This window comes from Thermoplasmatales archaeon, assembly GCA_026127925.1.
Taxonomy (GTDB): Archaea; Thermoplasmatota; Thermoplasmata; order Thermoplasmatales; family Thermoplasmataceae; genus JAKAYB01.
Genome location: JAJSLM010000001.1, coordinates 115,343 through 346,028 on the forward strand (window position 1 = coordinate 115,343; position 230,686 = coordinate 346,028).

Consider the following 230,686-nt stretch of genomic DNA (forward strand, 5'->3'; position numbering starts at 1 on the left):
TTCTCGTAATGAGGACGTACAGGGGCATTGCTGGAAGAAGATTCAATACATCGAGGATATACAGAACTCCAATAATTTATGGTCTTCTACTTGTTTTTTTTGTTGTGTACCTTGAATATTCTCATCCCCTATTCTTCCTTACTCTCTTGTTTGTTCCTGCAGGGTTTCTAATAGGGCTAAGATTCGATATAAGGCCAAAATTCTTCTATAACAGCCAGCAGTTGTACTATAAGCGTAACCCGCTTGTCTTAATAATCTGGTTAATTTCATACTTAAGCAGATTGTCTTTGGAATTTCTATATCCTTCAAATATTTATGCTAACCTAACAGTGGATTCGCTACTCGCATTAACGACCGGCATAATAATCAGCGAGGCAATAACTTTAGTGAAGACATATAAAATTTTTGTAAAAGAGAGTCCGAGACCGAATCAGGATCAGAGTGATTCATTCCAAGATGAATAAGACTGAATTAACCGATCAAGAAAGAGCGAAAAACATTTAACATGTTTTGGAAATTTTACCAGGAATAAAATTCTTAATATTAACTTTGTAACATAAATATTTTAGATAGATTAACATTCAAATGTAGAATGATTTTCCGAGTGTTGCGTTCTGATAAAGTTTAAATTTTGAATAACATTTTAAATTTATGACCAACACAGTTGTACTTACAGCTGATAGAGGTTCTTTTACGAGTTACTCGGGAATATCAACAATGGGGTATGTTGCGTGTATGCCCGCCCGTTTGGTTCCAAGAGCTATGATGAATTCATTATTTACACCACCAGAGAACGGGCATATAGATGGTGAAACATTTGTCGCTCCATACGCGCTAAGAAAAGTAGAAGCTGCGCTCTATAAATTTGGGATAAAGGACGTGAAGGTGGTTCCCCCAGATCTTCTTTCAAGAGCAGTGGATGAGACCACTAAGGTGGTTGGGATCTCAGTTCACGATCCTCTCGGCTTGAGTCCTGTGACATTCAAGCTTACAATGCTTTTTGGCGGTGGTCCAAGTTGGACAGCTCAGTTTTTTTCTGAACTCAGTGAAAAAATATCCCTTCTCAAGAAAAGATACAATTTTAAAGTATTCGCGGGCGGCCCAGCCACTTGGCAACTTGAACTTGAACGACCGGAGTGGGTAGACACCATATTCACTGGTGAAGCAGAACTGGATCTTCCACCTTTGGTTGCGAACGCTATAAGGGGCGGAAATATGCCTAGATCTATTGTAGGGCGGATACCGAAGTTGGAGGAGATCCCCACGATAATTAAACCTGCACGCTTCGGCGAGGTTCAGGTAACTCGAGGATGTCCCAGAGGATGTCAGTTCTGCTCAATCACACCAGAAACCTTCAGGACGATTCCGATAGAAGACATAAAGAAAGAAATATCGATAAATTTACAGGCGGGTTTGAAAAACGTTGAACTTCTTACGGATGATATATTGCTCTATGGGTCTAAGAGATTAGGCACAAATCATGATGCGGTCGTGAATCTTTTCGAGGAAGTCAAAAAGATGGGAATCGAGCAGATATATTTCCCACACATTTCATCGCCTGCTGTTCTAGATTCACCCAAAACGGTCGCTGATCTTAGCGAAGTCGCAGAATATGATAAATATAAGAGCGAGGCTCCAGTTGTAGGTCTAGAAAGCGGTAGTGTTAAAATCATTTCTAAATATTTGCACGGTAAGCCTTTTCCGTGGGGTCCCGAAGACTGGGGGAACGTCATACTCGAATCCACACCGATAATGAATGATGCATACATAACTCCGTGTTACACCATGACTATAGGCTTCCAGGAAGAAACGAATGAGGATGTTCAGGATACGATAGATCTCGTCCAATCGATAATAGATAACCATTATAAAGCCTGGGTATTTCCTCTTCCTGTAATTCCTATGGGCACGTCAAGGATACGGAATGATCCATTCCCGGTTATGGAAAAGCTTCCGACGAAGTATTGGGAACTCCTATATATTTCATGGAAGTATGATCTTAAGATAACAAGGGAAATAATGCCTGAGATGACAAAGCGGTTTAATAGTCGTATCCTCGGCAACGTGGTGAATCTAATGACCGATAAGATATTCACACACATAGAAAATGTATTCAAGGAACTCATGGAAACGAATGGAATGAAATCGAGAGAGTATAGCAAGATTGATCTAAACAACGTAATGGGGCTAATCAGGTCGATGTACTGGATAGGAAAAGCTTCATTCTCATAATTATTTGATCTTTCAACTAATGAGGTTTCTTATTTAACCTAATAATTATTTCTATAGTGTGGAAAGTGAATATTTTTTGTTCAGGCACTTGAAGCCTCAACGCGAACGTAATCCATCAACCCGTCTATTATTCTCTCTTTTATCATTGAAGGGTTCTTCCACGTAAAAAGTGATGGTTCCAGATAGCAAGATAATGCACACTTATTGCAGCTCTCGTATTCTTCCCAGTTGTAGTTGTTCCATACCTTTACGATGTCCACGTCCCAAACCTTCGAGCTGCCGTTGTACTCATTCAGGACATAACACGGCATCACTAGGTTTCCCAAGGGATCGACATTCATTGTTAACCATGGCTTGCATTTCCATTCAATGCCATTGAACCAGGAATTTGATACTGCTTGAAAATATTCCTTGGAATTGACGATCTTGTATCCCTTCTCCTTCATTAATGCAAGTGTCTGTACAGCTTCCTTCAGCTTATCCATACCCGGAGACTCCTTTTCTGCCGTGGAATAATTATACGCAATCTGGAAATTTATCCCAACTCCCAGTTTTTCCGCCAGTAAAACCAGGTCCTTGGCCTGAAAATAATTTTCCTCAGTTATCGTTGAACTGAGTGAAAGGGATATGTGGCCACGAGCAGCTTTCACGCCCTCTATCGCTTTGTCAAAAGATCCAGAGACACCACGCATCTTGTCATGCAGAGGGCCAACTCCGTCTATCGACACGAACATGTAATCAAGGTAATCTTCAATACTCTTCAATTTGCTCTTCAGAAGCCACCCATTGGTGACCATAGAGGTATGGAATCTCTTATGAGATTCAGCAAGTATATCTTGAACATCGTTCCTCAGCAGAGGCTCTCCACCTTCGAATCCAAGGAATGAGACGCCGGCTCTTCTCATGGCTTCCATCATTTTGACCTCTTCCTCTACAGTTAAGAGTTGTTCATCTTTTCTTCTCCAGAATGGGCACATCTTGCACTCAAGGTTACACCTATATAGGAGTTTATGGCCAGCAATCAAGGGTGCTTTGCTTCCATTGAATCCTTTCAACTTCCTCTCTATAGTCCTCCACAAAACTGGTCTGATTACTGCCATAGTCACAAAGCATGACACGGTATATAAATCTGATTACAACAATATGTTGACTTTCATGGAACATAAATACATTTTTGTCATGCAAAAATATGTTTTCTACATTAGAATATTACAACGAATTTTCACTGCACAGAAAATTGACCCTAGATTTGCTCCTGTCAATTTCTGACAGTCGATTATCTGAGGCCCCTATATCTAAGGCTGGTACTATTGGGAAACAATTTAGGCATTTAATTGATATATCAAAATGTTACATCGATGCTCTTGAGAATCAAAAACTCGTATTCGAAAGAAACGATATTGATCATTCTCTAGAAATAGATAAACCTAGACTAATAATTGAATTAAAATTGACTGCGGAGCGACTAAAGAGCTTCATTGAATCAGCAGATCCCTTAGAGTTCTCTCAAGAAGTTATTGATTGCCTAGAATCTAAGAAATATGTAGGTGTCGAACGAACTTCCCCAAGAATTATTGTTAGGTGGATGATAGAGCATGAGATATTTCACGAAGGACAGCTGGCGCTATACATAAGAAATTTTGGAATGCACTTTCCAGAATCATGGGTTACATGGGGCTTGGGATAAATTGAAGGCATATTTTCCCATTCTTATAGACCTTACCGCGGGATCATCCAGATCTGTGCTCCTTTCCCCTAATAAATGAAAGAAATGCAGCTATTATAAGAATGATAAGGGAAACATAGAGTGCTGCATGAATTCCAGCCATAAATTCTGTTGTGACATTTCCAAGAAGCTTTCCAATGCCTGCAAAGACTTCAAATGCAACACTTCTCGGTACACTAAGGCTTGCAATAGAGATCGCAAGAACAAAGCTACCCAACATACCTATGTTTGACATGGTTCTGAGAAACCCCGAAGTCATGCCATAAAATTCTCTTGGTGAATTTGCCATGACTGCGCTGTTGTTTGCCGGAAAGAACATTGAACTTCCAGTACCAGTGAAAAAAGAGGCAACAAGTATCACATAAAGAGGAGATACAACCGTTAATGTGATATAAACAAGAACCGAGAAGGCCATAATGCTTAAGCCGACCGTTGCAGGAATCCTTGAACCGATCCTGTCAGTAAGTCTGCCAAAAAGGGGGCCAAGAATGCTGCCGACAACATATCCTGGAAGGAGAAGAAGTGAACTATAAAATGGCGTTAATCCCCTGATTCCTTGAAGATACATTATTATGATGAACACGACAGCCAAAAAACCTAAGCTTTGAAAAAATGAAGCCATTATGGAAAAACTGAGGATTCTAATATGAAATATCTTTTTTGGAAGTAATGGGTTCTTGACCTTGTTCTCAATATACAGGAAGACGAATATGACTGCGATCCCTAGAAGTATGAGCATCTCATTGAATAGATCAACCCCATGCAAGGAAATGTCCGTTGCAGCATATGAGATAAGGATCAAGGCGCCGCCAAGGGAAAATGCGCCAGGCAAATCAAGTTTGTTTGCTACTGGTGATCCACGTTTTACATATTTCAAAGCATAATACAGCGCGAAGGCGCCAATGGGCACGTTAATGTAGAAAATATATCTCCAACCTATAAATGTAGTGATAACGCCACCCAAAATTATGCCAATCATTGCGCCGGAATTGTATCCGACAGATGTATATCCGAACACTCTCCCTCTCTTATTTGGCGGAAAATTGTCCGCGACTATTGCACCGCTATTTGCCTGTATCATAGCAGCGCCACTGCCCTGTAATACTCTGAAAGCAATGAGTTCAAAAATAGTTGCGGAAGCACCACATAAAGCTGAGCCAATAGTGAAGAGAGCAATTCCAGTGTTGAACATTTTCTTACGCGTCAGTAAGTCACCCAATCTCCCCAACTGAGTTGTTCCCACAGCTATGACAAGAAGGTAGATCAGTATTATCCATATTGAAATAGAAAGTGGGGCATTAAGTTGAACAGTTATAGTTGGGAGTGCAAGTATCACTATTGTAGAATCAACTGCACCCATCAGCACGGCAGTCAATAATGCAATTATCAGTTTCGAATCTTTATCCATCTTGTCATACTCGTTTAGAAACAGTAATTATATCTTATGGCTTAAACGCGTTGATTTCAAGATACTCACAACTATTTCATTCTGCACTCATACTTACCGTTACCTATACGATTGAGAGGAGATGAGCTATAATTTTATCTTACATTTCGTATCAAAAATGTAGCCGTATTCTATCTTTTTAGGTCGATACAAAGATTATGGTGTTCCGGTTTAGCAATCCCAATCAATTCAATTAGAATGGGCATTACTAAAGTGATAGGATGATGGTTATAAAAGAGAATTCAAGACATCAATGATGAAGAAATTATTTGGAATATTTGCTTTATCATTAACCTCTAGGTAAAATGAAATAATAGATAAGACTTTAATAGACTGAAAACAAATTCCAAGTAATTACTGAGTTCTACCGAACGATTGTAATCTGATCCCGACCATCGGATATGGAGGTAAATTAGTTATTTCCGTTTTCAATATACAACTCCGGCATTTCCTCCATTTGTATTTTAGCGGAGACTATTTTATTTTTCCTTATCACAGTAAATTCCGCAGTTTCACCTATTTCTATATTCGCAAGTGTTGAAAGCAAGGTCCTCATAGAGTCTACCTTCATTCCATTGATTGAAACTATTGTGTCGTATAACTCCAGGCCGGATTTATGGGCAGGTCCGCCGCGCGTCATTCTCAATATCATTACGCCATTTTTTGTGGGCAATTTGAGTCGCTGGGATATTTCATCCGTTACTGCAATTCCAGAAATGCCAAGCCATGGTCGAACGACACGTCCAGATGTGAGTATCTGCTCTACTACCCTGTTAACTGTGTTCGATGGTATTGCGAATCCTACACCCTGTGCAAATGGAATCATAGCCGTGTTTATGCCTATAACATTTCCAGACAGATCGGCAAGTGGTCCGCCACTGTTTCCAGGATTAATAGCGGCATCTGTCTGTATTAGTCCTTCAAATATAAAATCGGACCATGGCATTGGTCTTCCAATGGCACTTACTACACCGAGAGAAACTGTTGGAGCCCCGGGGAGCCCAAGAGCATTTCCAACAGCTATCGCGAATTGGCCTGCCTTAAGGTTATCAGAATCAGCAAATTTGACTGGACTCATTCCATTTGCTTTTGTCTTTAATAGAGCTAAATCAGTCAGCGAATCTGCACCAATTATTTCAGCATTCAAGATAGTACCGTCAGGTGCGATTACTTCAGTTTCCTGGGATTCGTCAATAACATGGTTGTTTGTTAACACGTATCCACTTGTACTTAGTATTATTCCACTTGCAGTTGATTCTGTTCTTAAAGGCAAAGTATTTCTGTAGGCTTTTATTTTTCTACTGTTTATCTGTACGACGCTCTTACTAACGGTATCCACTACTTCAATAACTTTAGTCTGAATATCTTCAGCATTCATTTTTATCATGCACAAATTAAGATCAGGTTATTATACCCGGAAGTATCATTAGGGATACATGGTTTCAACAAGTCAATCACCCCTCCCTGACGGAAATGGTCTCATCGAGAAGAATAAGATGAACGGTTACATCTTACCGATCGAATTGGCAAGTCTTTCTAGCAACATTCATAGCGAAATCCACGTACTTAATGATCGATGGACTTTACCAATCATTTTTTTGCTTGAAAAAGAAAAAAGAATGCGATTTTCACAAATAAAAAGATCACTTAGGGGAATAGGTGGTCGCAGTTTATCAAGGGCCCTCACTTCACTTGAATCTGTTTATCTAATCGATAGAACAGTAACCGATTCAAACCCGCCTGCTGTATATTATTCACTCTCCACTAAGGGAGTAAGCCTTGTCCCTATACTACTGGAACTTTTTGAATGGAAGGATAGGTTGGAATCTAAACCTTATCCTGCAACAGAGGAGATCGTGATAAAGGAACCTACGCATATCAAAAAAGAATCCGTTACAAGATAAGCGATTGCACGATCACTTATTAGTGGCTAAATTGTTATTATAAATTGAATACCGCAACATCGCAAAATTTAAAAAAACCGTCGTCATTTCATCATCATGGCGAATTATGAGATTGTTGGGAATGAAGTGCAGTACCTGAAAGTGGGATTGAATCAAGGAGAATCAATGTTTATTGAACCAGGTCATCTTATTTACAAGACTCAGGGTGCAAGACTTGATACTCAGAGTGGTGGTCTAAGAGGGGCATTTTCTCATATGCTCGCTGGTTCCGCCATTTTCTTGCTGAAAGTTGAGGGACCCGGTGAATTCGGGTCCGCAGGTTTTTTGCCTGGCAAGATACAGAGGATAGATTTGAATGGAAATTCAGTATTGGCTGAATTCAACGCCTTTCTGTGCATGGACTCAACGGTAAATTACTCCACAAAATTTGCTGGGATGTGGCAAGGGGTATTCGGTGGCGAGGGTTTTTTCCTTGAAAAATTCACAGGAACTGGTGCATTAATGCTTCATGGTCACGGCCATGTAATAGAAATGAATCTCAAACCTGGAGAGGAGATACAGGTAGAATTGAGCCATGTCCTTGCCTTTGATGATTCAGTTCAGTATAACGTATCAAGAATAGGTGGTCTTAAGACAATGGTCTTGGCAGGAATGGAGGGAGAAGGTCTCTTCTTTGCAAACATGGTTGGTCCAGGACGAGTCTGGCTTCACACGATTTCGCTCTTTGAACTTGCGGCCAAGCTTGTTCGGAGATAAATGAAATATGGAATATCCACAAAATATTCAACAAATATATAATAAATAGACAATGCTTTTATTCATACCGCTCCATTCATTCGATAACGATCTTCTACAAATTCATACTCGTTTCCCAAGATGAGTTTTAAACATTATTTACTGGTAACTCGATCATTGGTGTCGGTAAATATACTGTACATTTAGCGTTTTGTAAATTGTTAAATTAGATCTTCCGCAATGATCAAGCTATAAGGAAATAGGCAAATGGCTGTTTTCCCTAAATAGTTTTCAAAATATCTTTAGAATGGATTTTAGGCTTTATCAACTGTTGAAGAAAGAAAACATCAATAATCGTTAAATTATTTTTATTTGAAAATGGCACAGGTATCGTTAAAAGTTGTCTGAATAAAAAAAAGACTGGAATGGCTTATCTGGGGTTTTTAATGTTCGAATCGAATGAATACTATTCTAATCGCTGCATTCGAGGAGACCAATGATAATTGATAAGCGTTATGTTCACATATACAAGAGTATATACGCCATAAAATCAGTCATGCTAATCTTAATTGGTTTTATGGCCTTTCTTTCATTAATCCTTTTTATGTTTATTTTTCCCGGAAACATAGTCTTGTTAATTCTATTTATTACACTTATTTCTTTATTTGCAATATTCGCAGCTGCACACGGCCATTACGCGTTTGAAGTACTTCCTGATAACTACAAAAAACCGAGACATTTAAAAAAACGAAATTTTTATTGAAAAATGCGAGGGATGGGATTTGAACCCACGAACCCCTACGGGACAGAATCTTAAGTCCTGCACAGTTGGCCAGGCTTTGTTACCCTCGCAGTGTATCGGTTGATAACTGAGACATATATTAAAAGTGTGAAAGCTGAAAAGGGAGAGTAATAACATATAACAGGAGTTTATAGTCTTTATATCCTTCTTAAGGCCACTAAGGTGGTGCTCACAAGTGGAGTAATATTTTCTTTTATTGTCTCTATAGCGTTTCGGTTGCTGTTCGGCTGCTTTTAAAGACATAGAAAAGCTATCTGCAAATCAAATACAATTGGGAATTGTTTTACGACAGAACCAATTTCTTTTTGAGAAATCTCCACGCGGGTTGGAGTTTAGTTTTATCTGAACGTCAAAACCTTATTAGGTGAAGAACATTACCATATGTATGATGCCTGGCATGATCCCCCCTGGGGGCGAACTTGTTGAATTCGAGTTAGAAGAGGAACCAAAATGGATAACTGTAAAGCTCAAAGATGGATCTGTTATTCAAATCAAGATGGAGATAGTTGCAATCCTTAGAAACGGAAACGATCAGAATACCGGATTGCCGTTGTACATGGTTCAGGCTACAAACATAATAAGAATGATGAAAGTACCAAAAGAGCTGATTAAAAAAGGGTCTCCAACAGACGACAGTAAGAGTCAACCTCTCTACCGGTAATCACTGGGAATGCTTTTATCTCGGATATAATATCGCTCTGTGGACGAAATAGACTGGTCTATTGTAAATATTCTGAAAGAGAACTCAAGAACAACAAACTCTAACATCGGCAGGAAACTCAATATTTCTGAGGGAACAGTGCGAAAAAGAATCAAAAATATGCTTAAGTCAGGCGTTATTAAGAAATTTACAGTTGTCGTTAAAAATAATGGAATTGAGGGTATGGTATTGCTCACCTTAGACTCAAAGAAAGCTAAACACGTTAATGATATAATTACCAAAAAATTTGATGAAGTTTACGAATTCTCGGGTAAATACGACGTAGCTCTTCAGGTGAACTGCAGTTCTCTGGTCGAACTTAATAACATAGTAGATGAACTCCGTTCAATCGATGGTGTGAGGGAGACGAACACATTGGTACGGCTTCATTAAAGCTGTCCCTATACATTTAGAAAATATATGAATAGAAAGATCAGTAGTCTGTTTCAACGCGATCACGAATAGATATTTCAGATTCCGTTTTAGTTGATAGCTATTCGTGATTCATTAGACTCAAAGTATTAGCTGTCTATTTATCATGATCTGAAACATTTAACTGAGAAAGGTTAAATATCTTCTGATAATCGCAGAGAGAGGTATTTACATGGCTGACGAAAACATAATCTACGTGGGTAAAAAACCAACAATGAATTACGTGCTTGCCGTTGTGACGCAGTTCAATAACGAAGCGAATAGAATTACAATAAAGGCCAGAGGAAAAGCGATCAGTAAGGCAGTAGATATAGCGGAAATAACGAAACGAAAATTTTTGCAAACTCTTACTTACGAGAAAATAACCCTAAATACTGAAACGCTCGAAGGGGAAAGAGGGACGTCAAACGTTTCTTCAATAGAAATAACATTAGCAAAATAAAATAGGTAGATAAGCTTCCTCTATAAATCCTACTTCTATTTGCGACGATTATTTTGGCACGTCTCATCAGGAATTCATTAATATTAAATCAATCATTGTAATAAGGAGTATATGACTGACTTTCAGGAATGGCAATCCGGCTTGCATGGTATTGTATCCGAAATAAACAAGCGGTTGCTTGAGAGTATAGATACTACCCAAAAAGATCTTAGCCGGATGGCGAAGTATACAATTGAAGCGGGTGGAAAACGCTTTAGGCCACTGCTTACTGTTCTTGCATATGAAATTAGTTGTGATAAGCCTTTTGAGGATATTCTTGATTTGGCGGTCGGCTACGAGCTCATTCACACAGCAAGCCTTGTTCATGATGACATCATTGATGCTGCGAATTCAAGGCGGGGAAAACCGTCATTGAACGCTATTGACGGTATAAACAACGCCATAGTTGTAGGAGATTACTTGTTTGCCAAGGCGTATGAACTGGGTTCCCGGTATGGCCCAGAGGTTTCTAGAATAATGGCCAACGGATCCACTCACCTGGCGGAAGGGCAGATAACGGAAGCCATGAATCTTGGTAATCTGGAAATAAGTGAAGATACTTATTTTGATATTATTAGCAATAAAACTGCTAGATTCTTTGAGGCATGTGCTCTAGGTGCCACAACAGCCGCAAACGCATCTGAATCAATAGCTCTTAATCTGAAAGATTTTGCATACAATTTAGGCATGGCTTTTCAGGTGACCGATGATATACTGGATGTTGTTGGGGATACCAAGAAGATCGGAAAGCCTACGTTCACGGACTTCAGGCATAATGCCATAACTCTACCTCTCATTCATGCTATCAGTAAATCTGGTGATGATTTTAAGGAGGAACTCAGGCATGGAGAGCAAACCAACGATTCTGCATCAGAAAATAAGATACGCGAAAAGATAATAGAGACAGGATCAATAGATTATTCCTTCTCTGTGGCAAAGAAATTTACTAATAAAGCGTTAAATGCACTCAAGGATACCGGCAAATCTCCGGATCTTGCTCTACTGGTTGAACTAGGCATGTCTGTTATGGAAAGGATAGACGAGATGCAGTAGAAATTATGGAACTGTAATTCCTAGAGTAAAAAATAAATCGATTACAACGCTAACGGAATTCATGGTTAGTGAAAATTTTCTTAGGCTAAAAGAAAGCGTTTTTGATGAACTCGGAATAAAAATATCGAATTCTGGAATATTTGTAGGAAAATGGATCCCATTGGACGGTCACGACACAATAGAATCAAGGAGTCCCATCAATGGCGAACTTCTTTCCAAGGTTTCAGTGGCCAATAGAAAAGATTACGATCAGATGATGTCTTTTTCAGAAAAGGTGTTCAAGGAATGGCGTGAAATACCCGCTCCCAAAAGGGGAGAAATTATTATGTCCGTTGGAAAGGCGATCCAGGATAAAAAGAAAGCACTTGGTGCTATGGTTACTATGGAAGCCGGCAAAATAAAGTCTGAAGGCGAGGGAGAGATCCAGGAGATGATCGACGTGTCTTATTTTGCTACAGGAATATCAAGACAGTTATACGGCCTTACCATGGCAAGTGAGCGGCCCGATCATATGCTGTTTGAGCAATGGAATCCACTTGGAATGGTAGGCGTGATTACCTCGTTCAACTTTCCTGCATCGGTGTGGTCATGGAATGCTTTCATAGCGGCTGTTGCGGGGGATAGCGTTGTTTGGAAACCGTCATCAAAGGCATGTCTTACTGCTATAGCAGTTTCGCGTGTGGTATCGGAAGCACTTTCAGATGCTGGTTCCCCACCTATATTCTCTTTGCTGGTGAGCAGGGGATCAGATGGCGGGGAATGGATATCTAGAGATCCAAGAATTCCATTGGTATCATTTACTGGGTCCACTGATGTTGGGCGGAATCTTTACGGTAAGGTTGCATCCAGGTTGGGGAGGGTCATTCTTGAACTTGGGGGAAACAATGGTGTAATTGTCTCTGACAAATGTAACCTTGATCTTGCCATCAAAGGAATATCTTTTGGTTCCTTGGGAACAGCTGGACAGAGATGCACTACCACCAGGAGAGCAATAGTTCATGAAAAAATTTACGATGAGTTTGTATCAAAATTGAAACGCGTTTATTCGAGCGTAAAGATCGGGGATCCCTCGTCTGATGATGTTATAGTTGGTCCCCTGATCGATAGGACTGCCGAGAAGAACTTTCTCAATGCCGTGGAAAAAGCTAAATCAGAAGGAGGAAACGTTGTCTATGGCGGAACTAGGGCCGATATTCAAGGTCTGGAAAATGGAAATTATGTTGTTCCGGCAATAATCGAAGCAAATGAAAACATGGAAATAGTTAAGAAGGAAACATTTGCTCCAATACTTTATGTAATGAAATACAGAGATTTTGACGAGGCGTTAAGGATACATAACTCGGTACCGCAGGGTCTCTCTTCTGCTATATTCACGAACGACATAAATGAAGAGGGACGCTTTCTTTCACCGCGCGGATCTGATTGCGGTCTTATAAACATAAACACAAGCACATCTGGAGCCGAAATTGGTGGCGCCTTCGGTGGTGAGAAGGATACCGGTCTCGGTAGAGAGAGTGGAAGCGATTCATGGAAATATTACATGCGGAGACAAACTGTAACCAGGAACTACGGAAAAACAATACCCCTATCACAGGGCGTAGTTTTCAATGCAGACGAGCGTTAAATTTCTATCTCATCTTTTTTCTTTTTATGCTTGCCAAATATGTACACTGCAACCCCGATATAACCTATAATTGCTGCATATATTAGTAAAGTGACACCCAGCCAAAGGAAATTAGAATAGTTCAGTTTTACAATCTGGCTTTCATAAAATACTCCGTTTGCCAACCTAAGAACGACAACAACATAATAGGTATGTCCCGGAAGAATCCCGCTAACATAAGTGGATCCGGTATTGTTAGATTGGAAGTTGATTATTCTCTCCCCACTTGTAAACGAAGGGTTGTTTGCAATATACAACTGGTAAGCTTCAAAGCCAGAACCTTTGTATGTAGACCATGATAGGTATGAAAAATAAAACATGAACGGTATGTCCGATAATATCCTAATCTTGAATATGTTGACTAATGATACATTGAGAGGTATAAGATCTATGTTAAGTAAGGTATTCGAAACTATTGTCACGTTCTTTTTGAATGGAACATACATCGATTCGTGTGCCGTGACGTTGTATGCTCCGGGCTTGTAAAAGATTATATAATATCCGGTGGAATTAGAATAGGACATGATGGTATTGTTAAGTGATACGTTCACTCCATTTATCCCAAAATTAAACAAACTATCCGTTACATTACCGTGCAGTTCCACCCAGCTTGAATTCGTAGGTTCCAGCACAGCGGTTTTTGATATATTTATTCCTGGGTAAAGAGTGGTATTCCAGTAAAATTTATGAAAGCCAGGATAACTAGCTGTAATATTGAAGTTCTTGATCGGTTTTACATGCTCATAGTAATAGCCGTCAATACCCTTTATGGTTGTCCCGTTGAAAGTTATGTTTCCCCCGGAAGGCGAAACGAATAGGGAAACATTTATGTTGTTGGGGGACAATGTAATGTTAATGCTTTTTCCCGTAACGTTTTCCTGAAAGTTTGCAAAACCAAATGTACTAATGGAAATATTATTCTTGACATTGGATAATGTTGGTATCGATTCTTTGGACAAATATGATACGTGATTAAGATAGTCTATAACAACTGAAGAGTTGAATTTGTTGTAATAACTCAAACCACTCGAGATGTTTAAGACAGAACTTGTTACGTTTGGGATAAATACGGTTCTGTAAGCGATCATTTTGCTGGACAGGCCGCTGGTAATGTTTACTGATATATTGTAATAACCAGAGGCTGAAAAACTTATATTTCCGCTGGATTGTTTGATTCCATCCCGATACCATACAACACTGTTTGAACTTGGTGGTGACAGGGAAAAGATGCCTGTTACCGGATCTGAGAAATTCAAATAATACTGTATGGACTGTGAGGTCGAAACCGGTCCTTTTACGCTCTGGTTAACGCCATAAAAGAAATTTACGCCAGAGCTCGAATTACTCCAATTAACGGTGCTGTTATAATCCCTGAGATAGGAAAAATAAGTATTTTGTTCCACTGCAGAACTAACGGCCGTTCCATTAACAAATTCCGATATATGAGAGAAACTAACCCGGGTTAAGAACGTTAAGTTTGTACCGGATCCTTGCTGCCATACTCCAACAGATGGATTCGCATAACCTGAAAAAGAAAGGAATACGGGCAAGGTCGCGGTAAAGCTCTGATTGAGATACTTTGCTATAATCACGCCTTGTGTATAGTTAACGGAAAGAGTTGCGTATATTGAGGCGCTGTTAACTAATCTATACGTTTTGTAAACGTGACTATACGTAACGTTTCCATTTCGCAACATTAATTCTAACGATTGAGTATCGTTTGATACTGCCAGTCCAAAAAGAGCATAGTTTGTTGAATTATTGTAAAGTCCGACAAAACCAAACGTGGTACCGTTGCCGAGCAGGTAAGATCGGGCTCCGAAATTAATAGTGGCCTCTATTCCAGTGGCATTATAACTTTTTCCAAGGAATCTAACAACGTTTCCGTAGCCTTCTAAAATTTTCGAAGATATGTTTACCAGGTTCGATACGATCGGAGTACCGAGACCAGTAACCGGATTCCATCCAGGGGTCACGTCGTAATATCCATTATTTCCTGGAGGAAGAATCTGTGTGAACGAGTAATTATAATATTTCGTTCGCGCAATCTGATACAGTAAGGGGTTAGCTGAACCAAAATTTACACCGCTCTTTTCCTTTATTAGTGCAGTAACTGCTGCCCATATTGGCGTAGCAACGCTTGTTCCACCTATGGCTCTTGGCAATCCCTGAGATATGATATACACTGGAGAGTATGTACTCGCAATCATCGATACGTCCGGAACACCGCGGTAGTTTCCGGAAAACCCAGCAGCAACTTCCCATGACTGGTTACTGAAATACTGGCTGTAACCACCACCACTTCCAAAAGTATTCGTGCCTCCGTTACTGCCTCCCCAAGCAGTCTGTTTCCAAACACCGTTGCTGTTGTATAAGTAAGTTCCGCCAACGCCAGTTACGTACGGATCAGATGCAGGGAAATTAACCGTCAGCTGGCTTTGGCCATCGTAGGCCCCGCTATCACCGGACGCCGCCAGTACAGTCATATTTTCGGCTGCTGCTTGTTGATATATCTTTGAGTAAAGTTGGGTTGTTTGATTACCCAGAAGGCTTTCCGCTATCCCCCAACTCAGGGACAATATATTAGCGAGCTTATTATCGACAGCATAACTCACAGCGCCTTGCAGGGCGTCGGAAGTAGCATTTGGTGCTACAACTAAAACTATATTGGCTCCAGGGGCCATAGCATGCGCCCACTCTACATCGGTTGCAGTCTCAAGTGCCCAACTTGAATTAGTTACGATGGGAACGTTGTTGTTTGCATAATCTATCGTTAGGTTTATCGGCGCAATTTTGTTAACGGAATCAAAGGCGTATACATCGTATCTTATGTTCGGATCTCCATAGGCATCGACAATGCCAATTGTGATTCCTTTTCCTGTAATTCCATGATTGTACAGCCAGTTAAAATCATAGGCGCTAGCTACTGTTCTCGGGCCATATGAAGCAGGAACAAGATTGCCCTGGACATTCTGTGCGGCGCAAATCATCGGGCTCATCACCTGATTGTTTCCTAAAGACCATGAAAGACCTTGTATATTTGATAGATCGCTCTTGAATGCCGGAACCTTATTTTGGGGAACATTTACGGATAAAAGCGATCCTAACGTACTACTCGTGATGCCGAGGCTATCAAGAATGGATTGTACCTGGTCATTCTGCTGTGAATTCTTTCCAAGATAGATTATGAAAACTGTTGAATTTGATGCAACTCCTGAGGCGGACTCCCCAAAATTATGGATAACCTGGCCAGAACTCAGCTCTGGGGCGATGATGACAATGGATGAAAATATCATTATCAAGACGACAGATAGGACTGTTATACGACGAATGAACATCAATTGGGCATTTAAAAAAGGCTATTAATAACTTATGTCCTACACCCATGCATTGTTCGGTAAAAGTGATTCGGATCTAAAGCTTCAAAATTTATTCCAAAAATACTATTCGAACTGGTCTATGCCCGCAGTCGATAAGCTTCAATCCAGGGAGATCGGTTTTATTCCATTCTTCGGAACTATGACACGACACAGATCATTCAATGACGTACGAGAGCTCTCTCACTTTGTTTCAAATGTTGTTCCTAGACACATATACTATTCTTCTGCGTACTATGAATATCCAGAAGAACGTGTTATGAAAGACAAAAAATGGCTTGGGGCGGAGCTTATATTCGATCTTGATGCAGATCACATACCTGGTGCTTCCAAGATGACGTATGAAGAAATTTTAAGAGAAGTGAAGAAGCACACTCATAGACTCATTTTTGAATTTCTTCTAGGAGACATTGGGCTGGAAGAAAAAGACCTGAAGGTATTCTTCTCTGGCGGGAGGGGATACCACGTGCATGTTGTGAGGGACTGGATCTATTCCCTCAGTTCCGATGCTAGGCGCGAGATTGCAAACTATGTTAGAGGCGAAGGTTTTTCTCCGATTGACGTAAGGAGAGCCATGCTAGAAATTCCGAGTAAAATGACTGGGTGGAAAAAAAGAATAGATGACCAGGTTGTAAATTTCTACACAGTTCTGAATAAAAATGATCAATACGCAGAAATTCTCTTGAAGACTTTTGGCGGTGAGAAAAAAATTTCAAGTTATATGGAAAATTTGAACAAGATCGTAGCAGGAAAGAACGTCAAAAAAATTGAAGTATTCAGAACAGGAGGGGGCGAGAAATACAAGTATATGGATAACAACGATCAATTGGTGTTTTCAAAAATAATGGAATCTGTGATCAGTGATCATCAATGTGAGATAGACGAACCTGTAACTACAGACATTCACAGGCTCATTCGAATGCCTCAAAGCCTGCATGGAAAGAGTGGATTGATTGTGAAGCCAATTCATCTGGATGAATTTGATAATTTTGATCCCCTAATTGATGCTAGAGTACAGGAATTCTCATACCAAGAGCTGACAGTGGACCTTCCAAGGGATTTTAGTATGAGCTTTGGAGGTGTAAAATATAAACTGTCTGCAGGGTTGAATAAATTGCCTGGAGATTTTTCAGTTTTTCTTGTCGCAACGAAGATAGCTAGTTTTGTATAATTATTAATTAAGAATGACTATCATAAGCTTATTATAAGTTGAGGTAATGACATATTGGTGTTATAAAATGGAACTGAAAAATAGCAAAACACTGGAGAATTTGAAAGCGGGTTTCGCTGGCGAATCACAGGCAAACAGGAGATACATGTATTTTGCGCAGAAGGCCGATGAGGAAGGTTACCAGGAAATAGCCGCAACGTTCAGGACAACTGCAGATGGAGAGACTGCTCATGCGTTTGGTCACATGAAATACCTTGCCAAGGTAGGAGATCCAGTTACAGGGGAGCCCATAGGAACAACAGAGGAAAATCTCAAGTCTGCGATTGCAGGGGAAACTTACGAATATAGCCAGATGTACCCCGGTTTTGCAAAGGTCGCCAGAGAAGAGGGATTTGAGGATATAGCCCACTGGTTTGAAGTTCTTACAAAAGCGGAGAAGTCCCACGCGAAGAAGTATCAGGAAACTCTTGAAGCAATGTCAAAGTGAGTTTCATGACAACAAATGAGATCTATCGTTCCGAGATAGCTCTCCCAATCGACTACGAAAGAGTACGTGAGGAAGAGAATCGCAAAGCGATCAGCATAGAGAAACGGAGACGAGTTTCCACAAGAACATTCAGTTTTCTCTTCGAGTCAAGAGACCTTGTAAAGAACCAGATTCAGGAAATGGTCTACCTGGAGAATATGAGGACAAATGAAGGGATAAGCGATCTCATAGAAACATATGCCGATCTTCTTCCAACAGAAAGGACCCTCAGTGTCTCGATGTTCATTGAATTCGAGTCAGAATTACAGATGATGCGCCTCATGAAGGAACTCACAGGCGTGGAGGATCAGGTTTACCTTGTTTTTGACGGAACCGAAGTTAAGGCTACGCCAGAACTCGGTCGTTCCACGGATACATTGGAAGCCACGTTGCAGTACTTGAAGTTTCATTTCGATAACGATGCCTTGGAAAAGTTCAAGAGCTGCAATAGGTGTACAATAGAAGTTAGAAGAAAGAACTATGAAGAAATAGGAAAGTTGCCAGACAATCTATTTGCTCAACTCAAAAGTGAGTTAAGGTAATTTAATCATATCCAAAATTTTTTTGAAATACAATAGGACAAAATTATCTAATAGGTTTCGCATTACATTTTATGATTGAAGCTTCGTTGACAGATGATGAAAAAGATGTTTTGGAATATGTTAAAGAATTTGCGCAAAAGGAAGTCAAGCCACTGGCAAGGGATATAGACAGAAACAAAGAAGTTCCAAGGAAGATTATAGATAGAATGGCAGAGTTAGGGCTGTTTTCAAGCACTATACCCAAGAAATATGGTGGTTCCGGACTCAGTTTTAGCTTTTTTGTAAGAGTCATGGAGGAGCTTTCCAAGGCGTGTGCAAGCACAGCACTGGTCCTTGACGGTGCAATTACACTATTTGCGGATCCAGTTAATCGTTTTGGCAGTGAGACCCTCAAACAGAAGTATCTTACGCGTGTAGCAAGGGGGGAAATAGGGGGTTTGGCTATAACCGAACCAGGTGCAGGCAGCGATGCAGCATCGATAAGAACAACGGCCAGGAAAGAAGGGAGCAATTATATTATTAATGGAGATAAAATTTTCATTTCCAATGGAAGGCTTGCCAGATTCTTTGTTGTTGATGCCGTAACCGCGCCTGGGAAAGGGCACAGAGGAATATCGACATTTGTTGTCGATGCAGGCACACCAGGTTTTCTCATAAGCAGGGACATAGAAAAACTTGGTATCAGAGGAAGCAGCACAGTGGAGCTGGAGTTTCATGACGTATCGATACCTGAAGAGAATCTGCTCGGGAAGGAAAATGAGGGTTTTCATGTTATAATGGAAACTCTGGATACGGGTAGGATAGGAATAGCAGCGCAGGCACTGGGAATAGCAGAAGTGGCTTTTGATGAAGCGGCGGATTACATAAAACAGAGAAAGCAATTCGGCACGGAGATATCCAACTTTGAAGGTATTCAGTTTATGATTGCGGATATGGTTACAAAGATAGATTCGGCAAAACTTCTTACATATAAAGCTGCAGAGATGTTCGATCGTGGGGAGAATGCTGTGAAAATCTCCTCTGAGGCAAAATTGTATGCATCGGACATGGCAATGAAGATCACCACCGATTGTCTTCAGCTTTTTGGCGGTTACGGTTATACCACGGACATGGATGCAGAACGGCACATGAGGGATGCTAAGATAACTCAAATTTATGAAGGGACGAACCAGATCCAGAGAGTTATCATTGCTAGGGAGGCATTAAAATAATGATTTATCTGGGCTGTTCAGGGTGGAACTATGAGGACTGGAGAGGAAGTTTTTATCCACGAGGCACTGTAGACCAGCTAAAATACTATTCAAAGGTCTTCGACACCGTTGAGGTTAACTCTACATTCTACAGGGACTTTAAACCCGAAACTCTCAAGTCATGGATCTCCCGCGTAAGGGAGAATCCGAGATTCAAGTTTACGCTGAAATTGCCGCAGAAAATATCACACGAGGACATCTTCAACTCTACTCAGGCAGCCATATCTGACCTCTCCGACTTTCTAGAGTCCGAGGTTTCAATCTTTCAGGAAATGAACGCTATGGGTGTGGTTCTTTTTCAGATTCCACCGCATTTTACTAAAGGTCTTGAATCCATTCTGATCGATATCCTTTCTCATGTTGATACTTATAAGACAAAATTCTTCGTTGAATTCAGAAATAAAGCCCTGTACAACGACATGCAGGTCAGAAATAAGTTGAATCAAATTAATGTAGGTGTTGTGCGTATTGATAGTCCCGATATATTGGTCAACGATTTTCGCGAAGATAATTTTGGAGACGTATATTTTCGTTTTCATGGACGAAACAAGGCTGATTGGTTTTCTCCCGTTCAGTTGGGCCAGGGAAAATACAATTATCGTTACACTAAGGAAGAACTTTCTGACCTGTCATTGACGGTTAAGGAAAGCATAGGGTTTAAAGATGAAATATTCATATATTTTAACAACCACCCAAATGGAAGTGCACCTGTTAACGCATTGGAGATGTCGGAAATGCTTAATCTAAGTACTGGCATTACTGGGAGGCGCCTGGAAGTGTAGTTATTCTCTTGAATGGTGAACCTATGGTAAAAAACAAACATAATTCTGTAATTCGATTGAGATTTACGTATAAAGGCTCCGAATTCGAAGGTGTTCTCATATCGGAAGACCAAGAAACTTATCTTGTAAAGCTAAGCAACGGGTATAACTTAACAATACCCAGGGATTCGGTCAACATTCTGGAGAGGCGCGAGCTAAACGGGCCCGAAGAAATCGGATCCGGAAAGATCCTCTCTGGGAAAGGTAAGAAAGTAACTCTCATAGGCAGCGGGGGAACAATTGCGAGCCGTGTGGACTACTCTACAGGGGCTGTTAAGCCTGTTTATGGCACGGAATTCCTTCATGGAAACATCTCGAATTTTGAGCATTTTGAGTTGGAGTTAAAGGTGCTTCCTCCGGTATTCAGCGAAGATATGACACCTGTTAACTGGCAAAACATAGCTCGTTCTGTATATGACGGCCTCAAGAATAGTGATGGGGTCGTCGTCATGCACGGAACAGACACCATGGCTTACACAGCAAGTGCGCTCGCATTCATGTTCGAAAAACAGTCCGGCCCGATAATATTCACAGGATCGCAGAGAAGTTCTGACAGACCAAGCAGCGACGCGTTCCTTAACATAGAGGGCTCACTGGAGTTCGCGTCAACGGATCTGGGCGAAGTTTGTATAGCTATGCATGAAGGGCTTTCTGACACGACAATTAACCTGCTTAGGGGCGTTAGGACAAGAAAGATGCATTCTTCGAGAAGGGATGCATTCAAATCTATTGGCTACCCCGAATTGGCAGAATATTCAAATGGAAAAATAAAATTTAAAGATGCATATAGGAAAACGGATGACAAGAACGAGCTTAAGGACAAGCTTGAATCCAGAGTCTCGTTAATTTATTTTAACCCTATTCTTACCAATGAAGACTTTGAAACGCTTGCCATGAATAAACGTGCAGTTGTGCTGGCAGGTACCGGTCTTGGGCATGTTTCAAACAGATTTGTCCCTATCATACGTCAACTTTCCAAAAGTGGTATAAAATTCTACATGACCACACAGTGCATATACGGCAGCGTGAACATGAACGTGTACTCAACGGGTAGAGAACTTAGGTCGGCAGGTGTGATTCCGTTAGGAAATATGCTTTCTGAAGTGGCTCTTGTAAAGAGCATGTTTGTTTTTGCAAATTATGATTCCGAAGAAGTAGACAGGAAGATGAAAGAAAACCTTAGAGGCGAGATCATGGATCGTGAAGTTCCTTTCGGTAGTGGTGAGGCGGCTTGAGCAATGAAGTGAAGCAAAAAATCGGCCTTGAGGTTCACATACAGCTTCAGGGTAAAAAATTGTTCTGCACCTGTGCCACCGAATCCTCTTATGAGCTGGAAAAGGTTGTTGAAAGGAACCTAAGACTATCCTCTGGTGAGACGGGTAAATTTGACCAGGCCGCAATGTACGAGACCCAGCGCTCGCGCGGTTTTATTTACCACCTTCATGGAAACAACTGCCTCGTTGACGTAGACGAGGAACCTCCGCATAATGTAAACAGCAACGCATTAAAACGCTCAATAGCCCTCTCTATGTCTCTTAACTGTTCGATTGTAGACTATGCGACATTCATGAGGAAGATCGTAATAGACGGATCAAACACAACTGGATTTCAAAGAACTGCAATCATAGGATTTGGTGGTTCCGTCGAAACGTCTAGAGGCAAGGTACGGATCTCCACGGTTTGCCTCGAGGAGGATGCTGCTCGTAAACTGAGCGATAACGTTGGAGCGGCCACTTATTCGCTCGAGCGTCTAGGTGTACCCCTGGTTGAAATATCAACTGAGCCGGATATAGTCAATGCTGCTCATGCTATTGAGACAGCCGAAAAAATAGGAAAGCTTGCGTTATTGTCTGGATGGGCCAGAAAAGGTGCAGAAGCGATTAGGCAGGATGTAAATTTCTCATCAGGGTTCGGGAGAGTTGAGATTAAAGGGGTTCAGAAGATTTCACTTATTGAATCCTGCCTGAACTATGAAAGTCGTAGACATTCAACACTGGCAGAAATCTCGCCAAAAATAAAATCAGGTTTTAATCCCGAAAGGATACAGTTCATAGACGTTACTGAAATATTCAAAGATACAAAATCGAAAGTTATCCTCTCAGGATTGCATTCCGGAAGCAAGGTGTATGCAACAGTTCTCACGGCAATGAAAGGATATCTGAAGAATGGTAATTATAGACTTGGTGCTGAAATAGCCGATGTAACTCGTTTGTATGGTGCAGGAGGGATAATGCACTCCGATGAACTCCCCGGTTACGGTGTGGAAAAAGAGATAGCACCAATTATCTCAATCTTGAAGCCGAACAAAGACGATGCGTTTGCTATCCTAGTTTGCGGAGAAGAAAAAATACAGGTTATCACCAAAGAAATACGGAGCAGAATCTCCAGGATTCTTAATCTTGACCTTTCCGAGACCAGATTCGTGGACGATAACGGAAGCACGCACTATCTCAGGCCTCTTCCAGGGCGCGAAAGGATGTACCCAGAAACGGATGTTGCAGTCGTGCCGATCGGCAATGACATACTTGAACAGTGTAAGAAAATTATTCCGAAAGACGAGGAGGAGATGGTTGCAAGTCTCACGGAAGCTTACGCAATTTCAAGGCAGGATGCCGCTTCCATCATAAACAAGGGCTTGACCGGTTCTTTTGAAAAACTTGCAGAACTTACGGGGGATGCACGGTTGTCATCTCGAATTCTCAACCAACTTTTCCATGAGATACTTAAGAAGACCTCATCACGCGTTTTGCCTGATGTTCTTGTTGACGCTGCAGAAACGTGTCTCTCAGTTGGAATTGTTCCATCTGGACTTGAAAAGGCACTCTTAAGGCATTTTGTTGATGGGGTAAGTTTCATAAATCTTTCACTTATGCCGGATCTCCAGACATTGAGTCATGATGAGCTGGAGAAGATCATAAAAGATCTAATCCGCGATGAAAATAGCGTAACAATGGCGAATCTTATCCCAAGAATAAAAGCAAGAGAAAACCGCATATTCGATCCTAAAGATGCTATCAATATCTTCAAGGAACTATCTCAGAAATAGTTCCGTCAGGCATGATATTATGGGTGGTTAGGTCAAGCATTGATCATACCCAAAGAGTAAGATTCGAAAGCAATTTAGAACTTTGCAAAAGGAAGAATGACGAATTCCAAAAAAACGGGCTTTGTCGTTGGAATGACTGTGAATGTTGGAAGGTTTTCGGAATTGAGAAAAAAATATCTGATGTTCGAATTGGCATGCGTGGAGCCATTAGGAACACGCGTCTAATTGATAATAAATAATACTTAAATAGATTCCAACTATACTGAAAAGATGTTGGACGGCTACATCCCTTTACTCATCGTCCTTGTGCTTTTGATTGCAGGGATGATTGGTCTCTTTAGTGTTCTACCGTCTCTTAGCGAAGGACGGTATAAGAGGTCCAAAGGTGTTTCGTTAAAAATTGATGACATAGTTTCTTCTATGGTGAAGGAAAAAGGTCCAGATGTCAAGGACGGGGCGTATCTGGAGACTTATGAATCCGGTGAGGTGGCACGCGGTGATATTGGGAAGTTTGTCACCGTACAATATTTCGTAATAATACTCCTGTTTGTTGTTTTTGATATCGACATTGTACTGCTTTTTCCGTGGGCAATGGATTTCAAAGCCCTAGGGATTTTGCCGTTTATTGAAACGCTGGTTTTCCTTGCTATGCCATTATTCGTCGTTCTATACGCATTCAAAGAAGGTTATATGAGGTGGATGAAATGAAGACGGGAGAAACAGGAATCCTCACGACCACTCTAGAAAAGGCGCTTGAGTGGGGGCGAAGCAATTCGCTCTGGCCACTTACCTTCGGATTGGCTTGTTGTGCAATAGAAATGATGGCTATTCAAGCTTCTGACCTGGATATCTCTCGATTTGGCAGTGAAATATTCAGGAATTCGCCAAGACAGTCCGACCTTATGATTGTATCCGGAACCGTAACAAAAAAGATGGCTCCGCGAGTTAGGAGGCTATATGACGAAATGCCTTATCCTAAGTATGTTATCGCTCAGGGGGTTTGTGTAATACAGGGTGGACCATATAATCAGGGGTACTCTGTTGTTCTTGGTGTTGACAAGGTAATACCTGTGGATGTTTATGTTCCTGGATGCCCTCCGACTCCGGAAGCGCTCACCCATGGCCTTATACTGCTGCAGAAGAAGATCAGGCACGAGACGGACAGGTGATTTCATGGTGGAAGTAATTGAAGAATCAATTGGTAAGGATGGGCGAAAAGTAATCAAAGTTGCAAAAGAGAATTTAATAGCCCTTATGAAAGATTTGAAATCACAGGGATATGACCATCTTTCTTTGATTACAGGAATTGATCGTAAGGACAAACTGGAAGTTGTATATCATTTACATAACATGAAGGAAGACAAATATCTCGTGATAAAAACTGAGACGTTGGACGAGCGAGTGCCAAGTCTTACTTCCTTGTACAGCAGTGCTGACTGGGACGAGCGCGAACAGTATGACCTCATGGGTATCGTCTTTGAGGGCCACCCTAACCTCAAGAGGCTGTTTCTGCCAGAGTCGTGGGTCGGGCATCCACTAAGAAAGAATTACGATCTCTCAAAAGTTCAGTATATCAACATGGACGAGAATGGCGACGATTATGCAACTTTTGATCCAGGGGATGGCTGGTAATGCTTAAAGAGGATAACGAATCTGCCAACGGAAACAAGTGGGTTGAACTCAACATGGGCCCACAGCACCCATCCATGCATGGCGTCCTAAGGCTTAGGGTGAAACTTGATGGAGAAATAGTGAAGGAATGTGAACCGATCATTGGCTACCTTCACAGAAACGCCGAAAAGTTGTGTGAACTAGATTATTACTGTGATGCCACTGTTTATTTTGATCGAATGGACTATGTTGGGGCAATGAACATGGAGGTCGGATATCTTGAAGCCGCTGAGAAATTGCTGGATATACCACCTCCTGAAAGGGCACAGTGGATCCGCCTGATAATGGCCGAACTTAACAGGATTGCTGCTCATCTTGTCTGGACAGGTGCATTTGGCTTGGATCTTGGCATGTTAACTCCTTTCTTCTATTGCTTTGCTGAGAGGGAAAAAATACAGCGTATATTTGTTGATATAAGCGGATCAAGGCAACAGCTCAATTACATGAGCATAGGTGGCGTGTACCAGGATATAAATGAAAAGATTATCTATGATATTGAACAATTCATAGATCAATTTCCAAAGAAACTGGAGGACATAAACAAGACCTACATCAAAAACGACATCTTTCTCTCAAGGAACAAAGGATTGGGGATACTAGAACCTGAGGTAGCCCTCGATTATGGTGTCACTGGCCCAATACTGAGAGCATCCGGGATTGACTACGATATAAGGAAGAAAGAACCATATCTTATGTACGATAAGGTAAACTTCGACGTCCCAGTATCATATAAGAAGGATAACCTTGCAAGATATCTTGTAAGAATAGAGGAGATGAGGCAATCAATAAAGATACTGAAGCAGGCAATAAAGAAAATCCCTGACGGTCCTTACTTTAATCCGAAAGCCAAGAAACCCTTGATGATAAGACTCAGAGGAGATGGTGACGTGTATGCAAGGACTGAATCTTCAAAAGGAGAATTTGGTGTATATCTGGTTGGCGACGGCGGAGTGAAGCCTTACCGTGTGCGTGTAAGGAGTCCAACTTTTAAGAATCTTAGTGTTGCACCTGTACTGGTGAAAGATCAAATGATTGCCGATCTGATAGCTATTCTGGGAACCTTTGATCTTGTTTTCGGAGAGATTGACAGATGAACATACTATTGAGACTGGCACTCTTTTTTGCAGGTGCAGGTCATTACGGATCTTACTTCTTGGCCTACATATTTGAGACAATATTTTTCATGATATTTGTTGCTGTTGTCCTGATATTCACTATCTACTTGTTCAGAAAGTACATGGCGCGCCTGCAACTTAGGTATGGTCCAAACAGGGTCGGCAAATTCGGATCCCTGCAGCTTATTGCTGATGCCCTTAAACTGATGGGGAAGGAAAGCATTTTGCCAAGTGGGCGGGATGACTTTGCATTCCGGGTAGCTCCCCTTGTAGTATTCATAGGGTTATTTGTCGGTTTCGCCATCATTCCTTATGGCAGCATTTACTGGATAGGCTCTCTTACAATAACGCATTCCAATGTCAGCTTACTCTTAATCTTCGGAGCGTTGGCTATTATGCCTATCGGAGAGATAGTTGCGGGTGCGAGTTCAAAGAATAAGTATGCTGTTCTTGGCGCTCTCAGAGGCGTCGCAAAGGATATTTCTTTCGAGATTCCAATGATGCTTTCCGTCATTGCGCTCGTTATGATGGCATCCGACAGAACTGCTAACGGCCTGAATTTAGAGGATTTAACTACCGTGCAGTTTATACCATACGGAATCCCTGAAGTCATTGGATTATTTGTTTTCTTCATTGCGATGATCGCCAGAGCAGCCTATTCTCCATTTGATCTCGGCGAGAGTGATAGTGAGCTTGTTTCCGGATACAGTACAGAATACAGCGGCATGAGATTTGGTATGTTTTATATGGGGCTATTTGGCAGCATATTCCTCGGATCAATGCTTGTATCAGTATTATACCTGGGCGGTTACAACGGGCCTTTTTCAAGTTATGCAGGTTTCATTTACTTGTTAATAAAAACTTTTATTCTGGTGCTTGTAGCATTTCTTGTCTGGCTTTCAATTCCAAGGATCAGGATCGATAAATTCGTCAACATGGGTTGGAAGTACCTCTTGCCCATTGCTGTAATAAATCTAATCATAAGCGGTGTGCTAACACTGGGGTTGGGAATATGATAGAAGTTAAGGAACCTAAGAAAGAGATCCCTGTCATAGGGACATTAAAAGCTATGTTTATCGTTTTCAAACATCTTTTTCAGAAACCAATAACAACTCAGTATCCTGAGCAGAAAAGGATAATAGAAGATCGATTCAAATTCAGAATTTTTCTTTCGCTCGATGACTGTGTAGGTTGCACTCTCTGTGAGCAGGTGTGCCCAAACAAAAGTATTGCTATGACAAGCCTGAACAGGGCAAATCCCAGAAATAAAAGGAAGATATACCCTGACGTGAATTTTGGAACATGCACAATTTGCAGGAACTGCGAGGAGATCTGCCCGACGGATGCGATTTATCTAACCCATGTATTTGAAACGTCGCGCACCAGGAACAGTTTCACTTACACCCCAGAAGAACTTTCACTTCCAGAAGATGAGGTAATTAAATGATCTATACGATAATATACGTCCTTTTTGCGATCATATTGATTCCATTGGCTTTAAAATCCGTTTCAGAAAAGAACCTGCTCCATTCAGTAATATATCTATTCGTTTTCCTCGTCGTTCTTTCAGGACTTTTTATATTTCTAGGCGCGTCAATTGTCGGAGCGGTTGAGGTTCTGGTATTTGTGGGTGCAGTAACCGCACTGACCGTGTTTACGCTGATGCTGACAGGAGGAAAGGAATATGAATAAGCGAATTGCAGCACTCGCCTCGATAATATTCCTTCTGGTATTCGGTTTCGAGGTCGTCAGCATAAAAGGCTCGTTCATACCGTCATCACAGGATCTTAATGCGGTTGGTAAGCTTCTTTTTAAAGAGTATGTGGTGCCATTCGAGTTACTATCCCTTATTATGGTGGCAGGTGTAATCGGAATGTTTTACATTGCAGGGAGGGAAGATTAATGTATATACTGGTTGCCAGTATGCTTTCCCTGATACTTTTCATCGTCGGGCTCTACGGAGTTATGACTTCAAATATAGGTATAAAGATGTTGATCTCCATAGAAGTACTGATAAACGCTGCGATACTGAATCTGGTTATTATCGCGATTTATTATGCCTCTGTGCAGCCAATTGTGATGGCTCTTATGGGCATTGGTATAGGTGCAGTTGAATCTGTAATCGGATTAAGCTTGCTCTCTGCTACTTTCAGGCGCTTCGGGAAGATCGCCATCTCTCTTCTCAAGGAGATAAGGTGGTAAAGCGATGTCTGCGACGATATACTGGTATGGCTGGTTAATAGTCATCTCTCCTCTTGTCGGTTTCCTTGCAAGTTACATCGCTGGACGCAAGTATAGGATAACCGCAGGAATCATTGCGTCTACGGCCATAGGCCTCTCTCTTGTGTTCTCGATCCTTACGCTCTTAAAGATAAATTCCTCAGGACAACCTATATACAATCATTTCAAATGGTTTTTTAATATAGACGCAGGAATATATATTGATCATTTAGCAATAATAATGGCTTTGATGGTGTCGTTTGTATCCCTGATGATACATCTTTTTGCCATATATTACATGAAAGACGATCCGAACAAGCATACATATTTTGCCGAAACCTCGCTGTTTACTGCTGGAATGCTTGGACTTATCGTAGCATCCAACCTGGTTTTATTCTTCTTATTCTGGGAGCTTGTCGGTCTTTGTTCTTATCTCCTCATAGGTTTCTGGTTCTTTAAACCAAATGCTACTGCTGCGGCAAAAAAAGCCTTTATTGTTACACGTGTCGGCGATCTTCTCTTCCTGGTCGGAATGGCCATTCTCTACGCATCACTATCAGCACACATATCTGTCCTTGGAGCAAACAGCCCCCTGAGCATACCGTATCTGATCACAAACGCGAAAGCGATCGCAACGGCGATCGGTCCTACAACGCTGGGCATAGTTTCAGTGCTATTCCTTGCTGGTGCGGCTGGTAAATCTGCTCAGTTCCCGTTGCATGTGTGGATTCCAGATGCAATGGAAGGACCTACTACCGTGTCCGCGCTGATACATGCTGCAACAATGGTCACTGCCGGTGTGTATCTCGTAGCAAGGGTATTTCCAATATTTTATGCATCATCTTCTTTTGCTCTTTATTCAGTCGCAATTCTCGGTTCTTTCACTGCTATATACGCAGGAATCCTAGGGCTCGTTATGAACGATATAAAGAGGGTCCTCGCCTACTCAACGATAAGTCAGATAGGATACATGATGGCGGCTATAGGATTAGCAGGAATCATAGGCTATTCTGGAGTCGCCTACGGTATATTCCAGCTGGTAACTCATGCATTCTTCAAAGCCTTGTTATTCGTTTCCACTGGAGCAATACTCATTGCTTTGCTCGAATTGAGGGATATAAAAAAGATGGGAGGGCTGTGGAAAAGGATGCCAATGACTGTAACTTTACTTTTAATTGGTGCAGCGGCTCTTATAGCTTTTCCTGGCACATCCGGATATTTCTCGAAGGATACGATAATATCTGCTTCATATGTTTACTACCTTCATGGCGGAAACATTGCTTCTATGCTTCCATGGCTGTTTCTTCTTTTAGGCTCACTTCTTACAACTCTTTACACATTCCGTATGTTCTTTCTCGTTGCAATGGGTAAACCAAGGTCGGATCTCGCAGAGCATGCCAAGGATCCAAAGCTTCTTCCTTTAATCCCATTGTTTTTCCTGGCAGCAGGAGCTCTCTTCTTAGGAATAGTCCAGCCGCAGTTTTATGGGTTTCTATATCCAAGCTATATAATGCCGTCCCTGCCATACTACATACAATATCTCCCTGAAGTGCTTATGGTCATAGGCCTTGTCGTTACATATTTCCTCTACGGCACTGATAGGTGGAAGAAGCTTCACTTCGACAACAGTCCCTGGTACAAGGTTGTCAGAAATAAATTCTATCTCGATACTCTCTTCACGAATATAATCGCTGAGAGAGTCATAGCCCCAGTATCTGCCGGGTTTGGTGCGTTTGAGAGCGCTTACAATAAAGCCATTGATTCCATCGGAACCGGAACTATCGGGCTAGGAAGCCGCATGAGGAAGTTGCAAAACGGCATTGTGGAGAATTATTTTGTAATCATATTGATTGGCATGTCGATCATACTGCTTATAATGATACTTGAAGGGGTGCTTTAAGGTGATTATACTCTTATTATTTTTGTTGATGGTAATCGCAGCAATTGCATCTTTCTTCTTCAAGAAGCACACCTTTGAGTATGCTCTTGGCGTTTCAGCTGCAGTGCTTGTAGTAATAGTTTTTTATAGCGTGCTCCGGTTTCATTCTGGATACACTGGAGGATACATCTCGGTTTTCACTTACGCTCTCGCGGGCAAGATTGGTATCTTCTTCTCAATAGGTGTAAGCAGCTTCAGTGATGCACTTCTCCTGCTTTCAGCAATAGTTATATTAGTAGCAGTTGCAATAACCAGAAGAAAGGATTATGCAGCGTCTATCTACAGCTTTATGATCCTCATTGAGATAGGTCTTTTTGGTATTCTCATTTCAAGAAACTTTCTTTTCTTCTACATTTTTTGGGAAGTAGTTCTGATACCTGCGTATTTCATTGTTGCAGAGTTCGGTGGTAAAAACAAGGATCACGTTTCTCTCAAGTTCTTCGTTTATACCCATATCGGGTCGGTCTTTCTCCTGCTTGCGATTTTCACTGTTTATTCCTTTTATTACATCCATACGGGAATTTTTACCTTCCAGATATCCAGCCTGATGTCGGTGAAGTACTTTGCTATGATACCTACAACACTCAAGTATTTTGCAATATTTGGTTTCCTATTCTCATTTCTTGTAAAACTTCCGTCGTTTCCAGTTCACTCCTGGCTCCCTGACACTTATGAAACTGCCCCGTATCCTGGTACAGTTATCCTAGCTGGTGGTTTATCTATAATGGGTGGCTACGGTCTATTCGGAATACTTCTCCCGGTGGGTTCACTCCTTGGAAGCACGGTATTGTATATTCTAATTGGACTTGGCATAATAAGCCTAATTTATTTTGCACTTTCAGCTATGATGCAGTATAATCTGAAGAGAATGATGGCATTTGCAAGTGCAGCCGCCATGGGGTTCGTAACTTTATCCTTTGGTGCAGGAATTCTTGAAACAGGAATAGAGCAACCACTTGAACTTGCTGGAGGGATGTATCAGATACTTGCTCACGGGCTCATCATGACACTGATATTTGCTGCATTATATTTCATTAATCAGAAAGCTGGGAGTGACAACATATATTCACTGGGTGGTGTATTCCGGGAGATGCCAGTTCTTAGTTCAAGCCTCCTTGTGGGACTACTTGCGTCCCTTGGTCTACCCGGTTTTGCGGGCTTTATAGGTGAGTTCTCTGTACTCGTGGGTTCGTTCCAGGCCATTGGATGGATCATAATCCTTGTCATTTTTGCTATGATAATAACAGCGTCATATCATATTTGGGCCGCGCAGCGCTCGCTTTACGGACCATACAATGAGCATCTTGGTAAGATAAGGGATGTTTCTGCTGCTCAGTTCTCAATACTTCTGTTTATGATGATTGCAATATTCATCTTCGGAATTGTTCCTAATTTATACTACGGTTCTTTTCTCGCTTATCTGGGGGCTTTGATATGATCGATCAGTTCTTCTCTGCTTTGGGTTCAAACATATTCCATGCATTTATTCCCGTTATATTCCTTGGAATATTCGGGTTCGTAGTTCTATCGCTTGGGTTCGTGAATGCACCAAAAAAGATTGTTGCATGGCTAACATTTGCAGTTCTTGCTGTCACTGCCATTCTCATCTATTTTATGGAACCAACTCACTCAACTTTCTATTATGGGACATTTGTGTTTAACAAATTTGGCATATATTTCGCGATAATAATGCTCATTTCCGGAATGCTTGTAACAATACCCGCACTGCTCGGAATCCACCAAAAGAGCGAGATATTCTACTCCACACTGATATTTGTTTCAGTAGGAATGGTAATTGCTGCATTCAGTCTTAACCTGATTACAATATTTATCGCATTCGAATCAGTAAGTATAGGAACCTACGTCCTCTCAAGCTTTGGAAAGAGCAAGAGAAATCTTGAAGGTTCCATCAAGTATTTCTTCACTGGGACAATAGCAACAGCATTTATCCTGTTCGGGACATCATTCTTCTTCTTGGGCACTGGGTCATTCAATCTCTCTGTTCTCAGTGCGGTTAAACCAGCTCCAGAAATTACACTTGCTCTGATATTCCTGATCATCGGCTTTGGTTTCAAAATGGCCATATTCCCCATGCACCAGTGGGCGATTGATACATACGATGGAACGGAGAACTCCGTTTCAGCTTTTCTTGCTGCTGGAAGCAAGATCTTGGCTTATCTTATCATCCTAAGGGTGTTTATTGTTGGTTTCTCATCCGACGGGGTTGATGTATATTACCTGTTTGTGATACTCTCCATTCTCACAATGACGTATGGCAACATAGTTGCCCTTTCTGAGACAAATTTAAAGAGAATGCTAGCATATTCAAGTGTTGCCCAGGCAGGTTACTTGATACTTATACCCGCACTGATAGGTGCTGTCGGGATCTCTGATACCAGCGTTTTCAACCTTGCTATCGCGTCTGCAGTATACTATTCGCTTGTGTACATATTCATGAAAGGTGGGGCATTCCTGATGATGAATACGCTAAAGAACGAGAACGCACAGATATCTGATCTCTCAGGACTTAGCAAAAAAGCCCCTGGTACAGCGGTTAGTTTTGCAATTCTCCTTCTTGCGCTCGGAGGAATACCGATAACCGGTGGTTTCTTCGCCAAATATTTCGTGTTTTTGTCGTTGGTTGCTGGCGGTCTCTGGTGGCTTGCAATAATAGCAATAATAAACAGCGCAATTTCGGTCTTTTATTATTTTCGGGTAATACTTTACATGTTTGGCAAGCCAGTGGAAAAGAGTGATAATATGATCTTAAATGCATCCACAAAGGTCCCGGTTATTGTTTCGGCTTTCATAACCGTTGGCCTCTCGATCCTTGTAATATACTTGCCAGTCCTGGAAACTGCAGCAAAGGGGCTATTTTCATGAGGTGTCAAAATGCAATTCACATCTGATATTGAAATAATCAAAAGTGCAATTCTGTATGGAGATATTGGAGACGCGATGTCATTGATCGATCACAGACTCGATGCACTTAGAAGATATGAATCCGACCGAAAGAATGACAAGAAACAGAAATATGCTAAGTTCCTCAAGTATCTGAGAGACGTGTTTTCTGGAAATATTTCCGTTGACCAGTTCAGAGAAATCGTTGAATCTAATGCATATGATACCTGGTTCTCACAGGACAGTTCAGTTGTGAAACAATTTCTCGATTCCTTCTGCTATTTTCTTAGAATATCAATGGACAGATACGACGTTAAATACCCTGTGTACGACGAAAAGAGGTGCAATGACGCATGAACTCTTTTGAGCGATGTTTTGATCATATAGAAGAGGATGCATTATCAGCCGCAGAATGCATTCATTGCCTTAAGAAGAATGGCGAGGCTGTTTTTTTCGACGAAAAACTTGGCAGGCTTGCTCTTGGTAGAGAGTTGTACGATGATCGGTTTGTTGATAAGATGAAGAGGCTTTCGGATTTACTTGGAATAAAGACCCTGGAAGACTATCAGAAAGCGGATAGAACGTATAATCTGACCATGTATTGATGGAATGATTCTGGAAATTCTAATTGTAGCTAAAAAGTGTTTTTATATGATTCCGCACTAGGGACGATAGATTTATGAATTATGATCTCGTTCTTCTGCATCCTCCAAGCGTCTATGATTTCCGTGACAAGATACAGTTCATGGGTCCAGTAAGCGACGTCGTGCCTTCAACATCTGTATTCGAGATGTATCCGGTCGGATTCACAAGTATAGGTGGTTATCTAGAGCGTTTTGGCTATAAGGTTAAGATAATTAATATAGCTAACAGGATGCTTTTGAATCCAAATTTCAATGTTGAAAAGAAGATAAAGGCCACAAAGAGCAGGGTTTATGGAATCGGACTTCATTGGCTCCCTCATGCTCAGGGAAGTTTGGAATTGGCAAAGATTGTTAGGAAATATCACCCTGAGGCAAAGATTATTTTTGGCGGCCTTTCTTCTACATATTTTCACATGGATCTCATCAAACGTGACTACATCGATTGCGTATTTCGTGGTGATTCTACGGAGAAACCCATTGCATTATTCATGCGCCTGATGGAACTGGGAAAGGATGATTTCTCCCCTGTCCCTAACCTTACATGGAAGGACAGGAATGGAAAGGTTGTCGTAAATCCTCTGACATTCATTCCGGATGACTTGGACTACGTCAATGTCCCGGATTACAGGTATGCAATTCGATCTGTATTTAAATATTGGAATTTTACTGATCCTTTGCCTTATAGCGAATGGTTAAACTACCCGAATACCGCTCTTCTAACTGTTCGTGGTTGTACTCAGGGGTGCATAATTTGCGGCGGATCCCGTACCGGTTATGCAATGAACTGTGAAAGAAATCATGTATCGCCAAGATCACCAGAAAAGCTTGTAGAGGACATCAAATTCGTCCAGAGGTTCAGCCGTGCCCCAATATTCGTGATTGGTGATATCAGGCAGACCGGGAAGAGATACTCGGACCGGCTTCTTGAATCTCTCTCCACTATACAAGTGAAAAACGAACTTGTTTTTGAGCTGTTCCAGTACGCGGATGAGGAATTTTTTGAAAAAATAGAGCGTTCGGTTCCGCGTTATAGTATAGAGATCACGCTCGAGACATATGATGAAGAATTGAGAAAAAAGAACGGAAAATTCGTGAGTTCAAATGACAAATTAATAGATACATTGAATTTTGCACTAAAGCACGGATGCCTGAAGATCGACCTATTTTTTATGGTAGGACTCCCGCATCAATCATATGAAAGTGCCATGAAAAACGTGAATTTCTGTAGGGAGATATTCGACCGATGTGGAAGGAATAGAAAAGTTTCATTTTTCATAGCACCCTTGGCTCCATTTCTAGATCCTGCGAGTAAGGGCTATGAGAATCCTGAATTTTTTGGCTATAAAAAGTTTGCAAAAACCATAGATGATCATGTGAATCTATTGCTTGAACCCTCATGGGAATACACTCTGAGCTATGAAACAGATTTGATGACGCGTGCGGAAATTGTTAGAGCTACTTATCAGAGCTCCAAAGAACTTAATGAATTTAAGTTCCAGAATGGATTGATTGACAAGAGTACCTATCTTGATATAAAATACAAGATAGATCGATCTATGGAATTTATAGAGAAAATAGAAAATATAAAATCCAAACCAGATGGTGAACAGCAGGTGTTGCTTCGCGCATTGAAAGATGAGCTGACGAGCATAAAATCACACGAAATATGTGGGGATCATGAACTGAAGTGGGAAGTAAAGAAGAATTATGCAAATTTACTCAGTCTTTTGATAGTAGGGATGGGTCTTCTTTTTGATGAATGGAAAACTGAACTCAGAACGCACTGGGGACATGATAAGGCTGATTATCCGGAAGTTCGTGAGCTACTTGCAGAGACGCTTTTGAATGAACACCCATCAAACCCCGAAACAGCATTACTTCGTTAAATTCAGGATGCTAGGGTATGGCTTCTGTTAACTGTGATGGGGCTGTCTTTTGGAGTTACCATCTCACTGATCCACAAATTTCGTGAGTATAGCCTTATACCCTTAATCCTATTTATTTACTGTTTAGATATCGTCCTTTTTTGTTTCTTTACTTAGGATCTGAAGCCTTGCAGTTGCTTTCTAGTCGATTTCAGTTTTTTACAGCATTTTAAGTGAATGGCTAAGTCGTTCATGACCTGTCTTTCTCCTCTTTCCGCTGGACTCACTAGTTACAGAGAAAAAGCCAAGATCTATAGCGATCCATAATGTTAAAACGATCTTGACAGTTCGTTTAGACATCGGAGCTTTTTCAGTTTATTATCTTGCTCATTGCATGTTTATAGGTTTATTACTATTATGAACTATATATCCAACGTTGTTATTTCAGCCTGTTGGTCAAGGGTGGACCCTTTAAGGTTTTTAGAGTCGCTGATTATATTTTCGGCCACTATGTTTCTGGTAATCAAGAAACCTTTTGGTATAGGTATAGGGTACTCCTCTCTTATTGGGGCAGCCTTAACTCTTATCCTCGGTCTTACGACATTCAATCAGGTCATAACTGTATGGGATATTGTATGGAACGCTACATTCACTTTTGTAGCCATAATAGTTCTATCAATGATATACGACGAGATCGGTTTTTTTGATCAGATAGCCAAAAAGATCACAGAACATTCCAATGGATCAATAAGACTATTGTTTGTGATGATGATCCTTCTTGGTTCGGTTGTCTCAGCACTTTTTGCCAACGATGGCGCGGTGCTTGTGCTGACTCCTATCGTGCTCTCCCTTGTAAGGAACCTCGGATTAGACAAAAAGGCACAGATAGCATTCGTAATTTCCATAGGTTTCATTTCTGACACCGCAAGCGTACCGCTGACAATAAGCAACCTTGTGAACATAATAACGGCTGGATATTTCAAAATTAATTTTATACAATACTTTAGTGTTATGTATTTGCCTTATATCGTTTCTGTTCTTGCGTCACTTGGGGTTCTTTGGTTATTTTTTCATTCCTCGCTTCCGAGAGCAGTAACTCCGAAAGTGCCTCCTGCAAGTGGACTCCCTGTCCGTGATCCAGCCATGATCAAAGCGGGCATACCAGTTCTGGTTGCGCTCATCGCTCTATATGCGATTACAGGAGTCTATGGAATCCCGATATCATTTATCGCGGTACCTGTTGTCGGAATTCTTCTTGCTATCGTTTCGCTGAGGAAATCGGTAAGCGCGCGGAGAGTGCTGAAAGAGGCCCCATGGCAAATTGTTCTTTTCTCGATTGGAATGTACATCATAGTTTTCGGCCTGGGTTACAATGGTTTTATCGATATACTTTCTGGCCTCATACTGCGCATCTCCTCTTTTCCTGGCCCATTGCCCCTTCTACTTTCAGGTTATCTTTTTTCTGGAATGGCATCAGTGATGAATAACCTGCCCTCTGTTATGCTGGGCAACCTCGCGATCCCTTTGTCTCTCTCAAATACTCATCTCGCCTATGCAAACATCATAGGAAATGACATTGGAACAAAATTCACTCCTATAGGTTCTCTGGCGACGCTCCTGTGGTTAAATTCTCTCGATAAAAATAGTGGGATAAAGATCTCGTATGGATATTACATGAAAGTCGGTTTAATCCTATGTATTCCGGTGCTTACTGTAACTTTGATATCACTTTATTTTGTTTAGCTGTAGCTGTTGCAAAGGTGTTTAGGATTCAGAGGTAAAACTTGTATTCTGCGCCGCCACCTTTCTCTCGTACCTTCTTGAGAAATACGCTCCAAGAAAATAGAGGGAGATGATTGGTATGGACATAATAATCATGGTGAATCCTAGAACGCCAGGTGAAAAAATCCATCCAAAAACGAGTGCCCCGATAACAGCATATCTCCAGTGACTAATCCAGAACCCGGACGTAACCATTCCTGCTCGGGTCAATCCGTACATTATAACCGGGGTCTCGAACGCCAATCCAAAAGAAAGCATGTATAGCAGGAGAAAGGACGTGAAATTTGAAATTCCCATTGTCGGGGTAGAGTTAACTCCAATGTCAAATTCCTTAAAAATTATAAACAACGCAGGTGCAATCAGCCAGAGGCCAATAAATGCTCCAGTTGCGAATAATATAGTTGCAGGCACCGTAATCGTCTTAATCAGAGCTTTTTCACTCTTCTTCAAAGCTGGACCAATAAATTTAGCCAGCTCAATGACAATTACTGGCATGCTGACAACGAGACTTATGAAAAGTGCAATGTAAACATTCGCTACAACGCCATTGGTTGGACTTACTATAATGAGTTTAGTCCCAGCGGGAAGCACATGATCCTCAAGTATGACGAGGAGTTGCGAGGGCATATTCCTATAAACATTCGGATAAAGAAAAAGGAACGAATGGCCAAAGATGGTAACCTTGTGAATTCCGAAAAGGAGGAAAAATGCAAATACTCCCAAAAAGAAATAAACAATGTGGATAACCGATTTCCTCAGATCAGCAATGTGCCGGGAAATGACGGTAAAGAAATTATCATCCATAATCAGTTAATCTTTGTCTTTTCGTTTATCTCTTTTATCAACTGATCATCAGATTTGTTACTGGGATCTATGCCAAGTGCTTTCGCTGCCTCAGAGTAATTCATCTTTTGAGCAGGAGGTTCTGGAGTATCATACGCGGCTTTCTTCATCTCATTTTGTAACTCCATCTGTCCTCTCTTGAATTCCCCGGTAGCCCTACCAAGAGATCGCGCAAATTCAGGTATCTTTTTCGCACTACCAAACAATATCAATATCGCAACTATTATTATTAAAATCTCAATGCCAGAATCAAACATAAAGTTATAATTAAAACTCGATATTTAACTCTTTGCTGTTACTATTTTTTTGAGTCTACTTCTTGAATAATTTTCAAAGGTGAAAGATTGGGTGCGAAAGAATCGGGTTTGGTTCCTAATGGTTCAGGAACAATTAGTTTATTAATAAAGCATTGATATCGGTCTTTGGGATTATGGTTAGATACAAATGGATCGCACTTTCTAATACTACTATCGGCGTTCTAATGGCATCAATCAACGGAACAATCACTCTAATTGCTTTACCTGCAATTTTCAGGGGAATAGACTTAAGTCCCACAGCTCCTGGATCATTTGTTTATCTTCTTTGGATACTGATGGGATTTAACATTGTTACCGCTACCTTGCTGGTTACTTTCGGAAGATTATCGGATATGTTCGGCAGAGTGCGACTGTTCAATATAGGTTTCATAATTTTCACTGTCGGCTCTGTCCTCTTATTCATAACACCCGGAAAGGGTGATGTTGGTGGAATGGAATTAATAGGCTTTAGGATTATTCAGGCTCTCGGGGCCGCATTCCTTTTTTCCAATAGCACTGCGATCCTCACAGACGCATTTCCGGTCGCTGAGCGCGGGAAAGCAATGGGAATAAATCAGGTGGCGGCTCTTTCCGGCTCCTTCATAGGCCTCATTCTGGGCGGAGTTCTTGCAATTTTCAATTGGCGCTATGTATTCCTCGTTAGCGTTCCAGTGGGGATTCTTGGTGCGGTTTGGAGCAACCTGAAGCTACGTGAAACGTCCCTAAGACAACCTGGTCAAAGAATAGATTATCTCGGCAATACCAGTCTTGCGGTTGGATTGACTGTGCTCTTGATAGGCATAACCTACGGCCTTCTTCCTTATGGGACCAGCACTATGGGTTGGGGCAACCCGTTAGTCGTAGCATCTATTGTTGTCGGTATCGCGTTAATAGTCGCATTTCCATTTATTGAAATGAAAGTTAAGCATCCTATGTTCAGGATGGAGCTCTTCAAAAACAGGGCGTTTTCCATGGGTAATCTTGCTGCACTCACATCCTCCCTTGCTCGCGGCGGTGTGATGATAATACTTATAATCCTTTTGCAGGGAATCTGGCTCCCACTTCATGGATATTCTTATGCTGTAACCCCTTTTTGGGCCGGCATATACATGGTTCCAATGACTGCAGGATTTATAGTCATGGGGCCATTGGCAGGTGCACTTTCGGACAAGCACGGAGCAAGAGTACTTTCCACTCTTGGAATGGTCGTAGTTGCTATCGCTTTCCTTGCACTTACATTTCTCGGCTATGATTTCAACTATATACCATTTGCTATCGCATTGTTCGTAATGGGTATAGGAAACGGACTTTTTGCTGCCCCAAATACCGCTTCTATTATGAATTCAGTTCCCGCGCATCTCAGGGGAGTTGCATCTGGCATGAGATCGACAATGCAAAATGCCGGTATGACCGCAAGCATGGGGATATTTTTCACCATTGTTCTTTTCGGTCTTTCTAAAGGACTCCCAACAACATTGTATCCTAGGTTGATCTCTGCGGGCATAGCAAATTCCATAGCCTTGGCTCTGTCCGTACACTTCCCGCCAACAGTAGCACTCTTTTCAGCATTCCTGGGTGTCGATCCTATACGTTCAGTTCTTCAGACTCTGGGCATTTCAATTTCTTCTCTGGGTCCCGGTTTTGCCATAATAGACAAGCCAGTATGGTTTGCAACCTCTATCGCATCCTCGTTTATGTCGTCTCTCAGGACGGCTTTTTACATAGGCTTAGCTCTCTCACTATCCGCCGCCATACTGTCTGTCTTTAGAGGGAAAAAATATGTCTCAGATGAGGCTTTATACAGTTCAGACGAAAATGAAATAAGCAATATAGACTTAAAGAGCACGGTTAAAGGAAACAGTGGATCAATCGGTGGTTACAAACCGCCATCGGGAAACAATGGAGGGAGAAAATGAAACGTGGAATAGAAATATGGCGAGAGATATCGACAATCAGTTCGAGACTTCTTCGTGAATCGGAAAAACAGCTTGACGACAAGGGCATTTCCATAATAGAATTTCGTATCTTGCGCGACCTTAACGAACGAGGAGATATGCCGATGGTGAAACTTGCTAAACTAAATTTTATCACACAAGGATGGACAACAAGCTTGATTGACAGACTCGAGCAAAAAGGATACGTACAGCGCACAAGAAGCAGTCTGGATAGGCGCGTAATCAATATTAGCTCCACTGAAAAAGGCTCTGAATTTTATTCTACAATAAAATGTATACATGAAGCTTTTGTTAATGAATCACTAAAGTTTCTCAGCGACAAAGAAGAAGATGTGCTTATGTTGTTGCTGAAAAAAATTGACTCAAACCTGGAAAAAAGTTTTGATCTTATATCGGAAGTAAATAATCACTGAGTGTCAATCTCCACAGAATATCCGATCTTCTCAAAGGATTGTGAAGAGGCATCCAGTTCTTTTTTCAAGTCTTCTGATAACTTACTGAAAGAAAAAGACACTATCTTTTTTGTGCTGCTTGCTATAACGAAACCTACTGTCTTGTCACTTGGGAGTATTTCATCAGTCCTGGCATAAGTTTCTATAAACTCAGTCAGTTCTTCTTCAGGATATGGACTTCCGAGAACTTCCTTCAAAGAGTTCAAAGAATCAGTAAATTTAGACAATTCAACACAGATGACCGAAGGGTGCATGGACCCTATGGCCAGGTTGAACATTACGCATTCTGTCAAGTAGCATCATGCTTTTACTTTTGTAAGATACCATCTTTCCGCGCCCGGCTCTTTTAGTCTTTCCTCAGCATCTTTCATTGTCCCAGGAGCACTCTTAACTCCTGCATCCCCAGGCTCCCAATCTACCGGAGTAGCAAGCTTCTTGTCCCAGTTAAATTGAAGCGCTTTGATTACCCTGATAATTTCTTTTATGTTTCTTCCAGTCTCTGCCGGATAATATATCATCCATCTTACGACCTGATTTGGATCTATGATGAAAACACCTCTTACCGTAGCTCCAACTTTTTCATCCATAAGGTTGAATTCTTTGGCAACTTCTTTGTTCGGATCGGCAATAACAGGAAACGGTATAGTGATCCCGAATTTCTCCTTTATATCTCTAAGCCACGCAATATGACTGAAAAGGCTGTCAACGCTTAATCCAAGCAATTCGACACCAAGTTTCTTGAACTCATCATAATGTTCTGCGAATGCCATAAATTCTGTAGTGCACACGGGAGTGAAATCCCCCGGATGAGAAAACAGCAAGACCCACTTCCCTTTGAACTGGGAAAATGAAATTGGTCCCTGTGTCGTATTAACTGTCATATCTGGAATCTTTTGACCTAAATAAACTGCCATTTTTAATTCACCAATTACTAATTATAACTTGAGTAATAAGTTTTTAGATCGGTGCAACAGGGATATGTATAAAGGCACGTATTACTTTTTGAGAGGCTCAACTACGTCCATTATACCTTCAAGAAGTTTACCTTTGGCGTTAAGAAGTTCACGGCTACTTGTAAGGACCCTGATTATGATTATATATGAAGTCATCGTTGTTTCGTCCACTGCAAGCTTTGATTCTCCAGCATATCCATCAACTTTCTCTATAACTGAGATCAGTTTTCCTCTAAGGTCATCGAATCTGATAGTCTTTGGAACCTCGAACCTTGCCTGAATCCATTGACTTCCCTTTATTACCGTGAAGGAGGCTTGCATCAGGACTCCGTTTGGTATTGTTACTGTATTTTCTCCCTCCAGGTGTATTTTCGTGTAGTTAAGAGTTATATTTTCTATCACTCCGCTGTATCCTGCAGCTTCAAATCTATCAACAGAAAAATATTTTGGAGCTATAGTTGGATACGCCTTTCCGAACTGCCAGGCATTTATAGTAACATAATCACCAACTTTGAAAGGCTTTGTAAAAACCAGAATTAATCCTGCAAAGATGTTGGAGAGTATTGTTTGTGTTGCCAATCCTATAACGGCACCGAATAATGCAGCACTCAGAATTACCGAGGACACGTTTATTCCTAAAGCTGCAAGAACGGCGAGAAGAACAATGAAATAGCCAATGATCATTATAATCATGGTTATGGGTTTTGCCTCCGCTTTTCCTATCCGTTTGTCTAGGAATGTTTCAATTACTTTTGAAATCGTCTTTACAATAATGTATACGACCAGACCAATAACAACTGCATAAATGTATTTTGAATAACTCGGAGGAAAATGTAAGAATCTTTCAAGTAATATCACAGCAGCAAAGATAATTATAACAATTACGATAAGAGTTGCAAATAGCTTAACTAATCGTTTTATCTCAGCTTGATTCTCGTCATCTTTGTCTGGCATCAATCATATGATAGCGAGTTTTATTTTTAAATATTTCGTCATTAGGCTCGAAATGAATAGAAGAATGTTTCACAGAATCGTTTCCCGAGATTATTGATTTGAAATGATAAGGTTATTCTATTATTTCTAAATGTAAGGTTATGAATTTGAACGATCTGATAGGCCATGAGGTAAATGCAATAATTCTAGGCCAGTATCAGGAGAGTTTGACTCCGGAGTTGTACATTAACGGTATCCTTGTGGGCATTGAACAGGGAGTATATATCGTAAAATCTAAGGACAGCACACAAGAAAAATATACGCTCATCCCTATGGGACAGTGCCTTATAACGTTATCAAAGTGACTGTTCTGTGTGGAAATAAATTATTATGGTTAATGGAAAAAAAGTCTTTTATTATATCTTTTCATTGTTTATAATAGCTGGTGTCGCGATACTAATCATTTATTTTTTCGCTTTCCTCCTTAAATTAATTCCGACACAATACGTCAAATTTGTTTATGCGGCCATAATAGCCACTACGGGCTTTATTGTTATATTTTTTGTCAACAATTTAATCAGGCATAAATTATCTGCTAACAAGTCAATGCGTAAAGGAAGGACGTATATACTCTTTCTGATAAATATCCTTGCATACTTTGTGCTCTCTGTAGCGATACTTGCTTCACTAGGAGTTAATGTTTATTCGGTAATTGTTGGTGGTGCTTTTCTCTCAGTTATTCTGGGGCTGGCGGTTCAGGGTGTCCTTGGAAATATTGCTTCAGGGTTGCTGATAACTATCACAAAACCCTTTAAACTTGGCGATAAAGTTTGGGTTCTTTCTTGGAATTCCTCGTCCGCATTGATTACACTGCAATTTTCCATATTTTTACCTAAGTATTTCTCTGCCGATGCTCTGTTCTCACAGGGTATTAGCGGTCAAGTCCAGGATATATCTCTTAATTATACTAAATTAAAGGAAGCTGACGGAAATGTAGTGGTGCTTCCTAACAGTATTGTTTCTACTGGCGCATTTGTTTTTCTTGGTGATCTCAAAAGTATAAGAATCCGGTACGAAGTACCGAAATCCTTGAGTCCAGATTTTGTATACGCAAAGACCGAGGAATGCTTATCGAACTTCCTTTCGAAAATAAACTCCAAGAGCATGTTTATGGATGAAACCACACTTAACACTTACGTCATGATCGTTTCCTTGCATCTTTCCTCACACGAGCTAATAACAACGAGAAGTGATATAATAAACGAGATCAAAGTAAATCTTGAGAAGTTCAGAATAAAAGTATCACCCATTCAGGATTGAATCTAGAGTATGTCATTTCCCATGTCAAATTTTGAAATTCCAAGTCAATTCGGTAGATTTTCTCTCAGCGGATTAGATTAAAAAATATTCGTTTAGTAGAATCATTGCCGTTAGAAATTGCGTAGGTAATCGATGTTACTATTGTAGTTCTCCTTGGGAGTTATAAACGGAAAACTGCAACCGGTGGTTTCACGGTGCTAAACCAGCCATCAATTTTGTGTCCGTATTTTGTGTAGGTGTCAGAATACCTATTTTAGGTAGGTGGCTTAGGCTAAAGTAATTAAAAAAAGTCCGTTCTTTCACTCTGAAGTGTTCTTAGAGATTTTAATTAAAACGATTCTTACTCTTTTAGTTCACTTAGACAAAAGTTAAATTGAAGAAAGCATAAGCAAATTGTGTCTACCAATCGGATTAATCATTTTAAAATTCTTGCTTCGTTAGTATTCTTATTAATAGGTATTCTCATAGTTATCTACGTAACAGTATTTTTTCTGCACCAAATACCAGTTAAATATGCAAGGTTCGTAGATGCAGGTGTTATAGCACTTGTTTCATATCTGATCTTGAAAATTATAACTCTTTATGTGAACGATGTGCTTTTGAAATATTTAGACCGTGCAAAGGTGCACCCATTTGTCTTTATGATAAATATGGTCGGATACTTTGTCATTGCACTCGCGGTAGTTGCTTCGCTGGGCATAGATGTTTCCTCCTTGATCCTTGGCAGTACTTTCCTGGCAGCGGTTCTTGGACTCGCTGCACAGAGTGTTCTTTCAAACCAATTTTCAGGTCTCTTAATTATAATAACCAAGCCTTTTAAGATAGGTGATAGAGTTTGGATTCACGTCTGGCAATTCAGTATTGCTTATGGTGTAATAGTGCCCAAATACTTCTCTAGTGACTTTCTTTACAATAACGGTTTCCTTGGCGTAATAGAGGATATATCAATCAACTTCACTACCTTGAGAACTGATGGCGGTGAAATTGTAAAAATTGCCAATAATGTTCTTACCCAGGGGGCATTCAGGCTGATAACAGATACACCAATCGTTCAGGTACGATACGAGATTCCAAAATACCTTGATATTTCTCAGTTCCGTGATGAGATAACTCAGAAAGTTTCCACAATATCCGGAATAGATGGTGATCCTATCTTAAATATAGACGAAACAACGCTGAATACTTACGTTATAATGGTCAAGGCAAAATTCCGCGGAACTACACCTGAAGCTGCCAGAAGCAAAATTATTGAAAATATTATCCGGATAGTGGAACCAAAAAGATTTTCATCAGCTTCATTAAGTAATTTCAAGTAACTTATGATTTTCCGTTTCTTGAACAATTTTCTTGACAGCCGGCAAATGGTCTTCACAGTTCCACGTTAAAAATGGAGCATAGTTACCATAATCTGAGCTGGCATTTCAGATATTTATGATCGTTGAACATAGCGCCCAATAAATATTGTAATACGCTAAATATTTAACAATTCGAGTGATACCTATATTATGACAAGACAAAAAATTTCAGTAATCGGTGCAGGAAATGTAGGAGCAACCGTAGCACAGTTTCTGGCTTTCAGGGATTTGGGTGACATTTACCTTTTTGATGTCATACCCGGGATACCGGAAGGAAAGGCTCTTGATATTCAGGAGGGTCTACCACATTTTGGTGTTGACGCGAAGGTTAAAGGTTTTACAACGACAAGTGGAGATGCATATTCCAACCTTAAGGGATCGGATGTAATAGTCATAACCGCCGGCTTGGCTCGCAAACCTGGCATGAGCAGAGATGATCTGCTTTTCAAAAATCTCGAAATAATGAAGGATGTCGCAAACAATGTAAAAAAATACGCATCAGACGCCATGGTTGTCATAGTGTCAAATCCGGCAGACACCATGGCATACGCTTTCCAGAAAGTATCTGGAATGCCACCAAACCACATTATCGGACTCGGCGGAAGTCTTGACAGTTCAAGGTTCAGGACATTTATAGCAGATGCGCTGAATGTATCCGTGAAAGATGTAAACGCATTTGTGATCGGAGGGCATGGAGACGATATGGTTCCATTCATAAGGTATTCCAGCGTGAGCGGAATACCGATAGAGAAGCTGCTATCAAAGGAAAAGATCGATGAGATAGTCCACAGAACAAGATTTGGCGGCGGTGAGATCGTGGATCTTCTTAAATCAGGCAGTGCCTATTATGCCCCAGGCATATCTATTACCGCAATGGTTGAATCCATAGTTCGTGACAAAAATAGGGTTATTCCCTGCGCAGCGTATATTTCAGGAGAACATGCAAAACACTACAACGTCGAAAATGTATTTATCGGCGTACCAGTCCGCATAGGCTCAAACTGCGTAGAGGAGATCTACGATATAGATTTCAATGCTGACGAAAAGGCACTTTGGGAAAAGACAGTTATTTCTGTGAAATCTAACTGCAAGAAGGTCGACGATTTCTTCAAATCTGGTGCAAACTGATCAAAGCATTTTATCAAATATTTTCTATCCATTTTTTGTAGAAATCGGGATACGAGTTATATTTGATTGGATCCTTAATACCAGCTTCCATAAAACCACGTAATCGCAATTGGCAAGAATCGCAATGACCACAGGCAAGATCGTCACCTTCGTAACATGACGTAGTGATTTCCAAAGGTGCTCCGATTTTTGTTGCGAGCTTGACAATATCGCTTTTGGAGAGATACTGTAGTGGAACCCTAATTCTAAAATTCCCTGCCTTTGTTCCAGTGTTGAGGGCCATTTCAAATGCATTATAGAACTCCGGTCTGCAGTCAGGGTAACCGGAGTAATCTATGGCGTTCGCGCCGATGAATATTTCTCTTGCACCTATGCTTTCTGCATACGAAGCGGCTATCGACAGGAACACTATGTTTCTCGACGGAACGTATGTGTTCGGTATTCCAGAACTGATGTTGTTTATATCTCTTCTGTCCACTTTTCCGTATCCAGTAAGTGCACTATATGCGATGTCTTCCAGGTTTATCGTAACAATTTTATGTTTTATGTTTAGTCTTCGAGCTATTTCCAGGGCAGATTTTAGTTCTTTCCTATGGCGCTGGCCATAATCAAACGATAACGCATAGCATTCATAACCTTTCTTGGAGGCAAGTGTCGCAACTGTTGCTGAGTCCATTCCTCCAGAAAGAAGACAAACACACTTATCTGTCATTTAAATTCAACTCAATGCATGCGGATTGACCCGGACCTTCGTACAAACAAACGGAGAGTTTTTGCAAATTACTATAAGATTTCAATCTTTCTCCGATCCTATTGCACATTATACGGCACATAGATTCGCTCGAAGAAAAGTCTGCATCCAGCTCAAACACATCTACTGCTGGAAAAACATAAGATTTTCCACCATATTCGACCTCATAAGATTCTGAAGTCTTTTTTACGTTCGAAAATTTTGAACTTTTTGGAACTATAACCTTATGATCAATTTCCTCTATTAACTTCCTCAGAACTTGCTTAACAATGCCGTAATCTATAAGTATACCATCAACAGGATCCCCGGTTACTTTGAGACTCACGGAATAATCGTGACCATGCAATCGTGAACATTTCTCAATTGTCGGGATAAAGTGTGCAGCTGAAAAGCGCAGGTTGTTTTGCTTACCATCAATTTTTATATACATAATTATGGTGGTATATCGTTTTTTAACTTTAATTCTTCCTAATGATACTTAATTAACTCTGAGTCTAGCTTAATCATCCATCCCCCTGTATACATTATAAAAAAATCTAAAATAACTTATACCGAGTACACATTTCTCTCAACCGAGTTTACGGGCGCGTGGCCTAGTCTGGATAGGGCAGCAGCCTCCTAAGTTGCAGATCAGGGGTCCAAATCCCCTCGCGCCCGCTCTCAAATCTCGCAACAACAAAGTAATGAGGAAATAGTAATTTGTAAATTCTTAGACATGAAAAAAAATGGTTGTTTTAGAATTTTTGTTTTGAACTCTGCTTCAGAATTTTTGCGAAAAAATCCCTTATATTGAAGCCGAGACCGAGAGCAAGGAGGGGAACGAACTTAAGGTAATTCTTTGAGCTTTCCCATGTTGATTCATTTTCACCATAAAGTGTGTACTTTCCATCATAAATTAACTTGGATCTAAGTTCAGTGATCATATCTTCCCTGTCATTTGTGCTAGCATTTTTCAAACGCTCGAGAGCATCCATAAAATCCAATGAATCCTTGATCTGCTGTGTCACTTGGGAATAAACATTCTCTGTAACGATCCCGCACCTATATTTAAAATTGTACAGTTTCAACGCCGAGTCATACGTTGCTTTGGCAATGGTATCCCTATCCATATATTCCGTTTCAAAGCTAAGATTATCCTTCCATGATGGCTCGGCCGATATCTTTAAGTGATCATCTATGGTCCTGCATAAACTTTTATAACCATATATTTCTGGATGTTCGAACGCAGCCGATGCCGGATCAAGAAAGGGCCCAAGTGGTGATATGATAAAGTTTAGTCTTTTATCCCTGCCACACTCGTTGAATATCTCCTCACAAAAATCAACATTTTTTAGTGCATTTTCATAGGTCTGTCCTGGGAGGCCTATCATGAAAAATATTTCAATTCTACTGACATTATGTTTCAGTGCAGCCTTAAAAGTGTTGATGAGTCTATCATTGGGGAAAGGAAGTTTTCCTTCCTTTCTTCGTATATTCTCGTCCCAGCTTTCCACTGTTATTTCAAGGGAATATTTTGGTAAACTTTTCTCAATTTGTGAAAAAAATTCATCACCTCCCTGATCAAAAAGTTCGAATATCATTTCGTTTTTTACTTTGAGATCATGCAGGCCTTCCAGCAATTTGGAGACATAGTCTGGTCCTCCTTGTCTTATGTCCCCAACGACGTAAATTGGTGACTTTGTGAATTTCTGAACCAGTTTTATGCCTTTGCAAATTTTTTCGGGTGGGTACATTACAAGTTTTTTTCTGAGACAGTTTATCTCAAAGGCACTTTCGGATCCGCCACAAATTGCACAGTTGTAAGTGCATCCTTTTGTTGTAAGAAAGGCAGCATTTGGAAACTTCATCCAGTTCTTGTATGGTATTCCGTCAAGGTAGTCTAAGTGTCTAACTGCGGATTTTATCACAAATCTATAATCGGGAATATCTGTATAACTCAGATCTGATGGAATAAACGTCAACGCATTAACGATGACTTTCGATCCTTTCTTCCAGCAAAGGTTTGGTATTTCACTGAAATCGGTCTTTTCCGATTTCTTTGCCTGCATAAACTTCAGCAGTGGAATCTCTGTCGAGTCTCCACGCATTACGTAGTCCACAAAGTCATATTTCATTAATTCTGAATGGAAGTACGTGGCCGATAAACCGCCGAGGATTACGGAACTTTCCGGATGTATTTTTTTAACCAGTTCTGCAATTTTTAGGCAACCTTGAACATGAGGAAGCCAATGCAGGTCAATTCCAAAAACCAATGAATCAAGGGATCTTATTTTCTTTTCTACGTCAAATTTTTCACTGAGGAGCATCCTGTTTGCAAGGTTTACGATCCTTACTCGGATTCCATGCTTGTCCAGGTATCCCCCTATACTTGTGAATCCGATCGGATACATTTCAAATACAGAAGTTGATGGAACAGCGTCGCTTATTGGTCCACGAAATTGCAGTTCCTTACGAAAATCATATAAAGCCGGAGGATGTAGAAGAACAAGGTCGGATCTCATCTAAAACAATTTCGAATTGATTGAAGGTATATAACATTGCCAGAAAGTCACCTAATGAACTATTTATGTTTTGTTTGCCTTATTTTTGATATTTTTACAGATTAATTTATTTATTCATTAGGCATAACACATTATGTTCATAAAAGACATCGATACCCTTCTGGATAGGCAGTGCATCATTTCTTTTGAAAGCGACAGTGAGATATCCAAGATTCTTTCCGCGCATCAGGTTGTCTCGATTGTCAGGGTAAGATTATCGAAAACAGGTGGTTTTGCACTTTACAATTTTGAAAATCTTGATGATTTTAGCAAGGAGGAGCAGAAAGCCTTGACAAAATACAAAATAAAAACAACAAGTGATTCTGTTATGCTGTATTCCGACCTAACCGGTCGCAAATTCATTGGCGCATTCAAGCAGCTTAACGGTGTATCATCTGTCGTAATAGATGCAGTATTTTTTATGGGTTCCTCGTACTTTTTGTATTTTAGATATCATCATAATGACGAAGCCAATGTTACTTCAGCCATTAGGGAGGCATTCAAAGATTTCAAGAGATTTGCGGTTAGGTACATAGGTCCAAGCCCAGGAATAGTCGCAACGTTCTCCGAGATTTCTCAGTACATTCCATTAAAGTATGTTGAGATAAGTAGTTCAGTACCTCCGTCATCCATAGACATAAACTCAGATCCAGTAATCGTGAACCTTGGCGTGAGCTGGTACAGAGAATTAAAATTTTTGATAGAAGAAGAGACCCGTGGAGTATTTTACGACAACAGTTCACTTTTAAAAGGAGAAAAGGAATGGATTCATGCCATATCTCCTTCCCAGAGAATCTATGAGACCTCGTTCATGAATCCCGTCGTGAAATTCCTTATTAATGAAAATTCGAAAGAACAGGTTGTGAGCCTCGGCATGCCACAAAAATTAAGCGGTAAGGATTTTTACATATCGACATTTGTTCCTGACATCACACTCCCGGAGTTCTTCACTGTGTTCTATCGGGCAGTTGAAAAGTTCCAGGACTGGAAACTTGACGTTAACCTAGTTGATACAATATAAGTCAGGTCATGGATTTACCATTATTTCTCTCATGAGGCGCTTGAAATCTCCCAGCTTATCCTTAGTCGTGCCATATCCCTGACATGAAGAACGGCGCATCCAAAGGTGTGTAAAGGTTTAAGAATAAGAGGATTCTGGACGCAATCCATTAAATCATTAAAGTCGAATCGAAAAATAGTATCAGTGTAGCAAGGATTTCCTGTATCATTTAAATCTCTGCCTCCCTTATTGTCAGCGAACAGCAGGGGCTTCCCGAACTGGTTTCACTTAATGCAAAAGAATTTATTACCTTATTTGCATAACTTATTACCATGTATGAATCAGAAATAAGTAGACGAAACCCTGGGCTGTTCATCTTCCTTATTGACCAGTCCCGATCGATGAGCCATAAACTTAGTGGTACAATGAGATCCAAAGCGCAGGAAGCCGCAGATGCGGTTAACAGGCAAATTTACGAGCTTATATATAGATGCACAAAAACGGACGGTGTACGCGATTATTTTCATATAGGGATAGTTGGATACGGATCATCTTCAGATCTGGCTGATTCGTTGATAGCAGATGAAACGATCGTGCCAATTTCTAGATTGGCACAGAATCCATTGAGAACCGAAAGAAGAAAGGAACGGGCAGACGGATCTCAAGGAGTAGAAGAAGGAGACGAGTTCGAGTTTCCGATATGGTTTGATCCTGTAGCCCGCTCAAATACTCCAATGGTGAAAGCACTTAACCTCGTAAAGGAATGGGTGGATGACTGGGTTGCTGAACATAAAGATTCGTATCCTCCGGTCGTTATACATATTACCGATGGTTCTGCGACCGATGGCGACCCTGTTCCAGTGGCGAATTCTATCATGGATATATCTACAGCGGACGGGAATGTGCTCATGTGGAACTGCCATTTGTCTGAATCTCGCGGTGTGACACCTCTTGAATTCCCATCATCTGAAGGCGTTCTCCCGCCTCAGGACAAATTTGCAAAGGAGCTTTTTACAATGTCCAGTACTTTGCCGAAAAGTTTTGTGGATGTGGCCGCAGAGCGTTCTTTGACTGTAACTCAAAATTCAAGAGCCTACGTATTCAACGCCGGTCTGGACGAGTTGATAGAACTTTTGGACATTGGAACAAGAGCTCCAACAGACAATATGCAGTGATCTTCATTTGAAAGCATTCACTTTCCAGATGAGCAAGCTGGGTAACGAGGAGAGTGAATGTGAGGATTCAATTTCTTTTAACCTTAAAAAAAAGAGGTTTGCAATTGCAGACGGTGCAAGTTCCTCCATGTTCTCAGATGTCTGGGCTACCTGTCTTACGTCAAATGTTATAGATCTCGAAACGGATCTTTTCAAAAACGCTTCAGATCTATTCCACATACTTCTTCCAACAGCACGGGAGGAATGGTATTCTAGAATAGAATGGCGCAACCTTAAATGGTTTCAGACCAACAAATCTTTTCAAGGATCTTATTCCACTCTATTATACCTTGAAATAAAAAGATGGGAAGAGCGGTATCTATATCGAACGTTATGCGTTGGAGATTCATGCATGTTTGTTCTTGGTCCTGGAGATGCGTTTTATTCGTTCCCTTACAAAAAAGCGTCACAATTTAATAATACACCTAAACTAATATGGACAGGTAGAAAGACACAGACAAACAATTTGGATGCACTCATTCCGGATTTTGTCACTGCCAGCGGTTATATTACGGGGAAAAATGAAATAATTCTTGCAACAGATGCCTTATCGAAATGGCTTATAGAAACTCGTAATTTCCCAATCTTGAAGGATCTTGTTGTCAGTGATTCGGAGATGAGGGAATATTTCTCGAACGAAATTGATGCCAAGAGGATGAGAAACGATGATATCAGCCTTGTTTATCTTAGTCTTACATAGAAAGAAGAGTATTCGGGTTATCTCCATCCCACAGGACTGGTTTGCTCAAAGCTTCCTTCATAAGATTCAATAATTTCTTGGTCTTTTGGTCCTTTATTTTCATAATCTCTGCATATACCTTTGAGTTTTCTAGAGATTTGAAATCGTTCTTCCCAAAGATCAATCGGTCAGGATTATCATCATTAAAGTCGGACCATAGCGACGGTTTCTCGGAAACTGCAAGAAGAGAAGTGTAGATTATAAGTGTTGAAAAATTGTCAAGTTTTTCTGAGTAGTCTTCTCTAGTCCTATTGGGGTGCTGGAAGTCTCCGTGACCTATTTCCACGGACTTTGTTCCCTTGAATCCCGGGATGAACATCCCATCATAATCCACGAAAAAAATTTCGTTCTTATCATTGATTATTATGTTGTCTCCCGACAGATCGCCATGAGATATGCCGATATCCTGAAGAGAAGCAATGTCTTTGACGAGTGTTTCCGCTACCAATTTTATCTTTTTCGGACGGTTAAGATTCGATTCTACGAAGTTATTCAAGCTCTGGCCTTCGCACCATTCCATTTTGAGGATGGGAAAATAAAACGTATCGGATTTCTTAGTTTTTATGCCATCCTTAAAGTACTTGAAATGTACCAGGAATTCGCGATTCCCAGAATTGGTTTCAAGATAATTGCTTATCTTTTCGTACCTCATGTTTATTTCCGTAGATTTTTTAGTAAAGCACTTTAAGGCGTAGATCTTGCCGTCATCAAACTTGACTTTATAGACCGAGCCAAAATTTCCAGCCGCATAAACGAGCATACTTTGGTTCCTTGGATTCCTGATTACATTCCAAGCAGACGAATTTCCAAGGGTGGGATTTATGCTTTTAGCAACGTTTTGAAAGGCCTGATCATAATCCTGTCCCATTGGCCATGAACCGCGGTACTGGCCAGCTGAAATCGTTTTGTTTGATCTCGGTGTCGCTGCTGGAGCTCCTGTTTTTGTAATGCCATGGGCGATCGGTTGTCTCGTGCTAGCTGTTGACTGTACGTGAGAAGTTACCGGTTTCATCCTCGAACCGGTGGTGGATATCGTTCCGGATCGTGTTCCTAGATTCAGTTTCCGGTGGGTGGCAGGAGAAGGCTGATTGAAATTCGATTTCTGTTGGCCAGGATTGATGGTACTTGTTATCGGATTGGTTGTCTTCGTTTGAGTATTTTGGGAAACCTGTGGAGTAACCTGAGCCTTACGACTAGTTGGGTGTTTCATCTGAATCGCAAAGGAAAGAATCTCCGCCCATTGGTCTGCTTTTGAAACCTTGAAAGCGTATTCAACATTGCCCGATCTAACGGTAAGTGTGCTTTTCAGAATGCCTTTGGGACGAACTGAATCTATGCTGTCGATTCTAATAACCTTCTTTTCTTTCCCTTCGATCTTTTGAAAAACTAATGAATTGTCAACAATCGAAAGGATTCCGGCCTCACCATTTAATTTTGATTTTTCCTTGATATATTCTGGCCGTGGATTTATTAGTGCAAGATTCTTTTTCCAAATAGCAGTTTCTGGAACAGTAAACACAATCTTTTGCTCGACTCCTTTAACTACGACAGTCAACCTCCTTCTCAATATTCCTCCAGCATGGGTATTCAAGATCGATGAAAATGGTATGACTTTCCTTGGAACATGTTCATTCGATTCAAAAACGAGAGAATCCGAAGTAAGCCTGAGAAATCCAAACTCATGGTCACAAACGGCAGATGACCAAAGGAGGCTATTTTTTTTAAGCAAAACATTCATCCTAGATACAGCATATAGTTTACTCTTCATAAACCTACTTTTTTTAAAAAACGCTAAGGCACAGTGATTAAATATCAAATTGAGATTACACGATATGAGAATTCTAATATATTCTGATGCACATTCCAATTTTCAGGCTGTTAAGTCTCTATTTGATGCCGAAAAATTTGACAAGGCATTGTTCCTAGGCGATATAGTAGATTACGGACCTGAGCCGGCAGAAACGCTAGATGCTGTTCTTGGCCAATCCGATTTCATTGTGCGAGGAAATCATGACGAGGCAGTCGCAAAAAATACCGATTGTGGGTGTGCTCCAGAAATGCATGATCTAAGTGTATTTACTCGCGACAATATTTCTTTAAAATTTCTGTCTAAAGAAGACATTGCCAGGCTCGATTCCCTGAAAGACATGCTTGAGTTCTCACTTGATGGAAAGAATTTTCTTATGGTACACGCCTCCCCGAACAACATCCTTAACGGCTACATGTATGGATCTGAAGCCGAGATGGTATGGAAATCAGCAAAATTCAAGAAATTTGACTACATCTTGGTTGGGCACACACATTTTCAGATGTTCTATCGTGGAAGAATCATAAATCCTGGTAGTTCTGGGCAACCACGAGACGGAAACTGGATGCCAATGTATACAATTCTCGACACAGATCAGAACCAGGTTATTTTTAAACGTTTCACTTACGACAGAGAAAAGACCATCGGGAAATTAAAGGAACTGATAGGTCAGAACCCGGAATACTTTGTGAGGCTCGTGAAATTTTATAACGGATTCTAAGTTTTATGTGCTCAAATACCCTTTAGGTATATTTTACATATTGCGATTATCATAAAAGATCTGAGGATTTTATTGATTAATTAAGGAAGGTATTTGAAGATCAAATGACATTTTTAGTTTCGCACAGTTTTCACATCTGGTTTCATGGGTCTGCCTGTTCTACTCAAAAGAAATTGCGAGGCAATTAACCTTATTTGAAATCTAGTGAAGCTTATTATAAAAAAGGTTTTGACTTTGAGTCAGAGGAGTTCGCCAAAGTTATAGCCCCTCTCAACCAACCACTCATCTTTCTGGCTGTTGCATTCCACATTATACTTTTCTGCGAGCTTTGCTATTCGTCCCACAACCTCCCTCTTCCAGACATTTGATTCATTGAATTCTTTTCTGCCATCATGCCTAGGAAGATATCGCTCCATCATGGAATTTGCCCCTTTGTATGAAGAATAAAAGTCATAGATTACTCTAGAACCCGTTGATACAGCTGCTTCAAAGATAGCTCTTAAATTCTCATCATCGTCGTTGAAATTACGTATAATCGGTCCCAAAAATATCCAAGTCTTGATACCTTCATTATTGAGTTTTCCTAAAGCCGTTATCCTTGCAGAGGGTGAAGGCGTTTTCGTTTCTATCATAAGAGACTTTGCTCGATTGATTGTAGTGATCGTAATCCCGACATCGGCTGTGCTTCTGTGCAGTGATAGGACATCAACATCTCTCGTAACAAGTGGAGATTTTGTCTGTACCGTTACTCTAAAACCATTTCTAAGCAGGATCTCAAGTATCTTTCTGGATAATCTGTATGTTGCCTCTACGGGTTGATATGGATCTGTTATTGTACCCAGCCCAACAATGCCTCTTGGAAGCCCAATAATATCTCTCTTTAGAATAAGGTCTATGTTCTTCTTGACGTAAACTATCTCGCCCCAGTTCGAAGCGGCGTCCTTGTGGTGTGTATAATCTATTGCATAACAGTAGAGGCATCTGTGAAAACATCCTGAATAAGGGTTTATAGCATAGTCTAGTTCCATCATTCCGCTTTTAGAGATCGCCTTTGAAACCGAGTACTCAATGATCTTCATTTCAAATCGAAAAAAATCTTTCCAGATTGTTGTACTTTAACGTCTTTACCACAGCGGATTTCTGTAACCAGATCTCCAGAGGAACCTTAAGGAATTTGGATATGAATCTCAGGGCATCATCAAGTGTGTCAAACTCTGCGGGCTTCATTTTAAAGAGTTCCCTCATATTTTCTCTGACATACCATACCCCGACAGGAAGGCTGAAGCCAGGATATATCTCTCTCCAAGTAATTGCACCTCCACTTCTCCTCATCTCATTCAACTTCTCTCCAATGGCAAGTCTTGTCGAGTAGTAGCATCCGCCAATTCCTGGGTAGTCTTTCCTTCCAAAGTACCCCTCGTTGTCTATTTCTGTGTAAGTCTCTTCCCCCCACTGATTCCATGTTGTTCCTCTTCCCCAAGCTTCACCCCACTCGTATATCCAGTTAGAAGGGGTAAGAATTGCTATGAAGAGGTTGCCGTTGGTTCTTCTCACATACGTCAGGAATTTGTCTATCTGTGGATAGTCCTTGCTTTTCTCTATAAGATCATCGGAAAGGTTCTTGTCAACTGCAGTTATTGACCATCTTGTTGGAACAACCTTTCTCATTTTCTTTGTTCCTATAGCTCCAACGCTGAGGATTTTTGATATCTTTGAAACATCTTCATTTCTTGAATACAGGAACTTCATTGCATCCATAGCTTTTAAATCAGTGTCTCCATAAACTTTCTCGACACTCAAGCTGGGAGAGGAATAATCGGATTGGAACTTCAAAAGCGGAGCGGATGGGCCCATGGGTGGCGTGTTTTCGTCAAGAATGACAGACATATCAGAAAGATTCTTTTCCAGGGTCATGTCGACTTCAACATATTTTTCAGAGAGAGCCATGAGTTGTAGCTCCCGGAACAACTTATCAGGATCTGCTGCGTTCTGAACATAAACGTCTGTTCCGCCCCTAATCATTGATAAGCGCATGCTCAGAAAATCTTCCAGTTGAAGATTCATCCATTCCTTTGGGTTCTCGTAGGAAGATGTATCTCCATGAACCTGCGGAACAGAGGGGTACACCTTTACCTTGGGATATCCGTATCGTCCAACAAATACGCTGGGAGGCGAAGATCCGCTGATCCTGTTTCCCTGAGCAATGTTCACTCTCGGTTTAACGATAGACTTTACAGTAATAGGACAAAATGAAAGTCCGCAAAGAAGTTTAGCACCCCTGCATTTTGTACAGAGTGAGGCAGGAATCTTAAATTTTGCTTTGAATTCCATGTTCTAATAGTAGATAGTAATGTCCTGATAATAAGATTTATCGGTCGTTAAGCAACAAGATATCCCAAAATTATACCGATCGCCGGAGAAACCACCCACATGGCAACTGTGAAAAGGTAGGGCAAAGCATCCATTGCCTTCGTCCTGTACGAAAGACCCGAACCGAACACGCTCGATGTAAGTGTCTGTGTATTGCTGAGCGGGAATCCGAAAATTGTAGCAACTTCAACCAAAACGGAAGAGACTACAAGAGATATGAATGCGCTTGTATATCTCATTGAATACATCTCCTGGCCAACTCTCTTGGAGACTCCCTTGCTTAAGAAAAATGACCCTACGATTATTCCGATTACTGGAAATATAACTTCGTATCCGGTCACTCTTGCTATTTCATCTATGAAGCCAAGTGTATTCGCTCCGAGCGTAAATGAAGTGAAGAATGAAACAGCAATGAGCATTAGTTTTATAAAAACAGCGTAGTTCCACACATCTTTTGGCTGTAATTTATTGAACCTTCTATTAAGATAAAAGGCTACAAAAACCGAACCAATTGGCGCTATTATCCACGTTATTACAATATCCCTTATGATTGGCCAGTTGCTTGCAATACCGAATTTTAATGTTATCCCTATTGAGACTCCGACTAGGGCCATTACAAGGGAAAGCGGTACTCGCACTATCGCAGCAATCACGAAAATTCCAAGTGCAATTGCCAGCGAGATAGCAATGATAAAGTGGTTGTCAGGTATTAGCAGAACTGCAGTGGAATGAAGGCTCCCCCCTTGTATAAGAAGACCTGCAACAAAACCTGCAATCGCGATCAAAATTGAGCCGTAGAGACTAAGTATCCTTGACCCAATGAGTGTTCCCACAGCTGCTGAAAGATTGTTACCTGACACGAAGGCAACGAGTAACGTGACAAGGGCAAGTATAAGGTATGTGTAAAACATTCATTTGGTAATCGCAACATTTATAGTAAACAGTAGGTCAGCTATATCCTCGCAGTTGTCAAGAAGATCATCAAGCTTGTGCGCGAGTTCCGTTATATGGATAAATGCTACATAAGGTATCCTATCAGCGTTGTTGTAAGCCGCATCTATCATATTGTCCTTCAGATCGTCTACCTGTTCCTCGAGGGATTCTATTTCTATTCTTGCATCTTCCATATCTTTCCTGCTCTTTGTTTCAAGCATGACCTGGACATGATCTAGGGCTGTTTTAGCCAGAAGCAGTATATTCCTGCCAGTATTATATGTAACATTCAGGATGTTAAGCGTATTTTCATCGAACTTATGCGAATTCTCATGTATCCTTCTTAACTCTCTGCTTATGAAATAGGATGTATCCAGAAGGTCATCGCAGGTCTCAACCAGCATGATGAGGTTATCCATGAGGCTTGAGCTTATTGCCCCACCTGTTATCTCCTCCTTAACAGTAACTGAGAGATCGTCCCCTCTCTTCTCTATATTTCTTATTCTCGCATTGAACTCTATCCTTTTTAAGTCCTCTGCGAAAAGCATATCACTTAAGGTTTGCACAGATTCCTTGGCCATGTCAACAAATCCGAGAAGCCGCTGGAAAATATTTCTTTCCCCTACAGAGCTGATCCTTCTCAGAATGCTGTTCCCTACCATTAATCACGGTAATATTGAACTCTTATTTATATTCTGGTAACTAGTTAGCTTTATGAATCTCATGCTCTTGCCAATATCACATTATACCGGAAAGAACACTTATATCGTTTTTTAATTATATTTATGAAGATTATTACATCATTTGTGGGAATATGAAAAAGTTTGGAAAAAACACATCTTATGAATAACGAGACATCTTAGTGAGTCAATCTATTTTCTAGACACTGTACGCTTTTGTCTATATTTTCTAAGGTCGCGGTTTGAAGTTTTTCTTTTCCAATGAGCTTGGACATTATACCATAATCTACGGAAACGGACCATTTAACTAATGTACCTTGGGCATCATCATTGATGTCTACATGTAACGCAATTTTGATTGACGATCCTGCTACTCTACCCTTCCCGTTTATGTCTAGGCTATTTCCATTGATGCCAGCATAGTTAACCGACATTTTTCCCGATATCGTGTTCAGATACGAGGTTTTCATAGAAGAAGCATCCAGTTTCAGTCTGCAAACGTACTCATCTCCCTCCTTTTCATAGCTTTCTATACCAGGCAGGCATCCCACCACTCTTTCAAAATCAGCTAACCGCTCAAGGGTCTCGCTCTTAGTACTATTAAGTTTGAATTCACCGCTAAATTCCAACTTTATCACCCATAGAGATTGAATGTGAAATGAGAAATGAAGCTGCGCGTTGCGCAAATTCCTCGTCAACCGTACCATTTCTCTCATTAATTTTGTTAATAGCTGGGATATCACTCTTAACTCTAGACAGATAGTCCGAATAAGCGTAGTTAAAATTGTAATCTGATAGATCCACTTTCTCGCCAGTCTCAGATGATATCATTCTTGCAACGCTTTCTCCTATTAACCTCCCGGTAGTAAATTTCCCCCCCTTAACGGTTAGTACATTACCTGCCTTTGAATTTTTAGCAATTTTAAAACTTCTGCTCACTTTCCGTGAATCTGTCTCGATATCCTCGTCTTCAGACAGCGGCCTTATGGAGTAATATATTCTCTTATATTTATGATTCTTAATATATGGAATAACCACTGCTGCGTCATCTGTCATCATTTTTATGTCCTCCTCCTCAACTGAGAAATTATTAGGATCGTCGACCATGACGGCTGTTGTTCCCACTATAGAAACTGAGCCGTAGGGGAGAATTATATCGCCATCCGAAGGTTCCCTCATCCTGTTTATTACAGAGTTTACTAACCTTCCTTCATAAACCACCATTGCCCCCGCAGACGCCACAATCTCCTCGCGTTCCAGTCCAGAGGACTCAAGGATTTCATTAGAAAATGGACCCGTGGCGTTTATGATATAATCGAATTTATCTTCGTAAATTTTTCCGGATCTTTCATATTCAAGTGAATTTGCCTCTCCATCATTCACATTTATCCTTTTAACGTTGGAGTACGTTTTCACATTAAGCCCGTTAAGTACTGACTTTGCCGCAATAGCCACGGAGAGTTCATACGATCTCACTATTTTGTCTGGTACAGATATTGCTCTTTTAATATCTTTGATATTTTTCTCCTTGGCCATCACGACTTCGGGATCTACCTCTCTAGTTTCTATACCGGCATCCGTACATCCCTTCATTAATCGGTCTCCAAACTCGGCTTCCTTTTCATTTGCAGCCACGAAGAAACCACCAGTGTCGTCTATAAAATTTTCTGCGATGTTGCTAAGCCTTTTGTTTTCAGAAATACACTCAATGGCTGATATTTTATCATTCACCGCATATCTTGCTCCGCTGTGGAGCATACCATGAAATCTACCTGAAGTACCCGATGACAGGTCACCTTTTTCAAATAGCGTTACATCCATTCCACTTTGAGAAAGATAAAAAGCCGAGAAGAGGCCAGATATACCGCCACCAATTATTGCGAGTTTCAGCAGCATATTAAACTTTATTCTTGATCAATATTTTAAACCTTCCAAGAAAAATCCCATTTGCAGACTACCATCCTATTTTTCCAAGGTATTTTGTAACTTCTACCAGTTCTAACAGAATCTATTAGCCCATACTCATACTTTCAAATAGACAACCTAGACAAGCCCAAAAAATCTGATGGTCTTCTAAATGTACAGATCAGAAAGAACAGAAACAGCACTTTCTACCTTTCCCTATTAAAATCATTTATTCGGAAAATAACAGGCTGTGAGTGTATTAGACCCATTGTACCACGCAGAAGATGGAGCAAAGCTAAAAATTTATTGGAAACGACGATACGTAGGGAACATACCTATGGGCAGTGGGGAATTTAAGCCTGATAAGCCCGATAAAAAGGGTGTGAGATAGAATAGGACCTTTGGACGTCATGATAAAGGCACCATCGATGAAGCAGGAACCTCCGATGCTTTAGCATGTAGAATATATCAGAGGCTTGTTCATTCTCAGCTGAAAAAGACCTGCATTAGATTCAATGCCAGCTAACTCAAAATGAACAAACCATTATTCAAGTAAAGAGATACGGTAACAGAGCTATTGGAATGATGTCAGGCTGTAGACATTTAAGTGACAAAGATTCGAACAGGCGGAAAAAAAACATTGAATGTCGTGCAATCCCGTGTTTTCATTTGGGCTTTTGCTAAATTTCTTATGCGCCCAGTCCGCAATGCGCTAACAGTCAATACAGGCGAAAAAAGATTCAATTAGTGCTTTTCCATCTTACAATTTTGTAGGCAGGGCCTATTACCATTCCCACACTACCTATGATAAATAATACGATCCCAGTAGAGAATGATCCGAGAAAGAAAAGAATACTTCCTACGAGAAACATTATCCCTGAGATCAGGTCGTTATATAATATCGCTCTTTGAGATTTTCCACTTTTAGACAAATATATACACCACAGAAACGATATATGTATAAGATATATAATCAAGAGATGCAGCTCAGAAAAACTATAAGTAAATTTGATCAAGACAAGGACGTATTATTGAGGAGTTACATCGCCCAGGGAATAAAGTTGCTTTATATGGACAGAAAACATTTTTTTTCCGAGAGGAGCAGAGATTACGTGAAGATAAAGGAAATTCTCGAACACATAACAAATGAGGTAAGGATTATGGTAGAATGGCACCCGAGAATGCTTGTTCCGTCCGATGAAGGCTTTCGTTACGAAAGGCTAGATCAGAGAATGGCAGATAAAATTATCAATTTCCTTAATTTTATTGTAGAATTGCCACCCCCTTCATATAAGATCATTTCCAAGTGGCGTAAGACCACTGACATAGGTATGATGCGCATTCCAACTCTCACTTTCATTCTGTATTCGACCCTTGAATTCAAGATTCCTAGATACTACTCAGGTAAGATCGACGATTATGCATGCATATCTGCTGCAATAATAGACATCCTCCGGGAATCTTCAGGCAGTGCTAAAGTCCTGGAAATCAGTGAAAATATAAGTAAAAATTTCAGTGGAAAGATAAACGAAGAATCGAAAAATGAATACAAGAAAAATATAATTGAGTGGAAAAGATTAGGACTACTTATATAGCCCATTTTTTTATTTCTTTGCTGATGGTAGCACCAGTTTTGGAAATCCATGTTCATGTTTATATGATGCCAAGGCAATTTCCTCTAGCGTAAGCCCCTTCGTCTCAGGTGTATAGAATATTGTAAAGAGGAAAGCACCCACCATAATGATCAGCAGTATCGTAAAGAATCCCGCGTGCCCAAGAACCGTTGGTTTTGAAAGGAATGGGAACAGAAATGCAGAGAGAAACGACACAATTCTGGTTATTCCTGTGGCGCTACCCATAGAGGATGAACGAAGTTTTGTGGGCAAGAGTTCTATTGCGTATAAGCCCATCGTGTTACCCGGGCCCAAGTTTCCAATTCCGTAATCAATGATAAAGGCCAGTATTCCTATTGAGAGGAACAATACACCGGTACCACTAGAAGCAAAGAAGAACATAAGCATCGCTACGGCCATGCCGCCGAACCCAATGATCTGCAACGGTCTCCTGCCTACCCTATCATTGAGCATAACCGCCCCAAATGCACCTAGGAATCCAATAGGCATGTAAAATATGAACGAAAAAAGCAGTGATGTTGATCCAGAAACTCCGAGGCCCTTTAGAATAAGGGGCGAATAGAGTCCAATCCCATAGCCTGCAATGTCATACATTATCCACTGAATCCATACTATTGCAGTACGCTTTCCGTATTCTCCTTTGAAAAGTGAAGCCAACGACCCAGAGGCTATGTTAACTTCCCTCTGTCTTTCATCAAGAAGCGCCTTCAGATCGGTTGGTGTAATGCCTATCTTCTCTGCAACCTTGTTTACGCTTGATCCAGGGATCAAACCCTCTTCAACAACCTTCCATCTGGTTGATTCGGGCATTCTTGTCCTCAAGATGACAACTATTACCGCGGGAATGGCTCCAAGTCCAAGAGTGTATCTCCAACCGGTCAAAGGATCATGAAGGTAGAGTATCCATCCTATCAGAAATGCCGCCGCCGCTCCTATGCTCCAGAACGTCCATACCCAACCGTATCCCGCCCCTCTCTTCTTGTTAGGATACATTTCTGTCGAATATACTGGGCTGAGAGCATAATCTGCACCGACCCCCCATCCGACAAAGAACCTGAAGATTATCATCTCGTATATGTTCGTCGAAAATGCAGTCAGTAAGGCAAATACGGCAAAGAATACCAGATCGAAAATATACAGATATCTTCGTCCTATCCTATCTGCATAATGCCCAAAGAGTACCGCACCCACAAAAGCCCCGAGAAGAGCGGATCCAGTTACAAAAGACTCAGTTAAAGAGTCATACGGAAATATTTTATAAGTAACTAAGACCAACGTAAATACCGAAATAACGCTCAAATCATATCCATCTAAAAAATAACCCATGGCAGAAAGCGTTGTAATTACAGAACGTCTCGGAACATGTACATCACCAGTGCCTCGTACATTCTCCATTAAAGATTCTAACTCCGTACGATCTTAGGGTATAACTTCAATCCAAATGCATCTGCAATCTTCTGTGATCTATCAGGGATCTCTGCCACAGATCTTCTTGCCCCATCCGCTATGACATATATCTTTGAAAGTTCGAACAGTGCATCCTTCACAGATATTTTCTGTGAGAGCTTCTTCTCCTTCAGCGTCTCAAGGATGCTGAAGTAGATATACAGCGATACGAAAGATATGAAGAAATATCCCCTGATGCCGTCAGTTGTGTGCAGATACGATTTGTCGTTCTCCAGCTCGTTCTTCATGGAATCGAATGCGACCTCCACCTCTTCCCGTGACTTGTAGAGTTCGTATATCTCTTTCGGGTCTGATCTCAGGTTGCTCAGTATTGCGAATTTTCCAAGCTTGTTTCTCTCAATTATAAGATCTTTCTGTTTCATCTCTCCGCTCTCGATCTTTCTTATCATATTGGTCTCCTCCTCTGCCCTGATCATGGACATGGCCAATATCTCTGACCAGTGATCTGGAAACCTGTGTTTCAGCTCCGGGATCAGATCTGAAGCAGCTGATAGCAGGAGCTCGGAATTCCCGAATTCGTATATGGTCCTGCGATTGCGCTCGACAAGGCCATACTCAGTGATCCTTCCTATGTATTCCGATACCTTGACCCTCTTCTTTCTCTCCTTATCCCATCTCGTTGTGTCCCTATAGAGATAATAGGAATTCCCCTTAGGTTTCACCTCCACAGGAATGCCTCTCTCCTCTCCGATCTTCTTTGCAGCTTTGAGTATCTCTGGATTCATATATACAGTAATAGGGTATACACATTAATAAACTATTCTATCATCAGAACAAGCAAAATACAGCTACCAATGCAACGATGAATCTTATACCCTAAGAAACTGAGGAGTTAGAATTAAAGAATTAAGCATTGGCGTCTATTTAAATTTTTCTGGCGATAAATTTTATTGAATCGATGTACAGTGCAATTTTTATGGGAACACGGACTAATTCCTTTGTCAGATCTGATACCCTCTTGAAATATTGGGGCTGGATTCTTATTTTCATCTCTTTATTATACGATATTTTGCAATAGACAAATGCTTAAGTATTTCAATCATGATTGTTTCTCGTGAGAAAAGACAAGTACATTCTATCTCTGGATGAAGGTACAACAAATGCTAGGGCCATAGTTTGGAACTTTGCCGGTAAACCATGCGGGATAGGTCATGATTCTTTCCCTCAGTATTTTCCGTATCCCGGCTGGGTAGAGCACAATCCTGAGGAGATATGGCTTGCTCAGAAGAATGCTATGAATGATGCCATCGTTTCTGCAAATATTGACTACGACAGCATAAGTGCCATAGGTATTACAAATCAGAGAGAAACTACTGTTCTGTGGAATAAAAATACGGGAAAACCGATACATAACGCCATTGTGTGGCAGGATCGCCGAACCTCACCTCTTCTTGATGAATTGAAGGATGACTATAATGTAATTAGGGGAAGAACAGGTTTGATACCTGATCCATATTTCAGTGCATTCAAGATAAAGTGGCTCTTAAGTGAGGTCCCAAAAGCAAGTGAACTGGCAAAAAGGAACGATCTAAATTTTGGAACAATAGATTCCTGGTTGCTCTGGAAACTGTCCGGAGGTAAATTGCATTTGACGGATTATACGAACGCCTCAAGAACGATGCTATTCAACATAAATACACTTGAGTGGGACGATGAATTATTAGATATATTCAAAATACCTAAAAACATCCTTCCTGAGGTCATGCCTTCAAGTTTCATATACGGGTACAGTGATAAATCAGTAACTAAAGTAGAAATACCGATATCGAGCATGATTGGCGACCAGCAATCCGCGTTGGTTGGTCAACTTGCACTTTCCCCAGGAGAATCCAAAAACACATATGGAACTGGATCTTTTGTTGTTGTCAATACCGGAGATAAACCCCGAAAGACCAGCAATTTAGTGACCACAATAGCATACAGTTTCCAGAGAAATAGGGTATCCTACGCGATTGAAGGGAGCATATTCGTGACTGGTGCTGCTATACAGTGGCTTAAGGACGGGTTGAAATTATTTGAAAACTCCGACGAAGTGGAATCTATGGCAAAGAGCGTCAATGGGAATAACGGAGTTTATTTTGTTCCCGCGTTAACGGGTCTAGGAGCCCCTTACTGGGATCCATATGCACGAGGTCTCATAATAGGTCTTACAAGGGACACAACGCAGGCAGTTCTTGCCAGAAGTGCTCTTGAATCCATAGCTTATCAAACAAACGATGTACTTAGAGCAATCAAAGAGGATGTAAATTTGGACCTAAAGGAATTAAACGTTGATGGGAATGCTGCAACAAATGATTTCCTAATGCAGTTTCAAGCAGATATATCAAACATAAGCGTTAAGCGGCCAAAGATCCTGGAGACAACATCGCGAGGTGCAGGATTTATGGCTGGTATAGCTACGGATTTCTGGAAGATTTCTGATCTCGCCAGTTTGTGTGTGACCGATAAAGTATTTTACCCGAATATGAACGAGGAATATCGATCAAGATTATACAATAAATGGCGGGAAGCGGTTGAAAGATCCAGGAACTGGGCGAAGGATCTGTGAGTTATATCCAGTCATCCGTACTATTATGTTTTCTGACAAAAATTTAGAATCAAAGTTTATCGTTAATAAGGTCAGATATATACTCAAGAAAATTGCTTCACATCACGTCTTCCGAACTTTATTTAGTCATAACGAATCAATTGATGTGGTTCAGATAGGGTATAATACACAGGAAAAAATATTCATAGTGGGCGGGGTTTTTAACATAAATTCTAAAACAAATATCGTTACAAACTCGTGAAAAGAAATTAAGTACAATTTTGTTGGAATTCGCAGGAAAAGATATTAAAAAATATCTTGAAACTTCTACTTACTCAGATAATCTTTTTGATGGACCCATTGGACTTAGATCAAGCTGTATTGTTTTCACCTTAGTCATCTCGTCCAAACTATATCCAATACCTTCCCTACCCAAGCCAGAATCCTTGTTTCCACCAAATGGAAAATATCCAGTCCCGTGAGACGGAGAATCGTTTATCGTTACTGAGCCGTCTTCTAGTGCTTTAGCCGCGTGCCATGCGGTATATAAGCTATTTGTAAATACGCATGAATCGAGGCCATAACTCGAATTGTTTACAATCTCAATGGCGTTATCAATGTTATTGGCATTGATTATCACAACTACAGGGCCAAATGTTTCTTCCCACGCTATTCTAGAATCTAGAGGAACATCATCAAGCAAAGTAGGCTCGAAATAGTTTCCTTTGTGTTTACCTCCCTTCAGCAACCTAGCACCATTTCGTACGGCATCATCCACAAGGGCCTGTACCTTCTCTGCAGCTCTTATATTTATCAATGGACCAACTTTGATCCCGTCATCAAGTGGACTACCAAGTTTGTAGCTGTCAAATATTTTCAAAATTTCGTCAAGAAGTTTATCATGAATTTCTTTAACTACAATAACTCTGCTTATCGCATCACACCTCTGGCCTGAGTACCTAAGTGACCCTCCAAGAATCCTTTCCGCTGCTAGTTTAAGATCAGCATCCTGCGCCACCACGGCAGCTCCTTTTCCTCCCAATTCGAGATGTAACTTTTTCATGCTGGCTAGCTCTGCCACATGCTTGCCCGTTGCCGTACTTCCAGTCAATGTGATCATCTGTACCTTGCTGTTTTTAGCAATGTAATCACCAATCTCCCCTCCCATCCCGGTTATTATATTCAACGTACCCGACGGTACCCCCGCTTCCTGTAAAATTTTAACAAAGAGTAGGGAAACGATTGGATCGTCACTCGCTGGTTTTGCAACAACAGAATTACCAGAAATAAGAGCCGGGACTATCTTTGAAGCCATAGAAAAGAGAGGATAATTGAAAGAAGAAATACCTGCAATAACACCCAGAGGCTCTCTTATAACAACGGCCACTTTGTTCACCTTATCCTCTGCCCAGTCACCAGGAATATACTCCCCATACATCTTTCCTGCGTCCTCCATCGTCAATTTTATTCTCAGAAGAGCGGTATTGAATTCGCCCTCAGCGAGATCTTTCGTCTTGCCAGATTCAAGGATCATCACATTAACAAAGTCATCTTTATAACTCTCCATTAGGTGCCTTGCCTTATTTAGGACTCTAATCCTTTCTATGGCAGCTATTTCCCTGATCTTTTTTCTTGATTCATAAGCTGAATCGATTGCTGTTTCCACATCCTCTCTGGTTGATTTCTGTACACGTGCAATTAAATCACCGTTAATGGGTGAATTAACACTCATGTATTCTCCGGAATTTGACTCCACCCATTTCCCGTTGATAAAATTCTTGAATACTCTTATAGGATCCTGTTCTTTATATATATTATTGAATATGTCACTAAGATTTTCGTAATGCTCAAAATAAGCGGTTTTCATTTAGATCATCGTATTTGACAATCTTTATTCCATATTTAACGTTTTGAAGCGACGCCTTTCTGTAGATTTCCGAGCATGCTTGTCTGCAAAAACAACGTTCCTGCGCTAAATCAGTTTCAAATAGTTCTCAATTAAAGATAAATCCTCGAAACAGACTCTTAATCGTCTTTATACATAGTGTCGGTATCCGCACCGCCCTCGAAGAAAAGAGACATTTCTGAATATACCGATTCCATGCCTAGGCCGGTGTGTGATGATACCGGAACGACCTTTGAGATCAATCCAGTCTCCTTAAACGATTTCAATATGGATTGAAAATAATCCTTCATGCCGGTATCTTTCTCGTTTGTATAGGCGTCATAGAGTTCATCTGGATCGGACTCCCACTTCATAATCTGATCAAGTTGCTCATCGTCTATAAGATCTGTTTTGTTGAGAACAAATAGCATAGGTTTGTAAAACCTGGACATAACTGAACCAAAGAGCAATTTCTGTGAAATAAAACCAGAAGGCGATGTTGATAGGACGGAGTCTGTGATGAACGCTAGCATAGCCTTGCCTCCAGTTAGTTGATCTATAAGAATGGGGCTCGAGGGCCTGAATGCAAAGAGTTCTATTTGTCCCGGGGTGTCGAAAATGACATAGTAATCTTCAAAAACCGAGAGTTCTTTTATTATTGCATCCGAATTTTCGGTAATAAGATCGGATGCAACTATCTGGGCTCCATTTGGTCCAAGGTTATACTGTGACATAACATCACTTAAGGAAATAATTTCTCTGATATCATAATCCGCATCATACGGGATGTATTCAGCTCCCGGGTCCAGGTTGACTAGTGCAACATCGTATCCGCTTTCCACAAACCATTCTTTCAGTGCACCGGAGAAGGAGCTCTTACCAGTTCCTGCAGGTCCTGTGACAAATAATGATCCAATCATTCCTCATCGCCCTCAAATTCTTCAATTTTCATGGCATGATTTTTGTCCAGCGTGATTTCTGGCTTATCATCATCTGTGAATGTCTCCTTTATCGTTCTTGATATGTTTTCTACCTGAGCCGTAACATACCAGGGCATTTTATATTCGTGTGCAACTTTTATTGTCTCGTCCAAATACTTCACTATGCTACCCTTATGTATTGTAAGGATTATACTTTTGTTGCCACACTTCCTGCACTTTCCAGAAAGCGGGACTCGCCTGTATTTGGTGTTGCACTTGCTGCATCTGAATTCCTGCGAGAAAAATTTTCTGAAGTTACCAAATATATCAGGAAGAAAATGCGAGCTCAGAACCCTGACTGCGACATCGTCGGCATCTACTGCCCTTATAATCTGTGCCAGAGAGAGCTGTCTCTCGATCTTTTCTTCCATTGTTCCTATGGATTTGTAGGAACAAATTTTGACTCCAGAATCTATCTTCTCTGTACGAGTTGTAAATCCCATACCCATGGTAACGCCCGTGGTCTGCAATAGTTTCCCTGTTGTAGTCATGAAACTCTCAATCTCTGAGGCCATCTTCCCTTCAATTGTGGCTTCATAAAATTGAAGCGGATATGTGTACATCGTATCTACATTCAGGGCCTCCTTGTCTACTTCGTCCGGATTAAGTTTTACTGTCAAGACAAGGGGGGCATCCATCAGCCCACCAGTCGTAGATGGGAGGAATGATCTAGAAAAGTTCAAGAGTCCATCTAAGAGTAGCATCACACTATCCTCATCGCCATCGCAGTTCCTCCTCTTGGCAGCATGATACAGCGGATGTGCATAACAGCCACTCACGTCTGCGAACCCGATAATTCTGCCAACGATCCCTCCAGATGTGTGCGGAGCCAGACCTATGACAAGCTGTCCTATTAGGTCCGATGGCGTTTCGCACATATAATATGGGGCGAGGCCATAATATTTAACCAATAAATCATCAATGTACTTTGATACTCTCAACAAATACTCCGCTGACGAGAGAGGCATAATAAGGTCTTGCGGAAAGATTTCAATAAAATCAGAGATTTCATATCCAAGTTCTCTGGCTCTCTCCTCAGATAGGCCAATCTCGGATAGCCTGAAGTGCGTTATGGGTATATCAGACATATCGTACCTACACGTACCGTCTTTATTTATTGTCACGTCATGCAGCGCGCGGACAAGTCCCTTTTCTATGGGTTCGCAGGTTTTACTGTTTGAAATCAATCCCTTAACACCTTTTATCTCGAGTTTGTCAGGAATGGTTACCCCAAGATTTTCTGTTGCTGAGTTAATCATTTCCGAAAGATTGATTTTCACCTTTCTTATTGTGTGGGTATCTTCTGTAAGCGAACCACAGCTAGGGCATCTGGGCACACATGTCTCAGCTCCACAATTTTTACATCTTCTAAGGTCCACCTCAACTTCATATCCCGAAAGTGTATTCTTCTCCGCATTCTTGAGAGATCGGCGAGAATCTCCATAATTTTCAACGGGGAATAGAAGATGAACTTTGGGCTTCATTTTCCTGTCGCCAGCTTTTTCAGGCCTTCCTAATCTTGCTCCTATTCTAGTCGGAGACCTTGGTATTATCCTAATTCCCGAGAGTTTGTTGACCAGCGAAATAGGATCATCTCCATTTGTATCCTGTTCTCTCACAATGATTTTATCGTCTTTTAAATCTAGCCCCAGGCAAACGATAAGCGGATAATAGTTTTCTACAGAGATATTAAGGTGCGACCTAAATTCTACTCCAAGTTTAACGAGAATGTCAAAAACTCTTCTGTCTGTTGGAATCACGAGCATATTTTTGTCTATGGACGATTGCATGACCTTTTCTCTGAGATATAAGACTTCATCAACAGACAAATCGTGCCAAAAATAATCATAATCTGGATAAAGCGGTACGCCATTCTCTCTGGAAATTGCAACCGCCTCAAGATGATCAGGTTTATTTTTTGTTTCAATGGATTTTCCGGAAGATTTGACAATCTCCAACCACCATTCTATGTTGAATGATCCAGGAAGAAGTCTTCTGTTATTTTCTAAAAATTCACCATAAGATATGAGGATTTCCCCAATATCTGTTATCTGTTCCACGTCTTTAGCTATATTCCTGGCGTCTTTCTCATCGTTGACTCTAATGTGTCTCCCGTCATTCAAGAGCACCATTGGGCCATCGATATTCTCGCATGGTGTTATCGCGGCTGCCTTTCCGGGAAGTTCGGTCTTTATTTGCGATCCTACAGCTATAAAGCCGTCAAGTATCACCATTGTAGCTGGATTTATAGATACGGCAGCAAGTCCTGAGACGCGTGACCTTCCATAACGCAGCCTAAATCCTCCAGGTCTCCCAGGGTGAGAAAACACTGGTCTTCCCGCCACTATATCTTTCAGAAATTTGTCGGAAACATGCTCTACAGGTTTTTCCTCATTTGTAGATTTTTCCCCTCCTGAGCCAAGAAAATTCCATTCGCTTAATCCAAGTTTGTCGGTATACTTCTTGACCTTCCTTGCTTTCTGTATCAATCCTTCACAGAGAACAAGGCACATTCCACCGCGTATCCGATTTGTTTCTATTCTCTGCATATCACGATGACCGGAAACTTCCTCTTCCTCACTCCCTTCGCCGTCTATACATATGGGTGATTTCTTTACAACTTCCCTGATTTCGTCTTTCGAAGGAAAATATTGAAGATGTTTTCTTCTGTTGTAGTCCTGAACCTCTTCTATGTATCTATCCTCCTCGTCTGAAGTGGCAACAAACTTCCCTATACCAAGGTCCCTGCGAACTATATCTGTGATAAGAACACTCATAGCCTGCGCGGTTGCTCCCGCACCTCTTATCGGTCCGGCGTACACAATTGATGCATATGTAGATCCATCGGTATTTTTGTTGATCTTAATCTTTGAAATACCTTCTAGTGGGGCCACGGATATCCCTTCTGTGAGGATCGCGAGTCCAACCCTAACAGATTTGTCAAGGGCCGTTTCTTTTTCTGCCTCTGGGTACCTCCTGGCTACGCTTCTTGAAATTTCTATCGCAAGTTCTTCACGGGTCATTTCTTTCGACAACTTGCGTATATCTTCGGCTATTCCGGGCACACCTATTAGTTCCTCTACACGATCAGCCATATCCGTGGCAAGGGGAATCTCTACTTTTGTTGATACATCAAGTCCCTTGGCTCTTACCGCTTTTGCCAAGGTGTATTCTTTCTCAAGCTGACTTATAATCGACTGTTGATATTTTTTAAGATAGGATTCAAGATCCAAAATGTATCATCTCTAAACTCTCTTTGTTCAAATCTCTTTGATGCAGATTTAGTTTTATTAAGAAATATGAATATGCGCTCACCTTGTCACTTCTGTTTGAAGCAAATTGTCCTTATGTTTAAGGGCCTCTTTCACTAGATGAAGGTGAAGCTTCGAGGGATTCATCGGTCTTGAGAGGAACTCGCTGTGAAATTGTACTGCAAAGAGAGAAGTTTCACCCTTAAGTTCCGTTATCTCCATTCTTCTCTCCTCAGAATCCACGCCAGAAAAAATCAGACCTGATTGTTCAAGTCGCGCGATATAATCTGGATTTACCTCGTACCTATGCCTGTGACGTTCGTATGTCTCGTTTTTTCCATACAGGGCTTTCGCAAGTGTATGGTCTCGTATGAGAACTTTCTGGGAACCTAATCTCATTGTTCCACCCTTATCTGTCACCCCCTTTTGCTCCGGAAGTATGTCTATAACGGGATTCTTTGTATCCGGTACAAATTCCGTACTGTTTGCATCTTTGAGACCAAGCACATTTCTTGCGTATTCTATTACAATAACCTGGAAGCCAAGGCAGACGCCCGCCAGTGGCATGTTGTTCTCTCTGGCGTACTTTGCAGAGAGAATTTTTCCTTCTATCCCTCTTTGGCCAAATCCTGGAGCTATTAGTATTCCATCAACATCTTTTAACGGTTCCAAACTTTTCTCTAGATCTAGAGATTCCACCCATTTTATGTTGACATCAATTCCAGTATTTCCAGTAACGTGCGTGAAAGCTTCCTTATGGCTTATGTAGGCATCGTGAAGTTCTGTATATTTACCTACAAGAGCTATTGTCACGCTTTCTTTCGGGTTTTTTATGTTCTCTTTGAACGTCTTCCACTCATCTGTGGCTTCATTTCCATGTAATGAGAATTTTTTAAGAATGAAATCAATAACGCCCTCCCTCTTTATGCTTTCTGGGAGAAGGTATACGTTTTTCACATCTACAACGCTAATTATACCGCCCAGTGGTACATCCGTGAAAAGAGATATCCTGTTTTTAGACTCGATTGTAAGAGGGTTCTTGGATCTGCAGAACAGCATATCGGGCTGTATGCCTATCTCTCTTAGAGCCTTGACACTATGCTGTGTGGGTTTAGTTTTCTGCTCCCCCATGGGCCCGACCTCAGGTACGAGTGTCACGTGTGCAAATATAAAATTTCCTGTTCCTTCTTCCCTCCCGAGCTCTCTAACCGCTTCGAGAAAAGGCATTGATTCTATATCACCTACAGTTCCGCCGATTTCTATTAGGATGACATCATAATCACCGCTAGAAGCAACTAGACGGATCCTCCTCTTTATCTCATTAGTAACATGGGGAATAATTTGAACAGTACTCCCAAGGTACTCCCCTTTCCTTTCTTTTTCAATAACTTCTTTGTAAACTTTTCCAGTTGTTATATTATTATCCTTGGTCAGTCTCACATCCATAAATCTTTCATAGTTGCCAAGGTCTAAGTCAACTTCACTTCCATCATCAAGAACAAAAACCTCTCCGTGCTGGTACGGATTCATCGTTCCCGCGTCATAATTGAGGTACGGATCAATCTTTATGGAGGTCACCTTAAGCCCTTGTGATTTTAGAAGATATCCTAAACTGGATGTAATGGTTCCTTTTCCTAAGCCGGAGATAACTCCACCTGTTATCGCTATATAATGCATTAGAGTATAGGGAATCAAAACTAATTAATTTTTTGCAGATCGAGGATTATGATCGAGACTGAAACAGATCTGGTAACTTAACGGTTAAAGCTAATCCCACTAACGACACAAAAAATTTTGAGAACTTTTCTTCGGGTTAAATTAATGCAAGGATAAATCATAATGGTATAGGAAAGTTTTTCACTTGGCTTTAATGACGTCTAATGATGGTTAGAATCAATATCTCTGTTTCGAATGAGACCGCGAAACTGATCGAAACTCAGGCTAAGGACACTGGAAGGACAATAAGCTCAACTATAACTGATGCCATTAAGACTTGTTCGATCATCAAAGAAGGAGGGTATCAGGTTGAGAATCTAATTAACGCCATGCAATTAAGCAGACTTTACAAGGTAGCAGGCACGATACCTGTCCCACGTATACTTCTAGACGGTCTAGTAAGCGATCTCTTTGCCTCGGATGAAAACAAAACGACAGACCTATGGGCAGAAGCTGGCAATTCCATAGGAATAATCCTGAAAACTTTTGCACCAAACCTCGATGTTCTTTCCAGTTTATTGAAAAAATACAGCAATTTACTTCCAGCAGATTCTATACAAATTAATTATGATGAGCGTAGCTTAGAGGTAGTTTTAACCGGTATTGGCTACAGCTACGCGTCATCAAAGTGCACGGCCGTTGCCATTGTAAAGGCCATGGAAGTGTACGATTTCACAGAAACCAAAGAAGACATACTCGAAGGGTCCATTAGATTACTATTCCAAAAAAAACAGGCGGTCAATATATAGGAGATTGTTTTAATGGGTCTCGAAATAAACAGCAATTTTTAGTTGCATAATACGAATGCCCTCAATAGGTTATTGGGTCAAAGAGTGACATTAAATATGGTCGTGCATCTATGCGCAAAAGTGCGTAAATTTATGTCCTATCATTTAAATAAGAAATTGACATGGGATTGGTGAAATCATGATAAATATCGTTCTACTTTCGACTTTAGTAATATTCGTACTGACGTTTGTGCTTGCGTCTTTTATGACTTACGATTACTTCAGAAAAAGAAAGGAAAGCATAATTTTTTGGTCCCTTGGGCTATGGGCTTTTGCAGTTGGAGTAATTTTAGAAATTCTTTTTGCAGATGGAATTTATTCGCAGATCTTGATAAAGTCATACCTGTTCATAGTTGCATTGGTTGTAGAAGCTTTGGCCATTGGGTCGGTTCTCCTTCTAGGAAATAAGAAAATCACTCAAGCCTATGCGGCATACGTAATCGTTACATCTATTGCCCTAGTACTCGTTCTTGCATTCTCCAACATAGGAAATATATTGGTTAGCGGGGTTGTTTTTGGTTTATTGCCCCTTTACGTGACTCTTCTTTCTGCTTTTATCACTTTTCCTGCGGCGGTGGCGCTAATAGGAATATCATTTTATTCATACACCAAAACAAGAAATATAAAAATGGTAAGCATAATTGCTGGCGTAATCGTTGTAAGCGTCGCTGGAACGTTATATATTGCTGCTTTCCCCGCTTTTCTTTACTATTCTGAGTTCATTGGTATACTCCTCCTATGGGCAGGGTTCTTCAATTTCAAAGGCTTATTCAAGATCGTTTCTAAAGAGGTGAAAGAAAATGCTTCCAACTGAGATGGACCGAATAACGATTGCTTATAGTCTGGGTATCCACATTTTGTTTGTTTCAATATCCCTTGCTTTGCCTATTATAATGGTAGTTGCCGAGTATATTGGGTTTAAAAGAAAGAATGCATATTTCGACCTTCTTTCCAAGAGAATGTCCAAGGCAATGGTAATTTTCTTTGCTATTGGAACAGCTTCAGGGATCGCTGTAGCAGTTCAATTGCTCGTTTTATGGCCAGGCTTTATGGGTCTCGTCGCAAGTGTTGCTATATTGCCGTTTTACGTCGAGGTGTTTGCGTTCTTTATGGAGGGTATCGCTCTTGGCGTATACGTATATTCTTGGGATAAGATTGCAAACAGACACCTACACATGTTCTTTGGTGCTATGATAGCCTTTTTTGCAAATCTCTCTGGCGTTCTGATAATAATGGTCAATGCTTGGATGAATACCCCTAATGGTTTTAATATAAGTGCCTATCTTAAAAGTGGGGTTCTCATAGGGCTGAACCCATTATCAGTTTTCGGAACCGCATCGACACCGATCGAGGTAATGCATGCTTTAGGCTCTACCTTATTCACGGGTGCATTCATTATCCTGGCATACTTCGCGATAAAGTTTCTTTTTGCAAAATCTGCAGAACTAAAATATTATTTCAAGAGCGGATTGAAAATTGCTTTTGGCCTTGTTTCTCTCGTTTTTATCCCTGTAGGTTTAGGCGGAACCTTATCAATGGGCATGCTCGGGACCCTTGAACCTGCAAAATATGCTGCTCTAGATATGGATCTTGTTCCCCGCGCTAATGCTTATGAGTACATGTTTGGATGGAAGGTTCCGATTCCTGGGTTGCAGAGCATACTCCTCACGGGGAAAGCGTCAGGAACAGTACCTGGATTGAGTTCATTTCCGAAGTCCGATTGGCCCCCACTATTTGTTCATACAACCTTTGATCTCATGACAATATTCGGGATAGTACTTGGTGTGTTTATAATCGTGGGCTTAATCGCTATAGCAGTCAGGTACTACCTATCTAAATCCAAAAACTGGAAGCATAAGCCAATACTCTCCAAAATATTCGATCCGGTTTATGGCTCGTTCATGACATATGTCACAATATTCATGGGTGCAATAGCTATGATAACACTTGAACTCGGTTGGATCACAGACGAGGTAGGAAGGCAACCTTGGATCGTTTATGACGTAGTGAAAACATATGCCGTATCCAACCTTTCTGGCTGGGTAATACCACTTGGTATTTTTGTAATGGTTATGTACACTTTCCTAGCAATCTTCACTGTCTTCATAGTCAAGAGAATACTGACAAATGACGACATTATATTGAAATTGAAGGATTATCCGTCATGGGAGAGAAAGATTGTCAGTGGAGAAAAACCCGCGACGATGGCGAGGGGATCTAAATGAGTGCAATTCCGTTTTTCGTCAACTACGGTGTCCTTGCAGCATTTCTTGTTTTGTTTTTGGTAGAAGTAGGCATGGCATTTCTTGCAGCCTTAAACTATGAGAAGTTCAAAGGATTAATCATGCCATATATCGTTCCTATATGGGAGATAAACGGGACATTTGCGGTATTTTATGTTGTAAACCTTGAGGCCACGTATCCTTCACTTGTTCCTGCTGTGGGAACCCTTTTCGTAGCTCCTTTGATATTTTCATTTGTCATTTATGCTGTACACAATGGATTTCTCGCGTATTCTGAATTCATTGAAAAAAAGGAACCTGAAAGAATTTTCATGATCACCTATGGAATCTCAACGTTAATCGTGGCATTCGTAGCTGTTTCCATGCTTACGTCTTCAGTCAGTGCTATAGGCATCAGCCTGAAAACACTTAGTATCACATCTTATACATTCTTCCTTAACGGGTTTAACATAATGTATTTCATCGCGATATTCTTCCTGGTTCTTACAATAGTGTTCATTTTGTTCAGCGTTAAAATGTACTCCCCTTATCTTCCACTGGTGTTTCTTGTCATTTCACTGATATTCTTGTTTGTTCCGACTTACATCTATACGAGATATATATTCAATAATTTTCTGCACTACTATCCGATATTTATCGTGGTGCTTCTGATATTCGTTGGTTCCTTCTTGCTTTATTACATGGAAAGATACAAACTGGTCTCAAAAGCTTTGCTGGTTCTGGGTTCTTATATGTCGATAATGTTTTACGGTGCTCTTGAATATCCGTACTTCTTTAACGGCGCGATAAACGCATCCAACTCTACAGTGACAGGGCCTATCGGAGCGGCGGAGGATGTAATAACAATCGTTGGTGGCCTCGCTGTTGTTATATTTATGGCAGTATTTGTTTACTTCAGCTATTTTGTTAAAGAAGGAAAGGTTAGAAAGACCAGAGCAGGTAGCCTGGCAAAATAAGCTGTTGTTTTTACATAATATTATTCTCAAATTTTTTTTGTAAATTTCTGAAAAACTTAATCACTCTATTTGGTATTCATGTTTTGCCGGTAAGAGGATATGGCGGAACCGCAGATCCTATTTTTTTATACGCACGAGGACGATCCATCAAAGTCAACGATGAGAAAACTGAAAAGATTTGGTTTAGCAAAAGAATCAAGTATGTCAATTATTTCAAAGGCCGTTTCGCTAACTCCGTATTCTGAGAGGTACTTAGGGGCATGGGATAGGGATCTGGTGCTCATGCATGGTCTTGGAGTTATTGATGGGTCTTGGAATAAAATTAGTTCTATAGAAAAAATGAGGTTACGTTTTTCAAGAAAACTTCCAATCCTCGTACCTGTAAATCCAGTGAATTACGGAAAACCGGAAAAACTTTCATCTGTAGAGGCAGTTTCGGCAGCACTGTACATAATCGGTTTTCACGATCTGGGTTTAGGATTGCTTAACAAGTTCAAATGGGGACCAAATTTCTATACCTTGAATAAAGAATTACTGGATGACTATTCCAAATGCAGGTCCGAAAGAGAAATAATCACTACTGAAGAGGCTTATTTTTGATCCATTCGTTGTTTCTTAAACTATATTCTCCGTTTGTATAACTAAAAATGATCTTTCGGATTGAATCCCTGAAATTCTCGGGCACAAAAGAGAATGATTCACTTTCCTCTGGAAGAATGTGTATAGATTCTATATGTGTGCGATCTTTATTGTCTGTTGGCTCCTTTCCAAGACGTTCCTCTAATAGAATAAGTTCATCTGGATCAAGTCTCATTCTTTCTTTGGAAACTTTAGAGAGCAGTTCTTCATTGTTGAGATTATCATATCCTATGGTAGAAAGATTCCCACCAGCAGCCTTCACAAAAAGCATCACGCCCATGCACTTGCTGCAATTTCCACAAGGTCTTATGAGTCCTTCAACTTTTCTGCATGAGTGGCACGATCTTTGAAGCCGAAACAAATCTGGATATCGATTAACTAGTATATTTTCGACAACCGATGCTGTTATGGGATAAACCGCAGACCAAACGCTGGTTTGGAATCCCTTATGATTGAGATATGAGCTCATAATTCGGTTGAAGTCTATTGACTGATCAAATATACCATAATAATGCTTGAATCCTTTAAAGTCCCCCATCTCTCTGGGATCATCAAATTCATCACCTATCACAATGCCACTGATCTTATTCTTTTCAATAATAGGCAGTGAAGACATCACGTAAACTGGAAATATGAAAAGCTGTACCGGATACGTGTCTGTCTTCCTTTGTATAACATTCTGGTTTATCGATTGCATATTCCTCAGGCAGAATCTATAAAATCGGTCAACATTAGACCAAATCCTCTCTACATTTCTCTTTTTTGCCGTAAAATCATCATAAGCCGTTTTTGCCGTCATCCAGTGCGCTCCAGATTCGTTGAAGAATATCTCGAAAGTGTTCGCGCCTATTTCACTGAGCATGCCATATGAAAGCAGGCTTTCTTTGCCCCCAGAGGAAAGAATCGCAACATTGTTTTCTATGGTTTCAGGAGCATGTGTGTCCATAAAGGAATCTGTCCGTACAACTTCCGTGATTCCATCAATGTTGCTTGATGTTATGTCCGAATCAGTAGGGATATAGTTTGATTTAAAGAATTCATATCTCCTTCGTACAAGCTTGTTTATGAATACGTCTCTGTTGTTTATCCTTACAAACTTCTTGATCGCCTCCATGTCATTATCTGAAACGGGATAATCCAGAGTAAGTTTCTTAGCAAAGAGTGTAAAGTTAATTGCAGGCATTGTAATGATCAGGCCGCCAAGATTCTCATTCAAACTGACGTCATCGGAGTACCTGAACTTCAGGTTAAATGGAATATCTTCCCCATTCCTTGTTAATGTGACGATTCCGGAAAGTGTATTCTTTCCATAGGAAATGTTAGAAATAGTGATGTTATCAAATTCAGAAATAACGTCTATGAAGCTCATCCATTTCAGTGTGCGTACATTTCCTGAATCAGCGACGGAGTGAAATCAAACGGGTCAAATACCGGTATTCCGAAGCGGTTTTCAAGATTCGCGATCTCCTCCCTGACTTCACTTCTTGTCATACCCTCACTGTTCAGAGATATCGCTATGACCTTTTTCTCAGAAAGAAGCTCAAGTATCTTGATGTATTTCTCGAGGTCCGGGATCTTCATCGACGGGAAGCCGTCAAAGTATTTCCTTTTGGGTGCATGCTGCAATATTATGGCATCAGGTCTGATGGCCCCTATTATCTCAAAACTTCCCGGGTATACCGGGTGAAGAACCGATCCCTGTCCTTCCACAACCATCACTTCAGGATGTTCTTCTTCCCAGGCATCGACTGCGATCTTTTCCAACCCTCCTGGGACGAAATCATTGATCATCGAGTCTAAAACGGTTGTATGTTTGAATCCCTGCATCCAAGCTGTTTGGCCCGTTCCAAGCATGACAGCGTTTACTCCTTTCTTCTTGAAGTTATTTGCTACTATTACTGCGGTCGTTCTCTTTCCTATCGCACTATCCGTGCCAAGAACAGCGATTCTGAAAGACTCTACATTGAATATTTTTCCCGTGAACATGTACTTCCAGTTGAGGAATATCTTCCTGACATCAACTATATTGGATCCACTTTTCTCCGCAATTGCCTTAAATTCTGGGTCATCGCTAAGGAATTCATGCAATCCGCTTACTACGTTCATTCCTCTCTGGAGAGCCTCCGATACATAACTCCTATAGTTCAGCGGCAGGAATCCGCCATCCGTGGCTACACCAATAATTAGCGTATTCGCACCCTTCTCCACACCTTCCACGACTGTTGAAACTATTGGTATACCATTTCTCCTTCCACTCAAAACCTGACCAGAATCCTTACCAGCCCTTGTTGAATCTATGACCGAGGAAACCTTATACCTCGTTGTGTATCTAACTAAGCCATTTCCAGTTTTTCCATCTATGGTGCCAAATGCACCCTCTGATAAGATCACTGCGTTGTCCATAGTTTTCCCCTCCCGGTAAGTACAACTACCACATCTTCGTTCTTATTCCCCCTTCTTATTCCTTTGTCAACAGCGGCCAGGGAAGATGCAGAAGCCGGAAGAATCGATAGCCCTTCGTATCTCTCCAGGAGAGTTGAATAGGCAATCATTTCTGAGTCCGATATGTAGGATGCAAATCCCTTGGTTATGTATATAGAGTCCAAAGCTTTCTGCCCATCGTAAGATCTATAGTTTACAAGTGGTTCCGATGTCGGTGTTTCGATGATTGCACTTGGGTCCAGCTCCATTATCTTTCTTGAGTTCATCTTCCATGATGCCACTATAGCATTTCCATAGGGTGTGCTTGAGCCCACAAACTTGGGCAGCGTATCAATTATTCCTCTGTTATACATTTTCAAAAATCCTGAGAATATCCCCGATATTGTTGTTCCATTCCCCATAGGAACCGAAACATAGCTCGGGCTTTTGTCAAGGTCGTCTACGATCTCATAGGCAATCTGTTCATAACCTTCCATGTCGATTTTGGAGTTCGGAGAGCCAGGACTGCAATCATACCAGTTTTCTTCCCTGCTTATGGCCCTCATGTTTTCTACAACGTCTTCGTATCTTCCAGGTAGTTGCAATACTCTTGAACCGTTGGAAACAATCTCATCATTACGATCTCCAGTGTATGATTCAGGAATTCCAATAACCGATTTCATTCCATAAACCCTGGCGAAATAAGACAATGAGGCTCCATAATTTCCACATGTTGCAAGTGAAATTGTGTCGTAGCCCTCATTCTTTGCATTAAGGACATGCAATCTGGCAATACGGTCTTTCTGGGTACCTGTTGGCCCCGCGCCTTCAAATTTCACAAAAATTCGTTTTAATTTGAGGACGCGTTCTAGCTTGGCAATTCTTAAAAATGGTGTTCTACCAGGAGGTTTATCTTCCTCAACTTCTTCCATTTAATTTCACTCAGGTTATTAGCCTGCTAAAGAAAGAAAGATAATCTCAATATATAAATATATCCTATTATGAATTAGGACAAAATGTGTTGGTTGTTCTGGAATTTCACCACGATTGGTAGCTGATAATTGCAAGGAAATATACGAAAGAAGGAGATCCCGCAAGCATATATTTTTAAGAATTACGACTAGGAAATCGACGAATAATCGCTTTGTAGGCAGTCGTTCCTGACTGTTAGGTACTTTCCAAACCTCTTGTTGCCAAGACTGTGGTTTAACTGCCGTTACAGCAAATTATGAAGCAAATATAGTTGAAAATGACGGAAAAATGACGTCAGATTTTTATAATCTCTAGAGAAAGCTCGTCAGCAACCTTCTCTACCATTGATTTTGCAACGGATTTTGTACCTTTTTTGTCCATTATAAAACCTTTGCAATTTCTAGTTTTCATTACGCTTTGTTTAAGCAGTTCTTCAGTAATACCCTCGAGAGAATGTTTGGAGATCATGTGGCCCATATTAAGAGAATTCCTGTAAAAATATTCTGTTATTTTAGGCATGTAGTGGCCACCTCCAATGCCAACGAAGTTATCGAAATTATTTGATTCTGTGAAAACTCCTTCCATAATCAAATCGAGCGCATCACCACGGGTCCATTCTCTCTCCGAGGTACCTATCTCTATGTAATAATTCGGGATCGTGAGGAGTGGGCCGTGGTGTGTAGCCTCAAATGTTACACTAAAATATTCACCGGAATAGCTCTCTTTCATTGCTCTGAGCGCAGATGACATCTTCTCAGGATCGCTTTCAGAGAGTTTTCCTGGGAGACCTCCGAGGTCAGCGCTAGAAAAATTACCAGTCGGATGTACTGTTATAGACTTTATATCCGCTGATGAAGAGTGTTTAGAGAGAAAAATTATATCTTTGATATTTGGTTGCAAAGGCAAAACAACAGAGGGCAAAGCGTTCATAAAAAGGTGTTTTTCTTCTATTCTCACCATAATATAATCTTTATAGTGCAAAACGCCATCGGTATTCTTTTCAAAAGAAAAACTCTCCAATATGTGATCAGCCATGACCTTGCTTGCATCATCTGCATTGGAAGATATTATGAGATGAAAATCCTGCATATTCAAGACATCTTTGTTTCAACAAGATCGTGGTAAAGGCGATCGGCCTTGGATGCTAGTTTTTCTTTTTCAATTTCGATGTTCTTTAGGAAAGTGGGTGGGAAGTTTATTTTATTCACGATTCTGGAAATTTCCTTTGCAGAATAATCCTCACTTTTTGCGAGGAAAAGGAGTACTGAACTCAGGCTGCCTACATCCACAGCTCTGGAAATCATGTGTTCGGTAGAATGAATCGGTTTGGCAACATTTCCGACAACATATGCTGGGTTTGGATTTTTCTCCATTTTTACAGAATCAGCAATTTCTGAGTTTGCCTGACGGAACGCATTAACGAAAGAGCGAATGTTCGACAAGGTTGTCTTTTTTTCTATCTCTGCATACTCATCTATCAACTGGCGTTCGATCTCCAGGATATTAGACACATCTTTTTCCACTTTGTACACCCGAATGAAATTGTCATTGCCTTTTAAGTAATAACTTTTGCTGATAGAGAGGTAAACGAGCTATTGTTTGGAAAGCATCATTGATCTGTACGAAAGGACCAGTTTGAGAAATGGAAGACCATTGTATCTCTCAAGAGTGAAGCTACCTGAGTATAGTGGGTCCTTGGACAGTTTGACAAACCAATAGGTTAATCTGGAAACATTTACTGCCGCATGGAAGGCAAGCGAAGCATTCTCGTTTGTTGCACGGAGCAAACGATCGTATTCATTATCAAGTTCCTCCTCCCCAGACGAAATATCAACCAGGAATTTGTAAGAAGGTGGTTCTTTAAGGTTTATCAGCGAATCTTCCAGATTCCTCAAGTATTCTACTATTTTCTTATAATTATCTTTCCAGGCGGTATCCAGGTTCATGAGACGCGCAATGAAAGCAAGAACTTCGTTGTGCTGGATGAAATACGCCTCAACGTCAGAATCAAATTCCTCGTCTTTCTTTGATATAACACAGTGAAATTTTGGAAAGCGGTTAGATGCTGTCATCAACCTTGACATTATTGTGTGTTAATAAACTATCCGTCACCATTTTTCTGGAGATGATCGCTAATCTATTCTATCATCTAAATATTCTCTTCAAATTCACATGTACCCCAATTTTATGAAACCAATGCGCTTATGCCATTCAATTATGAATTTGTCTCTGGGAATAATTGTAAATGGTCTTTTTAGCATTTGCTCGTTAGAAAGCGATAGAAACTGTTTTAACAAAAACAAAATTACCTACCATAATGGATTTGGACATTTTTGCTATAGAGAAAAAGTGGAAAGAGTTCTGGGCAGAGAATAACCTATATTCATACGATCCAAAAATCAAGGAAAGAGAGAAATGGTTTTCCATCGATACCCCTCCGCCAACCGTTTCCGGCAAGGTACATCTTGGCCATGCGTTCTCCTATCCCCAGCAGGATTTCATAGCTAGGTACAAGCGGATGTGTGGCTATAACGTGTATTACCCATTTGGTTTCGACGACAACGGCCTTCCAACGGAGAGATACACAGAAAAATCTTTGGGGATCAAAGGGGAAAAGATGGACAAAAAAAACTTTATTGATCTCTGCCACCAGGAGGCGGAGAAAGCCAGGAAATCCATGCTTCAGGTGTACATAGATCTTGGGCTAAGTGCAAATTTCAAAGACGCGTACATAACATCTTCCGAAATTTCCACAAGGCTATCGCAGTTAATGTTTCTTGATCTGATAAATAAAGAGAAAGCTTACAGAACGGAGGCCCCTGTGATCAGGTGTCCTGTGTGCCTTACCGCAATTTCCCAGATCGAGATGAAGGATTCGGAAAGAAACACAGATTTTGTATATGTAAAATTTGGAAAAATCACAATAGCAACGACAAGGCCGGAAATGATTGCCGCTTGCGTAGCCGTGATGGTAAATCCTATGGATGATAGATACAAGCACCTCATCGGATCAAAAACCGAAGTGCCACTGTATTCATACGAGGTTCCAATCATTGAGGACGAAAGCATATCCATGGACAAGGGAACCGGCGCAGAGATGCTTTGTACATTTGGGGATCAAAACGATGTGTACCTGTGGAGAAAATATTCTCTTGGCACAAAGATGATACTCACTGAAAACGGTCACTTGAACGAGAAATCGGGATTCCTCGAAGGTCTCGGAATCCAGGAAGCAAGGAAAGCCATGATTTCCAAGCTTGAATCAATGGGACTGATTGAAAAGGTAGAGCGGATTAAACACAGTGTCAATGTCCATGAACGATGCGATACTCCTGTGGAGATAGGAATAAGCAAGCAGTGGTTTGTGAAGTGCCTTGACTCAAAGGAAGAGCTTAAGGAGTTTTCGGCACAGATCACATGGATTCCTGAGCACATGAGATCCAGGCTCACTAACTGGATTGACGGACTAAAATGGGATTGGTGTATTTCCAGGCAAAGATTTCTCGGTATTCCTTTTCCTGTATGGTACTGCAATTCATGTGGAAAAACGCTGTTTGCTGGCCCGGATGAGTTACCTGTTGATCCCAGGTTTGATAACAAGAAGAGAAAATGTGATGCTTGTGGTTCTAGCGATATTGTTCCAGAAACAGACGTGATGGATACATGGGCCACCTCCTCTCTGAGCCCAAGACTCTCAACGGAACCCTATGGGCTATTCGACCTTCTTTATCCTGCCGATACAAGGTTCCAAGGCCATGATATAATCTCGTTTTGGGCTTTTACGACAATCCTGAGATCGAAATATCACTATAACAAAATACCGTGGGATAAAATATACATAAACGGGATGGTAAGCGATTCCGAAGGAAAGAAGATGAGCAAGAGCAAGGGGAACATTGTCGACCCGGAGTTCTTTTTGAAACAGTACGGTGCTGATGTCGTCAGATATTGGGCATCTACTGTAATTCCAGGTGACGATGCCCACGTGAAGGAACAGGACTTCCTCCGAGGTAGAAAGATAATCATAAAGCTATACAATGCCTCAAAATTAGTTAATATGCTCACAGGCATAAAGAAGATCGAAAACTCAGAAAGAGAGCTGAAATTCCCTGTGAACAAATGGGTGATGTCCAGGCTAGGGGATACCGTTTTCAAGTTCAGGTCACTCATGGACGAATATCAGGTTTCAAGGGCACGTTCCGAACTGGACAATTTCTTCTGGAACACATACTGCGACAATTACCTGGAAATGAGCAAGGCTCTTCTCAAGAATGAAAGTGAAATAGGAAAGGATTACGCTGACGAAATAGTCTACACCTGCAACAAAAGCATGCTGCAGATTCTAACGCTATATGCACCAATTCTTCCTTTTATTACTGAAGAGCTTTACGAGGCACAGCCGCTTAAGGCAAAGAGAAGCATACACGAAGAATCCATTCCAAAAGCTTTCGTAAACGCGAAGACCGATCAAGAAGTAAAAGAGATGGACTACGTCGTTGACATATTGTCCAGGATAAGGTCACTCAAATCCTCGATGAAATTATCAATGAGCGCACGAATAGAAAACATAACGCTACTCGGGGATCTTTCACTTATAGAAAAGTACTCAAGCTTTATCGGAATCATAATGAATATCGGGTCAATAAATGGAAAAGCATCTCAAGAAACGAATGCCTTTATAAGCTGATTCGCCGTTTTTCTTTATTCTTCTCTCATTCTCAAGAAGAGAAAAACATGGGCATTTTGTATAAATTAAACAACATAAAACGCCCGACGAATTTAAGTGAAAATTTTGTAAAATTGAGGGTTCTCCGCGCATAAAATTAGAGTATGGAGAGATACCTGTCAATTTCCCACGTTGTCACATATGATCTAAACGCATCCCACTCCCTTTGCTTTACAGTAAGGAAGTTCTCGAAGATATGCTCCCCAAATGTCTCTTTCATCAGCTTGCTGTTTTTAAAGTGGTGTATGGCCTCTCCAAGGCTCTCTGGCAGGGATTGAATACCGTTCTGTTCCTTTTCCTTCGGTGTCATGTGGAATATGTCTTTCTCTACAGGATCAGGTGGTTCAAGCTTTCTATTTATGCCGTCAAGCCCCATGGCAAGAATTGCGGCGAACTGAAGATAGGGATTACCAGCAGAGTCTGGGCATCGCAATTCCATTCTCTTCCTGTTGCCTCTACCAGCGGGAATCCTGACAAGTGCAGATCTGTTCTTATTTGCCCAGGATATATACACTGGAGCCTCATAGCCTGGAATAAGCCTCTTGTACGAATTTACCCAGGATGCAAGAACTGCTGATGCCTGGTTTATGTTGCTGAGTATACCTCCCAGGTAATGATATGCCAGGTCACTTAGTTCAAACCTGCCGTTTTCGTCGAAGAACATGTTTGTTTTCTCGTCAGAGCTCATTATACTCTGATGTACGTGCATGCCTGTTCCGTTGACCCCATTTATTGGCTTAGGCATAAAAGTAGCGTAAAGTCCGTGTCTCTGGGCGGAATTCTTTATGATATATTTTAGCATGGCTACTCGATCCGCCATCAGTGTAGCAGGTGCATAACGAAGATCAATCTCTTGTTGACCCGCTGCGACTTCATGATGTCCGGCTTCAGGCTGGTAGCCAAGATCGTAAAGCTGCTTAAGTATTTCCTGGCGAATTTCATTTGCCGCATCCACAGGCGTGTTGTCAAAGTATCCGGCATTGTCGCTTGGGATCGCTGTAGGATTACCACTTGAATCTCGCTTAAATAAGAAGAACTCAAATTCTGGGCCCACAAAAAAATCCATACCTTTACTTCTTAGTTTGTCGACAGTTTTTTGGAGCACAAATCTAGGATCGCCAAGGAATCGATCACCACTAGGCATATACACATCGCATACAAATCGTGCGACTTTGGCCCCATCTCCTGTGAACGGTATAACTGTGTATGTAGAAAAATCCGGATGTGCACGCATGTCAGATTCTTCTATCTGTGCGAAGCCTGCAACCGAGCTCCCATCAAAGACCACACCTTCTGTTAATGCGTTCTCAAACCTATTTCTTGGTACAGTCAGGGTCTTCATCGATCCAAGCAGGTCCACAAACTGGAACTGCAGGAACTCAATATTATCCTTCTTTATCTTTTCAAGCATGGTATTAATTTCATCTGCCATGCTAAAGCGAATCTTCGATCCCTTTATAAATATTGCTTGCTCTTTTTCGAATTTATTAATCGATTAGAACATCTTTCTTTGGAAAAGTGTTAAAAGCATTCTTGTTATGACTGCAGGTATAGCCCCGTGGTGTAGTGGCCAAGCATAGCGGGCTCTGGACCCGTTGACAGCAGTTCGAATCTGCTCGGGGCTATAGGGATTGATGAAGAAACTAAATGCCGGATGCTGGGACGGATGAAGAAGATTTCTCGATGGTCATGACGGAGTACGTCGATCAGAAGATAAGAGTGGATCACCCAATATTGTTTTACCAGTTGGAGATGAAGCTTGCAGAGGCGGATCTAGGCCTCGCTATATCTAAGGGTATTCGACTCAATGAAACAAGGCAGATACTTGATATGTTGGACACTCTTTACAGCCTTCTGTCAGATCCAGATTCAAAACTTCCAGATCAACAGAGAAAGATGCTGAATCATGCCGACAATGTATGGCTTGATCTTAAGTCCAAATTAAGTTCCGGCGATGAACGCGCTTCATTCTTGTTAAGCAGCCATTCACACATGTCTGAGGCACTTGGGTATCTGATAAAGGCACGTGATGATCCATTATTTAAGGAGATAATCCCGGACTATCTTTTAAAGTACCTATCAAAACTGAGTGTATTTACCTATCGTGAGGCGATAGGGCACGTCATGCTTTGATTTCGTAGTTTTTAATGTAATCTGAGAACGATATGGGATTCTTAACGAATCTATACAGATAAGTGTCTTCTCTGTAATAGTTCAGGAGAAGTCGATGTACTTCCTCTTTCTCGAATATGTTTGTATTCTCTATTGATGCAATACTCCTCTTTAACCAAAACTTGCCCTCGGCGATACTTCTTTTTCTTTTTCCTAGCTTTTCAAACGCCAGATTGGCAGCATCAGCAAAGGTAATTTTATCGTTGGAATTCGCATCAATCGCCCCTTTAGTGTCTTTTGCTGACTGGATTACAGTAACAAGATCCTTAACATGAATTGGAGCAAGTGGTCCACCGATAGGGAGCCTCGAGATGCCTGTTGAGGCAAGTCTAAAAAGGTTTTCCGTGAATACGTCACCGTTTCCGAATACGATGGAAGGTCTCACATTAAGGTGGTTCTTCACCAAAGAAACATTATCTTCTACCAGGCCTCTGATCCTGAAAAATTCCGAAGCCCCATAATGAACATTAATCGAGGAAATGAAGACAAGTCTCTGATCAGTGTCGTTCTTTTTTATAATGCCAACGACATTCTTTATCCCATTTACAAATGTATCAAATAAATTGCTACCATCCTCTTTCTCAGTTCTAACGGATACAATGATCATATCCGCACCGTTTAAAGCACTGTTGAGTTTATCTGCTTCTGTTATGCTTCCCTCAATCCACTGAATACCTGCACTTTTCAGTTCTGCATTTTCACTTCTAGAATAAGAGGTAACACTATCTGCCTGAATGTATTTTGCAATGTTACGCCCTATGTATCCTGAGCCACCAATTATTACTACTTTCATTCTTCCTTATGAGAGCGAAGACGTTAAAATTTTTTTGCATACAATTCTCATTTTATTTTCCTGTTAACCCATGATCGCTATTTCATAGCAAATTTGAACATTTTCTTCTAAGATTGGTATCTTAATTTTTTAACCATGAAACAAGCGCACACGTTAGCTCTTGATGAAATTCAAAACTTGAGAAAAGCTAAATTTAGAAGGTGGGAGACGTATTACGCATGCAAGGAAAGAACACGGTTTAAAATCACTAATGTAAATTTAACATAGCTTCACGGAAACTTAATTATGTGTTGTAATAATTAAAGAACGATTAGCATGAAAGATAAGTCAAAGAATGTTTACATGGTGAGTGGAGGTGTGACAAAGTTCGCAAAGGCCACCCCTGAAATGGATTTTCGTCTCAGGGTTAAAAAAGCTTTTGATTACGCAATGAATGATATTAACATGCCACTTTCAGAGATAGATGGTTCTGTCGCCTCTTATTTTTCGGACCATTTCCAGAGGCAGCTTATGGCCGGGATTATGGTTCAGGATTATCTGGGCCTAACTCCGAAACCGAGTAAGAGGATTGAAGGTGGCGGAGCGACCGGAGGACTTGCTTTCCAGACAGGATATGAGGAAATAGCGTCCGGTAGGATGAATACATGTGCGGTTTTTGGTTTCGAAAGCATGTCTCACGTGAATACATGGAAGGGAAATGAGTTTATAGCCCTTGCCAGCGACACAAACTTTGACTATCCAGTGGGTGGTTTCTACACCGGGTATTACGCTATGATGGCCGTGAGGCATATGCACGAGTTCGGGACAACGGTAGAACAACTGGCAAAAGTATCAATCAAAAATCACAAAAACGCGAAACACAACCCTTACTCCCAAAGTCCAATGGATCTGACGGTAGATATGGTTCGTAATTCTCCGATGGTATCTTATCCTTTGACCAGACTGGATGTCTGTACAATGTCTGATGGTGCAGCAGTTTCAATCCTCGCCTCTGAAGAAAAGGCGTTTGAGCTAACAGACCATCCCGTGCTGATAAAAAGCATAGGAACCGGAACAGATACCATGCGTCTCTCTGATAGGCCGTTTGGAAAGGTGCCGCTCCTCCCAAACGAGAAAGAATCGGATTATCGTGATCTGAAATATCCAGGAATCCATTCATTCAGGGCCGGCAGGACGGCGGCTATAGAAGCTTACAAGGGCGCGGGAATAACTGATCCATTGGAAGAACTTGACGTTATAGAGCTTCATGATGCCTATACCTCGTCCGAGATACAGACGTATGAAGATCTAGGATTATGCAAGTACGGGGAAGGCGGCAAATTTGTAGAGGAAGGAAAATCTGAACTAAACGGTAAGGTTGCCGTGAATCCATCTGGAGGTTTGCTGGCCTGCGGTCATCCGGTTGGAGCAACCGGAATAATGCAGAGTGTATTCATGTTTTGGCAGCTGCAGCACACCATAAACAAGCATTTTAAAGACGATTATCTCCAGGTCAATAATGCCAAGCGTGGCCTTATTCACAGTCATGCGGGTACAGGAACGTATGTGACTGCTACAGTTATGGAGGCGGTATAATGACAATCGATCCTAATGCAAAAATGCCAGAAACCCAGAACGGGACAGAGGTGTACAACACGGATCCTCTTACAGTTAAATCCCACTATGAAATAGATTACATACACAGCTACGCTCAAGATTCTGAATTCTTTAGAGCACTCGGAAAAAAGAAACTGATGGGAAGCAAATGCAAGAAATGCGGATACAAATATGCAACGCCCAGGAGTCATTGCATGATGTGTGGTGCAGAAACAGAATGGTTTGAGCTTCCAAATGAGGGGAAGGTCCATTCATTCACCACCTGCTATTTCGGAAGCGAAGAATTCCTTCCTGAGACACCGTTTAATCTCGTAATGGTGGAATTCGAAGGCGTTGACTCCCTCTTTATGTCGAGGCTCATAGGAGCTTCGCAGGAAGACATATATGTAGGCATGAAAGTAAAAGCAAAGTTTAAGAGAATACAAAAATTCAGTCCCACCGATGTGTATTTTGTTCCAGTCGTTGAGAAATAATCTTAGATAAGTGTAGGTTAAAATACTCTACCTACAATCTATCAATTTTTTTCTGCAAGCTTCTTCAAGGATATCCCTGCCTAAGTTGGTTATGTTGTTTTCTTTATCCAATAGGCCCATTTTTGAGAGTTTAGGATCTCTACTGGAACCTAATTTTCTAAAATAAAGCAAATTCTCAAGGTTCGTAGAATCGAGTAATTTCAAATAAACGAGTGGTGTCAAACTCTTAAGTGCAATTTCACCTTCGCGAGTGATTTCGTAGTATGTGTGGTGTTTGTGGACTTCGGCACTCTTCTTTAATTTTGCCGAGCTCCTCTTGATCGAAGTGTTTGTGTAATGCGTAAGGTATCTATATTTAAGGAGAATTTCCAAATACGTATTGACAGCGATGAGTGGTATTTCTGTGTATTTCCTCACATTCTTTGCGTAGTCTACTTTAGCTACAGACATATGGCGGAGCACAGCAGTGAGCCTGTAATCTTCAGCAAGTTCCCTAATTTTCGGATCCATGTCCCTCAGATTTGCCAACGATACTGTATGGTTACGCGCATTATGGAAATTTTGCTAATGCAAAAGATAATTTAGGTTCTTAGTTATGATCTTTTGTGTCAGAATTCTCGAACGAAGACAAAGATGTTTTCATTGTGAAACTTGAAAAGATGATTGACAGAGGAGCATTGCTTTCCCGATACAGCCGTACTTCCAATCTCGATATACGCGATGTATATCGAAAGGAATTCATTGGTAACGAAGACCGCGGAAAGAATTTTTACAAAAAAGTATTCCTGGAATACGGAGACGAATCCGTTTCAGAGCTCGTGACTGCGCAGGTCGCTGTCCAGGGTGTTTCAAATGTGCTTTCGAAAACCGCTGAGGAACTGCGTGTAGGGCTATCTTTTCTTGAGAAATCGTCCAGGTATGTTCGGTACGACAAGAAAGTCAATGGAAGATACCTTTTTGCAGATGGCAAAAGCATAGGCATACCAGATAAGTTTCACGAACAGTACGAATCTCTATGCAATTCCTTGTTCGATCTCTATTCAGCAGCCTATTCATCTGCCATTGAATTTTACAGGAAGAAATTTCCCATCGAGACACTTTCATTCACGGATGATAACGGGAGCAACATACAGATCAAGGATCTTAAAGGTGACGATTTTGAAGATTCTAAGAAGTCTTATGAAAGTGCCCTGAGGGCACGGGCACTTGACGATCTTAGGTATCTCCTGCCCGCTTCAACGCTAACAAACATAGGAATATCCGGGAATGCCCGATCCTACGTCAACCTTATTCAGAAATTGAAATCATCACAGTTGCCAGAATACCAGCGTGTAGCCTCTTCTCTTTATGCAGAACTGGAGTCAGAGTTTCCAAACCTGATAGATTCTGCTGTGAATAGCCATGGTGAATCCACAATAAATTATGTATCATCCCTTAAGACAATAAACATACCGCAGATTAAAAGCTCGGGAAAGATCGATCCTCTGGTAAAACTCGCCTCTTTTGAATCCCAGGATCACGTGGCGAGACGTGTGGCAGCAGTGATTGCGTTTAAAATGCAGGATAAGCCTTTTACTGATGCCATCTCGGAGTTCAGCACAATGGATATGAGGCGTATAGAATCGATATACAACCAGATTGCGAATCTCAGAAAAAACAGGAGAGATAAACTTCCGAGGGAATTTGAAATTGCAAGATACCTCTTTGAGGTGAATACCAACTATGGAGCTTTCAGGGACATGCAACGACACAGATTTTTAAGCATCGTAAGACAGTACCTTTCATGCAATCATGGATATGATACTCCCACATTCTTCAGGAATGGGGAATTTTCCGATCGCTTCATGGAACTGATGGAAAACGCAAAAGAGCTTAATGAGAGGTTGAGAATGGAATCTGGCCCGGAGATTGCGCAGTATTGTGTACCATTTGCCTACCATTATCCTATTAGCGTAGAAGCTGATCTGCGTGAGCTCGTATACTTTTGCGAGTTACGGTCTACTCCGCAGGCTCACGAAGATCTGAGACACGTTGCTATGGATATATGTCATTCCGTTGAAAATGTTCATCCAATCTTCAAGCCCCTTTTCAAGTTTGTTGATTTTTCCAGCTACAGCCTTGGAAGACTAACATCAGAACAGAGATCTATAAGGAAATTGCGGGACGTTTCGAATCAGTGAAACTAAACTATGCTCTAATTTTCCTAAATATCTATTTGCTGTTGTTCACAATGCCTGTACTATTAAAGTTCTCAGAAATTGCGTCATTTTGACAAAATCGGTATCTAAAGATAAACCACAAATATTTATATAGAAGAACATATTTAGCTGTAAGGAAAGGTGAAACAAATGTTAGGTGGTCAAACGCCAATCTTAATTTTAAAGGAAGGTACACAAAGAGAACAGGGAAAAAATGCACAGAAGAACAACATAGAAGCAGCCAAGGCAATCGCTGATGCAATCAGAACGACACTCGGTCCAAAAGGCATGGATAAGATGCTTGTGGACTCTATTGGCGATATAATAATTTCGAATGATGGTGCTACTATATTAAAAGAAATGGATGTTGATCATCCAACTGCGAAGATGATTGTCGAGGTTGCCAAGTCGCAGGACATGGCTGTCGGTGACGGAACAACAACTGCTGTTGTGTTCGCTGGAGAACTTCTCAAGCAGGCGGACGTACTTCTGGACCAGGGAGTTCACTCCACAGTGATAACGAACGGATTCAGATTAGCCGCAAATGAAGTTGAGAAAGTAATGGAAAAAACCGCTATCGGTTCAAGAGACGACGAAACACTCAGGAAGATAGCAACTACTGCACTTTCTGGTAAGAATATCGGTCTCTCAAGTGATTTCCTTGCAGACCTTGTCGTGAAAGCAGTCAATGCAGTCGCTGAGGATCGCGACGGGAAGATCATTGTAGATCCCGCTAATATAAAAGTAGATAAGAAAAACGGTGGCAGCGTCGACGACACCGAGTATATCAACGGTCTAGTAATCGATAAGGAAAAAGTTCATTCTAAGATGCCTTCGGTTGTAAAAGGGGCGAAAATTGCTTTGATAGATTCTGCACTCGAGATAAAGAAGACCGAGATTGAGGCTAAAGTCCAGATAACCGATCCATCAAAGATTCAGGATTTCCTGAGCCAGGAATCTGAGACCTTTAAGACAATGGTGGACAAGGTCAAGAAGAGCGGTGCAAACGTGGTTCTGTGCCAGAAAGGCATCGATGACCTAGCTCAGCATTATCTCGCAAAAGAAGGAATATACGGTGTTCGCAGGGTCAAGAAAAGCGACATGGAAAAACTGTCAAAAGCAACAGGTGCCAAGATTATAACCAACCTCGATGATCTTACCGAATCTGCTCTTGGAAGCGCCGAAAAGGTAGAAGAGAAGAAGATAGGCGATGACAGGATGACATTCATTACCGGATGCGCAAATCCAAAGGCTGTTAGTATTCTCATACGTGGTGGAACGGAGCATGTAATATCTGAGATAGAGCGTTCTCTAAACGATGCCATAAGAGTCGTTGCAATAACGAAAGAGGATGGCAAGCATCTTCCAGGTGGAGGCGCCATTGAAGCTGAGCTCGCCATGAAGATGAGGAACTTCGCAAATACCGTTGGGGGAAGGGAGCAGCTTGCAATTGAGGCATTTGCCAAGGCACTTGAAATCATACCTAGGACTCTGGCGGAAAATGCAGGTATGGATCCAATAAACACGCTCATAAAGCTAAAAGCGGCCCACGATAAGGGACAGGTTACTGCAGGAATAGACATCAACAACAATGAAATCGGCGACATGGAAAAGCTTGGTGTCTACGATCCACTCCGGGTCAAAAGACAGGCTGTCGAGAGTGCGGTAGAAGTATCCACCATGATTCTAAGAATAGACGATGTGGTAGCCAGTAAGAAATCGTCTGGGCCCGAAGGTGGAGCACCCGGTGGACCTGGTGGAATGGGCGGCATGGGTGGTATGGGTGGAATGCCACCATACTGATATCCCTTTTTTTTTCCAAATGCGAATAATTATAGTGTACATAACATATATATCCTTCTGAAGCCTCTTTTTCTAATATTTCCCTTATATTTTTCTCAAAGAATTACTGTGATTTCTGATGGCCTGAAGTAGCAATCAATTCTCCGAAGATTTTAGTAATATCCAGATATCTCGTAGATGGTGACATATTGAATCTTTATGAATACATGGGTAAGGATATATTTCGGAGATATGGTATACCGGTACCGGACAGTTATGTCGTAGAAAAGGAATCCGATTTAAGGAAATTTGAAAGGCCATCTGTTGTAAAATCACAGATACTACTTGGTGGCCGTGGCAAGTCAGGAGGAATAAAATTTGCAAAAAATCAGAAGGAGCTCGAAGATGGTGTTCACGAACTTCTTGGATCAAAAATCAGAGGACTATCCGTAACCAAAGTTCTGATAGAAGATATGCTCAACATCAAGCATGAATACTATGTCAGCATATCACTGAACCGCTCGGAGAGATCTCCATTTATTATTGCTAGTTCGTCGGGAGGCGTAGAAATAGAATCTGTCCCGAAGGAAAAGATCTTCACGCGAAAGATAGACCCTCTCTTGGGTTATTCGGACTATGTTGGGCGTGAGGCTGTAAAATTTATGGGTTTAGACTCGAAGCTCGGTCCTCAATTCAAGGCGATACTGTCGAAGCTTTTCACAGTTTTTAATGAGGAGGACTGTGAGCTTGTTGAGATCAATCCATTGGTGGAGACGGCAGATGGAAAGCTTATTGCAGCAGATGCAAAAGTTATCATGGACAGCGATTCTATGTTCAGGCACAAGGACATAAACGTCATCGACCCGGAGAAAACACCTCTAGAGCTGGAGGCACAGTCAAAGGGATATGCTTTCGTGGAACTCGACGGTGACATCGGTGTCATTGCAAACGGTGCCGGATTGACGATGGCAACAATGGATGCGTTAACTCTTCATAAGGGTAAACCAAGAAATTTCCTTGATCTTGGTGGCACGGATAGCGTTGACATTGTTGTTGAAGCCTTCGAACTGGTCCTGAAAGCTAATCCTAAATCAATACTTGTCAATATATTCGGTGGTGTAACAAAAGCTGATACCGTTGCCAACGGAATCGTTGCCGCAAAAGAAAAGTTCAACATCATGAAACCCATAGTTGTGCGACTTAGCGGAGTACACGAGGATGAGGCCAGAGAGATACTTAAACGAAACGGAATTGAGCCATTTTCAATGATGATGCCTGCTATAGAGCAGGTAGTTAAGAGGACAGGTGAGATAGAATGAGCGTTTTAGTCAATAAAGACACAAGGGTAATTGTACAGGGTATTACGGGTCATCAGGGTGCTTTTCATGCAGGGGAGATGTTAAAATTTGGAACCAAACTCGTAGGTGGCACGTCTCCAGGAAAAGGCGGAACTATGTTCCAGAATAATGTTCCAGTTTTCGATTCGGTATCTGATGCGATGTCGCAGCACCCCGATGCTACCATGGTATCTGTTGCTGCCCCATTCGTTAAGGATGCTGCCTTTGAAGCAATAGATCAGGGGATAAAGATCGTCTACATCCTGACCGAGCATGTCCCATTCCATGACACAATGGAGATCGTTCATGAAGCTTCTCACAGAGGGATCACAGTTCTTGGTCCTAACGGTCCAGGTATAACGGTTCCCGGACAGTGTAAGATAGGTATCATGCCAAACCAGATATTCCGGAGTGGCGATGTTGCCGTTGCATCAAGAAGCGGAACGCTAACGTACGAGATAGTTTATTCAATTACCCATGCCGGTTTTGGAGAGAGTGTTGTTATAGGTCTGGGTGGAGATCCTGTTGTAGGGCTAACCTTTGTTGATGTCCTGAAGATGTTTGAGAAGGATGAGGCTACAAAGAAAATTGTGCTAGTAGGAGAGATAGGCGGAAACAATGAAGAACGGGCAGCCGAGTATATAAAAGCACATGTGAGTAAAAAGGTTGTAGCGTATATCACGGGTAGGAGTGCGCCTCCAGGAAAGAGGATGGGGCATGCAGGAGCGATAATAGAGAAAGGCGTAGGCACAGCAGAATCAAAGATCAAAGCCTTCGAAAGTGCAGGTGTGCCGGTTGCAGAGTATCCTGTGAACGTCCCTGATCTTCTGAAGTGATCTAAATGATGAAAGATGTGCTTTCTGTACTGGACATGAAGGATGATCTGGGAGATCTTGTAGCCAAGTCTGTTAGGTTTAAGCGAGATCGTTATACACCTGTTGAAGGCATGCAGAACAAAGTTCTTGGCATGATTTTTGAAAAGCCTAGCACGAGGACAAGGACGTCTCTTGAGACTGCAATGGTACAGATGGGAGGTTATGCCATATACTTGAATCCTAATGACATGCAGCTTGGGCGAGGAGAAACTGTGGAAGACACCGGCAAGGTCCTGTCGAGACTCGTTGATGTCATATCTTATAGGGCCTTTTCACATGAGAAAATGGTCGAACTCGCTCGTTCATCGTCCGTTCCGGTGATCAACGCTCTCGATGATCTTGAACACCCTCTGCAAATAGTGGCAGATTTCGCAACCATTCTTGAAAAGAAAGGAAGAACAAATAACTTAAAATTCAGTTATGTCGGGGACGGCAACAACATGAGTAATTCCCTTATCCTTGCTTCAGCTATCCTCGGAACTGACATCTCCGTAGCCAGACCAAAAGGATATGGGCCAAATCAGAGTCTGCTTGATGCAGCTCTAAAGATTGCAAGGGAAACTAAGTCAAAGATAGAAATTCTCGAGGATCCAGTTAAAGCAGTTGAAGGTGCAGACGTAATATACACGGACGTTTGGGTCTCCATGGGCGAAGAAAAAGAGAGGGAGGCCAGGGAAAGGTTATTCATGCCGTACCAGGTGAATTCTGATCTCTGCGAGCATGCAGATAAAAATTACATATTCATGCACTGCCTCCCGGCACACAGAGGTCTTGAGGTTTCGGCAGAGATAGCAGACGGGGTGCATAGCGTAATATTCGATGAAGCAGAATACAGGCTACATTCATCCAAAGCGGTGATAAGTTCCCTTTTATCAGTCTGATTCTGATATTTTCCATTATTTTTTTTTAACATTCAGTTATAATATTATATGTTCAATGGAATAATTTATGGACCCAGTTCTAGCCGTCAAAAATGAATGAGATTTTTCACATTTGACCTTGCGTCACAAAAAGCTTTATCTAACATGAGAGAATGAAAGAGCATGGTATTCCCAAAACGTGTCAGGGATTCTAAGGACATTAACAGCATCATAGAGGCACGTAGAAACTCAGATAATCTCAGGGATATACCCAATATTCTTGTACCTGTATGGCAACTCAAAATAAGGGAACGTTTTGGAATAAATATCGATCGCGAAGTCGCTGAATATATCGTTCTTGCAGCACACGAAAGAGGGACCTGGAGACGGCAAAGAGCGACAAGGAAGATTGAGAAACTTTTGATCTCTAGAGGTTTATCCAGAGAGGAATCAGCATCCGAGGCAAGATTGATTATTGACCTCGCTATCGGCAACCCAGAAAAATAAATTATGCAGGAAATAAGATCAAAGAAAGAGCTTGAAATATTTCTTCAGAAGCTAAAGGGGAATAGGGCTTATCGCATTGACCTTGAACAGTACCCAACTGATACGATCGTCGCTTCCAACATTTTGAACACCGCGTATCTGGATGGGAACATTGAAGAAAAGATGGTTGCTGATCTTGGATCTGGAAATGGGATTTTTGCTGTCGGAGCTGCTCTGTTAGGAGCTAAGAAAGTATATGCAGTTGAATCGGATCCAACTCTGGTTGAAGTCTTGAAGGAAAATGCGAAAGGATTGAATATAGAAATATTGAATGAAGATGTCTCAAAATTTAATTCACCAGTAGATACGGTAATAATGAACCCGCCATTCGGATCAGTGATGACGCATTCCGATAGAAAATTCCTAAAAAAAGCGGTTGAATCGGCTGGAGTGATCTATTCAATTCACAACTCTAAGTCTTCGGAATACGTGGAAAAATTCTATAAGGCACATGGTGAGATAATTAGAAAATACAAGACAGCAATAACTGTTCCAAGGATTTACAAACATCACACAATGGATCGGGCAAAAGTAGACTGTGTTGTCTTTACCTTAACGGTGGATCATCCATAGATTTTTGCGTGAGGTGAGCAGAAATAATAATTAGTTTCTGATCAATTAGGGGCAAGCATGGCCGGGGTGGGGTAGTGGGTATCCTTGGGGACTGTGGATCCCCGGACCCGGGTTCAATTCCCGGACCCGGCCTATAAACAATATTTATTCAGTTTTCATAAGTTATCAATTTAAGAACGGTAAAATTTGAATGAGAACTCAGGGGAAAATTAATCAATCTCCGGGTTTCTCAGATCATTTTATATGTCTTTATCAAAATTTTTCTGCATAGAAATAAAACTGGTAAATTATTTTGGAACGATGCGAACTACGTTACTGCCCCGGACTATAACAGTTCCAAGTTTCTTTGTGGATTCTTCGCCTGCCTCTTCCACCTCATCTAGAACCATATTCATATAGTCATCATACCCTGTCAGGACACCATCCAGAACTCTATTGTCCTTCAGTAGTAACGCAACGTGCTTGTTCAAATTTTCTTCCAGAACCTTCATTGGCATTATCATTTATTCAGACCTCAATTGTAATCGTCCATGTCTTGGTTATCGTCCCTGCTCATTATAACTTGGATTAATCCTCTAAGAACCTCTTTCATGTCATTCAGTTCTTTCCTCATGGAGTCAACTTCGTTTGATAATTTCTCCACGTCCTTTATCCTGTTAACATCATTTTTCATCTCACTACACCTTCTGGCACGATATCCCCGTAGTCCTCGGCTACTCTTCTAGATTCCGTTCTTTCACAGTTTGGGCAAAATAGCACGGAGCCCTTCCGTATCATGGTTGTCCTGCATTTCGGGCATATTGTTTTAAGCACTCCGAGATTCTTACCGAGCAACCCTATCTTCAATTCCGATTTATAGATTCCTATGACTTTTCCTCTTACAAGGTCGCCGATCATCATTCCGGAATCCCTGTCGCTTTCCTTCTGTCTTGGAAGATCGGCACGCCCTATGGCAACGTATTCCACTAGATTATGATCCTTATCGACCATTACGGACACCTCGATAACCGCTCTCCCCCTCTCAACTTCTACAACCCTTCCATACACGATGGCACCAACAAAAATCTTCGGTTTGGTCTTTATCGATAAAACTGAAACTGTGAGATCTCTTTCGCTAATGTCGAGAAATCCGTAAATGAGCGAGATAATCTTGCCATGATCTTCATAGGTATTCCTTCCCGGAACGTACTCTTCTGTAGTAGCTATTTCTTCACCGGGTATCACTATTTTTCTTTCTTTTTTATCCATCTTGATCAATCTTAAAATTTATGAGATAAAGAGCAAAGTAAAACCATTCTAATTAAACTTTCTTTATGTTTTCGGTGATCAAAGATGATCATTATTATTCTTTTTTGCGCATTAACCAACGGAGCGGAGAGAGCCAAAACAAATCCCAATTGTGATTATCCTCTTACAGCCTTGAGTAACTTTTCTATTGAGATTTGAGACTGCTCGCCCGTTTTAAGGGTCCTTAACGTTACATCTCCAGACCTTATGTCTTTCTCGCCAATTATAACCGCATAGTCACAGTTATTTGATGAAGCATTCTTCAACTGAGCCGAAAGGCTCCTACCGTTCAGGTCCGATATTGCAGAGGCGCCTGAATCTCTTAGCTCCATAGTAAGATCTATGCAACGATCCGCCAGTTTTTTCGTAGTACAGCAGACGGCGTACCTTTTTCTTTTCGGTTCGGATTTCCATTTGCCTGTTCTTTTCATGAGAATCTCAAGCACAGCATCGCCCATTCCGAATCCTACGGCAGGGATGCTTTGTTCAGACAAAAGATTTGAAAGGTTATCATATCGCCCGCCTCCAAAGATAGCTCTTAATTCTCCTTTCTTATCGAAGCCTTCAAAGACGATACCGGTATAATAACCGAGACCCCTGACTGTGGAAAGACTCACAACAATTCTTGTACTTGTATACTTTTTAATCAAGGCGTAGGTATCTTCCAGGCGATTAACATTCTCCACGGTTTTATCATCCATGAAGATCAGTGAAGAGAGAAAGTCCATAAGATCGGGTGGATTCAGGTTTTTCTCTAGGAGCTTAATTACCGATTCAGCTTGCTCGTCATCTATTCCCTGATCACTAAGCTCCGATAGAAGGGTATCATTTTCCACCTTCCCGTAATGGTCTATGATAGAAAGAGTAGCTGGAGCGTTTGAGATTCCGAGGCTACTCAGTATATTATTCATCAAATTCCGGTCATTTAGCCTGATCTCGTATTCCTCATTCAGGCCAAGATCATCAAGGATATTTGCCGCGAGCCCAATGATTTCTGCATCTGCGTAAATAGAATCAGAACCGAAAATATCCGCATTAAACTGTACGTGCTCTCGTAGCCTTCCAGATTGTGGTTCTTCATATCTCCACAGTTTTGGCATACTGTACCATCTTACGGGCTTAGAGATCTCTTTCCTGGAGGTAAGTAACCTGACCGTGGATGGAGTTGCCTCTGGGATCAGTGTTACTTCCCTTCCACCCTTGTCTTTGAATGAAAAAGTCTGTTTTACCAACTCGTCTCCGGACTTTATCCTGAACAGATCAAGTGGTTCTACGCTTGGGTACTCGATAGGCGCAAAACCGAATCTTGAGGCCACATCCTCCATCTTACTGAATAATTCAAGCCTTACCTGTGCATCTTCCGGAAATATGTCTCTGAAACCTTTAAGGTGCTCGAATCCCATTGGGGGATAAATGGAGAATCAAATATAAACAGTCCTATTCTCGTAAGAGATAGGCTGACTATCTCTTTCATTTATTCTCAAGGATTAGGCGATAGAGCCTTTTGAAGTATCTTGAGAGAGAAAAATGAGAATATGTTCCAAGCGTGTTGTGTACCTGAATCCCATCCTCACCAGATATCCCCCTCCCCAGTATATTTGTTAAGACTTTTTCAGAATCATCGGAAATGGTACTGTAATGGAACTCATGGCCGTAAACCAGATCACCTTTCCTGAACAGAATCGAGGATTTCTTGCTTTTAAGTTTTGTATAGCCCAAAGTTAGCTTGGAATTCTTGTTAACTTTGCCATCGAAGACACCAACCATCCTTAGGTTCCCTTTGTCTGTAACCATCTCCTTCTCAAGGTACATCAGGCCTCCACATTCAGCAAGAATTGGCTTTCCTGATTCAGAATGGTTTTTTAGAAACTCCGAAACCTTGTTATTGCTCGATAGTTCATCTGCGTAGAGTTCTGGGTACCCCCCGCCGAGGTACACAAAGTCAGGGTCATCAGGTGATTCACCCTTCAGTGGTGAAAAGTACTGTACCTTGCCAAGTTCCTCAAGCTTGAAAAGAGAATCAGAATAATAAAAATTAAAAGCCTTATCAAGTGCCACGGCTATTTTAAGATCATTCCGTTGCAATGCATGCGAGTCTGAGTTCACTTTCGCCTTTCTGGATTTTATTGTTCCTGCTTTCTCTATAAAGGAAAAATCTATATTTCTTGAGATTTTTTCTGCCATGCCTCTCAAATTTTCAATCTCAAGGGACGTGTACAAGCCAAGATGTCTTTGAGGAATAGAATATTCTTTATCGTTAGGGATGGCCCCTATTATTCTAGCGCCGTGTTTTTTAAACTCTCTGGATACCATCTCTAAGTGTTTGTCCGAACTGTATTTATTCAGTATAACACCTATGTTCGATTTATGGATGAAACCACTAGCAATGTAATAAGCTGATTCTGCAAGCTTACTGATGTCCACGACAAGTATATACGGGATCTTCAGCTTTTCAAAATAATAATGGGTGCTAAGATCTATCTGTGTGCCGGAATCATACATACCCATTACGCCCTCAACCACTGCATAGTCGAAATTATTGGCCAGAGACGGAAGTATATTAACGTAGTTCCTGCCTTGGATCCATCGGTCCATATTCCAGGTTCTATTTCCTGTCAATTTTGAAGATATCCCGCCGTCTATGTAGTCCGGGCCTATTTTTACGCCGGTAGAATTCTTCAGTTTGCTCAGAATCGCTAACGTTACTGTTGTTTTTCCAGAATCCGTAGATGGAGCCGTGATCCCTACTACTCTCATTATGTGCCGGATAACAGTTTTAATTAAATCTTTATTCTTTCTAGTTTCAATTCCTAATTGTCAACTTAGCTGTTATGTGCTGCTCTTCGAATGCAGATCTTGAATAGCCAGTGAATCACCAAAGAAAGAAATAGCGAATATTTTTATTAACTTCACTATAGCCCAGTTAAGATGATTTACAAACAAGTTAAGAGCGTAAACGGTTGCAGTTGCTTGGATTCTTTCAACGTGGCAAAGGAAAGGCGATCAGAGTAATGACAAAGAAGTGCCCCATTTGTGGTTTTGAAAATCTAGATGATGCTAAGTTTTGCTCTTCTTGTGGTTATTCCTTCTCATCTGAAAGTTCTTCCAGCGGTCCGGCAGTTTCTGTCGCTTCTACAAATCAGGATACGGCTGGAAAGAGTAGATTGTCCAGAGCATTTGACCTGTTCATGAAGAACCTCGCAATTGTGATTCCTTCAGTTGTATTGCTCGTAGTGGAAATTATACTGATGGTGATCCTTGGAGCATTGGCAATGTCGTTCTTTCTGTTCTCTGGGTATTCGATCACTTCTTTTACAGCAGCATCCATCCTCGCTCATGTAATCAGTGCAATTGTATCGGTTGTAATAGCGGTGCTTTATTTCCTGACTTTACACGCTACAATGTACGGTGCTAGGGAAGTAATCCATAATAGAAACGTAAACTTGAATTCAACCTTCGAAAGGGCCATTCCCACTTTTCACGACCTTCTAAAACCTGTAATTTTAATCATAATTATCGGTGCGTTGCTCGGCTATGTCGACGAGTTCCTTTCGATATTGGTCGTTGGTGTTCTCAGCGTTCCAATATATGTAATGTCAGCCTCCATGATCCTGGGGAAATCTAAGGGATTCTCTGAATCCATTAACTGGTTTATTGAATTGTTCAATAAGGATGGCTCAAGTGCTATCGTAATCCTTCTTGGATCACTGTTCAGTATTGTTCCGGTTCTCAACATTTTTGCAATTCCGTATACAGCTGAACTCACCTATATTTCTGTGGACGAAGTTACGGTGCCACAATCAAAGTCGGTTTAAAACAATGCTACATAATTTATATCATTTTATCAACAAATTTTAATTACTAAGTAATACTATTGATAGCTATTGAACTATTACGTGACAGCACTTAGAAATGCCAGATTCAAAATAACGCCGCAAAGACTCGCAGTTGTAGACTTTGTTAGCAGAAATACTCCAGGACATTTCACGGCTGAACAGGTCTTTAGAAATGCAAAAGAGAATGAGCCCACAATTACCCTTGCCACTACTTATAATGCCCTTTATGCACTGGAAAAATCGGGCGCTTTGAAATCCTTCGAATCCAAAAATACAACCTGGTTTGAGTCAAGGGTAAAATTTCACGCTAATTTTATATGCAATGGCTGCGGCAAAATTTATGACATCGATCTGGATGAAAAAAAATTGATGAGTTTGATAAACACAGATGGCTTTGAGGTCGAAGACATGGATCTAATCATTAGGGGAATATGTCCTGATTGTGTGGCAAAGAGACCTAAAAGTAAAGCCTAGAGAAACGGGATCTTTTTCATTTCACTCAAGATACATTTTTTCCATTACTTCTATAGCATCTCTATTTTCTTTTACGTCGTGAACTCTCAAATAATCCACATGATTTTGAGCGAGATATATTGAGGTAGCTATAGTTCCAGGTAGCCTTCCCGTTACATCCTCACCAGTTATCTTCCCCAGGAATCCTTTTCGCGAAGTTCCCACCAATAGGTCTGGTCCGAATTCAAAGGACTTTATATCATGAAGAATACTCAAATTTCCATTGATATCTTTTCCAAAACCTATACCTGGGTCCACTATTATGTCATCAGTAGAAATACCTGCTTCAAGCAGGTTTCGTGCTTGCTTATACAGGAATGAAATCACTTCTGGAACGATATCTGAATAAACAGTTTGATCTTGCATGTTTTCCGGAATCCCCCTCATGTGCATTACTATGCATTTTATTCTGTTCTCCAGCGCCACTTGCACCATGTCATTGTTTGTAAATCCCGAAATGTCGTTGAGAAACGAAATATACTGTGCGAATTTCCTTGCAGTTTCTGGATGTCGTGTATCCAGTGAGAGAGGTACGTTTGAAGTCGTAGAAATATATTCAATATACGGGCGAAGACGTGATATTTCACTTTCAGAAGAAATTTCTTTGCTTCCTGGTCTCGTGCTTTCGCCTCCCACATCAATTACGTCTGGTTTTAAATCTATCAGCCGGTCAAGGTCGCGTATGTCCGAAATCCTCGATGCCGGAAAAAATGAATCCGGAGTGGCGTTAACAATGCCCATAATCTTTGGTTTCTTGAATGAGATCTTTTTCCACCGATTTATCTTACTGACGGATCTTAGCAGAAAAGGAAAATTCTTAAGCGTTTCCGTGGTTGTTTCTTCAGGTAGATATGAAATATCAAGCAAGCAATGATTCATTGAAATCCCTTCAATTATTACAGGTTCCAATTTTTTAATTTTTTTGGTCCCTAATTCTTTTATGTAAAAAGCCTCAAACATCGTAGAGTTCGATGCATTATTAGAATATCTAGTTCTTGCTGGAAAGGCAAAATTCTCTAACATATCTATCTGTTCTCATTTTCTTAAATACCAGAAGCATTATTGTATTTTCTTCTTACTAAGCTAACAGCGAGTCAAATAATTATGTTTCTCCGATATTGTTTATCTGGTAAACCTTATTATTGAATTTGTGATATACTAAGGAGGTTAAAAATATGCATTTTGATGGAACGTTTGAGGTAAAGGCACCTAGAGAAAAGTTATACAATCTTTTGATGGACCCGAACCAGGTTTCTTCCTGTATGCCAGGATTCAAGGGAATTGATGTAACTTCACCTGAAGATTATACAATTGCTCTGAAAGTGGGGGTTGCATTCATAAAGACTGAAGTAAAGATGCACATGCTGGTAAAAGAGGCACAGTCACCTTCACACGCTAAGTTAGTTGGTAACGGTGTTAGCTCAAGCGGCAATCTTGATATGGAAGTCATAGCAGATTTGACTGAAGAAAATGGTCAGACAACCATGAAGTGGGCGGCCGACGCAAATGTAAGTGGGAAGTTGGCATCGATGGGACAACGTATGATAACCGGCCAGGCTGAAAAGATCATCAAGAATATGTTTGATTGCCTCAAGGCAAAGGTTGTTCAATAAGATCGCTACAAGAAGATCGATGCACAATTCTTTCATTATTTTGTTGAAAGAATAAACTTTTCAAGGGTCGAATTATATCTTTCTCTGTCCTCCCACATTGTAAGATGTGAACATCCTTTGAGCACTACCAATTCTGACCCATCTATCTTATTGTTTAATATTTCTGCAACTTTCGGCGTAACCTCGTCATATTCACCCGTGGTGATCAGTGTTGGAATTTTTATTGACGAAATCCTTTCTGTTATGTCCCAGCCGGAAATTGTCCCTGTAATTGTGAATTCGTTCGATCCGTTCATTATGCGGTAAACGTTACGCTCTTCTGCATATTTGAGGGAGCGCAAAACAGGTTCCGGATAATTTTTGAGTCTCAAAAAATGTTCGTGGTAGAAGAGGTCAACTGCTTTCTGGTATTCAGGTCCAGCAATACTGCTTGCTTCATTCGAGTTAATAGCGTCTCTCGCCCAATCTGGGAGCTTATTAATTAACCTGTGCATCTCGACAACCGTAAACGGGACAGAGGAAAGTGCTCCAGAAAGAATAAGGCCATGAAGTTTATCCTGATGCTTCAACGAGTATGCAAGAGCAAGAGCCCCTCCGTACGAAGATCCAAGAAGGAATACCTTACTATCAGATAACAGTGTTCTACGTACTTCTTCTGCCTCATCAACTCCATAATCGATCGAGAATTTAGATAAATCCTCAGGTTCTTCCGATCTTCCACAACCAAACTGGTCATAAAATAAGACAGATATACCTCTGTTTGCAAGATCGGCCACAGGGAGAAGATAGTCATGAGACATACCCGGGCCACCATGCATGGTCATAAGAGTTGCTTTTTCATTCTCTGCCTTGAATAGCTTAAAATATATCTTTATACCAAAAATTTTGGCGTAACCTTCCGAAATATTAACACCATTTTTCATTTGAACAACCTCTCACATTTGCTTGAATCTTCTGGTATGCAATCAGGTATGCTGCATCAATATCGGAACTATCATTGCCCCATCCTTCGTTTCCTGTGTGATTAATCAATGTCATAAAAGCTTATTCGCCTTCAACTGCAGTAGTATTGTTTTGCAAAGTAAACGAATAACTCTTCCGCCTCAGAATTGAGATGATTATTCCGACAACAACCCATACAGCGAATACGATAGACCCTATAATTACTGCCTCATCGATTGATATAAAAGTCCCATAAAAGATGAATCCTAGGATCCCTATTGCCACTACTGGTAAAGCGACATTTAAAGCCCCGAATTTTTTCGTAGCTCTTTTGTTTAGAACCGGAAGTGAAGCGTTGGCAATCGCATGTACTAGCAGAGGTGCAAGTGTAGCCACAACCCCTGCCATCAACCATGCATTGAAGCCAGTTATAGTTAAAGTTCCTACAATTGATACTCCTGCAGCAGCAATTCCTATTACCGCTGCGGAGATATGAGGTGTTTGGTGTTTGTCGTGAATCCTTGAGAGAAACGTAGGAAACACCTTGTCTCTACTCAGTGTCATAGAGATTCTTGAAGAACTGTTGAAGAAAACAACCAGATCGGTCAGAATGCTGTTCACATAAAAAATTGTTAGAATAATAGCCCCTATCATACCGAGATCATTCTTAGTAAGAATTACGCCTGGAACTAGGTTGGAAGCATATGTAGACATATTCAAGGGCCCCCAACCAACGGTGAAAGCATAAGCTGCGAAAATGAAGAAAAGTCCAAGTATAACTGAAGAAAGAAGGATCATATCACCTACCATTTTCTTAGCATTTTTGGCTTCTTCTCCCAAAGGTGTCATCGCACCAAACCCTGAAAAAGCAGTATACATGAAAAGCACACCAAGCATAACACCGCTTAGGCCACCAGAGGCAAACTTTGGCGTGAAAACTTCAACAGTGTTGATAGATGGCTTCGATAGTACTATGAAAAGTCCTATAACAACTACTATGATTATTTCTAGTGTGCCCATGACCATTGCATACCTAAGGGATTGTTTAATGCCGATGACAGAGACGAAGTAGCCAAAAAGCAACGAGATCAGTAATAAAGGCACCCAGGAATATGGTGGAAGATTTATCCCGAAAATTTCAGAGAGTAACGCCGGTAGAAAAACTGAGATGCTCATGGCTATAAAAGCCATTGCGAAAATCTGATAAAGTATGTACATCCATCCAGTAAACGCCCCAGTAACAGGACCAAAGGCATGTTTGCTGTAATCATAGTATCCTCCAGAACCTGCAACTCTCTTAGAAACCCTCGTGATAATGTATGCGTTCAATAATACAACAAAAAATGCAATCAGTGCAGCGAGAGGCAATGCACCAAGTGAATATTGTGCAGCCCCTGTCATGGTTGCTACAGCTGCACCAGCCGGTGCAGATCCGGCAACTCCTTGAAAAAGTATTTCTCTTCTATTTAACACGTTTTTTCTTAGCTCATTGCTAGACATTCTCATACATATAGACATTTGTTATTTAATGATTTGTGTGGAGAACCTGACAGTTTGGATCGGCTATTATGATGGAGAATTAATAACTTGAATTTTTCAAACATCCATTAATTAAGCGTTAGTTTCAAGCATTAATATTCATTATTGCTATATTGTGCGGTCATGGAATCAACACGTAGGTCTCTTGAGAACCTATGCGCAGTTATCTTGTGTTCAGGAATCTCAAAGAGATTCGGTAGCAACAAACTTGTTGCAGATCTTCACGGGAGACCTGTGGTATGGTATGTGCTCAGCAATGTTCGCAAATCTGGAATCGACAGTGTATATATTGTTGCAAATAGCAAAAACTACGGGATTCTTGAAAGCCATCTACCTAAAGAAAATTATATCATCAATAGAAACTACAAGGATGGGTTATCCTCCTCTATCGTCTGCGCTGTAGATGCTCTAAAAGATAAATTCAATAGAATTTTAATAATGAATGGGGATCAGCCTTTTTTTAAATCGTCTTTGATTAAAAACTTGGTTTCTATCCAGGATAACAATCCAAGAAATATAGCGTCTGCTTCCTTCAAAAGATATCCTCGAAATCCTGCCATATTTCCCAACGAATTTTATGATCAATTGCTTCTTTTGAAAGGCGACGCCGGTGCTAGACAAATAATAGTCAAGAACATGGAAAAAGTCTCCCTCCTCGAGATTGCTGATGAGATGTACTTATTTGATATCGATACACAATATGATTACGAGAAAGCACAGTCGCTATTCATGGAATATGCGGAGCATTAATGTTTGGCGGTAAATATCTCCTTATCTTTCTATGTTTTTGTGGTAATCGATGAAAAACTCTTTTAGATATAAAATATATATCTCCTGATGGCAGGAGAAGTTGTTAATGAAGAGACCCAAAGATATATCGTATCAATGCGAAGATTTTTTCACGAGAATCCGGAATTGAGCTTCAAGGAAGATAAAACACTCGAAAGAATTAAGAATGAGCTTCAAACCATTGGATTACAGGTTCACGAGATAAAAGAAGGAGGGCTGTATTCGGACATAGTCGGCGAGAAACCCGGAAAGACAGTGGCCGTCAGAGCTGATGTTGACGCACTCCCTGTCACAGAGGAAACTGATGTACCTTTCAAATCCAAGAATAAAGGGGTAATGCATGCCTGTGGTCACGATGCACACATGGCTATGCTTTTGGGCCTTGCAAAAGTTGCTGTTGCTAGAAAAGCGGAACAGCATGGAACTATAAGACTCTTGTTTCAAAGAGCAGAAGAACGTCCTCCGGGAGGGGCAGTCCATCTCATTAATGGTGGAGCGCTAGATGGTGTTGATTATGTTATCGGCCAGCACGTATTCACAAGATTCGAAAGTGGAAAAGCTGCCTTCTTTTACAGGGAGGCAATGGCAAATGCAGACGAATTCACAATTAGAATTCATGGTAAAGGCGGACACGGTTCTGCACCCGATGAAGCAATCGATGCACTGATGGTTGCATCGGAGTATGTCACAACGGCTCAGACAATAGTGTCTCGACTTGTAAGTCCAAAGAGACCCACAGTTGTGACTTTCGGTACTTTTCAGGCTGGTTACAGGTATAATATCATAGCGGCACATGCAGAATTGACTGGAACAGTCAGAACGTTTGATGACGAAACAAGAAATATAATCAAAGTTAATCTTAAGAAATTACTCTCTCATCTCTGTGAGGCGTATGGAGCAACATACGAATTTGATTACCAGGAAGGTTATCCTGCGGTAGTAGACAATGAAAAAGTAACCCGAATCGTAGAACAGGTGGCTTCGGAAATACTTGGCCCAGAAAATATTTTGCATCCAGATCCTGACATGGGTGGAGAAGATTTTGCGTATTATCTTCAAAAAGTACCTGGGACGTTCTATTTTCTTGGAGTAGGAAACAAAATGAAGGGAATTGACAGCCCTCAACATAGTCCAACGTATAATGTTGACGAGGATGCGCTCCCCAATGGGACGGAAATACTTTATAAGTCAGCAATAACCCTATCAAAAAGCTGATCCAAGAGTCTTAGAGAGCTATAAGATAATGTCAAACCTTGACCACTATTTGATGCGGCAGACCAGATTTGAATAGCAAAAAGAACACTGTTGGTCATATTATGTATGACGGAAAATTTGGTATGAACACCGAAGAATAAGATGATGGTCTCAGGGACTAGCAAACAATAATATTAAACAAATGATCTGTCCCTTAAGGGAGTAGTATAGATAACGTGGAGTTAGCAAATAATAAGGATTTTTATTTTTATGTTTCGATGCGAGGCCTTACGGCTGTTCCGGCATCAGCGTTCATAATTTACATTCTTTGGGTTAGTTTGGAAATAACAAAATCTTCAATAATCTCTGGTATTATCGATTCAATCTCCATAATACCTTTCTTTGGCGCCCCTATATTTGGGACTTTACTGGATACATCCAGAAAGAAGAAACTAATTGGTTTTACAGGGCTATGTTTGGCTATTATAAGTATTCTAATAGTTCCATATTCTTATGTATTTTCAACTTTAATAGCAAAAGTATCCTTATTGATTTTAGCGACATTATTGTTTAGTAGTTCCCGCGAGATACTGGGCAGTCTATACAACGTCCTATCGAAGTCCATTCTAAAAAAGTCGCAGTATAGATCTGGCGTATCCTTAGAGAATACGGTGGCTAATGCAAGTCGTTTAATAGGACAGGCTTTTCTGGGAATAACGTTGGTATATTCATTGTACCTCACGACTACATTTTTGGCCATATTTGAAATAGCAGCAATAATCTTCCTCATTCTTATACCTTCCAAAACCCAGCAAAATAAAGGGAATCCGCAATTAAAATTCATTACGGAAATAAAAAAAGGTTATGATTTCGTCAAAAAGAGTAAAGTTGTCAAGGGAATTATATTGACAAGTGTACTTTCTAATCTATTCGCTGGTATGCTTGATCTTATAATTGTATATTTGGTAGAGATTAAACTATCTCTATCCGCTCTTTTTCTAAGCGGAGTTTTGGTTTCCTTATTATCGGGAACTATTATCGGCACTCTAATCTCGAAAAAATTTAATCAAAACGGTTTCAAAATAATGGGAGGTGGGTTGGTTTTGGCCGGTATCGATATACTTTTTGTCGACTTTACTGTATCATATCTTTATCTCATAATCATTTTCATCATATTCGGGGTTATTTCAGGATTCATAGAAAATGCAGGATCAAATTTGATGCTTAATGAAGTGGATCTCGAAGTATTTTCTAGAGCGAGTGGTTTTGTTTCTGCCTCAAGCTCTGGTGCAATTTTTCTCTCTTCTATCATAGCAGGTTACGTGATATTTTATCTCCGCTATTCCTCTGCCATTCTGATGATTTTTTTGGGGCTTATTGTCGTAGGAACTTTAACATTTCGTTTTAGCAGATTTATTAAAGGTTGATTCAAAATATCTCTATCTTCCTTTCACCTCATTGTTAACGTAGTATGACATACGCCTGAAAGCTTCAAAGGATAGAAAGCAACTAGGTTTACTGTGAGAGAAACTATGTGTTGAATGGATTGGGAAAGTGAAGAATGACTATATTACATGACTCAGGGTAGGCTTTTAAGGCCGTTCGCTTCCATATCTCTAGTTTCTGTGTAAATTGAAAATAATACCACTACTGCAGATATACGAAAAATTAATGGGAATTTGGTAAAAATGTAATGTTTTGAACAATTGTAACGGTATCATCGCTGGACTTTGTGGTAAATAAGAATGTATAGTGTCCCGCCGAGATACTAAGATCTAAGGATTCTCCATGAGAATAAGTGGCATTTTTATCAAGATTAGCTTGTTCTGACTTGTTGTAGCCAACCCATATTACCAAAGCAGTTAGTTTTGTTGAGTTCCAAGAACCAACGATGGTTCCTGAAACGTTACTATTATATGACGAACCAGTACCAATCGACCATCCGTTTGCTGCTGATAAGTTATATTGAGTCCCTTTTAATGCGATTATATTTGATGGAATTTTCTTTGGTTGATTAAGGTCAGAATAATAAATGTTGACAGCAAAGTATGCACTGACCACGACCAAAGCAATGGCAACTGCAACTATAATCTTTTCAAATTCTTTCACAGAATTGCCCCCCTTCATACATCCACAGAATTTGAGTATGTGTCAATGTTAATATTAGACGTAACAGTTAAGATAACAACACCTACAATTTTAATTTTTTCGTTAATAGAAGTGGAATGCATATATGAATATTGTAGCGTGCATAACTACATAACTCACACACTTCCAAAACTAAGTTCATGCAACCTGATTTAGCGTGCCATTTTGAACGTATTAATCGTTGTATTCTTTTTCGTTCTATTCAATCTCTTTAGATTAACGGGCAGTTAGGTTGACTCATTGCGGGCTGTATCTAAATTTTGTAGCAATTGATCTAATAACACATCGCGTCTTTATGCAGATAAAAATTCAGGAGTTTGGGTCGATGAAGCCAAACTCGATAGTAAAAAAAATCTATGGTTTAGAAAAAGCTTCTAGCGAAATATCAAGATTCACTATATCAGAGAGGATAGCTCCTCCCCCTTCCATTAGTTTGTTCCACTTGAGGCCAAAATCCTTCCTGTTAAGTTGCCCCTTCATTGAGAGTCCGAATCTTTCATTACCATAAGGATCAATAATTTTGCCTCCATAGTCGCCGGTCAACTCTATGCGTTTCTGAATCCCATGTATTCCTAGAACCCCTGAAACCTTCAAGTTTTCTCCAGAAACTTCAACTTTCTCTGTTTTGAATGTGATGAATGGAAATTTATCATCCCCGAGGAGTGTCTTATCTGTTCTAAGATCGTTATCTCTCATCTCATTATCCGTGTCTATGCTCTTCCAGTCTATACTTACATCAGCTTTCAGTGTCTCGGGATGTGTGGGGTCGCCGGTGATCTTCGCAGTATAGTTCTTGAATTTACCTCGTACCGTGCTGATCATCATGTGCCTTATAGAGAATCCTAAGTTGCTGTGCACTGTATCTACTGTCCATTCCTTTTCTACAATATTTTGTGCCATTGTTTTTCCCACTCAGGTATAATAATTACAGTTAAATACCTAAGGTAACTTACAGTAAAGTAGATGGCAAGCTATAAACCTGATACTAAGGACATGAATATTAAAGGTAGTACGACAATTTGCCCCATAGTCGAGGCAATAAAGGAAATAGGCTCTGAATGGAAACTAATAGTCATAAGATATCTTGATGATGGGCCAAGTGGATTTAATGATCTATTGAGAACAGCAAACGGAATAAATTCAAAAACACTTTCGTCCACTCTAAAGAGTCTCGAGGAAAGCGGCATTATAGTACGTAATGTCCAGAGCACGCGGCCATTTCGCGTAAGATATGAGCTCACATCAAAAGGCAAGGCTCTGAACAAGGCATTAATGGATCTGAAAGAATGGGGACAGGAATGGGTTGTTTCAATTCCTGATAATCAAGTTGCCACTTAGAGAAAATTTGACTCTTTTACCCTAACAAATGTGTTATTTCTTAAATCAATGAGGGTTTTAACTGCTAATGGGAATATTTATATATAATTATGTATTATTGTGTAATATATACGAGTAAAATATACACAATCAGGGAGGCATGCGACATACTGCAGGTAGATGCAACCACATTGAGAAGATGGGATCGTGAGGGGAAAATACACTGCATAAGACTGTCAAATAACTTCAGAAGGGTTCCTGAGGAGGAAATAAACAGGATATTAGGGGTAAAGAGCAATAGAATAGATGCAATATACGCAAGGGTATCCTCTAACGATCAGAAGAATGATCTATATAACCAGATCAATAGATTGAAATCATTACACATGGATGCACAGGTATTCAGCGATATAAAATCTGGATTGAAATTCAACAGAAAGGGATTCACTGAACTGTTGAATATGATTGAGGAGGATAAAATAAATAACATATATGTTACTCATAAGGACAGGCTGGCAAGGTTTGGCTTTGATCTGATAGAGAATATATGCAAAATCCATGGTACAAGAGTAATAGAGGTGGATGGGGAAGAAATACCATCGGCAAATGAGGAACTAACTAGGGATTTAATATCCATAATAACATCATTCTCAGCAAGGTTGTACGGGTTAAGGTCTCATAAGATGAAGAATATTTTGGATGCGGTAAAAGGATGAGCCATAAGTGGAAATCTATCGGCGAGAAAAGAACCATATCATTCAGTTATGTTCCAGGGAGTAACATACTGAAATATCTAACTGACATGCGGGATTTAACAAATAAGGCCATACTCAATGCATATTCAATAGCAAAATCAGATAATAATCAACTGCCTTCACCGATCACCTTGAGAAGGTCGTTGAAAAGATATTATGACAGTAACATGATTTATGCAAAGCACCATATCAATCCTGTATGCAGAACTGCCATAGCAATACTTAGGTCATACAAGAAAAACAATAATGGGAAATTGAAGGTCGTTAAAGCAGAAAGACTATCGATGAGGATAGATTCTGAGCTGGCAAGGATAGAGGATAATAAAGTAAGGATAACAATAAAGCCTCATGAGTATGAATACATCGATATTGTTGATAAAAATAAGAAATTCAGTGAATACTCCAATCATCCCGTATCAGAGGTATTATTAACGGAAAGTAGAGTATACATCACGTTCATAACAGGAAGCGATAATAAGCCTGTGATTGGAGATAATATAATAGGATTTGATTTAAACTTTAAATCAGTTGATTACACAGTAATAAAAAATAACAGGATAGTTGAGGTGAACTCCATAGATACATCCGACATAGCAAAAACTCAAAGGGACTACACGAGGAAGAGAACAAAGATACAGAAGCATATTAAGAATCCCGCCAAACGGATCAGGAAACTGAAAGAGGCAACACACAGACAGCAGAATGTCGTAAGGGACAAACTCCAGAAACTAACGACCGGAATAGTTGATGATAACAGAGATAAGACCTTCGTGTTCGAGAATTTGACAAATATAAAAAAGGAGGGGCAAAAAAAGAAATATAAGGATAATAAAAAAGACAATAAAGCCAGCAAGGGACGGAATAGTACTCCGAAGTCTAAGAGGTTCAGAACAGATATTGGCAGATGGCCATACAGACTGTTCCAAAAATTTGTAGATTATAAATCCAATAACAGAACACTGTACATAAATCCAGAGGGGACTTCTTCTGAATGTCCTGTATGTGGTGGAAAATTAAAGCACCCAATCTGGAAAAAATCTGAATGCAATAACTGTGGTGTAACCTTCAGCAGGGATAGATTATCCTCATTATCTATCTCTGCCAAGGGATTACGCCTATGCGGTACCCCGTTTACCGTGAGTGGCAGTGCCTCCTGGTATTCTATGAAGAATAGTTACCTGTACCATCCAGATCAGGGCAACTATTGAGAATTCCAGCGACTGCAAGAAAGAGATGCATAACAGTGCATAATATTTCAGGAACGGCTTCATCTATCTGTTCCCTAGAGTTCATCACTATTGGCCCATACCAATAAATTGGTTCGTTTAATGGTTTTCCGGCCAAAAAGATAAACCTTGCTTTGCCACCGTTTGTTGACAGGACAATTCTTTCACCGTTCCTTGAGAATACGCCGAGATTTCCTGCTGCAAGTGTCTCCCTTGCCTTCGATTCGCTTGTTACACTGCCAGCGATTACGTATATCATGGAGTTTAACCCATTCTCTACACTGAGTTCGAAAGTAGATTCATCTTCCATAAAAACATCAAAATATGAGGTCTTCAGCGGGTTTTGTTCAAGCAAACCATCTATCCCAAAGTAGTTCCCAGCAACAATCTTGACGATTGCTCCGTTACCGTTATCAATTTTAGGAAACTCATTTCCCTTGAAATCTCTATACGTAGGCATAGACATCTTTTTGGAAGCCGGCATATTTAGCCACAGCTGCATACCTACAACGCTGTTTGGCATACCAGTGGTTTTAAGCAATTCTTGCGGATCCTTTTCATTCAATGGTTTCGGCATTTCTTGATGAAATATACCGCTACCTGCTGTCATCCACTGTATATCCGACGGATATATCGTTCCCTTATGTCCCTCACTGTCCTCATGTTCAACTTTTCCCTCAAGCAAATAGGTCACAGTTTCTATTCCTCGATGGGGATGCCATGGGAAGCCCGCGATGTAGTCTTCGATTCTATTGGATCCAAAATGGTCAAGTAGAAGAAATGGATCCGTTATCTTGGCGGATTCGTGTCCTCCAAAAATTCTCTTTAGCTTTACACCTGCGCCATCCTGTGTATTCGTTCCGTGAAACACATAGTCTATATTTTTTATCATTTTGACCACCATTGTGATGTACTTTGTATAGTTACTCTATTTATTAAAGCTACTTAAGCTTAGTCATTGAATTCATGGTGAAATTTGTAGCATTATGTTTATTTGTTCTTGGTGTCAAGATAAGAATTAAAATCGTTAACAAATTCTGTTAAATCGGCAACGATTCCATAGTCTGAATACTTGAATATTTCTGCATTTGGATCGCTATTCACCGATATTATGATCTTTGAGTAGCGAATTCCAACAACATGATTGGGCTGTCCTGATATCCCTAAATTCAGATAGATGGACGGAGATATGGACGTGCCGGTAAGTCCTATCTGCTGCTGCCTGGGAACAAATTTCATATCCACCACAGGTCTGGATGCTCCAACTGATGCATCAAGTTTCCCGGCTAGCCTAACGATCTCCTGAACAAAGTTCTTGTTTTTAACCCCTCTCCCGAATCCTATAACAATATTTTTTGAATTCAATGGGGTAAATTCGCTAGGAACGGGTGTTTCCTCAATTACTTGTATCTGTGACATATAGTCAGAAGGCAGTTCAATAATTTCAGGACTAGAATTTGGGATCATTTTTTTGAACATTCCCGGGCGAACCGTAGCCATCTGGGGATCTGTTTTCGAATAAATCGATGCGACAACATTTCCCCCAAAAGCTGGTTTGTACTGTATTAGTCTTCCATTGGCAATATCCAGATCAACGCAGTCTGCAGTCAAACCAAGGGACATTTTAGCAGCAATAGAAGCAGCAATGTCTCGTCCATTGATTGTTGATGGAAATATTACATATTTTGGGCTATTTTTATTGATAAAATTATAAAGGGATGCAGTTAACTCATCAACGTTTTTTGCTCCGACGTAATAATACTTATTTCCAACAAGCGTCGAAGCCTTAGCAGGCTCTATGTTCCCAAATATTATTGTGTTTAACGAGTTTTTTGAAGCAAGTTCAGCACATTTCGAGGAGATCTCTTCGGAGATCTGAATATCGTCGATCGCAACAGATAGTATGGAATCATGCCCATTCTCATAGTCATTAACCTGGATTTTCTCTGTGTTGTTGCCAGTTTTGGAGTTGTTTTCGATGATTTTCATGATCTTGTCAAAAACATTGGATTCATAGCTAAGCATGGTAGCCTCTCTCTTGCTTTCCATTAATTTTGTGCCCTGAACCACTGTAGGACTGAATTCCTGTCCAGTGATATCTAAGCTGATTTTAACAGAATCAAAAATTTCTATTTTTGAAGACATGTCCGGGGTTCCGGGCTTAATAGCACGTGCCTTGTTGATCTTCTCGCTTACAGATAAAACGGCAGGTATAGCGATCTTAGCTTTGGAAGTACCTCTCTCAAGATCTCTCTCTACAACTATGGAATCTTCATTTATAGTTTCAATCTTGGAAACAGATGAAAGAAATTGGTAATCCAAGAAAACAGCCACTTCTGGAGGAACCTGCGAAGTTTCTCCGTCGAGGGAATACTTACCTGTCAATATCAGGTCTGGTTTCTCTATTTTTGCAAATTCCGACAGGATCTTGGAGGTTGCGAGGGTATCCGATCCGCCAAACTTTCTGTCCGATATTAGTGCGGCCCTATCAATACCCATTCTAAGTGCTTCATTTAATACCTGAGAAGCCTGAGTTGGTCCCATGGAGGCCACTATTGTTTCCATGCCATAGGTATCTTTTAGCCTAAGCGCTTCCTCAACAGCCTTTTTATCAAAAGAATTCATGGAAAGAGGTACGCCATCCCTGACAATCCGCTTTGTGTTCTCGTCAAATTTTATCATGTTTACATCTGGGATCTGCTTGATAAAAACTAAAACCTTCATGGAGGGCAAATTATGTCTACTTAGATAAACATAAGTGGTACGACGCTAACCTAATAAATTTTTTATGAAAAACTGAATTTAAGTAACACTGCCTTTATGCATCCTGCATTAATGTTTCTTCAACATCCATTTCAGACCTTCTGATTTTTCTCCTGAAATGAATTCTGCAGGCATAATCTCATTTTTGCGGAAATGTCTCCAGAAATATATGTTTGCACTATTTATGATTGAGTTTTTGTCCTTTTGTGAGCGGGCACTGAATCCAACGGAATAGAGAAGCACGGACGATGCATATTCCCCTAATTTTGATAACAGATCCTTGGCAAACAGCTCACCGGTTCCCAATTCTAGCATGGAATTTAAAAAGGAAACAAGGTTTCCTCTTTCTTCATTTAGCATACTTCTCACTCTATCGTCAGGTATAGCAGATGTCAGTTGATCAAATTCCTTTAGGAATAAAATATGGGCTTTCTTTTTCTGAATCGCTTCAAGCATATCCAGGGCTTGGATGTTGCTAGTTCCCTCCCAAATTGACGTTACAATGGCGTCTCTGTGGAATTTTGCTACGGGAAATTCTTCAAAGAACCCTATTCCGCCGAAAATTTCCATGGAATAGCGAGTGACTTCTGCAGATGTCCAGGATGCCATATTCTTGGCAATGTGAGACAGGAGTCTGGCGTAGTTGTAATCATCTGAATAAGGAGGTTGGGATTTTGAAGATTTTGAGAATTTATCTGCTGCGAGAACAGATAAGAATATCGCCGCCTCAAGCTCAGATTCGTTCTCAAGAAAATCTCTGAGAAGCAATGGATGATCTATTATCTTCTTTCCAAAAGCCTCCCTTTGATTCGCAAACAAATAAGCTTCCCATAAGGCTTTTCTCGCAATTCCCACTGCAGCTATTGCATCATCTATCCTTGAAATTGTTAGTATTTCCATTGCATAATAAACGCCCTTGTTCATGTTCCCAATCAGAAAACCATTGGAATTTACAAATTCAACCTCTCCGGTAGGGACTGCTATGGTGCCCAGTTTGTCTTTTAGCCTTCTAATCTGATAATTTAGATCCCCGTTATCCTTATACGCTGGAACAAAGAACACTCCTAAATTTTTTGCACCATATCCCTCTTTTACCTTGGCGGTGACAATTGCTCCATCGGCAAGTCCAGCGTCACTTGCGAAGTACTTATCGGTTCCATTTAGGACCCACGAATCATCTCTTTGTGTAGCGACGGTGTTGTTGGCGCCAAGATCGCTTCCTCCCTGTGTTTCGCTGTAATACGTCGCTCCAAGCCATGGGTCGTCAAGAGACAAATAATTTTTCAGGTATCTGTCCTTCAAATTTCGGTCTCCATATTTTGAAATAGCATAAGCTGTCTGCGCAGTTAGAGTAAGTGTACAGAACAATCCTGAATCGGATATTAAGTAGCCAGATAGAAAATGGTATGTTAAAGGAAAGTCTGATTCTATACTTTTTCTTACAATTCCAAAAGAAAGCAGTTTGTTCAATAAATTTCTATGATCTGGAGATATTCTGACATAGTCTATCCTTTTTCCCAGAACACTCCACGTTCTAAGGATTGGTTTTGCCTCATGATCTATGAAATCGGCTGATTCTACCACTTCGTTGGAAACAAAAAGGCCTAGGTCAGCCAAGTCAGAGTCGTACTTAATATCAAGAAATTGGACGATGTTGACAAGTGGAACATCATCAAGTAAATAGTTAACTCCTTTGCTCAAAAATATTTCAGAAAATTGGTTTTTCATATGTAATAATCACATGGTTCCTTAATACTTTTTATAATCCAATACCCGTTCTATACGAGTTTACTTAAATGTGTTCTGCACAAGTATTTATAACAAAATCGTGATTATGAATGTGCCCCAGAACGAGCGGTGCATAGTATGAGAAAATCATCTTAATATTGCCTGATCGTTATTGGGAAAGTAACTTGTGGATGATGAAAATGGTTAACGTAATTGTGCTGATAAAACAGATGCTTGACTTAGAACAGATAAGATCTGACCCAGGGACAGGAAAACCTATAAAAAATGGAGTTCCCGCAAAACTGGAAACCTTAAGTGAAAATTCAATAGAGGCTGCAGTAACACTGAAAGAGAAATATGGAGGAAAAGTTACTGCGATACTTTTCGGCAATGAACAATCATCAGCATCAATGAAACGTGCGTACGCAATGGGAGTTGATGATGGATATATCATCACGGGCTACAAGGAGAGTAATTATCTTTTCACTGCTCGGGTTTTAGCCGAGAAAATAAAGGAATTGCCGCACGACGTAATTATTCTGGGTAATCAATCTGCTGATACATTCTCCGGATTTCTCTCAGGGCAGCTCTCTGCATTATTGGGCGAACCGCTCCTAGGCAATTCCGTCTCAATAGACATCGAAGGCGATGCAGTAAAAGTTAAGAGAAATCTTGAAAATAAGAGCCTGATTATTAGTGCAAAAAAGCCTGCTATAGTTTCAGTCAGTCAAGAGATTAATGAACCTAGACTCCCGCCAGTTATGCAGATCATGGCTGCAGGAAGAAAACCAATACACACCGAGGCACCAAAAATACAGCCAAGTGGATCTGTACAAATCCTCAGTGAGATTTCTCCAAAAAGTGACAGGAAGAAGATAATATTTGAGGATGTGGATAAGGGTGTTTCTGAAGTAGGTAAGATTCTAAAGGAGGCGACAAGATGAAAGCTTTGGTATTTTCCGAGAATTCATCTCTGGCTGCGCAAGTGATCTCAGGCTTGAAATCAGTTCTTGATTTTTCGGTTGCTGTTCCAAAGGATGAAGCAGATTCCGTATCAGAGTATGGAGCAAAGGAAGTAATCTCGCTGGACGGCAATCTACAAACTGATGCCATTGGAAAAAAGATTTCAGAGCTTATGAGCAGCTATGATTTCCTCTTCGTTCCTTCAACCGTACTGGGAAGGGAAGTGGCAGGTTATGTTTCCGCTGCATTGGGCCAGATAGCAATTCCTGAGATAAGTAAATTTGAGATAGCGGATTCCAAGTGTAAAACGAGCAGTCTTTCCCTTGGTGGTAAATCAATAATTGATGTTATTTCTAATGCAAAAGTTCTGACTGTAGCCCCAGGTTTTGCTGACCAGGTTAAAGTACCGGAGAAATCCAAGATTTCGGCAATGACTTTACCAGATTCTTCCATAACTATCATATCTGAAGAAGAGAAAAAAGGCACTGGAGTAAATATTGAATCTGCAAAGGTCATAGTTTCGATAGGACGCGGAATTGGAAAGAAAGAGTCTATATCTGTCGTTGATCCCCTGTTAAAAGTTGTTCATGGCGAACTTGCTGGCTCCAGGCCAGTTTGCTTAGATTATCAATGGCTATCGGAAGATCGGCAGGTCGGATTGTCAGGTAAAAAGGTTAATCCTAATGTGTACATTGCCGTCGGAATATCCGGACAGATCCAACACATTGCCGGAATGCGTGGCTCAAAGATTGTAGTGGCTATTAACAGGGACAAGTCAGCACCAATATTCGAAGAATGCGACTACGGTATCGTTGGAGATCTGTTCCAGATCGTACCAAAACTCGTTGCAGCCATAAGTGGATAGGCTGGTCCTCAGGAAATATTAAACCATCTCTTACATTTGCCTCAAACTGTTCATTTAAACGCACTTGAGAGTACTTATTCTTAGGGTGTTCTTCATTTTCTCACCATTTATAAGCAAAAATCTCTCTTGGATATTAAGCTCGTTTACTACTCCATGAATCAAAAACCCCCAGTCTATCAGGATGAATAGATAAAACAAGGAAACCTGCGAATCCTTTTATTTGTTACGGTGATTTCTTAACAATGGAACCCGTGAAGACAGGATATAGCAAAAACTTCTTGTTCAGCAGGAAGCGTATCACTATCATTTCCATTATAGTCATTATTTCCGTTACCGGTTTCTTTGTGGGGACCCATATGGAAACACAAAATACTGTCAATGTAATGTGGCTTAGTATTCACACTCAATACACCGGATCCGACCATTTCTTTGGTCCAAATGTACGATACGTGCAACAAGATTTTCACACTCTTAACTCAGGAACTGGGGAAACATTCTCATTTTCTGTCACAAATTATGGTCATAGTACTCATGAGATAGCTGGTGCTTTGATCACCACAAGTGGCTTTCATCTTATTGAGGTTATTAGCGGCATAAATACGCCAATCCATCCAGCCCAAACAGTCATCATAAAATTAGAGGTTATGACTCCTCCTACGGATTATGCAGGGAATCTCAATATTACGCTTTCTACACTATAATGTAACTTTATTTTTAGCGTATATATTTCATTCGTCGAGCATCCTCGAAACCAAATAAACCTAACATATTAGGCTCTGTATGTAAATTTCTCAAATCGTTAACTATTTGAAGCGATGTCCATTGCATAATCCAACCGTTTACGTTTCTCTGCAAATTACCTCAGCCTGTGAGTACAACTGTATGCATTGCATAATAGACTCAAAACATTTCCCTTCTCCAGATGAACTGTCTCTTGATGAGATAAAAACCATCATACATGAACTTTCAGTGGCAAAAGATATTTCCCCGGTGATAATTTTTACGGGTGGAGATCCCATGTTGCGAAAAGATCTCAGGCAAATGATCAGCTTCTCTGTTAGCGAAAATATTCGTTACTATGTCATGCCTTCTGCATCTCCGTTGGTTTCCGGCGAATTCATGAACTTTTTGTTGGAAAATAACGCTTCCGGGATAATAATGAGCTTGGACGGAATCAATCCAAAGATTCACGATGCAATCCGTAGAAGTTTGGGCCTGCTTGATCTCACTGTTTATCTGCTGAGAGAGGCGAAAAAACATAGACTTCGAACTGTTGTTTCTACAACAGTCATGAAACAGAACATAACGAATCTGCCTGACATAGCGGTCTTTCTTCATGATCTCGGAATAACTGACTGGGCATTGATATTCTTAGTAAATAAAGGACGCGCAAGTTCCTTGGAATCTATTAATGACGTGGAAAAGAAAGCAGTGCTCCGCTGGTCGAGATCTTTATTGCAATCCGGTATCAATACTCAACTCCTTGGCCTCACGGAGCATGATTATCTCGCGCACCAAGCAGACGAAGAGTTGGAGCTAAAATCCACTGCGCTTTTCGACTTTCTGATTAAAAAAACTTCAAGAATTATTTATCCGGAAAATCTGAAAAGGTTTGCAGGTAAGGAGAGCGTGCCTAATGAATGGCTTGAAATGTATGTTTCCAGCAATGGGAAAGTTTATGATTCAGTATTCAGTGGAAACATGATTGGGGATGTACGAAGGGATAAATTCAAGAATCTCATATCTAGAGCGCTGGTAAACGAATCCAAATCGATCCTTAATGATCTCGAATAGAATCAAGTGTAGATTAACTGGAGGAAAATTCCTGCAAGGTTCATAGATTTAACGTAACTTTTTTAACTGGTTTATTATTTTGTATAATCATAGGATTGAACAGAATTGTCTGAAAAAAGCAAAGGAGCCCTCGAAGTAACAGTTTCGGTAAAGAGATCAGACTGTCTGGTCACGAATCTTATGTCGGAGATGAGTAGTGGCTGTTCAGTAGAACGCCTTAAGATTGGAAAGAATACTACGATCCACAGAATTATTTGTTCAAACGATAATTTTGAAGACACCTATATTAGATTGAAAAAAATAAGTCTGAGCATTATAAGGGTCGGAAAGAACACGATATGGGCTGAAGTTCCGAGTTGTTCCGCGTGCAGGTATTTTTCATCATCGGATGCGGTCGTGTTGGGAACACGAAATATAAAAGAAGATGTTGTTGCCTTTCGATTGCTCATTCAAAACTCATACAGGCTTAAAACTATAGAAAAGACGCTTGAGCTGAGCGGGCTCATGCCGAAGATTGAGGATATTTCGCTGGAGAGCTCTGACGTATTGACAGAAAGGGAAAAGGAAGTTCTGGAAGCAGCATATTCACACGGATATTTTGATTCCGATAGGAAAATGACTCTCACCGAAATTGCTGAATCCATGGGCGTGTCCGCTGCCTCCCTCTCCGATGTCCTAAGGCGCGGTACAAAAAAGGTAATCAAATACTATCTAGAAAATCTCCTTCTGGATGGAAAGAAATGAAATACGGTGTGTTATGGGGGCGCATATCCTTCACCATCCCAAAAATGCTGTTTCGTTGTTGATAAACTAGAGAGAGCAGATGGTTTAATCTTGTTAAAATTTTTGAAAAAATTTCAATAATTAGTTGCTAAATTTATTAGCTACCAAGGAATATTGTATTGATATGTATGGGGTTTCGATATTCTAACCTTTTGAGAAATATCAGGCCGTCTGAAATCAGGCAACTTTCCAAGTATGCAGCCTCTAAGGACATTATATCCTTTAGCGGCGGTATGCCAAATCCGTTGACCTTTCCCATAGGGGACATGGAGAAGATCATGGACGACGTTCTTGAGGAGAGCGGCGACATTGCACTTCAGTATGGCAATACTGGTGGTCTCGACGCCTTGAAATCTGAGATTAAGAGGCTTATAAAAGAGACAGAAAACATAAACGTTGACGAGCAGGAAATAATCGTTACTTCAGGTTCCCAGCAGGGCCTCTACGAGCTTGGGAAAATACTTGTCAATCCCGGAGAGCCTATCATAACTGAAGAACCGACATATGTTGGTGCTATCTCAGCATTTGACGCGAATCTTGTCGATTTTCATTCCATAGATATGGATGAAGAGGGGATGAGAACTGATCTGACGGAAGACGTGGTGAAGAAGCTTGTTGCAGAAGGTCATCCTCCAAAGTTCATATACGTAATCCCGACATTTCAAAACCCAACCGGAATTACTATGAACGAGGATAGAAGAAAACACATTTTAGAAATAGCCTCACGATATGATATCCCGGTAATAGAGGACAACCCCTACGGTGAACTTCGATTCTCCGGACGGAGAATGCCCACTCTGAAAAGTTTAGATCAAGAAGGGCGGGTTATTTATCTTGGAACGTTTTCTAAGATCATGTGTCCCGGCCTGAGAATTGGATATACTGTGGCCCCAACCGAGTTAATCTCAAAGATCAATCTGCTTAAGCAGGCACTTGATCTCTCGTCCAGCACTTTCTCTCAGTTTGTTGCCTGGCAGTACTTGAAAAGGGACATCCACAAGAAGCAGATACCAAAATCTATAGTGTTATACCGCAAATTGAAAGACACCATGCTGGATGCGCTAAATGAATATTTTCCGGAAGGTTCCTCTTGGTCCAAGCCAGATGGTGGTATGTTTCTTTGGGCTACTGTTGATCCATCAATTAACACGACTGAGATGTTAAAGGAAGCCTTGCAAAGTGGTGTCATATATGTGAGCGGAAATGCTTTCTCTCCTGCAAAGAAGCAGTGGAACAGTATGAGGTTGAATTATACCTTCTCAGATGAAGCTGCTATCAGCTCCGGTATCCGTAAATTATCCGAACTGCTGAAGAAAAAGCTTTCTTATAACGAACAAGTATCTTCTGCGGGAAAATGAGGGCTGTTCTGGGGGGTACATTCTCGAGGCTGCATCTTGGCCACAAAGCCATGATCGATGCGGCTTTCAACGTAGCTGATGAAGTGATAGTTGGACTTACATCGGATAAGTATTTAAAGTCCCACAAATATTATCGTGCTCCAACCTACGGCTACAGGAAAGCAAGACTGGAGAAATATCTGTCTAAATTTAAAAGGTCATACTCTATTTACCCCCTTGACACCAAATACGGCAGCACGCTTTCCAGCAACGACTATGATTTTATCATCGTCTCGGAGGAGACTAAAAAAGTCGCATTAGACATAAACAAGAAGAGAACAGAGGCAGGTCTAAAACCCCTAACTATAGTATCTGTTCCAATTGTCCTAGCAGAGGACCTTTTCCCCCTGAGTTCAACAAGGATACTGAACCATGAAGTCAGATCAAATGGGCATAGGATATTGCCTGTAAGAATCGGTATCGCAACACAAAACGATCTTAAGGTTAACAGTGCCAGTTTATTCTTCAAAAGCATAATGAAAAATTTCATCGTAGAGAAGATCGACAAATATGATCTCGATACGGATCAACCACTCGCGAACGATACACAGAGAATGGCGCTAAAGAGGGCACAAAAGGCGCTTGGAGACAGAGACTATGGATTAGGTATTGAATCTGGTGTCTACAGGGATCCGGTGACAGGAAAATCGCTGGATTTCCATTGTTGCATTGTTGTTGACAGATACTCTAGGGCGACTGTAGGGTACAGCAGCGGCTTCGAGGTGCCTGAAAATATAGTATATTTAATAAAGAATGGCAAAAACGAATCAGATGCTTTTAAGGTTCTTTATGGTGAAAACAACATAGGAAACAAAGAAGGAATTGTTGGGGAAATCTCCAGAACAAAAGTTGTCAGGGAGCAGTTAATCATAGAGTCCATAAGGAACGCTTTTATTCCGCGTATCGGTCCTTCTTTTTATGACATGGACTTGAAAGTTCTCTGATCCATTGAGTCAAGCTCTCCCCAAAAGCTACTTAATGGTTAAGTAATAGTTATACATATTTGAATTGGAGAGAGCATGGTAACCAAGGAAGAGATATTAGAGCAGCTTAAGCAGGTCTCAGATCCAGAGATTGGGATGGACATAGTCAACTTAGGCTTGGTTTACGATATTCAGATTAACGGAGACAGAGTTTATATAAAAATGACAATGACGGCTCCAACCTGTCCGGTTACGCCGTGGATCCTTTCACAGGCTCAAACGATTGTGGAGAACATGGAAGGTGTTGAAGCCGCCGATGTGGAACTCGTATGGGAACCTCCTTGGAATCCATCAATGATGACTGATGAAGCTAAGGAAGCTCTAAATATGGGATAAATTTATTTTTTCCTGCGATGTATCCCCGGTCCTGTCGGTACGGTATTCGGTCTTATTGAATTTATGATTATAGCGAAGCTTGTATAAGAGGCGAAGAACGCGGCAAAGATTCCCATGTATCCGCCGACATGTGTTAATGTAATATTTGTGTAAATTGCTCCAAGACCCAGAAGCACGAAAGTTAGCCACAGTGTCAGGAATGTAAGATTTAGGGACACATTTGCCATCATCGCCCCTCCCCACATGTATAGCGTAAATATTCCCCAAAGGATCAGTGCCCATCCAATAGCGAAAGCAGGTGGCGCAACAACCAGGTGAGCAGCAGGCAATATATTCAACAGTGCATAGAATTCCCAAAAAGCACCATAGCTGGTGAACGCGGTAAAGCCAAACGTGTTGCCGCGTCGCATTTCCCAAGACCCTGCTATGAGCTGGGCAAGTCCACCATAGGCGATCGCAAGCGGAACTACCACACTTACGCTTGTTCCTCCGAGAAATCCCGCGTTGACAAAGCTCAATAAAAAGGTCGTAAAAGCGAAACCAGCCAGACCAAGTGGGGCTGGATCAGCCATGAGCGCCTTATCGAACAAGCCGTGTTCCGGAAAATCCGTCATATTTATTTACCTCCGATTTGCATAAAAAGTTAACTGAGATCTTTATTTAAAAGTTTGCAATACCATATTTCTCAAAGAATTCGATCAACAAATAATATATATCTTTATCAATTACAGTTAATCATGACAGAAGCAGAAGATGAAATTATAACTTTGCCGGTGGATGAAAGGTACCATACAGCGATAGAATCATACAAAAAGGTATATAAGGAATCCTTGGAGCAACCTGAAACTTTCTGGAATCGTGAAGCAGGCATAATAGACTGGTTCAAGAAATGGGATAAGGTACTGGACGATTCTAATCCACCATTCTTCAGGTGGTTCGTCAACGGAAAACTAAACGCTTCTTATAATGCGGTTGACAGGCATGTACTTGGTGGAAAGCGAAATAAAGTGGCTTATATCTGGGTTGCTGAGAACGGTGACGAGAAGATTGTTTCATATGACGGTTTATATTATCGTGTCAATAATTTTGCAAAGGCCCTTCTCGACATGGGGATAAAGAAAGGAGATCGAATTATTCTTTACATGCCTATGATCCTGGAAGCACCTGTTGCCATGCTTGCTGCTGCACGTATAGGTGCAACGTTTTCATTCGTTTTCGCTGGATTTGGTGCCTCTGCGCTTGCAGAAAGAATCAATGATTCTCGGGCAACACTCGTCGTTACTGCAGACGGCTCGTTCCGTGCAGGGAAAATTGTAAAATTGAAAGAGATCGTTGATGAGGCCCTTACGATGTCATCAACGGTCAAGACAGTCGTCGTGGTTAAAAGGACCGGTAAAGATGTCCCGATGCAAGAGGGGAGAGATGTATGGTGGGATGACGTTATGGGTCATGGGGCCAATTACGTGAAGCCAGAAGAAATGGATGCAAACGACCCACTGTATATCCTCTATACCTCAGGCACAACCGGAAAGCCAAAGGGTGTAGTTCACTCTACAGGTGGCTATTCTGTATGGGTTGCGAATACGCTGAAATGGGCATTTAATCCTGGTGACGATGACAGATGGTGGTGCGCTGCCGATATAGGTTGGGTTACAGGACACAGCTATATTGTTTTCGCTCCTCTCTTTCTTGGCCTGACATCGATAATCTATGAGGGTGCAATAACGTATCCTGCGCCCGATAGGCTGTGGGAAATAATCGAGAAGTACAGGGTGAACATGCTGTACACTTCGCCTACAGCGATCAGGACTCTGATGAGATATGGCACAAAATACCCGAAGATGCACGATCTCAGCACGTTGAAGGTCCTTGGAACCGTAGGTGAGCCGATAAATCCAGCAGCATGGAAATGGTATTTTGAGAATATAGGAGATTCAAAAACCCCGATCATCGACACGTACTGGCAGACAGAAACCGGTGGCTTTGTGATATCTCCCTCAAATGGACTCGGTCTTTCTCCGCTAAAACCAGGATCGGCAACATTTCCCGTCCCGGGAATTGATCCAACCATTCTTGACGAGAATGGCAAAGAGGTAAAAACCGGTCAAAAAGGATTCCTGGTTTTCAGGAAACCGTGGCCCGGTATGTTCATGACATTGAACAACGACGATGAGAGGTATAAAGAGGTGTACTTCAAAAAATATGGCATGTATTATACAGGGGATTATTCCGTCAACGATCACGACGGTTACTTCTGGTTGCTTGGTCGTGCCGACGAGGTACTGAAGGTCTCCGGTCACCGACTAGGCACCATTGAGATTGAGGACGCATTGATATCTTCCAACGAAGTTGCAGAATCCGCTGTTTTTGGCCGTCCCCATGAAGTGAAAGGTGACGCGATCATTGCTTTCGTGGTCCTGAAGGAAGGAGAGGGAGGTGATGGCGACATTGTTTCCAAACTGAGGAACCATGTAAGGGAAACACTTGGACCTATTTACACGCCAGACGAAATTCATGTTGTAGGTGCCCTTCCCAAGACAAGGAGTGGCAAGATCATGCGAAGAGTCGTTAAAGCAGTATTTCTCAATCAGGTTCCTGGAGACATTAGCACCTTGGAAAATTCGGTTTCTGTGGACGAGATCAAATCGGCTATAGAACTTGTAAAGAGAGAAACATCTCTCTAGAACAACTTTACTGCAAATTAGGCATAAAGCCCAGAGTCGTAAAATGAGCAGCTATAGCTTTGATTTTGGTATACGCAGAGAGCAGTGGAATCTGAATCAGGTTTAAATACTATTTAAATATCTCCCTCAAGTGTTTATATATGAGTGAACGTGAAAAAATTACCGTCGAAAATATAGTTGCTTCAACCTCTCTGGCTGAACATCTTGATTTGAGTAGAATCGCCCTGGCGCTGGATGGTTCTGAATATGAGCCGGAGCAGTTTCCAGGATTGATTTACAGACTGCACGAACCTAAGACAGCAGTCCTGATATTCAGGAGTGGAAAGGTAAATTGTACGGGTGCGAAAAACCTAGCAAATGTTAAGAAAACAATAGATATCATTATTAGCAAGTTAAAAAAGGCAGGGATCAAGGTTACTGATAAACCTGAGATTGTTGTTCAGAATATAGTCGCGGTTTATGATCTTGAATCCGAACTCAATCTAACAGACATAGCCATGTCATTGGGTTTGGAGAATGTCGAGTATGAGCCTGAGCAATTCCCGGGCTTGGTTTACAGGGTCGAAGAACCTCGTGTTGTTCTTCTCTTGTTCGGTTCCGGAAAGGTAGTATGCACCGGTGCGAAGGAAGAGAGTGAGATCGAGCAGGCTGTAACAAAAGTGAAGAAAGAGCTGCAAAAAGTCGGTTTGATCTAGACCGAATGCATCTAAAGACACTTTACATTCGGAAATTAAAAATCGTAATTGAAAATTCCTAAAATTTTATAAATTCTCTAAGAAACGACGTAGCGTAAATACCTCTTCCGAGGGTGAATTTAAAGCTTCCATCATTGTTTATTATAAAATTAACAGGTTTTGCGCTTATTATCCTTCTTTCTCCCTTGGAAGAAAGTTCAGGATGGTTCAGGATCTTGAACTGTTCCAGTTCAATTCTTTCATTCTCCAGAACACGTGCTTCTATCTCACCCTCATCCCCTTTTGGTATGACAGATTCATAGCCCGGAACGATTATCGTAGGCCTAATCTTGTCCGTAATAGACAATTGTTGAAGCTTATCCATGTTGTAACCGTTCTCCTTGATTTCTGAATCCTTTGCAGAATTAAACAGCTCATCTATCTTATACATAATATCTCCAGAAACAACTTTATCTAGTCTGCCAAACTTTAACAACCTTTCAGAAAGTACATTATTGAAAATGTAGCTCTGGTATGCGTGGACGAACATAATTGCAAGATTTCGAGGGAGGACAGAAAAAGCGTCCCTTATCTCTCCATGTGCGCAAAGATAACCTAAAAGTGAGCGTTCAAAGGAGAGATGTTTAGGAAATGAGTTCAAGGCAAGGCATGGATCGTTTGTTTCTCCGAATTGAACGCGATAATCCTCGGTGTCGATCTCTCTATCGTAAATGTAAGTTCTAACTGCCCTCTCAATGTCCCCTTCCAGTATCAGCCTTCCTATTTTGTGTGTGTTTGTCCTAATTTCTCCAAATCTCTGCAAGCCGAAAAAATTAGGGAAACCTCCGTTTTGTAACACTTCATCGTATATCCTGAGAATTTTTTCCCGATCGTTCTCGTCGTAATGAATGTTTATAGTGAAGGTGTTTCCTCTAAGATCACCCAGCTTAAGCATTCTGTTGCATTTAAAAATCTCCAGCACGTTGCAGTCCCTGAGCTCAACGCTGGATTGATCGATAGTCCCGTTTACTGTGAAATACTGTGTAGTTATCGCCCTTTTGTCCTTGGTTCCTGCGTATGTTATCCTTTTCTTGCTTATTTGCAGACGTCTTGCAAGAAAAGAAATGAACCTGTTTGTATCCCAGTTTTTCAACTGGATCTTGAGTGCAGTGTATTTCCCGTTAGGATCTTCATTCATGTTATCAGGTACCTCTTCAACAATGAAATCTTCCGGATCGAGTTTTATTGAACCGCCTACCTTCTCGTTTGGTGAGGAAGAGAAACCAGAGATCCCAACGGCTCTCTCTTTTGGTTCGTTATCTTTAGTCATTGTTTGTGTCCTACTTGAAATAATGAGGAAGTACTAAACACTGACCGATCTCCCCAGAGGTTCGCGTCACAGAATTTTGGATCCTACACGGACACCTGTAAAGAATTCAGTCTTGACGCAAATAAAAACATTCATTATTTAGTTTGCTTTATCCCAGCATGTTCAAAGATAAATTTAGTAAGATTCGGGAAGGCTTGACGTATGATGATGTTTTGTTGGTGCCGTCAAGAACAAGTGTAGAACCAAAAGAAGTGAAAGTTTTTTCAAAGTTTTCTAAAAACATCAACCTTAAAATTCCAATCGCTAGTTCACCTATGGATACTGTTACAGAAGAGAATATGGCAGTAGCGATGGCACGTAGCGGCGCGATCGGTATACTCCACAGAAATGTAACTGCGAACCAGCAGGCAGGTTTTGTTAGAGCAGTAAAACGGGAGGAATCGATCATAATAAGAAACGTTATGACAATAGCACCAGAAACACCAATATCGGAAGCAAAATCAATCATGGAATCCAAGAAAATTGGGGGTCTTCCAGTTGTGTTGGGTGAAAAGCTCGTTGGTATCGTTACAAAGAGAGATCTCGAGTTTGCCTCTAGAGACAAAAAGATAGTCGAAGACATAATGGTAAAGAAAGTAATTTCCGCAAAAGAGGAAATAAAAATAGACGAAGCACTTGAGATCCTTTACAAGAACAAGATAGAAAAGCTACCACTTCTCGACGAACAGGGACGGGTTGTTGGGCTTATAACAGCAAAGGATATAACAAAGAGGCAGAAATTTCCTGATGCAAGCAGGGACAAAGAGGGGAGGCTTCTTGTTGGTGCAGCTGTCGGCCCCTTTGACATCGATAGAGCAATAATGCTTGAGAAGGAGGGGGTAGACGTTATCGTTGTTGACACAGCACACGCGCATAATGAGAACGTTCTTCGTTCTCTGAAAAAAATGCGTAAAGAGATAACTGTTGACATTGTTGCAGGTAATATTGCTACTAGCGAAGCTGCAGAAGACCTGATTTCCATCGGTGTCGACGGTCTGAGAGTCGGGATCGGTCCGGGTTCGATTTGCACCACCAGAATAGTTGCCGGTATTGGTGTTCCTCAGGTTACTGCTGTATCTGATGTTGCAGAGATAGCACAATCTCACGGAATTCCAGTAATAGCAGATGGCGGAGTTCGCTTTTCAGGTGACATAGTGAAGGCCATTGCCGCAGGTGCGAATAGTGTAATGCTCGGATCGCTGCTTGCAGGAACTGAAGAAAGTCCTGGAACAGAGATAATATTGAGCGGGCGCAAATATAAGACATACAGGGGAATGGGATCAATAGGTGCAATCCAGGCAGGGATTTCTGACAGATACGGAAAACTTGGTGCAAACAAATTCGTTTCAGAAGGTGTTGAAGGTGCAGTTCCATACCGGGGGAAGGTCGAAGAGGTTCTTTTCCAACTCATAGGTGGCTTGAAATCTGGAATGGGTTACGTCGGTGCCCCGGATATTGAAAGTCTCAGGATGAACTCAAGATTCGTAAAAATAACTTCCAATGGTCTCAAAGAAAGTCACCCACATGATATACGTATCATCAGCGAACCCCCAAATTACCAGATTTATCAGGTATAACCTTATGAATCCAAGATACCTATTTTGTACCAATTAGGTTAAATACCTAATTTTACTCTTTAACATTATGAGAACTAAATCAATAGCATTCACAGTTCTAGTGTCTCTTGTTGTGGTAGCACTCCTGGCTTCATCTGCCGGGGCTTCGACAATTACAGCTACTATAAATCCAAAGGATAACTCAGCAACTGTGCAAGCAAAAATGATGGCCACACAAGAAATAAGCGGAAATAGCAGTAAATTTAAATTACTTGCTGAAGCAATGGGAAGCCATAATGAAAGTTTTACTTTCAGTTCAAATGTGAGCGTTAACTCTCAAGTCTACGCAGCATTCAATAGAAGCGTATCCGCGAATGCAAGTTCGGCTTACCTTCAGAACATATCATTCCAGTATTACGAGAATCAATCAGTGATAACCAGTGGAAATGAAACGCACATATTCATTAATACGACAATGGTGTTTTCAATGAACGTCACCGGCTTTATTCATGGAAGAACCGCGAATATGTCGTGGAGAGCATTCAACGTGACGAATAACGTATCTTACAACGGGTATTTGCTCAACAAAATTGAATTCCACGGTATGCTAACTGGCCGCAATATGCTAAATTTCCATGCCTTTGCCAAACCACTGAACACTTGGGACAGGTCTTATAACAGCGCTAAAAACATCACTACGTTTACATACAACGCAAACACAACGATAGATTATCATGGAACATTCACCAACCCCATGTTTGGTACAGTCTATTATAACGCAACAATGGACCCGGCATATACCGTAGTGACTCCAGGATATTCAACGGCATCAGGAAATAGCCTTACGGTGGGAAGCGCACCGCCTGCGTCTTCCAATGATGTATACTATTACATAGCAGCAGCAGTTGTGATAGTTGCAGTAGGTGGTTTCCTGTTCATGAATATGAGGAAGAGGCGTTAATCTTCCTTATTTTATAATTTGACAAAACAGAATCAGAAAGACCATTATCTAAATCTTTTAATATTTCAGCTATTTTTACAAAATTGTCTTTGAACTGTTCCATTTTTTTTGGATTCCGTAGTATTGCAGCAGGATGGTACTGAGGAGCGATTAATCTTCCGTCAAGGTATATTAGAGATCCTTCCAATTCAGAAATCCTTCCTAACTTCGTTCCAAGAATTATATTAAGTGACCGAATCGCAGAGTTACCCATGGGAACAAGAATTAACGGCTTCAGTATCGATATCTCTTCCTTCAGATAATCGGAACAAGATTTTATCTCAGTGATCTTTGGAGACTTTCCAATCTTTGGTCTGCACCTCACCGAGTTTGTGATGTATATGTCTTTTGACAGAATACCTGCGTAATTCAATGCTTTATTCAGTAAATTTCCACTTCGTCCTACAAAAGGTTTACCGACTTCGTCTTCCTTGGCTCCCGGCGCCTCGCCAATGATGACAAGTTTCGGCTTATCGGTGCCATAACCGCATACCGCTCTTTTTCTGGAAAAATATAGATCACACTTCTTGCATGATGTTATTAGGCTGCAGATATCTGTTAACGATTGCATTCTTCGGTTAAATCTGCGAGGCTATATTTAGACTTGTTGTATGGATCAAAATAATAGTTGGGAAACATTTCATTTTTTGCATCTAATATTTTGGAATCATTGAAACGCAAGATAGTTAAGACTAGAAAAAAAGTCCTTAATGAGAAAAAACCATAAACGATAAACGATTACATTGCAAGAATGGAGAAATTAGTAGCAGCAAACAGACAGGATGTGCTTGAATTCTTTCACAGTCACGGCATGCTAGTTTCACCAACAGCTCTTGACACCATAATAAAGGAAGGCTTGGGCAAATTTATTCCAAAGATGCTCTCCCAGGATGTCCTGGATCTTGGATACGTCGACGAGGCAACCATCAGGAAATTGATGATAGGAGATATAAAAACTGACCGGATGGATTTTGAAGTTGATCTACCCGATATAAGGATAAACAACTCTGTGGAAGATTTCCAGCAACTGTTCGTTAGCAGATACAAGAAAATCAGCAGGCTTATTAGCGTTTCAAGTTCAATGCGAGGTACTCTTGATATTAGAAGTGCCAAAAAAACCCGCGGTGAGGTAAAGGTAACTGGCATAGTGTACTCCGTTGATACCACAAAGAACGGCCATAAGAGAATAATAATAGAGGATACAGACGATTCAATCGCAGTTATGCTTCTAAAGAACAAGGGCCTGGATAATGAGTTGATACTCCAGGACGAGGTTATAGGGGTGATAGGAACAACCAGCAGTGGTTCCGGTGATACAGTTATATTTGCAAACGAGATCGTAAGACCAGACATACCGTACCGCGTGATTGAGGATAATGGTAAACCTCCGGTGTATGTGGCCTCAATATCTGATATCCATGTTGGCTCTAAAACATTCAGGAAAGACGATTTCAAGAGAGCAATGAACTGGATCTCTAGATCTGAAGACGAGGCCAATGAACTGAAATATTTGATACTGAGTGGAGATGTTGTCGATGGGATAGGCGTTTATCCTGGCCAACAGGATGATCTGGAGATTTTCAATCCTCTTGAACAGTATTCTAAACTCTCTGAATACCTGTCTGAAATTCCTGAAGATGTCACCGTTTTCATTCTCCCAGGGAATCACGACGTGGTCAGATTGGCGGAGCCGCAACCCAAATTTTCCGGAAAACTTAAGGAAATATTGCCGAAAAACGCTGTTCTTCTGCCTAATCCCTGCAATTTAAGGCTTGAAGAAAAGAATGTTCTCGTATATCATGGTATGTCGTTAAATGATATGGTTGAACTAATTCCAGGGGCAAATTTCACCACTATCGGGAAGGCTATTGAGGAGATGTTAAAAAGAAGGCATCTGGCTATAAAATACGGAGGCAACACTCCACTTATTCCTTCCGCTAATGATTATCACGTAATCGAGCAGGTTCCAGATGTTTTCATAACCGGGCATATACATTCTCATTATGTTGGAAACTACAGGGGTGTCAGGTACGTTAATTCTTCCACCTGGCAGTCTCAAACTGATTACCAGAGAATGATGAATTTTGCTCCGAACCCATCGATAATGACACTTTTTGATCTTAATTCAAAAACTACTATAATAAAAAATTTTGATTCAGGAAACTAAAAAGTTTTCTTAATAATTTCTTCGATTTCTTTCTTGAAAGTTTTTATTAGTTCATTGATCGCTTCGTCCTTGATAGATGTTGGGGTGCTAAGTAAACCCAATTCTGCAGTCACCTTAGTCATTCTCGCCATAGAATCATATTCTTTCAACTTACTCTCTAAATAAAGCTCCAGTACGGAAACAATTTCATTCTTTATTTCCTCGTTATCATTGATCTTTTTCTTAATGTATTCCTTTATCAGATCTTTCACGACATCTCTTATAGCTTCAAAATAGAGGTCTTCGGATGGCATAGTTCTCAGGAAGTTTTTAATGTACTTTTCAACCTGTTCGTCCATGATATGAACATTATGATTACATAATTAAAGTTTGGTCGCCGAAAAGGATGGAATAAAGACTTTAATTGTAGGCTGTTATACGTAATCGATTCAAATTGGTATCACCAGTTATAGCTAGAGGCAAGAAGGTATTCCTTTGCATTATAGACAAAAACGACATTCCCATAATATACGAAACGATCAATGACAGAGAGGTCAGAAGGTTCCTTAGGGACCCAGATGGAATTAACTATCTGGATGGAGAATTTAAGTGGTACGAAAATCTTGTGGATCATTCAGAATCTGACAGAGTTTTTGAAATACGATCGGTGCAGAATGATGAATTTATTGGTCTTATAGGCCTTCATAAGATTGACTGGAAAAACGGCAACGCATATGTTGGTTATATGTCAAGAAAGCAATTCTGGGGTAAGGGCTACATGACTGAGGCCGTTTCTTTGATCGATGATTATGCATTTAACGACATGGGAATGAGAAAACTTATTTCGTCCGTGTTTGAACCGAATGTGGCTTCAATTAAAGTTCTTCAGAAGAATGGATTCAAACAATCGGGTATATTTAGAGAAGTACGGTTACTGAGAGATTATGGCTACGTCAATGAGATTCACTTTGACCTGTTGAAAAAAGAATGGGAAGTAATGAAGAAAGTCGAGGCAGAAGAAAAATAGTATCATGTATCTGGTTTGCTCAACGGAACTAAATTAATTATTTATAACAAGTCCTGATACTGAAAGACTTAAATGCAATTCAAATGTTTGTTTGAGTTCATTTGTCCTATTGAGGTGTAATATTGAAGAGAAGTTCAAGAGACTGGAAGAAACGCGGAAAGATGCGCTGGAAATGGCGAAAGAAAAGAATTAGAAGATTGAAGCGATCAAGAAGAGCGAACAAAGAATAGGGGAGCATGGGGTAATCAGGCTATCCTACCGGGCTCCAGTCAGGTTATGATTAACTATGGGTCACCTGATTAATGATGAGTGACTGGATCTATGAACCGGAAGAGACCCGTAGATCTGGGTTCGAATCCCAGTGCTCCCATTAGGCATTCTTTTTTTAGTATAAACATAAAGTTTTCGCGCGGATCAGCGGCGTTTGCTTTAGATCAAGAGAATTGCTCTCTTTATATTCGGCATAGTTATAAGTCTCATGGACACATATTTTTCAGGTTTTCCGAATATCTTCGAAGCATCATGGATGTTGAAAATCTTGAATTTGTTTGAAATAAGGTAATTCATGAATTCTTCTCTTTTTATGCATATTAATACATTTGTATACTGTTAGACATACTTTCTTATGTATACGAATATACAAATGTAAACAACTTAGATGTACTTTACTTCAAGCAGGACGTTCATTGCCGTCTATCAAAATACCTTTGAGGGAGCGTCCAGTCAGACAAATGTGCAAAACAGTGAAATAATGTTAGTTTAGGTCTTTGGTTGAAATGTTAATGACACGCTGATGCCAAATGGGATACCCACACTTATGTCGAAATAAACCGCCCCGATCTTCTTGGATATCTCCTCCAGGTCACTCTGTAATCTCTTTATCCAGTCCGAAAAAAGCAAAATGAGATCTGGTCTTCTGCTAAGAATTAAACTTGCAAAATTGTTTATTTTCAATGTTTTTAAATAGGCGGAGAATGGATCAATGTCCTTCTCCAGCTTTATCTTCAAATCGCTGTAAAGCTCCTCTAAGAAATCCGGCAAATCTGCGAAATCTCCAGTCAGATCATTGCCTTGTAGCGTGCCGTTGTTCCATTTATTGTATAGGTCTTGAATCATGAATAAGACAATGGGGTGTTATTTATCTAAGTTTGCAATCTTTTAAGGATTTACCTATTATCCGGCAATTCATCATCGTTAAGCGTAAGCAACTCTAGAACAATTCACAACGGTCAATAAGAATATAATAAAAGTGCTAAATCATTATTGTATTAATATTTAATGTCAACAAAATTTGCTAATAAAGTATTTTATGTATATCTAAATATCTACTTATGCAACTAAGGGCTGTTTTTATAAGACCAAGCAATAAAACAGGCAGCGCTTATATGACTAAGTGGGGATTCCTCCCAGCACCGCTAGGTCTTCTTGCACTTGCCGGCGAAATCCTCCGAATCCCGGGAAGCGCCGTAAAGATTATCGATATGGAAGGTGACAATCTAACCATAAATGAGGCAATTGAAAGAACCTTAGAATTTAATCCAGACCTTGTTGGAATAACACTGCACGCTACTGCCGCGCATAACAATGCAGGATTTATAGCGCGTGCGATAAAGAATGCCAAACCCGACACGATCCTTGTAGCCGGAGGCCATCATGCGACGTTTCTTCCAAAAGAAATTATAGAATCAGGATTTGATATTTCCGTTCTGGGCGAGGGAGACGAGACAATTTTCGATATCGCAAATGCCATTATAAACGGAACAAGCTTTGCGGAGATTGACGGTATAGTGTATAGGAGTGACTCAAAAATCATAAAAACGCATCCGAGAAAACTTATAGGTGATCTTGATTCGCTGCCCTATCCTCCTCTTGAGCTTCTTGATGGTAGCAAGTATACATTCAAAGTTTTCGGGAGTGATGAAAAGGTAATGTGTCTTGAAACGTCCAGAGGATGTCCTTATGCTTGCGATTTTTGTTCGGTAACACCCACATGGGGAAACAAATGGCGGAACAAGTCTAATGATCGTATAATAGAGGAAATGAGAAGAGCAAGAACACTCGGCTATAACTGGATTTTCTTCACAGACGATATCTTTATAGTATATCCAAACGTGAAACAGAGAAAGGAACTCTTTGAGAGAATCATCGACGAAAGAATAGACATGAAATGGATCGTTCAGATGAGGGCAGATGTCACCGCTAAAAATCCAGATCTTATAAAACTTGCTGCGGATGCAGGAATGACCATCTCGTTCCTTGGAGTGGAATCCGGTAGCCCTGAAATACTGAAGAAAATGCATAAGGGTGAGTTTACCCCACAGTCTGTAGATGCAGTTAATATATTGTCAAGAAACAACATAGTCACTTTGGTTGGGATGATGGTTGGAGCCCCATATGAGCGACTAAGGGATGTTATCTCTACGATAAAATTCTCCAGGGCACTTGCTCGGGCAGGTGCAGATGCCATACAATTTTCCATATATACTCCACTTCCTGGAACACGCGTATTTGACAGCGCGCTTAGAGAAAACACACTATTTACCCTTGACTGGGATAGGTATGATGTTCTGACCCCCGTTATGGAGACAAATCTTGGACCAGTAATGGACCAGATAGCTCAGGCTTACGCTTATTATTCATTTTACCTGTACAAATTCTTCCGCGGAAAAATAAAGCAGATAAAACTAGAGGGGAGAAAACAGAAGCTGATCAATTCAGGAACCAGTTTCATAATGGAAATGATGCCTTCGTATATTCATGATTTTTTTAGTTTTCCCAGACTTTTGCTTGAGACCTATAATCTATATTGGTATGGCAAAAAGCATAAGCAGGAATTTTCCGCCAAGATCAAAGAAGCTCTTGAGACCTCTAACAAGATAATATATGATATGGACGGCACCGCTAAAAATCCATATTATTTGATCAAAGAGAATTGATTAGTAACTCCTTCCTTGTGAACGGGCTCGCCGGGATTTGAACCCGAGTCTTCGGCTTCGAAGGCCAACAGGATATCCTGGCTACCCCACGAGCCCAAGTGGTAATCAATGAACCGGTTAATTATTTTGTCTACTTCTTTTAGAATAGGTTTGTTAGATATAATTATCTAAGCCATTGGACCTGAACGGTAGGTCCTAAAATTACTTACGCCTCTTCTATTTTTGAGGCTTTTCTCGAAAACATCTTCAGAATATATCGAACCTGGTCGAAAAATGATGAAACACTCTTAGTAAGCTTTAGCGCTGCGTACGCCCAAAGGAGGGAGATTGCCAGAACAATAAGAGAAAATGATAGGTAACTTAGATATGCAGGGGGGGCCAGGTCAAAATAGATAGCAAATGAATCCAAGAAACCTATGGGAAAAGCGACAATGTATTTCCATGACTTTTTCAAAACAAACATTACTGCGAGGAAGCCCCAAATAGTATGGTCGATTAATGAAGATATGCGATCCAGTAGATGTGGAAGTAAGCCTGAAATATACGTAGAAATAACATTAATCTTCAATGGCAAAGCTGCTGGATTAAACTCTATTGTAAGAGTTACAGATATTATTCCCACTACGCCGAGGAGCACAAAATTTTCGCACATAGCAAGTTCAGGTCCCATTGCTATGGCGCTCTGTGAATCGAGATATTTTTTGAATATTAACGCAAAAATAAAGGCAAGTCCCATTTAAAAAAATACCGTTTGAGCTCCGACCGCTATATATGCCCAAATGCTTTGTTTTAAAAAAAAAGGCGCTAAACAATGCATCAGAGACTTCTTTCAAGAAAATGGCAAGAAAGTATGCAAATGCAGCGATTCCAAACACTAGAACAATACTCCTTCCTTTGCCACGACTTCCCATCATTGCCAATAAGGAAATGATGCCAACTAACAGAGATATAGCCGGAGAGAGAAAGTAAACAAAAAGAGAAGGCGGCACAGTCATAAGATCATCTCAATAACATTAAGGTGATGATCAAGACAACAAGAGGTAATGACATTAAAAGAATGAATACTAGGACCCCCTTTTTGTTTCCAAAGTTGATGGTATATCCAACTCCAAATCTCTTTGGAACGAAAATGCTATGATCGTGTTTGTTGTCATAGATCGCACCAGCCCTCCATTCCTTGTTGTCGTCTATGTTAGTTTCAAGTGATTTGGTTGCCTCTTCCCCAGTTCTCATGGCCTCCAGCTTTCTGCTCCCCATCTGACCATATCTTAGAGAAAATATTAATACGACCAGCAAGATCATAACTGGCCAGGCAATAATTATAATTATAAAACCCGGGTTCATACTAATAATGCCCCAGGTCAAAAGAGAGATGGACAATATCAGCAACTCAGATAATATACCAATGAATGCAAGCAACTCGATGGTTCTATTCCGGAACATTATCTGAGTTCTGTAGGAGTCTTTTGGGGCATAGGATTCAATGTCTATTTTAGATCGTGTCATAAGATAGCCAATAGACAGGAACATAGAAGCTATAACATAGCCGATTATAGGTAGAATAAGGACACTAAGATAAGTTTTTACAGCAAAACCGTTAGGCTTTCCATGGGCTCCAAAATGTATCGCCATAATATGTGGCAGCGTATGGTAAATCTCCATCCCAATCAGGGTTCCAATTATTGTGATAAATAGCATTGGAGTGAACATGAGAACTACGTGAACAGGTGATATATAATCGGAAATTGTTGCGTATGAAACCTGGTTGACGTTCGCGTACCATTCTTCTTCTTGCTCGATTTTTAGAAGTTTGTAATGTGCCTTAAGATATGCAACAAAATACACACCTATTTCGAGGATAACAATTCCAGTAGCAATTAAAGGGCGATCGAAAAGGATCACAAAAATCACTATTACTGGAGCAGAGTATAATAAAACGTCAACTGTATAGCCATTTCTGATCTTTGAAATTCTGGAGTCATCAATTTTGGAGGAAGGTATTCTGACGCCAAACTGGATAGTTTTCAACGTCAATTTTGGAATGATTAGGCCAAAGATCATAAGGAAAACAAGTAAAGAAAAATTCAACAAAAATTCGTAATTTATATACATTTGTATTCACTTTACATATCTTGGTCTAAAATTCGCTCTATGAGACGAATTATTGATTTCGAAGAAAACCCAGTAGCTTTCGCTTCAGATATCAATAATTTTTCGTCCTTTAGCCATTCTGATATAAATTTATCATTATTCTTTTTATCCTGACCAATGATGGTTTGCTTCCTTTCATTCCGGTGAGCAAAGTCTCTTTCTACAAGCATATCATACGCCCTGTTCACAGTGTGGTAGTTAACGGAGAGATCAATGGCGAGTTTTCTGCTTGAAGGCAATTTTGAACCCTGCTTAAGAGTTCCTTTAGATATCAATTTAACAATCTGCCAATAAATCTGAAGATAAATTGGCATTTCAGAGTCGAATTCTATCTTTATTAAAATGTCCTCCATATCAAGACATGTATAACATATATTTAAGGGCTGTTATATTGTCGCTATAACAGAAAAATTCCTTTTTTATGAATCGTTGTTTCTAATTATTTCTACCATTTATAACTTAGCGGCAAGATGGCATTATCGCCTCTAAATACAATATTCACTGGATTCTGACTTATGGACTGGAAGATAAAATTTGCAGAGCGATGGCAGCTGCAGCTATGTAACTGGGATTGCTGCACCATCACCTCTTGGATCGGCACCACCACAGACAACATCATTGCTATCTAATCCAACAATCTGAGCATGCCCAAAAAGGGAGGATAGTGATTCTTTCTTAACTGGTAAGAGCCCATGTAGATTCATTGATGAGAGTCGGTCAAAAGCCTCCTCCTCTATGATTATATGCCTAGGCTGCTCATATATCGTGTGCGGAAAAGCCCATCTTGGAGAATCAAGTGCTGTCTGTGGGCTCATCTTCGATCTAAGCAGGTCTTGAATAAGTTGAAAATGGATCTGTGGCTGGATATCGCCGCCCATCGTCCCAAGAGAAAACCTGAATTTTCCTTCATATTCTATCATTGCTGCTGAAAGTGTATGGAAGGTCCTTTTGTTTGGTTCTAAAACATTTTTATGTGCCTTGTCCAGACTGAAATAACTGCCTCGGTTTTGCAAAATAAAACCAGTTCCTTCAGGAGAGACTCCTGAACCGAATCCTAGATAGTTGCTTTGAATCATGGATATGGAGTTTCCATCACTGTCGGCGATGCAGAAATATGTCGTATCTCCCTGACTGTGTTTATGATTCTCTTCTTCCATTATTTTGTTATTTTCCTTCAAAATTTTCTCCGAGAACTTTCTTGTAAGGAAGTACTTTGGGGGCTCGTAGAAGTCCGGATCGGTAATCTCCTTGCGTTGACGGTAGGCGATGATTCCGGCAAGTAGATCCTGTGAAAAATTGTCCGATCGGTTGTTGGCTCCATTTTCTTCGATTAATTTCAAAACATCCAGCCAGAGCAATAATGTACTTCCCTGACTGTTTGGCGAGGTCTCATATATTGTGTGTTCGTGATATTCTGTGCTCATGGGTTTACCTATGGTAACTTTATGAGCCTTGAAATCCTCCTCATCAAGCATCACCTCTGTTCCTTTTAGTCCTGAAATGATCTTGTCTGCAAGATATCCTCTATAAAAAGTATTGGGACCTTCCTCTGCTATCAGCTTCAGGCTCCCTGCCAGCAAGGGTTGTTTGAACACAGATCCAATGGCTGGAAAAACTGAATTTGGGGCAAAGAGTGATGACCAGTTGTATCTACTAAGAGCAGGATACGACTTCTCTACAGACTCTCTATATTTGAGAGTTATAGGGAACCCATTTTCGGCCAAATCTATTGCTGGAGCTATAAGTTCAGGGAGATCAAATGAACAATATTTATCAAAGATCTCTTTCCACCCACTTACGAGTCCGGGCACTGTCAAAGCGGAAAGCGGTCCTCTTTCTGGGATGTGATTAAGCCCCCTTTCCGTGTAATTTGATATGGCAGCATTGTGTGATGACCTGCCGCTACCATTTATGTCGATTATAGGCTCACCATCCACTCTCACCAAAGCAAACATATCCCCACCAAGTCCACAAAGGTTATTCTGCGTAACACACAGCGCGGCGCTGGTCGCTATTGCAGCATCAAACACGTTGCCTCCTTCTCTTATTATGTTACTTCCTATTATCGAGGCCTGCAAGCTTGAGGATGAAACGACCGCATTTTGCGAGTAGGCGTCGGGTCTTGTTTGAGATTTCATGAAATCAGAGACCACTTATATTTGGAAGGACTGGCCAGGTTCTAGAACCATTACGACTGACGAGTTTCCAACAAGTTTCTTGAATTCGTTTGGGTCCTGAGAAATTGCAGGAAACGTACTGTAATGCATGGGAACGGTAATTTTGGCACCTATAAGTTTTGCAGCAATCGCAGCCTCCTTCGGGCTCATGGTATAATATCCTCCAATAGGTAGAAGTGCGACATCAGGGTGATACAACTCGCCTATATATTTCATATCTCCAAACAGTGCAGTGTCCCCTGCATGATATATCGTTTTTGAATCGCCAGATACCAGCACTCCACTCTCATTTCCACTGTGAACGGCAGCAGTTAGGCCAAATTTTACTTCGCCAAAATCGGTCATGCTGCCCTTATTCAAACCAATAAACTGTTCCTGCGGTATTCCTTCGGTATCGAGCTGCGATAGCCCAAACATTCCGACAATTTTTGCCCCAGTTCTCTTCGCAATCTTAAACGTATCTCCAACGTGATCAAAATGATTGTGCGTTACAGCGATATAATCCACCTTTTCAATATCTGATTCTTTCATAGCAGATTTTGGATTATCTGTAAGAAAAGGATCAATTAATACCCTCACTTTAGAGAAATCGATCATCCACGCAGCGTGTCCCAACCATTTCAACGCAACCATAATAGCACCAATAGAGTTAATGCATTCTGCTTTAAATTTGTTGCTGAAATCTGTGGCCCTTCAGCGCAGTATGCCTTTTCGGAAAAGATATGGTGTGCAGGTAGATGTAATACCTTTGAAGATACACATCTTAGTGTTTTGCGTTACATCCACTTTATAACGAATGGTCCCTAATTGCTTCCATTTTTCATTAAAAATAGCATCCTCTGCTTTTTGGTCTTCCATAGAAGAGCACAATATGATTTACCTTACAGGATTGTGAAAAAAGCGAATTATTAAAATATTAGCTGTTGGGAATAGAAAGCAATTAATATATTAGTCATTCATTACGTTCTCTATGCCCAAGAAAGTAAAGGAGATCATGACTAAAGATCCGATAACACATAAAGTCCCCAGTAATGTTTCGGATATAATTAAAATCCTGATCAAGGAAAACATAACAGGGCTACCCCTAGTGAATTCTTCTGGCAAATATGCAGGGATGATCAGTAGAAGGGACGTGTTCGATCATCCGGATGAGACTCAGACAGCGATAGTTATGAGACGCGCTAAACCTGTTTCTGTTAACGATTCTGTTGAAGTGGCGGCTAAGGAAATGCTTTTGCAAAACAGGAGGCATCTTGCAGTCGTAGACTCGAGTAAAAAGGTTGTCGGTATATTAACCCCCCAGAACCTTCTTCCTGTTGTCAAAGAACTACACGGCAGTGAAAAGGTTAAAGACGTATTGAATTCAATTTCTGTTCCACTCTGGGAAAATACCCCGATAAATGTTGCTTCTTTTACCATGAGACTGTCACGCGTTTATTCATGTCCAGTCGTGAACGAGCGGGGCGAACTGCTGGGCCTGATAACCGATAGGGATATATTTGATAAAGTAAACATAAAGTCTAGTGTCATATTGACAGAAACTGGCATGGCTGATGATGAAGATCCATGGTCATGGGACGGAATACGGAATGTGGTTACATATGTCATAGAGAAAAGCAATATTGAACTTCCCAAAAAGCCAATCAAGAGCATAATGATCAAGAACCCAGAGATAGCCACTACCGTTGACAAGATTTCTTCTGCTGTCGGGAAGATGGAGAAGGGCAACTACAATCAGCTTCCGGTAGTTGATCATCAAGGGAAGCTTGTTGGCATGCTTTATGATATCCAGATAATGCGAATATTCGAAACGAAGAAAGTCCAATAGGAGTGTGAGTAAACTATTAGCGTTTACGAGAACATTGTCGAACTTGCAAAAAGGCGTGGGTTTTTCTGGCCATCTTTCTCAATTTATGGTGGAGAATCCGGTCTATATGATTACGGGCCTCTCGGTGTCCTGTTAAGAGACAATATTGTTAACCTCTGGAAGACGTCATACTTAAGGGAAGATGCCGTCTTTATTGATACACCGGTCATGGTTCCCCACACTGTTTTCAATGCCTCTGGCCATATAGCCAGATTCTATGATATAGGTTCTGAATGCTCAAATTGCCATACGAAGCAAAAGCTGGAATCTATCTTGAAATACAACAATCTCGATTTGCCTGTGGGCGACATAGCTTCTGCACAGAACGTACTGGACACTCACATAGTTAAATGTCCTGTATGCGGAGCGCGTATTACGGAAGCAAAAGAATTTTATCAGATGTTCAGACTTCCAAATCAGGGCTCTTCAGGCGATCTCTACCTCCGGCCCGAAACTGCTCAGGGAATTTTTGTCAATTTCAGGCTTCTCAATAACGCGAACAGAGGTAAGATTCCCATGGTTACCGCCCAGTACGGAAAGGGTTTCAGGAACGAGATATCTCCTCGACAATCGCTCATAAGACTGAGAGAATTCAGCCAGGGCGAGGTTGAGGTATTTGTCCATCCGGTGAAGAAGTACTGGAAAGATCTGGAAAGACAAAAGAAGATAACCGTTCTGACAAAGGATGGAAAAGAGCTGGCAGGTAGTGTATTCGATCTATACTCCTCTGGAATTCTGAGCAGCAATGCACTCTCGTACTTTGTAAATAAGACTTATGAACTGCTTGCTAGCGCAGGCATTAGTCCTGGCCAAATACGGTTCCGGCAGCATCACGATGATGAAAGGGCCCATTATTCCAGGGACTCTTGGGATGCAGAAGTTCTACTCGACGGGGAATGGATAGAACTCGTGGGCATAGCGGATCGGGATGATCTAAAAAATCATGAAACCGCGTCTGGCGAATCTATGCACGTAAAGGTTGGTGAAGAGGAATTTATTCCCTCAATAATAGAACCCTCTTATGGTATCGACAGAATAGTGCTTGCCGTAATGATGCATTCATACTATACAAGGGAGAATGGCTATAAGGTTCTGCGGCTGAAACCTGCGATAGCGCCATACCATGCAGCAATCCTTCCTCTGGTGAACAAGGATGGCATAGATACAATGGCTGAAGAATTTTTCGAGAAATTGAGGATAATAGATCCATATGTCGTCTTCGACAAGTCCGGATCAATTGGCCGGAGATATGCAAGACAGGATGAGATCGGTACACCGATAGGCATAACCTTTGACAGAGACACTCTAAACGACGATAACGTAACTATTAGGGATCGCGATACAACAAAACAGGTAAGGATAAAAAAAGACGATCTCTTAAAAAAATCTCTGACGGTAGATCTTCCAGGGATTATTCAAGCATCATAATCTTTATAACGCCTATGGGGCAGGAGTCTTCCGCCTCCTTATTTTCAGAGTACTCTTCATCGCTTATTGTTTTCTTTTTGTACTGCGCTTTTCCATTGGCGTCCATGTACCAGTTGCTGCATAATGCGGTACAGATGGCATCCCCTATACATTTTTCCTTGTTTACAGATACTGAATATTTCATTTACCTTTTTCTCCTTTTTGATAGTCCTTAATGCATTTTTTCAAGGCGTTTACAGCCAGAAGGGCACATTTTTCCCTGCTCGGGCCAAGACTGATGCCAAGAGACTTAATATATTTGTCCTCATCAATATTTTTGGCATCCTCCAGGGCCATTCCCTTAACCGTATCCGTGAGAATGGAAGCGGATGCCTGGCTAATAGAGCATCCGCGCCCGATGAATTTAGCATCCGCAATCTTTCCATCTTCAACGCTGATTGTAATCTGTATCGTGTCGCCACAAACTGGATTATACTCGATGATCTTGGAAGTTGCATTCTCAACTACGCCATAGTTGTGAGGATTCCGGTAATGATCCATTATGATCTCAACGTAAATATCTTCATCTCCCGTACCTTTTCACCACCTTCACGAGTACTTCGAATAGCCTGTCAACATCTTCCCTTGTATTGTATATATAATACGAGGCACGTGATGTCGCGACAACGTTGAGGAACTCCGCGAGTGGCATTGCGCAGTGATGCCCTGACCTAACTGCCACATTGCCGTCATCCAACATCTCTGAAACATCATGCGGATGAATCGCCTGGCTCATCTGAACACCTTCGTCATGGGCAAGGTTGTTTATATCCAGAGGGGACATTTCTCCGATGTTGAAGCAATAGACTCCAGATCGAACTTCCGTATTTCTAGGCCCGTATGAAATTAAGCCGGGTACATTGTGTTCCTCCTCTTTCTTCAACGTATATCCTATAAGATCCTTCTCATGTTCTCTTACTTGATCCATTCCAAGGGTCCTGAGGTAATCCACCGCAGAAGAAAGGCCTATGGCACCATCTATGTTTGGCGTTCCCGCCTCATATTTTTGCGGTACATCTGCATATGTCGAATGGTCCTGATAAACAGCGCTTATCATTTCTCCTCCGCCCATGAAAGGGGGCATCCTGTCGAGCAGATCATATTTACCATAAAGGACCCCTATACCAGTTGGGCCAAGCATCTTGTGTCCTGAGAACGCAAGGAAATCTGCATCGATTTCCGTCACGTCAACCGGCATGTGCGGCACGCTCTGAGCCGCATCAACAACAAAAGTAGATCCATTTTCATGAGCTATCTTCCCAATTTCATTGACATTGTTTATTGTTCCAAGGACGTTTGAGCTCTGTGCTACGCTTACGATTCTGGTCTTTTTTGATAACTTTCGTTGCAGATCGTTCATATCGAGCGTCATATCTGGATTCAGCATCACGTACCGTAATTTTACGCCTTTCTCGGAGAGAAACTGCCATGGAACGATATTGGAATGGTGCTCAAGGATGGTGATAAGTATTTCATCGTCTTTTTTCAATTCTCTTCCAATGGTGTATGACAGGAGGTTAATTGCCTCTGTAGTATTCCGGACAAACACAATTTGTCTCGGATCTTTTGAATGGACGAAAGCAGAAACATTTTCCCTCGACCTCTCGTACAGATTTGTAGCTTCTTCACTCAGCCTGTAAATCCCCCTGTGTACGTTGCTATTATGGAGTTCATAAAATTCTTCCATGGCCTTTATAACCGAATACGGTTTCTGGCTCGTGGCAGCATTGTCTAAGTAAGAATATTCCGGGCCAAGTTTTTCAAAAATAGGAAAATCTTTCTTAATCTGGAGCGGAGATAACATTGGATCCCAGATCTTCTGCAAGTTTGTAAACTCTTTCCATAAAATTCTTGTCCTCAGCACTATCAAGTATGGATGAGACGAAGCCGGTAGTTATTATTCCCTTTGCAATGTTTCTCGGTATCCCGCGAGAAGTGAGATAAAATATCTGTTCATCATCGACATTGCTGATAGATGATCCATGTTTTGATCTCGTGTTGCTGTTTTTGATCATCAGGGCTGGCTTGCTGTTTGCATATCCATCCTTTGAAAGCAGAAGAATTCTGGAATCATAGAAACCTGTTGACTTCATTGAATTTTCTTCGAGATCTATGCTCCCTTTATGGATCGTAGAGCTATTGCCGGTTACAACTCCACGGACATGAATGTCCGAAACTGTTGTCTCAGCTTCCTGGAAGCTGCTATCCGTTATACTCATCTTCTGCGATCCACTGCTGAAACTCACACCAGCAACCTTGAAAGTGGACATTTCGCCAAACTGTACGGATTTATCTGTGAAAATTGTTTTATAAGCCCCCCTGTTTGCGTGGTAAAAAGCAAACTCAGAATACTTGTCCATGAATTCTTTCACGTACGTAATATCTGTAACCTCAGGGAATTTTTCCTGGAAATAATGATAGTGCACCTTTGTCCCCTCACCCAGGAAAAAGTATATCGTTTTTCCCTGTATTCCGTCGCCCTGTCCAACAGAGCTAAAGTTATCTGAATAAGTCACATTCGCATTTTTTCCAGATATTATGACATACTTCTGGGCTATTGATACATCGGATTTAATCACGTTTTCAACGTTGATCACTATATCCGTATTATCAGGAATGAAAACAAACAGGCCATTACGCCAGGCTGAGTTTATAAGGAATTCATCCCGATCGTCTCCCAATCTTGGATAAACATACTTTTCCATAAGGTCCTTGTTAGACGAGAGGGCTGATTTTAAATCAGAAACAATGATTCCCCTATCCTGAAGAGACGAGGAAAACGAAACGTTTTCATTATTTACCAAGATATCATAATTTCCAAGTGGAATACCGTCCTTACTAGTTTCCGGAAATGAACCCAGTATCATCCTTTTAAGTTCGTCCTCAGAGATCTCAACGTAATCCTTTACGGTGGGACTCTCCTTATATGTTCGAAGAGGAGCTTTAAGGAATTGAAGAAAAGCATCCCGCCTGTAACCATAAGCTTCATCGTTGAGGAGTGATTTTAAAGTTTCCTGGTATGTTTCCATATGTGATCATCCGACTGCGCCTAATTTCGTCATCTCTAGTTTTATGAGTCTGTTCATCTCAAGTGCAAATTCCATAGGTATTTCCCGCATGACATCGTCAAGGAATCCAAGGACTATCATGGAGCTTGCTTCCTCTTCGCTCAGACCCCTCGATCTCAGATATGTTAGTTCATCTGTCCCAATTTTTCCGACTGTAGCTTCATGGCCGAATGACGCGGTAGGTTCGTAGATTTCGTCATGCGGATACGTGAAACTTTGTGAATTGTCGTTTATAAGAAGGGCATCGCACTGCACATGGCTTTTGGAATATACTGCCCCTTTGTTCATTCTTAGGAGGCCGCGATATATGGCTTTTCCATCGTCTATGCTTATACTTTTAGCGACAATTTTTGAGCTCGTATACGGTGCAAGATGTAAAGCTTTGGCGCCTGTGTCTTTAATAGTACCCGGACCCGCGAGAGAGATGTTGAGATTATGAGCTGAAGCGTGGGGTCCTCTGAGATACGACGACGGGTAGAGCATTGTGATCTTTGATCCAAGAGAGCCACCTACCCATTCCATCTGTCCATTTTCATCAACCCAAGCTCTTTTTGTTGGCATGTTATATACACTCTTCGACCAGTTTTGGACGCTTGTGTACTTTGCCTTTGCATTCTTTTTAACATAGATTTCAACGATTGCACTATGCAGGGAATTCGAATCATAGCGCGGGGCAGTGCAGCCTTCTATATAATGCACTTTCGACCCTTCATCCGCTACCACTATCGTGTGCTCGAACTGTCCTGTAGCCTCACCATTCATCCGGAAATAAGTCTGAAGTGGCATGTCTATCTGGACGTTAGGAGGAACATATAGAAATGATCCACCGCTCCATACTGCACCATTCAGGGCGGCAAATTTATTATCTGAAGGTGGAACTGCCTTGCATAGATATTCTTTCACGAGATCTGGATACTTTTGAACAGCGGAATCGAGATCCATGAACAGTACACCCTTATCTTCCCAGACCTTCCTGAGGTTATGGTAAACACCCTCACTGTCATACTGTGCAACTGAACCTGCAAGATATTTCTGTTCCATCTCAGGTATGCCTAGCTTCTCGAACGTGTTCTTTATCTGATCTGGGACCTCATCCCAGTCGTTAGTCGTCTCTTCTCCAGGCCTCGTATAGTACTTGATGTTATCCCAAGCTATCCCAGAGAGATCAGGGCCCCATGTTGGCACAGGCTTTGAAAGGAATATCTCGAGAGAGCGAAGCCTGATTCTCCTCATCCAGTCTGGTTCCTTCTTTATTTCGGAAATTTCTTCTACAACCTTTTTGTTGAGTCCTCTTCCGGTTGAATAAACCGAATGTTCTGGATCATGAAACTCCCAGTCTTCCTGTTTGGTTCTCGAGGTCTTCAAATCCTCTATTAATTTTTCCATTTCAGCGTCTTTTTCATATTCTGCTTCCATTTTTTATCACCTATGCCTTTATCCAGTCATAACCTTCAGTTTCTATCTGGATTGATAGTTTTTGATCTCCGTTCATCACGATCTTCCCATTTTTCAGGACATGAACAAATCTAGGTTCAATGCTTTTCAGAATCCTCTGGTAGTGTGTTATGATCAAAAACCCAACGTCTTCATTGTATGATTCCTTTATTTCATCCGCAACCATCTTGAGCGCGTCAACATCAAGTCCGGAATCGATTTCATCGAGTATTACCATTCTAGGCCTGAGTATAGACATTTGCAAAATCTCAAACCGTTTTCTCTCTCCACCGGAAAATCCATCATTTACCGATCGGGAAAGAAAAGTCTCATCAAGGCCGACCTTGTTAAGATGTTTCTTAATTCGATCCATAAAATCCTTGATGCTTACCTGATCCTCGGGATGAACCTGCTTATAAGCCGACCTCAAAAATGTTGAAAGTTTTACACCAGGGACTGCAATGGGGTTCTGAAAGGCCAGAAACATCCCCAATCGCGCTCTTTCTTCCGGTGTTTTGTTCGTTATGTTTACGCCATCAAGCTTGATAGTTCCGCTTTCAACCTTATAATTTGGATGTCCAGCCAAAACATAACCGAGCGTGCTTTTTCCAGCTCCGTTTGGTCCCATTAAGGCGTGTATCTCTCCTCCTCTAACCGTTAGGTTTACTCCGTTCAGTATCTGCTTTCCCTCTACAGATACTACAAGATCATTTATTGTGAGTTCTGGTACGCTTGACATATAATCCGTTATCCAATTATTGTATTTAAACAATTTCTTATGTCTAAATATACTAAATTATAAGTATTACGATTCAATACATGTAAATATATGGATAAACAAAGTGAAAATTTTAGTGATGATCTCGTTCCTCTTCTTGGCATCACAAAAGCAGGTATAATAAGAGAATTGAGTTATTCTGAGTTAAGTGTGGAGGATCTTTCGCATTTATTCAATATGAACAAGAACGCTATAAACGAGCATCTGGCTTCTCTGGAACTCAAAGGTTATGTGAGCGCATATTTCAAAGGGAGTGGTCCAGGTCGTCCAAAAAAATATTACAAGCTATCAGAAAAAGGTTTTAATCTTCTTCCAAAGCGATACATGTTTCTCGCATCCCTGCTTGTAAAGGAGCTCGAAACTGAGTTTGGGCAGGATCGAGTCAACATAATTCTTGGAAACGTAGCGGACAAAATTGTTTCAGAATCAGGATGGGATCAAATGCCAAAGGATCTCACAAGAGACAAAAAAATAGATAGGTTGCACGATTTCGTTTCTGCTTTGAACAGGATGGGTTACTATGCTAAATTGGAAATAGACGGTGACGTTGTCCGGATAATAAGGCATAACTGCATATTTTATGAGCTTGCGAAAAACAACAAAAGCCTCATCTGTGGTGGTCTTGGGAACCAGATAATAAAGGAATCCATCGGAAAGGACTTTAAAATCAAAGAAAAGTTTTCCGAAGGAAGCAACAAATGTGTTGTCGAGGTTAATATTTAGCCGTTGAAGCCTAAAATTTTTTGGCAATAATTAACCGATGTTAAGGATTCTGTGTCACGGTTTTTTTCATATTATCATCTTTCCTGATCCTTTCGAGATTAACTATCATATCTCTAACCGTGTCATTTAGTGAAAATCTTGGAGAATAACCCCAGTCCTTGACCGCGTCCAAATAATCAAGGGAATGAGGCCAGGATTCGGCGATATTCTGCCTGTAATCCGGTTCGTACTCAACCGAGAAATCAGGATAGTATTCTTTGATTAGAGAATATAATTCAGACGGAGTAAAACTGAATGCAGAAACGTTGTATTCCATCCTGTACCTTAACGATCTTTCCTCAGCTTCAAAGATCTTTACGAGCGCGTCTATGGCATCTGGAAAATACATCATAGGTAAAGGAGTGTCAGGCTTGAGATAGCATTTATATTTCTCGTGGTTGACAGCGTGAACAAACATGTCCACTGCGTAATCTGTTGTACCGGCCATAGGTGGTGTCTCGTAGCTAATTATGCCGGGGAAACGCATACCCCTTACGCTGATCCCGTACCTACCTGTATAATACTGAGCCAAAAGTTCCGACAGAACCTTTGTTATGCCATACATGGTAGTAGGTCGTGTAGAATCCATTGGCTTTACCTTTTCCTTGGCTATATCGTTTCCAAAAACAGCTATTGAACTTGGTATTATGATCCTATTTACGGAGTATTTGACTGCGGCCTCCAGCACGTTAAGAGTACCGTTGCCGTTTACAAAAAAAGCTTCATATGGGTGTTTTTCTGCAGATGCTGAAAGAATAGCGCCAAGATGGAATATATCAGTCACAGATTTTTCTTTTATCGCTGTTTCTATGTCTTCTTTTTTTGTAACGTCCAGCCTGATCTTTTCAATGTCATAATCTCGATCGGAAAAGGTGATATCTGAAGCTATCACACTTGATTTTCCATATTTTCTAACCAATGCGGGAATCAGATCTGAACCTATTTGCCCTGATGATCCAGTAATGAGTATCGTAACCATACAAGTCCAATGATTATACTATACGTTTAGATTAATCTTCCACTCTTCTAATTTCTCCATGAACTATATTGAATGTGAAATCCTTCTCTAAGGTCCGGAAATCCTCCTGAGCTACGTTGATCATTTCAGTCTTCTGGCGATAAAGCACAGGTTTGAGGTCATTGAGAATACTCTCGGCATCACTTATGTTGGCTGAAATTTCATCTAAAAGTATCAAACGGGGATGAGAGAGCACAGAAGTTGCAAGCGATACCTTTAGTTTTTGTCCGGTGCTTAAATTTCTCAGCTTTCCTTTGAAATCGATGGCCATTATTCTCTTAATTTCATTGATCTCCTCCACTTTTGTTTTTCTCAAAAAGGAAAGGTGATCTTCGACGTCAAGGTTAGGGAAATATGAAAGGCGATCCAGATATATGACTTTTCTATGCTCAATTGGGATTACCGTTAAGTCGATCCCATTATGCAATATCATTCCCGAATCAACAGGGATCGTTCCGGCTAGGCATCTTAGCAGTGTTGTTTTTCCGGATCCATTTACCCCGAAAATATGAATCATTCCCTCTGCGTTCAATGATGCTTTCAATTCGAATTCTCCAAGGCGTTTTCGAATGTTGATTTCTATCATTTTAGGCACCCGACCTGTTGTTGCCCACGCCCTTGATAAACCTGGATATGAGAAGAACGATTATTGAAATCACTATCATAACTGCGGATGCAGTCACTGCCGGACCGAGGCCGTAATATCCGAAGAACTGGTAGATCAGGACAGAAGCCGGCATGACTCCTGCAAATGGAAACTGGAGGATAACGTATGCAATTATGGCAATCGAGCCAAACTCACTGATGGCCCTGCTCATGGCAGTTAACGTGGCTGAAAACAGCAAACGTGCACTATTTGGAATTACAACTCTATATAATGTCTTTATTCTTGACAAGCCAAGGCCCATGGCAAGAATTTCTGGCTCCTGTGGGTTCTGGGAAAAGACTGATTGTGCAGCCCTAATATATACCGGTGCAGAGACAAATGCAAGCGCCGTAATAAGTCCAGGTATGGAATCAAATAACCCAAGGCCTATTGAAATAAGGAATCTTCCAAACGGAGTCAATGGGCTTACGACCAGAAGGAAAGCTATTCCGACTATAGGATGAGGGATGGAAGCCGGTATGTCCGAGATCGTTTCCATTGCTGAATTGGATATACGTGAAAGGTGATATGCAAGCGGAGTGAAGAGCAAAAATACGAATAAGGCGGCTATTGCCGAGGAAAAAATAGTGAGTGCAATAGACCTAAAAACTATCGAACTGAACCCTATGGAGCTGTGGTAAATTGCGAATCCATAGACGAGAATAAAAGCAATTGGAACGATGATGAGCACCGTTACCACGATTGAAAATAATGCCAAACCATCAAGTTTTTTTATGGCTGCCATGTTCCCTCTTCGGTTAATCTATTCTTCCTGAATAGATTAATTCATGGCTCGAAAGCAGGCTCATTATCTCTGGCGGTGGCGTTGTGTCATTAAAAAGCTCCGAGTGCTGCAATGGTTTTAATTCGAATGTAGTTAATCCGTTTCGGTGGTTAAGTGAATAGTTTACAAATTCCAAAGACTCTGTTGTAAGGGTATTGTTTGCAAGTGCTGTGATATATAAGAGAACTGGAGAGCCCTTCTGAAGTCCAGCCGCAGTTGTATAATTGAATTCAGAATAAAAAGACGAAAGATTTGGATCACCAAAATTCATTTTGGTTGGGAGCTCTACCATATTAAGACCTGAGTGCACTGCAGCAGATTTATAGATGAACAGGAAACTAATTTCTCCAGTTTCAAGAGCAGGTACAAGTTGGGCAGCACTTGACCTAGTTACATTGGCGTGGTGATTGATAACTGCATTTACGAAATAATTCTCGTTTTTCTCGTACATTTTCCCTGCGATCTCTAAGCTTATCCATGCTCTGAGTCCAGCAGGATCAGTGCTCGGATCCGATATACCAAGGCTGTTTGATTTATTAGTTATAGAGGAAAGGGCGTCTACAAACTCTGAAGAATTATTTGTAATTTCAGCATGCTTCAGCAATGAGGCGATTTTGTAGTCTGTGCTATTGTTGTAATAGGCAAGCACCAGCTGATCCGATGCAAAGGCAATAGCCCACCCACTGTAACGTTCCTTAAGATAGGACTGACTGTATGGGGAAAGGGCAACGGAAATGAAAACATTTGCAGGATCTCCGGAGCCTATTTTTTGTGCATCTGTATAGGAACCGCCTCCAATTGCCGGCGATACCGGATTACCTGTGGAGTTTCTATAACCATTCAAAAGATAATTCGCCTCGCCTACGTATGCATCTGCTACGTACGAAATCAGAAGGCTTCTATTCTTATTATAAGAGTAATGAACGCCAATCCCTGTCCCAACTGCCAGTAAAGCTATAATCACGATGATAACAACGATCTTCGAATTTTTCATATGGTTGATAAAATAAATCATGTAAATAACATTTGGTTAAATTATGAAAAAGTAAACATTAATGTTTTAATAACATATGCTTCTGCTATATGGGAGAATAAGTATGCGAGATCATTTTCTTACCAAGCGTCAGATGGAAGTACTCCTTCTGGAAAAAGAGGGGTTATCTCATTTGGAAATTGCAAAGGAACTAGGCAGGACAGTCCAGAATATTTACGTGATCGATAAGCGTATACGAGAAAATGTGAAAAAGGCACAAAATACGCTATACTTATATGAGGATGCGGGTGGTGCGATTATGCTTCCATTTAAGGTACAAAGTGAATTGATTGATATCTTAAAGGAAATCATACATGAATCAGACAAAAATAGAATAAAATTAAAGGAAAATATCATCGGGTTACTCACAATCTTGAGACAGGCACTAAAATCAGACATTTCTAAGGGTCGGATAAAGAAAAATATTACCATCATGATTAGTCATGATGGCACAATCAAGATACTTTGACTCAAGATACTTTTTTCATTCTTCGAATCAATTCTTCGGCAAATTCAGAACACTTAAGGGGTTTTACATTAGAGTATCTCGCAATATCTTGAGTTACCTTATGGTCCAGGTATGCTGAATTTACCGCATTCCTTATGATCTCCGCCGGTTCTTTCCATTCCATATACTCAAGTGCCATGGCGGCAGAAAGTATGATTGATGTTGGATTGGCAACATCCATACCGGTATATTTTGGCGCCGAACCATGTATCGCTTCAAAGATTGCGTATACATCCCCTACATTTCCGCTCGGTGCCGTTCCGATACCGCCAACCTGTGCCGCAAGGGCATCTGAGAGGTAATCACCATTTATGTTTGTGGTGGCAATAACGTCGTATTCGTCCGTTCGAGTCAAAACTTGCTGAAACATGTTGTCAGCTATTCTGTCTTTTATAACGATTTTTCCTTGATATGCATCAGGCTTTTCCAGATAATCCTTCTCTGTTACAGTCTCATTTTTGAATTCAGTTGCTGCCAGCTCGTAGCCCCATTCCCTAAAAGCACCTTCCGTGTACTTCATTATATTTCCTTTGTGCATCAGGGTGACGCTCCTCCTGTGGTTCTGTATTGCATACTGAATGGCCTTTCTTACGAGTCTCTGCGACTTGAACTTACTTATGGGCTTTATACCAATACCAGAATCATTTGGAATATTCACTGATAATTCTTTCGACAGGAACATCCGAAGTTTCTCAGCTTCGCTTGAATCATATTTCCACTCATATCCAGCGTAAAGATCTTCAGTGTTTTCCCTGAAAACAACCATATCCATTTTCTCCGGGTATTTCACGGGTGACGGAGATCCAGGTATGAATTTTACAGGCCTGATGTTTGCATAAAGATCAAAATATTGCCTGAGAGTAACATTAAGGCTTCTCATTCCATGACCCACCGGTGTTGTAAGAGGGCCCTTTACCGAGACAACGCATTTCTTTAGTTTATCTAATGAATCTTGAGGAAGGGACTTCCCCGTTTCCTTGAAGGATTCTTCACCGGCTGGGACCTTCTCCCATATTATGTTTTTCTCACCGCCATAGGCAACTTCTACTGCTGCATTTACGGTAAGTATCATAGCCTTTGAAATGTCTCCCCCAATACCATCCCCTTCTATATAACCGATGGTTGGATCTTTCGGTATTTCCAATTTTTTATCCCCTGAAATTTTTATGTACGTCATAATATCTGTTCAGTATCTTCTCAAAACTCATATAACTTACTAGGATGAGGTATTGTGTTCTGAGTGATTAACTGGGATTAGTAGAACAAATCTGAACACAAAAATATGTTTAACATCTGGGAAGGCTCTAATTAGCATAAAAACTTTTATTCAGGTTTCTCTGGCCATCGGAGGTAAATGTATTTGCCCTCCACTTTCTGATAATTGTAGGGGCCAAATATCTTGTTCAAAGGACTTTAAAACCGGAAATTAGGAATATTTACATTTTCGAAAGGGCGAATAAAAATTATACACCTAAACTTCAGCTTGAATCGGAAGGATCCTGATGCACTTTGGAGTAAATGTTATTTCAAAAAACTGACAACGGGAGGAACCAAATAGAGTAAGTTTACTTTAATACAAGTATCTTGTTAATATATTTATTCGATATGTTATAGCAATGGAAATTATTAAATATGATAATTTCAGTACTCGTTTCATGGCAGAAGCAAGCCAAAAGGCAATGGAAAATGAAGTAAGGCCGAAACGCCCGTGGGGATGGGTAGTTTTGGTTGTAGTTGTTGCAGTGATTGGTTTTACGGGGGGATATATTGCACACGCCCCCACCTCAAAAACCTCAACTACAGTCAACCTGCAATTCTACGAAAGTGTAGCAGCCAGCGAAGCTAAGTACATTAACAACACATTGATTCCTCAGTTCGAAGCTGAATATCCAGGAATACACGTAACTTTTGTTAACGTAGGAAGTGGAGACGTATCGAAAGATATACTGGCCCTTGAAAAATCTGGGAAAGTAGGGAGCATAGTTGCCGGGCAGGACAACCTGGAAATAGGGCAGTTAATATATAGCTCATCAGGGAACGTACTCATGAATCTTACTACAATGGCACCTGCGCTTATGCCGCCGAATTTGATTCCCGCAGCTCAGAACCTTGTACTTTATGAGAAGCATGTTTTTGGTGGGGTTTACTTTTTCCCATTTAGAGGAAATGTGCCTCTGGTATTTTACAATAAGACTATCTTGGCAAAAGCCGGGATATCTGCACCTCCTGCGAATGACACGCAGCTTTTAAAAGACGCAATGGCATTACACAATAAAAGTCTTCCAGAAATAATGATACAAGGCGGCTCGACTTTCGGCGTAAGAACAGGCTCAAGTACTGCGACTGAGCTTTACCAATTAATGGTCCAGTATGGTGGCAATCCATTGTATATCAATGATTCAGGAGATTTACACGCAATGCAGTTTCTGAAGAACCTGAGTTCCTACTTTGTTCCTGCATATAAGACTGGTTACTGGGGGTCATACCACGGCTTGGCGGTCGGTAATTACTCCATCCTCGACTATCAATGGCCGTACATATACAACACCCTTACAAGCACGCCATACAACATGACAAACTCTACACTGGGATTCTATCCTGGGCCGGCAGGACCCGTTAATGGCAACCATTTGCTTGGCGGGGATGTCCTCTTTATTCCAAAGGGGGCAGCAAACTTACCAAGTGATGAGGCTTTCATTAGCTTCTTGCTAGGCGAGCAGGCTCAAAAGGAGACCCTTTTGAACCTTTCTTGGGTAGCTATAAATGCCGGAGCATATCAGAACTTACCAGCTAAATATAGTGCCATAGACGCTGCGTTGGGAGACGCTATTGATCAGGGAGTATTCCTCAGGAATCCTACGCCATGGATAACTGAATGGCAGACTATATTGGACCAGGATGTCTTTAATCCGCTAATTGCTAACGGGGGGTCGTATAGTTCAATAGCATCTGATCTTAGCAATGCCCACACTGCGATGTATAAATATATTCTAGCGAACTACGGATCGGCCAACGCAACGTTATATCAGGACCCGAATAACTACGGACCGATATCCGTATAATTTTTTTTTGGTGATTTTTATTGAAATGGAGAGATCAATGGTCTGCTTACTTGCTGATCGCACCAGCTGTGGTCTATGTTTTGTATTTGGCTTTTTATCCAGCTTTAGAATCTGTTCGCGGAGGGTTTGAAACTCCAATTCATCCGTTTTCTCTGTACAACTATAATTTTGTTTTGAGCACATTCGGGACAAGGCCTATACTCAATACTTTCATTGTTACGGCGGCTGCTCTTCTCTTGCAGTTTACAGTGGCATTTGTTGTCGCAAGCTTACTTTCGAAGCCATTCAGGGGCAGAAGTGCTTTTACCGCAATATTTCTTATTCCCTTTGGGGTAGCAACCATTGTTGCAGCAGTTATATTCCATAATATGTTCGCAGCGTATGGAGGATACGTCAATTCTTTCATAAGTCTTTTCGGCTTTCATGCCATTGATTGGGAAGCAACTTTTCCCAGGGCTCTTTTCGTCCTAATCCTGGCGGACTCCTGGAAAAACACTCCAATAGTGATGCTTATACTGCTCGCGGGCATGTCTACGATACCTTCTGATCTGTACAGCCAAGCCATGGTGGATGGTGCCGGTCCATTTCAAAGGTTTTTTAGGATTACCTTACCTAATATGGCCGGGTTTATTGCGATAGCCTTGATGATCAGGGGCATAAGTGAATTCAATATTTTTGCGATGGCACTACTGATATTTCCGTACCAGCTTTTAACGACGATGACTTACTCTCTTTTTGATATCGTTAATCCAAGCCCGTCTTATGCAGCAGCAACAATTTTGTTAGGTTTTGTTTTGATTTTTGCGGTACTTATAATGATATACAGATCAAAATACAGTAAGGTGTCATAAAATGGTTAGCGAATACAAAAATCCGAGGTCTAAGTATTATACGTATATAGGGGTAGCCATATTTTCATTTTTAGTCCTCTTGCCGATATATATACTTGCGATCATAGCATTTGGGGATCCGAGTCAGACCGTAGCAGCATATTATCCCGCGTTAATTCCATCGAAGTTTACATTGGTGAACTTCATCAGGGCTTTCAGTGGATACGGAAGTGTTTTGATAGCGGCATTCTACAAAAGTCTTGAGACCGCCTTTATTGTCGCTTCGCTAGCCATTCTTCTCGGGTATCACGCAGCCTACGGCTTAAGCAAACTTTCATTCAAAATCAGCAGTATACTGATTGCTTTGCTATTTTTTTCTACTATGATACCTTCACTAACAATTGCGATTCCAATTAGCGTGTCGTTTCTTAAGCTAGGTCTTTATGATTCTGCCTTTGGACTTGCACTTGCACAGGAGCTTATCGTCTTGCCATTAACTATTTTTCTAATGATGGGAGCACTTCAATCGGTGCCCAAACAACTTGAATCACAAGCAAGAGTCGATGGGGCAGGTTTTTTTCAAACACTTTATCAGGTGATTTTTCCTCTTGCAATTCCAGGAGTTATTTCTGCTTTTCTGCTCTCTTGGATGATGTCATGGGACGAGTTTACCTTTGCAGTAATATTGTCCCCTGTCCATCCGACACTTCCAATTCTCATATACTTCGATAGCACAGCGCGGGGCGATATATTGACTGCCACTTCATTCTCACTTCTTGTGACCTTACCTGTTATTGTGCTAACAATTGTGCTCTCAAAGTTCATTAAAGGCAGTTACTTGACGGCTGGTATCACGGGGTGAATAAAAAGTGAAAAATTTTTTATCTGAGGTCTCTGAATCGCCACAGTCCGCCGTACACAGGAATTTACGGGTTCTAGTGAATGCATCATTGAAAAATATTGGGCTCCCTAAAGAAATTTATTTTTTTAACTATGAGTCTAGAAAACCCACCATAATCAGTCAGATCATACTTGTTCTTCGCAGACCTCTTGTTATTTCCAGAGTATCCAGTGTAATTCATAATAATAAACATGATTCAAAACAGCTGGTGAATGGGTCTTGGTTCCCTATATTTGTTTCTTCAGAATCGGCGTCCAACAACAAATTTAATTGCGAAACTACATTATCTAAGAAAGACAAAAGAGATGCTGGACGAAATTCTGATTATGATCTTTTTTCAAATAAACTGCTGAGCGACAAAAAAAGACATAACATGGAATATCCTCAACTAATAAACTCCTATAGTACAACGATAAATCTTATGCATAGAAATAAAGCAGCAAAAGTTAAACAATGGGTGTAAAGATGGGTACTAAACTTGAATTAAGGAACATATCTAAAAGTTATGGGCGAACAAGAGTAATAGATAACATGTCCCTAGAGGTGGAAGAGGGTGAATTTTTTGTAGTTCTTGGACCATCTGGGACAGGGAAGTCGACGTTATTAAAAATCATTGTCGGTATAGAGCAACCTGATAGTGGGAAAGTTTTTATTGATGGCAAAGACGTAACCAGACTGCCTCCAAATAAAAGAAATCTTGCAATGGTTTTTCAAAACTATGCTCTCTATCCTAATTTGAACGTTTACAACAATATTGCTTTTCCATTGAAGATGCATAGAATACGGTACATCGATCGTAAGGTTAAGGAAGTTGCGGCCAAGCTTAACATTACGGAAATTCTGCAAAAAAGAATTTATCAGATAAGTGGGGGTCAACAGCAGAGAGTCGCACTTGCTAGAGCAATTGTGAGAAATCCATCGATGTTTCTACTCGATGAACCACTGAGCAATCTTGATGCGAGGGTAAGGTACACTGCAAGAAGTGAATTGAAGAAGCTTCAACAAGAACTAAATCAAACATTTGTTTTTGTAACGCATGATCAGAAGGAAGCAGAAGCTCTTGGTGACAGGGTAGGGGTATTGCACAATGGGGTCTTTGAACAAATTTCAGACTATAGAGATCTATACGAAAACCCAAAAACTGCGTGGATCGGAGATTTCGTTGGTGATTTTCCTATTAATATTATAGAACATAAAGGATTCAGACCGGAGTGGGCCAAGATAGGTTCGGGAAAATTTTCAATGAATGTTAGCTTATCAGAAAGTGTAAGTGATGTGTATTTTATTCACGGTCTTATGGACGACGGTACTGGGATAATATTAAAGAGCAATAAATTTTTTAAATCGGGTGAAGTTGTTCATTTTTCTGTGGAAAAATTTGTTGAGTTTAAGAATGCAGAAAGCGCTCCTCAGATTTCTGACTTCACGGGGAAATCTGCATAATTAGCTACAGAGAGTTAAAAAAAGGATCTATGACATCATACGAAGGATCGATAGCTAGGAAGGCAAACTTGATTTGTACTTCCTGTAGCTCATTGGTCTTGCTATCAGGAAAAATCAAAACCTGGATTCCATTCTAGACTCACATTATTATCTTATCCGAATCAGAATCTAGCGGTGTTCTCTCTTTGTCACAGCAAATCACCTATAACAGTCATGTATGGGCGTATCGGCTAATACCTGAATATACGAGGTTCATAGGCATTTTGTTATAGATGGTACTCTCAACTCCCCGAGAGGATATCCTCACTTCAAAGAGTCGCGGGAAAATCTTACTGGTATCCTGATCATTTCTTTTTTGTTTGGTTGATCAACTGACGTGCTTCACCTATGGTCATATGATGTTCGCATAACCAGTGATATATCATTAAGGGCTTCGCGTTGTTGTGTGGCAAATAATATAAGGATCAAAGCGATGATTGATTTGTGTTGTTAGGATTTTTGTTTCCGAGGGCACTATTCGATTCTAATTTTGATGCGAAATCAAAAGACTTTCATTTGTATGAGGTGCATTAATATTGATAGCTGCGGTTTTAGGTTTACAATTTGGTGACGAAGGAAAGGGAAAGATAACAGATTTTTTAAGCGATAGATTCGAGGTGGCTGTAAGGTTCAACGGCGGCGGGAATGCAGGGCACACTGTGGTAACCGACGGGCGAACATTCAAATTCCATCTTGTCCCATCCGGTTCCTTGAGATGTGAGACCGTTATTCTCGGAAACGGAATGGTGATTGATCCTTTCGCGCTTAAAGATGAGATACAGAAACTTAGAGAATCTGGGGGAAATGCTGAAATAAAGATCAGTAAAATGGCGCACGTGGTTACACCAATGCATAAAGAGCTTGATAAGAAAGAAGAGGAGATTAGGTCGAAACTGAGCATAGGGACGACAGCTCAGGGAATCGGTCCCACGTATGAGGATAAATATGCCAGAACAGGAATAAGAACGGTAGATCTTCTGAGTAAAACTATACTTGACGAGAAGGTCGAGACAATATACAGGATGAAGGAAAGCCTCCTGAAAGACACGAAATTCTCGCAACAGGCAGAAAGGGAAGCACTTTCAGCAAACCTTTTGGAGGTTGGCAAGTACGTGAAGCAATTCCTTGATTACACTGAGAATATAATTTATGAAAAATACTCTAAGGGAAAAAACATACTTTTCGAGGGTGCGCAAGGAACTATGCTCGACATAGATTTCGGTATGTACCCATTTGTTACATCATCCAACGCACTATCAGGGGCGCTGTCAACGGGATCAGGTTTCTCTTTCAGGAAGGTTGATTTCGTTCTTGGCGTTGTAAAGGCCTATACATCAAAGGTTGGTGCTGGTCCTTTTCCAAGTGAGATTAATGGAAAAGAGGCGGATCGCCTCCGTGATTTGGGTCACGAATACGGTACCACAACTGGAAGACCCCGTCGGGTTGGTTGGCTCGATCTTCCATTATTGAAATACGCAGCAAGAATGAATGATGTTGACGCCTTGGCCATAACCAAGATTGACACATTAGGTAAGATGGATAAGGTAAAAGTCTGCACTGGTTACAGGAAAAACGGCAAGAGTATAGATTATATCCCTAGGAACCTTGAAGAGGTGGAAGGCATCGATCTCGAATTGCAGGAATTTGAATCATGGGGCCAACCCAATTATGGCAAAGTGGTCGAAAATGGATTTAACGGTTTGCCAGAGAAAATGAAGGAATACATAGAATTTATAGTTGATTACCTGAAGATTCCCGTCGACATAGTCTCTTTAGGCGAAACACGCAAGATGACAATCGTAAGGGAAGGTTCCGAACTTAAAATCAATGGTAAATGAGACCGTTTTTACTCTGCCAGGTTTTCAGTAAAACGCCATAAACTATGAGGAAAAAAATATCTTTAAGAAAGAAATAAACTAACGATTCTTATGCAAAAAGAGAATGATCTATCCATAGAAAAGCATGATGCAATTAGGGCTCCTCGCGGTAACGTCTTAAATACTAAGGGATGGGGTCAAGAGGCTGCATTAAGGCTTTTAATGAATAACCTTGATCCGGAAGTTGCTAAAGACCCAGAGAATTTAATCGTTTATGGAGGTAAGGGAAAAGCTGCAAGAAACTGGGAAGCTTTTCATGAGATCGTTTCAATGCTTAGGGAACTGTACGGTGATGAAACATTATTAATACAATCTGGAAAACCTGTTGGTGCTTTCAAAACTTCAACCCAAGCACCACGGGTCCTTATAGTCAATGCACAAATTGTTCCTCACTGGGCTACGGATGACATATTTTGGGATCTTGAAAAGAGAGGATTAACTATGTTCGGCCAGATGACTGCCGGGAGCTGGATATACATTGGAACCCAGGGTGTTCTCCAGGGCACTTATGAAACTCTGCATGCGCTGGCTAAAAAGGAGTTCAGTGCTAAGGATTTAAAAGGAAAATGGATCCTTTCTTCTGGCTTAGGAGAAATGGGAGGAGCACAACCTCTTGCCATAACTATGAACAATGGAGTAGGGATAATAGTTGAAATAGATAAAACAAAAATCGATCGCAGGCTCAAAGGAAAATATCTTGACACATGGACAGACAGTCTGGATGAGGCGCTAAAGCTCAAGGATCAGGCTCTTCAGAAAGGGAAACCTCTTTCCATAGGTCTACTGGGAAACGCTGCTACTGTGTATACTGAGATACTTAGTAGAGGAATTGTTCCTGATGTCATCACGGATCAGACTGCCGCACATGACCTGAACTTGGGTTACATACCAGAAGGATATACAGTCGATTCGGCATCAGAGTTTAGGAATCGTGATAAGACAGCTTATATTAAGGCAGTCTACAATTCGATAGTGAAGGAAGTCACTGCCGTTCTCGGACTTAAGAGTAAAGGTTCCATAGTCTTCGATTATGGAAATGACATAAGGACTAGAGCCAAAGAAGCGGGGCTAGATCGGGCATTTGAGATTCAGGGATATGTTCCTGCTTATATCCGCGATATCTTTTCTGTTGGTTCAGGCCCTTTCCGGTGGGTAGCCCTCTCCGGAGATCCAGATGATATCTACAAAATTGACCAGGCTATAATAGACACGTTTCCAGAAGAAGAGCATCTAGTAGAGTGGATTAAGCTCGCAAGGGAACGTGTTAAATTTCAAGGACTTCCGGCAAGGATTTGCTACGCTGGATACCCACTCAGAGAAAAGATAGGATTGCTTATAAACGATCTGGTAAAAAGAAAGATCCTAAGCGCACCTATTGCTCTAGGCCGGGATCATCACGACACAGGGTCCGTCGCATCTCCATATAGAGAGACGGAAGCCATGAAGGATGGAAGCGATGCTATCGCAGATTGGCCAATCTTGAATGCGCTGTTGAATGCTGTCTCCGGAGCTACATGGGTCTCCGTTCATCATGGTGGCGGTACCGGCATAGGCAATTCTATACATGCGGGATTTGTAATAGTAGCGGACGGAACTGATGACGCCAGAGAGAGGATTTCACGCGTCCTGAATGGTGACAGCGGTATAGGCGTGATCAGACATGCGGATGCAGGATACGAAAGTTCTAAATCTTTAATAAAATCCGGAGTACGTTTCAAAACGCCACTATAATTTTTTGTCTGCCGGTGGTGTTTCTATCTTATTTATAATTCCTTCTTACCCATCTTCTTTTTAAAATCTGTACAACGTATGACAGACAAAGTTTATATTCTTGTCTGACATTATTTATTTCCTATCAATGGGAAGAGAAAATATGAAGATCATGCCAAAAGGGTCTCAAATAACAAATATTTTGATTATAGAATTGTCTACGATGATTGTTGCCATAGCACTCGCTTTCAATGCAGAATATCTCAACGGGCTTGGTATGATCAAGGTTATTATGTTTATAATGACCAATATAATTGTGATATGGTTCTGGTGGCAATATGTAATGGATCGTCTACGATTCCCTCCAAAAGACACGTTCTTTCCAATATTAGACGTTATTGTGCTGGTCATGATATCCATGATTCCTTTCGTCATAGAACGCGAAACAATTACTTTTGCTCTCGGTTTCTTCATCGTTTTCCTTGTCGCATGGACCTTCCTGATGAGAATGATAAGAGAAGACTATAGGGCGCAGTATTTTGGTTCGGTGTATTCGGATTTCAATTTTGAAGCCATCCAGAGATACTCTGTAGTTGGTCTTTTCATGGCCAGCTATTACACGGGGATGATTTCATCTGAGCTTGCAATGCTGGTGCTCATGGTGTGTACAATTGCCATGATAACCTGGAATCTCTCACCGTTGATCGTAAAATCATACTCGAAAATCAGAGATCCCAGTAAACAGTTCATGGCTCTCTTTAGGTTCAACAGATGAATTTTATGTTCAAATAAAAAATTATTAGTGCGGAGGGCCGGATTCGAACCGGCGAACCCCTACGGGAATGGACCCTAAATCCATCGCCTTTAACCTAGCTCGACAACCTCCGCAATAGTATCCTGCATTAACGGAAGGTATATTAAAAGTATTCAAAATTCGCAAAAGGACGAATCGACTTCATCTTTATTTTACATTCTTGAGGCAATTAAGCCGGCATTAGTGGTGAAAATTCTCAATCGAAGTACCTCCTTCGTCCGATTTTTTTCCGTCTCTGTAACAAAATAGATAGCCTCAGAATATATCCTTTACCTGCAAATATATGGTAAAAGGCAAGTTTGAAGTGGGAGAGAATGAAAAACACATAATAGCTGTTAACGCGAATCCCTTTCTTAAGTATATTCGAATAGAAGTCGATGGCAAAATGGTGATTGATGCATCAAACTTTGTACCGTCGAGAGAGTTTCATCTAGATGTTGGGGAATTAGAGAAGCATCAGGTGGAAATCCATATTAGGGCATTTTCACCGGTAAAACTATTAGTTGACGGAAAAGAAACTCAAGAAATCTGAAAATAAAAATTATGTGTCCAAGATATGTGAGATACACTCATTTTTAGAAAATAAAAGAAAAAAATATCTGGCCTTAAATTTTAATGGTAGAAGAGAACTGAATTAAGCCATGAAGCGCATCTTTCATTGAACCATTATTGACGGTGGATAACATACATACGGTGCAGCATGTGATTCATTTAACTTTAAATACACATATAGGGAGTTCACTAAAGAATAAGGTAAATGGGAAATGAACATACAATGGTTCATATGCGTGCGGGAGGGCATCAAAGGCGCCTAACATATTAGTTGATGTTTTTCTATACCATAGATTATTAATGGAATTATGGAATTTAGCGACAGGACAGTTTTCGCGATAATCGCTTGTATGGTGATCGTATTTGGTGTAGGTGTTAGCCTTATAGAGATGCATCCTAATGTGTTAGCCGGTCCAAAAGGGCCTGTTAATATCGAACTCGAAGTCACAGATCGGTACTATAATTCTACTTTGGGATATCAACCGTCTTATTTTGTTGTTGTCAACGGCAAACTTACCTCGTCTGCCACGATAAACATCCCAGACTATACGGTCATAAATCTGACAATCGTTGACAAAGGAAAAGGTTATAATCCAATCATGTCACAATTTTTGAACGTTACAGGAACAATAAATGGAAAAATGATACTTCGTAACCTTACTGGAAATGCCACAGTTGTGGCATCCCATGTCAATGCGCTGGGTCATAGCTTCACAATAATGAAAGGTTCTTCGGTTGTTGTTAATTTACCAGTAGTACCTATGCACATTACCAATGCCAAATTCATACTTCCTTCCGGCGTCTTTACATGGCAATGTGAAGCTGAATGTGGTGGTCACGGAAATCCCATGGGGCCTCCAATGGGGGTAACTAGCTGGATGGATGGAACAATAATATCTGAATGAACGATACATACAATTTCTCTCTATATTCTCTGTTCAATCGAGGAATCTTTCGAATTTTCCCGATACTGTTATCATCTGACAAGTTAATGTGACTTCCGTAACATTCACAAATATCTAGGTGTTTCACAATAATGGATCTGTCGTCTGCATTCACAGATATTATTAATGAAAAGAAAATACTAGTACTTCACTTGAATCATAAACTGGAAACATTTAGTAAGGTTTTTAGTAAATTTGAAGTAATAACCGCTCTAGATTTTCTGAAACATGCTTGCGATAAGTTTCAAATTCCCGAATTGTTCCTTAACACTGATGAAACAGCTATCAAAGATGACAAGTTGTATAATTATTATAAATTAAAAGAAAATCGGCGCAAAGAAAGAATAGCGCCACCCTCAAAACTTGATAAGAAGTTTGAGGACCAATTTGCAAATTATATTCTAAATGTAAGTCCAATGAGGATTGAATCCCCTGATGTATTTATGAACGAAGAAGCTACAAAGTCTATCAGAGCAAGTGGCAAGAAGATTCTCTTCATCACTGGGTTTTTCACAGAAGTTGATGTTTTACGTAGCTCTGCCTCGGCATTGGATCATGGTTATATCCCGTTTGTAATTTCAGATGCTACGTCTACATATTCAGAGAGGGTGTACTATGAGGCATTGGATATTATCTCGCAATATAACGAAGTAATAGACTCTAGGGATCTGATGAAACTATGGCCAGAGGTGGTTGATTGAAAAATTCGAAACATGTGATATTTATAGGTGGCATACCGGGCGTGGGCAAAACCAGTATTTCCGGTTATCTCGCGAAGGCGCTTAACATTGATATAGTACTTTCTGGCGATTACCTAAGGGAGTTCATGAGACCATTTTTCCCAGACGATAGTGTAATTCAGAACAGCGTTTATGATGCTTGGAAGCAATTCGGAACTGATAGCAGGGAAAACATAGAGAAAGGATTCATAGAGCAGGCGAAGCTCATAAACAAGGGCTTTAATTCGATCTTCAAACGCGCAATAAGCAACGGCGAGAGTGTTATTCTTGAATCTCTTTATTTTCTCCCGTCACTCATAGACCCTGACATAAAAGACAAGCTTATCATGCTGTACCTTTATGTCGAAAACGTGGAAGAAAATGCGAAGAAGCTACTTGAAAGGACAAAGTACACCCACTCAGAATCTCCAGGAAATCGCCTCGCTGATCAGTTGCCAAGATACAGGATTCTTATGGACACGTCAATGAAGGAATGCAAGGCCTTCAATGTTCCTGTTTTTGATACTACAGATTATTATGCATCAAGGATGAAAATTTCGCAGTATATACGTGGCAAAGAGTGAACCACGCGATTAACGATTTAAATGACAACATTAATTAAACAAATGAGCATTAATAAATTATAAATCTAATATAAATTCGAATGGGATCATAACCCCCCTTAGGTGGAAATAAGACATGTCTGATGAATCGTCATTTAAAAGGATCGAATCCGAACTTGTCGAAAATGGTATAATCAAAGGATTTCATAGCCATGAACCGTTCATCGAGGACAGACAAAAGTCTTACGGTATCGGTTACCCCATTACTGGTATTGAAAAGTTTCTTGGTTACTTTGACAAATCAATAAACATTGCAAACTTTCCATCCATTTCCTTGCTGACAGATTTTAGCGTTGCCCTTTCAGAATGTGTATTCTTTAAAGAGACTGGCAAAGACCGTGTAATACTCGATGGTGAGGAGAAACCCGTGTATACAGAGAGAGCAAGACGGGCGCTTGAATTTTTCAAAAACGTTTACGATATAAAAGGATCCTTTCAGTTCAGAATAGATCGTAAGAGAAAGTACAGATCCGCTAAGGGTCTTGGTGAATCCGCAGCTATTGCTGCTGCAACTGCGAGATCGTTAGTTTCTAATGTCTTCGGTGATGATGCACTAAAAGAGACGTCAATGATCTCTAGGTTGGCCAGATTGGTTTCTGGTTCTGGAACACGTTCTGTTTCTGGAGGCATTTCAATTTGGATGTCATATCCATATATTCGGGAAGAAACAAGCTATGGGTCGAGGCTCCCGATTGATGTTGGCAAAATACATTTTGGTTGTTACCCATTTCCATCAGTGATTCAGACCGCGAATGCGCATGAAACGGCAATCTTGTCATCGTTTTACTCAGGATGGATGGCGATGAAGGCCGGTGAGATAGAAGACATTATTCGCAGTGGATATGCTATCGATAATCTCCTTCATATTGCTCAACAGGAAATGTACAGAATGCATTCTGTTCTGCTTTCCCAGGGTGTGTTCATCCATTCACCACAATCGTTGAAAATTTTGCTAAGCTTCATGGAATTTCAGAAAAAGAATGAAGGCATATACATAACTGCTGACACTGGCCCAAGCCTTGTCCTCATGAGCTTGGATAAGGGACTGATCCAGGAGTTTATAGAGAAGCAGAAAGCAGAATTTATATGGGGAGAAAGCCCTGGTGATCCTGGCTCTTCTTCAGAACAACTAAGAGCATTCGATAAGTTCAATACCCATGCATGAATATTTTAAAGTGTGGATAAAGCACAATTTTTCAAGATGACCGTGTATAAGGATATTCCCGAACTTCCTCTTTCCACATTACGTTATGTTTCTCAAAAGTTCGGTCTAGCAGATGTTACGGATTTTGATCCCAAGGGCGACATGTCAGGAGAGGGTATATCATGGAATATTATCTCCCAGGCTGTTTTAGTAAGAGACGATTACTCGTGCAGAATATGCGGCGCGAACTCTTTGAGTCCGGTTGATTCTTCGAGGAACTACGACAAAGTACATTTCTCAGTTGAGGTTCACCACATAATCCCGAGAAAAGACGGAGGAAAAAATACGTTCAGAAACCTGATAACTCTGTGTGAAAGCTGCCACCATAAAACCTTCTCAAATCAGTACTCGGGAATACCTGGCGAGAATTCAACCAGTCTCGACATGTTTTATGGAAATGTCTGGATGGTCGTTCCATCTGGGTTGGAAAATAATGTTAGAAAAATTGAACGTGGCGTAATACGGGATTATGGTATCGTATTAGATCTAGAAGATGGCATTAAGCGTGTAACACGTATAATGGGTGAAAAGATCAATGTCTTTGTCGTGAAGATCTCAATAAACGACTTTCTTGATATAGCTGAACTGGCCAGAATGACATTATCCGCGGTCGATTACATCTCGTTGTTTGTTAAACTGAGCAACGGAAGAGAAATCGTTGCAAGATGCTTAAAGTCAGATGATAGCATTCTTGTCTAGAGAACTAAATTTTCATGTTGCACAGATCTGTTTCGTATTCCCAGTGAAGATGTTTTGATTACTGCACCGTTGTATAATTCAGTTTCATCCTTGTTAGAGAAGAGAGCTTCAACAACCCGCCCTATACTGTCGGCTTTCATGATTCCGCTTCCACTTGTGCCTGTGGCAACTATAATATTTAGTTCCCTGAATATGTAAGGTGTCATGTCTATAGTATTATAGGAATAATATCCCGCCCATTTCCCTGTAATTTTTGCATCTCCAAGCGAAGGAAAATATGAACCAAGGATCTGAGCTATGTTATATGTGTAGAAATCGTCTTCAGCTTGTGGATCGTCTTCAAGAGAGAAACTCCTGTTGTAGTCGTCGGCACATCCTATCCACAGCGAATGGTACTTTGGAGCGGGCCTTATGTAGACTCCATGAGCGGGTAGTATCGTGAAAGGAAACACGTTTTCCAGGTTCTCCTTCCATGAGCTTAAAATTTTTTCTACAGGGCTTCCGCTAAGCTGAAATATCTGTCTCTTTTTTGGCCTGACGTGAGAATCTATACCTGTAGGTTCAAGAAGCTCTGTTGTCCAGACATCAGATGCCAGAATGAGGTTGTCGAATCTAATCTGGTCAGCTTCTGTTTCTATAGACTTAAGTGTAAATTCCTGCCAGATAAACGGTTCCCCAGGAAAGTCAAGTTTATCTCTCGCGTCAAGTCTCAATGGCTTTACTTTGGAATCAAATTTGAACTTAACACCCTCATTTACCGCAAGATTGTAGTAGTGTTCAGCAACAAGTTCCGGCTCAATAATACCACAATTTTCGCCTACTAATGCGATATCAATATCGTCAAGATTAAGCAGGGACTTAACCTCGGATGGTAGTTTTGTGCGTAAAAATTCATACTTTTCTAGATCCTTTAAGTGAAGTTCCCTTACAGGTGTCTTTTCAGACAGATCTTTTAGGTATTTTATGTTTGAATTATCCTGGTTAAGAAGAAACATATATCCAACAAATTTCATTCCAATGTCGATCCCTTTGTTTTGAGTATCTGAGTAGAACTTTATTGACGAATTGGAAAGTTTAAAGTTTATGTCAGATGTAAAAAGGTCTCTAAATCCAGCAGCGCTTTTTCCTGTATTTCCTTGTCCGAATGTGTGTGCTCCGTCAACAACCAGTACGTCCTTTTCTGGATGATTTTTCTTTATGTAGTACGCTGAAGATAGTCCTACTATTCCTGCGCCAACTATAACGACATCGGCACTGAGATATGACACTTGTGGTAAACTTCAGTTAAAATAAAAACATAACGCCTCCAGAATTTTACCAGTTAAAGCGGAAGTGCGTTAACTGATGTTCACGGAACTAGTGCTCAAATCAGGAAAACTATCTGTTGACAGATATTTCATTCCACTGTCGGGCGCTATTGCAACTACTTTCTTTCCAGGTTTCATACCCTTTGCTTCTTCCAGTGCAACGTGAAGTGCACACCCGGAGCTGGGGCCAAGAAAAATGCCTTCTATTCTTGCCGCATTTCTCAGGGTCTTTAACATTCTTTGCTTCATTTCCTCGTCTATTTCTATGAATTCGTCGAAAGCATCCATCCTGATAAGTTTCGATGGGTTTTCGTCTTTTGGATTCCTAATCCCGTCAATCTTCACTCCAACTGCAGGGGCTACCCCGATAATCTTTACTCTGCTATCGACTTCTTTCATCCTCAAAGAAATTCCCATGCTTGTGCCACCGGTTCCTACTGGAATTACAACGGCCTGTGGTACTCCGCCTAGTTGCTTAAGTATCTCTACAGCGGTACCTGAATAATGCGCGTAAACATTCGCGGGATTACTGAATTGATCAAGATCTAGATATCTCCCAGGATTTTCCAACACGAGTTTCCTCTTTAGTTCTATGGCACCTGCAGTTCCCAGCCTTCCGGGCGTGAGTATTAATTTTGCTCCATAGGCGCTTATTATTTTCCTTCTTTCTGCACTGGCTGATTCAGGCATTATTATAGTACATTTATAATTCTTCGCAGCAGAAAGCATAGCAATGGCTATTCCCGTATTTCCAGAAGTAGCTTCGAGTATTTCGGTTTCTGGACTTAGTATACCTGCAGACTCTGCATATTCGATTATGTACTTTGCCGCCCTATCCTTGATAGAACCACCCAAATTGAAGTACTCAAGCTTAACAAAAACATCCGCTCCACCCACGTTTGGCATTCTTCGCATCTTTAGTAATGGGGTATTGCCTATCAGTTCTAAGGGATCTGTAGAGAAACCGTTGATTGTCATAGTCATAGATATTTATCGGGTAAATAAGGCTATGAGTTCGATTCCGTAAGATCAATGCGCAAAATTAGGTAAAGTGTCATGTACGCCGATAGAACATTATTATTGAGGAGAGTTATATGTATATTCGTTATGAAAAAGAATATCAATGAGGGATTAAGCAAAGAGATATCCGAGCTAAAAAGCAGAGAAGGTTATCTCTATGCTGGTTTACCTAAGTTCAGAGCATTATTTGGGCGTGATTCTATTATTTCATCCTGGGAATTACTTGACTATGATCCTGGAATAGCAATTAAGACACTGAATGCACTCGCCTCTTTACAGGGCAAGAAAGTTGTTGCGGAGACTGGAGAGTATCCTGGAAAAATCCTTCACGAATATTACGATGATCCACTGGTATATGAGGAAAGAAAGAAAGTTATCCCGTGGCTGAAAAGAGGCCCGAGTTTCTTCTCCGTGGACAGCACTCCACTCTTTATTATTCTATTTTCTGAAGCTAGGCAGCGAAAGAAGATGAGGTTTTCCAAACAGTTAACTACATCGGTCGATAACGCATTATCTTTTTTATTAAATTATGGATTCGGAAATTATTTTCTAGGATACGAAAAGGCCGTAATTGGAGGAGGATTGCAGTCACAATCATGGAGGGACGGAATAGGGGATATCATGGATCGCCTTAAATCACCCGTTAGCCCAGTTGGTGTGCAAGGATACGCCTACTATGCTCTTGTTAAAATGAAAGAAATTATGCGTGAAGGCATTTACAGATCTAGTTTAGACTTAACTGAAACTATTGAGAATACGGAAAGGCGTATACGAGATCTTAGGGAAAACCTAGATAACTATTTCTGGATAGATGAAACATCTTATTACGCACTTGCCTGTGATGGAGACGGGGTCGCGGAGACCGCAGTTACAAGTGATCCTGCACATCTGTTGTTCAGTGGCATGCTTAGCCGAAAGCGAGAAAAAGACATAATTCAACGAATATTCGAAGATGACATGATTACAGAATTTGGGGTGCGTTCTTTGTCGAGTAAAGACCCAAGATTTGACGCCAAAGCGTATCAGAGAGGGGCAATATGGCCTCAAGACAACTGGATTATTGCTATGGGATTGAAAAGAAGAGGTTACCTAAAAGAATACAGGGAAATAAGAGAGCGCATCATTGCAGCGTACATAAAAATGGGCAAAATGCCAGAATACTTCAGTGTTACTCGGGACGGCACATTAATTTATGATAATCTCAGAATCGCCCCTTGTTATCCCCAGGCATGGTCAACAGGTGCAATGATAAGTTTTCTATAAACGTTAAATTGGAACAGGAATTTTATGATATGAGAAATATCGTAAAATAAATATCCCATGCATTAATAAGTTTTTTGTCCTATTTAAGTAAATGAGGTGATTGTCACATGGACGATAACATAGATATGATAAGGCAGAAGATGATGAAGGAAATAATGGAAAAACAAAATAATAAGCAAACAGTTCAAAATAATGGTAAACCAAAGGTCCTAACGGATCAGACTTTTGCAAGCGAAATTTCCAAAAACGATGTGGTAGTAGTAGACTTCTGGGCTGAATGGTGCCAACCGTGCAGGTTCGTTTCACCAATTGTCGAGGAACTCGCTAGAGACTATTCTGGTAAAGCAGCTTTTGGAAAACTGAATGTGGACGAGAATCCACTGGTGTCTAATCAGTTCATGATTAGAAGTATACCGACTATAATGTTTTTCAAGAAAGGCAGACTGGTGGATTCACAGATAGGTGCAGTTCCTAGAGGCGTTCTGGAAGCAAAATTGAGGAAATACCTGTAAAGAACTGATATTCCATGGATAGCTATGACGTAATAGTTATTGGTGCGGCCTCCGCGGGTCTTTCTGCAGCACTTTATCTGTCTAGGCAAAATCTGAAGACTCTTGTAATATCAAAAGATATAGGTGGGCAGGCTCTGCTAACAAATGAGATTGAAAATTATCCTGGTTTCGATTACATTTCTGGTTTCGACCTAATGAATAAGTTCCATCAACAGGCATCGAAATACGGCACCGAGTTCGTATATGATGAGGTCGTTTCTGTGTCCCGCGAGAGTGATGGTGTTTTCTTGGTTTCGACGAATGAATCGAAATTCAGATCTACGGCTTTGGTTCTTGCATTCGGCAAGACCCCAAGGAATTTGAATGTTCCCGGCGAAGATCGCCTTGCAGGGCATGGGGTTTCTTACTGTGCAGTCTGTGATGGCCCACTTTATAAAGGAAAGGAAATCGCTGTTGTAGGTATCGGGGATCATGTATTGCAAGAAGCAGTTTATCTTTCATCCGCAGCGTCAAAGTTGCATATCATATACACCGGATCGCGAGTGGACAAGGACGACGAGAACTATAAGCAATTAATTTCCAGCGAAAAGAACAAATTCTACTTGAATTCGATCGTTAAAGAAATAAATGGTGACAAATTAGTAAAAAGTGTTAAAGTTTTGAATCGCAGTAGCAGTCCCCCCTCTGAGTTTGAGCTGAAGATAGATGGATTATTTGTCGAAATGGGCTACATAGCCAAAAGTGACTTTGTAAAAGATCTTGTGAAATTAAATTCCAGTAAGGAAATCATTACGGATAAGTTAGGAAACACAAGCTCAGAAGGCATTTTTGCCTGCGGAGACATCACCGATATACCCTATAAACAAGCAGTGATTTCGGCAGGTCAGGGAGCGACTGCTGCGCTTTCAGCTTTTAATTACATCCAGAAAAAGAAAGGCCTAAGAGTTATGAATACGGACTGGAAAACGGTAAAAACTGATAAGGTCGGTGTATCTCTTACACTGTCATAATTAAATGTTCACAGGGCTGGTTGATGAGCACATTGGCATCAGTCCAAGGATGAAATCTAATGATTTTAAGAGAATCGTAACCTTAATGTGTTCGAATTACATAAAATATAGAGAACATGGAGCACCTTGAACTAGGAAATCGTGAATTCCTCGAGACACGTGAGTATAATTCCAAGATAAGCTTCATAGGTGCGACGCATAAATTTGATTCGAGGTTGTCAGCGAGCATTAAAAGCATAAACGAAATAGCAAAAGAACTTGGCAATGACTACGAGATTATTCTGGCTAATATTTCAGGGTCACCTGTGGCGAAAGAGATAAGGAGGGAGTATTCATATTCTATTCCAGATTTACAAATTGTGGAAGGGCGGAAGGGAAATTTTGGTAGTGGAAAGAAAATCGCATACAAAAATTCCGAGGGAAAATATATTGTCCCGTTCTGCACGAATATATCTTATCCGATTGAGTATGCGGACTTAATCCATGGTTTTCTGAAAATGAGAATCAAGCGGCTATTTTATTCTGAACTTTCCTTGTTGAATCGTGAGTTTATTGATCAGGTCGGTGGATGGAGAGACCTGACTAACGGTGAAGACATTGACCTCTTTTCTAGGCTGACGGTTAACTATGGCGTTTTCGCCTTTCCTACGTCCTTGATGAAACTTAGTGACATGGAAAAAAATGAAGTTTTGAGCATTCGGTTCCATGATGGAGATTATTCGTGGTCAAATTATCATCTCGGCCTGCTTAGAGACTTAATAATCTCGTGTAATTATTCAATTTCAGATATCAAGGAGTTAAGGAAACTTGAACGAATATTATCAAGGGATTATACGCGAGGTAGCTTGATTGCTTATATTATGTCTAAATTTGCGGCAACCAAACCAACGCGTTATTCTAAGAATAATTTTCTCATTTTGTTCGAAGGTATACTTGAATCCATGGTTCTCAGGGAATATCTTAAAATTTCAGAACTTCCCGTTGAGGCTACACTTGAACTTGATCAGGTTCATCTTGCCTATTTAAAGAGTAAGAGTAAGCTCTTTAATGATCTAAAATCGTCGGCATCAAAACTGTTTGTAGCATAGGTCACTGTCCTTTTTCAACGTTTCAATGCTCGTCTATCGACCATTCAGTGAGTATATTGAGTTATCCTGGTGAAGACAAGTGTTATAAAAATGGTTGTGATTTGCGGGTAATGGCCGTAAACGGTAAAAAGAGTATTCTGGTTATATTACAATTAATCCTTATCATAATTATATCGTTTTCCGGTATTTCTCCAGTAAGTCACCATGTTACTGTGACGGCAGACGAATTTCACAGCAGCGCAAGAAACAGAGAATCTCTGAGTTATAAAGTTTACAATTCAACGTACTTGACCGGTAATATTCTAATACCTAGCGGTAAAGAAATGGTATTTGAAAACACCACAGTAATAGCCGAAAATTTGACCTTAAAAACGATTGATATTGGTGTCAGAGGAACTCTGGTATTGGATAACTCAACTCTGGAAGTTTCAACAAAATATTCTTCCGCGGTCAGACAGGTGCTTATTCACGGTTTACCCAATTCCGCTATTATAATGAGAGATAGTAAAATTATTTCTCCTGGTGGATTTTATCTGAATCATTCCACTTTAACAGTCATCAATTCCAGTATATTTCCAGCAAACCTCAGTAAAAGCGATCCTTTCGAAAGAACTATGCGACTCGTAAGTAATTCTTCATCGATTAACTTGATAAACAGCAGCATTGGCGGATTGTTGAATTGCTCGAGTAACAGATATTTTCCAGTTGCTATCTGGAACTCAGAGATTTTGAACTTCTCCCAGAATTCAACAATTCCAATTAATGAAACAAATGTAATTTATCGTGATTCCTACGTCGTTTCGGCAAAGGTTTCATTTAATTATTCAGGCGTAAGGGGCGAAGACAACGACTCGCTGATAGTAAATTCAGGAAACAAAACTGTGGAAAAAATAGGTCTTCCGTGGAAAAATGGCGAGGACGTACAGAGGAATCAGTCGACTTTCTTCTTCTCTCTCCCTCATTTATCCACGTGGTTTCAAAATAAAACAAATTTTCAAATCAAACTACTGAACAATTTCTATAGCCCAGTGGAGATCAGAAATCTCTCGCTTACCCTAATTTCCAATGATACGGTTAGTCTGTATCCCGTGTCCATGTTTAATTATGTCCTCACAAATTCTACTTTATTCTCCGTCTATTCTTTGTTGGGCATAAACGATAAGCCCCTGTTCACAGTAAAGAACATAATAAATCCAGAGAAAAATAGAATAATTGCTAACAGAAGCAGCGTATACATCGTGAGTTCCCTTATCTCCGGAGAGACATACTATTCCAGTTCACCATTTTGCAATGTACACTCCAATATCTATTTATCAAGGATCGTGTTGGTAAATGGCGCATATCATGGACTTTCAATAATGAATTTCGATCCGATGATTAAAGAGGAATCTAATCACCTCAAAAATGTCACCGATAAAGTCAATTCAAAGATTGATTCCATTATGAATACATTCAATGTGCTGAATGATAACCAGGCGAGTCTTCTTTATGGATATGGGAACGGGACTCCGAACTTTATCTATACTGGAAATTACGAGATAGGATTTATGAATTCAAGCACTTCGCTATTCCTTCCACCTTTCCCAAGCTTCAATGATAGTGTGCTAGATGTAGAATTAACTGCAGATGTTCCTGAAATATCATTTCACTTGCGTCAAAGCAGTTTTGTCTCTGGAACGAATTCGATGCTAAATTTTTCTGCGTTCTTTTCCTCCAAGGGCTTAAATACAGTATCCGTGAATGCTACGCTGATCCAAGGAAACAGATCGGCATATTCCACTCAGATTATAATCACAGACCCTGTTTCAAAAAATTATTCCGAGGTGTTTCACATGCCTTCGTATGTCCGCCCTGGAAGTTATACATTAAGGCTGAATTGGGGTTCCGATGAGGCCTACGTTACGAATTCTAGCGCGATGGATTGTGAATCAATATACGTCTTTCCTGACTTATCAATCCACATTTCTGGTAATTTCTCTATAACGGGCAATAATATGGTCTTGAATCTGCACATAATTAGAATCGGATCATTTGAAATTGGCAAAACAACATTGAGAATACTTGAGTTCGAAGGTAACAGCGTAGTGGGGACTTCGTATGATATTATTAAGCCGAATAACGGAACTTACTATTTCTCACTCGGGAAAGAAAATCTTGCAATAACAAAATTAAATGTTACACTCTTCACTGGCGTAAGGTTGTTGGGGCAGAGCAAAAATAGCACATCAATATCAATAAATGTAGAACTAACACCAAAGAGTAATCATGGAACACCATTCTTTTTGAATACGCAGTTTTTTGCATCCATTGTACTTGCATCTGTTGCCGCTTTGGGAGTTTACGTGTCATGGAAGATTCACCACACTTACTATGTTTGCAAGACATGTGGAAAGCTTTACAGGGGTTTTGGAAGAAACTGCGAGAGCTGTAAGCTCAAGAAGCATCCTTAGAGAAGATGAATGTCTATGAAATTGGGAAACCTCTATCGGATCACAAGCGGGATCCTCTATTTCAAATTGAGGACATTAAAGGAAAAACAGAGCAAATCTCAAACCGGGCGAAATCGTTTTACGCGATCATTCCATTACAAGACATGATAGTTGCAGATGTAACTTTTTATCCAATAGGAAAGGGAATTTCAGTTGGCCCAGTTATCAAGCGTGCGATAGAGACACTCAGATCAAACGGTCTCAAATGTTACCCGAATAGCATGGCAACTGTTGTGGAAGCTAACTCTGTTAAGGAACTTTTCAATGCATTGGAAAATACGGAATCGTTCATAGTATCACTGGGGTTTCAGCGCGTTGAGACAATAATAAAAATAGATCATAGAGTTGATCTTGAGAATTCAGTTAGCCGAAAAATAGATGCCATATCCTGAGGAAAACTACATGCAAAAGTCCGAAAAGAGACCAGCATTGCTGATAGATCGCGACGGAACAATTAATAGAGACTGTCCCTACTGCCATGACCCAAAAGATCTTCATATCTATAAAAAGGCTGTAGAATTGATAAAGTATTATTCAAAAAAGGGCTACCTTGTCATAGTTGTAACCAATCAATCTGGGATAAACAGAGGTTATTTTTCCGAACGTGAAGTGGAGGTATTTAACGCTGAGTTGAAGAAAAAGGTTGAAGCAATGGGAGGTAAAATAGATGATTTCTTTTTTTGTCCTCATAGGCCCGACGAGAATTGTGACTGCAGAAAGCCACGCACGGGGATGCTGAAGAAGATCATTTCAAAGTACGATATCGATTTGACGCGATCGATTGTTGTCGGCGATCGTGACGATATTGATGGGGAGTTTGCGCGAAATGCAGGCCTTAGTTTCAAGATCATTTTCAACAAGGACGACGAGAGCAGTAACCACTAATTTTTTCCGACTAGTGTAAAGAAATATATCGATTATTACTATACTCCAGAAATGCAGTACAAGTGGGTGGCGCTGTCAAACACAACGATAGGCGTATTCATGTCTGCGGTGAATACAACCATTATTCTGATATCCATTCCCGCGATTTTTAAAGGGATACATCTTGATGTTTTTGCTCCAGGTTCTTTCGTATATCTTCTCTGGCTCTTGATGGGTTTCAATATAATAACTGCCACCCTCTTAGTTACTTTTGGAAGGCTTTCCGATATATTTGGACGCGTAAAGCTCTTTGTTCTGGGGTTTGCTATCTTCACTTTCGGATCTGTGTTACTTTTCATAACTCCCTCAACAGGTACTGCCGGAGCGCTTGAGCTTGTTATTTTTCGGTTAGTCCAGGGTGTTGGGGCCGCATTTCTGTTTGCAAACAGCTCGGCCATTATAACCGATTCTTTTCCGATGAATGAAAGGGGGAAGGCACTTGGAATAAACCAGGTCTCACTGATGTCCGGGGCATTCATAGGGCTCATTCTTGGAGGTATATTGTCTGTCTACGATTGGAGGTATGTGTTCCTTGTAAGCATTCCAATTGGTCTTCTTGGAACATTCTGGAGCCTGTTAAAACTAAAGGAAACATCACCTCGCTTATCAAAGCAGAAGATTGACTATGTTGGAACCGTACTCTTCGCCGGAGGGCTGACGCTGGCTCTCATAGGTCTCACGTACGGTATCATGCCATACAACGGTAATCCTACTGGATGGACCAGCCCGTTTGTTATTGGTTCCATGTTATCTGGCGCTGTGTTGCTGGTAATTTTCCCATTCGCGGAAAAGAGAATCAAGCAGCCAATGTTTGACGTCTCCCTATTCCACAACAAAGATTTTTCCACGGGCAATATGGCTAATCTCCTTAATTCAGTAGGCAGGGGCGGAGTTATGATCGTTCTAATAATACTATTACAGGGTATATGGCTTCCCTTGATCCGTGGAATTCCATACTCACAAACTCCACTTTGGGCCGGCATTTATATGGTACCGCTCACAGCAGGCACATTAATAATGGGTCCGCTTGCCGGGGTATGGTCCGATAGGCATGGCCCAAAATTACTCGCAACACTAGGGATGCTTCTTGTAGCCGGGGCTTTCCTCGGGCTTTCATTTTTGCCCTTTAACTTTGCATACGTATATTTTGCGATCGCACTCTTTGTCATGGGAATAGGTAACGGTATGTTTGCGGCACCTAACACAGCTTTGATAATGAATTCGGTCCCGGTGCAATCCAGGGGGGCTGCATCCGGCATGCTTTCCACATTGAGAAATGCTGGTATGACTGCAAGCACGGGCATATTTTTTGCAATAATACTCAGCTCGCTTCAGACCTCTCTGCCTTTACAGTTTTTCAAAAGTCTTAAAAGCGTTGGTGCGCCAACATCTGTAATTAATGCTTTTATGAGGACACCTCCAACGATATCTGTATTTTCGGCCTTTCTCGGTGAGAACCCCGTTAATGAGATACTTTTATCTGCAGGCTTCAACCCTCCTAGCAGTGTTGGACATGTCTATTCGATAATTTCGGCGATACACTGGTTTCCAAGTGTTTTGGCACCAGCATTCATAAGTTCTATTGATATTGCTTTCTACATTGGAGTAGCGGTATCGATTGCGGCTGCTGTATTTTCATATATGACAAAGACCAGGAGAAAATAAAAATTATTTATATTTATTTTAATTTTCGATAGTTGTACAAAGGTTATTGTATTTGTTAGAATACCGTTTTATTGTTATCTACTCGTTCACCTATAGTCGTAATACAGCACGTAATAGGAGCGATCTTAGGGCTTCTTGGCTTATTATTTATATTGCGAGTTGGTAGTTTTAGTGCTGGATGGGGCTTTGTCGCTTTCGGTATAGGATATACCGGGATCCTTTCATTGTTTTCCGATCTTGGATATTCCACCGCCCACACGATCAAATTATCTAATGGTGAAGATGTAGGGGCTTGTAATGCAACCTATCTGCGAATTAAGTTGATTCTTGGCGCCGTCTTTGTTTTACTTGTCGTTGGTTCATTGCTTTTCTGGGTACATGTGCTTCATAGAGGTTTCGATAACCCAATAGAATTCTGGATCGTTGTATCGCTCATTCCATACTATTTTTTCAAGAGTCTCATAGGATTCCCTACTGCATACTACAGGGCAAAAATAAAATCTGGGAGAATGGCTATACCTGGTATTATAGAGTCTGCGTTCAGAAACTCAGTGTTTATCTTCCTTGCTATCGCTATTCGCTATGGCGTTACCAGCACCGCAGGATACGCTCCCGCCCTCTACATATCAATTACATACAGTATTTCGTATGCCCTTTATTTTGGTATATTGATGATGCTGGGTCGACCTTGGACTATAGGAAAGCCGTCACGGGAACTAGCTAAATCATACACAATGCTCGCTATACCACTAATGTTCGTGTCTTCTGTTGCAGTGATTAACGGGAACATAGATAAAGTAATGATCAATTTTTTCTGGGAAAACATAGCCACTGGCGCATTTTACACGAGCCAGATGATTGCCAATGTTGTAATAACACTTTCAACTTCACTGACAATGTTCTTTCTTCCTTTACTCAGCATATCCAGAAGGAGTAAAAAGATCGAAGACTATAAGAATTCTATATTTGAGTATGAACGGTTGACATCTCTATTTGTCCTTCCAATCGTTGTATACTTTGCGTTGTTGTCCGGATACATTTTAAACCTTTTCACACAGACTTACTTCTCATATTTTCTTATGCTCTCATTGCTTTCAATTGTCGCTTACATAAGCGCCATTAATGCTCCTTACAGGTCAGTTCTGGAATCCAGGCAAAAAACCGGTATCATTGCAAGGATAGATATTTCAGTGATAATTGTTAACATAATACTTATCCTCATCCTGGTTCCGCCGAATATCTTCGGAATAACAAGGATATCCCAAGGGGCCTCCGGAGCCGCAATTGCCATACTAAGTTCCAGTATACTGTCCGCCGCACTTTACAGGCTGAACGTTTTTAAGATAGAACACATATCATTTAACTGGAGGATAATAAAGCACATTGGCCCTGTAATATCCGAGGTGGCTGCCATATTACTAGTCGAGCACTTTATTTCTCCAAGAAGTGTGTTTGTGTTGTTAGGTACCGCGGTACTTTCTGTCGTGGTATATTTTTCCGTAGCTGTTTTGATAAGGGAAACAACAATCTCAGATATTTCGAGAATAATCGCGGAGTTCAGCCCAAGGAGCCTTAAGAAGAGATATAGAGAAGAAAAGTAATAATGCTCTTAAGAAAGAAAACACTTGATTACAGAAATTCAATAAAAGGTTTCCAGCACTCTAGTACATTTTATTCAGGACATAGTCTTTAACATATTTTATTGTTTTATCCATGTGATCTATAGTCAACTGCTTTGCAAGATCCGGTTTCCCCTGCCTTATAGCATCAAATATTTTCTTGTGTTCTTTAGTTTCATCAAATCTGCGGTCGTAACTGCTGAAGAAGGTTGTTCTTATCACTTTAAGTTTAAGCCTTATTTCAGTGGTGTATTGAACTATATATCTGTTTCCGGATGCCCTTGCGATTATTGAATGGAATTTCCCATTCAGATCTGCCAGTTTAATTGGCTCCGGATTGGACTCTTTTGAAGCCTCAATTATAGCATTTAGAGCCGCATCGAGATCGCTAACAACCTGTTCGTTAACGTTCTTTGCTGCATAATATGCGGCCTCTGATTCTAGTATCCTTCTGAGCTGATAGAGTTCTAGGACCTCCTGTTCATCAAGATATATGACATTATAGTACCTGCCATTTCTAAAAACAAGGTTTTCTACTTCTAACTGAAGAAGTGCCTCCCTTATAGGCGTTTTACTCATGTTCAAGTTCCTAGATAGCGTATCCGGACTGATGGATTGTCCGGCCCTGAATCTGCCGTTTGTTATTCCATCAAAAATGTATCTATACGCAGTCTCGGTAAGTGTTTGACTTCCATCTTCCTGTTCTTTCATTCTCTTAACCTGATTACATTCAAATAGAAATATTTATAGTTAATTAATTAAGAAGTTCTCAATCGATCCCTTATGTTTAAACAAATTTTGAAAACATTATCTTTATTCTATACAATTTACATATAATCTGCAGAGTGCCAAGATGTGTGGATTGCTAAAATAAACCGTTTAATTTATATAATACTTATGATATACACATCTAATGAGTGACGAAGAAGTAAAGAAAAGTTATGCAGACCTTACTTTAGTTATTGTGGGTGGGGGATTCATATTGCTTGGTGGACTTTTTTTCATTTTCTTAAAATATGTGCCGTCTTCCCTTGCAAATATTGTAAAACCTTTTAACTACTTTTCTGTGAATTATAGGTTGTTAGGGATTATAGGCGCGATCGTTGGCGTAATAATCATAATTCTAGGAGTTCTCTTAGCCGATGATAAAAGACATAAGGTTCCTTTTGGGATAACCATTATAGTATTGGCCCTTGCGAGCATAATGACATCTGCTTTCGGAATCGTTGTAGGGGGTGTCCTAGCTTTGGTCGGTGGTATGGTTGTTGTTTCTTCATCTTCAGCACACATAGAAGAAGCGAAGGTACCGTCACTAGTCTCAGAAGCGAAAGAAGAGGTTAAGCCAGCTCCTGCACCCAAACCTGTGGACTATTCTGCTTCAACTGAATCAAGTCCTCTGGTCAAGCCAAAAGTTGGGGAGGAGTTAGTTCCTATCATAGTAGAGCCGCACAATGCTGATCGCCTGAGAGTTCTCGAAAGAACGCTTATAGATATTGAAAAGTGCCCTGATGGCGGTGAATGGGTGCCTCCATATAGGAGGAAAGATGGGAAATTAGTTAGAGGGCACTGCAGGAAAATCAAGGGATATGAAGACATTTCTAAGAGTTCAGTAAACAAGGAGTACAAGAAACTTCTTAAGGAACAGGAAGCGGGTCCAAAAGTAATCGGATACGAGAAGAAACCATCTACCGAGTCAGAAAACCAGGCCACTAAATGAAATGGATAAGATCCTGAGGGAAATCTTTAACATCTACATATTTCTCGCTTGAAAGCGCAACTCCAACATTGTAGCACAATTCAAAGTCGTACGGGATGGGGCCATTCGAAATAAAATATTTTCCGCCATTGTGTGTGAAGTTATACGCAATATCCCTTCTTGACGCAGGAAGCACGATATCGCCTGATATGTTTAATAGCTTGTCAATAGTATCTTCGCTGGATTGTGGATCAATGACAACTTTCGATGCGCCCGATATCATCGAATCTATCACATCATCAACCCTGTATGAAAGATTAAAAACCACAATTTCCAAAAACTTTGAGATCGAATCATACAACTTCAGATCGGGTTTTCCGCTGATTATCGCATCATAATCAATTAACATAGCATCCTCCCATGGAATCGTAGCAAGCGTCTCGTTGGGAGGAATCCCATAAATTTCATGGCGTTTAATTTTCAGGCAGTTCACAGATAAGGTACGTCTAATTTATAGATAAATATTATTAATTGCCCAATACCCCGTGATAGTATATAACAATACAATCCCATTTTGCCTTTATTCTCACATGCCGGAAAAATCGAAAGGCGTATTATATTTTACCAGCCAATAATTTATCCTATTTCCATTAATGGTTCTATATTAGAAAAATTATTTAACAAAGATGGCATGAATATTTCATGATCCAGTCATCTAAAGTTCACCATTTTAAAGTTGAAAAAATTTTGGTTCCCATGGCAAAAGGAAGTACGTCGACAGTTGTTTTGAACCTTGCTTTTTCACTCTCAAAGGCTTTTGGCAGTGAAATAACTGCTCTTACTGTCAAAGAAGAGATCAGGGAAATAACATGGAGCGAAAAGATATCAGTAGTCGTGAGCGCTTACAAGGATGGGCTCGAAAATGATGTTAAGGTTGTACCAAAGGTTCGCACTTCAAAGGCAGTTAAATTTGGTATTGTAGAAGAAGCAAAATCTCGGGGATACGACCTGCTTCTAATAGCGACATTCAAAAGATCCATGTTTTCAGCTTCTATTTTTGGGAACATTGGTGATTATGTTTTGAAGCACTCTGAGGTTCCAGTTGGTCTGATAAACACAAACAAGGAAGCATCAAAGTATAGGGCAATTCTCGTCCCTCTTTCAGAACAACTCGTAGAAAAAGATTCCATAATCTTTGCGCTTAATGTTAAGAAAGCCCTTGGTTGCAAGTTAATTTTAGCGGACCTCAGAGATTATGATGAGAAACCTTCTCAGAAATTCGCATCATTGATCGACAACATAGGAGAACTTATATCAAAATTTGGGGAAGGAATCAGTATTGTGAGATCTCACAGGAGCCCTAATCTTTCGGAAGAGCTTTTGAACATAACGAAAGAAAACAGTGTCGATGCAATTGCTATCGGAATTAAAGAAACCGGAAACCACAGAATACGATACAGTTCACTCTTGAAGAGTTTGATCAAGGGAACCGATCAGGACATCATAGCATACAAGAAGTGAAGCATGATTTCGCAGGTGGCTTGTAGAAATTCGACTTAGATTTCTTCAATTCTATCATAAGATTCCATTCATTAATGGGAAAGTGTTTCTAATCTAGGTAGTTTGAAGGAAGCGCTTTAAGGTTCATCAGGTAGTCGATTATGGCAAAATTAAGAAACACAGTGTTTACATAATATGAACCAAAGAATGGAAAATTCTGTTTCTTGTCCTCGTTAATTTTGTTCATCAAGAGGCTAGTTATGTTTTTCACCCCGATATTCAGGCTTTTATTTTCAAGAAGATTATGTATGGATACAGATATTCTGTTCACCTGGTCAATTGCTCCCTGTAGCGGTATGTCGGGATCCAGACCTGATCCGGAAAAGGATACCATCTCTTCCGGTATCTGAGACGAGTTAATGCCCGGATTTTCGTGCTCAAATTCCTTTATATATTTCTCCGTGAGGTTCAGCATCGCACTGCTGTCGAGGGAACAACTTCCACCACCTGTTTGGCTTAAGTTGTATGATATTGCCGATGGTCTCGGTTGAAAGAAGATCGAGCTGTTAAAGGCTTCGGCTAGAAGATATGAACCATATATTTTCCCGCCTATCTTTATAGGGCTTCCGGTCGATTGGTTTGGCAAGGCTTTTTCAGTTATTATAGACATTACAGTTGGATAAGCAAAACCCATCACAAAGAGAACAACAAGTGCCAAAACAATAGGTTTTATGAAGGCTTTAATTTTCACCATACCACCCCACCAGCAATTAGAATCATATATATCACTTTGATAGCTATGAACGGCAGAATCACACCGCCAAGACCGTAAATAAGTACGTTCCTTCTTAAGAGTTCATTCACGGACGATGGTTTATACCTGACCCCCCTCAGAGCAAGAGGGATCAGGGCAATGAGAATTACTGTGTTAAAAATTAAAGCAGAAGTTATAGCAACAATAGGATTCGTGAGGTCAAGCAGATTCAGGAAATCCAGCGATGAGAAGGCAGCAAAAATTGCAGGGACTATAACAAAATATTTAGACAGGTCATTCGCAATACTGAACGTTGTTAGGGAACCACGAGTAATGAGAATCTGCTTTCCAAGGAAAATTACATCCATAAGCTTTGTTGGATCATTTTCTAAATCAACCATGTTTGCTGCCTCTTTCGCAGCCGCTGTTCCGCTGTTCATTGCCATTCCAACGTCAGCTTTAGCCAGTGCAGGTGCATCATTCGTTCCGTCACCAACCATAGCGACCATCCTTTGCTGTTCTTTTTCTTTAACGACTACGTTGTATTTGTCCATGGGCTTACTGTTTGCTATGTAATCCGTTATTCCTATCTGGCTGCATATATACTTTGCAGTAATCTCGTCATCACCTGTGCACATTATAGGTTTAATATTCATGCTTTTTAATCTTTCAAGCCTCTGTCTTATCCCAGGCTTGAGTATATCTGAGAGCTCTATAACGCCAATGAACTTCTTGTTCCTGGTAACGGTAAGTGCAGTGCTTCCCCTCAGGGATATGTCCTTGCATATGCTGTCTATATATTTATCGGACAGATCATATAGGCTCTTAAGCGCGTTGTATGATCCTTTCATTATTTCCTCTTTATTCCCACTTATACCGCTAAACTTTGTATCAGACGAGAATGGAATGAATTTGAACGATTTCAGATTAGATTCGCTCAGCTTTATCCCTTCTTTCTCTGAAAGTTTAACTATGGACATACCCTCCTTCGTTCGATCCTGAATCGAAGCCATAGCACAATATTTTACGAATTTCTTGTAGTCTATACCCTGATTTGGATAGAATTTTACTGCGCCTCTCTCTCCAACCGTCACAGTTCCGGTTTTGTCAAGGATTATAGTATCTATGTCTCCTGCATTTTCTACTGCTTTTCCACTTTTTGCAATTATATTGTGCGAAGATATCTTGTTTATTGCTGAAATTCCAATAGCCGGTATAAGGCCACCTATTGTAGTAGGTATTAATGCAACTAAAAGAACTATTAATATTATCAGATCGGGTTTTACTCCAGCAAAACCTGAAACCGCAAAGAGTGCAACGGTGACAATCAGAAATATAAGTGTAATTCCCGAGAGCAAAACCTGCAGTGAAATTTCATTCGGCGTCTTTTCCCTTTCTGCTGTCTGGACTATTGAAATCATCTGATCCAAGAAGGTTTCACCTTCATTCGCTGTAACAAGAACTTTAATTCTATCAGTGAGGAGAACAGTCGATCCAGTCACGCTGTCCCCGAGGATTTTTCTGACCGGCCTGGATTCGCCCGTTACGCTGGATTCATTAACATAACCTGTTCCATCAATTACCTCTCCATCTGTAGGAATTACGTCATTCGCCTCAACAATTACTACATCGCCTTTCTTCAAATCTGAGGAATTAACTTCAACGATCTTCTTTCCATCAACCTTTTTAGCTGGAACATTTCTCTTCAACGCTTTCAAGGAATCTGTGATCGCTTTGCTTTTCCCCTCAGAAATTGCAGTGCTTACATTTGAGGCAAAGACTGTAAGGAATAGCAATACTATGACTGCAATATAGAATTCTCTGTAAGCGAGTGTGACAGGCAGATCGAAATAGCCAGGAACAATTGCAGCAATAACTGAAATTATGAAGGCAAATTCTGTAACGAGCATTACGGGATTATGCCTGAGGAATCTTGGGTCAAAATCTTTCAATGAATCCAGCATTATTTCTGTAATTTTGATCTTCATTATACCACTCCTATGAAGAGGCCGAAAGCGCGTCCCCAAGCCTCAAATGGTCCGACAGCAAGTATAGGAAAGAAGGAGAGCACTCCAAGTAGGATCATCGTGGAGAAAAGCATGAGCCCAAAAGTGAACGATCCAGTATCTATTGATCTACCCAACTGTACCTTTGGAATCTTATATGCGAATGACTGTGCAACAGCAAGCTGGAAAAACATCAGAAGGTACCTCCCAAGTAACATAATCACTCCTTCAACATAATTCAAATACGGCTGGTTAACTGTGAATCCACCCATTGCAGAGCCATTGTTAGAAGCCGCTGAAGCGAATTCATAGAATATCTCCGTTATGATATCTGATCTTGGATTAGTAAACGGTGCAAGGATATGCGGAAGAAAGAAAATTGTGACGCCAAACGGTATGAGAATCAGGAGAGGATGAGTAACCAGCGATAGTGTGGAGTACTTTATTTCCTTTGATCCGATTTTCAAACTCATTAGTTCAGGAAGTTTTCCCACCATCAAGGCTGTTATAAAGATGGCGAAAATAACATACATGAATATATTAAGAACCCCCGTGCCAACGCCCCCGAGTGGGTCATTCAAAATAAGGTTCCCAAGCACACCTAGGATACCTGCGGGTGTGAAAGTAAGTAGTTGCGTTGCCGCGGCACCTGTAGAAGTGAATACAGCCCCAGTTGAAAAGATCGAACTCTGGGAAAGACCTATAGCAGTCTCTTTGCCTATCATGTTTCCGTTATAAATTATTCCCATCATGGATAATTGAGGAATGCCAACATACTCGCCGAAGAATGTCATGAACGTCGTGAAAAGGAATATTCCCAGCAATACACCGATTAACATATTCACGAATCTTTTGTCGTTAAATATATAACGAAGGGACATCAACGATCCTAGGGGGATAATCGTGAAACTTACGAATTCAACCAGGTTTGATATCCAATTAGGATTTTCGAACGGTGATGCAGCATTCGCTCCATAAAATCCTCCACCGTTTGTACCTATATTCTTTATTGCTTCCCATGTGGCTACGGGCCCAAGCGGAACCCTGAAAATAGAGTTGGAAAGAATAGGATGTACAATAACGTAGGACTGCATTGTCTGAGGTACTCCAAGTGGAAGCAGAATTATAGTAACAATGAGTGTCAAGGGGAAAATCAGATATATTATGGCAACAAGGAAATCATGATAGAAGTTCCCAAGGTAGCCGTCATCATTCTTGATGCCATGAATAAACGCTTTCGACGCGGCAAATCCTGTCCCAGCACTGAGAAACATCAGGCCTGTGAGAACAAATGTTGTCGAGAAATAGGAAAGATGTAATGGATTTGAATAATTTTGCAGATCTGTGTTCGTTAAAAAGCTGGTTACTGTATTGAACACCAGTGAAGGGCTATATTGATAATAAGAGCCGAAAAATGGAATTTTATTCTGAAAATAGAGAAAGAGGAACGCTATAATACCGGCAGAGGCGTTGAACAAGATTAGAGTAAGGAAATACTCTTTCAACTTCATTTTTTTGGATGAATCCTCTCCAAATAGTTTCTCAGCGAAGAGTAAAATGGGCCTAAGTATCCTGTCAGCTGAATTCTTCCGATCAAGATATATGCTGCTTATGTAGCCAGAAATCAGATACGCAAAAATCAGCATTATTAGTATGTAAATTATGATTATTATGGCGCCAGAAACCAAACGGTTTTGAAGGAAAAACATGCTCCAAAAGGAACCATTACTACTTACGTCTAAATTAGTCAAAATTTCTCAGCTCCGATTATTGCATAGAGAAGGTATATTACAAGGCCAAATACTATAAGGCCCAATGCGAGGTAGGCTACAATCATCGGTTTCTCGCATTAATGCGACACGTATATTTAAAAATGTGTAAATGCCTCCTTGAAAACCAAATTTGGGCATGTTCTAGCAATAAAAGGAATATAATGCAAAAGAAGGTAAATGTTCGGCATTCGAGGAAATCCGAAAACCTGAAACCGTAGAAACATCCTGCCCGATTTTTGGAATTCTTTTCAGACCCTAGGGACTTGAGGTTACCTCATAATTCAGAATGGCTTGGCAGAAATTCAATGATTTTACATTAATTCTGGCACGTCTTTTGCCATGTACGGACCTAGTCGTTCATAACCGAGTTTTCTGAAGTACTCGCGAGCTCCAATTCCGCTTATTACCAAAACTCTCATTCTACCAAATTCCTCCCTTGAAATCCTTTCGGCTTCTTTCATTAGGTTAGTTCCAAAACCGTGATGTTGCCATTGCTCCTCTTCGTGAAGTCCTATTGGAACCACGTCGCCAAGTACCTTAATTTCCCTCACGATTGAGCTGTCGCGGACCTCCTGTCTGTGTGCATTCTCGCTTGGTATTCTTAACCGAAGATAACCGTAAATGTGTTCCTCGTCCTCGATGGAAAGAAATATCTCCTTTCCATTTGAAGCCTCATAATCATGCCTAGTGATTTGCATGTATTTCACCATAGATCTCTTGTGTCCAATCTCCCTGGTCCTTATTTCCCAAGTCTTTATTCCCTCTTCCCTCAATCTGTCCATAACGAGATTTCTTAGGTCACTTCGCTTTACGCCTGCTTCTATAAATTTCACAGGGATATCACGTTGCATTCTCTGTACGCGTATCCAAGGTGGCATATTTTTCATGAAATATGCGATAAGATCCACAGTCTCTTCAGTATCAAGTGGAGTATACCTGCCCAGCTTCCACAGCCTGTATAAAGATGTGCCTTTGACCACGAGTGTGGGGTATATTTTAAGCATGTCAGGCTTATAATCTGGATCGGACACCATCAGGTCAAAACTTCGTCTATCTTCGTTCGGACTAGAACCATACATTCCTGGCATGAGATGATAGACTATCTTAAGACCAGCGTCTCTGGAGAGGGCAGAAGACCTTATGATTTCCTGAATGCCATGCCCCCTTCCATTTTCCCTAAGTATCTTATCACTGAGAATCTGTACTCCAAGCTCTACCTTTGTAGTACCGTAGGAGAGTGAAAAATCAATCTCTCTTTCAAAAAACCAATCAGGTTTTGTTTCTACTGTGAGGCCGATACATCTTCTGGAGGCCGTTTCGTTACTTGCTATAGAATACTCAAGACTGGGTGAAATGAATTTATTCATAGCATCAATAGAACCCTTAACAAACATAGTTTGGTAATCAAGGTTTCGGGCAGTGAAAGTACCGCCCATTATGATAAGATCAACCTTACTAGTATCGTGGCCAATAGTTTCCAGTTGCTTTAATCGGTTAAAAACTATGTTATAGGGATCATAATTGTTGGCTCTCCCGCGCAAGGCAGACGGTTCATACCCGGTATAAGATTGTGGAGAATTATTGTCTACCCCACCCGGACAGAAAATACATTTGCCATGAGGGCATCTTTCAGGTGATGTCATCGCCGCTACCACTGCCACACCGGACATAGTTCTAGTTGGCTTAATTCTCAAAGTTTCTCTTTTATCTTTATCAATCAATCCGGAAGCAAGTATCTCGGAATTACTCGGAACGTGATCAAGACCCAATTCCCTTGAAAGCTCCAGTTTCCGTTTTTGCAGTGTACTGCTATCGATCAATTCCGAGCTGTTTATCTCGGAAGCTATAAGCTCGTAAAACTCCACGAAAATGATATGCATAACCGTTATTTAATTTTGCACGGCATCCTTACTCAGAAGTAAACTTAATCTTAATCTTCATATTCTCTGAGTATGGAAACGAAAATTAAGGCAGTGAGTTTAGAAGTACCGGAAGATTCCAACATAATACTCGGATATTCTCATTTCATAAAGACCGTTGAGGATTTAAATGAAATCATTAAAACATACGTCCCACAGGCAAAATACGCTCTAGCATTTTCGGAAGCTTCTGGCGATAGACTCCTCAGATTCGAGGGCAACGATCGCCACTTAATAGAGGTGGCTTTGGAGAATCTTAAAAAATTATCTGCAGGACATACCTTCTTAATTATATTGAAAAACGCATTTCCCATCAGTATTCTTGATGCGATCAAGAATTGTCAGGAAGTTGGAAGAATATTTGCTGCAACAAGCAATCCAGTGGATGTAATCCTTGCGGAAATCGAGAGGGGATGTGGGATCCTCGGAGTAATCGATGGCTACTCTCCCTTGGGTATAGAAGATGCCACGCAGAGAAGCAAAAGGATAAAACTACTTAGAGAGATAGGATACAAGAGTTAGGGCCCATAGTGTAATGGATCATCACATAGGCCTCCGGAGCCTATAATTCGGGTTCGAATCCCGGTGGGCCCGCTTTAATTTTTATATTCCACATCATCAATGATTCTGTTTCGATTTTCCGTGCCGTTCTGTTCGTTGTTATCAAAACAGCAAAATTGATTTTCTAGCGCTTTGTTGACCCAATCAGCAATATATCCCTTGTAAAATGTTGTTTATTGGTTTTCATTTTTGCGTTAGCTTGCGACTGAGTTTATTGATTATTGGATTGCGTTTGTTATCGCCAACTGGAGTCTTAGGAGAAATTTTTTCATTCTCGCAGGAGTGCACTCAACAACATTGTTTCTGAATTCAACATCTGTCATCTTTTTCTCATTATTTTCCGAGACTAAGACATGAAAGGAGGAAATATTGTCAATTTCGTCCAACGAGGGTAAATCATCAAATACACCATCATTCCCGTCCTGCAAAGGTTCCACAAATTCAACAAATTGAATAGTGTAATTGAAATTGTCAGCGCTAAGGGATATTTCCATATCTTCCGATTTCGATAGTAACTCCACTAACTTCGTCACAACTGACCTAGAGATTAGTGGAGCATGATCTGATAGATCTTCTTCTTTTAGTTTATCCATCTCTTTTCTAATCAAACTTTCGTGGTTTTGAATTTTATCGTTGGCCATGGTTTATTCCTGTCCGCAACTATATCTTGTGCAGATATATTAATCTGCAAATTACCTTTAACAGATTTGCTAGCATCTCCACATCAGATAATTTGTAGTTCCAGAAACTGCATAGGACCTTCAGTAATATCTTTTTGGATACGGAAGGTCCAGTTAAAATAGTCTCTGAGGTTATGCAATAGAATCGATACTAACACAGGATAGAATGTTAAATCATATTGGAGAAATGAAGTAAACTATGTCGATAAGCGCACTTATACACTAGACGTGATAAATTGATTCTAGTCTTCGCTGATTAGCTTACCATAGGTACTAATCATTTCTCTGAAACCCAAGCTTTCATAGAAAGCAAGAGCCATTGGATTTCGGGAAGGGAATTCCGCTGAAACAAGGTTTACGTGGTACTCTTTTAGCATCTGGACTAGTTTATTGTAAATGGTTCTGGCAACGTCTTTTCTCCTGAACTCTGGCATTACGTAAAAATCTGTTATTCTTGCTTCTTTGTCTGGCGTGTAGTACATTCTCTTCATTATATCGACACATATGATGCCTACGACCTTTTTTGAAGACGTGGCAACAAGAGCGATATGTTCATCATGTTTTTCAACTTTTGATTCCAGGTGCTTAATAACGTCTTCTTTGGCTTTATCCGATGTCAGAAACGCGGAATCAAATTCTCCATTTATCCTCTTCTGGCGCAATAATAGATCTGTGGCTTGTTCAAAATCACTCCTTTCGAGCCTTCTTATTTCAAAACTGTTTTTCAATTTATTTTCCTCCTCCAGGTAAATCCTTGATTAATTTATCATCAAGGACCTTCAAGTATAATTTCCTGTTTGTCTCAATAATTTCCGAAGCGGTTTTTCTGAACCCTTCTCTACTGTCTATTTTCCTTGCGAGACCTAGTTCTACAGTCTTATATGCGACTGCTGAGGCGACAGTAGGATAAAGTTCCCATTCGTCCATAGAAGGAACAATCTTTTCAGGAGAAGGTTCCTTTACGAAGTCGGCGATTTCTTTTGAGGCCGAAACCATTACATCGAAATTCACGCCTCTGGACCGGGCATCAAGTATACCCCTGAAGACGCCCGGAAACACCAAACTGTTATTTACCTGATTATGAAAATCACTTCTGCCGGTTGCCACGATCTTGGCACCATTAGCCAGGGCGTCATCCGGCCAGATCTCCGGATTAGGGTTTGCCAGAGCAAAAACTATAGCATCGGTGTTCATTGATCTTATCCACTCAGGTTTGATTGTTCCTGGACCGGGCTTTGATGCTGCAATCACTACATCTGCGCCCTTGAATGCATATTCTTCAGGCCCTTTTAATCTTTCAGAATTCGTCTTAATAGCTAACTGGTACTTCCATGGATTATTAAGCATTAACTTATCCATGTCGCTCCTTTCCGGTTCCAGTATACCATGCGAATCCGTCATTAAAATGTTTCCAGGTTTTGCACCTGCTGCAAATAATAAAAATGCCGTTGCGATGTTCGCCGCTCCGGAGCCCATTAGAATAATCTTTGCTTCCTCGATCTTTCTATTTGTTAGCTTAAGGCTGTTGAACAACCCAGCAAGACTTATGCATGCGGTTCCAAGCTGATCATCATGCCACGTAGGAATAGATAATGATTTTTGAAGCTCTTCAAGAATGAAAAAGCACTTTGGGGATTCTATATCCTCAAGATTAAAGCCACCAAACGAAGGCTCGAGCGCCTTTGCCGTTGCAATAAATTCATCTTTACTGTGAACGCGAATCGGCACAGGCGTGGCATTAACTCCCCCAAGAAAATTGAATATTAGGGCTTTTCCCTCCATAACCGGAAGAGATGCTTCAGGCCCAACATTTCCAATTCCCAGTACCCTTGTTCCGTCAGTTATAATCGCAACATTATTCCATTTGCCTGTCATTTCAAAAGAAAGATCTATTTCTTTTGCAATTTTAAGAGAGACCGCCGCAACTCCCGGGGTGTACCAAAAAGAGAAGTCGCTGAGATGCCTAACCGGAACCTTCGGGATAGTCTGTATTTTTCCTTTATAGTATTCTGAATAGACTATTGCCAACTCATCAAATTTAGCAGTCCGAGAAGCATTGCTATCCATGGGAGGTTAAGGCATAGACAATTAATTAAGATAATGGATAACAGGTTATGTTTATATTTAAATACATGAATTAAGGTTGTGATTTTGTAGAGCAACAAGTTAGCAGAAAATAATTAATTTTCATAGATATCATGGATCATGGAATTGAATAACGTTAAACTGGATTGGAATGGTATACTCGATAAACAGATCAACAAATTAGAGGAAAAATATCCAGAAAACAACATCAGGCAAGCTTACAGCCAAATAATATCTCTTCTAAATGAGAATAAGATTAAATCAAGAGTTATTACAAATGGAAAAAGTGTAATTTGTTATTCATTCATGATTGATTATTCTGGTTTTATTGACAGACTTTACGCAGTCTTAGGCTTTGAAGATGAGAGTTACGTTGACGCTGCACGTGCAGAGAACCTTTTAACATGGATCGAGAGCGAAGCAAGAAAGGAGGATAAGTCCGTAGTAATAGGGGACATTTACAATGGCACCGAAACTATTTCAAATCTTTTGGGCGAGCACGGTTTCTTCAAAATGGAAAGAATCCGACTTGAACTTGGTTTAAAAGATTACTTTCCAACGCATGCCGAAAATTTTTCACGCGAATTCAACGAAATATTTTCCGTCACACCTGCCTCATATTCCGATGCACAATTTGACGCATATAGCGGTGAAGATGACGTTCTTCTTTTTCCATCCACAAGAAATGAGCGAATACCCTCCACTGCTCGTATTCTGGAAGGGGAAATAGGAAAATTAATCCCCGAAGCGAGTTTTGTTCTGAAGGAGGGTGAAAAGATTATCGCTGGAATAATAAGCGTCGAGACTGAAAATAAGAACGGTTCAAGCAGACGTGCCCTGATAGCCGATATATTTGTTGATAAAAATAATAGAAAAAAAGGCCTAGGAAAAGAAATTCTATCCAAGTCCCTGGACAAACTTAAAGAAATGAACTTTGATTCCGTGATTCTCTGGGTCTCGTTAAACAACCCCGCAAGATTCCTTTACTTTAACCTTGGATTTAGGGAGACGGGTTACGGCAGGGAGATTTCCTATTTCCAGATTAAAAAATGAAAAAAGAGATAATGCTCAACACAACCGGTATCATGAAATTGTCGTCAAATGCTTCATAGGGCAAACTCTCAACAAAAGCCGCGAGAACTCCTAAAAACAATCCTGACCAGTTTAGTAAGATAAACCCGAAAAATCCTGCAACAACAAGAAACGAAAGAGTCCCGGCAATAGATTTCTTTTTGTTATAGAATATTCTTGGTGATTTGATTCGCATACCAATAATTGTAGCAAGTGGATCACAAATCGTAACGGCTATGAGTATTAGAATGATAATATTAATTGAATTTATGATGGCATAAGCGAGCATTATCCCGCAACCAAACCATATTGCGCCTATTCCCAAAGGTACTCCATTTCTTTCCAGCCCATAAATCTTGGATGAAAAGGCTTTATCCCTGTTCATTGAAACATAAGCGCCTATTAGTAGTAGGACCACGAGGGCAACGGTGTATGCTATCCTGGTCTTTGCCGGCCCAAACAGCAATAAGAGAATTATCAAGGCAATACCGCCCCCTACTTGCACAAGGTCCCTAGTTATTTCCCTTGAGGGGTTTCTTCCCTTGCTGACAGTGTTTCTCATTACCCACGCCATGCTCTCCTTGTCAGAAACGAGACCAAGCATAATTCCGAGGCCTATAGAAAGATCTAATAAAGGCCATATCTGGTGATCCTTCGTTAAGATAAAAATGGCCAATAGGTACGAAAGTATAGCGATACCAAAATATAATGAAAGCTTAGTGTACATGTATTTTATTGTAACGATCATCAGTACAATGGATAATACGGGCTCTGCATTTCCAGTGAACAGGGTAATAGCAATGGAAAATACCCACGCCAATAGATACGCGACAAGAAATCTGCCTGGATTATTCATCAAGGTTAAAACAGAAATCAGGACACTCGCAACAATCAGGATTATGTTAATTATATAGTTCAAGCTGAGCCAAAGCTATATGACTGCAGTATTATTTATTTATCATTAGGTATTAGAGTAACATCATGCAAGAATCACAGCTTCAAGACATTGTAAATTTCACAGACCCTTCCCCACTTGAAACCCTGGGCTTGCATCCGTTCAACGGAGGATATGTGATTCGAGCTTATCTCCCTATTGCGAAAAATGCATGGATCAAAATCGGGTCTGAAAAACAGCCTATGAATAGCTTGGGAAACGGAATTTTTACGTTTGAAACATCAAAGAATCACAGGGAGTATAAGATCCTTTACGAGGACTCAAGCAAGTTCGTCCATGAAATTCATGATCCATATAATTTTGGCACATCGTTGACGGAGTACGACATATTCCTTTACAAAGAGGGAAGACTCTTCAAAGGATACACAACATTCGGGGCGCATCTAATAACTGAAAATGGAGTACCCGGTGTGAGATTCATAGTATGGGCACCGAGTGGGATAGCAGTTTCTGTTATCGGTAACTTCAATCACTGGACGGTTGGAATGAATCCGATGACAAATGTAAAATCTTCTGGTATCTGGGAACTCTTTGTGCCCAACATAGGCGAAAATGAATATTATAAGTATGCCATAAAAACTTCATCTGGAAAGGTCAATGTACGAACCGATCCGTATGCATTTTTCACTGAACCTAGACCTCGGACAGCATCCATAGTTGTAAACCTTCATTTCGTCTGGACCGACAGCGAATGGATCGAAGGCAAACCTATGAATAGTTTACATAGACCTATGTCGATCTACGAGATTCATCTCGGATCGTGGCATCGCAAAAATGGCGGTTTCATGAATTATCGTGATATCGCCGATCTTCTGGTTGTGTATCTGGAAGAAGCTGGTTTTAACTTTGTAGAATTTCTGCCCGTTATGGAGCACCCGCTTGATATCTCCTGGGGGTATCAAACACTAAATTATTTTGCACCCACTGCAAGGTACGGGACACCTGATGATTTCATGTATCTGGTCAACAAACTTCATGAAAATGGCATAGGCATAATTCTTGACTGGGTCCCTGCCCATTTCCCGGATGACGAATTTGGCCTCTCCATGTACGATGGCACTCACCTTTACGATTATTCCGATCCTCGCAAGGGAAGAACACCGGATTGGGGGACCAATGTATTTGACTTTGGAAAGAATGAAGTCAGAAATTTTCTCATTTCAAGCGCGCTCTTCTGGTTCGACTTTTATCATGTTGACGGGATACGAGTTGATGCTGTGACTTCGATGCTGTACCTTGATTTCAGTCGAAAAGAGTGGATTCCGAATAAGTATGGAGGGAATATTAATTTAGAAGCAGTTTCGTTCCTACAGGAACTCAATAAACAGCTACATACATATTTTCCAAGTAATGTAACGATAGCTGAAGAATCCAGTTCGTATGGCAGTGTAACTTCTCCCGTAGAATTTGGAGGCCTTGGTTTTGACTATAAGTGGAACATGGGCTGGATGCATGATACGCTGGATTTTTTTGCAACAGATCCCTTGTTCAGAAAAGACAGGATAAATGCTCTTACGTTTTCAATATCCTATGCTTTCAGTGAGAAGTACATACTGCCAATTTCGCATGACGAGGTGGTGTACGGGAAAAAATCCCTCTTCGGGAAAATGCCAGGAAACAACCTCTCTAATGTCAGGCTTTTCCTGTCCTATATGTTCTCATATCCAGGAAAGAAACTGCTGTTCATGGGAAATGAATTTGCTCAATCCGTTGAGTGGAATGTCCTCTCCGAACTCAAATGGAGGGAGTTCAAGGAAAGGGAGAGGCAAGACCTATACAGGATGGTCGGGGAGCTGAATAGGTTATATGTGGAATACTCTGCTTTTCACTACGATGATAGCCATGATGGTTTTGAGTGGGTCGATTTTAATGACAAGGAGAATACAGTCATCAGTTTTCTGAGAAAATCTCCTGAGGATGAGATACTTTGTATATTTAACATGACACCTGTCATGAGAGAAAATTATTGTATAGGTGTAAATCGTGACTCATACTATGGAGAATTATTCAACTCGGATCTTATGCGATATGGCGGGACAGGTATTCATAACGGTGAAGTTCATTCATCATCACGTCCCTTCCATAATAGAAAATTTTCAATCGAAATAACGCTCCCACCACTCGCGGGTTTATTTTTCAGGTGTAAAAATGACAAATAACATTGCAATTGAGAATGTGTATCCGGAGATCAACTGTGGCTCATTCTACTCCAAAGGAACACTAGGAGATAAGTTTGACGTGTACGCTGATGTGTACAAAGGTGGACACGAAACAATTGCCGCATTTTTAAAGTACAGGAAAAGTGGCGAAAATGAATGGACTGTAATTCCCATGGATTCTCTTGGAAATGACAGGTGGCATGGTTCATTCACTCTGGAACGTATAGGGATGTATGAATACACAATAGAGGCATATTTGGATTCGTACTTCACGTTACTCAAGGACGCTGAATCATGGTATAAAGCAGGAGAACCGGTGGAAACTGATATCTCTCGAATTTTTTCTCTCTTGGAATCAGCTCGAAAACAAGGAGACAATAATGAAAAACAATTTCTCTCGCACGTCATTGATGGCACTAGGAATATGGGTGTTTATGAGGTTCTAAGTGTTCTCAATGACAGGGTCTTGCAAGCAATTGCATTGAAATATCAGGAAAAAAAGGAACTTTCCACATATAAGGTTCTCAGGGTATTTTGTGATAGAAAAAAGGCAACATTTTCTGCATGGTATGAACTCTTTCCAAGATCACAGGGAAAATCTAACAGCGTTTCCGGAACATTCAAGGATGTGGAAGGAAGACTCGATGACATAAAGAGAATGGGATTCGACGTTCTCTATCTCACACCTATTCATCCCGTTGGCACGACAAACAGGCGCGGAAAGAATGGAGCCAGGTACGCCGACAGAGGAGACGTGGGGAGTCCATGGGCAATCGGGAACTCCGATGGTGGGCACATGAGCATTAATAGCGAGTTAGGCAACCTAGGGGATTTTGAACATCTTATCTCCGAAGCAAAGGGAAGAGATATTGAGATCGCCATGGATATGGCTTTTCAGTGCTCACCAGATCATCCTTATGTAAAGAAGCATCCGGAATGGTTCGCGCATGGACCGGATGGGAAAATCAAGTACGCAGAAAACCCACCAAAAAAGTATTTCGACATTTACCCTATAGATTTTGGAACACAGGATAAAAACAACCTCTATAAAGAACTGAAGAGGGTAGTAACCTTCTGGATCGGTAAAGGTATCAGGATTTTTAGGATCGATAATCCGCATACGAAGCCATTTGATTTTTGGGATTACCTCATCAACGAGATTAAGGAGGAATACCCAGAAACACTCTTTCTATCAGAGGCCTTTACCAGAAAACCTGTAATGTACTGGCTTGGAAAAATAGGTTTCTCTATGTCATACACATATTTTACATGGAGAAATTATGACTATGAGATTCGTGACTATTTCAATGAACTTTATTCTGATGAGATTAAACAGTTCTTCAGGCCTATGTTATTCACAAACACTCCAGACATACTCCCGCGGTCTCTCTCTGGAAAGAATCGCAATGCCTTCATTATCAGGTCCGCTCTGGCATCAACGCTTTCTCCGTTATGGGGGGTTTACAGTGGATTTGAATTGTGCGAAAATCAACCGTTGGGAGATTCTGAGGAATATCTGAACTCAGAAAAGTATGAAATAAGGATGAGAGACTGGAATGCCCCTGGCAATATTCGCGATGTCATAGGCAGGTTAAACTTAATCCGAAGGGAAAACGAAGCACTTCAAAACTTTGGAAACTTGAGATTCTGTCAAAACGACAATCACAATATTCTCTCTTACGTACGTTATACCCGTGATCTTAAAAATGTGCTGATAATCGTTATAAATCTAAATCCTGACGAGACTCAGAGCGATGTAATACATCTCCCGTTTAGGGAAATAGGTATGAATCCGGGAACGTATGAAGTTATTGATCTACTCGATGGTAGCGAATACACATGGAATGGTGATTCCAACTATGTTCGCCTGATACCCGGAATCAGGCAGGCCCATATAATGAAGGTGATAACATAAGATGCTTAACGGCGAAAAATTATGGTACAGGGATGCTGTTTTTTATGAACTGCACGTAAAAGGGTATTATGATTCCACAAATGACGGCACCGGGGATTTCAGAGGTCTCTCCATGAAACTGGACTATCTTAAGGACCTTGGAATCGATGCCATATGGCTATTGCCATTCTATAAGTCTCCATTAAGGGACGACGGGTATGACATTTCCGATTACTATTCGATCCAACCGGAATATGGCAATCTAGAAGATTTCAAGAATTTCATAGAGAAGTCGCATTCACTTGGCATAAGAGTCATTGCAGACCTGGTGCTGAATCATGTTTCGGACCAAAATGAGTGGTTCCAGGAGTCAAAATCCTCGCGTAATTCAAAGAAACGGGACTGGTTCATCTGGACAGATGATCCCACAAAGTTTAGTGAGGCCAGAATAATTTTCGTTGATTCAGAAAGATCAAACTGGGCCTATGAACCCGTTACACAGCAATATTACTTTCACAGGTTCTACTCTCACCAACCAGATCTTAATTATGATAACCCTGAGGTTCGGGACGAGGTAAAAAATATTGTAAGATTCTGGTTGAAGATTGGCCTTGACGGATTCAGGGCAGATGCGGTTCCGTTCCTCTTCAAGAGAGAAGGGACAAACTGTGAAAATCTCCCTGAGACCCATAACTTTTTTAAAGAGTTACGGAAAATGATGGATGAAGAATTTCCTGGAACAATACTCCTGGCTGAAGCAAATGAGTGGCCGACGGAAACTAAAAAGTACTTTGGAAACGGTGATGAATTTCACATGGCTTTCAATTTCCCCTTAATGCCCCGTATATTTGTTGCCCTTGCAAAGAGAGATGGTTTTCCAATAATAGACATAATTGAACAAACTAAGGGAATTCCAGAGAATTGTGACTGGTGCATCTTCCTGAGGAATCACGATGAACTTACACTTGAAATGGTGACGGACGAAGAGCGGGATATAATGTATAAGGAATACGTGAAAATACCCAAGATGAAACTCAATATCGGTATAAGGAGGCGTCTGGCACCTTTACTCGATAACGATAGGAGCACCATCGAGCTTGTTAACGCTTTGATATTTTCACTTCCTGGGACGCCTATAATATATTATGGTGACGAGATAGGTATGGGTGATAACATTTACCTCGGAGACAGAAATGGTGTAAGGACGCCCATGCAGTGGTCATATGATAGGAACGCAGGTTTCTCTTACGCGGATGCAGAACAGCTTTACAGCCCAGTAATAACGAACCCTAATTTCAGTTACGAGAGCGTGAATGTTGAGGGCGAAAGTAGAATTTCTTCCTCACTTCTTAACTGGATGAAAAAGATAATTGGCGTCAGGAAGGACTATCGTGAACTGCTTGGCCGTGGCGATATACAGTTTATCAGCCAGAAGAATAAGAGAGTTTTAGTTTATATAAGGAAGTATAAGGACCAGCGTATGCTTTGCATATTTAATCTTTCAAGGAGACACACATATGTGGAAATCGATCTTTCTGAATACAAGGGACTGAAACCCGTTGAAGCATTTACAAAATCCTATTTCCCTAGGATTGGAGATCTTCCATATTTCTTTACATTACATCCTAGAAGCTTTTTCTGGCTGAATTTGACTGTGCCTTCGTTTGACGATTCAATGGACTTTGATGGAGATGAATGACTACATCGAAAATTTGGAAGGTTTAAAGGAGGATCTCCTGAACTACATAACGACGCGAAGATGGTACGGGAACAAAGCTGGTTTAACTGCAGGCCTGGAAATAATTGATTCTTTTCAGATAGAAGATTTTGTCCTAGCAATATTCAAAGTTAAGGGTGTATCGGATTCAATGTATTATGTTCCGCTGTTCTTTTCCAAAGATGAATTCTCTGGCAGAATAAGCTTCTTCGAGGAGAACGGTACCGGGGTCAACGTTTATGACGCATTCTATTTTGAGAATTTTGCTAAACTTATAATGCGAAATATGGAGCATAAGACGGTTTTAAAGGGAAAAGATTCGTATATAGAGTTTCAGAGAACAAATTTTTTTCAATTAAATGAAGAAAACAATTTTTCAGTAATAAAAACAGAGCAGAGCAACAGTTCATTCATAATTGGTAATGCGATCGTAAAAAACTACAGGTATCTTCAGTTTGGGGAGAATCCTGACATAAACATGTCAATCAAGTTAAAAGAAAATGGGTTTGCACACGTACCTTCCTTGAAAGGATATATGAAATATGTATCCACTGATGGAATAATATATCTATGCAGTGCCATGGAATATTTCCCTAAGTCTGTTGACTTATGGTCCTATTACAACGATAGCCTCAAAGCCGATATGGGTAATTTCAAATCCAAGATCCTCGATTTAGCGGCTGACATGGGTACACTTACAGGGAATATGTGCAAGACACTAGCGAGTGTAAGGGACGAAGATTTCCGGCCTGAGAAAATGGCCGTTTCGGAACTAGAGGATGTAATTGACGACTCTTTTAGGTATCTTGATGCCTCGAGAGAAATAATGAGAAAGCGCAATATGGAACTTGGTCCACTCTCCCTGGATCTGGACCAAGAAAAAATAAAGAAGGTGTTTAACTCATTATTTCAAAATGAAATTTTGATGAAAACACGAGTCCATGGAGATTATCACCTGGGCCAGATACTTCTTTACAGGAACAGATATTATATAATCGATTTTGAAGGAGAACCTGTGAGAAGTATGCTTGAACGAACAAGCAAAAAATCCCCTTTCAAAGATGTTTCAGGTATTCTGAGATCAATCGACTATCTATGTTCTGGATTTGGCGAAGGCGTGGAGAATATGTCCAGTGAGATCATGTCTACGTTCCTCAGGCATTACGTTAAGATAATAGGGGATATGAATCTCATACCAACAGATAATGAAAAGATTTCCAGATTGCTGCAGCTTTTCCTCTTGCAGAAAGCATCCTATGAACTCCTCTACGAGATTAACAATAGGCCCTCCTGGATGCACATTCCACTGAATGCGTTAAAAGATATTTTGGAATCCCTAACTGTTATCTGACGGCTTTTAGGACAAAAGCTGATCCAGGTTCCAGGACTATGTGCTGAGCACCGATATCTCGTTCATCCTCCGGATGTATCTGCTGAGAGCTTATCAAGAGGATAAAACGGCTATATCCAGAAGGAAGATTGAATTTCAAGGGTATTGTGGTTGGATTGAACGCTATGAACAGATTATCCCGTTCACAGCCGTCATGTTCGCACTTTGTGCAAACGAGAAGTATTCCAATACTCCTTTTTACGTGCCAGTCCGATTCGTTCATTTCAGTTCCATCGCTCCTCAGCCATGCGATCTGTTTTGCATCCGGATCTTTTCCGGAGCCTTTCAGATAACTATCCTGCCTAAGGACACAGAATCTTCTGCGTATAGCTATGATCCTCTTTGTGAAGTCAAGAAGATTTCTTTTATCTTCATCAACGTTCCAATCATACCATGATGTCTCATTGTCCAGTTTATAGGCATTGTTATTTCCATTCTGTGTTCTCTTTATTTCGTCCCCACCAAGGATCATCGGAGTTCCCTGAGAGGTCAAAAGCGTGATAAGAAACGTTCTAATCCTTGTGTTTCTCTTCTTCAAGACTGCTGGAGAATCAGTTGGACCTTCAAAGCCCATATTTTCGCTAATATTATTATCAGTACCGTCTTTATTTCCCTCATTATTTTCCTCGTTGTGCTTAGTGTTGTAGCTTACCAGATCGCTGAGCGTAAATCCGTCATGGCACGTAATGAAATTCACACTGGAGTACTGTGTTTTTCCACGCCATTCAAAAAGATCGGAGGATCCGCTGAAGCGAGTGGCAAATTCTGAGAGATTTCTTCCATGCCCTTTCCAGTAATGTCTAACACCATCCCTGTACTTTCCGTTCCACTCAGCCCAATCGAGTGGAAAGTTGCCCAACTGATATCCTCCGATTCCTACGTCCCAGGGTTCTGCAATTAATTTTACAGTAGAAAGGATGGGATCCGTATGTATTATACCGAAGAAGGACGTAAATGGGTCGAAAGCGGAGCGCTTTCTGCCCAGCACCGATGCAAGGTCAAACCTGAATCCATCAACCTGCATGTCAATGGCCCAGTACCTTAAACTGTCTGTTATCAACTTAAGCACCTGTGGATGCTTTATATTTATGGTATTTCCGACACCTGTGAAATCAACATAATACCTCTTGTCCGAAGCCAGCTTGTAATAAACTGAATTATCTATGCCTCTGAAAGACATTGTCGGGCCCAACTGGTTGCCCTCTGCCGTATGGTTGTACACAACATCAAGAATCACCTCAATCCCATTCTCATGGAATTTCTTAACAACATTCTTGAATTCGTTGATTTGGTCTCCTGGAGCTTTCCCAGCAGAATATGTTATCTCTGGGGAAAAAAAGTTGATCGTATTATATCCCCAGTACGTGTTTGTTGTAATACCGTTGAAAACATAAGAATCAATTCTCTGGTGAATAGGCAATAATTCTACAGCGTTTATTCCAAGATCCTTGAGATAATCTATCATTTGATCTGAATAGAGAGCCAAAAATGTTCCTCGGATACGCTCGTCTATATCTGGCTTTCGTTTTGTCAACCCTTTTACATGGGTTTCATAGATAATGAGGTCCTTCCACGGGATCAAGGGTTTCCCAACGCCTTTCCAGTCAAAGTTATCCTCGAACACGACAGATTTCGGCATTGCGTTTGCGTCGTCCATGTCATCAAACGAAAGGTCAGCACCGGGGTCGTTTAACTTGTAACCGTTTGTTAATTCTGTAGATATTACTTCTGAAGAAACAGCCTTCGAATAAGGATCCATCAACAATTTATTTTTATTATATCTTAGACCATTTTCAGGGGAAAAAGGACCGTCCGCTCTATAGCCATATAGCGTCCCTGGGCCTATCCCTGAAATGAAAGCCCTCCACATGAACTTGCTTTGTCGTTCAAGTGGATATATCTCAGGGTTTCTGTCGTCATTGTTCTTGTAAATTTCAACATATATTGCTGTTGCGTTTTCGGAATAAACTGAGAAAAGAACTCCCTCGTTAGTAACGATAGATCCTTGATTATAACTGGAAGCTTTTAGTTTAGAATATAACGGATCCAGTATTTTCACTCCTTTCGATCTGATTCAAATATAAGATTTAACACTTCCGAGTCAAACAAAATTCATTCATTTAATAATCGCTCCCTACTAGCTCCGTCATAAAAAAGAAATTACTATGAAGGTACAACTAATATTCCTCAATTAAGGCTGAGAATGGCAGGATCAAAATTTTCTTTGTCGCTCCTTTTGATTCCTGTACTATTGTTTGTGGTTTATCAGAGAAGGAAAAGTAAACCGAAGCCTTTTGGTATTCTATCTTTATTATTTTACTCTCAAAATGTACTTGATATTTCTCGGAAACGATCTTCTTGCGCAAACTTATCATTTTTTTATAAAATTCAAGAAACTCTTTCCCTCTGTCGTCTGTAATCCTCCATGATAATTTCGATTTATTGAACGATTCGACGGATGAGGGATCCGGTATATCGCCTTTCCAGGAAAAATCTTTAAATTCTTTAAATCTCCCTTCTCTTACAATCTTTGCGAACTCTTTATCTTCTGTTTGCATAAAAAATAAAAAGGGGTTGGTTTCGCCGTACTCTTCTCCCATGAAAAGCATAGGTGTAAAGGGGGAGAGAAGCACGGAAGCTGCGAATAGCTTTGCTTTCTCATCGCCAACTATACTGACCGGTCTCTCTCCAAACGCACGGTTTCCAACTTGATCATGATTCGAATCGAAAACCACCAGTTTTCTTCTGTTTTCTTCGAATAATGTTCCTCTTGTCTTCTTCAGGTACTTCGAGTATCTCCCATTATAGAGATAACCATTTTCAAGGCAGTCAGTGATGTCAGTAAACTTTCCATAATCCTCATAATACCCACTGTTTTCATAAGTCAGAAATGAATGTATGCTGTGGTGGAAATCACCATTCCAACTTGCATCAAATCCGTAACCACAGTCCTTTAGTTCCTTTACGAGGGCATTGTCGTTCTTGTCGTCTTCGGCAATGAGTTTTATTTTTCTTCCTAATCTATTCTCGAGGCCTTTTATTAGAATAGAAATTTCCTTCAGTATGTGACTCGGGGAAGAATCGAAAATGGCATGTGTCGCATCTATCCTCAGGCCATCGAATTTATATTCTTCTATCCAGTATTTCACGTTCTGCAAAATGAACGATCTTACTGCATCTGATCCAGGTCCGTCAAGATTAAGTGCCTGACCCCATGGATTATTGTACCATTTTGAGAAATAGTCTCCAACAACTCCGAGTATATTACCAAGTGGCCCTATGTGATTGTAAACTACGTCTAGAATAACATTTATGCCGTTCTCATGTAATTTGTCGATAAATCTACACAAGTCTTCAGGCCTACCATAGCTATAACTAGGAGCAAAAAGAAAGACGCCGTCATATCCCCAGTTCCTAGTTCCATAAGTCTGGTTCAACGGCATTAATTCCACGTGATTTATTCCTAAATTTACAAAATGATCAACCATTTCCCCCGCGGATTCGTAAGTACCTTCTCTTGTATACGTTCCAACATGGATTTCTTCAATTATGGTTTCCTTCAGGTCATATGTTTTCCATTTTTTAATGCGTTCAAGGTCGTTTTTTATTATCTCGCTTGGACCATATATCCCCTCAGGTTGAAATCTCGAAGCAGGATCTGGTATTTTTTTACCGTCAGCGAGAAAGTAATATCGGTCACCTGGAGATAGTTTTAAGTCAGCGCTCTTGAATCCATCCGAGGAATCGTACATTGTAAATCTGGCACCATCTCTAACACGCAAAAACACCATGTCCTTAATATTGGGCGCCCAAACATGAACGGTAACGGTATCTCCAATAAACTCATACCCATGGTTCACTTCAGAACACCCTCCGTCAAGACCGTGAAAGGGAAAGTTCTCATTATGTTCTCTACTTTTACAGAATTTTTTACTTCGTAGACGTCGTTTGTGAACACATCTATAAATTTGTGAAGTTTGTTGTCACCCAGTGTCAGTCTGGTATCTTTCCACACATTTGACAACGGGAGGACTCCATTCAAAAAAGCCGTTCGGATAGGTACAACGACAATCATAGTCTCTTTCTTGTAGACGCGGCTGAAAGCTATGATATTATTTTTAAGCTTTCCATGCACCTGGAGAGGTATGTATTTGCCAGAGAAAACTTTACTCCTCTTCCTGAAATTTAGCAAGACATAAGAAGTTAAGAGTTTCAATCGTCCACTTGACAAATTATCAAGAAACGCATTGAAATTGCCTTTTCTGTACTGATCCACGACATATTCCAGCTCCCGCGAAAGCAAGGAAAAGTTTGCTGCAATTCTGTTGTCTGGATCTGTGAAGAAGTTATTTGCCAGTTCTGAGCCTTGGAAGACATCTGGTACCCCCGGTGAAGTTATTTTAAGTAAATTCTGCTCGACAGAATTTAATGCACCATATGGGGCGACGCGGTTGTAGAATTCCATGTAACTTTCCCTGAATTTAGTATCATTCATTGATGCACGTATGAAATTAAGCAAGGTCTCCTCATAGGTTTCATTCTTTTGATCCCAATCTGTATTTGTTCCAGATTCTCTGGCCATTTTTAACATCTGGTTACACACTCGATCCTCGAACTTTGAATCCCATTCTGAAGGATTTTGTGCCAGAAGGATCTGATAAAAATAGTACTCATCCTTCTTGCTTGGGGAATCATTAATTTTGAATTTCACATTAAAACTACTCCATGACTGTATGTATTTTTCCCATGCCTCTGGGATCTCTGATATTACATTGATCTTTGCCCGCAGATCCTCGCCCAACTTGGTATCGTGTGTGGATAGAGTATTTATGGAATTAGGTGAAACCTTAGATCGTTCCAAATTAAATTGGTGGAACTCTTCAGGAGACACGGAAAATAATTCAGGGTCGCATCCCACCTCATTTATTGATAGCAGTGGCACATAAAGGAAGAACGCCTTATCTTCAGTGGATTTCGCGGTTATAGCGGGCATGAACTGCTCTAATCTTTTAAAAATTTCAGTTGAGGTTTTATCATGCAATACGCGTTTAAGAATGTCAAGAGCATCGCCTTCTGCAGAACTCTCTTTTGCGTTTTCAATTGCTCTTTCCAAGATCTCGAACGAGTGCTTATCCGGAACGTATGTCCTGTATACAGGAATGTTTACGAGAAGTTCACTCAAGGCCGCCCTTAATGAATGAATGTTGCATTCCTGTCCGTAAACCTTTTCTCTGGCGAACTTAAAGAATATGTCCGTAACATAGTCGATCTCCGAGACGAAGCGTTTTTCCATGTAGTGGTGCTTTGCATCTTGCATAATCCTTTGAAGGTCTATACTTTCGCCAGTAAACTTTCTATAAATCCCTAACAGTTTAGACCTATTTTTTTTGTCTACGAACAAATAGGTGCATCGGAAGAGGAAATCGTAACCAGTAGTCCCATCAGACAACCATAATGGTTGTACTTTCTCGTTTTTGTCTAGTATCTTTTCAACAAAAACATAAGCACCTTTGTTACGTTTGATTCTTGATATGAATCCCCTAGGATCAAAAAGTCCATCTATATGGTCGATTCTGTACCCGTCTATAAGCCCTTTTTCTTCTAGTTCTCTTAACTTTCCCATAACTAGTGAAAAATATTTTTCTGGTCTTATTGCAATTAGTGAGTTGACAGAGAAGAATCTCCTGTAATTAGTTCCAGCCAATGCAGAACGGTAATATACTGGCCTGAAGTATTGAAATTTAATCAAATCTTCTAGTTTAACGTTCCGACTGGATGGCGCACCAAAATTTGTGCGTAACGCAAATGTTTCTCCTCCTATTTCTATCGTTTGTCCATTCTTTAATATGACTTTGTCTTTCAGGGCGGTTTCAAATGTGGTTCCAAGTATTGGCAGATCTATTTTCTTAGATTGGAAATTAGTTGAATGAAAAACATCAAACAGGTTGTAGTAATGGGATTTTGGTCCATTCCTAAATATGTCCTGTAAATACACATTCTGAGAACTAATAGCCATGTGATTCGGAACAATGTCCTGGATCCATCCCATCTCATTCCTATGAACCAACTCAGACATTTGTACGAATTCTTCTTCACTTCCAAGTTCAGGATTAATTTGTTCGAAATTCACAACATTATAACCATGATTGCTGCCTTTAACGCTTTCAAGGATGGGTGAAGAATAAATGTGAGATACTCCTAATTTTTTAAGATAACTGATTAATCCTCCTATCTCGCTGAGTGGAAAGGATCTATTGAATTGTAATCTGTACATTGACGTTGGATGGAGACTCATACATTATGCTAACAAACGCACATATTTTTAGTCTTCCATTACTGTAATTGAATTGGGTTTTCTATCAGTCAAAGGTATCATCAACTGTTATTGGGGATAATTTCTAATTTTTCGCTTAAAGTTTTTATTCCGGTATAAGTTACGGGAGATACAAAAGTGTTTGATCAGGTGAAACAGTTTGACTATATTTCATGGTAAACCAAAAAAGAAACCGAGTGGTGGGAAGCTAAGAAAAGCCAGAGAAAAGAGAAGATATGAGCTTGGACGCGAACCGACGCTTACAAGGATTGGGCCCACATCAAGAAAAGTTATCAGGACAACCGGCGGTAATTCAAAAGTGGTCCTTATGAAGGAGGACACGGCTAATGTTTATTCGCCATCAGGAAAAGTTGTAAAGAGAGTTAAAATTCAGACCGTTAAGAAAAACTCTGCTGATCAGCATTATGTTCAGAGAAATATAATCACTAAAGGTACTGTAATCTTGACTGAAATAGGTGAGGCCAAGGTGACGTCAAGACCAGGACAGGACGGAGTTATAAATGCTGTTCTCCTTGAGGAATCTTCTGTCAGTCAAGAAAAACAGAATTAGTTATGTCAATAACATTATATTCCCAGTATTTCAACCCAAAATTATCTAGGTCTAAGGGGCGACGAATACCATTAGATCCAGCAAAGAAATACTCTGATGAATCTCTTGTCAATATCCTGAAAGGATTTGGATTCAAGTATGAAGTGCGAGATGTCAGATATCCAAGAGTACCGTGGGAGCCGTGTAAGATGTACGTGCTAGAGGCTAATGTCAAGAAATCCACTTTAATTAAGATGATCGAAAGAAAACTCAGATAACCTAAATCTAATTCCTTTTTCCATTTTTGCACTTTTTAAAAACTAAGCACGATTCACATACAAAGAATAAAATTTTCAAATTCGAATTTACTAGCTATCTTTTAATTCGAAAGGTCTCGGAATTAGATCTGGTTATTGATGTGTACGAATCGTAAATTATCAATACTGTATGTGGGTTAGTTATATGTATCCGCTTTCCGTCACGCGAAATACTACTTTTATCCACAAATTCTTTTCGAAGAAAAGGAATATGTCTGAAGCCAGGACAATAGCAGATATGTAAATTATTGCGTTTACGGATGTTATGGATACGGCGGCTATAACGATCAGGGCAGTAATAGGCCCCATGTCGAGAAATTGCCTGGCCTTTCGCTGAGGGGTTATAAACGCAGGGTCTCTTATCTGAAATGTTCCTAAACTAACGTTCAACAAGAAAATTGGCATTATAAGCAAGGGCACAACAAAGAACTCTAAGTATGCCACTCCCACTGTATTAAGTCCGTATATGAAGTGAAGGAAAACCAATACTACTCCAATGGGGGTGGAAACAAGGACGGTCTTGATCATGCGTGCCAGTATTAGATAGCCTACGTACTCGCGGGGAGATACTGATGTAAATGAAAGCCAGCCCCTCTCCAGGGATAAAGCGTTTATCGAATGAGTGAAAGTGATGCCCAAAAGAGTATATATGGCAATGATCAGAATGATCAATGGGAATAAGGTAAGTAGGAGCATATAAAAATGTGACAAGAAACCAAGGACTCCTACAATAACGGCCAAGGCTATACCCGTCACTAACGCAAATTTAAGCGTAGGGCCTTGGGAAATTCTGACAACGTTGTCCGAAGAAAAATTCTTACCAGTCAGTGTAGAATGGCTTCTGGAAAGACTGAATTTAATCATTGCTTCCGACGCCTGAATATTGTTGAACGAAATGTTTTCCTCTTTTTCTGTCCTGTTATGCGTATTTAAGAACGTCCTTGTATCTAGGTGTGGTGCTATCTGGCCCAGGTTCTCAGAATTTACATTCCCTAGAACTCTAATTGCATAAAATACAAGAACTAATGGAAGAACAAGCACCATGATAATGCTAACGATATCTATATGAAAATTTGAAATGTCGCTTAGAACCGAAAGATATGGAACCGTGTACCAGGAAAGTACAAGGTATAAGAGGGTAAACAACATAAAACTTATGGCAATCAAAACTCTCTTTACTACTGTAAAGGTTGAAGCAATAACACTTAATGAGGTTACTATGAATGATAGCGCTATCAAGGATATTATGATGGCATATCTGCCAAGAGGGGATGTTGAAACTGGCCCGGCTGCCCATAGGAGAGTATCTAAAATTGAAAGACCAACGAAAACGTACTTACTTATATAGAGTGATACGGCCTTCCATTGGTCGTTAATGGGGGATGTAAACAGGAAATCAACGTCAGATCTGAGTATGGGTATGCTTGCTGTATAAACAAAATAGTATATGAAAAACAAGCTTACACCAACGAAAATTGCTCTGAATAATAAACTTCCTACAAGAGAAAGATCGAACGCAAGTACAATGCTCACCATAACGGAGAACGCGAGAAAAATAATGTAAAGCTTTGAAAACCGAGTTAATAGTATTAGTTTCACAAGACCATTTGGCATTTAAATCTCACCGGCAACTCTCCTATTGAAGATTAGCATGTCTTTCTCTTATTTAGCACCTCTTTGCTTCTTATTATACCTCCTCATTTTCGTTCTTGACCCAGCAGTTTAGTCTCAAATACTTCAGTGTCTGAAGAGAGCCTAAATGCTACCAGAAGAAAAGTCGCCACGTACATGTTGGGGCAGAAACAGCACTAAGCCAGAGATAAAGCAGTATAAATCCTAAAGATAAAGTAATATCTAATTCCGCTATCACATATTGTTGACAAAGCTAAGTGAACTCTCTCTGCCACAGTCCTTTCTTGACTTATTCGATGGGAATGATGTGGAACTGTATCCGCATCAGGAGGAAGCCATCAAGCTCCTGGATAGTCACAAAAATGTAATCGTGTCTGTTCCAACTGCATCAGGAAAGAGTCTAATAGCTTACTATGCCATATACAAGGAATTTCTTAAAAAGAATAAGAGCATGTATATTGTTCCCTTAAGAGCTCTGGCTTCTGAAAAGTATTCTGAACTGAAAAAACTAGGCTCTCAGGGAATGCGTGTTGCTTTATCCATTGGGAATTATGACGAAACCCCTGAATTTATAAAGAAATGCGATGTTGTAGTATGTACCTCAGAAAAAGCTGATTCCCTTTTTCACAGAGATCCGGATTTTATTTCTGAAATATCTCTTGTTGTAGCAGATGAACTACACCTTCTTGGAGATTCGTCCAGAGGTTCAAGGCTTGAAACATTTCTCTCAGCTATAGTTAAATCCAGTCCGGACACGATGACTCTTGGTTTATCAGCCACCATTACAAACATCAGCGATCTGTGCAAATGGCTTAATGCCGTGCCAGTAGTCAGTGACTTTAGACCGGTGTCTCTGAGCAAGGGGATATTAACTAAATCATACCTGGAGATAGCTGATAAAAGGATAGCTTCGTTCAAGGAGGAGGATGCGGTGGTTGGACTCTGCAACAGAGTCGTTTCCGAAGGCGGGCAGATCCTAATTTTTGTGAGTTCAAGAAAAAGAGCAGAAGATCTTGCTCTTAAACTCTCGGAGAGGATAGAGAAAGATAAAATCGAACCGGTAAAATTTACAGCTAATGAGGACGAAATGAACTACTACGACGACCAGATGCAGCAACTTTTTTCATCAGGAGTCGCTTTTCACCATGCGGGTCTGTCGAATAAGATAAGGGAACTCGTTGAAGAAAAATTCAGGGACAGAAAGCTCAAAGTTCTTGTCGCAACACCTACACTTGCGGCCGGTATAAACTTGCCAGCACGGACGGTCTTAATTCTTGATCTCAGCCGTTACTCGAACGGGCGCATGGAGTACATCTCAACAACGGAGGTACATCAAATGCTGGGCCGGGCAGGAAGGCCAAAGTATGATCGGTCCGGATACGGCATCCTCTATGCCGCTAATTCAAACACGGAAGAAACAGCCAGGGACTATCTTGAATCGGAACCCGAGCCGGTAATATCAAACCTGGGGCAGGAAAGTTTGATTCGTTTTATATCATTGGCGCTTGTATCAAACGGTTTAGCCAAAAGCATTCAAGATATATCTGAATTTTATGATTCTTCCCTTTTTGGTATTCAGAATCCGGATACCGATTTATCTTATAATATTGAAAAGTCCATGAACTTTTTGGTAGAGAACGAGCTTGTTCTTTCGCGGAATTTTAAATTTTATCCGACCCAGTTTGGCAAGATTGTTTCGGACCTTTATCTTGATCCAATAACTGCTGTTCAACTCCGGGACTACCTGAGAAGCAAAGACATTACCGACGAACGTTCCCTTCTCTGGCTTGCAAAATCTCCAGAGATCCCTTCACTTTATATAAGGGCTGCAGAGCGGGAACAGGCTATTGTATTTGCTGAGATCGCGGATTTCCCACTGGAAGATTGGGATCCCGATGCATTAAACAGAATAAAGCTCGCTATGATGTTATATTCCTGGATACAGGAAGTGCCAATAAATAAAATCTGCAGTGATTTCTTCATCGGCCCGGGGGATGTTCAGTCAAAAGCAAGCAGTGCAGATTGGATATCTTATGCACTTTCACGCCTTGCGGGCCTGTTTCTTCCAGAAAAAAGGAGATATTTTGAAATTTTAAATATCAGAATTAGGGAAGGCATAAAGGAAGAGCTGGTTCACCTTATTGTATTACCCAACATTGGCAGGGTTCGGGCAAGAAGACTCTTTAATAATGGGCTTTTAGATCTTAATTCTATTGCCTCATGCGATATACAAAAACTCCAGAATATCCCGGGGTTCTCAAAGAGACTCGCAGAGACTACCAAAGAAAATGCAACAAGATTGGTTCAAAGAGGATATTCGTGACGATCCATCTGAAAATAAAAAAAGAATTTGCGAACAATATTATCCTTCTTTTGGGTAAAGGTCCAGTGAGGGACTTTAAACACGTTATACAAAAGGATTCTGAATTTGTATATGTCCCGTTGAGTAAAGTACCAGAAAGTATCTATGAAAACGCTGAAATCGTGGACATAGAACCAAAGGAAAAGCGGATCAGATATTATCCAAAAACATCCGGTGGTTCGTTTGACCTTATAGGGAGTATAGCCATATTAAAATACAGGGAACCTGAAAGATTGAAAAAAGTTGCACATGAGATATTGACGACTAATAGGAATATCAAAGCAGTCTATTCGGACCAGGGTGTATCCGGACCTTATCGCATTCGAGACCTGAATCTTATAGAAGGGGAGCGCGTCTATGAAACTGACTACAGGGAAAACGGAGTGGTAATGAAGGTGGATCTAAGCAGTGTGTATTTTTCTCCAAGGCTCGCGACAGAACGCCTCCTTGTTTCACAGTCAGTAAAAGAGGGTGAATTGATCGTTGACATGTTTTCTGGTATAGGGACTTTTCCGTTAAACATAGCGCACAAAAAAAAGTGCGAGATTTATGCGATAGATAGTAACCCTAGAGCCATTGGTCTTTTGAACGAAAACCTGAAGAAAAATCATCTGTTGGGGCGCATATACCCAACCCTGGGCTTGGCAGAAAAAGAAATAGTAAAATTCAGGGATGTTGACCGAATCATAATGAATCTTCCACATGATTCTTTTATGTACGTTTCAGCAGCTAAAGAGGTTCTTAAATCGAACGGTCTAATAAATTATTATGAGATAGCTGATATAATAACCCTCGAGGAAAGGATGGAAAAGCTTTTTGAAATGGGTTTGAACATAGTTTCGAAAAGAGTGGTTCATAGTTATTCAAAAATTGAAAGGATGTATTCTCTGACGCTAAGGAAAGAAAATTAATCTTCTTCGTTCTTAGGAAATCTTGTCTTTTAAGATATCTAAAATGCCCCGAACAGTGTTAAAGGCTATGAGTGAGATTGTCTATTCTTCCACCGTCTGCAACGATCACTTGGCCATCTATAAACGCTGCCTCATCTGAGCAAATAAATGATGCAATATTTGCAATGTATTCTGGTTTTCCGATCATGTTAAGCTCTGTTCTCTCAATGAAAAACTTTTCAAAAGTATCTATTTCTTCCTTTGTTTTTCCTCCTATTGTCATGTCTGATTCTACCCAGCCTGGTGCGATTGCATTTACTCTAATTTTATACTTCCCTAGTTCAAATGAAAGTCTCTTTGTCAGACTTATTATCGCGGCCTTAGTCATTGAATAAAATGTTGTATTGTCTGCTGCAGTACCGACCCCCGCGTTTGAAGCTATATTTAGAATGACACCTCTAGTTTCCTTAAGGTTGTTAATGGCCTCCAGCGTAGTGTACACAGCACCCTTTACATTTACTGCGTACATCCTCTCAACACGCTCTTCATCATATTCTTCAAACGGCATGAGATTGAAAATTCCCGCGTTGTTGACAAGAATGTCAATGCTTCCCATCTTTTTGTTGATATCCTTTATCATATTTCTGACTTCATCTCTGTTGGATACGTCAGCCTTGAAAATCTCAGATCCTGTTAATTTCTCCCTCAGTTCCAAGGCCGCTTTCTCGTTTCTTGAATAATTTATTGCTATTCTTGCTCCATCCCTGTGGAATCTTTCTGCTATTGCGCGCCCTATCCCTCTAGACGACCCTGTTATCAACGCAATTTTTCCATTCATTCTAGCGTTTTCCATATAACTATATCACTGCTTTCTATAAATTAGGGGTACCATGATTCTTTTTCCGATAGGAAATTATGAAAATTAATCAACCTCAAATGTATTAGGACTTTCAAATGGGAATAGTCCAGGGTATCGGTGATCTCACAGCTCAAATGTATGAGCGTGTCCTGATGGAGCAGATAAAATCTGATAAAGTGCCCCACCACATTGGGATAATTACGGACGGAAATCGCAGATACGCGAAGAATAATAACATTTCCGATGAGGAAGGGCACGTACAGGGTAAGAAAAAACTCGAAGAGGTGCTGGAGTGGTGTATGGAAATTGGTGTACATACCGTTACGGTTTACGGATTTTCAACTGAGAATTTTAACAGGAATCCTGATGAAGTAGATTTCCTGTTAAGACTTATAAATGGTGCGCTCCTTGACCTGATGAAGGACCAACGCGTGTTCAAGAACAGAATTCGTGTGAAGGTAATTGGCGATCCCAATCGATTACCAGACTATCTCAGAAAGACCATAGACGAAGTAGAGCGAACGACAGAGGATTTCGAGAAGTTTAGGCTTAACATAGCAGTCGGTTATGGGGGCAGAGAAGAGATAATTAGCGCAATAAAATCTATAGTAAAGGACGTAGAGGATAAGAAGATCCAGGTGGACGACATTAATGAAGGAATTTTCCGAAAGTATCTCTATGATAAAACATCTCCAGATCCAGATCTAATATTGAGAACAAGTGGAGAAGAACGAATATCAAATTTTCTTCTTTGGCAATCAGCATATTCTGAATTATACTTCTCTGAAGTGAACTGGCCGGAGCTAAGGAAAGTAGACTTCCTTAAAGCTATTGCATCATATCAGCAACGGAAGAGGAGATTTGGAAAGTAATGTTCCTTGCCATAGACGACACAGATTCCCCGAAGAATATGTGTACAACTTTTGTTCTTACAGAAATCATTCATGAAACAGGTATGGATATAATAGGAATGCCTAGACTTGTCAGGCTCAATCCTACAATACCTTTCAAGACCAGAGGCAACGCATCTTTGGCTGTACAACTAGGGAAAGGGATTGGGGAAAAAAGAAAGATTGGTAATATTCTTGGAAAAGATATTTTTTCATACGATTCCGGCGAGGAATCAATTGATGAATCAGATCTAATGGATATAGCTGAAGAAGTAATTTATCGCTACGCTGATCTCGATTACGAGGGAACAAATCCAGGTATCGTCGCGAGCAAGACTACATTTGACCCTGCATTTTACTGGAAGGCAGTTCGCGAAGTATCCGAAATAAGTGAAGCAGAGGACTTTATAATTCACAGCGGAGGGCATTTTCGCAAAATTAAGAACGGCAGAGGTATAATTGGCGCTGCTGCTGCAATTGCGTGGCCGAGGAATGCAATTACCTATGAGCTGTTATTCTATTCTGATGACAAGAACCATCAGATTCCTAGGAACTTACAATTTTATTTATCGGAAAAAGCCGAGATGATCCAGGGGACCTTCAACAACATTGATCGCGAGAATAGGCACCCGGCAATATTCCCCGATCAATCCACCCCAGTATTGATGGGAATAAGATCTATGACAGATGAAGGATTTCTGGAGAATGTCCTTGAATTGGACGGAATCTCTGATCTCCACTATTCAAGATTCATGTTGTATGAGACAAATCAAGCCACCGATGATCACATCATAGAGAATTCCACATATTTCTGGGATTTCCATTCGTATAGGATCGATGGTATTATTTCCATAACGCCTTACTCAATCAACGGTTCCCATTATTTTTCTGAAATGATATCTAACGGAAAGAGAGTTAAAATCGCTGCCTTTGAACCCACGAAGGAATTCAGGAAAATATTCCGACAACTGCGTCCCATGGACTTGGTCAGCGTTTATGGTTCGATGAAAAATGGTACACTTAACGTTGAGAAAATGCAGATTAAAGCAACATCCAAAATATACGGCAGAACTGCTCCAGAGTGTCCGGATTGCTCTGTGAGAACTGTGAACAAAGGCCTTAATGACTACAGATGTCCTGTATGCGGAAAGATAATGAATTTACCATCCTATGAATCTATAGAACGAGATGTTAGTCCGGGATTTTATGATGTTCCAGTTTCTACAAGAAGACATCTTAGCAAACCCTTCAGCATCTCTGGTTATTCACTCCGGAAAGGCGATGCATCCTGATCTGTATTAGCGGTATACCTGGTTCAGGAAAAAGCACAGTTTGCCAAAAATTGAAAGAACTTGGGTACGACTGTAAGAACGCATCTCTTATTGAGGGATATGAAAAATGCCTAGATGGGGATGAGGTCGATATAGACTGCCTCAGGAACAGAATGAACTTTGTAAAAAGCAACAATATGATCGTCGAGAGCCATTTCGCTCATCTTTTGGGTTGTGATTTGATCATAATACTTCAAAGAGATACGGAATCAGTAAGAAGGACACTGAGTAATCGTGGATACAGCAAGGAGAAAATTGAAGAAAATATCGATGCTCTACTTAGCGACACGATCTATTATGAGAGCCTTGAATTCCTTCCGGCACCATTGATCAGAAAAGTCAAGGTAACTGAAAATAATTTAGATGATGCAGTTCTAAAATGTGTTGAGGTGATAAACAGCTTTCAGAAGAGAAACTAAAAGTATATCTGTAGGTTATTCCGAGATATGGTTCTCGATGCCTACCGTGCAAAGGTCGACGGGATTTTGACAAAGATATCTCGCCCGTTCAGTGAAACAAATCCCAACCTAATCTCCGCCCTGTCGCTGGCGTTGGCTGCGTTAACTGGACTGTTATTTTTCCTTAATAATATCTTCATTCTCATAAGCTTCTTTACATTATTACTCTCGGCACTGTTTGATGCAATAGACGGCAAGGTTGCTAGGATGAGAGGTATAGCTTCTAAAAGAGGCGATCTAATAGACCATGTTTTTGACAGATACTCTGATGTATTTATAATTCTAGGTTTCGCCTTTAGTGTATATGCTCAGCTATGGATTGGCTTACTCGCGATAATAGGCATAATGCTTACGAGCTATATGGGAGTTCAATCACAGGCTTTGGGATTAATGAGGAATTATTCAGGGATCATGGGCAGGGCAGACAGGCTGGTTCTCATGCTCGTCTTTATATTGATCCAGTTTTTTTTCAGATTCAATGTTATCTTTTCCGGAATCTTGATAACGCCTATTGATGTACTTCTAATCATTTTTGCCATAGCGGGAAACGTAACCGCCGTCCAAAGATTCTACGGATCGTATCAGGCCCTTAAATAATGTGCAATTGATCCACAAAGCATACTGAAAATCGAGAATTTGCGTAAAATATTAAGATACAAATTCACATTACTAAGAAAGGTAAATTATAATTGAAAAAAATTGAACTTATCGCTTTTGATATGGATGGGGTCCTTACAAATGAAGTAAGTAGTTGGGAGTACTTACATCGAACATTTGGAGTCAATAATAAGTCCAACTGGGACCTCTATGAAAGAGATAAGATTTCTTACGAAGAATTCTTGAAGAGCGATGTTTCGCTGTGGTTAGACAAATTTGGAAAAGTAAGCGAGAAGCATGTCCGTAATATCCTTGACAAAATTGAACTTAAACAAAATCTCGAGGGTACTCTTTCCAAGATCCGAAGTTTAGGTATCAAGACAATTATAATTTCTGGGGGTGTATATTGGCTTGCTGAGAAGATAAGTACCATTGTACCTTTTGACGATATATACGCAAACTGCATTCTTGTTGACAGCAATGGTTTCTTGAAGAAGGAAGGTTTCGCTCCCGTAGATCCTAAGAAAAAAGGGAAACTCCTGAAAAAAATACAGGGGATTTATGATATTGAAGGTGAAAATACGATTGTAGTCGGTGATTCTGATCACGACGTTTTAATGTTCGATCACGCAGCATTTTCTATCGCCTTCAATCCTACTTCAAGATATGTGGCTGATTCCGCAGACTATGTTGTTTTCGGTGAAGATTTCTCCGTCATAATGGAGGTCTTGGAAAATATCAGTAAATGAATGCCACTCTGGTTTAGTCAAATCAGTTCGCTAAAATAATACTTCAATAAAATCTGGTTAGAGAGTAATAACAGTCAAAGTTTTTGTGTCGATTACCCCGTCTATTGTCCTTATCTTTTCAATCATCACTTTTCCAATCTCATTGTAATCTTTTGCGTCTATCTTGACGATGAGATCATATTCTCCGAACAAGGGATGTATCTCAGCTATGTAGTCAAGTTTCGAAATTTTGTTGTAAACCTCCTGTTCTTTTCCTGGAACAGTGCTAATAAGGACAAATGCTAACGACATTATGTTTACCCTAAAATCCCCATTTTTATCTATTATAAAGCTTTTTACATACAAAATAAATCATTGTGTTTATAGCAGGGATTGGTTTCCAGCATCTGCAAAATGATCCGTAATCTATGCAGTCTTATAAACCGGCTTTCCCTACGAGAAAACCGTGATATATTCGGTTATTTTTGGACGGAACAATTGCACCGATTAGTCAGGTATAAATATTAGACTTTTTTCTACGGTATTTGGGTCTGATGAGGTTCACCATTTGATAACGTTAACTAAACCCCTTCTCAGTCATCCTAAAAACGGCAAAGTTCAGGATTTTAGGATAGAACAAGAAGATCAGGGACAGTATAATTACTCCAAGAGCCACATAAACAGATAGCATGAAAAAGAATGCAGAAACGCCACCAATTATCATTCCACCAATACTGACGGGGGCGTAAAGAATCTGCTTTGCATTTCTTTGTGGCGTTATAAACTCTGGATCTTTAATCTGGAATACACCAACGACCATTGTCGTCATTATCAGCAAAATCACCATCATTGGTGCGTCAATAAATTCGACCACGGCCAATCCAAGAATATTCAGATGGAATACTAAGTAAATGAACAAAACTGAAATTCCTATTGGGCCTGTTATCGCAAGACTCCTAATCATTCGCCCATAGATGACATATCTTATGTACACCGCGGGTTTTATGGAAGTAAATGATACCCAGGCTCTTTCAGAGGAAAGCGCGTTATAGGCAAAGGTATACAGGAACATAAGCGAGTACATCCCCACAAAAATATACAATTCTCTTATCCCCGCTACCATGTGGAAGAAGTAGGAAATTAGGAATAAAACAACGCCAGCAAGAGTCCCAACGCCAATAAGTGCAAAGATACCTAAACCTTTGTGAACTCCAACGTTTCTTTCAGAACTGAATGTTCTTCTTGACGAAACGATTGAAGTTTTTGTAAGATTAAATATGAGCATTGCTTTCCCGGGAGTCGTATTATCAAATACTCTCTTTCCGTTAGTCGAGACTTTTTTTGCCCTCTCACTCTTTTGGGCCCCGCTGATTGTAAGTTTCAAGGTATCAATATCTGCATTTTTTAACTGGACATAGGCGTAGAAAGTCAGGAGAGAAGTTAACGCGACAAGCATGGCTGTCCCAGAGTATATGTCCCCAAAAATGTAGGATGCCGGAGAAAAACCAAATCCCAACAGGGAAAATAGCTCCCAACCCGAAACAGCGACAAGAGCAAGTATCTTTCTTCGAACTGTGTATTTAGAAACAGATATACTAAGCGAGGTGATTAGAATGGAAGCTACTATGGTATCAACTATAACGAAAACTCTATCTAATAGGACTGGAGCTACTAATCCCACAATATAGAGGTTTGATATTAAGAAAATAATTCCGATAAACAAATACTTACTTGTGTAGAGTGCAAACGCAATAGCACGTTTTGAAACAGGTGAAGTGAAGAGAAAGTCCGTATCCGACCGAATTATTGGATAGGAACTATTGAGACCATAAATGATTGTGAATAAAACCAATATTCCCAAAACTATGTATCCAAATATGTGCAATAATATAATCGGTTCTTTTGGTGGGAAAAATGAGATCTCTGCAAAAGCATAAGCTAAGAGCAATCCGAAAAGAACAAGATAGGCGGTAGTGAACCTGGTTCTAATTATTAAAGAAAATAACGAACGAGACATTTCTCTCACCGAACGATTTCTGTTTCACTCATTTTATCCACTCATATTTTTTACAATTATTCG

Annotated in this window: 218 protein-coding genes, 8 tRNA genes and 1 pseudogene (1 of these 227 only partly in view); 133 read left to right on the top strand and 94 right to left on the bottom strand. The window is 40.6% G+C overall.

The window, feature by feature from the left end; genetic code table 11:
- A protein-coding gene (locus LVQ96_00595) for a hypothetical protein (GenBank protein MCW6169656.1) crosses the window boundary here: on the top strand, positions 1-464 show its 3' portion. 118 nt of this gene lie to the left of the window's left edge; the window shows 464 of its 582 coding nt (coding positions 119-582); the start codon falls outside the window, past its left edge; it ends in the stop codon at positions 462-464.
- Positions 465-651: 187 nt separating this feature from the next.
- Positions 652-2,232, top strand: coding sequence for a B12-binding domain-containing radical SAM protein (locus LVQ96_00600; protein MCW6169657.1), 1,581 nt, complete (start codon positions 652-654; stop codon positions 2,230-2,232).
- A gap of 80 nt (positions 2,233-2,312) precedes the next feature.
- On the opposite strand, the gene LVQ96_00605 is transcribed toward LVQ96_00600, so the two are convergent.
- Complete coding sequence (locus LVQ96_00605; GenBank protein MCW6169658.1) at positions 2,313-3,332, bottom strand: PTO1314 family radical SAM protein; 1,020 nt, start codon at positions 3,330-3,332, stop codon at positions 2,313-2,315.
- 89 nt (positions 3,333-3,421) lie between these two features.
- Between LVQ96_00605 and LVQ96_00610 the strand changes: the two genes are divergently transcribed.
- On the top strand, positions 3,422-3,919 hold the full coding sequence (locus LVQ96_00610; protein ID MCW6169659.1) for a DinB family protein: 498 nt from the start codon (positions 3,422-3,424) through the stop codon (positions 3,917-3,919).
- Between the two features lie 43 nt (positions 3,920-3,962).
- On the opposite strand, the gene LVQ96_00615 is transcribed toward LVQ96_00610, so the two are convergent.
- Both LVQ96_00615 and LVQ96_00620 read right to left on the bottom strand, forming a co-directional pair.
- The gene (locus tag LVQ96_00615) at positions 3,963-5,366 is read right to left on the bottom strand and encodes an MFS transporter (protein ID MCW6169660.1); all 1,404 of its coding nucleotides are present in this window, start codon (positions 5,364-5,366) and stop codon (positions 3,963-3,965) included.
- Positions 5,367-5,817: 451 nt separating this feature from the next.
- Positions 5,818-6,783 (bottom strand): trypsin-like peptidase domain-containing protein, encoded by a 966-nt coding sequence (locus LVQ96_00620; GenBank protein ID MCW6169661.1) that lies wholly within the window; start codon positions 6,781-6,783, stop codon positions 5,818-5,820.
- Between the two features lie 58 nt (positions 6,784-6,841).
- Between LVQ96_00620 and LVQ96_00625 the strand changes: the two genes are divergently transcribed.
- Positions 6,842-7,309, top strand: a complete 468-nt coding sequence (locus LVQ96_00625; protein ID MCW6169662.1) for a helix-turn-helix transcriptional regulator — start codon at positions 6,842-6,844, stop codon at positions 7,307-7,309.
- Between the two features lie 96 nt (positions 7,310-7,405).
- A complete protein-coding gene (locus LVQ96_00630; GenBank protein MCW6169663.1) occupies positions 7,406-8,065 on the top strand; it encodes a TIGR00266 family protein in 660 nt (219 codons plus the stop codon).
- A 746-nt stretch (positions 8,066-8,811) separates the two neighbouring features.
- Here the strand turns inward: LVQ96_00630 and LVQ96_00635 are convergent.
- Positions 8,812-8,896: transfer RNA gene (locus LVQ96_00635), tRNA-Leu, on the bottom strand.
- Between the two features lie 314 nt (positions 8,897-9,210).
- On the opposite strand from LVQ96_00635, the gene LVQ96_00640 reads away from it, so the two are divergent.
- From LVQ96_00640 to LVQ96_00660, 5 genes are all read left to right on the top strand, one after another.
- Positions 9,211-9,507, top strand: a complete 297-nt coding sequence (locus LVQ96_00640; GenBank protein MCW6169664.1) for a hypothetical protein — start codon at positions 9,211-9,213, stop codon at positions 9,505-9,507.
- 39 nt (positions 9,508-9,546) lie between these two features.
- Positions 9,547-9,939 (top strand): Lrp/AsnC family transcriptional regulator, encoded by a 393-nt coding sequence (locus tag LVQ96_00645; GenBank protein ID MCW6169665.1) that lies wholly within the window; start codon positions 9,547-9,549, stop codon positions 9,937-9,939.
- Positions 9,940-10,150: 211 nt separating this feature from the next.
- On the top strand, positions 10,151-10,420 hold the full coding sequence (gene albA, locus LVQ96_00650; GenBank protein MCW6169666.1) for a DNA-binding protein Alba: 270 nt from the start codon (positions 10,151-10,153) through the stop codon (positions 10,418-10,420).
- 111 nt (positions 10,421-10,531) lie between these two features.
- On the top strand, positions 10,532-11,512 hold the full coding sequence (locus LVQ96_00655) for a polyprenyl synthetase family protein (protein MCW6169667.1): 981 nt from the start codon (positions 10,532-10,534) through the stop codon (positions 11,510-11,512).
- Between the two features lie 61 nt (positions 11,513-11,573).
- A complete protein-coding gene (locus LVQ96_00660) occupies positions 11,574-13,136 on the top strand; it encodes an aldehyde dehydrogenase family protein (protein ID MCW6169668.1) in 1,563 nt (520 codons plus the stop codon).
- Here LVQ96_00660 and LVQ96_00665 read toward each other — a convergent pair.
- Entirely contained in the window at positions 13,133-16,513 is a 3,381-nt protein-coding gene (locus tag LVQ96_00665; protein MCW6169669.1) for a hypothetical protein, read from the bottom strand. The genes LVQ96_00660 and LVQ96_00665 overlap by 4 nt on opposite strands.
- 52 nt (positions 16,514-16,565) lie before the next feature.
- Here LVQ96_00665 and priS point away from each other — a divergent pair, with 52 nt between their 5' ends.
- From priS to LVQ96_00770, 21 genes and pseudogenes are all read left to right on the top strand, one after another.
- Positions 16,566-17,723 carry a DNA primase catalytic subunit PriS gene (gene priS, locus LVQ96_00670; GenBank protein ID MCW6169670.1) on the top strand — a complete coding sequence of 386 codons (1,158 nt, stop codon included), beginning with the start codon at positions 16,566-16,568 and terminating at the stop codon, positions 17,721-17,723.
- Positions 17,724-17,790: 67 nt separating this feature from the next.
- Positions 17,791-18,210: a rubrerythrin family protein gene (locus tag LVQ96_00675; protein ID MCW6169671.1), complete on the top strand. Its 420-nt coding sequence runs from the start codon at positions 17,791-17,793 to the stop codon at positions 18,208-18,210.
- Between the two features lie 5 nt (positions 18,211-18,215).
- Positions 18,216-18,791, top strand: coding sequence for a DUF3501 family protein (locus LVQ96_00680; GenBank protein MCW6169672.1), 576 nt, complete (start codon positions 18,216-18,218; stop codon positions 18,789-18,791).
- 71 nt (positions 18,792-18,862) lie between these two features.
- Positions 18,863-20,002, top strand: a complete 1,140-nt coding sequence (locus LVQ96_00685; GenBank protein ID MCW6169673.1) for an acyl-CoA dehydrogenase family protein — start codon at positions 18,863-18,865, stop codon at positions 20,000-20,002.
- A complete protein-coding gene (locus tag LVQ96_00690) occupies positions 20,002-20,823 on the top strand; it encodes a DUF72 domain-containing protein (protein ID MCW6169674.1) in 822 nt (273 codons plus the stop codon). Before LVQ96_00685 ends, LVQ96_00690 begins: the two co-directional genes overlap by 1 nt.
- Before the next feature lie 23 nt (positions 20,824-20,846).
- A complete protein-coding gene (gatD, locus tag LVQ96_00695) occupies positions 20,847-22,097 on the top strand; it encodes a Glu-tRNA(Gln) amidotransferase subunit GatD (protein ID MCW6169675.1) in 1,251 nt (416 codons plus the stop codon).
- Positions 22,094-23,908, top strand: a complete 1,815-nt coding sequence (gene gatE / locus LVQ96_00700; GenBank protein ID MCW6169676.1) for a Glu-tRNA(Gln) amidotransferase subunit GatE — start codon at positions 22,094-22,096, stop codon at positions 23,906-23,908. Before gatD ends, gatE begins: the two co-directional genes overlap by 4 nt.
- A gap of 270 nt (positions 23,909-24,178) precedes the next feature.
- Positions 24,179-24,616, top strand: coding sequence for an NADH-quinone oxidoreductase subunit A (gene ndhC / locus LVQ96_00705; GenBank protein ID MCW6169677.1), 438 nt, complete (start codon positions 24,179-24,181; stop codon positions 24,614-24,616).
- The gene (locus LVQ96_00710) at positions 24,613-25,077 is read left to right on the top strand and encodes an NADH-quinone oxidoreductase subunit B (GenBank protein ID MCW6169678.1); all 465 of its coding nucleotides are present in this window, start codon (positions 24,613-24,615) and stop codon (positions 25,075-25,077) included. Before ndhC ends, LVQ96_00710 begins: the two co-directional genes overlap by 4 nt.
- A 4-nt stretch (positions 25,078-25,081) precedes the next feature.
- Positions 25,082-25,540 carry an NADH-quinone oxidoreductase subunit C gene (locus tag LVQ96_00715; protein MCW6169679.1) on the top strand — a complete coding sequence of 153 codons (459 nt, stop codon included), beginning with the start codon at positions 25,082-25,084 and terminating at the stop codon, positions 25,538-25,540.
- Positions 25,540-26,673 carry an NADH-quinone oxidoreductase subunit D gene (locus tag LVQ96_00720; GenBank protein MCW6169680.1) on the top strand — a complete coding sequence of 378 codons (1,134 nt, stop codon included), beginning with the start codon at positions 25,540-25,542 and terminating at the stop codon, positions 26,671-26,673. Before LVQ96_00715 ends, LVQ96_00720 begins: the two co-directional genes overlap by 1 nt.
- Entirely contained in the window at positions 26,670-27,710 is a 1,041-nt protein-coding gene (gene nuoH, locus LVQ96_00725; GenBank protein MCW6169681.1) for an NADH-quinone oxidoreductase subunit NuoH, read from the top strand. Before LVQ96_00720 ends, nuoH begins: the two co-directional genes overlap by 4 nt.
- Entirely contained in the window at positions 27,707-28,141 is a 435-nt protein-coding gene (gene nuoI / locus LVQ96_00730) for an NADH-quinone oxidoreductase subunit NuoI (protein ID MCW6169682.1), read from the top strand. Before nuoH ends, nuoI begins: the two co-directional genes overlap by 4 nt.
- A pseudogene (locus LVQ96_00735) lies at positions 28,138-28,597 on the top strand (NADH-quinone oxidoreductase subunit J). Before nuoI ends, LVQ96_00735 begins: the two are co-directional and overlap by 4 nt.
- Positions 28,597-28,896, top strand: a complete 300-nt coding sequence (nuoK, locus tag LVQ96_00740; GenBank protein ID MCW6169683.1) for an NADH-quinone oxidoreductase subunit NuoK — start codon at positions 28,597-28,599, stop codon at positions 28,894-28,896. The pseudogene LVQ96_00735 and the gene nuoK overlap by 1 nt, the downstream one beginning before the upstream one ends.
- A gap of 4 nt (positions 28,897-28,900) precedes the next feature.
- Positions 28,901-30,814 carry an NADH-quinone oxidoreductase subunit L gene (locus tag LVQ96_00745; GenBank protein ID MCW6169684.1) on the top strand — a complete coding sequence of 638 codons (1,914 nt, stop codon included), beginning with the start codon at positions 28,901-28,903 and terminating at the stop codon, positions 30,812-30,814.
- Between the two features lies 1 nt (position 30,815).
- The gene (locus LVQ96_00750; protein MCW6169685.1) at positions 30,816-32,291 is read left to right on the top strand and encodes an NADH-quinone oxidoreductase subunit M; all 1,476 of its coding nucleotides are present in this window, start codon (positions 30,816-30,818) and stop codon (positions 32,289-32,291) included.
- Positions 32,288-33,736 (top strand): NADH-quinone oxidoreductase subunit NuoN, encoded by a 1,449-nt coding sequence (gene nuoN / locus LVQ96_00755; GenBank protein ID MCW6169686.1) that lies wholly within the window; start codon positions 32,288-32,290, stop codon positions 33,734-33,736. Before LVQ96_00750 ends, nuoN begins: the two co-directional genes overlap by 4 nt.
- Before the next feature lie 9 nt (positions 33,737-33,745).
- Positions 33,746-34,111 carry a hypothetical protein gene (locus LVQ96_00760; GenBank protein ID MCW6169687.1) on the top strand — a complete coding sequence of 122 codons (366 nt, stop codon included), beginning with the start codon at positions 33,746-33,748 and terminating at the stop codon, positions 34,109-34,111.
- The gene (locus LVQ96_00765; GenBank protein ID MCW6169688.1) at positions 34,108-34,359 is read left to right on the top strand and encodes a hypothetical protein; all 252 of its coding nucleotides are present in this window, start codon (positions 34,108-34,110) and stop codon (positions 34,357-34,359) included. The genes LVQ96_00760 and LVQ96_00765 overlap by 4 nt, the downstream gene beginning before the upstream one ends.
- A gap of 74 nt (positions 34,360-34,433) precedes the next feature.
- A complete protein-coding gene (locus LVQ96_00770; protein ID MCW6169689.1) occupies positions 34,434-36,284 on the top strand; it encodes a TIGR04190 family B12-binding domain/radical SAM domain protein in 1,851 nt (616 codons plus the stop codon).
- Positions 36,285-36,482: 198 nt separating this feature from the next.
- Here LVQ96_00770 and LVQ96_00775 read toward each other — a convergent pair whose 3' ends face one another.
- Positions 36,483-36,623, bottom strand: coding sequence for a hypothetical protein (locus LVQ96_00775; protein ID MCW6169690.1), 141 nt, complete (start codon positions 36,621-36,623; stop codon positions 36,483-36,485).
- A gap of 150 nt (positions 36,624-36,773) precedes the next feature.
- Between LVQ96_00775 and arsB the strand changes: the two genes are divergently transcribed.
- Positions 36,774-38,006, top strand: coding sequence for an arsenical efflux pump membrane protein ArsB (gene arsB, locus LVQ96_00780; GenBank protein ID MCW6169691.1), 1,233 nt, complete (start codon positions 36,774-36,776; stop codon positions 38,004-38,006).
- Between the two features lie 21 nt (positions 38,007-38,027).
- On the opposite strand, the gene tatC is transcribed toward arsB, so the two are convergent.
- Positions 38,028-38,849, bottom strand: a complete 822-nt coding sequence (gene tatC / locus LVQ96_00785) for a Sec-independent protein translocase TatC (protein ID MCW6169692.1) — start codon at positions 38,847-38,849, stop codon at positions 38,028-38,030.
- 2 nt (positions 38,850-38,851) lie between these two features.
- A complete protein-coding gene (locus LVQ96_00790) occupies positions 38,852-39,145 on the bottom strand; it encodes a twin-arginine translocase TatA/TatE family subunit (protein MCW6169693.1) in 294 nt (97 codons plus the stop codon).
- A 173-nt stretch (positions 39,146-39,318) separates the two neighbouring features.
- On the opposite strand from LVQ96_00790, the gene LVQ96_00795 reads away from it, so the two are divergent.
- Both LVQ96_00795 and LVQ96_00800 read left to right on the top strand, forming a co-directional pair.
- Complete coding sequence (locus LVQ96_00795; GenBank protein MCW6169694.1) at positions 39,319-41,100, top strand: MFS transporter; 1,782 nt, start codon at positions 39,319-39,321, stop codon at positions 41,098-41,100.
- Positions 41,097-41,552 carry a MarR family transcriptional regulator gene (locus LVQ96_00800; GenBank protein MCW6169695.1) on the top strand — a complete coding sequence of 152 codons (456 nt, stop codon included), beginning with the start codon at positions 41,097-41,099 and terminating at the stop codon, positions 41,550-41,552. Before LVQ96_00795 ends, LVQ96_00800 begins: the two co-directional genes overlap by 4 nt.
- On the opposite strand, the gene LVQ96_00805 is transcribed toward LVQ96_00800, so the two are convergent.
- The 3 genes from LVQ96_00805 to LVQ96_00815 form a co-directional block, all read right to left on the bottom strand.
- A complete protein-coding gene (locus LVQ96_00805) occupies positions 41,546-41,869 on the bottom strand; it encodes a TA0956 family protein (GenBank protein MCW6169696.1) in 324 nt (107 codons plus the stop codon). The two genes, LVQ96_00800 and LVQ96_00805, sit on opposite strands and share 7 nt — an antisense overlap.
- Before the next feature lie 21 nt (positions 41,870-41,890).
- The gene (locus tag LVQ96_00810) at positions 41,891-42,505 is read right to left on the bottom strand and encodes a peroxiredoxin (GenBank protein MCW6169697.1); all 615 of its coding nucleotides are present in this window, start codon (positions 42,503-42,505) and stop codon (positions 41,891-41,893) included.
- 81 nt (positions 42,506-42,586) lie between these two features.
- On the bottom strand, positions 42,587-43,498 hold the full coding sequence (locus LVQ96_00815) for a mechanosensitive ion channel family protein (protein MCW6169698.1): 912 nt from the start codon (positions 43,496-43,498) through the stop codon (positions 42,587-42,589).
- Between the two features lie 140 nt (positions 43,499-43,638).
- Between LVQ96_00815 and LVQ96_00820 the strand changes: the two genes are divergently transcribed.
- The 4 genes from LVQ96_00820 (at position 43,639) to mdh (ending at position 47,280) form a co-directional block, all read left to right on the top strand.
- Entirely contained in the window at positions 43,639-43,842 is a 204-nt protein-coding gene (locus LVQ96_00820) for a hypothetical protein (GenBank protein ID MCW6169699.1), read from the top strand.
- A gap of 25 nt (positions 43,843-43,867) precedes the next feature.
- Positions 43,868-44,797, top strand: coding sequence for a mechanosensitive ion channel family protein (locus tag LVQ96_00825; GenBank protein MCW6169700.1), 930 nt, complete (start codon positions 43,868-43,870; stop codon positions 44,795-44,797).
- A 395-nt stretch (positions 44,798-45,192) separates the two neighbouring features.
- The gene (locus LVQ96_00830) at positions 45,193-46,113 is read left to right on the top strand and encodes a mechanosensitive ion channel family protein (GenBank protein MCW6169701.1); all 921 of its coding nucleotides are present in this window, start codon (positions 45,193-45,195) and stop codon (positions 46,111-46,113) included.
- 189 nt (positions 46,114-46,302) lie between these two features.
- Complete coding sequence (gene mdh, locus LVQ96_00835; protein MCW6169702.1) at positions 46,303-47,280, top strand: malate dehydrogenase; 978 nt, start codon at positions 46,303-46,305, stop codon at positions 47,278-47,280.
- 13 nt (positions 47,281-47,293) lie between these two features.
- Here the strand turns inward: mdh and queC are convergent, their stop codons facing one another.
- On the bottom strand, positions 47,294-47,992 hold the full coding sequence (gene queC, locus LVQ96_00840; GenBank protein MCW6169703.1) for a 7-cyano-7-deazaguanine synthase QueC: 699 nt from the start codon (positions 47,990-47,992) through the stop codon (positions 47,294-47,296).
- On the bottom strand, positions 47,982-48,461 hold the full coding sequence (locus tag LVQ96_00845; GenBank protein MCW6169704.1) for a 6-carboxytetrahydropterin synthase: 480 nt from the start codon (positions 48,459-48,461) through the stop codon (positions 47,982-47,984). The genes queC and LVQ96_00845 overlap by 11 nt, the downstream gene beginning before the upstream one ends.
- 152 nt (positions 48,462-48,613) lie before the next feature.
- Between LVQ96_00845 and LVQ96_00850 the strand changes: the two genes are divergently transcribed.
- Positions 48,614-48,688: transfer RNA gene (locus LVQ96_00850), tRNA-Arg, on the top strand.
- Between the two features lie 77 nt (positions 48,689-48,765).
- On the opposite strand, the gene LVQ96_00855 is transcribed toward LVQ96_00850, so the two are convergent.
- Positions 48,766-50,532, bottom strand: coding sequence for a TIGR04190 family B12-binding domain/radical SAM domain protein (locus LVQ96_00855; GenBank protein MCW6169705.1), 1,767 nt, complete (start codon positions 50,530-50,532; stop codon positions 48,766-48,768).
- A 133-nt stretch (positions 50,533-50,665) separates the two neighbouring features.
- Between LVQ96_00855 and LVQ96_00860 the strand changes: the two genes are divergently transcribed.
- The 3 genes from LVQ96_00860 (at position 50,666) to LVQ96_00870 (ending at position 53,485) form a co-directional block, all read left to right on the top strand.
- Positions 50,666-51,592 (top strand): hypothetical protein, encoded by a 927-nt coding sequence (locus tag LVQ96_00860; GenBank protein MCW6169706.1) that lies wholly within the window; start codon positions 50,666-50,668, stop codon positions 51,590-51,592.
- A gap of 311 nt (positions 51,593-51,903) precedes the next feature.
- Positions 51,904-52,746 (top strand): VWA domain-containing protein, encoded by an 843-nt coding sequence (locus LVQ96_00865; GenBank protein ID MCW6169707.1) that lies wholly within the window; start codon positions 51,904-51,906, stop codon positions 52,744-52,746.
- Positions 52,747-52,753: 7 nt separating this feature from the next.
- Positions 52,754-53,485, top strand: a complete 732-nt coding sequence (locus LVQ96_00870) for a hypothetical protein (protein MCW6169708.1) — start codon at positions 52,754-52,756, stop codon at positions 53,483-53,485.
- Here LVQ96_00870 and LVQ96_00875 read toward each other — a convergent pair.
- Positions 53,478-55,292, bottom strand: coding sequence for a hypothetical protein (locus LVQ96_00875; protein MCW6169709.1), 1,815 nt, complete (start codon positions 55,290-55,292; stop codon positions 53,478-53,480). The genes LVQ96_00870 and LVQ96_00875 overlap by 8 nt on opposite strands.
- 64 nt (positions 55,293-55,356) lie before the next feature.
- Here LVQ96_00875 and LVQ96_00880 point away from each other — a divergent pair, with 64 nt between their 5' ends.
- Positions 55,357-56,052 carry a metallophosphatase family protein gene (locus tag LVQ96_00880; GenBank protein ID MCW6169710.1) on the top strand — a complete coding sequence of 232 codons (696 nt, stop codon included), beginning with the start codon at positions 55,357-55,359 and terminating at the stop codon, positions 56,050-56,052.
- 239 nt (positions 56,053-56,291) lie between these two features.
- Here the strand turns inward: LVQ96_00880 and LVQ96_00885 are convergent, their stop codons facing one another.
- The 7 genes from LVQ96_00885 to LVQ96_00915 all read right to left on the bottom strand — a co-directional run bounded on the left by LVQ96_00885 (position 56,292) and on the right by LVQ96_00915 (position 62,872).
- Complete coding sequence (locus LVQ96_00885; GenBank protein ID MCW6169711.1) at positions 56,292-57,131, bottom strand: radical SAM protein; 840 nt, start codon at positions 57,129-57,131, stop codon at positions 56,292-56,294.
- 1 nt (position 57,132) lies between these two features.
- Positions 57,133-58,383, bottom strand: a complete 1,251-nt coding sequence (locus tag LVQ96_00890) for an Nre family DNA repair protein (GenBank protein ID MCW6169712.1) — start codon at positions 58,381-58,383, stop codon at positions 57,133-57,135.
- 47 nt (positions 58,384-58,430) lie between these two features.
- Positions 58,431-59,333: an inorganic phosphate transporter gene (locus LVQ96_00895; GenBank protein MCW6169713.1), complete on the bottom strand. Its 903-nt coding sequence runs from the start codon at positions 59,331-59,333 to the stop codon at positions 58,431-58,433.
- Positions 59,334-60,017 carry a DUF47 family protein gene (locus LVQ96_00900; protein MCW6169714.1) on the bottom strand — a complete coding sequence of 228 codons (684 nt, stop codon included), beginning with the start codon at positions 60,015-60,017 and terminating at the stop codon, positions 59,334-59,336.
- Between the two features lie 197 nt (positions 60,018-60,214).
- Positions 60,215-60,664 (bottom strand): hypothetical protein, encoded by a 450-nt coding sequence (locus tag LVQ96_00905; GenBank protein ID MCW6169715.1) that lies wholly within the window; start codon positions 60,662-60,664, stop codon positions 60,215-60,217.
- On the bottom strand, positions 60,654-61,931 hold the full coding sequence (locus LVQ96_00910; protein MCW6169716.1) for an FAD-dependent oxidoreductase: 1,278 nt from the start codon (positions 61,929-61,931) through the stop codon (positions 60,654-60,656). The genes LVQ96_00905 and LVQ96_00910 overlap by 11 nt, the downstream gene beginning before the upstream one ends.
- 749 nt (positions 61,932-62,680) lie before the next feature.
- Positions 62,681-62,872, bottom strand: a complete 192-nt coding sequence (locus tag LVQ96_00915) for a YrhK family protein (GenBank protein MCW6169717.1) — start codon at positions 62,870-62,872, stop codon at positions 62,681-62,683.
- A 48-nt stretch (positions 62,873-62,920) separates the two neighbouring features.
- Between LVQ96_00915 and LVQ96_00920 the strand changes: the two genes are divergently transcribed.
- Complete coding sequence (locus LVQ96_00920; protein ID MCW6169718.1) at positions 62,921-63,535, top strand: hypothetical protein; 615 nt, start codon at positions 62,921-62,923, stop codon at positions 63,533-63,535.
- 9 nt (positions 63,536-63,544) lie between these two features.
- Here LVQ96_00920 and LVQ96_00925 read toward each other — a convergent pair whose 3' ends face one another.
- Both LVQ96_00925 and LVQ96_00930 read right to left on the bottom strand, forming a co-directional pair.
- Entirely contained in the window at positions 63,545-64,969 is a 1,425-nt protein-coding gene (locus LVQ96_00925) for a sugar porter family MFS transporter (protein ID MCW6169719.1), read from the bottom strand.
- An 8-nt stretch (positions 64,970-64,977) separates the two neighbouring features.
- The gene (locus LVQ96_00930; GenBank protein MCW6169720.1) at positions 64,978-65,766 is read right to left on the bottom strand and encodes a hypothetical protein; all 789 of its coding nucleotides are present in this window, start codon (positions 65,764-65,766) and stop codon (positions 64,978-64,980) included.
- 329 nt (positions 65,767-66,095) lie between these two features.
- Here LVQ96_00930 and glpK point away from each other — a divergent pair, with 329 nt between their 5' ends.
- Positions 66,096-67,589 (top strand): glycerol kinase GlpK, encoded by a 1,494-nt coding sequence (gene glpK, locus LVQ96_00935; protein ID MCW6169721.1) that lies wholly within the window; start codon positions 66,096-66,098, stop codon positions 67,587-67,589.
- Positions 67,590-67,899: 310 nt separating this feature from the next.
- Here glpK and LVQ96_00940 read toward each other — a convergent pair whose 3' ends face one another.
- The 4 genes from LVQ96_00940 to LVQ96_00955 form a co-directional block, all read right to left on the bottom strand.
- Positions 67,900-69,435: an aldehyde dehydrogenase family protein gene (locus LVQ96_00940; protein MCW6169722.1), complete on the bottom strand. Its 1,536-nt coding sequence runs from the start codon at positions 69,433-69,435 to the stop codon at positions 67,900-67,902.
- A gap of 158 nt (positions 69,436-69,593) precedes the next feature.
- Positions 69,594-70,373, bottom strand: coding sequence for an ATP/GTP-binding protein (locus LVQ96_00945; GenBank protein ID MCW6169723.1), 780 nt, complete (start codon positions 70,371-70,373; stop codon positions 69,594-69,596).
- On the bottom strand, positions 70,370-73,666 hold the full coding sequence (locus LVQ96_00950) for a DNA polymerase II large subunit (protein ID MCW6169724.1): 3,297 nt from the start codon (positions 73,664-73,666) through the stop codon (positions 70,370-70,372). The genes LVQ96_00945 and LVQ96_00950 overlap by 4 nt, the downstream gene beginning before the upstream one ends.
- A gap of 78 nt (positions 73,667-73,744) precedes the next feature.
- Positions 73,745-75,361 (bottom strand): CTP synthase, encoded by a 1,617-nt coding sequence (locus LVQ96_00955; GenBank protein MCW6169725.1) that lies wholly within the window; start codon positions 75,359-75,361, stop codon positions 73,745-73,747.
- A gap of 203 nt (positions 75,362-75,564) precedes the next feature.
- On the opposite strand from LVQ96_00955, the gene LVQ96_00960 reads away from it, so the two are divergent.
- The 5 genes from LVQ96_00960 to LVQ96_00980 all read left to right on the top strand — a co-directional run bounded on the left by LVQ96_00960 (position 75,565) and on the right by LVQ96_00980 (position 79,987).
- Complete coding sequence (locus LVQ96_00960) at positions 75,565-76,149, top strand: hypothetical protein (GenBank protein ID MCW6169726.1); 585 nt, start codon at positions 75,565-75,567, stop codon at positions 76,147-76,149.
- 178 nt (positions 76,150-76,327) lie between these two features.
- On the top strand, positions 76,328-77,002 hold the full coding sequence (locus tag LVQ96_00965) for a hypothetical protein (GenBank protein ID MCW6169727.1): 675 nt from the start codon (positions 76,328-76,330) through the stop codon (positions 77,000-77,002).
- Positions 76,989-78,413, top strand: a complete 1,425-nt coding sequence (locus tag LVQ96_00970) for a cytochrome ubiquinol oxidase subunit I (protein MCW6169728.1) — start codon at positions 76,989-76,991, stop codon at positions 78,411-78,413. Before LVQ96_00965 ends, LVQ96_00970 begins: the two co-directional genes overlap by 14 nt.
- On the top strand, positions 78,410-79,387 hold the full coding sequence (locus tag LVQ96_00975; protein ID MCW6169729.1) for a hypothetical protein: 978 nt from the start codon (positions 78,410-78,412) through the stop codon (positions 79,385-79,387). Before LVQ96_00970 ends, LVQ96_00975 begins: the two co-directional genes overlap by 4 nt.
- Before the next feature lie 99 nt (positions 79,388-79,486).
- On the top strand, positions 79,487-79,987 hold the full coding sequence (locus LVQ96_00980; protein ID MCW6169730.1) for a DUF367 family protein: 501 nt from the start codon (positions 79,487-79,489) through the stop codon (positions 79,985-79,987).
- On the opposite strand, the gene LVQ96_00985 is transcribed toward LVQ96_00980, so the two are convergent.
- The 6 genes from LVQ96_00985 to LVQ96_01010 all read right to left on the bottom strand — a co-directional run bounded on the left by LVQ96_00985 (position 79,965) and on the right by LVQ96_01010 (position 85,491).
- The gene (locus tag LVQ96_00985; GenBank protein MCW6169731.1) at positions 79,965-81,395 is read right to left on the bottom strand and encodes a metal-binding protein; all 1,431 of its coding nucleotides are present in this window, start codon (positions 81,393-81,395) and stop codon (positions 79,965-79,967) included. The genes LVQ96_00980 and LVQ96_00985 overlap by 23 nt on opposite strands.
- A 5-nt stretch (positions 81,396-81,400) precedes the next feature.
- Positions 81,401-82,429: a DUF1611 domain-containing protein gene (locus LVQ96_00990; protein ID MCW6169732.1), complete on the bottom strand. Its 1,029-nt coding sequence runs from the start codon at positions 82,427-82,429 to the stop codon at positions 81,401-81,403.
- Positions 82,414-83,379 carry a pyridoxal-phosphate dependent enzyme gene (locus tag LVQ96_00995; protein MCW6169733.1) on the bottom strand — a complete coding sequence of 322 codons (966 nt, stop codon included), beginning with the start codon at positions 83,377-83,379 and terminating at the stop codon, positions 82,414-82,416. The genes LVQ96_00990 and LVQ96_00995 overlap by 16 nt, the downstream gene beginning before the upstream one ends.
- A 334-nt stretch (positions 83,380-83,713) precedes the next feature.
- Positions 83,714-84,508 (bottom strand): D-tyrosyl-tRNA(Tyr) deacylase, encoded by a 795-nt coding sequence (locus LVQ96_01000; GenBank protein ID MCW6169734.1) that lies wholly within the window; start codon positions 84,506-84,508, stop codon positions 83,714-83,716.
- Positions 84,509-84,510: 2 nt separating this feature from the next.
- A complete protein-coding gene (locus LVQ96_01005) occupies positions 84,511-84,942 on the bottom strand; it encodes a hypothetical protein (protein MCW6169735.1) in 432 nt (143 codons plus the stop codon).
- Positions 84,943-85,011: 69 nt separating this feature from the next.
- Positions 85,012-85,491 carry a hypothetical protein gene (locus LVQ96_01010; GenBank protein MCW6169736.1) on the bottom strand — a complete coding sequence of 160 codons (480 nt, stop codon included), beginning with the start codon at positions 85,489-85,491 and terminating at the stop codon, positions 85,012-85,014.
- Positions 85,492-85,736: 245 nt separating this feature from the next.
- On the opposite strand from LVQ96_01010, the gene LVQ96_01015 reads away from it, so the two are divergent.
- A complete protein-coding gene (locus tag LVQ96_01015) occupies positions 85,737-88,106 on the top strand; it encodes a valine--tRNA ligase (GenBank protein MCW6169737.1) in 2,370 nt (789 codons plus the stop codon).
- Between the two features lie 136 nt (positions 88,107-88,242).
- Here LVQ96_01015 and glnA read toward each other — a convergent pair whose 3' ends face one another.
- On the bottom strand, positions 88,243-89,577 hold the full coding sequence (gene glnA / locus LVQ96_01020) for a type I glutamate--ammonia ligase (protein MCW6169738.1): 1,335 nt from the start codon (positions 89,575-89,577) through the stop codon (positions 88,243-88,245).
- 120 nt (positions 89,578-89,697) lie between these two features.
- Between glnA and LVQ96_01025 the strand changes: the two genes are divergently transcribed.
- Positions 89,698-89,770 (top strand) — tRNA-Gln (locus tag LVQ96_01025).
- Positions 89,771-89,792: 22 nt separating this feature from the next.
- Entirely contained in the window at positions 89,793-90,278 is a 486-nt protein-coding gene (locus tag LVQ96_01030; protein ID MCW6169739.1) for a DUF1940 domain-containing protein, read from the top strand.
- Here the strand turns inward: LVQ96_01030 and LVQ96_01035 are convergent.
- On the bottom strand, positions 90,268-91,110 hold the full coding sequence (locus tag LVQ96_01035) for an NAD(P)H-binding protein (protein MCW6169740.1): 843 nt from the start codon (positions 91,108-91,110) through the stop codon (positions 90,268-90,270). The genes LVQ96_01030 and LVQ96_01035 overlap by 11 nt on opposite strands.
- A 315-nt stretch (positions 91,111-91,425) precedes the next feature.
- Between LVQ96_01035 and LVQ96_01040 the strand changes: the two genes are divergently transcribed.
- The gene (locus LVQ96_01040) at positions 91,426-92,685 is read left to right on the top strand and encodes a thiolase domain-containing protein (protein MCW6169741.1); all 1,260 of its coding nucleotides are present in this window, start codon (positions 91,426-91,428) and stop codon (positions 92,683-92,685) included.
- Positions 92,685-93,179, top strand: a complete 495-nt coding sequence (locus LVQ96_01045; GenBank protein ID MCW6169742.1) for a Zn-ribbon domain-containing OB-fold protein — start codon at positions 92,685-92,687, stop codon at positions 93,177-93,179. Before LVQ96_01040 ends, LVQ96_01045 begins: the two co-directional genes overlap by 1 nt.
- Before the next feature lie 27 nt (positions 93,180-93,206).
- Here LVQ96_01045 and LVQ96_01050 read toward each other — a convergent pair whose 3' ends face one another.
- A complete protein-coding gene (locus LVQ96_01050; GenBank protein MCW6169743.1) occupies positions 93,207-93,689 on the bottom strand; it encodes a DUF2250 domain-containing protein in 483 nt (160 codons plus the stop codon).
- Positions 93,690-93,784: 95 nt separating this feature from the next.
- Here LVQ96_01050 and LVQ96_01055 point away from each other — a divergent pair, with 95 nt between their 5' ends.
- From LVQ96_01055 to LVQ96_01090, 8 genes are all read left to right on the top strand, one after another.
- The gene (locus LVQ96_01055; GenBank protein ID MCW6169744.1) at positions 93,785-95,359 is read left to right on the top strand and encodes an FAD-dependent thymidylate synthase; all 1,575 of its coding nucleotides are present in this window, start codon (positions 93,785-93,787) and stop codon (positions 95,357-95,359) included.
- A 168-nt stretch (positions 95,360-95,527) separates the two neighbouring features.
- Positions 95,528-97,180, top strand: a complete 1,653-nt coding sequence (locus LVQ96_01060; protein MCW6169745.1) for a TCP-1/cpn60 chaperonin family protein — start codon at positions 95,528-95,530, stop codon at positions 97,178-97,180.
- A gap of 188 nt (positions 97,181-97,368) precedes the next feature.
- Positions 97,369-98,478 (top strand): ADP-forming succinate--CoA ligase subunit beta, encoded by a 1,110-nt coding sequence (gene sucC / locus LVQ96_01065; protein MCW6169746.1) that lies wholly within the window; start codon positions 97,369-97,371, stop codon positions 98,476-98,478.
- On the top strand, positions 98,475-99,332 hold the full coding sequence (sucD, locus tag LVQ96_01070) for a succinate--CoA ligase subunit alpha (GenBank protein ID MCW6169747.1): 858 nt from the start codon (positions 98,475-98,477) through the stop codon (positions 99,330-99,332). Before sucC ends, sucD begins: the two co-directional genes overlap by 4 nt.
- Positions 99,333-99,337: 5 nt before the next feature.
- Positions 99,338-100,252 (top strand): ornithine carbamoyltransferase, encoded by a 915-nt coding sequence (gene argF, locus LVQ96_01075; GenBank protein MCW6169748.1) that lies wholly within the window; start codon positions 99,338-99,340, stop codon positions 100,250-100,252.
- Positions 100,253-100,414: 162 nt separating this feature from the next.
- On the top strand, positions 100,415-100,738 hold the full coding sequence (locus tag LVQ96_01080) for a hypothetical protein (GenBank protein ID MCW6169749.1): 324 nt from the start codon (positions 100,415-100,417) through the stop codon (positions 100,736-100,738).
- Between the two features lie 3 nt (positions 100,739-100,741).
- Positions 100,742-101,350, top strand: a complete 609-nt coding sequence (locus tag LVQ96_01085; GenBank protein MCW6169750.1) for an METTL5 family protein — start codon at positions 100,742-100,744, stop codon at positions 101,348-101,350.
- 60 nt (positions 101,351-101,410) lie between these two features.
- Positions 101,411-101,482: transfer RNA gene (locus tag LVQ96_01090), tRNA-His, on the top strand.
- 155 nt (positions 101,483-101,637) lie between these two features.
- Here LVQ96_01090 and LVQ96_01095 read toward each other — a convergent pair.
- From LVQ96_01095 to LVQ96_01115, 5 genes are all read right to left on the bottom strand, one after another.
- Entirely contained in the window at positions 101,638-101,853 is a 216-nt protein-coding gene (locus LVQ96_01095; GenBank protein ID MCW6169751.1) for an RNA-binding protein, read from the bottom strand.
- An 11-nt stretch (positions 101,854-101,864) separates the two neighbouring features.
- Positions 101,865-102,023, bottom strand: a complete 159-nt coding sequence (locus tag LVQ96_01100) for a hypothetical protein (protein ID MCW6169752.1) — start codon at positions 102,021-102,023, stop codon at positions 101,865-101,867.
- A complete protein-coding gene (locus LVQ96_01105; GenBank protein MCW6169753.1) occupies positions 102,020-102,598 on the bottom strand; it encodes an exosome complex RNA-binding protein Csl4 in 579 nt (192 codons plus the stop codon). The genes LVQ96_01100 and LVQ96_01105 overlap by 4 nt, the downstream gene beginning before the upstream one ends.
- 155 nt (positions 102,599-102,753) lie before the next feature.
- A complete protein-coding gene (hisS, locus tag LVQ96_01110) occupies positions 102,754-104,040 on the bottom strand; it encodes a histidine--tRNA ligase (GenBank protein ID MCW6169754.1) in 1,287 nt (428 codons plus the stop codon).
- A 67-nt stretch (positions 104,041-104,107) separates the two neighbouring features.
- Entirely contained in the window at positions 104,108-105,394 is a 1,287-nt protein-coding gene (locus tag LVQ96_01115; GenBank protein ID MCW6169755.1) for a cobyrinate a,c-diamide synthase, read from the bottom strand.
- Between the two features lie 254 nt (positions 105,395-105,648).
- Here LVQ96_01115 and LVQ96_01120 point away from each other — a divergent pair, with 254 nt between their 5' ends.
- Together LVQ96_01120 and LVQ96_01125 are read left to right on the top strand one after the other, a co-directional pair.
- Positions 105,649-106,452, top strand: coding sequence for a zinc-ribbon domain-containing protein (locus tag LVQ96_01120; GenBank protein MCW6169756.1), 804 nt, complete (start codon positions 105,649-105,651; stop codon positions 106,450-106,452).
- Positions 106,453-106,521: 69 nt separating this feature from the next.
- Complete coding sequence (locus LVQ96_01125) at positions 106,522-106,947, top strand: transcriptional repressor (protein ID MCW6169757.1); 426 nt, start codon at positions 106,522-106,524, stop codon at positions 106,945-106,947.
- A 21-nt stretch (positions 106,948-106,968) separates the two neighbouring features.
- Here the strand turns inward: LVQ96_01125 and folP are convergent, their stop codons facing one another.
- On the bottom strand, positions 106,969-107,865 hold the full coding sequence (folP, locus tag LVQ96_01130; protein MCW6169758.1) for a dihydropteroate synthase: 897 nt from the start codon (positions 107,863-107,865) through the stop codon (positions 106,969-106,971).
- A gap of 296 nt (positions 107,866-108,161) precedes the next feature.
- Here folP and LVQ96_01135 point away from each other — a divergent pair, with 296 nt between their 5' ends.
- Positions 108,162-108,599: a carbon monoxide dehydrogenase subunit G gene (locus tag LVQ96_01135; protein ID MCW6169759.1), complete on the top strand. Its 438-nt coding sequence runs from the start codon at positions 108,162-108,164 to the stop codon at positions 108,597-108,599.
- Between the two features lie 35 nt (positions 108,600-108,634).
- Here LVQ96_01135 and LVQ96_01140 read toward each other — a convergent pair whose 3' ends face one another.
- A complete protein-coding gene (locus LVQ96_01140; GenBank protein ID MCW6169760.1) occupies positions 108,635-109,522 on the bottom strand; it encodes a proline iminopeptidase-family hydrolase in 888 nt (295 codons plus the stop codon).
- 121 nt (positions 109,523-109,643) lie between these two features.
- Entirely contained in the window at positions 109,644-111,041 is a 1,398-nt protein-coding gene (locus LVQ96_01145; GenBank protein ID MCW6169761.1) for an APC family permease, read from the bottom strand.
- Between the two features lie 162 nt (positions 111,042-111,203).
- Here LVQ96_01145 and LVQ96_01150 point away from each other — a divergent pair, with 162 nt between their 5' ends.
- The 3 genes from LVQ96_01150 to LVQ96_01160 all read left to right on the top strand — a co-directional run bounded on the left by LVQ96_01150 (position 111,204) and on the right by LVQ96_01160 (position 114,490).
- Positions 111,204-111,830 (top strand): nucleotidyltransferase family protein, encoded by a 627-nt coding sequence (locus tag LVQ96_01150; GenBank protein MCW6169762.1) that lies wholly within the window; start codon positions 111,204-111,206, stop codon positions 111,828-111,830.
- Positions 111,831-111,917: 87 nt separating this feature from the next.
- A complete protein-coding gene (locus LVQ96_01155) occupies positions 111,918-113,084 on the top strand; it encodes an amidohydrolase (GenBank protein MCW6169763.1) in 1,167 nt (388 codons plus the stop codon).
- Positions 113,085-113,299: 215 nt separating this feature from the next.
- On the top strand, positions 113,300-114,490 hold the full coding sequence (locus LVQ96_01160; protein MCW6169764.1) for an MFS transporter: 1,191 nt from the start codon (positions 113,300-113,302) through the stop codon (positions 114,488-114,490).
- 241 nt (positions 114,491-114,731) lie between these two features.
- Here LVQ96_01160 and LVQ96_01165 read toward each other — a convergent pair whose 3' ends face one another.
- Positions 114,732-115,172, bottom strand: coding sequence for a hypothetical protein (locus LVQ96_01165; GenBank protein ID MCW6169765.1), 441 nt, complete (start codon positions 115,170-115,172; stop codon positions 114,732-114,734).
- A 393-nt stretch (positions 115,173-115,565) separates the two neighbouring features.
- Positions 115,566-116,111 (bottom strand): YceI family protein, encoded by a 546-nt coding sequence (locus LVQ96_01170; protein MCW6169766.1) that lies wholly within the window; start codon positions 116,109-116,111, stop codon positions 115,566-115,568.
- A gap of 63 nt (positions 116,112-116,174) precedes the next feature.
- Here LVQ96_01170 and LVQ96_01175 point away from each other — a divergent pair, with 63 nt between their 5' ends.
- The 3 genes from LVQ96_01175 to LVQ96_01185 all read left to right on the top strand — a co-directional run bounded on the left by LVQ96_01175 (position 116,175) and on the right by LVQ96_01185 (position 118,491).
- Positions 116,175-116,549, top strand: coding sequence for a helix-turn-helix transcriptional regulator (locus LVQ96_01175; protein MCW6169767.1), 375 nt, complete (start codon positions 116,175-116,177; stop codon positions 116,547-116,549).
- Positions 116,550-116,638: 89 nt separating this feature from the next.
- Positions 116,639-117,244, top strand: a complete 606-nt coding sequence (locus tag LVQ96_01180; GenBank protein ID MCW6169768.1) for an IS607 family transposase — start codon at positions 116,639-116,641, stop codon at positions 117,242-117,244.
- Positions 117,241-118,491: a transposase gene (locus LVQ96_01185; GenBank protein ID MCW6169769.1), complete on the top strand. Its 1,251-nt coding sequence runs from the start codon at positions 117,241-117,243 to the stop codon at positions 118,489-118,491. The genes LVQ96_01180 and LVQ96_01185 overlap by 4 nt, the downstream gene beginning before the upstream one ends.
- Here the strand turns inward: LVQ96_01185 and LVQ96_01190 are convergent.
- From LVQ96_01190 to LVQ96_01200, 3 genes are all read right to left on the bottom strand, one after another.
- The gene (locus LVQ96_01190; GenBank protein MCW6169770.1) at positions 118,445-119,401 is read right to left on the bottom strand and encodes a pirin family protein; all 957 of its coding nucleotides are present in this window, start codon (positions 119,399-119,401) and stop codon (positions 118,445-118,447) included. The genes LVQ96_01185 and LVQ96_01190 overlap by 47 nt on opposite strands.
- 98 nt (positions 119,402-119,499) lie before the next feature.
- Positions 119,500-121,233, bottom strand: coding sequence for an FAD-binding protein (locus tag LVQ96_01195; GenBank protein MCW6169771.1), 1,734 nt, complete (start codon positions 121,231-121,233; stop codon positions 119,500-119,502).
- 108 nt (positions 121,234-121,341) lie between these two features.
- Positions 121,342-123,000, bottom strand: coding sequence for an acyl-CoA dehydrogenase family protein (locus LVQ96_01200; protein ID MCW6169772.1), 1,659 nt, complete (start codon positions 122,998-123,000; stop codon positions 121,342-121,344).
- Positions 123,001-123,200: 200 nt separating this feature from the next.
- Between LVQ96_01200 and LVQ96_01205 the strand changes: the two genes are divergently transcribed.
- From LVQ96_01205 to LVQ96_01240, 8 genes are all read left to right on the top strand, one after another.
- The gene (locus tag LVQ96_01205; protein MCW6169773.1) at positions 123,201-123,944 is read left to right on the top strand and encodes an electron transfer flavoprotein subunit beta/FixA family protein; all 744 of its coding nucleotides are present in this window, start codon (positions 123,201-123,203) and stop codon (positions 123,942-123,944) included.
- The gene (locus tag LVQ96_01210; protein ID MCW6169774.1) at positions 123,941-124,828 is read left to right on the top strand and encodes an electron transfer flavoprotein subunit alpha/FixB family protein; all 888 of its coding nucleotides are present in this window, start codon (positions 123,941-123,943) and stop codon (positions 124,826-124,828) included. The genes LVQ96_01205 and LVQ96_01210 overlap by 4 nt, the downstream gene beginning before the upstream one ends.
- Positions 124,829-125,070: 242 nt before the next feature.
- Positions 125,071-125,529 carry a hypothetical protein gene (locus tag LVQ96_01215; GenBank protein ID MCW6169775.1) on the top strand — a complete coding sequence of 153 codons (459 nt, stop codon included), beginning with the start codon at positions 125,071-125,073 and terminating at the stop codon, positions 125,527-125,529.
- A 181-nt stretch (positions 125,530-125,710) separates the two neighbouring features.
- Complete coding sequence (locus tag LVQ96_01220) at positions 125,711-126,622, top strand: radical SAM protein (GenBank protein MCW6169776.1); 912 nt, start codon at positions 125,711-125,713, stop codon at positions 126,620-126,622.
- A 105-nt stretch (positions 126,623-126,727) separates the two neighbouring features.
- On the top strand, positions 126,728-127,366 hold the full coding sequence (locus LVQ96_01225) for a helix-turn-helix domain-containing protein (protein MCW6169777.1): 639 nt from the start codon (positions 126,728-126,730) through the stop codon (positions 127,364-127,366).
- A gap of 167 nt (positions 127,367-127,533) precedes the next feature.
- Positions 127,534-128,763 carry a PLP-dependent aminotransferase family protein gene (locus LVQ96_01230; protein MCW6169778.1) on the top strand — a complete coding sequence of 410 codons (1,230 nt, stop codon included), beginning with the start codon at positions 127,534-127,536 and terminating at the stop codon, positions 128,761-128,763.
- The gene (locus tag LVQ96_01235; GenBank protein MCW6169779.1) at positions 128,760-129,746 is read left to right on the top strand and encodes a pantetheine-phosphate adenylyltransferase; all 987 of its coding nucleotides are present in this window, start codon (positions 128,760-128,762) and stop codon (positions 129,744-129,746) included. Before LVQ96_01230 ends, LVQ96_01235 begins: the two co-directional genes overlap by 4 nt.
- A gap of 75 nt (positions 129,747-129,821) precedes the next feature.
- A complete protein-coding gene (locus LVQ96_01240) occupies positions 129,822-130,121 on the top strand; it encodes a metal-sulfur cluster assembly factor (GenBank protein MCW6169780.1) in 300 nt (99 codons plus the stop codon).
- A gap of 2 nt (positions 130,122-130,123) precedes the next feature.
- Here the strand turns inward: LVQ96_01240 and LVQ96_01245 are convergent, their stop codons facing one another.
- Positions 130,124-130,735, bottom strand: coding sequence for an acetate uptake transporter (locus LVQ96_01245; protein MCW6169781.1), 612 nt, complete (start codon positions 130,733-130,735; stop codon positions 130,124-130,126).
- 123 nt (positions 130,736-130,858) lie between these two features.
- Between LVQ96_01245 and acs the strand changes: the two genes are divergently transcribed.
- Positions 130,859-132,805, top strand: coding sequence for an acetate--CoA ligase (acs, locus tag LVQ96_01250; protein MCW6169782.1), 1,947 nt, complete (start codon positions 130,859-130,861; stop codon positions 132,803-132,805).
- Between the two features lie 140 nt (positions 132,806-132,945).
- Positions 132,946-133,500, top strand: coding sequence for a TATA-box-binding protein (locus LVQ96_01255; protein MCW6169783.1), 555 nt, complete (start codon positions 132,946-132,948; stop codon positions 133,498-133,500).
- 58 nt (positions 133,501-133,558) lie between these two features.
- Here LVQ96_01255 and truD read toward each other — a convergent pair whose 3' ends face one another.
- The gene (gene truD, locus LVQ96_01260) at positions 133,559-134,809 is read right to left on the bottom strand and encodes a tRNA pseudouridine(13) synthase TruD (GenBank protein ID MCW6169784.1); all 1,251 of its coding nucleotides are present in this window, start codon (positions 134,807-134,809) and stop codon (positions 133,559-133,561) included.
- Positions 134,810-134,967: 158 nt separating this feature from the next.
- Between truD and guaB the strand changes: the two genes are divergently transcribed.
- Positions 134,968-136,425 (top strand): IMP dehydrogenase, encoded by a 1,458-nt coding sequence (gene guaB, locus LVQ96_01265; protein MCW6169785.1) that lies wholly within the window; start codon positions 134,968-134,970, stop codon positions 136,423-136,425.
- Positions 136,426-136,492: 67 nt separating this feature from the next.
- Positions 136,493-137,365 (top strand): hypothetical protein, encoded by an 873-nt coding sequence (locus LVQ96_01270; protein MCW6169786.1) that lies wholly within the window; start codon positions 136,493-136,495, stop codon positions 137,363-137,365.
- Here LVQ96_01270 and LVQ96_01275 read toward each other — a convergent pair.
- Positions 137,340-137,975, bottom strand: coding sequence for a uracil-DNA glycosylase (locus LVQ96_01275; protein MCW6169787.1), 636 nt, complete (start codon positions 137,973-137,975; stop codon positions 137,340-137,342). The genes LVQ96_01270 and LVQ96_01275 overlap by 26 nt on opposite strands.
- Positions 137,976-138,155: 180 nt before the next feature.
- Between LVQ96_01275 and LVQ96_01280 the strand changes: the two genes are divergently transcribed.
- Entirely contained in the window at positions 138,156-139,571 is a 1,416-nt protein-coding gene (locus LVQ96_01280) for a DNA-directed DNA polymerase II small subunit (GenBank protein MCW6169788.1), read from the top strand.
- Here LVQ96_01280 and LVQ96_01285 read toward each other — a convergent pair.
- Positions 139,568-139,909, bottom strand: coding sequence for a nitrite reductase (locus LVQ96_01285; GenBank protein MCW6169789.1), 342 nt, complete (start codon positions 139,907-139,909; stop codon positions 139,568-139,570). The genes LVQ96_01280 and LVQ96_01285 overlap by 4 nt on opposite strands.
- A gap of 95 nt (positions 139,910-140,004) precedes the next feature.
- Between LVQ96_01285 and LVQ96_01290 the strand changes: the two genes are divergently transcribed.
- Positions 140,005-140,577, top strand: coding sequence for a GNAT family N-acetyltransferase (locus tag LVQ96_01290; protein ID MCW6169790.1), 573 nt, complete (start codon positions 140,005-140,007; stop codon positions 140,575-140,577).
- Positions 140,578-140,807: 230 nt separating this feature from the next.
- Positions 140,808-140,947: transfer RNA gene (locus tag LVQ96_01295), tRNA-Trp, on the top strand.
- 59 nt (positions 140,948-141,006) lie between these two features.
- Here the strand turns inward: LVQ96_01295 and LVQ96_01300 are convergent.
- Complete coding sequence (locus LVQ96_01300; protein ID MCW6169791.1) at positions 141,007-141,144, bottom strand: hypothetical protein; 138 nt, start codon at positions 141,142-141,144, stop codon at positions 141,007-141,009.
- A gap of 192 nt (positions 141,145-141,336) precedes the next feature.
- Positions 141,337-141,693: a hypothetical protein gene (locus LVQ96_01305; GenBank protein ID MCW6169792.1), complete on the bottom strand. Its 357-nt coding sequence runs from the start codon at positions 141,691-141,693 to the stop codon at positions 141,337-141,339.
- A gap of 269 nt (positions 141,694-141,962) precedes the next feature.
- Between LVQ96_01305 and LVQ96_01310 the strand changes: the two genes are divergently transcribed.
- Entirely contained in the window at positions 141,963-143,513 is a 1,551-nt protein-coding gene (locus LVQ96_01310) for a B12-binding domain-containing radical SAM protein (GenBank protein ID MCW6169793.1), read from the top strand.
- A gap of 22 nt (positions 143,514-143,535) precedes the next feature.
- Here the strand turns inward: LVQ96_01310 and LVQ96_01315 are convergent.
- Both LVQ96_01315 and LVQ96_01320 read right to left on the bottom strand, forming a co-directional pair.
- Positions 143,536-143,609 (bottom strand) — tRNA-Arg (locus LVQ96_01315).
- A gap of 109 nt (positions 143,610-143,718) precedes the next feature.
- Positions 143,719-144,249, bottom strand: a complete 531-nt coding sequence (locus tag LVQ96_01320) for a hypothetical protein (protein MCW6169794.1) — start codon at positions 144,247-144,249, stop codon at positions 143,719-143,721.
- 35 nt (positions 144,250-144,284) lie between these two features.
- Here LVQ96_01320 and LVQ96_01325 point away from each other — a divergent pair, with 35 nt between their 5' ends.
- Entirely contained in the window at positions 144,285-144,482 is a 198-nt protein-coding gene (locus LVQ96_01325; GenBank protein ID MCW6169795.1) for a hypothetical protein, read from the top strand.
- Positions 144,483-144,512: 30 nt separating this feature from the next.
- Here the strand turns inward: LVQ96_01325 and LVQ96_01330 are convergent, their stop codons facing one another.
- The 4 genes from LVQ96_01330 to LVQ96_01345 all read right to left on the bottom strand — a co-directional run bounded on the left by LVQ96_01330 (position 144,513) and on the right by LVQ96_01345 (position 148,474).
- Positions 144,513-145,625 (bottom strand): DUF5808 domain-containing protein, encoded by a 1,113-nt coding sequence (locus tag LVQ96_01330; GenBank protein MCW6169796.1) that lies wholly within the window; start codon positions 145,623-145,625, stop codon positions 144,513-144,515.
- Positions 145,626-145,636: 11 nt separating this feature from the next.
- The gene (locus LVQ96_01335; protein ID MCW6169797.1) at positions 145,637-146,017 is read right to left on the bottom strand and encodes a GntR family transcriptional regulator; all 381 of its coding nucleotides are present in this window, start codon (positions 146,015-146,017) and stop codon (positions 145,637-145,639) included.
- A gap of 204 nt (positions 146,018-146,221) precedes the next feature.
- Positions 146,222-147,802 carry a gamma-glutamyltransferase family protein gene (locus LVQ96_01340; protein ID MCW6169798.1) on the bottom strand — a complete coding sequence of 527 codons (1,581 nt, stop codon included), beginning with the start codon at positions 147,800-147,802 and terminating at the stop codon, positions 146,222-146,224.
- Positions 147,803-147,817: 15 nt separating this feature from the next.
- Positions 147,818-148,474 (bottom strand): metal-dependent hydrolase, encoded by a 657-nt coding sequence (locus tag LVQ96_01345; GenBank protein MCW6169799.1) that lies wholly within the window; start codon positions 148,472-148,474, stop codon positions 147,818-147,820.
- Between the two features lie 337 nt (positions 148,475-148,811).
- On the opposite strand from LVQ96_01345, the gene LVQ96_01350 reads away from it, so the two are divergent.
- Together LVQ96_01350 and LVQ96_01355 are read left to right on the top strand one after the other, a co-directional pair.
- Positions 148,812-149,669: a CBS domain-containing protein gene (locus LVQ96_01350; protein ID MCW6169800.1), complete on the top strand. Its 858-nt coding sequence runs from the start codon at positions 148,812-148,814 to the stop codon at positions 149,667-149,669.
- 81 nt (positions 149,670-149,750) lie between these two features.
- Positions 149,751-151,136 (top strand): glycine--tRNA ligase, encoded by a 1,386-nt coding sequence (locus LVQ96_01355; protein ID MCW6169801.1) that lies wholly within the window; start codon positions 149,751-149,753, stop codon positions 151,134-151,136.
- Here LVQ96_01355 and LVQ96_01360 read toward each other — a convergent pair.
- The 6 genes from LVQ96_01360 to sufC are packed head-to-tail and all read right to left on the bottom strand — an operon-like array spanning position 151,120 to position 156,416.
- A complete protein-coding gene (locus tag LVQ96_01360; GenBank protein ID MCW6169802.1) occupies positions 151,120-151,320 on the bottom strand; it encodes a ferredoxin in 201 nt (66 codons plus the stop codon). The genes LVQ96_01355 and LVQ96_01360 overlap by 17 nt on opposite strands.
- Positions 151,317-151,676 (bottom strand): iron-sulfur cluster assembly scaffold protein, encoded by a 360-nt coding sequence (locus LVQ96_01365; protein MCW6169803.1) that lies wholly within the window; start codon positions 151,674-151,676, stop codon positions 151,317-151,319. The genes LVQ96_01360 and LVQ96_01365 overlap by 4 nt, the downstream gene beginning before the upstream one ends.
- Positions 151,677-151,698: 22 nt before the next feature.
- Entirely contained in the window at positions 151,699-152,979 is a 1,281-nt protein-coding gene (locus tag LVQ96_01370) for an aminotransferase class V-fold PLP-dependent enzyme (GenBank protein MCW6169804.1), read from the bottom strand.
- Positions 152,957-154,204: a SufD family Fe-S cluster assembly protein gene (locus tag LVQ96_01375; protein MCW6169805.1), complete on the bottom strand. Its 1,248-nt coding sequence runs from the start codon at positions 154,202-154,204 to the stop codon at positions 152,957-152,959. The genes LVQ96_01370 and LVQ96_01375 overlap by 23 nt, the downstream gene beginning before the upstream one ends.
- 6 nt (positions 154,205-154,210) lie before the next feature.
- Positions 154,211-155,629: a Fe-S cluster assembly protein SufB gene (gene sufB, locus LVQ96_01380; GenBank protein MCW6169806.1), complete on the bottom strand. Its 1,419-nt coding sequence runs from the start codon at positions 155,627-155,629 to the stop codon at positions 154,211-154,213.
- Positions 155,630-155,669: 40 nt separating this feature from the next.
- On the bottom strand, positions 155,670-156,416 hold the full coding sequence (gene sufC / locus LVQ96_01385) for a Fe-S cluster assembly ATPase SufC (GenBank protein ID MCW6169807.1): 747 nt from the start codon (positions 156,414-156,416) through the stop codon (positions 155,670-155,672).
- A 90-nt stretch (positions 156,417-156,506) separates the two neighbouring features.
- On the opposite strand from sufC, the gene LVQ96_01390 reads away from it, so the two are divergent.
- A complete protein-coding gene (locus LVQ96_01390; GenBank protein ID MCW6169808.1) occupies positions 156,507-157,178 on the top strand; it encodes an ArsR family transcriptional regulator in 672 nt (223 codons plus the stop codon).
- 40 nt (positions 157,179-157,218) lie between these two features.
- On the opposite strand, the gene LVQ96_01395 is transcribed toward LVQ96_01390, so the two are convergent.
- Genes LVQ96_01395 through LVQ96_01410 form a run of 4 tightly spaced genes read right to left on the bottom strand, consistent with a single transcriptional unit; the run spans position 157,219 to position 160,659 of the window.
- On the bottom strand, positions 157,219-158,196 hold the full coding sequence (locus LVQ96_01395; GenBank protein MCW6169809.1) for an NAD-dependent epimerase/dehydratase family protein: 978 nt from the start codon (positions 158,194-158,196) through the stop codon (positions 157,219-157,221).
- A gap of 31 nt (positions 158,197-158,227) precedes the next feature.
- Positions 158,228-158,821 (bottom strand): ATP-binding cassette domain-containing protein, encoded by a 594-nt coding sequence (locus tag LVQ96_01400; GenBank protein MCW6169810.1) that lies wholly within the window; start codon positions 158,819-158,821, stop codon positions 158,228-158,230.
- A gap of 1 nt (position 158,822) precedes the next feature.
- Entirely contained in the window at positions 158,823-159,626 is an 804-nt protein-coding gene (locus LVQ96_01405) for an ABC transporter permease (protein ID MCW6169811.1), read from the bottom strand.
- Between the two features lie 13 nt (positions 159,627-159,639).
- Complete coding sequence (locus LVQ96_01410) at positions 159,640-160,659, bottom strand: substrate-binding domain-containing protein (protein MCW6169812.1); 1,020 nt, start codon at positions 160,657-160,659, stop codon at positions 159,640-159,642.
- Positions 160,660-160,762: 103 nt separating this feature from the next.
- Between LVQ96_01410 and LVQ96_01415 the strand changes: the two genes are divergently transcribed.
- Positions 160,763-161,167 carry a Tfx family DNA-binding protein gene (locus LVQ96_01415; protein MCW6169813.1) on the top strand — a complete coding sequence of 135 codons (405 nt, stop codon included), beginning with the start codon at positions 160,763-160,765 and terminating at the stop codon, positions 161,165-161,167.
- Between the two features lies 1 nt (position 161,168).
- Here the strand turns inward: LVQ96_01415 and icd are convergent, their stop codons facing one another.
- Complete coding sequence (gene icd / locus LVQ96_01420; GenBank protein ID MCW6169814.1) at positions 161,169-162,383, bottom strand: isocitrate dehydrogenase (NADP(+)); 1,215 nt, start codon at positions 162,381-162,383, stop codon at positions 161,169-161,171.
- A 478-nt stretch (positions 162,384-162,861) separates the two neighbouring features.
- On the opposite strand from icd, the gene LVQ96_01425 reads away from it, so the two are divergent.
- The 7 genes from LVQ96_01425 (at position 162,862) to LVQ96_01455 (ending at position 171,843) form a co-directional block, all read left to right on the top strand.
- A complete protein-coding gene (locus tag LVQ96_01425; GenBank protein ID MCW6169815.1) occupies positions 162,862-164,268 on the top strand; it encodes an ABC transporter substrate-binding protein in 1,407 nt (468 codons plus the stop codon).
- Positions 164,269-164,288: 20 nt separating this feature from the next.
- Positions 164,289-165,119 carry a sugar ABC transporter permease gene (locus LVQ96_01430; protein MCW6169816.1) on the top strand — a complete coding sequence of 277 codons (831 nt, stop codon included), beginning with the start codon at positions 164,289-164,291 and terminating at the stop codon, positions 165,117-165,119.
- Between the two features lies 1 nt (position 165,120).
- Positions 165,121-165,960, top strand: a complete 840-nt coding sequence (locus tag LVQ96_01435) for a carbohydrate ABC transporter permease (protein ID MCW6169817.1) — start codon at positions 165,121-165,123, stop codon at positions 165,958-165,960.
- A gap of 504 nt (positions 165,961-166,464) precedes the next feature.
- Positions 166,465-167,442, top strand: a complete 978-nt coding sequence (locus LVQ96_01440) for an ABC transporter ATP-binding protein (protein MCW6169818.1) — start codon at positions 166,465-166,467, stop codon at positions 167,440-167,442.
- Positions 167,443-168,017: 575 nt separating this feature from the next.
- Positions 168,018-169,319: an adenylosuccinate synthase gene (locus LVQ96_01445; protein MCW6169819.1), complete on the top strand. Its 1,302-nt coding sequence runs from the start codon at positions 168,018-168,020 to the stop codon at positions 169,317-169,319.
- A 90-nt stretch (positions 169,320-169,409) separates the two neighbouring features.
- Entirely contained in the window at positions 169,410-171,089 is a 1,680-nt protein-coding gene (gene hutU, locus LVQ96_01450; protein ID MCW6169820.1) for a urocanate hydratase, read from the top strand.
- A gap of 127 nt (positions 171,090-171,216) precedes the next feature.
- The gene (locus tag LVQ96_01455; protein ID MCW6169821.1) at positions 171,217-171,843 is read left to right on the top strand and encodes a hypothetical protein; all 627 of its coding nucleotides are present in this window, start codon (positions 171,217-171,219) and stop codon (positions 171,841-171,843) included.
- 28 nt (positions 171,844-171,871) lie between these two features.
- On the opposite strand, the gene LVQ96_01460 is transcribed toward LVQ96_01455, so the two are convergent.
- Positions 171,872-171,956, bottom strand: a tRNA-Leu gene (locus LVQ96_01460).
- Between the two features lie 209 nt (positions 171,957-172,165).
- On the opposite strand from LVQ96_01460, the gene LVQ96_01465 reads away from it, so the two are divergent.
- The 6 genes from LVQ96_01465 to LVQ96_01490 all read left to right on the top strand — a co-directional run bounded on the left by LVQ96_01465 (position 172,166) and on the right by LVQ96_01490 (position 176,623).
- On the top strand, positions 172,166-172,414 hold the full coding sequence (locus LVQ96_01465) for a hypothetical protein (protein ID MCW6169822.1): 249 nt from the start codon (positions 172,166-172,168) through the stop codon (positions 172,412-172,414).
- A gap of 328 nt (positions 172,415-172,742) precedes the next feature.
- Positions 172,743-173,339 carry a hypothetical protein gene (locus tag LVQ96_01470; protein ID MCW6169823.1) on the top strand — a complete coding sequence of 199 codons (597 nt, stop codon included), beginning with the start codon at positions 172,743-172,745 and terminating at the stop codon, positions 173,337-173,339.
- 131 nt (positions 173,340-173,470) lie between these two features.
- Positions 173,471-174,079, top strand: a complete 609-nt coding sequence (locus LVQ96_01475) for an isochorismatase family protein (protein MCW6169824.1) — start codon at positions 173,471-173,473, stop codon at positions 174,077-174,079.
- Entirely contained in the window at positions 174,076-174,681 is a 606-nt protein-coding gene (locus tag LVQ96_01480; protein ID MCW6169825.1) for an AAA family ATPase, read from the top strand. Before LVQ96_01475 ends, LVQ96_01480 begins: the two co-directional genes overlap by 4 nt.
- A gap of 115 nt (positions 174,682-174,796) precedes the next feature.
- Positions 174,797-175,885 (top strand): mevalonate pyrophosphate decarboxylase, encoded by a 1,089-nt coding sequence (locus LVQ96_01485; GenBank protein MCW6169826.1) that lies wholly within the window; start codon positions 174,797-174,799, stop codon positions 175,883-175,885.
- Positions 175,886-175,897: 12 nt separating this feature from the next.
- Positions 175,898-176,623, top strand: coding sequence for an HNH endonuclease (locus tag LVQ96_01490; GenBank protein ID MCW6169827.1), 726 nt, complete (start codon positions 175,898-175,900; stop codon positions 176,621-176,623).
- Here the strand turns inward: LVQ96_01490 and LVQ96_01495 are convergent.
- Both LVQ96_01495 and LVQ96_01500 read right to left on the bottom strand, forming a co-directional pair.
- Positions 176,620-177,891 carry an FAD-binding oxidoreductase gene (locus LVQ96_01495; GenBank protein ID MCW6169828.1) on the bottom strand — a complete coding sequence of 424 codons (1,272 nt, stop codon included), beginning with the start codon at positions 177,889-177,891 and terminating at the stop codon, positions 176,620-176,622. The genes LVQ96_01490 and LVQ96_01495 overlap by 4 nt on opposite strands.
- 69 nt (positions 177,892-177,960) lie before the next feature.
- Complete coding sequence (locus LVQ96_01500) at positions 177,961-178,908, bottom strand: PLP-dependent cysteine synthase family protein (GenBank protein ID MCW6169829.1); 948 nt, start codon at positions 178,906-178,908, stop codon at positions 177,961-177,963.
- A gap of 129 nt (positions 178,909-179,037) precedes the next feature.
- Between LVQ96_01500 and LVQ96_01505 the strand changes: the two genes are divergently transcribed.
- The 9 genes from LVQ96_01505 (at position 179,038) to LVQ96_01545 (ending at position 189,502) form a co-directional block, all read left to right on the top strand.
- The gene (locus LVQ96_01505; GenBank protein MCW6169830.1) at positions 179,038-180,213 is read left to right on the top strand and encodes a hypothetical protein; all 1,176 of its coding nucleotides are present in this window, start codon (positions 179,038-179,040) and stop codon (positions 180,211-180,213) included.
- A gap of 107 nt (positions 180,214-180,320) precedes the next feature.
- A complete protein-coding gene (trxA, locus tag LVQ96_01510) occupies positions 180,321-180,725 on the top strand; it encodes a thioredoxin (protein MCW6169831.1) in 405 nt (134 codons plus the stop codon).
- A 14-nt stretch (positions 180,726-180,739) separates the two neighbouring features.
- Positions 180,740-181,735 carry an FAD-dependent oxidoreductase gene (locus LVQ96_01515; GenBank protein MCW6169832.1) on the top strand — a complete coding sequence of 332 codons (996 nt, stop codon included), beginning with the start codon at positions 180,740-180,742 and terminating at the stop codon, positions 181,733-181,735.
- Between the two features lie 116 nt (positions 181,736-181,851).
- Positions 181,852-182,823, top strand: coding sequence for a hypothetical protein (locus LVQ96_01520; protein ID MCW6169833.1), 972 nt, complete (start codon positions 181,852-181,854; stop codon positions 182,821-182,823).
- A 110-nt stretch (positions 182,824-182,933) separates the two neighbouring features.
- Positions 182,934-185,273 (top strand): hypothetical protein, encoded by a 2,340-nt coding sequence (locus LVQ96_01525; GenBank protein MCW6169834.1) that lies wholly within the window; start codon positions 182,934-182,936, stop codon positions 185,271-185,273.
- 143 nt (positions 185,274-185,416) lie between these two features.
- A complete protein-coding gene (locus LVQ96_01530; GenBank protein ID MCW6169835.1) occupies positions 185,417-185,704 on the top strand; it encodes an MTH1187 family thiamine-binding protein in 288 nt (95 codons plus the stop codon).
- A gap of 10 nt (positions 185,705-185,714) precedes the next feature.
- Positions 185,715-186,197: an HAD family hydrolase gene (locus LVQ96_01535; protein ID MCW6169836.1), complete on the top strand. Its 483-nt coding sequence runs from the start codon at positions 185,715-185,717 to the stop codon at positions 186,195-186,197.
- 51 nt (positions 186,198-186,248) lie between these two features.
- Entirely contained in the window at positions 186,249-187,901 is a 1,653-nt protein-coding gene (locus LVQ96_01540; GenBank protein MCW6169837.1) for an MFS transporter, read from the top strand.
- Between the two features lie 71 nt (positions 187,902-187,972).
- A complete protein-coding gene (locus tag LVQ96_01545) occupies positions 187,973-189,502 on the top strand; it encodes a polysaccharide biosynthesis C-terminal domain-containing protein (GenBank protein ID MCW6169838.1) in 1,530 nt (509 codons plus the stop codon).
- Positions 189,503-189,562: 60 nt separating this feature from the next.
- Here the strand turns inward: LVQ96_01545 and LVQ96_01550 are convergent, their stop codons facing one another.
- Positions 189,563-190,231, bottom strand: a complete 669-nt coding sequence (locus LVQ96_01550) for a GntR family transcriptional regulator (GenBank protein MCW6169839.1) — start codon at positions 190,229-190,231, stop codon at positions 189,563-189,565.
- 202 nt (positions 190,232-190,433) lie between these two features.
- Here LVQ96_01550 and LVQ96_01555 point away from each other — a divergent pair, with 202 nt between their 5' ends.
- Positions 190,434-191,237 (top strand): DUF6114 domain-containing protein, encoded by an 804-nt coding sequence (locus LVQ96_01555; protein ID MCW6169840.1) that lies wholly within the window; start codon positions 190,434-190,436, stop codon positions 191,235-191,237.
- Here LVQ96_01555 and LVQ96_01560 read toward each other — a convergent pair.
- On the bottom strand, positions 191,230-191,709 hold the full coding sequence (locus LVQ96_01560) for a hypothetical protein (GenBank protein MCW6169841.1): 480 nt from the start codon (positions 191,707-191,709) through the stop codon (positions 191,230-191,232). The genes LVQ96_01555 and LVQ96_01560 overlap by 8 nt on opposite strands.
- 209 nt (positions 191,710-191,918) lie before the next feature.
- Here LVQ96_01560 and LVQ96_01565 point away from each other — a divergent pair, with 209 nt between their 5' ends.
- Entirely contained in the window at positions 191,919-192,737 is an 819-nt protein-coding gene (locus LVQ96_01565; protein MCW6169842.1) for a universal stress protein, read from the top strand.
- Positions 192,738-192,825: 88 nt separating this feature from the next.
- Here the strand turns inward: LVQ96_01565 and LVQ96_01570 are convergent, their stop codons facing one another.
- From LVQ96_01570 to LVQ96_01590, 5 genes are all read right to left on the bottom strand, one after another.
- The gene (locus tag LVQ96_01570) at positions 192,826-193,470 is read right to left on the bottom strand and encodes a potassium-transporting ATPase subunit C (protein MCW6169843.1); all 645 of its coding nucleotides are present in this window, start codon (positions 193,468-193,470) and stop codon (positions 192,826-192,828) included.
- Complete coding sequence (gene kdpB, locus LVQ96_01575; GenBank protein MCW6169844.1) at positions 193,464-195,458, bottom strand: potassium-transporting ATPase subunit KdpB; 1,995 nt, start codon at positions 195,456-195,458, stop codon at positions 193,464-193,466. Before kdpB ends, LVQ96_01570 begins: the two co-directional genes overlap by 7 nt.
- A complete protein-coding gene (locus LVQ96_01580) occupies positions 195,458-197,227 on the bottom strand; it encodes a potassium-transporting ATPase subunit KdpA (GenBank protein ID MCW6169845.1) in 1,770 nt (589 codons plus the stop codon). The genes kdpB and LVQ96_01580 overlap by 1 nt, the downstream gene beginning before the upstream one ends.
- Complete coding sequence (gene kdpF / locus LVQ96_01585) at positions 197,224-197,313, bottom strand: K(+)-transporting ATPase subunit F (protein ID MCW6169846.1); 90 nt, start codon at positions 197,311-197,313, stop codon at positions 197,224-197,226. Before kdpF ends, LVQ96_01580 begins: the two co-directional genes overlap by 4 nt.
- 246 nt (positions 197,314-197,559) lie before the next feature.
- Positions 197,560-199,113, bottom strand: coding sequence for a tRNA uridine(34) 5-carboxymethylaminomethyl modification radical SAM/GNAT enzyme Elp3 (locus LVQ96_01590; GenBank protein MCW6169847.1), 1,554 nt, complete (start codon positions 199,111-199,113; stop codon positions 197,560-197,562).
- A gap of 87 nt (positions 199,114-199,200) precedes the next feature.
- Between LVQ96_01590 and LVQ96_01595 the strand changes: the two genes are divergently transcribed.
- Together LVQ96_01595 and LVQ96_01600 are read left to right on the top strand one after the other, a co-directional pair.
- Positions 199,201-199,689: an adenosine monophosphate-protein transferase gene (locus LVQ96_01595; GenBank protein MCW6169848.1), complete on the top strand. Its 489-nt coding sequence runs from the start codon at positions 199,201-199,203 to the stop codon at positions 199,687-199,689.
- Positions 199,689-199,761 (top strand) — tRNA-Arg (locus LVQ96_01600). Before LVQ96_01595 ends, LVQ96_01600 begins: the two co-directional genes overlap by 1 nt.
- Before the next feature lie 185 nt (positions 199,762-199,946).
- On the opposite strand, the gene LVQ96_01605 is transcribed toward LVQ96_01600, so the two are convergent.
- The 3 genes from LVQ96_01605 to LVQ96_01615 form a co-directional block, all read right to left on the bottom strand.
- Positions 199,947-200,369: a hypothetical protein gene (locus tag LVQ96_01605; protein MCW6169849.1), complete on the bottom strand. Its 423-nt coding sequence runs from the start codon at positions 200,367-200,369 to the stop codon at positions 199,947-199,949.
- 281 nt (positions 200,370-200,650) lie between these two features.
- Entirely contained in the window at positions 200,651-201,136 is a 486-nt protein-coding gene (locus tag LVQ96_01610; protein MCW6169850.1) for a GNAT family N-acetyltransferase, read from the bottom strand.
- A gap of 1 nt (position 201,137) precedes the next feature.
- Positions 201,138-202,475 (bottom strand): NADP-dependent malic enzyme, encoded by a 1,338-nt coding sequence (locus LVQ96_01615; protein MCW6169851.1) that lies wholly within the window; start codon positions 202,473-202,475, stop codon positions 201,138-201,140.
- Between the two features lie 138 nt (positions 202,476-202,613).
- Here LVQ96_01615 and LVQ96_01620 point away from each other — a divergent pair, with 138 nt between their 5' ends.
- A complete protein-coding gene (locus LVQ96_01620) occupies positions 202,614-203,546 on the top strand; it encodes a GNAT family N-acetyltransferase (protein ID MCW6169852.1) in 933 nt (310 codons plus the stop codon).
- Here the strand turns inward: LVQ96_01620 and LVQ96_01625 are convergent.
- Positions 203,536-204,483 carry a hypothetical protein gene (locus LVQ96_01625; GenBank protein MCW6169853.1) on the bottom strand — a complete coding sequence of 316 codons (948 nt, stop codon included), beginning with the start codon at positions 204,481-204,483 and terminating at the stop codon, positions 203,536-203,538. The two genes, LVQ96_01620 and LVQ96_01625, sit on opposite strands and share 11 nt — an antisense overlap.
- A gap of 62 nt (positions 204,484-204,545) precedes the next feature.
- On the opposite strand from LVQ96_01625, the gene glgB reads away from it, so the two are divergent.
- The 4 genes from glgB to LVQ96_01645 are packed head-to-tail and all read left to right on the top strand — an operon-like array spanning position 204,546 to position 211,640.
- Complete coding sequence (gene glgB / locus LVQ96_01630; protein ID MCW6169854.1) at positions 204,546-206,678, top strand: 1,4-alpha-glucan branching protein GlgB; 2,133 nt, start codon at positions 204,546-204,548, stop codon at positions 206,676-206,678.
- On the top strand, positions 206,668-208,593 hold the full coding sequence (locus LVQ96_01635) for an alpha-1,4-glucan--maltose-1-phosphate maltosyltransferase (GenBank protein ID MCW6169855.1): 1,926 nt from the start codon (positions 206,668-206,670) through the stop codon (positions 208,591-208,593). The genes glgB and LVQ96_01635 overlap by 11 nt, the downstream gene beginning before the upstream one ends.
- Before the next feature lies 1 nt (position 208,594).
- Positions 208,595-210,271: a maltose alpha-D-glucosyltransferase gene (gene treS, locus LVQ96_01640; GenBank protein MCW6169856.1), complete on the top strand. Its 1,677-nt coding sequence runs from the start codon at positions 208,595-208,597 to the stop codon at positions 210,269-210,271.
- A complete protein-coding gene (locus LVQ96_01645) occupies positions 210,264-211,640 on the top strand; it encodes a hypothetical protein (protein MCW6169857.1) in 1,377 nt (458 codons plus the stop codon). Before treS ends, LVQ96_01645 begins: the two co-directional genes overlap by 8 nt.
- Here LVQ96_01645 and glgX read toward each other — a convergent pair.
- The 3 genes from glgX to treY all read right to left on the bottom strand — a co-directional run bounded on the left by glgX (position 211,633) and on the right by treY (position 217,974).
- The gene (glgX, locus tag LVQ96_01650) at positions 211,633-213,738 is read right to left on the bottom strand and encodes a glycogen debranching protein GlgX (protein MCW6169858.1); all 2,106 of its coding nucleotides are present in this window, start codon (positions 213,736-213,738) and stop codon (positions 211,633-211,635) included. The genes LVQ96_01645 and glgX overlap by 8 nt on opposite strands.
- A 118-nt stretch (positions 213,739-213,856) precedes the next feature.
- Complete coding sequence (treZ, locus tag LVQ96_01655) at positions 213,857-215,539, bottom strand: malto-oligosyltrehalose trehalohydrolase (GenBank protein MCW6169859.1); 1,683 nt, start codon at positions 215,537-215,539, stop codon at positions 213,857-213,859.
- Entirely contained in the window at positions 215,536-217,974 is a 2,439-nt protein-coding gene (gene treY / locus LVQ96_01660) for a malto-oligosyltrehalose synthase (GenBank protein MCW6169860.1), read from the bottom strand. The genes treZ and treY overlap by 4 nt, the downstream gene beginning before the upstream one ends.
- A 178-nt stretch (positions 217,975-218,152) precedes the next feature.
- Between treY and LVQ96_01665 the strand changes: the two genes are divergently transcribed.
- Complete coding sequence (locus LVQ96_01665) at positions 218,153-218,563, top strand: 30S ribosomal protein S8e (GenBank protein ID MCW6169861.1); 411 nt, start codon at positions 218,153-218,155, stop codon at positions 218,561-218,563.
- A gap of 2 nt (positions 218,564-218,565) precedes the next feature.
- Positions 218,566-218,820, top strand: coding sequence for a signal recognition particle (locus tag LVQ96_01670; GenBank protein MCW6169862.1), 255 nt, complete (start codon positions 218,566-218,568; stop codon positions 218,818-218,820).
- A gap of 180 nt (positions 218,821-219,000) precedes the next feature.
- Here LVQ96_01670 and LVQ96_01675 read toward each other — a convergent pair whose 3' ends face one another.
- Complete coding sequence (locus tag LVQ96_01675; protein ID MCW6169863.1) at positions 219,001-220,473, bottom strand: hypothetical protein; 1,473 nt, start codon at positions 220,471-220,473, stop codon at positions 219,001-219,003.
- Between the two features lie 262 nt (positions 220,474-220,735).
- On the opposite strand from LVQ96_01675, the gene LVQ96_01680 reads away from it, so the two are divergent.
- Positions 220,736-222,814 (top strand): DEAD/DEAH box helicase, encoded by a 2,079-nt coding sequence (locus tag LVQ96_01680; protein MCW6169864.1) that lies wholly within the window; start codon positions 220,736-220,738, stop codon positions 222,812-222,814.
- Positions 222,815-222,879: 65 nt separating this feature from the next.
- On the top strand, positions 222,880-223,764 hold the full coding sequence (locus LVQ96_01685; GenBank protein MCW6169865.1) for a methyltransferase: 885 nt from the start codon (positions 222,880-222,882) through the stop codon (positions 223,762-223,764).
- 58 nt (positions 223,765-223,822) lie between these two features.
- Here the strand turns inward: LVQ96_01685 and LVQ96_01690 are convergent, their stop codons facing one another.
- Entirely contained in the window at positions 223,823-224,596 is a 774-nt protein-coding gene (locus LVQ96_01690; GenBank protein ID MCW6169866.1) for an SDR family oxidoreductase, read from the bottom strand.
- 101 nt (positions 224,597-224,697) lie between these two features.
- On the opposite strand from LVQ96_01690, the gene uppS reads away from it, so the two are divergent.
- The 5 genes from uppS to LVQ96_01715 all read left to right on the top strand — a co-directional run bounded on the left by uppS (position 224,698) and on the right by LVQ96_01715 (position 228,627).
- A complete protein-coding gene (uppS, locus tag LVQ96_01695) occupies positions 224,698-225,474 on the top strand; it encodes a polyprenyl diphosphate synthase (protein MCW6169867.1) in 777 nt (258 codons plus the stop codon).
- Complete coding sequence (locus LVQ96_01700; protein ID MCW6169868.1) at positions 225,474-226,784, top strand: tRNA(Ile)(2)-agmatinylcytidine synthase; 1,311 nt, start codon at positions 225,474-225,476, stop codon at positions 226,782-226,784. Before uppS ends, LVQ96_01700 begins: the two co-directional genes overlap by 1 nt.
- Before the next feature lie 50 nt (positions 226,785-226,834).
- Positions 226,835-227,242, top strand: coding sequence for a hypothetical protein (locus LVQ96_01705; protein ID MCW6169869.1), 408 nt, complete (start codon positions 226,835-226,837; stop codon positions 227,240-227,242).
- A 27-nt stretch (positions 227,243-227,269) separates the two neighbouring features.
- Positions 227,270-227,878: a CDP-alcohol phosphatidyltransferase family protein gene (locus LVQ96_01710; GenBank protein MCW6169870.1), complete on the top strand. Its 609-nt coding sequence runs from the start codon at positions 227,270-227,272 to the stop codon at positions 227,876-227,878.
- A gap of 92 nt (positions 227,879-227,970) precedes the next feature.
- Positions 227,971-228,627 (top strand): HAD-IB family phosphatase, encoded by a 657-nt coding sequence (locus LVQ96_01715; GenBank protein ID MCW6169871.1) that lies wholly within the window; start codon positions 227,971-227,973, stop codon positions 228,625-228,627.
- A gap of 57 nt (positions 228,628-228,684) precedes the next feature.
- On the opposite strand, the gene LVQ96_01720 is transcribed toward LVQ96_01715, so the two are convergent.
- The gene (locus LVQ96_01720; GenBank protein ID MCW6169872.1) at positions 228,685-228,918 is read right to left on the bottom strand and encodes an Lrp/AsnC ligand binding domain-containing protein; all 234 of its coding nucleotides are present in this window, start codon (positions 228,916-228,918) and stop codon (positions 228,685-228,687) included.
- 265 nt (positions 228,919-229,183) lie between these two features.
- Entirely contained in the window at positions 229,184-230,623 is a 1,440-nt protein-coding gene (locus LVQ96_01725) for a hypothetical protein (protein MCW6169873.1), read from the bottom strand.
- Between the last annotated feature and the right edge of the window lie 63 nt (positions 230,624-230,686).

Coding starts and splice junctions, on each gene's coding strand:
- LVQ96_00600 (MCW6169657.1), top strand. CDS start 652: ATGACCAACACAGTTGTACTTACAGCTGATAGAGGTTCTTTTACGAGT.
- LVQ96_00605 (MCW6169658.1), bottom strand. CDS start 3,332: ATGGCAGTAATCAGACCAGTTTTGTGGAGGACTATAGAGAGGAAGTTG.
- LVQ96_00610 (MCW6169659.1), top strand. CDS start 3,422: ATGTTTTCTACATTAGAATATTACAACGAATTTTCACTGCACAGAAAA.
- LVQ96_00615 (MCW6169660.1), bottom strand. CDS start 5,366: ATGGATAAAGATTCGAAACTGATAATTGCATTATTGACTGCCGTGCTG.
- LVQ96_00620 (MCW6169661.1), bottom strand. CDS start 6,783: ATGAATGCTGAAGATATTCAGACTAAAGTTATTGAAGTAGTGGATACC.
- LVQ96_00625 (MCW6169662.1), top strand. CDS start 6,842: ATGGTTTCAACAAGTCAATCACCCCTCCCTGACGGAAATGGTCTCATC.
- LVQ96_00630 (MCW6169663.1), top strand. CDS start 7,406: ATGGCGAATTATGAGATTGTTGGGAATGAAGTGCAGTACCTGAAAGTG.
- albA (MCW6169666.1), top strand. CDS start 10,151: ATGGCTGACGAAAACATAATCTACGTGGGTAAAAAACCAACAATGAAT.
- LVQ96_00655 (MCW6169667.1), top strand. CDS start 10,532: ATGACTGACTTTCAGGAATGGCAATCCGGCTTGCATGGTATTGTATCC.
- LVQ96_00660 (MCW6169668.1), top strand. CDS start 11,574: ATGGTTAGTGAAAATTTTCTTAGGCTAAAAGAAAGCGTTTTTGATGAA.
- LVQ96_00665 (MCW6169669.1), bottom strand. CDS start 16,513: ATGTTCATTCGTCGTATAACAGTCCTATCTGTCGTCTTGATAATGATA.
- LVQ96_00675 (MCW6169671.1), top strand. CDS start 17,791: ATGGAACTGAAAAATAGCAAAACACTGGAGAATTTGAAAGCGGGTTTC.
- LVQ96_00680 (MCW6169672.1), top strand. CDS start 18,216: ATGACAACAAATGAGATCTATCGTTCCGAGATAGCTCTCCCAATCGAC.
- LVQ96_00685 (MCW6169673.1), top strand. CDS start 18,863: ATGATTGAAGCTTCGTTGACAGATGATGAAAAAGATGTTTTGGAATAT.
- LVQ96_00690 (MCW6169674.1), top strand. CDS start 20,002: ATGATTTATCTGGGCTGTTCAGGGTGGAACTATGAGGACTGGAGAGGA.
- gatD (MCW6169675.1), top strand. CDS start 20,847: ATGGTAAAAAACAAACATAATTCTGTAATTCGATTGAGATTTACGTAT.
- ndhC (MCW6169677.1), top strand. CDS start 24,179: ATGTTGGACGGCTACATCCCTTTACTCATCGTCCTTGTGCTTTTGATT.
- LVQ96_00710 (MCW6169678.1), top strand. CDS start 24,613: ATGAAGACGGGAGAAACAGGAATCCTCACGACCACTCTAGAAAAGGCG.
- LVQ96_00715 (MCW6169679.1), top strand. CDS start 25,082: ATGGTGGAAGTAATTGAAGAATCAATTGGTAAGGATGGGCGAAAAGTA.
- LVQ96_00720 (MCW6169680.1), top strand. CDS start 25,540: ATGCTTAAAGAGGATAACGAATCTGCCAACGGAAACAAGTGGGTTGAA.
- nuoH (MCW6169681.1), top strand. CDS start 26,670: ATGAACATACTATTGAGACTGGCACTCTTTTTTGCAGGTGCAGGTCAT.
- nuoI (MCW6169682.1), top strand. CDS start 27,707: ATGATAGAAGTTAAGGAACCTAAGAAAGAGATCCCTGTCATAGGGACA.
- nuoK (MCW6169683.1), top strand. CDS start 28,597: ATGTATATACTGGTTGCCAGTATGCTTTCCCTGATACTTTTCATCGTC.
- LVQ96_00745 (MCW6169684.1), top strand. CDS start 28,901: ATGTCTGCGACGATATACTGGTATGGCTGGTTAATAGTCATCTCTCCT.
- nuoN (MCW6169686.1), top strand. CDS start 32,288: ATGATCGATCAGTTCTTCTCTGCTTTGGGTTCAAACATATTCCATGCA.
- LVQ96_00760 (MCW6169687.1), top strand. CDS start 33,746: ATGCAATTCACATCTGATATTGAAATAATCAAAAGTGCAATTCTGTAT.
- LVQ96_00765 (MCW6169688.1), top strand. CDS start 34,108: ATGAACTCTTTTGAGCGATGTTTTGATCATATAGAAGAGGATGCATTA.
- LVQ96_00770 (MCW6169689.1), top strand. CDS start 34,434: ATGAATTATGATCTCGTTCTTCTGCATCCTCCAAGCGTCTATGATTTC.
- LVQ96_00775 (MCW6169690.1), bottom strand. CDS start 36,623: ATGTCTAAACGAACTGTCAAGATCGTTTTAACATTATGGATCGCTATA.
- arsB (MCW6169691.1), top strand. CDS start 36,774: ATGTTTCTGGTAATCAAGAAACCTTTTGGTATAGGTATAGGGTACTCC.
- tatC (MCW6169692.1), bottom strand. CDS start 38,849: ATGGATGATAATTTCTTTACCGTCATTTCCCGGCACATTGCTGATCTG.
- LVQ96_00790 (MCW6169693.1), bottom strand. CDS start 39,145: ATGTTTGATTCTGGCATTGAGATTTTAATAATAATAGTTGCGATATTG.
- LVQ96_00795 (MCW6169694.1), top strand. CDS start 39,319: ATGGTTAGATACAAATGGATCGCACTTTCTAATACTACTATCGGCGTT.
- LVQ96_00800 (MCW6169695.1), top strand. CDS start 41,097: ATGAAACGTGGAATAGAAATATGGCGAGAGATATCGACAATCAGTTCG.
- LVQ96_00805 (MCW6169696.1), bottom strand. CDS start 41,869: ATGTTCAACCTGGCCATAGGGTCCATGCACCCTTCGGTCATCTGTGTT.
- LVQ96_00810 (MCW6169697.1), bottom strand. CDS start 42,505: ATGGCAGTTTATTTAGGTCAAAAGATTCCAGATATGACAGTTAATACG.
- LVQ96_00815 (MCW6169698.1), bottom strand. CDS start 43,498: ATGCCAGACAAAGATGACGAGAATCAAGCTGAGATAAAACGATTAGTT.
- LVQ96_00820 (MCW6169699.1), top strand. CDS start 43,639: ATGAATTTGAACGATCTGATAGGCCATGAGGTAAATGCAATAATTCTA.
- LVQ96_00825 (MCW6169700.1), top strand. CDS start 43,868: ATGGTTAATGGAAAAAAAGTCTTTTATTATATCTTTTCATTGTTTATA.
- mdh (MCW6169702.1), top strand. CDS start 46,303: ATGACAAGACAAAAAATTTCAGTAATCGGTGCAGGAAATGTAGGAGCA.
- queC (MCW6169703.1), bottom strand. CDS start 47,992: ATGACAGATAAGTGTGTTTGTCTTCTTTCTGGAGGAATGGACTCAGCA.
- LVQ96_00845 (MCW6169704.1), bottom strand. CDS start 48,461: ATGTATATAAAAATTGATGGTAAGCAAAACAACCTGCGCTTTTCAGCT.
- LVQ96_00855 (MCW6169705.1), bottom strand. CDS start 50,532: ATGAGATCCGACCTTGTTCTTCTACATCCTCCGGCTTTATATGATTTT.
- LVQ96_00860 (MCW6169706.1), top strand. CDS start 50,666: ATGTTCATAAAAGACATCGATACCCTTCTGGATAGGCAGTGCATCATT.
- LVQ96_00865 (MCW6169707.1), top strand. CDS start 51,904: ATGTATGAATCAGAAATAAGTAGACGAAACCCTGGGCTGTTCATCTTC.
- LVQ96_00875 (MCW6169709.1), bottom strand. CDS start 55,292: ATGAAGAGTAAACTATATGCTGTATCTAGGATGAATGTTTTGCTTAAA.
- LVQ96_00880 (MCW6169710.1), top strand. CDS start 55,357: ATGAGAATTCTAATATATTCTGATGCACATTCCAATTTTCAGGCTGTT.
- LVQ96_00885 (MCW6169711.1), bottom strand. CDS start 57,131: ATGAAGATCATTGAGTACTCGGTTTCAAAGGCGATCTCTAAAAGCGGA.
- LVQ96_00890 (MCW6169712.1), bottom strand. CDS start 58,383: ATGGAATTCAAAGCAAAATTTAAGATTCCTGCCTCACTCTGTACAAAA.
- LVQ96_00895 (MCW6169713.1), bottom strand. CDS start 59,333: ATGTTTTACACATACCTTATACTTGCCCTTGTCACGTTACTCGTTGCC.
- LVQ96_00900 (MCW6169714.1), bottom strand. CDS start 60,017: ATGGTAGGGAACAGCATTCTGAGAAGGATCAGCTCTGTAGGGGAAAGA.
- LVQ96_00910 (MCW6169716.1), bottom strand. CDS start 61,931: ATGCTGCTGAAACTCGCAATAATTGGTGGCGGTATATCTGGCCTCTTC.
- LVQ96_00920 (MCW6169718.1), top strand. CDS start 62,921: ATGCAGCTCAGAAAAACTATAAGTAAATTTGATCAAGACAAGGACGTA.
- LVQ96_00925 (MCW6169719.1), bottom strand. CDS start 64,969: ATGGAGAATGTACGAGGCACTGGTGATGTACATGTTCCGAGACGTTCT.
- LVQ96_00930 (MCW6169720.1), bottom strand. CDS start 65,766: ATGAATCCAGAGATACTCAAAGCTGCAAAGAAGATCGGAGAGGAGAGA.
- LVQ96_00940 (MCW6169722.1), bottom strand. CDS start 69,435: ATGAAAACCGCTTATTTTGAGCATTACGAAAATCTTAGTGACATATTC.
- LVQ96_00945 (MCW6169723.1), bottom strand. CDS start 70,373: ATGATTGGATCATTATTTGTCACAGGACCTGCAGGAACTGGTAAGAGC.
- LVQ96_00955 (MCW6169725.1), bottom strand. CDS start 75,361: ATGCATTATATAGCGATAACAGGTGGAGTTATCTCCGGCTTAGGAAAA.
- LVQ96_00960 (MCW6169726.1), top strand. CDS start 75,565: ATGATGGTTAGAATCAATATCTCTGTTTCGAATGAGACCGCGAAACTG.
- LVQ96_00965 (MCW6169727.1), top strand. CDS start 76,328: ATGATAAATATCGTTCTACTTTCGACTTTAGTAATATTCGTACTGACG.
- LVQ96_00970 (MCW6169728.1), top strand. CDS start 76,989: ATGCTTCCAACTGAGATGGACCGAATAACGATTGCTTATAGTCTGGGT.
- LVQ96_00975 (MCW6169729.1), top strand. CDS start 78,410: ATGAGTGCAATTCCGTTTTTCGTCAACTACGGTGTCCTTGCAGCATTT.
- LVQ96_00980 (MCW6169730.1), top strand. CDS start 79,487: ATGGCGGAACCGCAGATCCTATTTTTTTATACGCACGAGGACGATCCA.
- LVQ96_00985 (MCW6169731.1), bottom strand. CDS start 81,395: ATGAGCTTCATAGACGTTATTTCTGAATTTGATAACATCACTATTTCT.
- LVQ96_00990 (MCW6169732.1), bottom strand. CDS start 82,429: ATGGACAACGCAGTGATCTTATCAGAGGGTGCATTTGGCACCATAGAT.
- LVQ96_00995 (MCW6169733.1), bottom strand. CDS start 83,379: ATGGAAGAAGTTGAGGAAGATAAACCTCCTGGTAGAACACCATTTTTA.
- LVQ96_01000 (MCW6169734.1), bottom strand. CDS start 84,508: ATGCAGGATTTTCATCTCATAATATCTTCCAATGCAGATGATGCAAGC.
- LVQ96_01010 (MCW6169736.1), bottom strand. CDS start 85,491: ATGACAGCATCTAACCGCTTTCCAAAATTTCACTGTGTTATATCAAAG.
- LVQ96_01015 (MCW6169737.1), top strand. CDS start 85,737: ATGGATTTGGACATTTTTGCTATAGAGAAAAAGTGGAAAGAGTTCTGG.
- glnA (MCW6169738.1), bottom strand. CDS start 89,577: ATGGCAGATGAAATTAATACCATGCTTGAAAAGATAAAGAAGGATAAT.
- LVQ96_01030 (MCW6169739.1), top strand. CDS start 89,793: ATGCCGGATGCTGGGACGGATGAAGAAGATTTCTCGATGGTCATGACG.
- LVQ96_01035 (MCW6169740.1), bottom strand. CDS start 91,110: ATGAAAGTAGTAATAATTGGTGGCTCAGGATACATAGGGCGTAACATT.
- LVQ96_01040 (MCW6169741.1), top strand. CDS start 91,426: ATGAAAGATAAGTCAAAGAATGTTTACATGGTGAGTGGAGGTGTGACA.
- LVQ96_01045 (MCW6169742.1), top strand. CDS start 92,685: ATGACAATCGATCCTAATGCAAAAATGCCAGAAACCCAGAACGGGACA.
- LVQ96_01050 (MCW6169743.1), bottom strand. CDS start 93,689: ATGGATCCGAAAATTAGGGAACTTGCTGAAGATTACAGGCTCACTGCT.
- LVQ96_01060 (MCW6169745.1), top strand. CDS start 95,528: ATGTTAGGTGGTCAAACGCCAATCTTAATTTTAAAGGAAGGTACACAA.
- sucD (MCW6169747.1), top strand. CDS start 98,475: ATGAGCGTTTTAGTCAATAAAGACACAAGGGTAATTGTACAGGGTATT.
- argF (MCW6169748.1), top strand. CDS start 99,338: ATGATGAAAGATGTGCTTTCTGTACTGGACATGAAGGATGATCTGGGA.
- LVQ96_01080 (MCW6169749.1), top strand. CDS start 100,415: ATGGTATTCCCAAAACGTGTCAGGGATTCTAAGGACATTAACAGCATC.
- LVQ96_01085 (MCW6169750.1), top strand. CDS start 100,742: ATGCAGGAAATAAGATCAAAGAAAGAGCTTGAAATATTTCTTCAGAAG.
- LVQ96_01095 (MCW6169751.1), bottom strand. CDS start 101,853: ATGATAATGCCAATGAAGGTTCTGGAAGAAAATTTGAACAAGCACGTT.
- LVQ96_01100 (MCW6169752.1), bottom strand. CDS start 102,023: ATGAAAAATGATGTTAACAGGATAAAGGACGTGGAGAAATTATCAAAC.
- LVQ96_01105 (MCW6169753.1), bottom strand. CDS start 102,598: ATGGATAAAAAAGAAAGAAAAATAGTGATACCCGGTGAAGAAATAGCT.
- hisS (MCW6169754.1), bottom strand. CDS start 104,040: ATGGGATTCGAGCACCTTAAAGGTTTCAGAGACATATTTCCGGAAGAT.
- LVQ96_01115 (MCW6169755.1), bottom strand. CDS start 105,394: ATGAGAGTAGTAGGGATCACGGCTCCATCTACGGATTCTGGAAAAACA.
- LVQ96_01120 (MCW6169756.1), top strand. CDS start 105,649: ATGACAAAGAAGTGCCCCATTTGTGGTTTTGAAAATCTAGATGATGCT.
- folP (MCW6169758.1), bottom strand. CDS start 107,865: ATGAATCATTGCTTGCTTGATATTTCATATCTACCTGAAGAAACAACC.
- LVQ96_01135 (MCW6169759.1), top strand. CDS start 108,162: ATGCATTTTGATGGAACGTTTGAGGTAAAGGCACCTAGAGAAAAGTTA.
- LVQ96_01140 (MCW6169760.1), bottom strand. CDS start 109,522: ATGAAAAATGGTGTTAATATTTCGGAAGGTTACGCCAAAATTTTTGGT.
- LVQ96_01145 (MCW6169761.1), bottom strand. CDS start 111,041: ATGTCTAGCAATGAGCTAAGAAAAAACGTGTTAAATAGAAGAGAAATA.
- LVQ96_01150 (MCW6169762.1), top strand. CDS start 111,204: ATGGAATCAACACGTAGGTCTCTTGAGAACCTATGCGCAGTTATCTTG.
- LVQ96_01155 (MCW6169763.1), top strand. CDS start 111,918: ATGGCAGGAGAAGTTGTTAATGAAGAGACCCAAAGATATATCGTATCA.
- LVQ96_01170 (MCW6169766.1), bottom strand. CDS start 116,111: ATGGCACAAAATATTGTAGAAAAGGAATGGACAGTAGATACAGTGCAC.
- LVQ96_01175 (MCW6169767.1), top strand. CDS start 116,175: ATGGCAAGCTATAAACCTGATACTAAGGACATGAATATTAAAGGTAGT.
- LVQ96_01180 (MCW6169768.1), top strand. CDS start 116,639: ATGTATTATTGTGTAATATATACGAGTAAAATATACACAATCAGGGAG.
- LVQ96_01185 (MCW6169769.1), top strand. CDS start 117,241: ATGAGCCATAAGTGGAAATCTATCGGCGAGAAAAGAACCATATCATTC.
- LVQ96_01190 (MCW6169770.1), bottom strand. CDS start 119,401: ATGATAAAAAATATAGACTATGTGTTTCACGGAACGAATACACAGGAT.
- LVQ96_01195 (MCW6169771.1), bottom strand. CDS start 121,233: ATGAAGGTTTTAGTTTTTATCAAGCAGATCCCAGATGTAAACATGATA.
- LVQ96_01200 (MCW6169772.1), bottom strand. CDS start 123,000: ATGAAAAACCAATTTTCTGAAATATTTTTGAGCAAAGGAGTTAACTAT.
- LVQ96_01205 (MCW6169773.1), top strand. CDS start 123,201: ATGGTTAACGTAATTGTGCTGATAAAACAGATGCTTGACTTAGAACAG.
- LVQ96_01210 (MCW6169774.1), top strand. CDS start 123,941: ATGAAAGCTTTGGTATTTTCCGAGAATTCATCTCTGGCTGCGCAAGTG.
- LVQ96_01215 (MCW6169775.1), top strand. CDS start 125,071: ATGGAACCCGTGAAGACAGGATATAGCAAAAACTTCTTGTTCAGCAGG.
- LVQ96_01220 (MCW6169776.1), top strand. CDS start 125,711: ATGCATTGCATAATAGACTCAAAACATTTCCCTTCTCCAGATGAACTG.
- LVQ96_01230 (MCW6169778.1), top strand. CDS start 127,534: ATGGGGTTTCGATATTCTAACCTTTTGAGAAATATCAGGCCGTCTGAA.
- LVQ96_01235 (MCW6169779.1), top strand. CDS start 128,760: ATGAGGGCTGTTCTGGGGGGTACATTCTCGAGGCTGCATCTTGGCCAC.
- LVQ96_01240 (MCW6169780.1), top strand. CDS start 129,822: ATGGTAACCAAGGAAGAGATATTAGAGCAGCTTAAGCAGGTCTCAGAT.
- LVQ96_01245 (MCW6169781.1), bottom strand. CDS start 130,735: ATGACGGATTTTCCGGAACACGGCTTGTTCGATAAGGCGCTCATGGCT.
- acs (MCW6169782.1), top strand. CDS start 130,859: ATGACAGAAGCAGAAGATGAAATTATAACTTTGCCGGTGGATGAAAGG.
- LVQ96_01255 (MCW6169783.1), top strand. CDS start 132,946: ATGAGTGAACGTGAAAAAATTACCGTCGAAAATATAGTTGCTTCAACC.
- truD (MCW6169784.1), bottom strand. CDS start 134,809: ATGACTAAAGATAACGAACCAAAAGAGAGAGCCGTTGGGATCTCTGGT.
- guaB (MCW6169785.1), top strand. CDS start 134,968: ATGTTCAAAGATAAATTTAGTAAGATTCGGGAAGGCTTGACGTATGAT.
- LVQ96_01270 (MCW6169786.1), top strand. CDS start 136,493: ATGAGAACTAAATCAATAGCATTCACAGTTCTAGTGTCTCTTGTTGTG.
- LVQ96_01275 (MCW6169787.1), bottom strand. CDS start 137,975: ATGCAATCGTTAACAGATATCTGCAGCCTAATAACATCATGCAAGAAG.
- LVQ96_01280 (MCW6169788.1), top strand. CDS start 138,156: ATGGAGAAATTAGTAGCAGCAAACAGACAGGATGTGCTTGAATTCTTT.
- LVQ96_01285 (MCW6169789.1), bottom strand. CDS start 139,909: ATGGACGAACAGGTTGAAAAGTACATTAAAAACTTCCTGAGAACTATG.
- LVQ96_01300 (MCW6169791.1), bottom strand. CDS start 141,144: ATGAATTACCTTATTTCAAACAAATTCAAGATTTTCAACATCCATGAT.
- LVQ96_01305 (MCW6169792.1), bottom strand. CDS start 141,693: ATGATTCAAGACCTATACAATAAATGGAACAACGGCACGCTACAAGGC.
- LVQ96_01310 (MCW6169793.1), top strand. CDS start 141,963: ATGACTAAGTGGGGATTCCTCCCAGCACCGCTAGGTCTTCTTGCACTT.
- LVQ96_01320 (MCW6169794.1), bottom strand. CDS start 144,249: ATGGGACTTGCCTTTATTTTTGCGTTAATATTCAAAAAATATCTCGAT.
- LVQ96_01325 (MCW6169795.1), top strand. CDS start 144,285: ATGCCCAAATGCTTTGTTTTAAAAAAAAAGGCGCTAAACAATGCATCA.
- LVQ96_01330 (MCW6169796.1), bottom strand. CDS start 145,625: ATGTATATAAATTACGAATTTTTGTTGAATTTTTCTTTACTTGTTTTC.
- LVQ96_01335 (MCW6169797.1), bottom strand. CDS start 146,017: ATGGAGGACATTTTAATAAAGATAGAATTCGACTCTGAAATGCCAATT.
- LVQ96_01340 (MCW6169798.1), bottom strand. CDS start 147,802: ATGAAATCTCAAACAAGACCCGACGCCTACTCGCAAAATGCGGTCGTT.
- LVQ96_01345 (MCW6169799.1), bottom strand. CDS start 148,474: ATGGTTGCGTTGAAATGGTTGGGACACGCTGCGTGGATGATCGATTTC.
- LVQ96_01350 (MCW6169800.1), top strand. CDS start 148,812: ATGCCCAAGAAAGTAAAGGAGATCATGACTAAAGATCCGATAACACAT.
- LVQ96_01360 (MCW6169802.1), bottom strand. CDS start 151,320: ATGAAATATTCAGTATCTGTAAACAAGGAAAAATGTATAGGGGATGCC.
- LVQ96_01365 (MCW6169803.1), bottom strand. CDS start 151,676: ATGGATCATTACCGGAATCCTCACAACTATGGCGTAGTTGAGAATGCA.
- LVQ96_01370 (MCW6169804.1), bottom strand. CDS start 152,979: ATGTTATCTCCGCTCCAGATTAAGAAAGATTTTCCTATTTTTGAAAAA.
- LVQ96_01375 (MCW6169805.1), bottom strand. CDS start 154,204: ATGGAAACATACCAGGAAACTTTAAAATCACTCCTCAACGATGAAGCT.
- sufB (MCW6169806.1), bottom strand. CDS start 155,629: ATGGAAAAATTAATAGAGGATTTGAAGACCTCGAGAACCAAACAGGAA.
- sufC (MCW6169807.1), bottom strand. CDS start 156,416: ATGTCAAGCGTACCAGAACTCACAATAAATGATCTTGTAGTATCTGTA.
- LVQ96_01390 (MCW6169808.1), top strand. CDS start 156,507: ATGGATAAACAAAGTGAAAATTTTAGTGATGATCTCGTTCCTCTTCTT.
- LVQ96_01395 (MCW6169809.1), bottom strand. CDS start 158,196: ATGGTTACGATACTCATTACTGGATCATCAGGGCAAATAGGTTCAGAT.
- LVQ96_01400 (MCW6169810.1), bottom strand. CDS start 158,821: ATGATAGAAATCAACATTCGAAAACGCCTTGGAGAATTCGAATTGAAA.
- LVQ96_01405 (MCW6169811.1), bottom strand. CDS start 159,626: ATGGCAGCCATAAAAAAACTTGATGGTTTGGCATTATTTTCAATCGTG.
- LVQ96_01410 (MCW6169812.1), bottom strand. CDS start 160,659: ATGAAAAATTCGAAGATCGTTGTTATCATCGTGATTATAGCTTTACTG.
- LVQ96_01415 (MCW6169813.1), top strand. CDS start 160,763: ATGCGAGATCATTTTCTTACCAAGCGTCAGATGGAAGTACTCCTTCTG.
- icd (MCW6169814.1), bottom strand. CDS start 162,383: ATGACGTACATAAAAATTTCAGGGGATAAAAAATTGGAAATACCGAAA.
- LVQ96_01425 (MCW6169815.1), top strand. CDS start 162,862: ATGGCAGAAGCAAGCCAAAAGGCAATGGAAAATGAAGTAAGGCCGAAA.
- LVQ96_01435 (MCW6169817.1), top strand. CDS start 165,121: ATGGTTAGCGAATACAAAAATCCGAGGTCTAAGTATTATACGTATATA.
- LVQ96_01440 (MCW6169818.1), top strand. CDS start 166,465: ATGGGTACTAAACTTGAATTAAGGAACATATCTAAAAGTTATGGGCGA.
- hutU (MCW6169820.1), top strand. CDS start 169,410: ATGCAAAAAGAGAATGATCTATCCATAGAAAAGCATGATGCAATTAGG.
- LVQ96_01455 (MCW6169821.1), top strand. CDS start 171,217: ATGGGAAGAGAAAATATGAAGATCATGCCAAAAGGGTCTCAAATAACA.
- LVQ96_01465 (MCW6169822.1), top strand. CDS start 172,166: ATGGTAAAAGGCAAGTTTGAAGTGGGAGAGAATGAAAAACACATAATA.
- LVQ96_01470 (MCW6169823.1), top strand. CDS start 172,743: ATGGAATTTAGCGACAGGACAGTTTTCGCGATAATCGCTTGTATGGTG.
- LVQ96_01475 (MCW6169824.1), top strand. CDS start 173,471: ATGGATCTGTCGTCTGCATTCACAGATATTATTAATGAAAAGAAAATA.
- LVQ96_01485 (MCW6169826.1), top strand. CDS start 174,797: ATGTCTGATGAATCGTCATTTAAAAGGATCGAATCCGAACTTGTCGAA.
- LVQ96_01500 (MCW6169829.1), bottom strand. CDS start 178,908: ATGACAATCAACGGTTTCTCTACAGATCCCTTAGAACTGATAGGCAAT.
- LVQ96_01505 (MCW6169830.1), top strand. CDS start 179,038: ATGAAAAAGAATATCAATGAGGGATTAAGCAAAGAGATATCCGAGCTA.
- trxA (MCW6169831.1), top strand. CDS start 180,321: ATGGACGATAACATAGATATGATAAGGCAGAAGATGATGAAGGAAATA.
- LVQ96_01515 (MCW6169832.1), top strand. CDS start 180,740: ATGGATAGCTATGACGTAATAGTTATTGGTGCGGCCTCCGCGGGTCTT.
- LVQ96_01520 (MCW6169833.1), top strand. CDS start 181,852: ATGGAGCACCTTGAACTAGGAAATCGTGAATTCCTCGAGACACGTGAG.
- LVQ96_01525 (MCW6169834.1), top strand. CDS start 182,934: ATGGCCGTAAACGGTAAAAAGAGTATTCTGGTTATATTACAATTAATC.
- LVQ96_01530 (MCW6169835.1), top strand. CDS start 185,417: ATGATAGTTGCAGATGTAACTTTTTATCCAATAGGAAAGGGAATTTCA.
- LVQ96_01535 (MCW6169836.1), top strand. CDS start 185,715: ATGCAAAAGTCCGAAAAGAGACCAGCATTGCTGATAGATCGCGACGGA.
- LVQ96_01540 (MCW6169837.1), top strand. CDS start 186,249: ATGCAGTACAAGTGGGTGGCGCTGTCAAACACAACGATAGGCGTATTC.
- LVQ96_01550 (MCW6169839.1), bottom strand. CDS start 190,231: ATGAAAGAACAGGAAGATGGAAGTCAAACACTTACCGAGACTGCGTAT.
- LVQ96_01555 (MCW6169840.1), top strand. CDS start 190,434: ATGAGTGACGAAGAAGTAAAGAAAAGTTATGCAGACCTTACTTTAGTT.
- LVQ96_01565 (MCW6169842.1), top strand. CDS start 191,919: ATGATCCAGTCATCTAAAGTTCACCATTTTAAAGTTGAAAAAATTTTG.
- LVQ96_01570 (MCW6169843.1), bottom strand. CDS start 193,470: ATGGTGAAAATTAAAGCCTTCATAAAACCTATTGTTTTGGCACTTGTT.
- kdpB (MCW6169844.1), bottom strand. CDS start 195,458: ATGAAGATCAAAATTACAGAAATAATGCTGGATTCATTGAAAGATTTT.
- kdpF (MCW6169846.1), bottom strand. CDS start 197,313: ATGATTGTAGCCTACCTCGCATTGGGCCTTATAGTATTTGGCCTTGTA.
- LVQ96_01595 (MCW6169848.1), top strand. CDS start 199,201: ATGGAAACGAAAATTAAGGCAGTGAGTTTAGAAGTACCGGAAGATTCC.
- LVQ96_01605 (MCW6169849.1), bottom strand. CDS start 200,369: ATGGCCAACGATAAAATTCAAAACCACGAAAGTTTGATTAGAAAAGAG.
- LVQ96_01615 (MCW6169851.1), bottom strand. CDS start 202,475: ATGGATAGCAATGCTTCTCGGACTGCTAAATTTGATGAGTTGGCAATA.
- LVQ96_01620 (MCW6169852.1), top strand. CDS start 202,614: ATGGAATTGAATAACGTTAAACTGGATTGGAATGGTATACTCGATAAA.
- glgB (MCW6169854.1), top strand. CDS start 204,546: ATGCAAGAATCACAGCTTCAAGACATTGTAAATTTCACAGACCCTTCC.
- LVQ96_01635 (MCW6169855.1), top strand. CDS start 206,668: ATGACAAATAACATTGCAATTGAGAATGTGTATCCGGAGATCAACTGT.
- treS (MCW6169856.1), top strand. CDS start 208,595: ATGCTTAACGGCGAAAAATTATGGTACAGGGATGCTGTTTTTTATGAA.
- LVQ96_01645 (MCW6169857.1), top strand. CDS start 210,264: ATGAATGACTACATCGAAAATTTGGAAGGTTTAAAGGAGGATCTCCTG.
- treY (MCW6169860.1), bottom strand. CDS start 217,974: ATGAGTCTCCATCCAACGTCAATGTACAGATTACAATTCAATAGATCC.
- LVQ96_01670 (MCW6169862.1), top strand. CDS start 218,566: ATGTCAATAACATTATATTCCCAGTATTTCAACCCAAAATTATCTAGG.
- LVQ96_01675 (MCW6169863.1), bottom strand. CDS start 220,473: ATGCCAAATGGTCTTGTGAAACTAATACTATTAACTCGGTTTTCAAAG.
- LVQ96_01690 (MCW6169866.1), bottom strand. CDS start 224,596: ATGGAAAACGCTAGAATGAATGGAAAAATTGCGTTGATAACAGGGTCG.
- uppS (MCW6169867.1), top strand. CDS start 224,698: ATGGGAATAGTCCAGGGTATCGGTGATCTCACAGCTCAAATGTATGAG.
- LVQ96_01700 (MCW6169868.1), top strand. CDS start 225,474: ATGTTCCTTGCCATAGACGACACAGATTCCCCGAAGAATATGTGTACA.
- LVQ96_01710 (MCW6169870.1), top strand. CDS start 227,270: ATGGTTCTCGATGCCTACCGTGCAAAGGTCGACGGGATTTTGACAAAG.
- LVQ96_01720 (MCW6169872.1), bottom strand. CDS start 228,918: ATGTCGTTAGCATTTGTCCTTATTAGCACTGTTCCAGGAAAAGAACAG.
- LVQ96_01725 (MCW6169873.1), bottom strand. CDS start 230,623: ATGTCTCGTTCGTTATTTTCTTTAATAATTAGAACCAGGTTCACTACC.